At 70.7% G+C, this 230,686-nt stretch carries 199 protein-coding genes and 1 pseudogene (1 of these 200 cut by a window edge); 111 read left to right on the top strand and 89 right to left on the bottom strand.

Annotated elements, in window-relative coordinates; translation table 11 throughout:
- From ACIQAC_RS29815 to ACIQAC_RS29850, 8 genes are all read left to right on the top strand, one after another.
- Positions 1-6,615, top strand: a 6,615-nt coding sequence (locus ACIQAC_RS29815; protein ID WP_402196250.1) for a polymorphic toxin-type HINT domain-containing protein, incomplete at its 5' end; no start/stop codon positions are given.
- Entirely contained in the window at positions 6,615-7,196 is a 582-nt protein-coding gene (locus tag ACIQAC_RS29820; protein ID WP_402196251.1) for a hypothetical protein, read from the top strand. The genes ACIQAC_RS29815 and ACIQAC_RS29820, both read left to right, overlap by 1 nt.
- A gap of 199 nt (positions 7,197-7,395) precedes the next feature.
- Positions 7,396-8,409 (top strand): LacI family DNA-binding transcriptional regulator, encoded by a 1,014-nt coding sequence (locus ACIQAC_RS29825; protein ID WP_402196254.1) that lies wholly within the window; start codon positions 7,396-7,398, stop codon positions 8,407-8,409.
- Between the two features lie 147 nt (positions 8,410-8,556).
- The gene (locus ACIQAC_RS29830; RefSeq protein ID WP_402196256.1) at positions 8,557-9,801 is read left to right on the top strand and encodes an extracellular solute-binding protein; all 1,245 of its coding nucleotides are present in this window, start codon (positions 8,557-8,559) and stop codon (positions 9,799-9,801) included.
- 34 nt (positions 9,802-9,835) lie between these two features.
- Positions 9,836-10,807 carry a carbohydrate ABC transporter permease gene (locus tag ACIQAC_RS29835; protein ID WP_402196259.1) on the top strand — a complete coding sequence of 324 codons (972 nt, stop codon included), beginning with the start codon at positions 9,836-9,838 and terminating at the stop codon, positions 10,805-10,807.
- On the top strand, positions 10,797-11,654 hold the full coding sequence (locus ACIQAC_RS29840) for a carbohydrate ABC transporter permease (protein WP_402196260.1): 858 nt from the start codon (positions 10,797-10,799) through the stop codon (positions 11,652-11,654). The genes ACIQAC_RS29835 and ACIQAC_RS29840 overlap by 11 nt, the downstream gene beginning before the upstream one ends.
- A 139-nt stretch (positions 11,655-11,793) precedes the next feature.
- A complete protein-coding gene (locus tag ACIQAC_RS29845) occupies positions 11,794-13,782 on the top strand; it encodes a TIM-barrel domain-containing protein (protein WP_402196742.1) in 1,989 nt (662 codons plus the stop codon).
- Positions 13,783-13,861: 79 nt separating this feature from the next.
- Entirely contained in the window at positions 13,862-15,682 is a 1,821-nt protein-coding gene (locus ACIQAC_RS29850; RefSeq protein WP_402196262.1) for a beta-xylosidase, read from the top strand.
- A gap of 94 nt (positions 15,683-15,776) precedes the next feature.
- Here the strand turns inward: ACIQAC_RS29850 and ACIQAC_RS29855 are convergent, their stop codons facing one another.
- Together ACIQAC_RS29855 and ACIQAC_RS29860 are read right to left on the bottom strand one after the other, a co-directional pair.
- The gene (locus tag ACIQAC_RS29855; RefSeq protein WP_402196265.1) at positions 15,777-17,204 is read right to left on the bottom strand and encodes an ATP-binding protein; all 1,428 of its coding nucleotides are present in this window, start codon (positions 17,202-17,204) and stop codon (positions 15,777-15,779) included.
- On the bottom strand, positions 17,201-17,884 hold the full coding sequence (locus ACIQAC_RS29860; RefSeq protein WP_402196744.1) for a response regulator transcription factor: 684 nt from the start codon (positions 17,882-17,884) through the stop codon (positions 17,201-17,203). The genes ACIQAC_RS29855 and ACIQAC_RS29860 overlap by 4 nt, the downstream gene beginning before the upstream one ends.
- A gap of 348 nt (positions 17,885-18,232) precedes the next feature.
- Here ACIQAC_RS29860 and ACIQAC_RS29865 point away from each other — a divergent pair, with 348 nt between their 5' ends.
- From ACIQAC_RS29865 to ACIQAC_RS29875, 3 genes are all read left to right on the top strand, one after another.
- The gene (locus tag ACIQAC_RS29865) at positions 18,233-19,591 is read left to right on the top strand and encodes a ferric reductase-like transmembrane domain-containing protein (RefSeq protein WP_402196268.1); all 1,359 of its coding nucleotides are present in this window, start codon (positions 18,233-18,235) and stop codon (positions 19,589-19,591) included.
- A 76-nt stretch (positions 19,592-19,667) separates the two neighbouring features.
- Positions 19,668-19,898 carry a hypothetical protein gene (locus tag ACIQAC_RS29870; protein ID WP_402196270.1) on the top strand — a complete coding sequence of 77 codons (231 nt, stop codon included), beginning with the start codon at positions 19,668-19,670 and terminating at the stop codon, positions 19,896-19,898.
- Positions 19,899-20,444: 546 nt separating this feature from the next.
- Positions 20,445-22,298 (top strand): ABC transporter ATP-binding protein, encoded by a 1,854-nt coding sequence (locus ACIQAC_RS29875; RefSeq protein ID WP_402196747.1) that lies wholly within the window; start codon positions 20,445-20,447, stop codon positions 22,296-22,298.
- Positions 22,299-22,694: 396 nt separating this feature from the next.
- On the opposite strand, the gene ACIQAC_RS29880 is transcribed toward ACIQAC_RS29875, so the two are convergent.
- Entirely contained in the window at positions 22,695-23,090 is a 396-nt protein-coding gene (locus ACIQAC_RS29880; RefSeq protein WP_402196273.1) for a ribonuclease domain-containing protein, read from the bottom strand.
- A 128-nt stretch (positions 23,091-23,218) separates the two neighbouring features.
- Positions 23,219-24,193: a helix-turn-helix transcriptional regulator gene (locus ACIQAC_RS29885; RefSeq protein WP_402196276.1), complete on the bottom strand. Its 975-nt coding sequence runs from the start codon at positions 24,191-24,193 to the stop codon at positions 23,219-23,221.
- A gap of 155 nt (positions 24,194-24,348) precedes the next feature.
- Here ACIQAC_RS29885 and ACIQAC_RS29890 point away from each other — a divergent pair, with 155 nt between their 5' ends.
- On the top strand, positions 24,349-24,744 hold the full coding sequence (locus tag ACIQAC_RS29890) for a RidA family protein (protein ID WP_402196749.1): 396 nt from the start codon (positions 24,349-24,351) through the stop codon (positions 24,742-24,744).
- A 24-nt stretch (positions 24,745-24,768) separates the two neighbouring features.
- Here the strand turns inward: ACIQAC_RS29890 and ACIQAC_RS29895 are convergent, their stop codons facing one another.
- A complete protein-coding gene (locus ACIQAC_RS29895) occupies positions 24,769-26,115 on the bottom strand; it encodes a glycosyltransferase family 39 protein (protein ID WP_402196279.1) in 1,347 nt (448 codons plus the stop codon).
- 232 nt (positions 26,116-26,347) lie between these two features.
- On the opposite strand from ACIQAC_RS29895, the gene ACIQAC_RS29900 reads away from it, so the two are divergent.
- Positions 26,348-27,028 carry a response regulator transcription factor gene (locus ACIQAC_RS29900; protein WP_402196282.1) on the top strand — a complete coding sequence of 227 codons (681 nt, stop codon included), beginning with the start codon at positions 26,348-26,350 and terminating at the stop codon, positions 27,026-27,028.
- Positions 27,015-28,490, top strand: coding sequence for a sensor histidine kinase (locus ACIQAC_RS29905; RefSeq protein WP_402196285.1), 1,476 nt, complete (start codon positions 27,015-27,017; stop codon positions 28,488-28,490). Before ACIQAC_RS29900 ends, ACIQAC_RS29905 begins: the two co-directional genes overlap by 14 nt.
- Positions 28,491-28,538: 48 nt before the next feature.
- Here the strand turns inward: ACIQAC_RS29905 and ACIQAC_RS29910 are convergent, their stop codons facing one another.
- Together ACIQAC_RS29910 and ACIQAC_RS29915 are read right to left on the bottom strand one after the other, a co-directional pair.
- A complete protein-coding gene (locus ACIQAC_RS29910; RefSeq protein ID WP_402196288.1) occupies positions 28,539-29,123 on the bottom strand; it encodes a TetR/AcrR family transcriptional regulator in 585 nt (194 codons plus the stop codon).
- A gap of 91 nt (positions 29,124-29,214) precedes the next feature.
- Entirely contained in the window at positions 29,215-29,712 is a 498-nt protein-coding gene (locus tag ACIQAC_RS29915) for a pyridoxamine 5'-phosphate oxidase family protein (protein WP_402196290.1), read from the bottom strand.
- Between the two features lie 344 nt (positions 29,713-30,056).
- Between ACIQAC_RS29915 and ACIQAC_RS29920 the strand changes: the two genes are divergently transcribed.
- The 3 genes from ACIQAC_RS29920 (at position 30,057) to ACIQAC_RS29930 (ending at position 33,628) form a co-directional block, all read left to right on the top strand.
- Positions 30,057-31,397, top strand: coding sequence for a hypothetical protein (locus ACIQAC_RS29920; RefSeq protein WP_402196292.1), 1,341 nt, complete (start codon positions 30,057-30,059; stop codon positions 31,395-31,397).
- Between the two features lie 85 nt (positions 31,398-31,482).
- Complete coding sequence (locus ACIQAC_RS29925; protein ID WP_402196295.1) at positions 31,483-32,970, top strand: sensor histidine kinase; 1,488 nt, start codon at positions 31,483-31,485, stop codon at positions 32,968-32,970.
- A 4-nt stretch (positions 32,971-32,974) separates the two neighbouring features.
- On the top strand, positions 32,975-33,628 hold the full coding sequence (locus ACIQAC_RS29930) for a response regulator (protein WP_402196297.1): 654 nt from the start codon (positions 32,975-32,977) through the stop codon (positions 33,626-33,628).
- A gap of 49 nt (positions 33,629-33,677) precedes the next feature.
- Here ACIQAC_RS29930 and ACIQAC_RS29935 read toward each other — a convergent pair whose 3' ends face one another.
- Both ACIQAC_RS29935 and ACIQAC_RS29940 read right to left on the bottom strand, forming a co-directional pair.
- The gene (locus ACIQAC_RS29935; RefSeq protein ID WP_402196299.1) at positions 33,678-34,277 is read right to left on the bottom strand and encodes a dihydrofolate reductase family protein; all 600 of its coding nucleotides are present in this window, start codon (positions 34,275-34,277) and stop codon (positions 33,678-33,680) included.
- On the bottom strand, positions 34,274-35,137 hold the full coding sequence (locus ACIQAC_RS29940; RefSeq protein WP_402196301.1) for a metalloregulator ArsR/SmtB family transcription factor: 864 nt from the start codon (positions 35,135-35,137) through the stop codon (positions 34,274-34,276). The genes ACIQAC_RS29935 and ACIQAC_RS29940 overlap by 4 nt, the downstream gene beginning before the upstream one ends.
- A 139-nt stretch (positions 35,138-35,276) precedes the next feature.
- Between ACIQAC_RS29940 and ACIQAC_RS29945 the strand changes: the two genes are divergently transcribed.
- Positions 35,277-36,221, top strand: a complete 945-nt coding sequence (locus tag ACIQAC_RS29945) for a hypothetical protein (RefSeq protein WP_402196304.1) — start codon at positions 35,277-35,279, stop codon at positions 36,219-36,221.
- 43 nt (positions 36,222-36,264) lie between these two features.
- On the opposite strand, the gene ACIQAC_RS29950 is transcribed toward ACIQAC_RS29945, so the two are convergent.
- The gene (locus ACIQAC_RS29950) at positions 36,265-37,116 is read right to left on the bottom strand and encodes a class I SAM-dependent methyltransferase (protein ID WP_402196307.1); all 852 of its coding nucleotides are present in this window, start codon (positions 37,114-37,116) and stop codon (positions 36,265-36,267) included.
- A gap of 285 nt (positions 37,117-37,401) precedes the next feature.
- On the opposite strand from ACIQAC_RS29950, the gene ACIQAC_RS29955 reads away from it, so the two are divergent.
- Entirely contained in the window at positions 37,402-37,941 is a 540-nt protein-coding gene (locus ACIQAC_RS29955) for a hypothetical protein (RefSeq protein WP_402196310.1), read from the top strand.
- A gap of 327 nt (positions 37,942-38,268) precedes the next feature.
- Here ACIQAC_RS29955 and ACIQAC_RS29960 read toward each other — a convergent pair whose 3' ends face one another.
- Entirely contained in the window at positions 38,269-39,777 is a 1,509-nt protein-coding gene (locus ACIQAC_RS29960; RefSeq protein WP_402196312.1) for a DEAD/DEAH box helicase, read from the bottom strand.
- A 204-nt stretch (positions 39,778-39,981) separates the two neighbouring features.
- The gene (locus ACIQAC_RS29965; protein WP_402196314.1) at positions 39,982-41,064 is read right to left on the bottom strand and encodes an aldo/keto reductase; all 1,083 of its coding nucleotides are present in this window, start codon (positions 41,062-41,064) and stop codon (positions 39,982-39,984) included.
- 171 nt (positions 41,065-41,235) lie between these two features.
- On the opposite strand from ACIQAC_RS29965, the gene ACIQAC_RS29970 reads away from it, so the two are divergent.
- The 9 genes from ACIQAC_RS29970 to ACIQAC_RS30010 all read left to right on the top strand — a co-directional run bounded on the left by ACIQAC_RS29970 (position 41,236) and on the right by ACIQAC_RS30010 (position 56,757).
- Positions 41,236-42,129: an AraC family transcriptional regulator N-terminal domain-containing protein gene (locus ACIQAC_RS29970; protein ID WP_402196317.1), complete on the top strand. Its 894-nt coding sequence runs from the start codon at positions 41,236-41,238 to the stop codon at positions 42,127-42,129.
- Between the two features lie 260 nt (positions 42,130-42,389).
- Entirely contained in the window at positions 42,390-43,379 is a 990-nt protein-coding gene (locus ACIQAC_RS29975) for a hypothetical protein (protein WP_402196320.1), read from the top strand.
- Positions 43,380-43,424: 45 nt separating this feature from the next.
- Positions 43,425-45,302, top strand: coding sequence for an HSP90 family protein (locus ACIQAC_RS29980; protein ID WP_402196322.1), 1,878 nt, complete (start codon positions 43,425-43,427; stop codon positions 45,300-45,302).
- A gap of 2 nt (positions 45,303-45,304) precedes the next feature.
- Entirely contained in the window at positions 45,305-48,253 is a 2,949-nt protein-coding gene (locus ACIQAC_RS29985) for a hypothetical protein (RefSeq protein WP_402196325.1), read from the top strand.
- A 245-nt stretch (positions 48,254-48,498) separates the two neighbouring features.
- Entirely contained in the window at positions 48,499-48,777 is a 279-nt protein-coding gene (locus tag ACIQAC_RS29990; RefSeq protein WP_402196327.1) for a polyprenyl synthetase, read from the top strand.
- Positions 48,770-49,822, top strand: a complete 1,053-nt coding sequence (locus ACIQAC_RS29995; protein WP_402196330.1) for a polyprenyl synthetase family protein — start codon at positions 48,770-48,772, stop codon at positions 49,820-49,822. The genes ACIQAC_RS29990 and ACIQAC_RS29995 overlap by 8 nt, the downstream gene beginning before the upstream one ends.
- A gap of 126 nt (positions 49,823-49,948) precedes the next feature.
- On the top strand, positions 49,949-51,109 hold the full coding sequence (locus ACIQAC_RS30000; RefSeq protein ID WP_402196333.1) for an oxygenase MpaB family protein: 1,161 nt from the start codon (positions 49,949-49,951) through the stop codon (positions 51,107-51,109).
- Between the two features lie 148 nt (positions 51,110-51,257).
- Positions 51,258-54,086, top strand: coding sequence for a M4 family metallopeptidase (locus ACIQAC_RS30005; RefSeq protein WP_402196336.1), 2,829 nt, complete (start codon positions 51,258-51,260; stop codon positions 54,084-54,086).
- 157 nt (positions 54,087-54,243) lie between these two features.
- Positions 54,244-56,757 carry a SpoIIE family protein phosphatase gene (locus ACIQAC_RS30010; RefSeq protein WP_402196338.1) on the top strand — a complete coding sequence of 838 codons (2,514 nt, stop codon included), beginning with the start codon at positions 54,244-54,246 and terminating at the stop codon, positions 56,755-56,757.
- A 14-nt stretch (positions 56,758-56,771) separates the two neighbouring features.
- On the opposite strand, the gene ACIQAC_RS30015 is transcribed toward ACIQAC_RS30010, so the two are convergent.
- From ACIQAC_RS30015 to ACIQAC_RS30025, 3 genes are all read right to left on the bottom strand, one after another.
- Positions 56,772-57,428, bottom strand: a complete 657-nt coding sequence (locus ACIQAC_RS30015; RefSeq protein WP_402196341.1) for a response regulator — start codon at positions 57,426-57,428, stop codon at positions 56,772-56,774.
- A complete protein-coding gene (locus tag ACIQAC_RS30020; protein WP_402196343.1) occupies positions 57,425-58,735 on the bottom strand; it encodes a sensor histidine kinase in 1,311 nt (436 codons plus the stop codon). Before ACIQAC_RS30020 ends, ACIQAC_RS30015 begins: the two co-directional genes overlap by 4 nt.
- 133 nt (positions 58,736-58,868) lie before the next feature.
- Complete coding sequence (locus ACIQAC_RS30025; protein ID WP_402196346.1) at positions 58,869-61,085, bottom strand: MMPL family transporter; 2,217 nt, start codon at positions 61,083-61,085, stop codon at positions 58,869-58,871.
- Positions 61,086-61,522: 437 nt separating this feature from the next.
- On the opposite strand from ACIQAC_RS30025, the gene ACIQAC_RS30030 reads away from it, so the two are divergent.
- The 3 genes from ACIQAC_RS30030 to ACIQAC_RS30040 all read left to right on the top strand — a co-directional run bounded on the left by ACIQAC_RS30030 (position 61,523) and on the right by ACIQAC_RS30040 (position 64,489).
- Positions 61,523-61,972: a DoxX family protein gene (locus ACIQAC_RS30030; RefSeq protein ID WP_402196348.1), complete on the top strand. Its 450-nt coding sequence runs from the start codon at positions 61,523-61,525 to the stop codon at positions 61,970-61,972.
- A 141-nt stretch (positions 61,973-62,113) separates the two neighbouring features.
- The gene (locus ACIQAC_RS30035) at positions 62,114-64,045 is read left to right on the top strand and encodes a protein kinase (protein WP_402196351.1); all 1,932 of its coding nucleotides are present in this window, start codon (positions 62,114-62,116) and stop codon (positions 64,043-64,045) included.
- 66 nt (positions 64,046-64,111) lie between these two features.
- Positions 64,112-64,489: a nuclear transport factor 2 family protein gene (locus tag ACIQAC_RS30040; RefSeq protein ID WP_402196354.1), complete on the top strand. Its 378-nt coding sequence runs from the start codon at positions 64,112-64,114 to the stop codon at positions 64,487-64,489.
- Between the two features lie 19 nt (positions 64,490-64,508).
- On the opposite strand, the gene ACIQAC_RS30045 is transcribed toward ACIQAC_RS30040, so the two are convergent.
- On the bottom strand, positions 64,509-64,790 hold the full coding sequence (locus ACIQAC_RS30045) for a hypothetical protein (protein WP_402196356.1): 282 nt from the start codon (positions 64,788-64,790) through the stop codon (positions 64,509-64,511).
- 317 nt (positions 64,791-65,107) lie between these two features.
- Here ACIQAC_RS30045 and ACIQAC_RS30050 point away from each other — a divergent pair, with 317 nt between their 5' ends.
- Positions 65,108-65,578, top strand: coding sequence for a flavodoxin family protein (locus ACIQAC_RS30050; RefSeq protein ID WP_402196358.1), 471 nt, complete (start codon positions 65,108-65,110; stop codon positions 65,576-65,578).
- A 118-nt stretch (positions 65,579-65,696) separates the two neighbouring features.
- Here the strand turns inward: ACIQAC_RS30050 and ACIQAC_RS30055 are convergent, their stop codons facing one another.
- Entirely contained in the window at positions 65,697-65,987 is a 291-nt protein-coding gene (locus tag ACIQAC_RS30055; RefSeq protein WP_402196360.1) for a DUF6355 family natural product biosynthesis protein, read from the bottom strand.
- A 479-nt stretch (positions 65,988-66,466) separates the two neighbouring features.
- Here ACIQAC_RS30055 and ACIQAC_RS30060 point away from each other — a divergent pair, with 479 nt between their 5' ends.
- Positions 66,467-67,471: an Lrp/AsnC family transcriptional regulator gene (locus ACIQAC_RS30060; protein WP_402196361.1), complete on the top strand. Its 1,005-nt coding sequence runs from the start codon at positions 66,467-66,469 to the stop codon at positions 67,469-67,471.
- A 118-nt stretch (positions 67,472-67,589) separates the two neighbouring features.
- The gene (locus ACIQAC_RS30065) at positions 67,590-67,727 is read left to right on the top strand and encodes a hypothetical protein (RefSeq protein WP_402196363.1); all 138 of its coding nucleotides are present in this window, start codon (positions 67,590-67,592) and stop codon (positions 67,725-67,727) included.
- A gap of 30 nt (positions 67,728-67,757) precedes the next feature.
- On the opposite strand, the gene ACIQAC_RS30070 is transcribed toward ACIQAC_RS30065, so the two are convergent.
- The gene (locus ACIQAC_RS30070) at positions 67,758-68,324 is read right to left on the bottom strand and encodes a MarR family winged helix-turn-helix transcriptional regulator (protein ID WP_402196366.1); all 567 of its coding nucleotides are present in this window, start codon (positions 68,322-68,324) and stop codon (positions 67,758-67,760) included.
- A 164-nt stretch (positions 68,325-68,488) separates the two neighbouring features.
- Here ACIQAC_RS30070 and ACIQAC_RS30075 point away from each other — a divergent pair, with 164 nt between their 5' ends.
- Positions 68,489-69,004: a YceI family protein gene (locus ACIQAC_RS30075; RefSeq protein WP_402196368.1), complete on the top strand. Its 516-nt coding sequence runs from the start codon at positions 68,489-68,491 to the stop codon at positions 69,002-69,004.
- Positions 69,005-69,055: 51 nt separating this feature from the next.
- Here ACIQAC_RS30075 and ACIQAC_RS30080 read toward each other — a convergent pair whose 3' ends face one another.
- Positions 69,056-69,724, bottom strand: coding sequence for a GPP34 family phosphoprotein (locus ACIQAC_RS30080; RefSeq protein WP_402196370.1), 669 nt, complete (start codon positions 69,722-69,724; stop codon positions 69,056-69,058).
- A 300-nt stretch (positions 69,725-70,024) separates the two neighbouring features.
- On the opposite strand from ACIQAC_RS30080, the gene ACIQAC_RS30085 reads away from it, so the two are divergent.
- The 5 genes from ACIQAC_RS30085 (at position 70,025) to ACIQAC_RS30105 (ending at position 77,360) form a co-directional block, all read left to right on the top strand.
- A complete protein-coding gene (locus ACIQAC_RS30085; protein ID WP_402196372.1) occupies positions 70,025-70,669 on the top strand; it encodes a (2Fe-2S)-binding protein in 645 nt (214 codons plus the stop codon).
- A complete protein-coding gene (locus ACIQAC_RS30090; protein WP_402196375.1) occupies positions 70,669-71,640 on the top strand; it encodes an FAD binding domain-containing protein in 972 nt (323 codons plus the stop codon). The genes ACIQAC_RS30085 and ACIQAC_RS30090 overlap by 1 nt, the downstream gene beginning before the upstream one ends.
- Position 71,641: 1 nt before the next feature.
- Positions 71,642-73,858 carry a xanthine dehydrogenase family protein molybdopterin-binding subunit gene (locus tag ACIQAC_RS30095; protein WP_402196378.1) on the top strand — a complete coding sequence of 739 codons (2,217 nt, stop codon included), beginning with the start codon at positions 71,642-71,644 and terminating at the stop codon, positions 73,856-73,858.
- Positions 73,859-74,007: 149 nt separating this feature from the next.
- Positions 74,008-74,856: an ABC transporter ATP-binding protein gene (locus ACIQAC_RS30100; protein ID WP_402196380.1), complete on the top strand. Its 849-nt coding sequence runs from the start codon at positions 74,008-74,010 to the stop codon at positions 74,854-74,856.
- The gene (locus ACIQAC_RS30105) at positions 74,853-77,360 is read left to right on the top strand and encodes an ABC transporter permease (RefSeq protein WP_402196383.1); all 2,508 of its coding nucleotides are present in this window, start codon (positions 74,853-74,855) and stop codon (positions 77,358-77,360) included. The genes ACIQAC_RS30100 and ACIQAC_RS30105 overlap by 4 nt, the downstream gene beginning before the upstream one ends.
- A 16-nt stretch (positions 77,361-77,376) precedes the next feature.
- Here the strand turns inward: ACIQAC_RS30105 and ACIQAC_RS30110 are convergent, their stop codons facing one another.
- The 3 genes from ACIQAC_RS30110 to ACIQAC_RS30120 are packed head-to-tail and all read right to left on the bottom strand — an operon-like array spanning position 77,377 to position 80,458.
- Positions 77,377-78,765, bottom strand: a complete 1,389-nt coding sequence (locus ACIQAC_RS30110; RefSeq protein WP_402196385.1) for a helix-turn-helix domain-containing protein — start codon at positions 78,763-78,765, stop codon at positions 77,377-77,379.
- Positions 78,766-78,821: 56 nt separating this feature from the next.
- A complete protein-coding gene (locus tag ACIQAC_RS30115; RefSeq protein ID WP_402196387.1) occupies positions 78,822-79,619 on the bottom strand; it encodes an SAM-dependent methyltransferase in 798 nt (265 codons plus the stop codon).
- Positions 79,616-80,458, bottom strand: coding sequence for a DUF5753 domain-containing protein (locus ACIQAC_RS30120; RefSeq protein ID WP_402196389.1), 843 nt, complete (start codon positions 80,456-80,458; stop codon positions 79,616-79,618). The genes ACIQAC_RS30115 and ACIQAC_RS30120 overlap by 4 nt, the downstream gene beginning before the upstream one ends.
- Before the next feature lie 247 nt (positions 80,459-80,705).
- Here ACIQAC_RS30120 and ACIQAC_RS30125 point away from each other — a divergent pair, with 247 nt between their 5' ends.
- Together ACIQAC_RS30125 and ACIQAC_RS30130 are read left to right on the top strand one after the other, a co-directional pair.
- On the top strand, positions 80,706-81,098 hold the full coding sequence (locus tag ACIQAC_RS30125; RefSeq protein WP_402196392.1) for a hypothetical protein: 393 nt from the start codon (positions 80,706-80,708) through the stop codon (positions 81,096-81,098).
- Positions 81,095-81,550 carry a GNAT family N-acetyltransferase gene (locus tag ACIQAC_RS30130; protein WP_402196394.1) on the top strand — a complete coding sequence of 152 codons (456 nt, stop codon included), beginning with the start codon at positions 81,095-81,097 and terminating at the stop codon, positions 81,548-81,550. Before ACIQAC_RS30125 ends, ACIQAC_RS30130 begins: the two co-directional genes overlap by 4 nt.
- 71 nt (positions 81,551-81,621) lie before the next feature.
- Here the strand turns inward: ACIQAC_RS30130 and ACIQAC_RS30135 are convergent, their stop codons facing one another.
- Positions 81,622-82,164: a GNAT family N-acetyltransferase gene (locus ACIQAC_RS30135; protein WP_402196397.1), complete on the bottom strand. Its 543-nt coding sequence runs from the start codon at positions 82,162-82,164 to the stop codon at positions 81,622-81,624.
- Positions 82,165-82,247: 83 nt separating this feature from the next.
- Positions 82,248-84,572: an esterase-like activity of phytase family protein gene (locus ACIQAC_RS30140; protein WP_402196399.1), complete on the bottom strand. Its 2,325-nt coding sequence runs from the start codon at positions 84,570-84,572 to the stop codon at positions 82,248-82,250.
- A gap of 171 nt (positions 84,573-84,743) precedes the next feature.
- Between ACIQAC_RS30140 and ACIQAC_RS30145 the strand changes: the two genes are divergently transcribed.
- A complete protein-coding gene (locus tag ACIQAC_RS30145; protein ID WP_402196401.1) occupies positions 84,744-85,355 on the top strand; it encodes a TetR/AcrR family transcriptional regulator C-terminal domain-containing protein in 612 nt (203 codons plus the stop codon).
- An 81-nt stretch (positions 85,356-85,436) separates the two neighbouring features.
- Here ACIQAC_RS30145 and ACIQAC_RS30150 read toward each other — a convergent pair whose 3' ends face one another.
- Positions 85,437-86,075 (bottom strand): CatB-related O-acetyltransferase, encoded by a 639-nt coding sequence (locus ACIQAC_RS30150; RefSeq protein WP_402196403.1) that lies wholly within the window; start codon positions 86,073-86,075, stop codon positions 85,437-85,439.
- 300 nt (positions 86,076-86,375) lie between these two features.
- Here ACIQAC_RS30150 and ACIQAC_RS30155 point away from each other — a divergent pair, with 300 nt between their 5' ends.
- The 6 genes from ACIQAC_RS30155 (at position 86,376) to ACIQAC_RS30180 (ending at position 93,769) form a co-directional block, all read left to right on the top strand.
- Positions 86,376-87,497, top strand: a complete 1,122-nt coding sequence (locus ACIQAC_RS30155) for a substrate-binding domain-containing protein (RefSeq protein ID WP_402196405.1) — start codon at positions 86,376-86,378, stop codon at positions 87,495-87,497.
- A 154-nt stretch (positions 87,498-87,651) separates the two neighbouring features.
- Positions 87,652-88,995 (top strand): ABC transporter substrate-binding protein, encoded by a 1,344-nt coding sequence (locus ACIQAC_RS30160; protein WP_402196408.1) that lies wholly within the window; start codon positions 87,652-87,654, stop codon positions 88,993-88,995.
- A gap of 31 nt (positions 88,996-89,026) precedes the next feature.
- Positions 89,027-90,010 carry a carbohydrate ABC transporter permease gene (locus ACIQAC_RS30165; protein WP_402196410.1) on the top strand — a complete coding sequence of 328 codons (984 nt, stop codon included), beginning with the start codon at positions 89,027-89,029 and terminating at the stop codon, positions 90,008-90,010.
- Positions 90,007-90,870, top strand: a complete 864-nt coding sequence (locus tag ACIQAC_RS30170; protein WP_402196413.1) for a carbohydrate ABC transporter permease — start codon at positions 90,007-90,009, stop codon at positions 90,868-90,870. Before ACIQAC_RS30165 ends, ACIQAC_RS30170 begins: the two co-directional genes overlap by 4 nt.
- A gap of 23 nt (positions 90,871-90,893) precedes the next feature.
- The gene (locus tag ACIQAC_RS30175) at positions 90,894-91,874 is read left to right on the top strand and encodes a hydroxyacid dehydrogenase (RefSeq protein ID WP_402196752.1); all 981 of its coding nucleotides are present in this window, start codon (positions 90,894-90,896) and stop codon (positions 91,872-91,874) included.
- Positions 91,871-93,769, top strand: a complete 1,899-nt coding sequence (locus ACIQAC_RS30180; protein WP_402196415.1) for a DUF2264 domain-containing protein — start codon at positions 91,871-91,873, stop codon at positions 93,767-93,769. Before ACIQAC_RS30175 ends, ACIQAC_RS30180 begins: the two co-directional genes overlap by 4 nt.
- Positions 93,770-93,793: 24 nt before the next feature.
- On the opposite strand, the gene ACIQAC_RS30185 is transcribed toward ACIQAC_RS30180, so the two are convergent.
- The 5 genes from ACIQAC_RS30185 to ACIQAC_RS30205 form a co-directional block, all read right to left on the bottom strand.
- The gene (locus tag ACIQAC_RS30185) at positions 93,794-96,046 is read right to left on the bottom strand and encodes a tetratricopeptide repeat protein (protein WP_402196418.1); all 2,253 of its coding nucleotides are present in this window, start codon (positions 96,044-96,046) and stop codon (positions 93,794-93,796) included.
- 84 nt (positions 96,047-96,130) lie between these two features.
- Positions 96,131-97,786: a purine-cytosine permease family protein gene (locus tag ACIQAC_RS30190; RefSeq protein WP_402196421.1), complete on the bottom strand. Its 1,656-nt coding sequence runs from the start codon at positions 97,784-97,786 to the stop codon at positions 96,131-96,133.
- Between the two features lie 130 nt (positions 97,787-97,916).
- On the bottom strand, positions 97,917-98,669 hold the full coding sequence (locus tag ACIQAC_RS30195) for a GntR family transcriptional regulator (protein WP_402196423.1): 753 nt from the start codon (positions 98,667-98,669) through the stop codon (positions 97,917-97,919).
- Positions 98,670-98,709: 40 nt separating this feature from the next.
- On the bottom strand, positions 98,710-100,149 hold the full coding sequence (locus tag ACIQAC_RS30200; RefSeq protein ID WP_402196424.1) for a glycerophosphodiester phosphodiesterase family protein: 1,440 nt from the start codon (positions 100,147-100,149) through the stop codon (positions 98,710-98,712).
- A 109-nt stretch (positions 100,150-100,258) separates the two neighbouring features.
- Positions 100,259-100,858 (bottom strand): lytic transglycosylase domain-containing protein, encoded by a 600-nt coding sequence (locus ACIQAC_RS30205; protein ID WP_402196426.1) that lies wholly within the window; start codon positions 100,856-100,858, stop codon positions 100,259-100,261.
- Between the two features lie 231 nt (positions 100,859-101,089).
- Here ACIQAC_RS30205 and ACIQAC_RS30210 point away from each other — a divergent pair, with 231 nt between their 5' ends.
- A complete protein-coding gene (locus ACIQAC_RS30210) occupies positions 101,090-101,584 on the top strand; it encodes an NUDIX hydrolase (RefSeq protein ID WP_402196429.1) in 495 nt (164 codons plus the stop codon).
- Positions 101,585-101,635: 51 nt separating this feature from the next.
- Here the strand turns inward: ACIQAC_RS30210 and ACIQAC_RS30215 are convergent, their stop codons facing one another.
- The 3 genes from ACIQAC_RS30215 to ACIQAC_RS30225 form a co-directional block, all read right to left on the bottom strand.
- Positions 101,636-103,138, bottom strand: a complete 1,503-nt coding sequence (locus ACIQAC_RS30215; protein WP_402196432.1) for a CoA transferase — start codon at positions 103,136-103,138, stop codon at positions 101,636-101,638.
- 111 nt (positions 103,139-103,249) lie between these two features.
- Positions 103,250-104,239, bottom strand: a complete 990-nt coding sequence (locus tag ACIQAC_RS30220) for a 3-hydroxyacyl-CoA dehydrogenase family protein (protein ID WP_402196434.1) — start codon at positions 104,237-104,239, stop codon at positions 103,250-103,252.
- Positions 104,240-104,263: 24 nt separating this feature from the next.
- The gene (locus ACIQAC_RS30225) at positions 104,264-104,998 is read right to left on the bottom strand and encodes an acetoacetate decarboxylase (RefSeq protein WP_402196436.1); all 735 of its coding nucleotides are present in this window, start codon (positions 104,996-104,998) and stop codon (positions 104,264-104,266) included.
- A 261-nt stretch (positions 104,999-105,259) separates the two neighbouring features.
- On the opposite strand from ACIQAC_RS30225, the gene ACIQAC_RS30230 reads away from it, so the two are divergent.
- A complete protein-coding gene (locus tag ACIQAC_RS30230; protein ID WP_402196439.1) occupies positions 105,260-105,808 on the top strand; it encodes a pyridoxamine 5'-phosphate oxidase family protein in 549 nt (182 codons plus the stop codon).
- A 50-nt stretch (positions 105,809-105,858) separates the two neighbouring features.
- Positions 105,859-106,653: an inositol monophosphatase family protein gene (locus ACIQAC_RS30235; protein WP_402196440.1), complete on the top strand. Its 795-nt coding sequence runs from the start codon at positions 105,859-105,861 to the stop codon at positions 106,651-106,653.
- Positions 106,654-106,714: 61 nt separating this feature from the next.
- Here ACIQAC_RS30235 and ACIQAC_RS30240 read toward each other — a convergent pair whose 3' ends face one another.
- The gene (locus ACIQAC_RS30240; RefSeq protein WP_402196442.1) at positions 106,715-108,688 is read right to left on the bottom strand and encodes a heparinase II/III family protein; all 1,974 of its coding nucleotides are present in this window, start codon (positions 108,686-108,688) and stop codon (positions 106,715-106,717) included.
- Between the two features lie 151 nt (positions 108,689-108,839).
- Here ACIQAC_RS30240 and ACIQAC_RS30245 point away from each other — a divergent pair, with 151 nt between their 5' ends.
- Positions 108,840-109,586, top strand: coding sequence for a phosphotransferase family protein (locus ACIQAC_RS30245; protein ID WP_402196444.1), 747 nt, complete (start codon positions 108,840-108,842; stop codon positions 109,584-109,586).
- 28 nt (positions 109,587-109,614) lie between these two features.
- On the opposite strand, the gene ACIQAC_RS30250 is transcribed toward ACIQAC_RS30245, so the two are convergent.
- Positions 109,615-110,517: a bile acid:sodium symporter family protein gene (locus tag ACIQAC_RS30250; RefSeq protein ID WP_402196447.1), complete on the bottom strand. Its 903-nt coding sequence runs from the start codon at positions 110,515-110,517 to the stop codon at positions 109,615-109,617.
- Positions 110,518-110,648: 131 nt separating this feature from the next.
- Positions 110,649-111,503 carry an oxidoreductase gene (locus ACIQAC_RS30255; protein WP_402196450.1) on the bottom strand — a complete coding sequence of 285 codons (855 nt, stop codon included), beginning with the start codon at positions 111,501-111,503 and terminating at the stop codon, positions 110,649-110,651.
- 124 nt (positions 111,504-111,627) lie between these two features.
- On the opposite strand from ACIQAC_RS30255, the gene ACIQAC_RS30260 reads away from it, so the two are divergent.
- On the top strand, positions 111,628-112,458 hold the full coding sequence (locus ACIQAC_RS30260) for a helix-turn-helix domain-containing protein (protein WP_402196452.1): 831 nt from the start codon (positions 111,628-111,630) through the stop codon (positions 112,456-112,458).
- A gap of 68 nt (positions 112,459-112,526) precedes the next feature.
- Here ACIQAC_RS30260 and ACIQAC_RS30265 read toward each other — a convergent pair whose 3' ends face one another.
- Positions 112,527-113,261, bottom strand: coding sequence for a MerR family transcriptional regulator (locus tag ACIQAC_RS30265; protein WP_402196454.1), 735 nt, complete (start codon positions 113,259-113,261; stop codon positions 112,527-112,529).
- A gap of 54 nt (positions 113,262-113,315) precedes the next feature.
- Between ACIQAC_RS30265 and ACIQAC_RS30270 the strand changes: the two genes are divergently transcribed.
- Complete coding sequence (locus tag ACIQAC_RS30270) at positions 113,316-113,603, top strand: hypothetical protein (RefSeq protein WP_402196456.1); 288 nt, start codon at positions 113,316-113,318, stop codon at positions 113,601-113,603.
- A gap of 161 nt (positions 113,604-113,764) precedes the next feature.
- On the top strand, positions 113,765-114,235 hold the full coding sequence (locus ACIQAC_RS30275) for a potassium channel family protein (protein WP_402196458.1): 471 nt from the start codon (positions 113,765-113,767) through the stop codon (positions 114,233-114,235).
- 111 nt (positions 114,236-114,346) lie between these two features.
- Here ACIQAC_RS30275 and ACIQAC_RS30280 read toward each other — a convergent pair whose 3' ends face one another.
- Positions 114,347-114,502, bottom strand: a complete 156-nt coding sequence (locus ACIQAC_RS30280) for a hypothetical protein (protein ID WP_402196460.1) — start codon at positions 114,500-114,502, stop codon at positions 114,347-114,349.
- Positions 114,503-114,750: 248 nt separating this feature from the next.
- On the opposite strand from ACIQAC_RS30280, the gene ACIQAC_RS30285 reads away from it, so the two are divergent.
- The 9 genes from ACIQAC_RS30285 to ACIQAC_RS30325 all read left to right on the top strand — a co-directional run bounded on the left by ACIQAC_RS30285 (position 114,751) and on the right by ACIQAC_RS30325 (position 120,206).
- The gene (locus ACIQAC_RS30285) at positions 114,751-115,230 is read left to right on the top strand and encodes a MarR family winged helix-turn-helix transcriptional regulator (protein ID WP_402196462.1); all 480 of its coding nucleotides are present in this window, start codon (positions 114,751-114,753) and stop codon (positions 115,228-115,230) included.
- A gap of 149 nt (positions 115,231-115,379) precedes the next feature.
- Positions 115,380-115,700, top strand: a complete 321-nt coding sequence (locus ACIQAC_RS30290; protein WP_402196465.1) for a hypothetical protein — start codon at positions 115,380-115,382, stop codon at positions 115,698-115,700.
- Between the two features lie 115 nt (positions 115,701-115,815).
- The gene (locus ACIQAC_RS30295) at positions 115,816-116,028 is read left to right on the top strand and encodes an antitoxin (RefSeq protein ID WP_402196467.1); all 213 of its coding nucleotides are present in this window, start codon (positions 115,816-115,818) and stop codon (positions 116,026-116,028) included.
- 215 nt (positions 116,029-116,243) lie between these two features.
- The gene (locus ACIQAC_RS30300) at positions 116,244-116,822 is read left to right on the top strand and encodes a dihydrofolate reductase family protein (RefSeq protein ID WP_402196470.1); all 579 of its coding nucleotides are present in this window, start codon (positions 116,244-116,246) and stop codon (positions 116,820-116,822) included.
- A 186-nt stretch (positions 116,823-117,008) separates the two neighbouring features.
- Positions 117,009-117,779: an alpha/beta fold hydrolase gene (locus tag ACIQAC_RS30305; RefSeq protein ID WP_402196472.1), complete on the top strand. Its 771-nt coding sequence runs from the start codon at positions 117,009-117,011 to the stop codon at positions 117,777-117,779.
- A 6-nt stretch (positions 117,780-117,785) separates the two neighbouring features.
- Positions 117,786-118,601, top strand: coding sequence for a methyltransferase domain-containing protein (locus ACIQAC_RS30310; protein WP_402196475.1), 816 nt, complete (start codon positions 117,786-117,788; stop codon positions 118,599-118,601).
- A gap of 291 nt (positions 118,602-118,892) precedes the next feature.
- A complete protein-coding gene (locus ACIQAC_RS30315; RefSeq protein ID WP_402196477.1) occupies positions 118,893-119,429 on the top strand; it encodes an ester cyclase in 537 nt (178 codons plus the stop codon).
- 160 nt (positions 119,430-119,589) lie between these two features.
- On the top strand, positions 119,590-119,829 hold the full coding sequence (locus ACIQAC_RS30320) for a hypothetical protein (protein ID WP_402196478.1): 240 nt from the start codon (positions 119,590-119,592) through the stop codon (positions 119,827-119,829).
- Complete coding sequence (locus tag ACIQAC_RS30325) at positions 119,829-120,206, top strand: fic family toxin-antitoxin system, toxin component (protein WP_402196481.1); 378 nt, start codon at positions 119,829-119,831, stop codon at positions 120,204-120,206. Before ACIQAC_RS30320 ends, ACIQAC_RS30325 begins: the two co-directional genes overlap by 1 nt.
- 39 nt (positions 120,207-120,245) lie before the next feature.
- On the opposite strand, the gene ACIQAC_RS30330 is transcribed toward ACIQAC_RS30325, so the two are convergent.
- The 6 genes from ACIQAC_RS30330 to ACIQAC_RS30355 all read right to left on the bottom strand — a co-directional run bounded on the left by ACIQAC_RS30330 (position 120,246) and on the right by ACIQAC_RS30355 (position 125,350).
- Positions 120,246-120,827: a hypothetical protein gene (locus tag ACIQAC_RS30330; RefSeq protein WP_402196483.1), complete on the bottom strand. Its 582-nt coding sequence runs from the start codon at positions 120,825-120,827 to the stop codon at positions 120,246-120,248.
- Complete coding sequence (locus ACIQAC_RS30335) at positions 120,827-121,933, bottom strand: DUF6286 domain-containing protein (protein ID WP_402196486.1); 1,107 nt, start codon at positions 121,931-121,933, stop codon at positions 120,827-120,829. Before ACIQAC_RS30335 ends, ACIQAC_RS30330 begins: the two co-directional genes overlap by 1 nt.
- On the bottom strand, positions 121,930-122,121 hold the full coding sequence (locus ACIQAC_RS30340) for a hypothetical protein (RefSeq protein ID WP_402196764.1): 192 nt from the start codon (positions 122,119-122,121) through the stop codon (positions 121,930-121,932). Before ACIQAC_RS30340 ends, ACIQAC_RS30335 begins: the two co-directional genes overlap by 4 nt.
- A gap of 46 nt (positions 122,122-122,167) precedes the next feature.
- Positions 122,168-122,671 carry an Asp23/Gls24 family envelope stress response protein gene (locus ACIQAC_RS30345; protein ID WP_402196488.1) on the bottom strand — a complete coding sequence of 168 codons (504 nt, stop codon included), beginning with the start codon at positions 122,669-122,671 and terminating at the stop codon, positions 122,168-122,170.
- 201 nt (positions 122,672-122,872) lie between these two features.
- Positions 122,873-123,541, bottom strand: coding sequence for a fasciclin domain-containing protein (locus ACIQAC_RS30350; RefSeq protein ID WP_402196490.1), 669 nt, complete (start codon positions 123,539-123,541; stop codon positions 122,873-122,875).
- Between the two features lie 66 nt (positions 123,542-123,607).
- Entirely contained in the window at positions 123,608-125,350 is a 1,743-nt protein-coding gene (locus tag ACIQAC_RS30355) for a molybdopterin-dependent oxidoreductase (protein ID WP_402196493.1), read from the bottom strand.
- 245 nt (positions 125,351-125,595) lie between these two features.
- Here ACIQAC_RS30355 and ACIQAC_RS30360 point away from each other — a divergent pair, with 245 nt between their 5' ends.
- From ACIQAC_RS30360 to ACIQAC_RS30395, 8 genes are all read left to right on the top strand, one after another.
- On the top strand, positions 125,596-126,177 hold the full coding sequence (locus tag ACIQAC_RS30360) for an RNA polymerase sigma factor (RefSeq protein WP_402196495.1): 582 nt from the start codon (positions 125,596-125,598) through the stop codon (positions 126,175-126,177).
- The gene (locus tag ACIQAC_RS30365; protein ID WP_402196498.1) at positions 126,174-127,046 is read left to right on the top strand and encodes an Asp23/Gls24 family envelope stress response protein; all 873 of its coding nucleotides are present in this window, start codon (positions 126,174-126,176) and stop codon (positions 127,044-127,046) included. The genes ACIQAC_RS30360 and ACIQAC_RS30365 overlap by 4 nt, the downstream gene beginning before the upstream one ends.
- The gene (locus ACIQAC_RS30370) at positions 127,043-127,390 is read left to right on the top strand and encodes a hypothetical protein (RefSeq protein ID WP_402196500.1); all 348 of its coding nucleotides are present in this window, start codon (positions 127,043-127,045) and stop codon (positions 127,388-127,390) included. The genes ACIQAC_RS30365 and ACIQAC_RS30370 overlap by 4 nt, the downstream gene beginning before the upstream one ends.
- 98 nt (positions 127,391-127,488) lie before the next feature.
- Positions 127,489-128,811, top strand: coding sequence for an NAD(P)/FAD-dependent oxidoreductase (locus tag ACIQAC_RS30375; protein ID WP_402196502.1), 1,323 nt, complete (start codon positions 127,489-127,491; stop codon positions 128,809-128,811).
- The gene (locus ACIQAC_RS30380) at positions 128,805-129,539 is read left to right on the top strand and encodes a DUF1365 domain-containing protein (RefSeq protein WP_402196504.1); all 735 of its coding nucleotides are present in this window, start codon (positions 128,805-128,807) and stop codon (positions 129,537-129,539) included. The genes ACIQAC_RS30375 and ACIQAC_RS30380 overlap by 7 nt, the downstream gene beginning before the upstream one ends.
- Positions 129,536-130,852 (top strand): class I SAM-dependent methyltransferase, encoded by a 1,317-nt coding sequence (locus tag ACIQAC_RS30385; protein ID WP_402196505.1) that lies wholly within the window; start codon positions 129,536-129,538, stop codon positions 130,850-130,852. The genes ACIQAC_RS30380 and ACIQAC_RS30385 overlap by 4 nt, the downstream gene beginning before the upstream one ends.
- Positions 130,849-132,159, top strand: coding sequence for a class I SAM-dependent methyltransferase (locus tag ACIQAC_RS30390; protein WP_402196507.1), 1,311 nt, complete (start codon positions 130,849-130,851; stop codon positions 132,157-132,159). Before ACIQAC_RS30385 ends, ACIQAC_RS30390 begins: the two co-directional genes overlap by 4 nt.
- Positions 132,156-132,953 carry a DUF1295 domain-containing protein gene (locus tag ACIQAC_RS30395; protein ID WP_402196510.1) on the top strand — a complete coding sequence of 266 codons (798 nt, stop codon included), beginning with the start codon at positions 132,156-132,158 and terminating at the stop codon, positions 132,951-132,953. The genes ACIQAC_RS30390 and ACIQAC_RS30395 overlap by 4 nt, the downstream gene beginning before the upstream one ends.
- Before the next feature lie 117 nt (positions 132,954-133,070).
- Here the strand turns inward: ACIQAC_RS30395 and ACIQAC_RS30400 are convergent, their stop codons facing one another.
- The 3 genes from ACIQAC_RS30400 to ACIQAC_RS30410 all read right to left on the bottom strand — a co-directional run bounded on the left by ACIQAC_RS30400 (position 133,071) and on the right by ACIQAC_RS30410 (position 135,213).
- The gene (locus ACIQAC_RS30400; RefSeq protein ID WP_402196513.1) at positions 133,071-133,823 is read right to left on the bottom strand and encodes an anti-sigma factor domain-containing protein; all 753 of its coding nucleotides are present in this window, start codon (positions 133,821-133,823) and stop codon (positions 133,071-133,073) included.
- Positions 133,820-134,404, bottom strand: coding sequence for a sigma-70 family RNA polymerase sigma factor (locus ACIQAC_RS30405; protein WP_402196515.1), 585 nt, complete (start codon positions 134,402-134,404; stop codon positions 133,820-133,822). Before ACIQAC_RS30405 ends, ACIQAC_RS30400 begins: the two co-directional genes overlap by 4 nt.
- 320 nt (positions 134,405-134,724) lie before the next feature.
- Positions 134,725-135,213 (bottom strand): flavin reductase family protein, encoded by a 489-nt coding sequence (locus tag ACIQAC_RS30410; protein ID WP_402196518.1) that lies wholly within the window; start codon positions 135,211-135,213, stop codon positions 134,725-134,727.
- Between the two features lie 257 nt (positions 135,214-135,470).
- On the opposite strand from ACIQAC_RS30410, the gene ACIQAC_RS30415 reads away from it, so the two are divergent.
- From ACIQAC_RS30415 to ACIQAC_RS30430, 4 genes are all read left to right on the top strand, one after another.
- The gene (locus tag ACIQAC_RS30415) at positions 135,471-136,088 is read left to right on the top strand and encodes a HemK2/MTQ2 family protein methyltransferase (protein WP_402196520.1); all 618 of its coding nucleotides are present in this window, start codon (positions 135,471-135,473) and stop codon (positions 136,086-136,088) included.
- A 6-nt stretch (positions 136,089-136,094) separates the two neighbouring features.
- The gene (locus ACIQAC_RS30420) at positions 136,095-136,304 is read left to right on the top strand and encodes a CDGSH iron-sulfur domain-containing protein (protein WP_402196522.1); all 210 of its coding nucleotides are present in this window, start codon (positions 136,095-136,097) and stop codon (positions 136,302-136,304) included.
- On the top strand, positions 136,301-137,323 hold the full coding sequence (locus ACIQAC_RS30425; protein WP_402196524.1) for an iron-containing redox enzyme family protein: 1,023 nt from the start codon (positions 136,301-136,303) through the stop codon (positions 137,321-137,323). The genes ACIQAC_RS30420 and ACIQAC_RS30425 overlap by 4 nt, the downstream gene beginning before the upstream one ends.
- 234 nt (positions 137,324-137,557) lie before the next feature.
- Positions 137,558-138,082, top strand: a complete 525-nt coding sequence (locus ACIQAC_RS30430; RefSeq protein ID WP_402196526.1) for an adenylate kinase — start codon at positions 137,558-137,560, stop codon at positions 138,080-138,082.
- On the opposite strand, the gene ACIQAC_RS30435 is transcribed toward ACIQAC_RS30430, so the two are convergent.
- The 4 genes from ACIQAC_RS30435 to ACIQAC_RS30450 all read right to left on the bottom strand — a co-directional run bounded on the left by ACIQAC_RS30435 (position 138,074) and on the right by ACIQAC_RS30450 (position 142,563).
- Positions 138,074-140,221 carry a xanthine dehydrogenase family protein molybdopterin-binding subunit gene (locus ACIQAC_RS30435; RefSeq protein ID WP_402196529.1) on the bottom strand — a complete coding sequence of 716 codons (2,148 nt, stop codon included), beginning with the start codon at positions 140,219-140,221 and terminating at the stop codon, positions 138,074-138,076. The two genes, ACIQAC_RS30430 and ACIQAC_RS30435, sit on opposite strands and share 9 nt — an antisense overlap.
- Positions 140,221-141,195: an FAD binding domain-containing protein gene (locus ACIQAC_RS30440; protein ID WP_402196532.1), complete on the bottom strand. Its 975-nt coding sequence runs from the start codon at positions 141,193-141,195 to the stop codon at positions 140,221-140,223. Before ACIQAC_RS30440 ends, ACIQAC_RS30435 begins: the two co-directional genes overlap by 1 nt.
- Before the next feature lie 4 nt (positions 141,196-141,199).
- The gene (locus ACIQAC_RS30445; protein WP_402196535.1) at positions 141,200-141,793 is read right to left on the bottom strand and encodes a (2Fe-2S)-binding protein; all 594 of its coding nucleotides are present in this window, start codon (positions 141,791-141,793) and stop codon (positions 141,200-141,202) included.
- 194 nt (positions 141,794-141,987) lie between these two features.
- Positions 141,988-142,563, bottom strand: a complete 576-nt coding sequence (locus ACIQAC_RS30450; RefSeq protein ID WP_402196537.1) for a TetR family transcriptional regulator — start codon at positions 142,561-142,563, stop codon at positions 141,988-141,990.
- Positions 142,564-142,838: 275 nt separating this feature from the next.
- Between ACIQAC_RS30450 and ACIQAC_RS30455 the strand changes: the two genes are divergently transcribed.
- Positions 142,839-143,573 (top strand): dienelactone hydrolase family protein, encoded by a 735-nt coding sequence (locus ACIQAC_RS30455; protein ID WP_402196540.1) that lies wholly within the window; start codon positions 142,839-142,841, stop codon positions 143,571-143,573.
- A gap of 152 nt (positions 143,574-143,725) precedes the next feature.
- A complete protein-coding gene (locus tag ACIQAC_RS30460) occupies positions 143,726-144,703 on the top strand; it encodes a phosphotriesterase (RefSeq protein ID WP_402196543.1) in 978 nt (325 codons plus the stop codon).
- A 76-nt stretch (positions 144,704-144,779) separates the two neighbouring features.
- Here the strand turns inward: ACIQAC_RS30460 and ACIQAC_RS30465 are convergent, their stop codons facing one another.
- Positions 144,780-145,877 carry a methyltransferase domain-containing protein gene (locus tag ACIQAC_RS30465; protein WP_402196754.1) on the bottom strand — a complete coding sequence of 366 codons (1,098 nt, stop codon included), beginning with the start codon at positions 145,875-145,877 and terminating at the stop codon, positions 144,780-144,782.
- Positions 145,878-145,998: 121 nt separating this feature from the next.
- On the bottom strand, positions 145,999-147,147 hold the full coding sequence (locus ACIQAC_RS30470) for a methyltransferase (protein ID WP_402196545.1): 1,149 nt from the start codon (positions 147,145-147,147) through the stop codon (positions 145,999-146,001).
- Positions 147,148-147,729: 582 nt separating this feature from the next.
- On the opposite strand from ACIQAC_RS30470, the gene ACIQAC_RS30475 reads away from it, so the two are divergent.
- Complete coding sequence (locus ACIQAC_RS30475) at positions 147,730-149,376, top strand: FAD-dependent monooxygenase (RefSeq protein WP_402196547.1); 1,647 nt, start codon at positions 147,730-147,732, stop codon at positions 149,374-149,376.
- A gap of 129 nt (positions 149,377-149,505) precedes the next feature.
- Here the strand turns inward: ACIQAC_RS30475 and ACIQAC_RS30480 are convergent, their stop codons facing one another.
- The 5 genes from ACIQAC_RS30480 to ACIQAC_RS30500 form a co-directional block, all read right to left on the bottom strand.
- Entirely contained in the window at positions 149,506-150,213 is a 708-nt protein-coding gene (locus ACIQAC_RS30480) for a hypothetical protein (protein WP_402196549.1), read from the bottom strand.
- Positions 150,214-150,290: 77 nt separating this feature from the next.
- Entirely contained in the window at positions 150,291-150,515 is a 225-nt protein-coding gene (locus ACIQAC_RS30485; RefSeq protein WP_402196551.1) for a hypothetical protein, read from the bottom strand.
- 97 nt (positions 150,516-150,612) lie between these two features.
- The gene (locus ACIQAC_RS30490; protein WP_402196554.1) at positions 150,613-151,275 is read right to left on the bottom strand and encodes a ScbR family autoregulator-binding transcription factor; all 663 of its coding nucleotides are present in this window, start codon (positions 151,273-151,275) and stop codon (positions 150,613-150,615) included.
- Positions 151,276-151,608: 333 nt separating this feature from the next.
- Positions 151,609-152,070, bottom strand: coding sequence for a pyridoxamine 5'-phosphate oxidase family protein (locus ACIQAC_RS30495; RefSeq protein WP_402196556.1), 462 nt, complete (start codon positions 152,068-152,070; stop codon positions 151,609-151,611).
- Positions 152,071-152,216: 146 nt separating this feature from the next.
- Entirely contained in the window at positions 152,217-153,263 is a 1,047-nt protein-coding gene (locus tag ACIQAC_RS30500) for an LLM class flavin-dependent oxidoreductase (RefSeq protein WP_402196558.1), read from the bottom strand.
- Positions 153,264-153,584: 321 nt separating this feature from the next.
- Between ACIQAC_RS30500 and ACIQAC_RS30505 the strand changes: the two genes are divergently transcribed.
- A complete protein-coding gene (locus ACIQAC_RS30505) occupies positions 153,585-154,058 on the top strand; it encodes a hypothetical protein (protein ID WP_402196559.1) in 474 nt (157 codons plus the stop codon).
- Between the two features lie 98 nt (positions 154,059-154,156).
- Here ACIQAC_RS30505 and ACIQAC_RS30510 read toward each other — a convergent pair whose 3' ends face one another.
- Positions 154,157-155,050: an NADP-dependent oxidoreductase gene (locus ACIQAC_RS30510; protein WP_402196757.1), complete on the bottom strand. Its 894-nt coding sequence runs from the start codon at positions 155,048-155,050 to the stop codon at positions 154,157-154,159.
- Positions 155,051-155,261: 211 nt separating this feature from the next.
- Here ACIQAC_RS30510 and ACIQAC_RS30515 point away from each other — a divergent pair, with 211 nt between their 5' ends.
- Positions 155,262-155,675 carry a winged helix-turn-helix transcriptional regulator gene (locus ACIQAC_RS30515; protein WP_402196561.1) on the top strand — a complete coding sequence of 138 codons (414 nt, stop codon included), beginning with the start codon at positions 155,262-155,264 and terminating at the stop codon, positions 155,673-155,675.
- A gap of 144 nt (positions 155,676-155,819) precedes the next feature.
- Here ACIQAC_RS30515 and ACIQAC_RS30520 read toward each other — a convergent pair whose 3' ends face one another.
- The 6 genes from ACIQAC_RS30520 to ACIQAC_RS30545 form a co-directional block, all read right to left on the bottom strand.
- Positions 155,820-156,968, bottom strand: coding sequence for a hypothetical protein (locus ACIQAC_RS30520; RefSeq protein ID WP_402196562.1), 1,149 nt, complete (start codon positions 156,966-156,968; stop codon positions 155,820-155,822).
- A gap of 2 nt (positions 156,969-156,970) precedes the next feature.
- Entirely contained in the window at positions 156,971-158,041 is a 1,071-nt protein-coding gene (locus tag ACIQAC_RS30525) for a hypothetical protein (RefSeq protein ID WP_402196565.1), read from the bottom strand.
- A 198-nt stretch (positions 158,042-158,239) separates the two neighbouring features.
- A complete protein-coding gene (gene infA, locus ACIQAC_RS30530; RefSeq protein WP_402196567.1) occupies positions 158,240-158,464 on the bottom strand; it encodes a translation initiation factor IF-1 in 225 nt (74 codons plus the stop codon).
- Entirely contained in the window at positions 158,461-159,252 is a 792-nt protein-coding gene (locus ACIQAC_RS30535; protein WP_402196570.1) for a GNAT family N-acetyltransferase, read from the bottom strand. Before ACIQAC_RS30535 ends, infA begins: the two co-directional genes overlap by 4 nt.
- Before the next feature lie 242 nt (positions 159,253-159,494).
- The gene (locus tag ACIQAC_RS30540; RefSeq protein WP_402196573.1) at positions 159,495-159,755 is read right to left on the bottom strand and encodes a hypothetical protein; all 261 of its coding nucleotides are present in this window, start codon (positions 159,753-159,755) and stop codon (positions 159,495-159,497) included.
- Between the two features lie 5 nt (positions 159,756-159,760).
- Positions 159,761-160,759 (bottom strand): RNA polymerase subunit sigma-70, encoded by a 999-nt coding sequence (locus ACIQAC_RS30545; RefSeq protein ID WP_402196575.1) that lies wholly within the window; start codon positions 160,757-160,759, stop codon positions 159,761-159,763.
- 176 nt (positions 160,760-160,935) lie between these two features.
- Between ACIQAC_RS30545 and ACIQAC_RS30550 the strand changes: the two genes are divergently transcribed.
- The 7 genes and pseudogenes from ACIQAC_RS30550 to ACIQAC_RS30580 all read left to right on the top strand — a co-directional run bounded on the left by ACIQAC_RS30550 (position 160,936) and on the right by ACIQAC_RS30580 (position 168,883).
- A complete protein-coding gene (locus ACIQAC_RS30550; protein WP_402196577.1) occupies positions 160,936-161,457 on the top strand; it encodes a DinB family protein in 522 nt (173 codons plus the stop codon).
- 150 nt (positions 161,458-161,607) lie between these two features.
- Positions 161,608-163,275 (top strand): ribosomal protection-like ABC-F family protein, encoded by a 1,668-nt coding sequence (gene abc-f, locus ACIQAC_RS30555; RefSeq protein ID WP_402196580.1) that lies wholly within the window; start codon positions 161,608-161,610, stop codon positions 163,273-163,275.
- A gap of 121 nt (positions 163,276-163,396) precedes the next feature.
- A complete protein-coding gene (locus ACIQAC_RS30560; protein ID WP_402196582.1) occupies positions 163,397-164,353 on the top strand; it encodes an aminoglycoside phosphotransferase family protein in 957 nt (318 codons plus the stop codon).
- A 120-nt stretch (positions 164,354-164,473) separates the two neighbouring features.
- A pseudogene (locus tag ACIQAC_RS30565) lies at positions 164,474-165,961 on the top strand (glycoside hydrolase family 30 beta sandwich domain-containing protein); the annotation flags it as partial.
- Positions 165,962-166,179: 218 nt separating this feature from the next.
- Positions 166,180-167,115 carry a metal ABC transporter solute-binding protein, Zn/Mn family gene (locus tag ACIQAC_RS30570; RefSeq protein ID WP_402196585.1) on the top strand — a complete coding sequence of 312 codons (936 nt, stop codon included), beginning with the start codon at positions 166,180-166,182 and terminating at the stop codon, positions 167,113-167,115.
- Positions 167,116-167,126: 11 nt separating this feature from the next.
- Complete coding sequence (locus ACIQAC_RS30575) at positions 167,127-168,005, top strand: metal ABC transporter ATP-binding protein (RefSeq protein ID WP_402196588.1); 879 nt, start codon at positions 167,127-167,129, stop codon at positions 168,003-168,005.
- Positions 168,002-168,883, top strand: a complete 882-nt coding sequence (locus tag ACIQAC_RS30580; protein ID WP_402196590.1) for a metal ABC transporter permease — start codon at positions 168,002-168,004, stop codon at positions 168,881-168,883. The genes ACIQAC_RS30575 and ACIQAC_RS30580 overlap by 4 nt, the downstream gene beginning before the upstream one ends.
- Positions 168,884-168,885: 2 nt before the next feature.
- Here ACIQAC_RS30580 and ACIQAC_RS30585 read toward each other — a convergent pair whose 3' ends face one another.
- From ACIQAC_RS30585 to ACIQAC_RS30600, 4 genes are all read right to left on the bottom strand, one after another.
- A complete protein-coding gene (locus ACIQAC_RS30585; RefSeq protein WP_402196592.1) occupies positions 168,886-169,914 on the bottom strand; it encodes a Gfo/Idh/MocA family protein in 1,029 nt (342 codons plus the stop codon).
- Between the two features lie 92 nt (positions 169,915-170,006).
- Entirely contained in the window at positions 170,007-171,119 is a 1,113-nt protein-coding gene (locus ACIQAC_RS30590; RefSeq protein ID WP_402196595.1) for a HoxN/HupN/NixA family nickel/cobalt transporter, read from the bottom strand.
- A gap of 242 nt (positions 171,120-171,361) precedes the next feature.
- Positions 171,362-173,122, bottom strand: coding sequence for a discoidin domain-containing protein (locus ACIQAC_RS30595; RefSeq protein ID WP_402196597.1), 1,761 nt, complete (start codon positions 173,120-173,122; stop codon positions 171,362-171,364).
- A 101-nt stretch (positions 173,123-173,223) separates the two neighbouring features.
- Positions 173,224-176,688 carry a glycosyl hydrolase family 8 gene (locus tag ACIQAC_RS30600; protein ID WP_402196600.1) on the bottom strand — a complete coding sequence of 1,155 codons (3,465 nt, stop codon included), beginning with the start codon at positions 176,686-176,688 and terminating at the stop codon, positions 173,224-173,226.
- 217 nt (positions 176,689-176,905) lie between these two features.
- Between ACIQAC_RS30600 and ACIQAC_RS30605 the strand changes: the two genes are divergently transcribed.
- Positions 176,906-177,823 (top strand): HAD family hydrolase, encoded by a 918-nt coding sequence (locus ACIQAC_RS30605; RefSeq protein WP_402196603.1) that lies wholly within the window; start codon positions 176,906-176,908, stop codon positions 177,821-177,823.
- A gap of 9 nt (positions 177,824-177,832) precedes the next feature.
- Here the strand turns inward: ACIQAC_RS30605 and ACIQAC_RS30610 are convergent, their stop codons facing one another.
- Positions 177,833-178,342, bottom strand: a complete 510-nt coding sequence (locus ACIQAC_RS30610; protein WP_402196605.1) for an Lrp/AsnC family transcriptional regulator — start codon at positions 178,340-178,342, stop codon at positions 177,833-177,835.
- A 105-nt stretch (positions 178,343-178,447) separates the two neighbouring features.
- Between ACIQAC_RS30610 and ACIQAC_RS30615 the strand changes: the two genes are divergently transcribed.
- Positions 178,448-179,761: an APC family permease gene (locus tag ACIQAC_RS30615; protein WP_402196607.1), complete on the top strand. Its 1,314-nt coding sequence runs from the start codon at positions 178,448-178,450 to the stop codon at positions 179,759-179,761.
- 78 nt (positions 179,762-179,839) lie between these two features.
- On the opposite strand, the gene ACIQAC_RS30620 is transcribed toward ACIQAC_RS30615, so the two are convergent.
- On the bottom strand, positions 179,840-181,921 hold the full coding sequence (locus tag ACIQAC_RS30620) for an NPCBM/NEW2 domain-containing protein (RefSeq protein WP_402196610.1): 2,082 nt from the start codon (positions 181,919-181,921) through the stop codon (positions 179,840-179,842).
- 387 nt (positions 181,922-182,308) lie between these two features.
- On the opposite strand from ACIQAC_RS30620, the gene ACIQAC_RS30625 reads away from it, so the two are divergent.
- Positions 182,309-182,641, top strand: a complete 333-nt coding sequence (locus ACIQAC_RS30625; protein ID WP_402196613.1) for a hypothetical protein — start codon at positions 182,309-182,311, stop codon at positions 182,639-182,641.
- Between the two features lie 123 nt (positions 182,642-182,764).
- Positions 182,765-183,271 (top strand): SRPBCC family protein, encoded by a 507-nt coding sequence (locus tag ACIQAC_RS30630; protein WP_402196615.1) that lies wholly within the window; start codon positions 182,765-182,767, stop codon positions 183,269-183,271.
- 236 nt (positions 183,272-183,507) lie between these two features.
- Here the strand turns inward: ACIQAC_RS30630 and ACIQAC_RS30635 are convergent, their stop codons facing one another.
- Entirely contained in the window at positions 183,508-183,636 is a 129-nt protein-coding gene (locus ACIQAC_RS30635; RefSeq protein WP_402196617.1) for a hypothetical protein, read from the bottom strand.
- Between the two features lie 53 nt (positions 183,637-183,689).
- On the bottom strand, positions 183,690-184,910 hold the full coding sequence (locus ACIQAC_RS30640; RefSeq protein ID WP_402196619.1) for a metallophosphoesterase: 1,221 nt from the start codon (positions 184,908-184,910) through the stop codon (positions 183,690-183,692).
- A gap of 648 nt (positions 184,911-185,558) precedes the next feature.
- Between ACIQAC_RS30640 and ACIQAC_RS30645 the strand changes: the two genes are divergently transcribed.
- Genes ACIQAC_RS30645 through ACIQAC_RS30670 form a run of 6 tightly spaced genes read left to right on the top strand, consistent with a single transcriptional unit; the run spans position 185,559 to position 200,841 of the window.
- Entirely contained in the window at positions 185,559-192,764 is a 7,206-nt protein-coding gene (locus tag ACIQAC_RS30645) for an SDR family NAD(P)-dependent oxidoreductase (RefSeq protein ID WP_402196620.1), read from the top strand.
- A gap of 1 nt (position 192,765) precedes the next feature.
- Positions 192,766-197,457, top strand: coding sequence for a beta-ketoacyl synthase N-terminal-like domain-containing protein (locus tag ACIQAC_RS30650; protein ID WP_402196623.1), 4,692 nt, complete (start codon positions 192,766-192,768; stop codon positions 197,455-197,457).
- Complete coding sequence (locus tag ACIQAC_RS30655) at positions 197,454-197,762, top strand: acyl carrier protein (protein ID WP_402196626.1); 309 nt, start codon at positions 197,454-197,456, stop codon at positions 197,760-197,762. The genes ACIQAC_RS30650 and ACIQAC_RS30655 overlap by 4 nt, the downstream gene beginning before the upstream one ends.
- A 3-nt stretch (positions 197,763-197,765) precedes the next feature.
- On the top strand, positions 197,766-198,578 hold the full coding sequence (locus ACIQAC_RS30660) for an alpha/beta fold hydrolase (RefSeq protein WP_402196628.1): 813 nt from the start codon (positions 197,766-197,768) through the stop codon (positions 198,576-198,578).
- Positions 198,575-199,768, top strand: a complete 1,194-nt coding sequence (locus ACIQAC_RS30665) for a glycosyltransferase (RefSeq protein WP_402196631.1) — start codon at positions 198,575-198,577, stop codon at positions 199,766-199,768. The genes ACIQAC_RS30660 and ACIQAC_RS30665 overlap by 4 nt, the downstream gene beginning before the upstream one ends.
- Positions 199,765-200,841: a class I SAM-dependent methyltransferase gene (locus ACIQAC_RS30670; protein WP_402196633.1), complete on the top strand. Its 1,077-nt coding sequence runs from the start codon at positions 199,765-199,767 to the stop codon at positions 200,839-200,841. The genes ACIQAC_RS30665 and ACIQAC_RS30670 overlap by 4 nt, the downstream gene beginning before the upstream one ends.
- A 22-nt stretch (positions 200,842-200,863) precedes the next feature.
- Here ACIQAC_RS30670 and ACIQAC_RS30675 read toward each other — a convergent pair whose 3' ends face one another.
- Positions 200,864-201,250, bottom strand: a complete 387-nt coding sequence (locus ACIQAC_RS30675; protein WP_402196636.1) for a fic family toxin-antitoxin system, toxin component — start codon at positions 201,248-201,250, stop codon at positions 200,864-200,866.
- Complete coding sequence (locus ACIQAC_RS30680) at positions 201,247-201,537, bottom strand: hypothetical protein (protein WP_402196639.1); 291 nt, start codon at positions 201,535-201,537, stop codon at positions 201,247-201,249. The genes ACIQAC_RS30675 and ACIQAC_RS30680 overlap by 4 nt, the downstream gene beginning before the upstream one ends.
- A gap of 235 nt (positions 201,538-201,772) precedes the next feature.
- Here ACIQAC_RS30680 and ACIQAC_RS30685 point away from each other — a divergent pair, with 235 nt between their 5' ends.
- The gene (locus tag ACIQAC_RS30685) at positions 201,773-203,998 is read left to right on the top strand and encodes an MMPL family transporter (RefSeq protein ID WP_402196641.1); all 2,226 of its coding nucleotides are present in this window, start codon (positions 201,773-201,775) and stop codon (positions 203,996-203,998) included.
- A 19-nt stretch (positions 203,999-204,017) separates the two neighbouring features.
- Here the strand turns inward: ACIQAC_RS30685 and ACIQAC_RS30690 are convergent, their stop codons facing one another.
- The 6 genes from ACIQAC_RS30690 to ACIQAC_RS30715 all read right to left on the bottom strand — a co-directional run bounded on the left by ACIQAC_RS30690 (position 204,018) and on the right by ACIQAC_RS30715 (position 212,104).
- Positions 204,018-205,034: a hypothetical protein gene (locus ACIQAC_RS30690; protein ID WP_402196643.1), complete on the bottom strand. Its 1,017-nt coding sequence runs from the start codon at positions 205,032-205,034 to the stop codon at positions 204,018-204,020.
- Positions 205,035-205,067: 33 nt separating this feature from the next.
- Positions 205,068-206,348 (bottom strand): transporter, encoded by a 1,281-nt coding sequence (locus tag ACIQAC_RS30695; RefSeq protein WP_402196646.1) that lies wholly within the window; start codon positions 206,346-206,348, stop codon positions 205,068-205,070.
- A 3-nt stretch (positions 206,349-206,351) separates the two neighbouring features.
- Positions 206,352-206,972 carry a hypothetical protein gene (locus ACIQAC_RS30700; RefSeq protein WP_402196649.1) on the bottom strand — a complete coding sequence of 207 codons (621 nt, stop codon included), beginning with the start codon at positions 206,970-206,972 and terminating at the stop codon, positions 206,352-206,354.
- Complete coding sequence (locus ACIQAC_RS30705; protein ID WP_402196650.1) at positions 206,969-209,098, bottom strand: hydantoinase/oxoprolinase family protein; 2,130 nt, start codon at positions 209,096-209,098, stop codon at positions 206,969-206,971. Before ACIQAC_RS30705 ends, ACIQAC_RS30700 begins: the two co-directional genes overlap by 4 nt.
- A 99-nt stretch (positions 209,099-209,197) precedes the next feature.
- The gene (locus ACIQAC_RS30710; RefSeq protein ID WP_402196652.1) at positions 209,198-210,796 is read right to left on the bottom strand and encodes an FAD-dependent oxidoreductase; all 1,599 of its coding nucleotides are present in this window, start codon (positions 210,794-210,796) and stop codon (positions 209,198-209,200) included.
- 201 nt (positions 210,797-210,997) lie between these two features.
- On the bottom strand, positions 210,998-212,104 hold the full coding sequence (locus ACIQAC_RS30715) for a LacI family DNA-binding transcriptional regulator (RefSeq protein WP_402196654.1): 1,107 nt from the start codon (positions 212,102-212,104) through the stop codon (positions 210,998-211,000).
- Positions 212,105-212,276: 172 nt separating this feature from the next.
- Between ACIQAC_RS30715 and ACIQAC_RS30720 the strand changes: the two genes are divergently transcribed.
- Positions 212,277-213,173 carry a class I SAM-dependent methyltransferase gene (locus ACIQAC_RS30720; protein WP_402196656.1) on the top strand — a complete coding sequence of 299 codons (897 nt, stop codon included), beginning with the start codon at positions 212,277-212,279 and terminating at the stop codon, positions 213,171-213,173.
- A gap of 151 nt (positions 213,174-213,324) precedes the next feature.
- Here the strand turns inward: ACIQAC_RS30720 and ligA are convergent, their stop codons facing one another.
- On the bottom strand, positions 213,325-215,415 hold the full coding sequence (ligA, locus tag ACIQAC_RS30725) for an NAD-dependent DNA ligase LigA (protein ID WP_402196659.1): 2,091 nt from the start codon (positions 215,413-215,415) through the stop codon (positions 213,325-213,327).
- A gap of 268 nt (positions 215,416-215,683) precedes the next feature.
- Here ligA and ACIQAC_RS30730 point away from each other — a divergent pair, with 268 nt between their 5' ends.
- On the top strand, positions 215,684-216,586 hold the full coding sequence (locus ACIQAC_RS30730; RefSeq protein WP_402196662.1) for a hypothetical protein: 903 nt from the start codon (positions 215,684-215,686) through the stop codon (positions 216,584-216,586).
- A 110-nt stretch (positions 216,587-216,696) separates the two neighbouring features.
- Here the strand turns inward: ACIQAC_RS30730 and ACIQAC_RS30735 are convergent, their stop codons facing one another.
- From ACIQAC_RS30735 to ACIQAC_RS30760, 6 genes are all read right to left on the bottom strand, one after another.
- Complete coding sequence (locus ACIQAC_RS30735; RefSeq protein WP_402196664.1) at positions 216,697-217,422, bottom strand: chitinase; 726 nt, start codon at positions 217,420-217,422, stop codon at positions 216,697-216,699.
- Positions 217,423-217,565: 143 nt separating this feature from the next.
- Positions 217,566-218,078: a lytic polysaccharide monooxygenase auxiliary activity family 9 protein gene (locus ACIQAC_RS30740; protein ID WP_402196666.1), complete on the bottom strand. Its 513-nt coding sequence runs from the start codon at positions 218,076-218,078 to the stop codon at positions 217,566-217,568.
- A gap of 364 nt (positions 218,079-218,442) precedes the next feature.
- Positions 218,443-218,913 (bottom strand): hypothetical protein, encoded by a 471-nt coding sequence (locus tag ACIQAC_RS30745; RefSeq protein ID WP_402196669.1) that lies wholly within the window; start codon positions 218,911-218,913, stop codon positions 218,443-218,445.
- A 95-nt stretch (positions 218,914-219,008) separates the two neighbouring features.
- Positions 219,009-219,902, bottom strand: coding sequence for a hypothetical protein (locus tag ACIQAC_RS30750; RefSeq protein WP_402196671.1), 894 nt, complete (start codon positions 219,900-219,902; stop codon positions 219,009-219,011).
- A 167-nt stretch (positions 219,903-220,069) separates the two neighbouring features.
- Complete coding sequence (locus tag ACIQAC_RS30755; RefSeq protein WP_402196673.1) at positions 220,070-220,726, bottom strand: response regulator; 657 nt, start codon at positions 220,724-220,726, stop codon at positions 220,070-220,072.
- Positions 220,723-223,056, bottom strand: coding sequence for a sensor histidine kinase (locus ACIQAC_RS30760; protein WP_402196675.1), 2,334 nt, complete (start codon positions 223,054-223,056; stop codon positions 220,723-220,725). Before ACIQAC_RS30760 ends, ACIQAC_RS30755 begins: the two co-directional genes overlap by 4 nt.
- A 324-nt stretch (positions 223,057-223,380) precedes the next feature.
- Here ACIQAC_RS30760 and ACIQAC_RS30765 point away from each other — a divergent pair, with 324 nt between their 5' ends.
- The 7 genes from ACIQAC_RS30765 (at position 223,381) to ACIQAC_RS30795 (ending at position 227,786) form a co-directional block, all read left to right on the top strand.
- Positions 223,381-223,956, top strand: a complete 576-nt coding sequence (locus ACIQAC_RS30765; RefSeq protein ID WP_402196678.1) for a hypothetical protein — start codon at positions 223,381-223,383, stop codon at positions 223,954-223,956.
- A 44-nt stretch (positions 223,957-224,000) separates the two neighbouring features.
- Entirely contained in the window at positions 224,001-224,759 is a 759-nt protein-coding gene (locus ACIQAC_RS30770) for a hypothetical protein (RefSeq protein ID WP_402196679.1), read from the top strand.
- 97 nt (positions 224,760-224,856) lie between these two features.
- Positions 224,857-225,537: a hypothetical protein gene (locus ACIQAC_RS30775; RefSeq protein WP_402196680.1), complete on the top strand. Its 681-nt coding sequence runs from the start codon at positions 224,857-224,859 to the stop codon at positions 225,535-225,537.
- Between the two features lie 91 nt (positions 225,538-225,628).
- On the top strand, positions 225,629-226,162 hold the full coding sequence (locus ACIQAC_RS30780; protein WP_402196760.1) for an AAA family ATPase: 534 nt from the start codon (positions 225,629-225,631) through the stop codon (positions 226,160-226,162).
- Positions 226,163-226,218: 56 nt separating this feature from the next.
- Entirely contained in the window at positions 226,219-226,560 is a 342-nt protein-coding gene (locus ACIQAC_RS30785) for an ArsR/SmtB family transcription factor (protein WP_402196682.1), read from the top strand.
- A gap of 3 nt (positions 226,561-226,563) precedes the next feature.
- Positions 226,564-227,112 (top strand): SRPBCC family protein, encoded by a 549-nt coding sequence (locus ACIQAC_RS30790; RefSeq protein ID WP_402196685.1) that lies wholly within the window; start codon positions 226,564-226,566, stop codon positions 227,110-227,112.
- Positions 227,112-227,786, top strand: coding sequence for a dihydrofolate reductase family protein (locus ACIQAC_RS30795; protein ID WP_402196687.1), 675 nt, complete (start codon positions 227,112-227,114; stop codon positions 227,784-227,786). The genes ACIQAC_RS30790 and ACIQAC_RS30795 overlap by 1 nt, the downstream gene beginning before the upstream one ends.
- Before the next feature lie 51 nt (positions 227,787-227,837).
- On the opposite strand, the gene ACIQAC_RS30800 is transcribed toward ACIQAC_RS30795, so the two are convergent.
- Positions 227,838-228,806 carry a helix-turn-helix domain-containing protein gene (locus ACIQAC_RS30800; RefSeq protein WP_402196690.1) on the bottom strand — a complete coding sequence of 323 codons (969 nt, stop codon included), beginning with the start codon at positions 228,804-228,806 and terminating at the stop codon, positions 227,838-227,840.
- A 488-nt stretch (positions 228,807-229,294) separates the two neighbouring features.
- Here ACIQAC_RS30800 and ACIQAC_RS30805 point away from each other — a divergent pair, with 488 nt between their 5' ends.
- Positions 229,295-230,092 (top strand): GNAT family N-acetyltransferase, encoded by a 798-nt coding sequence (locus ACIQAC_RS30805; RefSeq protein WP_402196692.1) that lies wholly within the window; start codon positions 229,295-229,297, stop codon positions 230,090-230,092.
- 259 nt (positions 230,093-230,351) lie between these two features.
- Positions 230,352-230,686, top strand: partial view of an LLM class flavin-dependent oxidoreductase gene (locus ACIQAC_RS30810; RefSeq protein ID WP_402196695.1) — the beginning only. It continues 748 nt past the right edge of the window; only the first 335 of its 1,083 coding nucleotides appear in the window; its start codon is at positions 230,352-230,354; the stop codon falls past the right edge of the window.

The raw sequence follows: 230,686 nt of genomic DNA on the forward strand, positions 1-230,686 counted from the left end.
ATGGTGAAGGTTCGTCAGGCGACCACCGGCCCGACGGAGACCGGCCCGGCCACCACCGGCAAGGGTCTGCGTACCCGCGGTGTCGCCCCGAAGCGTGCCGCTGCCGATCCCGGTACCGCGGTTGAGGTCGAGGTCAAGAACCCGGCCGCCGCCCGTGAAGTCGGTGTGCAGGGTGTGCTGTTCACCGCGGCTGCGGCCGACGACAATCTGGCACCCGCTGCTTCGGGTTCGGTGGACCTGGAGCTGGACTACACGTCCATCAAGGACACCTACGGCGGCGACTGGGGTTCGCGGCTTCGTCTGTACCGCTTGCCGGCGTGTGCGCTGACCACGCCGGAGCTGGAGAAGTGTCGCACGCGCACTGCGTTGCCGGGTGCGAACGATCCGGCGGCGAAGAAGGTGACCGGCACGGCCGACCTGGCGGCGGCGCCTGCGGTGTTCGCGGCGGCGGCAGCGGCTTCCGGTCCCGGTGGCAGTCACGAGGCGACTTCGCTGTCGCCCACCGGTTCCTGGATGGCGGGTTCGTCTTCCGGCGGCTTCGCGTGGACGTATCCGGTCGAGGCGCCCGAGGTTCCCGGTGGCCCGCAGCCCGAGGTCGAACTCTCCTATTCCTCGCAGGCGGTGGACGGTCGTACGGCTTCGACGAACGCGCAGTCGTCGTGGATTGCCGAGGGCTGGGACTACGAGCCCGGCTTCATCGAGCGGCGTTACCGTTCGTGCTCGGACGACAAGGCGGTCATCAAGGACGACGACGGCACGGAGCTCAAGCCGAACAACACCGGTGACAGCGGTGACCTGTGCTGGGGCTCGGATCATGTCGTGATGTCGCTGGGCGGCAACACCACCGAACTCGTGAAGAAGGACGGCACCGAGGAGTGGCGTCCGGCGGATGACGACGGTTCGCGCCTTCAGCGCAAGTCCGGTGCGGCCAACGGTTCCAAGGACGGCGAGTACTGGGTCCTGACGACCACGGACGGCACTCAGTACCACTTCGGTCTGAACAAGCTGCCCGGCGCCCCGGAGGGCACGGTCACCAACTCGGCGCTCACCGTGCCGGTGTTCGGCAACCACCCGGGCGAGCCGTGCCACGCGACGGCGTTCATGGACTCGGACTGCAAGCAGGCCTACCGGTGGAACCTGGACTACGTCGTCGACCCGCTCGGTGACGCGATGACTCTGTGGTGGACGAAGTGGTCCAACTTCTACGGCCAGAACATGAAGGCCGACCAGCAGGCGTCCTACGACCGCAGCTCGCAGCTCTCGCGTATCGACTACGGTCTGCGCGCCGACAAGCTGTTCGGTGTCCAGCCGGCCGGCCGCGTCGCGTTCACCCTGGCCGAACGCTGCCTCGCCACAGCCTCGTTCGACTGCGCGGAGTCCAAGCGGACCGCGGCCAACGCCAAGAACTGGCCGGACACCCCGCTGGACCAGGAGTGCGCGTCCGGCGCCAAGTGCACCGACAAGTACTCCCCGACGTTCTGGTCCACGAAGCGCCTGACGAAGATCACCACCAGTGTGCTCTCCGGTACCGCGCTGAAGACGGTCGACTCGTGGGCGCTGGAGCAGACCTACCCGGCCACGGGTGACGGCACTTCGCCGGCGCTGTGGCTGGACTCCATCACCCGCACCGGCCACGGCGCGGGCGGCACCGCCGTCATGCCGAAGGTCTCCTTCGCGGGCATCCAGATGGACAACCGCGTCGACAAGGTGGAGGGCCTGCCGCCCTTCTCCCGCCTGCGTGTGCACGCCATCGACACGGAGACCGGCGGGCGTATCGGCGTCACCTATTCGCCGCGTGAGTGCCAGGCGCTGGCTCCGGTGCGGATGCCGTCCTCGCCCGAGTCGAACACCATGCGCTGCTTTCCGCAGTACTGGACGCCCAAGGGCGCGCTGAACCCGGTGAAGGACTGGTTCCACAAGTATCTCGCCACCGAGGTCCGCGAGGAGGACCTGGTCACGGACAGTCCCGCCAAGGTGACCTCGTACGAGTTCCTCGGCGGCGCCGGATGGGCGTACGACGACAGCGAGTTCACCGAGAACAAGCACCGCACGTGGTCGCAGTTCCGCGGATATGAGAAGGTCCGTACCCGTCTCGGCGGGGGCAACGATGTCAAGCAGCTCACCGAGCACCGCTACTTCCGCGGCCTGCACGGCGACAAGCTGCCCTCGGGTACTCGGACCTCCACCGTCACCACCAGTGACGGCACCGGCTACGACGACCTGGGGCATTACCAGGGCCAGTTGCTGGAACAGATCACCTACGCCTCCGACGGCGGGCCGGTCGATTCCGCGACGGTCACCACCCCCTGGGCGGTGAAGACGGCGACGCGTAAGCGGGCCGGGACCACGCCGCTGGAGGCGTGGATGACCCGTCCGGAGACCGTCCGCACCCGCGAACGTGTCAAGGGTGACACCTGGCGCACCTCCACCGAGACCACCACGTACGACAGTTACGGGCTGCCGACACAGGTCGAGGACAAGAGCCCCGGTGGCAAGGTCCGCTGCTCGACGGTCAGTTACGCCCGCAACACGTCGGCGTACCTGATCGAGTCGGAGTCCCGGGAGAAGACCGTCCTGGGCGCCTGCGGCACCACGGGCGGCGAGGTCGTCGAGGACACCCGCACGTTCTACGACAACCTGGCCTTCGGCGCGGCCCCCACCGAGGGACTGCCCACCGAGGTCCAGGAGCTGAACGGCAAGGGCGACGGCTACGTCACGATCGACAAGACGGAGTACGACGTCCACGGCCGCGAGGTCGCGACCTGGGACGCCGACAACCGCAAGACGTGGGTCGAGTACACGCCGAAGACCGTGGCCCGTCCGACCATGCAGGTCTCCACCGATCCGCTTCTCCACACGGAGAAGACGGTGTTCGACGACGTGCGCGGTCTGCCGCTGACCGAGGAGGACACCAACGGCAAAAAGGCCACGATGGAGTACGACCCGCTGGGCCGGCTCCTGAAGGTCTGGGAGATCGACCGCGATCCCGCGACCGAGACACCCACCGCCACCTACGACTACACCATCCGCCGCGACGGACCCACGATCGTCACCACGCGGACACTGAAGGACAACGGCCAGTACGCCACCTCGTACGAGATCCTCGACGGCCTGCTGCGCGAGCGACAGACCCAGGACAAGGCCGTCGGCGACGGCCGGATCATCAACGACACCTTCTACGACAGCGCCGGACGCGTCTCGAAGGTCAACGACGGCTACTACAACACCGCCGCACCCGAACCCAAGCTCCTCCAGGTCGGCGACAACGAAGTCCCCTCCCAGGACCGCACGACCTACGACGGCCTGGGCCAGCCCACCGCCGAGGTCACCTACTACCGCGGCACGGAGAAACTGCGCACCACCACCGAACGCGACGGGGACGTCTCCACGACGACCCCGCCCAAGGGCGACACGATCACGGCGACCTTCGAGGACGCCGAGGGCCGTGTGGAGCGGCTGCGCGAGTACACCGACGAGGCGCGCACCAAGTGGCGCGACACCGTCTACGAGTACGACGACCTCGACAACCTCCGCAAGGTCACCGCACCCGGCGGCGCCGCCACCACCTTCGAGTTCGACAAGCGCGGTCGTCAGACGGCCATCACGGACCCCGACGGCGGCCGCACCGAGCTGAAGTACGACAACGCGGACAACGTGGTCGAGACGATCGACCCGCTCAAGCGCTCCCTGTTCACCACCTACGACGACGGCGGACGTCCGACCACCCTGCGCGAGGGCAGCACCACCGGCCCCAAGCGCATGGAATGGACGTACGACAACCTCGTCAAGGGCCTGCCCACCGCGCAGATCCGCTACGAGAACGGACGCGAGTACCGCGAGGAGGTCACCGCATACGACGACGCCTACCGCGTCAAGAAGTCGCAGACGGTGATCCCCACCGAAGAGACCGGATTGGCCGGCACGTACGAGTACGAGTACTCCTACACGCCGACCGGCAACCTCGCCTGGATCTCGCTCCCGGGTCTCGGCGGACTGGTCACCGAGCGGATCGTCTTCCGTTACAACACGGATGACCTGCCGATCTTCATCGGCGGTGCGTCGACCTATCTCGCGAACGCCCAGTACTCGGCGTTCGGCGAGATCCTCCGCACGGACATGGGCCCGGCCGACAAGCAGGCGTACGGGTCGTACATCTACGACGAGTTCACCCGACGCCTCCAGACGGCCACCTTCGACCGCTCGATCAACCCGGGCCGCATCAGCGAGTCGCGGTACGGGTACGACGAGGCCGGCAACGTCACCAGGATCACCGACGCGCCCGGTGCGGCGGTGGAGGGCAGTGGCGAGACCGACACGCAGTGCTTCGTCTACGACAAGCTCAGGCAGATGACCTCCGCCTGGACGTCGAAGACGAAGGACGAGTGCGCGGCGGCGCCGTCGAAGGAGACGGTCGGGGGTCCGGAGGCGTACTGGCAGTCGTTCCAGTACGACGAGGCGGGCAACCGCAAGCAGCTCGTCGAGCACGACCCGACGGGCGACACCGCGAAGAACGTCACCCGTGACTACGTCTACGGGAAGGCGGGCGTAGGCGGCCCGAACGCACTCGCCGAGGTCAAGTCCACCGGCCCGCAGGGCCAGACGCTGGCCACCTTCGGCTACGACAAGGCCGGCAACACCACCGGACGCCAGCACGGCGGCAACAACCAGACCCTCGAGTACGACATCGAGGGCCAGCTGCGCAAGGTGACCCAGCCGGTGGAGGGCGGCGACACCAAAACCACGTCGTACCTCTACGGAGCGGACGGCGACCGTCTCATCCGTACCGGCGCGGACGGCAGCCGTACGCTCTACCTCGGCGAGGCGGAGCTGACCGTCAACGCGGCCAACACCAGCGCGAAGGCGGAACGCTTCTACCCGCTCCCGGACGGCTCCACGATGGTCCGGGCGACGGGCGGTGTCCGGCAGTTGATGCTGGCCGACCACCACGGCACCTCCCACACGGTGGTGGACATGGTGGATCCGGCGATGGGGGTCACCCGCCGCAAGGCGATGCCGTTCGGTGAGGCGCGTGGGCAGACGCCCACGTCCTGGCCGGGACAGCGTGGCTTCGTCGGTGGAGTCGTCGACGAGGACACGGGGCTGACCCGTCTCGGCGCGCGTGACTACGACCCGGCGACGGGCCGGTTCATCCAGGTCGACCCGATGGTCGACTACGGCCAGCCGGCCACGATGAACCCGTACGCGTACAGCAACAACGCGCCGGCCACGTTCTCGGACCCGTCCGGGGAGTTCTTCCCGATCCTGATCGGTATCGCGGCCCGCATCGCCATCCAGGCGGCGATCCGCGCGGCAGCCCGCCGCGCGGCGATCATCGCGGCCCGCAAGGCGGCCCAGGCGGCGGCCCGCCGCGCCGCGGCCCTCGCCCGCAAGCGTGCCATCGAGGCCGCCAAGCGTGCGGCGGCCAAGGCCCGCCGGGAAGCGGCCCGCAAGGCAGCCGCGGCCAAGCGCGCGGCGGCCAAGCGGGCAGCAGCCCGCGCGGCGGCCAAACGCGCGGCGGCCCGCAGGGCAGCAGCCCAGGCACGCGCCCGCGCGGCGCGTGCGGCGGCGAGGAAGGCGGCGGCCAGGCGGGCAGCGGCCCGCAAGGCGGCGGCACGTCCGAAGCCGCGGGCGAAGCCCCGCTCGCAGCCGAAGCCGCGTCCGAAGCCGCGCCAGGTACAGCGCGCGGTGAAGAAGGTGGCGAAGGAGGTCAGGAACGAGGTCAGGGACTCGGCGAAGGAGGAGGTGCAGAACGAGACCTGCGAGCAGCTCGGCGCCAACAGTTTCGTTCCCGGCACCCATGTCCTGATGGCCGACGGCACCACCAAGCCGATCGAGAAGGTCGAACCCGGCGACAAGGTGGTGGCCACCGACCCCGGGACGGGGAAGACCTCCGTCCAGAGGGCCACGGCGACGATCGTCGGCTCGGGCACCAAGCACCTCGTCCGCGTCACGCTGAAGGTCCACGACGGCTCGGGCACCCGGACGACGACCGTCACCGCCACGGCGGGCCACCCGTTCTGGGTGCCGTCGCTGGGGAGGTGGGTCGACGCAGGTGAGCTGAAGCCGGGCCACTGGGTCAGGTCGCCCGAGGGTGCCTGGATCCAGGTCAGCGCGGTCAAGGCGTGGACGGCGAGGAAGGCGACGGTCCACAACCTGACCGTCACCGACGCGCACACGTACTACGTGCTCGTCGGGTCGGCGCCGGTCCTCGTCCACAACTGCGGTCCGTCGAACCCGGCGTTCAACGACGACCCGTACAACAAGGACAAGGTCGACGCACGGATCATCCCGCAGGAGGTGCACGACACCGTGGACGCGATCGCCACCGGAAGCATCGGCCAGCGCACCACGGGCAGTGCCGCCAACCCCGAGTGGGACTCCTACCAGCGTCGTGGAGGCCGCAACGGCACACCCCGCAGGTACCTGCGCTGGGTGGGCTCGACCGTCTACACCGGCACGGGAGGACCGAACACGATGACCCGGGTTCTGGTCCGTCCCGACGGAGAGATCGGATACATCCTGGGGCACAATTACAACCAGGTCTTCAGCTATCCGTGGCGGAGCCTCCCGCAGGCCTTCACCGGGCGCTCGGGACCAGTGAGAGGTAACCCCTGATGAGCGGCCCGGCGACAGGAACAGACGCGTGGACGGCGGGGCTGGCCGAGGCCGGGCTCGTCGTCCGGGACGGCTGCGGTGACGCGAGCGGGTTCATCCCGCCCGTGGTGACCGGCCAGCTCATGAGTGTGTTGCCGTGGGACGGCCGGTGTGACGCCTGGCTGGAGCACGACGAGCCGGAGCTGCACCGGAAGGCGAACGCCGACTGGTTCCGGCTGGCGGTCGAGGAGGGGCTCTTCCGTACGGAGGATCCCCGGTTCTTCCTCGCCGGCGACACGTCATGGGTCTGCGTGGAGCTGCGGGACGAGTGGGACGTCATGGGGACCGGCGCCGCCGGGCCCCTCGGCAGTGCCCACTGCCGTCCCGAGTTCCGCATGCTCTCCCTCGACGGAAACGTCCTCCTGGGCGGGACCACGAGCCAGTCCGAGATCGGCACGGTCGTATTGAAGGAGCCACACCGAGCCCCGGTGCTGCGCAACTTCGCAGACTGGGTCGCAAGATCGGAGTCGGGCACGCACAACGCGCAGGTCCGGGCCGACGCGCGCCGCTGGCTGGACAGTCACCCCGTGTCGACGGGCTGACCCGAGCAGGCGATTGACGAAGCTCCCGGCCGACAGCCAGTCGGCCGGGAGCTTCGTCGTTGCCGGGCCCCCTCTTCCGAGGAATGCCGTGCACACCCCTTGACCCCGGGAGCCCAACGGCTCTGTAATCGCTGTCGAACCGGTTCGCGAACCGGTTCGACGATCTAGAGGCACGTACTGTCGAGCACCAGGGGTGGCCGTGAACATCGGTGAGATCGCACGACGAGCCGGCGTGTCCCGAAGCACCGTCTCCTACGTGCTCAGCGGCAAGCGTCCCGTCTCGGACGAGGTGCGGGCCCGCGTCGAGCGGGTCATCGAGGAGTCCGGGTACCGGCCAAGCGCCACGGCCCGGGCCCTCGCCCAGGGTTCCACCCGCACGATCGGGCTGGTGATACCCCCGATGGGGAGTCACCTCAGCATCGACCAGCTCCAGTTCGTCGGATCCGTCGCGGAGGCCGCCGCCGATCACGACCACGACGTCCTGCTCTCGCCCAGCGGCCGCGACGAGGTGTTCGACCGGATGCTCGGTGAGCGGCGCGTCGAGGGCGTCATCGTGATGGAGACGCTGCTGCACGACGCCCGCGTCTCACGCCTGCTGCAAGAACCGGTGCCCTTCGTGACCATAGGCCGCACCGGAAGCGAGACCGCGCACGCCTGGGTCGACCTCGACTACGCCGGACTCGTCACCACCGCCGTACGACGCCTCGCCGAACTGGGCCACCGGCGCATCGCCCTCGTCAACCGCCCCCAGGAACTCCTTGACCAGGAGTACGGCCCGGCGTTCCGGGCCCAGGACGCCTTCGACAAGACCGTCGCCGAACTCGGCCTGGGCGGACACCTGGTGTGCTGCGCCGACGACACCCGGGCGGGGGAGGAGTGCGTACGGCGGCTCCTGGCCGACACACCGGAACTGACCGCCCTCGTCTCCATCAACGAACGTTCCCTGTCCGGTGTCGTCCACGGGCTCAAAGCCACCGGACGCACCCTGCCCCGCGACTTCTCCGTCGTCGCCGTCACCTCACAGGCCAACGCCCAGGGCATCGCCCCTGCCGTGGCCGGCGCCGACGTACCCACCGCCGAGATGGGCCGCAGTGCGGTGGAGGCGCTGCTCGCGGCCATCGACGATCCGGCGAAGGCACCCGCGCAGGTGCTGTTGCGGCCGGAACTCATCGAGCGCGCCTCGCTCGGCGCGGCCCCGGTCAGTCGAGCCTGACACCTCCACCACGTCCAACGACCACCACCTCGCCCCGCGATCACGCACCCCGTGATCACGCACCCCGCGATTACGCACACCGCGCGACGGGCCGATCAGTCGTGCCCCACCGCACTCCCTCTCACTTCTCATGCTCTTGGAGCCGCCATGTCCGCATCCGCACGACACCGACGTCTGCGTTCGCTCACCGCGCTGAGCACCCTGATGGCCGTGAGCACCGCCGTCCTCGCGGGGTGTGGTGACAGCGGGTCCTCCTCCGGCGAGTCGGCGGACGGCACGATCACGCTCACGGAGATGGACTACTACAACACCGAGCCGCTGCTGAGCGCGCTGCCCAAGCAGCTCAAGGCGTGTGGTGACGCCGTGGGTGTCACCATCAAGCGCCAGGTCGTCCCGGACCTGAGGACCAAGCTGATGCAACTCGCCGGCAGCCGCGCCATCCCGGACCTCGTGCTCCTCGACAACCCCGACCTCCAGCAGCTCGCGGCGACCGGCGCGCTCGCCGACCTGGGTGCCGCAGGACTCACGACGGACGGGCTTCAGCCCAACATCGTCGAGGCGGGCAAGTATGAAGGAAAGCTGTACGGCGTCGCGCCCGGAGTCAATCAACTCGCGCTCTACTACAACACCGCCATGTTCGAGGAAGCCGGGCTCGAACCGCCCACCACCTGGGACGAACTCAAGGCGGCGGCAGAGGAGTTGACCCAGGGCGACGACGTGCACGGCATCGGCTTCGCCGTGCCCGCCACGGAGGAGGGCAGCTTCCAGTTCGAGTCGTTCTTCTTCAGCGCCGGCGCCTCACTCAAGAAACTCGACTCCCCGCAGAGCGTCTCCGCCCTTCAGCTCCTCGACGACCTCGTCACGGACGGCTCCGCACCCAAGGACGTCCTCAGCTGGACCCAGGCCAACGTGGAGGAGCAGTTCGCCGGCGGAACCCTCGCCATGATGGTCAACGGGCCATGGCAGCTACCGCAGTTGGCGAAGGCCGGTATGAAGGACTTCGGTGTCGTCCCCGTCCCGCCACCGGCCGGCGGGACCTCGTCCGGCGCGCTGGGCGGCGAGGTCTGGGCCGCCGGCAACAACGGGGAGAAGGCACGCAAGGCCGCCGACGTCATCAAGTGCATGGTCGCGAAGGACAAGAGCCTCGCCTGGTCGAAGCTGACCAACTACGTGCCCTCGGACACGGCGGCCGCAACCCAACTCGCCGACGACGTACCGGCGATGAAGACCTTCGTCGACACCATCGGCAACGCCAAGGGACGCACGGCGGAACTCGGCGCCGACTACCCCAAGTACTCACAGGCGCTCTGGACCGCCGTGCAGTCGGCGCTCTCCGGCGAACAGACCCCGGGCGAGGCGCTCGCGGACGCCCAGCGGCAGGCCACCCGATGAGCACCGCCGGGCCGGCCGGCGCCGGGGAGTCCCCGTGACCGCCACCCTCGTCAAGAAGAACCCGCCGACGGCGGACACCCGGACCACCGCCGTCCGAGGGCCACAGCCCAAGCGTGCCAACAGGTTCTCGGGCACCTGGTTCGTCCTCCCCGTAGTCCTCTTCGTCGCCGTCCTCTACCTCTATCCGCTCGTCCGCAACGTGATCCTGTCCTTCCAGGACTACGGCATCGCCTCCCTCTACACCGGCGACGCGAGCTTCAACGGACTCGCGAACTACCGCAGACTCCTCTCCGACCCGGTGTTCCACACCGCGGTCATGAACACCGTGGTGTTCACCCTGGGCTCCCTCTTCTTCCAGTTCACCATCGGCCTCGCCCTCGCCGAGTTCTTCCGCCGCTCGTTCCCCCTGAGCCGTGTACTGCGCTCACTGCTGCTCGTGCCCTGGCTCCTGCCCCTGGTCGTCTCCGGCACGGTCTTCCGCTGGATGCTCGACACCTCCAACGGCGTCGTCAACCAGCTCCTGACCTCCCTGCACCTCGTCCAGGACCCCGTTCCCTGGCTCAACGACCCGACCAACGCCATGATCTCCGTCCTGCTGTGCAACATCTGGATCGGCGTGCCCTTCAACATGGTCATCCTCTACGGCGGACTCCAGTCCGTGCCGGGGGAGTTGTACGAGGCCGCGGCCCTGGACGGCGCCGGGCGCACCCGCCAGTTCTGGCACATCACCCTGCCCCAGCTGCGCCCGGTCATCGCCATCGTGCTGACCCTCGGACTCATCTACACCCTCAAGGTGTTCGACGTCATCTGGGTCATGACCAAGGGCGGCCCCGCCAACGCCACGCACACCGTCACCACGTACGCCTACCAGCTGTCGTTCGGCGGACTGGGCGAGTTCGGCCTGGGAGCGGCCGGCGGGAACGTCCTGATCGTGATCGCCCTGCTGTGCTCACTGGTCTACCTCCGCTCCGCACGCGCCGAGACCGGAGGACACCATGGCCGCTGACCTCACCCACACGCGGCGCGGCACACGCCGCAGGTCCCCGGTGAAGTCGGCCGTGGCGATCGCACTCGTCGCCGTGATGCTCTTCCCGCTCTACTGGATGGTCAACGCCTCCTTCCAGACCAACCAGCAGCTCGCCCGGCGCAGCCCCCACTGGCTGCCCCTGGGCGGCACACTCGGCGGCTACCGCGACGCCTTCGCCCAGCAGGGCGGCCACCTGCTCGCCTCCGTCGTCATCGCGGCCGGCGCCACCGTACTCACCCTGCTGGTCGCCGCACCCGCCGCCTACGCCCTCGCCCTGCTCAGACCACCGGGCAAGGCCGGACTGCTGGGCGTTCTCCTGGTCGTGCAGCTGGTCCCCGGCATCGTCATGGCCAACGCACTGCACCAGATCTTCCAGTCACTCGGCATCCTCGACTCCGCCGCGGCACTCATCCTGGCCGACGCCACCCTCGCTGTGCCCTTCGCCGTCCTGGTCCTGAGGGCCTTTATGGTCTCCGTGCCCCGATCCGTACTCGAAGCCGCCGCGCTCGACGGCGCCGGACGGGTGCGCGCCTTCCTCCACATCGTGCTGCCGATGTCACGCAACTCCCTCATCACAGCAGGGCTGTTCGCGTTCCTCTTCGCCTGGGGCGACTTCCTCTTCGCCACCACGCTCAACCTGAACTCCGACACCTGGCGCCCCATCACCGTCGGCCTCTACGACTACATCGGCGCCGGCACCAACACCACAAGCTGGAACTCCGTGATGGCCACGGCCGTCCTGTCGTCCCTCCCGGCCGCCGTACTCCTCGTGATCGCCCAACGGCACATCGCCGCGGGGATCACGGGCGGCGCGGTCAAGGACTGAGACCAACCACCCCACCGAACCGCCGCCACCCCCCTCGAAAGGGACCCGTGTGACCCTGCCCGACACCACGCCGAGCCGCAACCACACCCCCCTCCACCCACCCGCCGACAACAGCGCGTACGCCTGGCCGACGGAAGTCCTGGAGTACGGGGACGCCGAGCACGTCCTGCGCGTGGAAGCGTGGGGACCCGACAGCGTACGGATCCGGGCGGCCCGGCATATGATCCGCGAGGATCTGCCCGGTGCCCTGAACACACCACCCCCGCCCGTGGCCGTCGAGGTCCACACGGCCGCGGACGGCACGTCGTCCCTCACCGTCGGCACGCTGCGTGTGGAGATGTCGGCGGCCGGCCGGCTCCGCTTCGTCCACAGCACCGACGGACACGAACTGCTGCGCGAGGCCGACGGACACTTCGCGTGGCCCGGCCCGAGGCAGTTCACACCGTCCGTCGGCGGCGGCCACCGCCTGGAACAGCGCTTCGCAGCCCACGACGACGAGCGCTTCTACGGCCTGGGCCAGCACTCCCACGGCCGCCTCGACCACCGCAACATGGTCCTCGACCTCGTCCAGCGCAACGGCGAGGTCACCATCCCCTTCGCTCTCTCCTCACGCGGATACGGCCTGCTCTGGAACCTGCCCGCCGTCGGCCGCGTGGAGTTCGCCGCCAACCAGACCCGCTGGGTCGCCGACTCCGCCGAACAGATCGACTACTGGGTCACCGCCGCCCCCGACCCCGCCGGCATCCTCGCCCACTACGCCGACGCGACCGGACACGCCCCCGTACTGCCCGAGTGGGCGCTCGGCCTGTGGCAGTCCCGCCTGCGCTACCGCGACCAGGCCGAACTCCTCGCCACCGCCCGCGAGTACGACCGAAGGAAGCTGCCCCTGTCCGTCATCGCCGTCGACTACTTCCACTGGCCCCACCTGGGCGACTGGCGTTTCGACCCGGCCGACTGGCCCGACCCCGCCGCCATGGTCGCCGAACTGGAGTCCATGGGCATGCGCCCCCTGCTCTCCGTCTGGCCGTCGGTCAGTGTGCTCAGCGAGAACTACACCACGATGCGAGACGAACGCCTCCTCGTCGGTACCGCGCAGGGGCAGCCGTTCCAGCACGTCTTCCCCGACGCCTCGCTCAACGGCGAACCCCTGCCCGTGGCGTTCTACGACCCGACCGACCCCCGCGCACGCGACTTCCTGTGGAGCCGACTCAAGCGCAACTACCACGACGCCGGATTCCGCGTCTGGTGGCTGGACGCCTGCGAACCAGAGATGTTCCCCGAGCAGTTCGCGCACCTGCGCTACGCCGCCGGGCCCGGACCGGCCGTCGCCAACCTCTACCCGCGCGAACACGTGCGGGGCGTCTACGAACACGCGCGCGCCGAGGGCGACGACGTCCCCGTCAGCCTGGTCCGCTCGGCATGGGCGGGCAGTCAGGCGTACGGCGCCGCCCTGTGGTCGGGGGACATCCCGGCCACGTTCGACGCGCTCGCCGCACAGATCCGCGCGGGCCTGAGCGCCGGACTCAGCGGCATCCCCTGGTGGACCACCGACATCGGCGGCTTCCACGGCGGCGACCCGGACGACCCCGACTACCGCGAACTCCTCGTCCGCTGGTTCCAGTTCGCCGTCTTCTGTCCCCTGCTGCGTATGCACGGCCACCGCGAACCCCGCGAGGGCTTCTCCGCCGGACACAGCGGCGGCCCCAACGAGCTCTGGTCGTACGGAAGTCAGGCCTACGACATTCTCGTCCGCCAGCTGCAACTGCGCGAGGACCTGCGCCCCTACCTGCACGGCCTCGCCGTCGACGCCGCGCACACGGGGACACCGATGATCCGCCCCCTCTTCCTCGGCCACCCGGACGACCCCAGGGCCTGGGAGGTCGAGGACCAACTCCTGTGCGGACCGGACGTGTTGGTCGCGCCCGTGACCCGGCTCGGCGACCGCAGCCGCACGGTCTACCTGCCCGCGGGAAGCGACTGGACCGACGTGGCTACCGGCACGACCCATGCCGGGGGAGTGACGGTCCTGGCCGAGGCCCCGCTCCACCGCATCCCCGTCTTCATCCGCCGGGGAGCCGACCTGGGAGCCGGTCCGGGAGCCGGCCCGGGTGTCGCCTTCCCCCACTGAACAGCGCCCCGGGCCGGACAGCAGTCCGGCCCGCACCGAGCCGCGCGGCCCCACAGCCGCGGTGCAGAAGGGACACGTCATGCACGGACAACGACCGACGAGAACCCACACCACTCCGCACACCAGAACCCGGCCGAGCCGCCGGAGCCGCCTGTTCGCCACCGCCCTCACCCTGGCCCTGGCCACGGGCGGCGGCCTCGCCGCGACCGAACCGGCCGCCGCGGCCGGCCAGAGCGTTGTGGTCGATCTGCGCAACACCCACGGCAGCGCCGCCGGAGTCGGCAGCGGATTCCTCTACGGCCTGAGCGAGAACGGCCAGAGCCCCGACGACAGCCTGCTCGCCCCACTGGCCCCCCGCTCGGCCCGTGGCGGCGGCGCACGCCTGGCCGGCGGCGGCTGGGTCGGCGACGGATACACACCGGGCACCGGCTACCAACGACGCCTCAACTCGGCGCTCGCACAGGCCAGAAGACTCGCCACACCCCCGTACAACGGCACATACGACCTCCTGGTCAGTGACATCTGGGGAGCCGACACCACCCAGCCCGCCTCCACCGTCTACCCCTGCACCGCCGGCAACTGCGACAACTGGCGCACCTTCCTGCGGCGCCTGACCGCCGACGTCAGAGCCTCGGGGATCAAGGTCCGCTACGACATCTGGAACGAACCCGCCGGTGCCTTCTTCCCTCCTGGCTTCAACTCGCCGCAGTACTACCAGATGTGGGACACGGCAGTACGGGAACTGCGCGCCGCCGACCCGTCGACCCCGGTCGTCGGACCCTCCCTCTGGGACTTCAGCCCCAACAACGTGTCCCCGTTCCTCGACCACACCAAGGCCGCGGGCACCGTGCCCGACATCGTCAACTGGCACTTCAGCGGCACCCCCGTGGAAGACGCGGCGACCATGCGGCAACTGCTCGCCTCCAAGGGCCTGACCGCCCGCGAACTCACCATGAACGAGTACCTCCACGCCGACGAGCAGAACGCGGGACACACCGCCTGGTACCTGACCCAGCTCGCCGAGTCCGGCATCCAGTCCGCCTCCCACGCCATCTGGTCCGACTGCTGCGCCTCGGACACCCTCGACGGCATCCTCGTACGCAGTGGCGGCCAACTGCGGCCCACTGGGCAGTGGTGGGTGTACAAGGCGTACGCCGACATGGCCGGCTCGCTGGCCCAGGTGGACACACAGGGTGACCTCGACGCGCTCGCCTCCGTCGACCCGACGGGCCGCCGGGCGACCGTGCTCATCGGGGGCCGCACCAACCAGACCCCGGCAGCCGATCTCGACCTGCGCGGCCTGACGACGGGTGCGCTGTCGGGCGGCTCCGGAGTGACCGTGACCGTCCAGCGCATTCCCGACCAGGGCCCGCTGGAGTCACCGACCCTGGTGAGCACACAGACGGTCCCGGCCGGGACGGACACCGTGCGACTGTCCCTGTCCCTGTCCGGGACCGCGGCCCACGACGCCTTCCTCGTGACCGCCGTCCCCGCACGCTCCGACACGGTCACCGTCGACGCGACCGTCGCCTCGGGCCCGGTCCGCGTGGCCTACGGCACGGGCTGGGGCCGCACCAACGGGGTCCCGGACATGCACGGGCAGACCGCCAACTGGAGCTTCACCCCGGGTTCCACGGCCGTCGTCGGCGCCACCGGCCGACGTATCGCGCTCAAGGCGGTACGGGACAGGGACCAGGGCCGGATGAGGGTCAGCATCGACGGCGGTGTACCCGTCACCGTGGACAACTACGCGGGCACCCGCACCGGCTCCGCCACGGTCTGGACCAGCCCTGCCCTCCCCAACGGCCCCCACACCGTGACCATCACCGTCGCCCCGGACAGAAACCCCGCCAGCACCGGCCACAACATCGCCCTGGACGCCGTCGAAGTACAGCGCTGACAGCGGCGGTTCGCCGGGCAGGTCAGGGGCCTGAACGCCCCTAGCCTGCCTGGCGAGTCCAGACGTAGACCTCGCGTTTTCCCCAAGGTCCGCCTCAGCCGGGCTCGTGGCCCGGTGTTCCCTCGTCCCGGTCCGTGCCGTCGGACACCTCCTGCACCTGGACGGACAGGGTCACCTGGAGGCCGCCGAGTGGGGCGTCGGAGAGGGTGACTCCGCCGCCGTGCAGTTCCGCCTGCTGCTGGACGAGCGCGAGGCCCAGGCCCGAACCCTGGCTCTGGGGTCTTGGGCCGCGGGTGAACCGGTGCATCGCGGCTTCACGCTGGTCGGGCGGGATGCCGGGGCCGTCGTCGGCGACGACGAGGTGCACCTGGGAGTCGTCCCAGGTGAGGGACACCTCGACGTGACCGTGGGGCCGGCGTCCGTGCAACGCCGCGTTGGTGAGGAGGTTGTCCAGCGCGAGCCGCAGCCCGGCGGGCCAGCCATGGACGTACGGGATACCGCCGGACGCTACGGCGAGTTCGTACGTCGTCATGGGGTGTCGGTGCCGGGCGGCCCGCACCGCCTCCGTGAGGAGCGCCGGCAGGTCCACGGTCGTCCGGGCGGGCAGGGCGCGTGAGTCACCGCGGGCGAGGATCTGAAGGCCCTCCAGGAGGGTGGTGATCCGATGGTGCTCGACCGCCATGGCGTCCAGGGCCTCCTGACGCTGGGCGGGAGGCAGGTCGGGGTAGCGGCGCAGGACCTCGAGGTTCATACCGATCGTCGTGAGGGGCGTCCGCAGCTCGTGCCCCGCGTCCGCCGTGAAGCGGCGCGTGGCGTGCATGCTGGTCTGGAGCTGACCGAGCATGCCGTTCAGGGAGGACGACAGATCCGCCACCTCCCGCGGCCGGGAGACGGTGGGCAGCTGCTGCTGCACGTCGCCGGGACGGATCCGCTGGGCGCCGCGACGCAGACGCTCCAGTGGCTGGAGGATGAACCGCGTCACGAGCCAGACACTGCCCCCGGCCACCACGGTGGCCAGGATCGCCACCACCGCCACGACGCCGGTGTTGTCCGTCAGCCGCTGCTCGATGGGGCTCAGGTCCTGCAACAGCTGAAGGCGTTCACCGTCGGCGTCGTCGACGGTCTCGACGGGCTCGACGAGTGAGCGCCAGGACTGTCCGTCCGCCTCGATGGTGCTGAAGCCGTCGGAGGTCGGGACGGGGATGTCGACGGTGGGCTGCTCACCGCGCTGGGCGATGACCTTGCCGTCGGCGACGAGCCGCACAAGCGACTGGCTGCCGGCGAGCAGGCCACCGTAGTCGTCGTTCCCGCGGGTGGCCGCCTGGTCGCCCGTGGAGATCAGTTTGTCGGCGTCCTCCCGGACCTTGTCGGCGCGCTCCACGAGCTGCCGGTCGACATCGGTACGGTCACGGTGGTCGATCCGCTCCACGACGATGAAACCGGCCATGCCGGTCACCACAACGACGAGCAGGGCCACACTCGCGGTGATCTGGGAGCGCAGACTGCGCGGCACGAACCTCATGGCCGCAGGGCGAATCCGACGCCACGGACCGTCTGGAGAATCCGCCTCTCGCCGCCCGCCTCCAGCTTCTTGCGGAGATAGCCGATGAACACGTCCACGACATTGGTGTCGGTCTCCCAGGTGTAGCCCCACACCTGTTCCAGCAGCTGCATACGGCTGAGTACCTGACCCGGACGCCGGGCCAGCGCCATCAACAGGTCGAACTCCCTTGTCGTCAGCCCGAGTTCACGACCTCCGCGCGTCGCCTCCCGACGGGCGGGCTCGATGACCAGACCGTCCAGGACGACCGGCCGCTGCGCACTGTGTTCGTGCAGCCGGACCAGCGCGTGCAGCCGCGCCGCCAGCTCGGTCACCGAGAAGGGTTTGACCACGTAGTCGTCCGCGCCCGCGGCGAGCCCGGCCACCCGGTCGTCGATCTCGTCCCGGGCGGAGAGCATGCACACGGGCAGCGTCCGCCCCTGCATACGCAGCCGCCGCACGGTCTCCACCCCGTTGATGCCCGGCATCACCACGTCGAGCAGCACCACCGACGGCAGCTGCGCCGCCACCGCTTCGAGCCCGGATTCACCGTCCACGGCCTCGCGCACGTCGAAACCCTCCACGGAGAGGCCGAGCCGCAGGGCCTGGCGGACACCCTGGTCGTCGTCCACCACGAGTACGAGTGGCTTTCGCCGGGCCATCTTGCTCACTTTCCGCACCTGGCCGTAGGCACCAGGGCCGGGCACCGTTGGTCGATCGGGTCGGTGAGCCGCACTCCTGCCGCACGGCTCCGCGGCCAGCTTGCCGCACCATTCACAAACTGGATTAAGAACAGCGCGGCGCGTCGCCCCTCGGCTGTCCTGTGCGCGCCCTGTGAGCGTCCTTAAACGGGTCTCAAAAAGCGCTGCCAGCCTTGTCTGCACGCGCCCCCAAGAGCCGTACGTGGAGAGGGCGTCAGAATCCAATTCCGCAGGAGAGAAACGCACATGACCACGACGCTCGAACCAGGCGCTTCGCGCAATGAACCGGTGAGAAGGCAGCATCGCAGAGTGGCACGTGCCGGGTCCCGTGGGTTCGGTCTCGCCGATCTGCTCGGTGCTCTCGGCATTCTCTCGGTCGTCGCGGTGGTCTGCCTGTGGACCATGTTGCAGGGGGTCGCGAGTCTCTGGTCCGGGAAGGGGGCCGGCTCGCTCGGACTGCTCACCGGACTGATATCCGCCGACCTGATGGTGTTGCAGGTGATCCTGCTTGCCCGGATTCCCTGGGTGGAGCAGGCGTGGGGACATGATCTGCTGACGCGACGCCACCGCTGGATCGGCTTCACGTCCTTCTGGTTCCTGATCGCACACATCGTGCTGTTCGTGTACGAGCGCGTGGGGCGCGACCCGGCCGCCGCATGGAGCGCGGTGTGGGAACTGTTCGTCCACGAGTCATGGATGCTTTTCGCCACTGTCGGAACGGTGATGCTGATCCTTGTGGTCGTGACGTCGATCCGCAGGGCACGCGCCCGGCTGCGTTACGAGTCCTGGCATCTGATGCATCTCTACTCGTACCTGGGAATGGTGTTCACCTTTCCGCACATGGTGGAGGGCGGCTCGGACTTCCATGAGACCTGGGCCAAGGCCTACTGGTGGTCCTGGTACGGACTGGCATTCGGGCTGACGCTGATCTATCGGGTCGCCCTGCCGATATGGCGGTCCGTGTACCACCGGCTGTACGTGGAATCGGTGCGGACGGAAACGCCGGGAGTCGCCAGCATCACCCTCGCCGGGCGCCGTCTCGACCGGCTCGGAACGCGGAGCGGGCAGTTCTTCGTGTGGCGGTTCCTCGACGGGCCGGGCTGGATGCGCGGAAATCCGTACACGATCTCGGCGGCCCCCACCGACAGCGGTCTGCGGATCACGATCAAGGTGGCGGGCGACGGGTCGGCCCGGCAACTCCGGCTCAGGCCCGGCACGCGGGCGCTGATCGAGGGGCCCTACGGCACCCTCACCGCACAGCGCCGCCGCCATCCGCACATGGTGATGATCGCCGCGGGAATCGGCATCACACCGATGCGCTCCATTCTTGAGGACGCCCCCTACGCGCCCGGCGAAGTGACGCTGATCTATCGCTACAGCACCCGCGAGCACGCCGTCTTCTCCGACGAACTGATCAGCCTGGCCAGATACCGGGGAATCACCCTGCATTTCCTGCCCGGAAGCCGGCGGGATTCCCATTCGTGGCTCTCGGGCGAGGCGCCACAACTGGGCGACGACGCGACGGCACTCAGGCAACTGTGCCCGCACATCGCGGAAAGCGACGTCTACGCATGCGGACCCCATCAATGGCTCCGCTCGCTCACCAAGGCATGCCGCGGTGCCGGAGTGCGGCGGGACGACCTGCACGTCGAGGAATTCGCCTGGTGACTGGCGTGCACGACCGTGCTGAGCCGCTGCCGGGCCAGTGCCGGGCAGCGCGAAACCAATCGAGAGGACGTATGACATGCGCAGGATCACGATGTGGCTGACCGCCACGGTCGCCGTCACCGCCCTGGTGTTCGCCTACCAGGCCAACGCGAGTGGTGAGGCGGGCAAGGGAGCGGAGACCCAGAACGGGTCGGGGCAGTCGGCCACCGAGCCGGCGCCGTCCGGATCCGCTTCGGCGTCGGCCGACGCAGAGGCCAGGCCGGACGACGGCAAGGGAGCCGAGAATCCGGGCCATCCGGCCAAGTAGTCCCGCCATTCGGCAATCGTGAGGCCCTTGTGCCAGGTCAATTCTTAAAGTGACCTCAAGATTCGCCCATAGTCTTTTTCTTGTCAGGGGCGAAAGGCTCCGGACAAGAAAAGGACAACGCGACGGATTCGCCGTCGCAGATGGAGGAAATCATGGGATTCACCAAGGTCGTTCCGGTCAAGCCCCCGAAGGCCGCCAAGCCCGCGAAGCCCGGCAGGCCGGCCAAGCCCGGGAAGCCGGCCAAGCCGGGCAAGAAGCGCCCCATCAAGTAACCGTCACGTCCTGACGGGACTCGTCCCCGAGGCATGACAATTCCCTGACTCGGACACCGGGGAAGCAGGCCTGCGACACAACCCGTCGCAGGCCTGCACTCAATTCGGAGGAGATTTCTCCTCGGCCGCCCTTTCTTGGCCGCCTTTTCTCGGCTGCCTTTTCTCGAGTACACGCCAGGGAGCGGAAGTGACCCCGTACGACGAGCACCGGACACTGCAACTGCGTCTGCCGCCCGCGCCGGAGGGCAGGGGCCGCCATCGGCGCAACGGGCTGATGCGCCCGCACGGGGGTACGCAGACTCTGCTGGGGCTCCAGGCACAGCCCGCGCCCGTGCTCACCATGCGGCAGGCCTTCCGCCGCTTCTGGCCGCTGACCCAGGGCGACCGCACCTGGCTGGCACTGATCTGCGTCGGCGTGATCGTCGCCGCGATGTGCGAGACCGCGGCGATCCTGCTCTTCGGTCAACTCACCGACGGAGCCCTTCAGAACGGCTCGCTCGCGGAGTTCTGGAAGCCCGCCGGCCTGTGGCTCGCGGTCGCCGTCCTCGGCGCCGCCGCCGGCTACGCGGGCAACTCCCTCGCCGTATGGACCGCCGAACGCTTCGTGATGCGGCTGCGCGCCCGCGTCTTCGCGCACGTGCAGGAGCTGCCGCCCGACTTCTTCGAGCGGCACCGGCAGGGCGACCTGGTGGAACGGCTCACCGGGGACGTCGAGTCGATCGAGGAGATGGTGGTGTCCGGCATCATCGCCGCGGTGTCGGCCGTCTTCAACGTGGTGCTGTTCTCGGTCGCGGCACTGTGGCTGCGCTGGGACCTGGCGCTCGCCACCTTCGCCCTCGCCCCTGTGCTGTGGCTGACGGCCCGCAGGTTCTCGGCCCCCATCAGGGCCGTAGCCCGCGAGGAACGCGTCGCCGACGGCGCCATCACATCGGTGGTCGAGGAGTCACTGGGCAACATCGTCCTCACCCAGGCGTACAACCGCGGGAACGCCGAGGAGAAGCGGCTGGGCCGCGAGGCCAGGGCGTGGATGCGTGCCTCCGTCTCGGGGGCGCGGATGAGCGAACTCTATGAGCAGGCGGTCGAGGTCATAGAGACGGTCTGTGTCCTCGGCGTGATCGGCCTGGGCGCCTGGGAGATCTCCCAGAACCGTATGACGATAGGCCAACTCCTGTCGTTCGCCGCCTTCTTGGGCTATCTGTATCCACCTCTGCGCAGTCTGGGCCAGCTCGGACTGACCGTCACCGCGGCCACCGCCGGGGCGGAACGCCTGCTGGACATCCTGGACACACACCCCGCCGTCACCGACCCACCGGCGGAACACGCCGTGCCGTCCTGGCGTGTCCGCGGAGCCCTCGAACTGGACCACGTGGGCTTCCGCTTCCCGGGCGGTCACGCCCCCGCCCTGAACGACCTGTCCCTCATGGTGCGCCCAGGCGAGTTCGTGGTCGTCACGGGCCCCAGCGGAGCCGGCAAGTCCACCCTCGCGAAACTTCTCCTACGGTTCTACGACCCCGCCACCGGCGACATCCGCCTCGACGGATTCCCCCTGCGCACCCTGCCCCTGGCCTTTCTGCGCGAGAACATCACCCTCCTGCCGCAGCGGACCCTCGTCCTCCACGACACCATCCGCGAGAACATCGCCTGCGGCCGGCCGGGCGCCCTCGACCACGAGATCCAGCAGGCGGCGCACGCGGCGGCGGCCCACGACTTCATCGCCGCCCTGCCCGACGGCTACGACACCCTCATCGACCCACACACCGCCCGGCTCTCCGGCGGCCAGCTCCAACGCATCGCCATCGCCCGCGCCATGCTGCGCGACGCTCCCGTCCTCGTCCTGGACGAGCCCACCACCGGACTGGACGCCCTCGCCGCACGCCGGGTCATCGGCCCCCTGCGCACGCTGATGGCCGGACGCACCACCCTCATGATCACGCACGATCTCCAACTGGTCCCGCGGGCCGACCGCATCGTCGTCCTCGTCGAAGGACAGATCGCGGAGTCCGGCACACACCACGACCTCCTCGCCCGCCAAGGCGTCTACGCCGAGCTGTACGGGACATCGCGGGGAGTCCGGCTCGCGAAGCGCGCCTGCGCCACGGATGGAACGCGGGTCGGTGACATCCCGTAGACCCGGCCCGCGACGAGGCCGCACCTTCCCGACGGGGACACCCCCAACCCCTCCACCAGCAACCGAAGGCAGTCACGTGACCACCGCACCATCCACGCCGCCCGCACCAGCCACGTCATCGATGTCACCCATGGCATACACGTCACCCACGGCATCCACATCGTCCGGGCTCGTGGAATCCCTGACATTCCTGTGGCAGTTCGTGCGGAGCGCGAAGCAGACGGGTGCGGTGGCGCCCAGCGGAGCACAGCGGAGTGAACCCGGCGCGGCGGCTGCGACGAGCTGACCCCGGCGACGGCATGGATGCCGGGGGCCGCCGTTCCGATACGAAGACACCTCGCCCCGCGGTCGATGGGGCGACCGCGGGGCGAGGTGGTTGCTCTGCGGAGAGCCGGTTCAGCAGTCGTAGTCGACCAGGTCGAACGACGCGTAGTGGTCGGCGGTGTAGTAGTCCTCTTCGTTGGCCTGGCCCGTGACGATGCGCTTCGCGCCGCGGGTGGAAGAGCCGGGGGTCTTCACCGTGTACTCGTGGTAGTAGCCGGTCGACCGGCTGGGGAGCAGACGCTCACGGTTCTGGAAGACGGTCCCGTCCTGCGGGAACGGGTACGGCCCGCCCCGTGCGATCAGGTTGAGCGTGTCATGTGCCTGCGACGGCAGGTCGCTGTAGCAAATGCTGCCGAACGCGGTGGGGGCGGCGGTCGCCGTGTTGGCGGAGACGGTGCCGCCCACGAGAAGCGCGGACAGAAGAGCGGCTGCGGCGCCGATTCGGGTGGCGCGTGGGGGGAATCTCATGGGTTCATGATGACGCGCGTAGACAGTGGCATGTCAATGACAACTCGACAGAATTTGCCATTGGCTCCCATGAGTTTTCGGGGAGTTAACGAAGTGAACCGGACTCGCGGGTCTCGAGTCCGGCGCCGTCAGGTCGTCGGTCCGTAGCGTGTGGCGATCGCGGTGGCGCGCTCGTGCAGCGACGTCCGCAACCACTGCGGTTCCAGGGCCTCCGCGTTGGTGGCGAGCTGCCACAGCGCCCACTCCGCGTGCCGGGGATCCTGGAAGGTCACCTCAAGCCGCAACCAGCCGTCGTCGTCGGCCTCCTCTGTGTGTACGGCGAGCGCGGTGCCCACCAGGTCCTCCCGGCGCGCGGGGTCCACCCGCACCTGCACGGTGACCTGTTCGCCGCCGGTCCGGAACCGCGTGCTGCGTTCCTGCCATGCGCGGTCGAGGTCGACCCGGTCCGGTCGCTGCGCGCGCTCGCTGAGTTCCTCGGCGGCCAGCACCCGCGACAGCCGGTAGGTGCGGTCCGCGCCGGACCTCGTGGCCAGCAGATAGCCCCGGTCCCGGACGGTGACCAGGCCGATCGGGTCCACCGTGCGCCACTCGGCCGACCGGCCCGAAGCCGCGTAGCGGATACGCAGTTTGTGCCCGGCGAGCACGGCGCTGCGGACCTGCGACACGATGGTGTCGGGCACCTCCTCGTCGGCCACGCGCCGGGAGAGAAGGTCCGTCTCCGGGTCCATGAGCAGTCGCTCGGCGACACCCGCCGCGGTGCCCCGATGGCTGTCGGGCAGCGCGTCGACCACCTTGAGCATGGCGGAGGCGAGTGCCGAGCCGAGGCCGAGCACTTGGGCGCCGCGTCGTGATCCGGCGACCAGGAGGGCGAGCGCCTCGTCGTGGTTCAGCCCGGTGAGCTCGGTCTGGAAACCGGGCAGCAACGCGAAGCCGCCGTTCCGGCCGCGTTCCGCGTAGACCGGGACGCCGGCTGCCGACAGGGCCTCGATGTCGCGCAGTACGGTCCGCGTGGACACCTCCAGCTCCTGTGCCAGGGCGGTCGCGGACAGCCGACCGCGCTGGCGGAGCAACAGCACCAGCGAGACCAACCGGTCGGCACGCATGCCAAAACCCTAACCGAATACATGACTGAAGGTGTCACGTATTGCTTGGGAGGCTCATGCCCAGTCACTCCACCAGTGACAACACCGCGGTGACAACACCGCGGTGACAGACCCGCAGTGACACCCGATGAAGCGATATGGAGCATGACGTGGCGATGGAGCGAACCGCGATCAACCCGGTGACATGGTCGGCAAAGCTTGGTTTCAACCAGGGTGAGGTCGTCTCCGGACACACACGCACCCTCTACGTCTCGGGGCAGACCGCGATGAGCCCCGACGGCAAACCCCAGCACGACGAGGACATGGCGGCACAACTGACGCTGAGCATCGACAACCTGGAGGCGGTACTCGCCGAGGCCGGCATGTCGCTGGCCAACCTCATCCGCCTCAACGTCTACACCACCGACGTCGATCTGCTCTTCCAGCACTACGGCGGCCTGGCGGCGCGGTTGGGCGCCGCCGGGGTGGCGCCGACCACCACCATGCTCGGCGTGACGCGACTGGCCGTCCCCGGCCAGCTGGTCGAACTGGAGGGGACCGCCGTCGCGTGAGGTACTTGAACGAACCGCCGACTCCTACGACGACGCGAGTTCAGTCGCGGCAGCCGTGGTGCGGGGTTTGTAGACAGTCACCTGTGCACCGTTGACGCGAATGGTGTGGGCCCTGGTGAAATAGTCCGCCAGGACCCGCTCCTTCATCAACTCCGTCTCGGTGATTTCTGCATAACGGCCTTTGGGGTACGTCACCACGAGGATGCGTGCCCTGCTCCGCATCCGTTCGCGAATCTGTGAGGACGGCCATTCCGTGCCGTACAGGCCGTGCGAGACAGCCGGAGTGAGCTTCTGGGTGACGTCGAACATGTCCCTGCTCACCGAAGGATAGGCCAGGGACCACGCACGCAACTTCACGGGCATGTAGAGAATTCCGTCGCCAGGCGCGTACTCCCTGGACAGGGTGACTGCCAGATCGGTGACGTTGTCCGATCGACCTTCCGGCGTCCGTAGCCTGAGTGACTCCGGTATGAGCAGTGCGACGGCCAACGCGACAGCGACCAGCGCCGCTACCCGCAAGCCGCGCCCCAGTTCGGGCACACGATCCAGGACTGTCCCCAGAAGGAGTGCCAGGCCGACGAGGCCGTAGAGCACATAGCGTTCCACGTAGAGAGGTTTGTAAAGGGACATCAGCAGGAGGAGTGCGGTGGGCATGATGAACAGAGGCAGGGCGATCGCCCGGAGACTGAAAGGCACTTCGCGCGAGACCTTGTCGGCGTTCCTTGGCGGAGCGAAGTAGGACAGCGCCATCGCAACGGAAGCCAGTATCGCGAAGCGCCGGTAGTCACCACCGGTCGCACCCTCGATCCATGCGACCTGCTGGGATTGCGCCATCCCCAGAGCAGCAAGGGGTGCGACTCCTGCCACGACCAGAGCCGCTGTGTACGCCCAAGGACGCCGCGCACAACCCGGCACAACGAGCCCGTGCACCACCAGGGCGAGGGCGGCGAACTGATGCAGAATGCACGCCGCCGAAATAAGAGCGCCGTACACGATCCACGGCGTAACCGGACGTCTACGCCCGGTGTTTACCGCACTCACAAGAAAATACGTGGCCCAGACCACCAGTGCGCACACCAGTGAGTACGACCGCCCCTCCTGAGAGTATTTCTGGATGTCCGGCAATACGGCGAAGGACAGACCCGCCAGTATTCCGGCCCGCGTCCCTGCCAAGCGGGCCCCGAGCGCGGTCACCCCTGCCGCAGCCAGCGCACCGGCGAGGGCAGAGGGAAGCCGCAGCACCAGGAGGTCGGTCCCGAAGAGACCGAACAGCACATGCATGAGGAGGTAATAAGCTCCGTGCACGGCGTCGATATTGCCGAGCGTCTCCCACAGGTCCGGCAGGCTCCGGGAAGCCAGGTCGAGCGTCACGGCCTCGTCGTGCCACAGCGTTCCGTCCCTCCGAATCCTCCACATACCGAGAAGGGCGGACAGTGCAACGGGCAGCAGCAAGGGCGCGAATCCCGTGCGTGAGAGCAGAGAGATCCTTTGGCGCAGTGGCGAATTCACCGCGCCAGCGTGCCGGGGTCCTGTTGACCGGACGCTGATCCAACCTGACCGGCCGATCAGGAACGCGGGCCGACGCTGTGCGAGGCTGCACCGCATGCGCATTCTGGTGGTCGAAGACGAGGTGGACCTTGCCCACACCCTGCACACCGGCCTCACCGCCGAGGGCTACAGCGTCGACCTCGCCCATGACGGCCGCCAGGGACTGTGGCTGGCCCGGACCGGCGAATACGCCCTCGTCGTGCTGGATTTGATGCTGCCGGGGCTCAACGGCTACAAGGTCTGCGCCCAGTTGCGCCGGGAGGGCAACGCGACCCCCATCCTGGTCCTCACGGCCAAGGACGGGGACTGGGACCAGACGGAGGCCCTGGACACGGGTGCCGACGACTACCTCGCCAAACCCTTCTCCTACATGGTGCTCGTCGCCCGGCTGCGGGCCCTGGTCAGAAGAGCCGCTGCGGTCGCCCCGCCCGTCCTCGCCGTGGGTGACCTCTCGTTGGACGTCGCCGGCCGGGTCTGCCGCCGGGCCGGCGCCCGAGTCGACCTCACCCCAAGGGAGTTCGCCGTGCTGGAGCTGCTGGCCCGCCGAGCGGGTCAGGCGGTCTCCAAGGCGGACCTGCTCTACCACGCGTGGCCCGACGAAGCCCTCGATCCCAACCTGGTGGAGGCGCGGGTCAGTGCCCTCCGCAAGAAGGTGGACACCGCGTTCGACCGGCAGTCCCTCCAGACCGTACGGGGCACCGGCTACCGACTGGTGGACGACCGTGAACGCGACTGACCGGCGCCGCCGTTGGTGGCCGCGCTCGGTGCGATCCCGCACGGCCCTGGCCGTCGCCGCGACCGCCGCCGTCATCCTGGTCGGCATCGGCTGGTGGGTACACCGCGACGTCTACCACCGGAGCACACAGGTCGCCGAAGAACAAGCCCGGACCCAACTCTCGGCTCTCTGCGAACAGCTGGAACAGGGCGTCGTCCCCAACTCCACAAGCACCGTCCCGTACGAGGTCGTCGCCACCGGCCGACGCACCGCTGTCGCGTCCGGCGGTGCACTGAGACTCGCCTATCCCGGCACCCGTCATGTGATGCCCACCCCGCCGACGACCGGCATGGCCGCGCTGACGCCGCTCACCACCGTCCGCCTGCCGGTGAACCGGAACTACAACCCCAGGGACAAGTTCGACATCGCCGGCGGCACCCAGCGGGTCATGACCTCCGACATCAGAACCGATGAACTCAGCAGCGCCGAAAGAACCGCTCTGGGCGTCGCCGCCGACGCGAAGCTGCGGGTCTATGTCGTGGTACTCCCGCACACGGCGGAGGAGATCACCGCCACCACCCACCGTGTGCTGCTCCGGGCGGGCCTGGTCGGCCTCGTACTGATCGCCGCTGCCGCCTACTTCGCCGTCCGCATCGCGCTGCGACCGGTCGAAGCCATCCGCGTCCTCACCGCCTCCGTCACGGCGAACGACCCCCGCGAACGCGTCACCGTCCCCGCCACGGGACACGAGATCACCGCCCTGGCCACCACCATCAACACCACCCTCGAACGCCTCGACAACGCGGCCGCCCAGCAACGCCGTTTCGTCGCGGACGCCGCCCACGAACTGCGCAGCCCCCTCACCACACTGCTCGCCAGCCTGGAAATCGCGCTCGCCTACCCGGAACGCACCGACTGGCCGGCCGCAGCCACCACCGCCGCACGCCAGACCCGCCGCCTTCAGGCTCTCGCCGAGGATCTGCTGCTTCTCGCCCGCCTCGACACCCGCGCTCCCGCAGCCGACCCCAAGACGGTCGATCTGGCGGCCCTCGCCACCCGGCTGACCGAGCAATACCCGCTCACCGAAGGGCCGTTGACCCTCACCTGCGACAACACCGCCGCCCTGTACGCGCGCGGAAACCCCGACGAGTACGAACGGCTGCTGCGCAACCTCGTCGACAACGCCACCCGGCATGCCACACACCGCATTCAGATCACCGTCCGGAACGAGGGCACCTGGGTCGTCCTCGCCGTGCACGACGACGGACCGGGGGTGCCCACCGAAGACGCCGAGCGTGTTTTCGAACGCTTCGTCCGGCTCGACGACGCTCGCGCCCGCGACCACGGCGGCACCGGCTTGGGCCTCGCCATCGCCCGCGACCTGGCCCACCGCCACGGGGGCACTCTCACCCTCGCGCCCCGGACCCTGGGGGCGTGCTTCCAGCTGCGTGTTCCCCGGGCCTCGGATCCGGTCGAGGAATGACGCATCGCGCTTGAGATGCGGTGCGGGTATGTATGCTGATCTATATATTCAGGCCTTGCGCAACCCGGCGGCATTGCCGATCAGCACGTCCCGCATCGCGTCGAAGGGGGCGGGGCTGTGCAGGGCGCGCGAAGTGACCATCGCGCCCTCGATGCCCGCCACAACCGCGTCGGCCAGCGCGCGTGAGGCGGGCCGTTCGACACCGAAAGCCACGAAGTGGAACGCCAGGCGGTCGATCATCTCCGAGAACGCGCGCCGGCCCGTCTCGCCGATCTCCTCCGAGTCGCGCCCCGCCCCCTCCGTCACCAGCGGCGCGATACCGCAGCCGCGCCCGTAGCCGCTGGCCACCATGCCGTCGCGTCCCATATTGAGGTAGATCTCGATCAGGGCCGTGGCGGAATCCGCCTCCTCGGCGGCGCGGTCGATGATCTCGACCTGCTCGTGCGCATGCGCTTCGGCCGCTTCCACAGCCAGTTGGGCCTTGCCGCCGGGAAAGTGGAAGTACACCGACCCGCGCGGCGCCTCGCTGCGCTTGAGTACGTCGGAGAAGGCGGTCGCGTGATAGCCGCGCTCCCGGATGAGCTCCTTGGCCGCCTGCACCATTTTCCGCCGGGCGTCCGATCGCTGAGCCACCTTGCGACTCCCTCGCAGTTAAGTATGATGACCCACATAGTACCGGACGTCAGTGGCTCAGCCAACAAATGACTCCAGTGGGCATCATCATTCAGGCCCGCTGGCGTTCGGCACGCTGCTGGACCAGCTCCTCCACCGCGCTGGGCAGGGTGGTCTCGAAGTCGATGAGCTTCGCCCAGGTCGGAGTGATGACGATCCGCACCATCCCGTCGTAGAGCGAGCGGACCTCCGCCTCCCACTCGACGCGCTGCTCGGGCGTCATCTCGTAGCTGCCGTTGATCTCGAGGTACTCCTTCGGGATGCCGTCGACGACGTCCAGCTGGGCGCGTCCGCGGATGAGCAGGATCTTCGGCGGATGGACCTCGGTGTCGATGGTCAGGGCGACCATCGGGTTCTCGCGCAGGGCGTGGAGTTTCGGGGCGTTCTTCGTGGTGCACAGGACGATCTCCCTGCCGTTCCAGGCGAACGCGATCGGGATGCTGCGCGGTGTGCCGTCCTTGGCCACGTAAGCCAGGCGGGTCAGGTCGCGGGCCAGCAGCTCCTGGCCGAGCGGGCGGTTCAGAACCTCGGTGATCTCGGTCTGGCGCATGGTGATCGCTCCTTCGTCCGTGTTGTCGAGGGCCGGGTTCCCGGCCGCTCGTAACCCTGGGACGGAGCCGGTTGTGCGTTTTCGACATCGGAACGCACGGAATCTCGAACTTTCTGCGGGATGTGGTGACCGGCAGTCCAGGAGGAGCTTGGCCGGTCTGACGGGGACGGGAACGGTGGCCGGTCGGACGGGAACGGTGGCCGGTCGGACGGGAACGGTGGCCGGTCGGACGGGAACGGTGGCCGGTCGGACCGGGAGGGTGGCCGGTCGGCCGACGCGAGGGCGGCGCGCGTCCTCCTAGCCTCGAATTCGACCGGATACCGGAACCGAAGAGGGGACCTTCGATGGAGCAGCGAGCCACGGGTGAAGCGCACGGACAGGCAGCGGCGGCCGGAGCAGTGGCCGGAGCGACGGTGGAGTTCGACACCGAGGTCGTGATGCTGTTGGTGGCGGCGCTGCGAGGCGCGGTCAAGTTCGAGTCCGCGGCGGTGGGGAGCGAGAACCTGCTGGTCGCGCTGGTGATGGGGGACAGCGACGCGGGTGCTGCGATCGCGCCGGGCATGCGGAAGGCCGGCGGCATCGGCGGGCTGGTCTCAGGACGGGGCGGGCGCGGTTGGGCGAGCGCGGACGAGGTGGACACGGCCGATGCCGACCGAGTGGACGCGGAGGGTGCCGGCCTCGGTGAGGACGCGGGGGAGTCGTACGAGATCACCGCGGCCTGGCGTGAGGCGCGCTGGCGGTTCGGGCTCGGCTCGCGCCGGTCGGCCGAGGTGAGCGGTCGAGAGCTGCCCGGCATGACGGGTGCACTGCGCAAGTGCCTCTTGCTCGCGCTGAAGGCGGCCCGTGCCGAAGGCAGCATCTCCGCGGGTTGCCGCCATGTGGCACGCGCTCTCCTGGAACTGCCGGACAGCCGCGCCCGCGAGGCGCTTGTGGTGGAGCGGCTCGATCTGAACGCCGCGGCCGGCGCCCTCGACACCCTGGACGCAAACGCCGCGGCCGAGGCGAAGGGTTCCGAGTCCTTCGGCGTCACGCTGCTGCGCCGGGCCGGCACGCTCGGCAAGAGCGGCAACCGCCTTACACGCGCACTGACTTGGTGGACTTCCGGATCCGGCGAGTACGGCTCCCCGGTGCTGTTCGCCGTGTCCGTGGAGGCGGGACGGCAGGCGGTACGGTGCGGGCGCGCCGTGGCGGAACCGGTCGACCTTGTGCTCGGAATCCTCGCCCTGGACCGTGCCCTCGCCATTGCCGGGCAGTCCCTGCCCGAGGAACTCGCAGACGTGAACACCGCCGCCGCCCTGCTCAGGAGGCACGGCGCGCGCCAGGACTCGATGGTCCGCTCCGCGAGCGCCACCACGGTGGCCGAGACCACGGATGCGGTACTCCTCTCCGAGTCCGCGGAACAGGCCAAGGCCGTCGCACTCCTCACCGCCGCCGAACAGGGATCGGCGACGGTCGGCACGGTCCATCTCCTCGCCGCACTCCTCGACCAGACCCAGACCCAGACCTCGACCCAGCCCCAGATCCCGACCCCGACCGAGCCCCGGACCCCGACTCCGACCCGGACCGAGACCGCGGCGGGTGCCAAGACGGCAGATCCGGCGGACACGGTCGTCGGTCTGCTGACGGCAGGAGACGTGGACATCGCCGCCCTCCGCGCCGATCTGCCACGACGGCCGGGCGCATGACGACGGGGCCCGCCCGGAGTCGGTATCCCGTCCCGGCGCTAACGTCCCTCCCGGCGAGTCCAAGGTGTCGGAGGCGGAAACGACCATGAGCGAAATACCCGAAGGCGCCGACCGAGGGCGCCTGCCCACCTGGCGCGGGCCGGGCCACGCTGTCCGGTGGACACGCGACGAGACCGTCGCGAGCTGGGCCGCCGTACGAGCCGCCGCGCGCGGCAGCGTCGCCGTTGATGTTGCACTCGGCCTCCTCACCCTGGCCTTTGGGCTGGTTCCGCTGCTCGTGGTGCATCCGCACCGCCCGGTCCTCGCGGTGGCCGAGGCCGTGTGGGCCGCGCTGCTCGTCGTAGGACGGCGGGGCCGCCCCCTCGCCGCGGTTGTCTGCACCGCCCCGCTGCTGGTGGGCGCCAACGTGTGGACGTTGGCCGCGATTCCGCTGATCGTGCTCTCCGCGACCCGCCGCATCGCACCGCCACGGCGTGCCTGGCGTGTGGTGGGCGTGGCAAGCGCGGTGGTCGGCGTGCTCACCGTCGCGCGCGGCGCCTTCAACTGGCAGTCCCTCCCCGGAGAACTGGCCGGCAACGCCGTCTCCATCGTGCTGCTGCTCGTCCTCCCGGCCCTGTCCGGGACGCTGCTGGGCAGACGGCGGCCTCTTGTCGACCTGCTCAGGGAACGCAACGCCTATCTCGAACAGACCCGCACACTGACCGCCACCGCCGCCCGGATGGAGGAGCGCACCCGGATCGCGGGGGAGATGCACGACCTCCTGGGCCACCGACTCAGTCTGATCTCGGTGCACGCCGGAGCGCTGGAACTCGCTGCGGGCCGACAGGCACCCGCCCTCACGGGACAGGCCGAGTTCCTGCGGACGACGGCCGGCACCGCGATGGAGGAGCTGCGCGAGATCCTCGGAGTGCTGCGGCACGCCGACCTCGCGGGCAAGGGCGACGGGGCGGGGGAGCGGGGGACGCACGACGACATCCGCGCGCTGGTCGAACAGTCCCGGCACACGGGCAGCGGGCCCGTCGAACTGGACTGGTCGCTGCCCGACACGGCCGAGGTCGGCGCCCGTACCCGACAGGCCGTCCACCGCGTGGTCCGCGAGGGCCTGACGAACGTACTGAAACACGCTTCCGGCGCGCCCACCCGCGTGGATGTACGGGTGGCGGGCTCGGGGCTGATGGTCAGCGTGGCGAACGGGGCTCCGCGCGAGGGTGCCCGCTCCCAGGGAGGTACCCACAGCGGACTGGCCGGGCTGCACGAGCGGGTCTCCATGCTGGGCGGCACCTTCGATGCGGGGCCCCTGCCCGACGGGGGATTCGTGGTCACGGCCTACCTGCCTTCCGGTGATGTCAACGGCACTTCACTCCCCACCAGCGCCGCCCCCGGGTCCGCGTTCGGGCCCCCGTCCCAGGGCTCCTCTGCCGTTGCTCAGGGCCAGAGAGGCGCCCATGCCCCGGTGCGGGGCGAGGTGTTGACCTGGCCGCGGGTGCTGGGGGCCGGCTGTGCGGCGGTTGCCGTGGTGCTGCCCACGGCGGGGTTCCTGGTCGCACTGCTGGTGGCGGCGGTTCTAAGATGACCGGGTGATCCGAGTTCTGGTGGCCGACGACGAGGCGCTGATGCGTACGGGCATCCGGCTGATCCTGGAGAACGCCGAGGACGTCGAGGTCGTCGCCGAAGCCGGGGACGGCCGGGAGGCAGCGGCGGCCTGCCGCTCCCACGAGGTCGATGTCGCCCTGCTCGACCTCCAGATGCCGGGCACCGACGGAATCGCGGCGGCGCAGGACATCACCCGTCTGTCACCCCGGACTTACGTGGTGATGCTGACCGCGTTCGGTGAGGAGGCGAGCGTCACGCGCGCCCTGCGGGCCGGGGCGAGCGGCTACCTCCTGAAGGACACCGGCCCCAACGACCTGATCCACGCCGTCCGGCAGGCCGCCAAGGGCGAACCGGTCCTGGCTCCCCGGATCACCCGCCAACTCCTCGAACGCCATGTCCGGTCCGGCCACGACACCGAGAACGCCCTGCGCAGGATCGAGGAACTCACCCCGGCCGAACACGATGTGCTGCGACTGCTCGGTACGGGAATGTCCAACGCCGAGATCGCGGACGAGCTGTATATCAGCGCCGGTACGGTCAAGGCGCACATCAGCCGCATCCTCACCCGCACGGGCTGCGCCAACCGGGTCCAGGCGGCCGTGCTGGCGCACGATGCCGGGTTGCTGGGGGAGCGCTGACCCGCCCCGCCGCCTTTCAACTCCCTGACGGACACGGGCTCTTGGCGGCTCAACCGACCCGGTCGTAGACCGCGGCGATCTCCCCGAGCTTGCCGGTCTCCTGGTGGGTGAGCTGCCACTGCGAGGAGGGCAGGCCGTCGTCGAAGAGCCGCGGTCCGCCCCCGGCTATCTCGGGGCAGATCAGCAGGTAGAGCCGGTCGATCCGGTCCGCGGCCAGCAGGGCCTTGATGACGGTGGCGCTGCTGTTGACGAGGATGTCTCCCTCACCGTTCGCCTTGAGTTCGGCGACGACATCGGCGGCGGGTGCGTTCACTATGCGAGTGCGGTCCCACGGTGCCTGGGTCAGGGTGGTCGAGAGGACGACCTTCTCCGTGGTGGTGAGCCACTTCGCGTAGCCGCGGTCGCGGGGGTCGGCGTTCTCGTCGTCGGCGACGGTGGGCCAGAAGCCCAGGAAACCCTCGGCGTTGCGCCGGCCGAGCAGGGCGGTTGTGGCGTCCTGCCAGATGCGGGTGAGGTGGTCCCGGGCGATGTCGGTGATCGCGTACCGGACGATGGAGTTCATGTCTCCCGGACCGCCAGGGCCGTGGTACCGCCCGTCGAGCGTGAGGGCGATGTTCGCGCAGACCTTTCGGCCGCTGGTGTTGGTCATGACTGAATGTCCTTTCCCTGAGCGGGAGTTGTCGTGCCGGTGGGTGGGGTGTTGGTGGCAGTGCTGGTGAGCTTGTCGAGGCTCTGCCCGAAGCCGATCTCGATGCCGGCGATGAAGTCCGCGGAATCGACCGTGCTGTGGGTGATCCGGTAGTCGACGTCGAGGTCGGTGCCGGTGTCGGCGGGACGCAGGTCGAACGTGACGTGGGTGGTGAAGGCGGGGCTGCCGTCCGGTAGCTGGGGCGAGAGGCGGTAGGTAAGACGCTCGCTGGGGAGGGCGTCGTCGACTGTGCCCTCCGCGTATCCGGCGGTCGGGCCGGACCCGTCCGTGTCCTCGCTGTCGCGGTACTCCAGGACGATCCGTCCGCCGGCGAGTGGCTCGAAGACGAGCTCACCGATACGGAGGTCGTCCGGCGTCCACCACTGGGCGAGCAGGTCGGGTTCGGTGAGAAGGCGCCAGACCTGCTCGGGACGTTCGCTCAGCGCGCGGTGGAAGTGGAACGAGCGGCCGTCGGCCCACCCGGCTTCCTGCGCGGCGAGCCGCTCGCCGGCGACGCTGTGCCCGTAACGGTCGTAGGTCTCATGGGACCCACCGACCCGGTCCACGGCATCGGCGAGCCGCCCCAGGACGGCCGCGAGGTCCCGCAGCGGCGTGGAGCGCAGCGCGTAGACCCGGCGCTGCCCGGTCCGCTGGGAGGTGACGACCCCGGCGCGTTCGAGCGTCTGAAGATGCTTCGTCGTCTGCGGCTGCCGCGCCTCCGCAAGCTGGGCGAGCACACCGACCGGCCGGGGCCGCTCGGCCAAGAGACCCACGAGCCGCCAGCGGGCCGGATCGGCCAGCGCGGTGAGAAGTTCGTCCATGACACAAGTATTCTCCACAAAGAATATTCGTGTCAAGGAATATCTTGAGCGGGTGCTGGCTTCGGCTTCTGGGAGGGCCGGCGAACGCGGAAGCCGATCGATGCCTGAAGCGGCGTATCGCCGGGCTAACCTCCAGGGCATGGCTCATCCCAGACGTACCCGCCGGATCATCACGCGGCTTGTTGAAGGACGCGTCTGCGCGTACGACCTGGCCACTGAGGAGTTGGGTGTGCTGTCGCCCGTAATGGTCTGGGGGCCGTCTCTCGGTGACGAAGTCGTCGATCACACCGTTGCCACACACCTTCAGCGCGCGTACTACACCACGCTCGACGCAGTCGTCTGCGTGGCGACGGACGGCGACGAAGTCTGGCGGTACGGCCTTGAGCCGCAGGCCGCGCACCGACGTGGGCACCGGCCCAGTTGTGTCATGTCGTCGGACGAAGGCGTGATCTGGGTCTACCGGCCGGACGCGATGGCGGGCCGTAACCGGCCCGACCAGTGGGTCGCCCTGGACGGCGGATCCGGAGCGGTCGTCGCACAGGTGGATCTGAAGACCGTAGGGCATGGGGGCACGCAATTGCTGCACCAGACAACCGGTCACGTCCTGCTGGACGTGGGAGAAGGACAGGACGGCTCGGTCGTGCACCGCGCGTCACTGACGGACTCCGGGCTGCACCTCTTCGCGTACCCCTGGGACGACCGCTGTCTGATCGACCTGTCGCCCGACGGAAGCCGGTTCATGACCGTGCACCACGGGCAGACCGATATGGCCATCCACGCCTACCCGCACGGCGAGGTGGTGCTCACCCTCGGGCTCGACGACTTCGGGCACGACCCGGATGAGGTCTTTGTGGAGTGGAGCGGCGGCTACTTGAGCCCGGACACCGTCATCGTCACGGTCGCCGGCGAAACCGAGGACGAGCGGGAGTGGTTCCGCCACTACCGTGTCGAAGTAAGCTCCGGCCGGCTCCTGGCGGAACTCGACACACACGCTGACAACCCCTACGACGTGCAGCCCCTCGGCGACAGATCCTGGCTCACCACGGATCCGTCCGGACATCCCATCCGCTGGTCCGATGGATGAGGTTTTCCGGCGCCCCTCTGTTGCGTTGAGCAGTGTCGTGTCCTCAGTCGTCTCGCTGTCCGGCATCCCCCGACTTCCGTCCCCATGCGGTGAGCATGCCGGCTGACAGGGCTGCGCAATCGTCGGAGTCCAGGTAGCGCAGGGCCGTGTCCAGCGTCGTGTTGTCGATCAGGCCGGTGGCCAGCATCGCCGTTCTGCTTCGTTTCCAGGTGTCGGCCCAGAAGCGGCTGATGGGGCTGCCCGGCAGCAAGGGCGGCACATGGACCTCGGCGGCGACGGACAAGAGCCCAGCTCCGCGGAGCAGTTGGGGGTACGACGGCACCCATGAGACGTCGGTGCCGATGGAGGCTTCCAGGCCTTTCCACATCGCACGCATCACCACGTTGTACGGGGTCTCCGGCGTCGCCGCTTGTGTCAGGTCGACTGCGTCGCTGAGTACCAACATGCCGCCCTCCGCTACCAGTTCGGCCAGGGTCGTGATGAGGCGGGTGCGTTCCGGCAGGTGCATCAGGACAAAGCGTGCATGAACGAGGTCGAACTGCCCGGGGGCAAAGCCCGGGGCGGTGATGTCGGCTTCCAGTACGTCGAGTCCCGGCACGGGCCGCTGCGCAAGGAAGCGCACGTCGCGGTCCACGGCGAGCACACTCGTCACCCCGGCCTCCTCCAGGAGCCGGCGCGCGACCGTGCCTGTACCTCCACCCACGTCGAGACAGCGCCATCCCGGACCCACTCCGAGCGCGCGGAAGCGGGCCATCGTGGTGTCGTCGTAGGCCAGGGCGCCGAAGTCGATACGTTCGCCCTCGCCCGCCTGCTCGGGACGGAAGACGGCGTCGCCGTAACGACCGCCCTCCGGGGCCTTTTCGTTCGGAGCGTCTCCGCTCGGAGCGGTACTCACGGTGCCTCCGTGACGACGACGCCGAGGACTTGGGTCCGTACGGGAAGCGGGAGCGGCGGGTTGTGGAGAAGCTGCACGGCCGGGGCCTCCTCATGTGCCGGGGCGGTGCCGGACGGCCCCAGTCGGCCGTGCGTACGGCCGCCGCCGCACTGATCCTGCACCGGCGGCAGCCCACTCGACCGAGGCACGCCGTGGCTGGGCCGATCGGCCCAAGAGTCGGTATTGAAAGCGGATCAGTAGGGTTGGGGTGTTACGGGTGCCGTGCCCGTACGGGGGGAGGATGTTGTGCTGTTCGGGTCGCGGGCCACCTTTGGTCTGGAGTTCCACCTTGAAGGCGACACCTCGCTCCTGCGCGTCGACATCTTCGTCGGCGGGGTCCATGTGAACAGGTGGGACAACGCGTTCTACACGCCGCTGCTGATCAGGTGCCTCGGCGACGAACTCAGGCGCTTTCGTACGCTGACCGTGCCGCCCGAGTGGTTCGGCTCGCCTGTCGAAGCCTTTCGGATGGCCGAGGGCTGGTGGATCGACGACACCTCCATCGGCGACGCACCCGTCCTCGAGGCGGAACTCACGCGCTGTGAGTTCCTTCAGTGGGGCGAATGCACCAACGAGGTAAGGGCGTTCGCCTTTCCCGACGGCGGCGAGATCCACCTCGGGTGCCGAATCCGGGAGGTCAGCAGTGACCCCTCGGACCCCAAAGTCTGGGACGAGCCGACCGTGGTGTCGGTGAACCGGAAGGCGATGATCGAGACGCTCGCACAGGGCCTCGCCGTCGCCGAACGCGAAGAGGCCGCCAAGCGCGCGGCATGGGAAGCCCAGTGAAACGCGCTTGAGCCCTGCCGCCGTGCTGCGGCAGATGCTCAAGCGGTGCCGAGTTCAGGCTGACCGCGATGGGTGAGTGGACGGCATCAGCAGGGGACGAGACTGCCGCGGCTTCCCCTCCGCAGTTGGACGGCAGGTCGGAGTCGAGCACCCAGCCCGCCGTGGCGGTATTGGCATCCACGAGATACGTCGACCTGCGACCGATCGCGTCGACGACATAGCAGTGGTAGTTCGACGGAGATCGTGACCCGCCTGCCCGCCTGCCCGCCTGCCCGCCCGTTCACCGCTCACCTTTCACCCCTCACCTGGCGCCGGTACTCGCCGTGCTCAGCCCCCGCGCCGCATCTGGGCCGCCTTGCGGGCCTCCGCCAACTTGCGGGCCTCCGTGGCCTTTCGGGACTTGTTCCCGGCACCCCGGGCGGTGTCCTTGCTCGTACCGAGGCCTCGGAAAGGGGCGTTGGTGTTCTTGGGGCGCGGAGTGGCGGGCCCGCGGTCCAGCGGTGTACCGGAGGGGGACTTGGCGCCCGTGATGCGGCTCAGCTCCGCCTCGCCCGAGCGCACCTTGGTGACCGTCGCCTCGATGCCGGCCTCGGCCATGACCCGGCTCATCTCGCGACGCTGGCCCGACAGCACCAGGGTGATGACGCTGCCGGACTCGCCGGCCCGGGCCGTACGGCCCGCGCGATGGACGTAGTCCTTGGGATCGGTCGGCGGGTCGACGTTGACCACGAGATCCAGGTCGTCGATGTGCAGGCCGCGGGCCGCGACGTTGGTCGCCACCAGGGTGGTGAGGTGGCCGTTCCTGAACTGTTCCAGCGTGCGGGTGCGCTGCGGCTGGGACTTGCCGCTGTGCAGCGCGCCGGCGTGCACGCCGTTGGACCGCAGATGGCGGGTCAGCAGGTCGACGGAGTGCTTGGTGTCCAGGAACAGCAGGACCCGGCCGTCGCGCGCGGCGATCTCGGTGGTGACGGCGTACCGGTCGGGGCCGTGGACGACGAGAACGTGGTGCTTCATCGTCGTGACCGCACCGGCCGAGGGGTCGACCGAGTGGACGGCCGGGTCGTGCAGGTAGGTGCTGACCAGGTGGTCGACGTCGCGGTCCAGCGTGGCCGAGAACAGCATCCGCTGACCGTCGGGATGCACCTGGTCGAGGACCTCGGTGACCTGCGGCAGGAAGCCCATGTCACACATTTGGTCGGCCTCGTCGAGGACCGTGATCCGCACCTGTCCCAGACGGCAGGCCTTGCGCTCGATCACGTCGTGAAGTCGGCCGGGCGTGGCGACGACGACCTCCGTGCCGTCGCGCAGCGCGGCGATCTGGCGGGAGATCGACACACCGCCGACGACGGTGGCCATCCGCAGCCGGAGTGCCTCCGCGTACGGGGCGAGCGCCTCGGTGACCTGCTGGGCCAGCTCCCGGGTGGGCACCAGGACCAGTGCGAGGGGTTGCTTCGGCTGTGCGCGTCGGCCGGCCAGGCGGGAGAGCAGGGGCAGCCCGAAGGCCAGCGTCTTGCCCGAACCGGTGCGTCCCCGCCCCAAGACGTCGCGGCCCGCGAGGGCGCTCGGCACCGTGGCCGCCTGGATCGGGAAGGGCTCGTGCACATCGAGCTCGGTGAGCTTGCGCAGCACCGCGGCCGGGAGCTCCAGCTCCGCGAAGGACGTGACCGGGGGTGCCGTAGGTGCCGGGGCTGCCGCGGGCGCCGGGCCCTCCGCGGGTGCCCGGCCGGACGGGGGTGCCTGGCCGGACGGGGGAGTGGCGGCCGCGGACGAGGGAGCGGCGGCCGCGGGCTGGGCAGGGTCGCCGTGCGCGGTGCGCGGGCGGTCGGGGCGGCTCATACAAGGCCTTCCGCATAGGGGACGTACCGAGGAAGGCCCGGCAGGAATCGGCGGTCGGCGAACAGCGAAACCAACGAGCGCAGTCGCCAACCGCCACGAACGCGTAAACACATGATGGTAACACAAAGTGACGGTTGGTGCGGCGGCGATGGGGAGATCGGCGCCGCACCGCGCCTCACCGGACAGCGGCTGCCGTGACGACCCTCAGTACCTGGTCCTACTGGCTCGCAGCGGTGGGAACACCGCCGACGGGGTTCCGTCCACGGTGGCTCCGGCGAACTGGAGCATGGGCGCCAGCGTCCGGTTGTTGACGGCCGGGAAGTTCAGTGCGGGCGCCGACACCTCGTCCAGCACCTTGAGGTGGGTGTCGGAGAGCTTCAGGTCCAGGGCGCGCAGATTGGCCTCGAACTGATCCATACGGCGCGCCCCGACCAGGGTCGACGTCACACCCGGGCGGCTCTGCACCCAGGCAAGGGCCACCGCCGCGGCGCTCGCGTCGGCCTCGCGCGCGACGGCGTTGAGGGCGTCGATCACCACGTAGTCGGCCTGGCTGGGGGCGCCGACCAGATGACCCCGGGTGGTGTCGACCGGGCCGGTCGTGGTGCTGGAGTACTTCCCGGACAGCAGCCCGCTCTTCAGCGGCCCCCAGGGCAGCACTCCCATTCCCATCGCCTGTGCCATCGGGATGAGCTCCCCCTCCGCGGTCCGTTCGAGCAGGGAGTACTCCAGCTGGAGCGCGATGATCGGAGCCCACCCGCGGATGCGGGCGATGGTCGCCGCCTCGGCCGTCGCCCACGCCGGTACGTCGGAGAACCCGACGTAGCGCACCTTGCCGGCGCTCACCAGGTCGTCCAGCGCGCGCAGGGTCTCCTCGGCCGGGGTGGCCGGGTCGAAGTTGTGCAGCCAGTAGATGTCGACGTAGTCGGTCTGAAGACGTCGTAGCGAGTTGTCCAGCTGTTGCACGATCGCCTTACGGCCGGGGCCACCGCCGTTTGGGTCGTTCTCGTGGAGGTTGGCGAAGAACTTGGTGCCGATCACGACCCTGTCGCGCACCGCGGACCGGCCGGCGAAGTAGTCTCCGACGATCTTCTCGGAGTGGCCGTTGGTGTAGATGTTGGCCGTGTCGATCGAGTTGCCGCCGCGGTCCAGGTACGCGGCGAGGATGTTCCTCGACTCCTCCGGGCTGCTGCCCCAGCCGTGGTCCTCGCCGAAGGTCATGGTCCCCAGCGTGAACGGGCTGATACGCAGCCCGGAGCGGCCGAGCGTGACGTAGGAAGTGAGAGGCATGGTGAAACCCTCGGTTCTCGGCTGTGCCGCGGGGGAGTTCCCGCCGCTCTCTCCAGTCAAGGTCGGCGAGCCGTGATCCCCTAGACCGATGCGTGCGAAGCGTTGCACGATCCGCTCAGATTCCGAGCAGCGAAGCCCGGCTCCCGCGCGCGTACGTGGTTCACTGGAGGTATGCAGCACTCGGACGAACTGCGCACCCGCATCGCGCGGCTCGCCGCCGGCAGCTCCCACCCCGTGCGGCTCGACGACGGCGTGCGCGTGGTCTCCACCCCGCATGTCACCGAACCGCTGGGCGCGTCCGCCGAACCCTCGTTCGCGCTGGTCGTCCAGGGAGCGAAGAGGTCGGCTCTCGGCGAGCACGTCTTCGACTACCACGCGGGGCAGTACCTGGTCGTGGCCGTCGAACTGCCCCTGACCTCGCAGGTCACCGAGGCCTCGTCCACCGAGCCGTTCCTCGCCCTCGGACTTCCGCTCCAGCCGGCGCTCATCGCACAGCTCCTCCTCGAAGGAGGCCCCGCCACGGTCCGCCCCTACGACGGACCGGCCGTCGCGACCAGCGACGCCGACGAGCGGCTGATCGACGCCGTGGTCCGGCTGCTGCGGCTCCTCGACGACCCGCGTGAACTCGCCGTGCTGGGACCGGGTGTACGGCGTGAGATCCACTGGCGTCTGCTGTGCGGCCCGCAGGGCGCCCTGGTCCGACAGATCGGCCTCTCGGAGAGCCGCCTGGCCCTTGTCGCCAAGGCCGTCGCCTGGATCAAGGCCCACTACGACCGAGTGATCCGCATCGAGGACCTTGCCGACGCGGTCGGGCTGAGCGTGTCGTCGCTCAACCGCCACTTCCGCGCGGTGACCGCCATGAGCCCACTCCAGTACCAGAAACAGCTCCGCCTTCAGGAGGCCCGAATCCAGCTCATGGCGGCACCCCGCGACGTGGCCACCGTCGGCCATGCCGTCGGCTACGACAGCCCGTCGCAGTTCAGCCGCGAGTACCGGCGGATGTTCGGGGCCCCGCCGGGACAGGACGCCGTACGCCTGCAATCGGCTACGACGGTCCGCGAATAGCCGCGTCGAAGCGGGAGCCCGGGAGCGGGCGGCGCCCCTCACCTCGCCTCACCTCGCCGGCCCACGTCTCCACAGTCGTCTCCGTCGGCTCGTGAAGATCGCTTCCGATGCTCCGCACAACAGGCCTACTCCACCAGCGGAAACGTCCTCTGCGGCAAGGCCGACGCCTGCGGAGAGACCGTGGAAATCCTGTGCGACCAGTGTCAGTGCTACCGCTTATGCTGCCTCGAACGATCAAGCAGGACCAGGGGAGGCGCGGCATGTTCGGGAAGGTGTTCGGCAGGGGTGCGGAGAGACCGGCGGCGGCGGATCCGCACGCTCTTCCCGTATCGCGGAGGAGAAAAGGGGGGATGTACGAACTGCGCGCGCTCGGGGACGTGCGGGTGCTCGCGCTGATCGAGGCGGCCGACGCCGAGGACTGGGAGGCCTTCAAGGAGGCCGCCGCGCCCTTCGAACTGGGCAGCGACCACCAAGTACTGAGCCAGTTGGTCGAGATGGACGGGATACAGGACTGGATCGGCGGCCCTGTCGAGGAGGACAAGCAGCACCGGGCACTGGCCCTGCTCATATCCGGGATGCGCCACATCAGCTGGGGCTGGGAAGCTCGCACCGCCTCCCGTGCCGTGGACGTCACTCGCGATCAGTGGCGCGTGTTCCACGAGCGCCTGCGCATCGCCGAGGAACAGCTCCTGGAGGTTGCCGAACTACAGCCACAGTGGGTCACGCCCTGGCGTGGCCTCCTCACCTCTGGACGCGGCATGTCGCTGGGCGCCGCGATCAACGAGACCCGGCTCGACGCCGCCCTGCGCCGCTCGCCCCTGGACTACGAGATCCACATGGGGTGGGTGTCGCAGCTACAGCCGCGGTGGGGCGGCGAGCCCGGTGAGGCGCTGGAGTTCGCTCGCGAGGCGCTCGCCCGCTCCCCGGAGGGGCACCGCCTCGGCTGTGTGATCGCCGTGGCCCACATCGAGGAGTGGATCGAGTCGGGCCGCGGCGACTGCCTGGACACCCCCGAGATCCAGGCCGAGTTGCGGGACGCGGCGCGGCACAGCATCCTCCACCCCGCCTACGAGCGGCGCCTCGGCTGGCAGTACGACTTCAACGTCTTCGCCATGGCCCTGTCCCTGGCATCCGAGAGTGTCGTGTGCCCGCGGGTCTTCCATGAACTGGACGGCGCCTACACCTCGTGGCCGTGGAGCTTTATGGGACAGCCGGAAAAGGCGTACGCCCGCTTCCGGCGCCACGCCTGAGCCCGGCCCTCCCCGTCGCCCCCTACACCCACCCCGGACTGCCCCATGACTCTGCCCGACACAGCGACGAACCCGGCCGGCGCCGACCGTACCTTCCAGGTCGATCTGCGTGGCCTCGTCGATCTCCTCTCCCATCACCTCTACTCCAGCCCCCGCGTCTACCTGCGTGAACTTCTACAGAACGCGGTAGACGCGCTGACCGCCCGACACCGCCTCGACCAGCCGGCCGGCGCCGCGGAGGCGTACGGCATCCGTCTGTACGCCGACGGTTCCGTCGTACGCGTCGACGACGACGGCGTTGGTCTCACCGAGGCCGACGTGCACACCTTCCTCGCCACGATCGGCCGCAGCAGCAAACGTGCCGACCGGATCGCCGAGCAACGCGCCGACTTCATCGGCCAGTTCGGCATCGGCCTGCTCTCCTGCTTCCTGGTCGCCGACGAGATCCACGTCCTGAGCCGTTCCGCCCGTACGCCCGACGCTCCCGCCGTGGAGTGGCGGGGCCGTGGCGACGGCAGCTACACCGTCCGCACCCTGCCCGCCTCCGCCCGCCCCCGGCCCGGCACCACCGTCACGCTCACCCCGCGCGCCGACGCCGGTGAATGGACCCGGCCGGCACAAGTGCACGCGCTCGCACGGCACTTCGGGTCCCTGCTGCGCCACCCGGTCACCTTCGACGACGGCACGGGCGGCACCGGCGGACCGGGCGGCACCGCCGGACCCGGCGCCCTGGTCAACCCCGAACCCGCACCCTGGGCACGCACCCACCCCACCCCCGGCGCCCGCTCCCGCGCGCTGGCCGCCTACGGCGAGGACGTCTTCGGGTTCACCCCCCTGGACACCATCGAACTCGACCTGCCGGCCGTGGGCCTGAAGGGCATCGCGTGTGTGCTGCCCGAGGCCGTGCCGGCCGGCCGTCGCCACGGACACCGCGTGCACGTCAAGGGCATGCTGCTGTCCGAGCAGGCGGAGGAGATCCTGCCCGAGTGGGCGTTCTTCGTCCGCTGTGTCGTCGACGCCGAGAGCCTGCGCCCGACGGCCTCCCGCGAGTCCCTTTACGAGGACGACACCCTCGCCGCCGTCCGCGAGGCCCTCGCCGAACGGCTGCGCGCGTGGATCGCCCGGGCCGCCGCCAGCGACCCCGACCTGCTCGGCCGGTTCCTCCAGGCGCACCACCTGGCCGTCAAGTCGCTCGCCGTGCACGACGACGAGATCCTGCGGATGCTGTTGCCCTGGCTGCCGTTCGAGACGACCGACGGCCACACCACCCTCGACGAGTTCGCCCGCACCCACCGCACCGTGCTGGTGACCTCCAGCGTGGAGGAGTTCCGCCAGGTCGCGGCGATCGCCTCGGCCGCCGGGCTCGGCGTCGTCAACGGCGGTTACACCTACGACCGTTCCCTGGTCCACCGGCTGCCCGAGATCCGGCCCGAGGTCACCGTCGCCGACCTCGACCCGGCCACCCTCACTGCCCATCTCGACCCCGTCGACCGGGACACCGAACTGGCCGCCGCGGCCTACCTCGCCCTGGCCCGTGACGCCCTCGCCCTCTTCGACTGCGACGTCGCCCTGCGCACCTTCCAGCCCGCCACCGCCCCCGCGCTCCTCCTCGACAACCGCGAGGCCCGCCACGAGCGCACCCGCTCCCAGCTCGCCCGCGAGCAGGAGGGCGGCCTGTGGGGCGACATCCTCGGCGCCCTGCGCCACGAGGCACCACGGGCCCAGCTGATCCTCAACCAGCTCAACCCGCTGGTCCGCGCCGCCGTCACCATCGACGAGCCCGAACTGGCCCGCACCAGCGCCGAAGCCCTCTACGGACAGGCCGCGATGCTGTCCCGGCGCCCGCTCAGGCCCTCCGAGTCGAGCCTCATCAACCGATCCTTCCTCGACCTTCTCGCCCACGCCCTGCGCAAGGACAGCTGACGATGCCGACCACACCCCTTCCCCAGAACACGGACGAGCTGTACCAGGCGCTCCACGAGAACGACCAGCGTCCCTATGGCCGGACCCGCACCGTCACCGCGGAGGAACTCGTCGACAGCGCCGAGCAGTTCGACGACCCGGTCGCCCTCGTCACCGCGCTCCTCGAACTACAGGAGGCGTACACCTACGGCTCCGAGCCCCGGAAGTCCCCCGTCGTCTTCGCCCGGCTGCTCAACCTCTTCGACGAGCAGCCCGACGTGTTCGACGAACGGCTGCGCAACCTGCTGTTCTGGCGCTTCAAGTGGGTCGCCCACGCCCTGCGCGCGCTGCCCGAGATACCACTCGCCAGCATGCGCCAGTGGCTCACCGAGATGCGCGACCGCTACGAGCGGGCCGGCCTCGGCCTCCAGCCCTGCTACGGACAGGCCTACCTGCTCGCCGCCCACGTCGGCGAGGACACCGCCCTCGCCTACGAGCTGTGGGCGAGCCGCGCCCGCACCCCGTTCAGCGACTGCGAGGCCTGCGAGATCTGCGAACGGGCCCTGTACCACCTCGCCGCCGGGGACGACGAGCGCGCACTGCGCACCTGGGAGCCCGTCCTCGCCGGCAAGGCCTCCTGCCAGGAGGAACCGGCCCGCTCCGTCTCGCACGCGCTGCTGCCCCTGCTGCGCACAGGGCGCACGGACCGGGCCCGCGAACTGCACCTGGCGGGCTACCGGGCGTGCCGCCGCAACGCCGCCATGGCCGGTGAGGTCGGCCGGCACCTGGAGTTCTGCGCGCTGACCGGCAACGAGGCCCGCGGCCTGGAACTGCTCGCCGAGAACCGCAACCTGTTCACCGAGGTCGACTCCCCGCTGGACCTGCTCGCCTTCCTCACCGGCGTGGAGGTGCTCCTCCAGCGTGTGGAACTCCTCGGCCACGGCGAACTGCCCGCCGCCGGACACCCGGGCCGCACCTGGACCGTGGCCGGCCTGCGCGCCGAAGTACGCGGGCAGGCCGACGACCTCGCGGCCCGCTTCGACGCCCGCAACGGCACCAAGGCCCACAGCGAGCGCCGTACGGCCCGACTCGACCAGATTCCGCTCCTGGACACGCTGGAACTGACCCTGCGACCCCGCAGCCTCGACGACGTGGCCCCCGCCACCACCGTCGCCGCGTCCTCCGCACCCGCATCCGCACCCGCCGGCACATCCGAGTCGCTGCCCGAACTCATCGTCCGGGCAAGGGCGTTGGACGAGCAGGGACACCCCGACGCGCCGGCCTGCTGGGCGCGGCTGCGCACCCTCGCCACCACCCGCGGCTACGTCCACCCCGGAGACGACCCGGCCGTCGGCACCCTCGTTCGGCTGCGGGCGGACCTGCTCGCCGACGAGGCGGGCCGAGCCGGCGAGCAGGACGACTTCACCGTCGCCGCCGACCTCTACGACGAGGCGGCGGCCCTGTACGACGCCGCCGACGAACCGGGCCACGCGGTACTCGCGCGCGCCGGCGTGCTGCTCGCCACCGCCCAGATCGCCCCGGAGGACCAGGACGGCACCGAGGCCAAGACCGCCGAACTGACCGCCGCCCACGCGGCCGTCGTCCAACTCCACCAGGCCGCCGTCGGCCTCCTCCCGTGGCAGGAGGCCCGTCTGCTGCGCATGCGCGCGAGCCTGCTGGGCGTACGGCTCCAGACGTCGAGGAACGACGAGCACGTCGCGCCGGTACTCGCCGAGGTGGACCTGCTGCACACGTTCGCCACCCGGCACGACCTCGCCGGACAGATCTCCGGCGCCCACCTGCTGCGCGCCAGCACCTTCGCCCTCGCCGGCGACCTGCCGGCCGCGGTCAGCGAGACCGACGCCCTGCTCGACCTGCTCAAGGCCCAGGGACCCGCCTGGCATCTGCCCCGCACGCTCGGACTGCGCGGCCGGCTCCAGCTCGGGCTCCACGACGCCCAGGCCGCGCACGCGAACCTGACCGAGGGCCTCCGGCTCGCCGCCGAATGGCCCGCCGACGTCGTCGACACCTCCCGCCTCCACGGCGATCTCGCCGAGACCTGCATGCACCTGGGCCGCCCCGACGAGGCCCTGCGGCACCTGACCCGCTCCGCGGAGCTGGACCTGCGCCACGGCAGCCGCACGGAGGCGTTCTGCACCTACAGCAATGCGGCCCAGCTCAGCCTCGACCTCGGAAACGTCGAGGACTGCATCGCCCTGCTCGACTCCCTGCTGACCGAACCCGACGTCGTCGCCGGAGAGGTCGACGACCGGCTCCTCGCCCAGCTGCGCCTCACCCGCGCCCGCGCACTGCATGCGGGGGACGACCTCAAGGCCGCCACGGCGGAGTTCGTCGCCCTCGCGGCCGAGTCGGCCGGCTGGGACGACGACCCCGGGAGCCACGCCATGATAGCCGCGGAGACCGCCGTACTCCTCGGTGAGGCGGGCGAGTTCGGGCCTGCCCGTGAGGCCGTGGACCAGGCGCTCGCCGCCCACGCCCGCGCCCCGCGCTTCGAGCAGGTCAGCAACTGCCTGCGCGAACTGGCCCGGCTCCAGGCCCAGCAGCAGGGCCCGGACGGCCTGGCCGGCGCACTCGCCTTCCTCGCCGACGCCGACCGGATCGCCGCCGAGGCCCGCGCCGCCGGGTACCAGCCCCAGGGGCGCTCCCTGGAGACCGCGCTGGCCTACGAACACGGCCGGGTCAACGCCTACGCCCGCCGGTTCGAGGACGCACTCGCCGCGCTGGACAGGGCGAGCGCCCTGCTCGGCGAACCCGGACCGCAGGACGAGCACGCCGGCGAATGGGCCGAGTGCGTTCGCCTCGCGGGCGTGGTCGAGGGCCTCTACATGGAACGCCCGGCCCCCGCGCTCGCCCGCCTCGACCCGGCGATCGCCCTCCTGAGCGCCCGTGGCCACACCGAGGAGAGCGAAGCGCTGAAGTCCCTGGCGGCCCAGCTGCGCGACGAGAAGTGACCCACCGGCGCCCTCCCGGTGGCCGTACGACCATCGGGAGGGCGCCTCGTTGTGCCGGGCCGTCCTGGACGGCGACCGCCCGTCCCGCGGATCCGCACGCCCGAGCGACCCGATCCCCCGATCGTGAGTTTCCCTCCGCACGCCCGTGATCTGCGGCGATCCTCGAAGCGCGACGCACGACCGGCGTCGCGCGGAGCAGCCGTGGGTGGAGGAGCTGTGGGTGGAGGAGCTGTGGGTGGGCGAGGATGACCGGGGAATCGGGACGGTCCGGGCGGCCGGACGAGCAGATGGTGCTGCTGGCGGCCGGGCTGGCCGATCTGGCGGTGAGCACACTGGACACGGCCCTGGGCACCGTACGGTCGCTGCTGCGCCGTTCGGACGTGGCGGAGCTGGTGGGACAGGCCGAGCACGACCTGCGGGCGCGCGGCCGGCTGGTCCTGGACCGCTACGCGTCCGCGCCACCCGCCCACCTGGAGATCCTCGCCCGGCAGGCGGCGGCCCGGCGCCCGGCCCACGATGACTGACCGGTGGGACCCGACGGCCTTCAAGCGCCGCGTCGACGAGGAACTGCACCACTTCGTCGCCGAGGAGGCCGACCAACTCGCCGCGATCGACCCGCTCCTGAGCCCCGTCGCCGAACAGCTCGAAGCCGCTGTGGCCTCCGGCAAACGGCTGCGGGCGGCGTTCTGCTACTGGGGCTGGCGCGCCGTCGGCCAGCCCGACAGCGACGCGCTGCTGCGGGCCGCCGCCTCCATGGAACTCGTCCACGCCGCCGCCGTTGTGCACGACGACCTGATCGACGACAGTCCGATCCGGCACGGCCGCCCCACACCGCATGTGGCGCTGCGCCGGGCCGTGCGCGGCCGACCGCGTGCCAACGCCGCCGCCCGCTCACTCGCGATGCTGGTGGGGGACCTGCTGATGTCCCTCGCGGGCCAGCTGTTCGCCACCAGCGGTCTGCCCGCCGCCTATCTCGCCCGCGCCCGGCCGCTGTGGTCGCTGATGGCCCGCGAACTGATCGCGGGGGAGTGCCTGGAGATCCTGCGCACCGGCGCCGGTCCCGACACCGGTGCCTCGCTCAAGGTGATCCGGTACAAGACGGCCAAGTACACCGTCGAGCAGCCCCTGTTGATCGGCGGCGCGCTGGCCGGCGCCGGCGAACGGCTGCGCGAGGGCTTCTCCGCGTACGGGCTCCCGCTGGGCGAGGCGTTTCAGCTCCGCGACGACCTGCTCGGCCTGTTCGGGGACCCGCGGCGCACGGGCAAGGCCAACGCCGACGACGTACGCGGCCACCGCCCGACCGCCCTGCTGGCCGAGACCTGGCGCCTCGCCGACGACCACGACCGCGCACGACTGCGCACCGCGCTCGGCCGGACCACGTCCGGCGAGGACACGCTGGACACCGTGCGCGAGGTGATGCGCCGGCTGAAGGCACCCGACCGTATCGAGGACATGATCGGCGTCCGTGTCGAGGAGGCCCTGGACGCCCTGCACCGGCTGGACGTACCGGCATCGGCGGCCGGCGCCCTGACCTCGCTGGCCCGGTCGGCGGCCGACCGCGCGTCCTGATCACCACGGCCGTCACCGCCACCACGGCCGTCACCACCACGGCCGTCACCACCACGGCCGTCCCGGACGGCCCGCGGCATCGCCCTGCCGGCGCCAACTCACCGTGCCGTTCCCCAAGGAGCCCCCATGACCCCCACCGACACCTCCATGGACGCCCTGCGGCAGTCCGGCGACGAACTCGCCGACGCGACCGTCGCCGCCCTCTTCGAGTCCGGCCAGGTCGGCACCTTCAACACCCTGATGCGGTACGTCTCCACGGCGGGCGCCCCCCTGCCCGACGGACTGCCGGACGTCGCCCGCGAGTACCTGGAGGCCACCCGGCTGCCGCCGTCCTGGGTGGACTGGGCGGAGATGGAGAAGGCCCGGCTGTTCTTCATCGACAACAACGTGCACATCTCCACGGCCCTGTCGTTCGCGTCGATGCCCGCCTGCTACGTCGTACCGAACGTGGCGCGACTGCTTTCCGCGACCCACGGACTCGACTACCCGTCCAAACGCATGGCGGAGACCGGCCAGTTCACCGTCTACCTCATGCAGCCCGACGCCTTCGAAGCCGGCAGCCGCTTCATCCCGGCCGCCCAGAAGGTCCGCCTCCTGCACGCCTCGATCCGCCATCACCTCAAGCGCGAGAACCGCTGGGACACCAGCACACTGGGCACGCCGATCTGCCAGGAGGACATGATCGGCGGCCAGATGTTCTTCTCGATGCTGGTGCTGGACAGCCTGCACCGGCTCGGCATCCACATGTCCCAGGAGGGCGCCGAGGCCTACTACTACGCCTGGCGGGTCGTCGGCGCCATGCTCGGAGTCGACCAGACGGCCGTACCCAAGACCCTCGACGAGGCCCGTGCCTTCCTCGACCGCTACATGATCCGGCACATGGGCCCCTCCGAGGAGGGCGTCCACCTCACCCGCCAACTCATCGATCTCTACGAGGAGGTGGTGCCCGGCACGTTCTTCGACCCGATCGTCTCCGCGCTGATCCGCCACCTCGTCGGCGACACCTGCGCCGACTGGCTCGACGTACCGCGCACCCCCTGGGACACCCTCGTCAAGGCCGTACCCCGTCTGCTCGGCGTCCTGGAGACCGTCGAGGACCGCTCACCGCTCGGCGCCTGGGCCCTGGACCGTCTCGGCCACCTCACCACCGTCCTGGAGCTGTCCTCCCTCACCCGGGGACGCGTGATGCACTACGCCATCCCCGAACAGCTCAAGAAGGACTACGGCGTCACCGGACCCGTGCCCCGCACGCACCGCTGGACCCCGCCGGCCCCCACCGTCGGCTGACCCCTCACACCCATGGCGTCCACACGGCCGGAAGTCGCCCGTGGCACCCCCTGTCCCATTGATGGCCGCTCACCCCGCCGGGTTACATGACCATGCCCAGCGGCGCTCCGCCGTCGGGCCGGCATCACTGGGGATGGGGGGTCCGGCCATGCGTCGGTCCAGAAACGGCTCGGCAAGACCAAGACGGTTACGGGGAACGGCACCAGGCGGCATATCCGGTGCGGCGGCGCTTCTCGGCGTCGCCGCACTTGTCGTCTCCCTGGCACCCGCCACCGCCACCGCGACCGCGGCGGAACCGGACCCGGGCGAGGTGATCCCGGGAGCACGGACCGACACACCCGCACTCGTGGACGGCATCCGCGAACAGGCCCCGGCGGCGGCGACCGCGGCCGGCGCGGCGCGCGCCCACCTCGCCGCCGAACGCGACCGCTACCGGATACCGGCCCCGGCCCGCGACCTGCGGCCCGCCGGCACGGAACGCGACGGGGACCGCGAGGTCGTCCGGCTGGACCAGACGTACCGCGGGATCCCGGTCCTGGGCGGCCAGTACGTCGTCCGTATGGAACACGGCGACGACGGAGAACGTGTCGTCACGGGCACCTCCGGCCGGTACTTCACCGAACTCAGCACCGGCACCACCGCCGAGATCGACGACACGCTCGCCGTCGAACGGGCCGTCGACGCCGTGCTCGACGAACTCCAGACGGCGAACTTCATGTCGGCCGAGGAGGACGAACCGGCGCTCACCGGCACCTCCCACGGGCTGGTCGTCCTGCCCACCGGCACGGGCGTGCTCGCCCGGCACATCACCGTGCGCGGCACGGATCCGGCGCACGGCGAACCGGTGCTGCGCGAGGTGTACATCGACGCGCGGGCCGGGTACCCGGTGCTCCAGTACAGCGGGATCCGGACGTTCGGAACCCCGGCGGGCGCGACGACCGGAAACGCCCGCGCCGACACCGACACCGAGATCGACGCCGAGACCGGCTCCGGCACCAACGCCGCCGCCGAGACCGGCTCCGGCACCAGGCTCGACGGCACCGCCGTCGACCTCCAGGTGACCTACAACCCGGTGCGCGAGGAGTACCTGTTGCGGGACACCACCCGCCTCCAGGACGGCCTGGCGCTGGCGGTCTGGGACGCGCGCGGCCGCTGGGCCAGTGACCTCGGCGGCATCTGGCCCGAGGACCTCCAGGAGTTCGGCTCGCCCACGGCCGCCTTCGACGCCGCGGCCACCGCGTCCGGAGCCGTCGACGCCCACTGGGCGTCCGCGCAGGTCCACGACTACTTCAAGGACCGGCACGGCCGGGACAGCCTCGACGGCCACGGCATGGCCGTCAACTCCCTGGTCGGCGCGACCGACTACGGGCAGCCCTACGTCAACGCCTTCTGGGACGGCCAGAAGATGGTGTACGGCACCGGCGACGCCGAGTACCGTCCGCTGTCCGCGGCCCTGGACGTCGTGGGCCACGAGATGACACACGGCGTGATCGAGCACTCGGCGAACCTGGTCTACGCGGGCCAGTCCGGCGCCATGAACGAGGCCATCGCCGACTACTTCGGCAACGCCATCGAGGCCGACGTGTACGGCACACCCGTCAGCGACCCCGACGCGCCGCTCCTCGGGGAGACGCTGTGCCGGACCCTGTCGCCGCGCGAGTGCGCGATCCGTGACATGGGCGACGGGCGGACGACCGCCAAGTCCTTCCTCGGTGTCGGGTTCGGCACCGACAACGGCGGAGTGCACCTCAACTCCACCATCTTCTCCGGTGCGTTGTGGGACACACGCGAGGAGCTGGGGGCCGAGCTCACGGACCGGATCGTGTACCGGGCGCTCACCCAGTACCTGACCCCGCTCGACGGGTTCACCCAGGGCCGCGACGCGGTGCTCGCCGCGGCCACGTCGCTGGGTGTGACCGGCCGCGACCTCAGGGCCGTGGAGCGGGCCTTCAACGCGCACGGCATCGTCGCCAACTGGGAACTCGCCCTCGGAGTCGACTCCGACCCGGTCCTCGAACGGGTCAACACCGCCGGCTCCCGGGTGGGCGCGGGCGGCGCATGGTGGACGGCGTCCTCGTCCAACGAGGCCGGCTCCGAGCCGTACTCGGTGTGGGCCGGGCGCCTCGACGGCACCGGACAGCTGAAGCTGATGAGCCCCAACGACGGCCGCTATCACGTCAATCCGGCGACCGACGGCAGAACGGTGGTGTGGCAGGCGCACGGCGCGACCGGCGTCGAGATCCTGTCGCGGCCACTCGCGGGCGGACCGGTGAAGAGCCTGTGGCAGGGGCGCAGCGTGGGCAGTGCTCTCGACGTCGACGGTGACGTCGTCGCCTTCGCCTACTCCACGTACGGCGGACGGCAGGCCGTGGGCTACCTCAGCCTGAAGGACCCCGCCGGCCGGGTCACCATCGGCGGCGGCACCTACCACCGCTCGACCTTCCCGTCGGTGAGCAACGGCAAGGTGGTCTACCAGGACCGTCAACGTGTGCGGGCGGGCTACGAGTTGACGACCCGGATCGTGGACGTGGCGACCGGCGAGGACAAGGCGGTCCAGCAGACGTCGACGGAGACCAGCCTGGGCCCGACGGCGGTGACCCGTGAGCATGTCTACTGGCTGCTCGACGAGATCGACCAGAACGGCACCACGGCCCTGCGCCGCACCGCCCTCGACGGCTCCGGCGCCACGGACCTCAGCCCCGAGACCGGTCCCGGCGCGATGAACGTCGCCGAGCTCACGGTCTCCGAGGAGGCCGTCACCGTGGGCGCCCGCACCCAGGTCCCCGAGCTGACCAACGAGTCGCTGGCCAAGCTCTGGCAGTTCGCTCCGGACGGCAGCCGCAGCCGGGTCTCCTGCAACCGCGGCGAACAGCTCTCCGCCGCCGCGGCACCCGGCACCCGGGTCCTGTGGATCGACGCGACGACCGGCATCAGTGACGTTGTGACCCGCTCCCGTCCGACCGGCACCTGCGCCTGACCCGTATCCGTCGCACCACGCCGGTGCCGAGGGGAGCCGTCCTCGGCACCGGCCAGGCGTTACCCAGGGCTGTCACTGCCGGTGACGACCAGCCGATCGGCTGTTGTCCGCCTAAACTGGGACCACCGCAAGCGGCGGTTCGTCGACAGGGCAGCCCATGGTCGCAGTCCGTTCCCGGCCGCGCGTCGCATGGCGTCTGACGCGCCTCACGGTGGTCGCGAGCAGTCTGCTCGCGATACTCATCGGCGTCGTCTTCGGCGTGCTGCTCTGGGCGATCGACGACCTCCAGGAGTCGACCGACGCGAGGAAACAGATCCGTACGGCTCTCGTCGAGGCCGCGGGCCTGGAGAAACTCGTCCTGGACGTCGAGACCGGACAGCGCGGCTTCGTCATCACCCACCAGGAGCGCTTCCTGGAGTCGTGGAACACCGCGAGGGCCGAGTACCCGGCCGCGGCCCGCCGGCTCGTACGCGCAACCGACCCCGCCGACCTGCGGACACTCGCGGACCGGATCGCCCGGGACGGACAGTCCTTCATCGACGACTACTCCGTCCCGCTCGTCGAGGCGGTACGCCGCGACGACCCCGCCACCCGAAGCATGGCGACCACGGAGGAGGGAAAAGAGCGGGTCGACGCGTTGCGGGAGCAGTTCAGCCGCTTCGAGAGCGGCGCCCGCGCCATCCTCGCGGCCCGGGAGGACACCGCCGAGGACAGGGTCCAGTGGGCCATCGCCGTCGGCACGGCCGGCCTCGTCGGCTCGATCCTCCTCGTGACCGCCTACGGGGCCTACCTGACCCGCGCGATCGTCCGGCCGGTCCGCACGGCGTCCGCCGCCGCGTGCCGGCTCGCCGACGGGGACTTCTCCGCCCGCCTGCCCGAAACCGGCGCGGGCGAGATGGGTGAGCTCCAGGTCGCCTTCAACACCATGGGCCACTCGCTGGCCGAGAGCCGGGAACTGACCGAGACGGCCCACGCCCGGCTCAAGCTGCTCTACGACGTCAGCGTGGCGCTCGGCACCACCCTCGACGTGGAGCGCACCGCCCAGGAGCTGGCCCAGCTGGTCGTCCCGCCCTTCGCGGACCTCGTCACCGTCGACCTGGCACTGGCCGTCCTGCGGGGCGAGGCACCCTCGTCCGCCGACCAGGTGCCCATGCGCCGGATCGCCGTCGGCGGCGTCGACGCGGACGCCCCGCTCCAGCCGGCGGGCGCCCTGATCAGCTGGGCGGCGCCCACCCCGCAGTCCCGCAGCTTCCGGGACGGGCTCACCGTCCTCGAACCCGATCTGCGGGACTCGGCCGCCCTGGAGGCCCAGGGCACGGAGGCGCACGGCAAGCTCCTGGACTTCGGCGTCCACTCGCTGATCACCGCTCCACTACAGGCCCGGGGCGTGCGGATGGGGGTGGTCACCTTCTGGCGCTCCGGCTCGTCCGGCCCGTTCGGCGCGCCCGAGGTGTCCTTCGCGAGGGAACTCGCCGCCAGGACCGCGGTCGCCATCGACAACGCCCGCCGGTACACCCACGAGCGCGACACCGCGCTCACCCTGCAACGCAGCCTGCTGCCCCGCCGGCTGCCCACCCGGTCCGCGGTGCGGACCGCGTCGCGATATCTGCCGGCCGGCTCACAGGCCGGGGTGGGCGGCGACTGGTTCGACGTGATCCCCCTGTCGGGCGCCCGGGTCGCCCTCGTCGTCGGGGACGTCGTCGGCCACGGCATCCACGCCTCGGCCGCCATGGGCAGGCTCCGTACGGCCGTCCGTACCCTGGCCGACGTCGATCTGCCGCCCGACGAGCTCCTCACCCACCTCGACGACCTGGTCATCCATGTCACCGGCGAGGAGGTGTCCGGCTCCGTCGACGGCGACGCGGCCGTCACGGGCGTTGTGGGCGCCACCTGCCTGTACGCCGTGTACGACCCCGTCTCCCGGATCTGCACCCTGGCCACCGCCGGACATCCGCTGCCCGTCCTGGTCCCGGCGGGCGGCGCTCCCGAGCACGTCACAGGGCCCGTCGGCCCCCCGCTGGGCATCGGTGGGCTGCCCTTCGAGACGACCGAGCTGTCCCTGCCCGCGGGCAGCGTCCTCGCCCTGTTCACCGACGGGCTGGTCGAGTCCCGCGACCGTGACGTCGACCAGGGCATCGCCGACCTGGGCCGGGCCCTCGCGGAGTCGGTGACGTCGCTGGAGGCAGCCTGCGACACCGTGCTCGACGCCCTGCTCGGCGACCGTACGACCGACGACGTCGCCCTCCTTCTCGCCCGCACCGGCGCCCTGGCCCCGGACCAGGTGGCCACCTGGGACATCCCCTCCGACCCGGCGCAGGTCGCGCACGCCCGGACCCTCGCCACCAGCAAGCTCGAGGACTGGGGCCTCGCCGAGCTGGGGTTCGTCACCGAACTGGTGGTGAGCGAACTGGTCACCAACGCCGTCCGCTACGGCGCCCCGCCGGTCACCCTGCGGCTCATCCGCGACCGCACCCTGATCTGCGAGGTCTCGGACGCCAGCAGCACCGCACCCCATCTGCGCCGGGCCCGGGTCTTCGACGAGGGCGGCCGTGGACTGCTGCTCGTCGCGCAGCTCACCAACGGCTGGGGCTCACGGCAGACCACCTCCGGCAAGACCATCTGGTGCGAACAGGCACTGCCCGACGGCCGTGGGGAGGGCGGCGACGGGTAGAGCGCGCTCCAGGGTCAGGTCGGTCGCACCAGGCCCGTGTCGTAAGCGAAGATCACCGCGTGCACCCGGTCCCGGGCGCCGATCTTCGCCAGGACCCGGCTCACATGCGACTTCACCGTCGACTCGGCGAGATGCAGCCGCTCGGCGATCTCCGCGTTGCTCCAGCCGGTCGCCATCGCGGTGAGCACCTCACGCTCGCGCTCGGTCAGCGCGGCCAGCCGGCGCTCCTGGTCGGGACTCTGGCTGCGCATCCGTTCCGTGAAGGCGTCGATGAGCTTGCGGGTCAGACCCGGCGCGATGACCGAGTCCCCGGACGCCACCGCCCGGACACCCGAGATCAGCTCGTCCGGCAGCGCGTCCTTCAGCAGGAAGCCGCTGGCACCGGCCCGCAGCGCCGCGTACGCGTACTCGTCCAGGTCGAACGTGGTGAGTACGAGGACCCGGGAGCGGCCTCCGGAATGGACGATGCGGCGGGTGGCCTCGATGCCGTCCATGCCGGGCATACGGACGTCCATCAGCACGACGTCGGGCCGGAGTTCGGCCGTCAGCCGGACCGCCTCGGCGCCGTGGGTGGCCTCGCCGACCACGGTCAGGTCGGCGTACTGCTCGAGGAGCATGCTGAAACCGAGTCTTTGCAGGGCCTGGTCGTCGACGATGAGAACGGTGGTCATACCGGACGATTCTCCGTGAGTGCCGAGGAGCTGGTGGTCAGAAAGCGGGCGTGGACCGTCCATCCGCCGTGGCCGTTCGGCCCGGCCGTGACCTGCCCGCCGTACAGCGCGGCCCGCTCCCGCATCCCGACCAGGCCGCGGCCGTCGGCGTTTCCGGGGCGGGCGAGGGAGGGGCCGGTGTCCTGGATGGTGAGGTCTACCGCGGTGTCGTCGCTGGTGAGCGTGATGTCGACGCTGGTGCGGGGCGCCGCGTGCTTGAGGGTGTTGGTGAGGGCTTCCTGGACGACCCGGTAGACGGTCAGCTGGAGGCTGGGCGGCAGGTCGGTGAGGTGGCCCTTGGTGTGCAGATCGACGGACGGTCCGGCGGCGCGGACGCGTTCGACGAGTGGCCGCAGGTCGTCGAAGCCGGGCTGCGGGGCGAGCGGGGTGTCCTCGGCGGTGGCCTTGTCGTCGTCGCCGATGACGGCGAGGAGCCGGCGCAGCTCGGCGAGGGCGCCGCGGCCGCTGTCGGCGATGATGCGCAGGGTCTGGGCGCCCCGTTCGGGTTTCGACGTGGTCAGTCCGGCGGCGCCGTTGGCGAGTCCGACGATCACGGCGAGGGTGTGGCCGAGGATGTCGTGCATCTCGCGCGCGACCCGGGAACGCTCCGCCGCGGCGGCCAGCCGGGCCCGCTGGTCACGCTCGATCTCCAGCCGGAGGGCTCGTTCCTGAAGGGCCCTGATGTACGCGTTCACCACCCGCATCACCACACCCGCCGCGGCGACCGCCACGATCAGCAGCGCCTGGATCACCGCCACCACCCACGTCTGAAGGCCGACCGTCTGGCCGTTGTCGTGGACGAGGGTGGCCACCGTCGTCTGCGTGACGCCCACCGCCAGACAGGCCGCCAGCTGGACGGGCCGCCCGGCACGGCCCACGTTGAGCAGCGCCGCCACACGCGCGGCCTCGGACCCCGTGGTGGTGTCCATGACCAGGGTCACCGCGGAGGCCACCGACGTCAGCGCGAAGACCAGGATGGGCCGCCTGTCCCGCCACAGCAGGGGCAGGCAGAACGCGACGGTCAGGGCCACCATCGCCGGCAGTCCCGGCCGCACGCCGTCCGCCGTGTCCGACAGGGCCGGGAAACCGAACAGCACGCAGATCAGGGGTACCGCCCAGCGGCGGATCCAGGGCAGGTTCAGGTCCGCCTGTCTGGCCCGCAGGAGCCAGCTCATCACCACGGCGTCGGAGCGCCGGTCCGCCTCGCCCAGCAGGGTCTCGGGCGTGACGGAGGACGTCGGTGGTTCGGTGGCGGTCGTTGCGGTCACGTCGTACACCTTCTCGATGCAGGGGCCGCCCGCCGGTCCCCGGGGGATCGGGACCGACGGGCGGAGCGTGTGGTCGAGGCCGGGGGCGCGGCCGTACGTCCTACGTCCTGCTTCGGATCGTACGGCCGACGTCTCAGCCCTTTGTGGTGGGCACGGTCGCGAGCTGCATCGTGTGCTCGGGGTTGTCGTCGAGGAGGTGGCGGAGCTTCTCGCCCTCCACGTCGACGTTGGGCAGCAGCCGGTCCAGCCGGCGGGGCAGCGTCCAGGCGCGGTGGCCGAGCAGGGCCATGACCGCGGGCACGATGGCCATCCGGACGACGAACGCGTCGAGGAGGACGGCGGCGGCGAGGCCCAGGCCCATCGACTTGATGATCGCGGAGTCGCTGCGGATGAACCCGGCGAACACGGCGATCATGATGACCGCGGCGGCGGTGACCACGCGGGCGCCGTGCCGGAAGCCCGCGATGACCGCCTCGTTCGGTTCGGCGCCGTGGACGTACTCCTCGCGCATGCGCGTGACCAGGAAGACCTCGTAGTCCATCGCGAGGCCGAACACCACGCCGATCATGAAGATCGGCAGGATGCTCACGATCGGCGCGGTCGAGTCGACACCGAAGACGTCGGCGAACCAGCCCTTCTGGAACACGGCGACGATGACACCCAGGGTCGCCAGGATGCTGAGCAGGAAACCTCCCGCGGCCTTGAGCGGCACCAGGATCGAGCGGAACACCAGCATCAGCAGCACCAGCGCCAGACCGACGACCACACACAGGTACGGGACCATCGCCGAGCTGAGCTTGTCGGAGAAGTCGATGTTGAGGGCGGTGGTGCCGGTCACCAGCAGGTCGGCGCCGGTGTCGTCGTGAAGTGCCCCGCTGCGGTCGCGGATGTCGGAGACCAGGTCGACGGTCTTCTCGCTGCTCGGCGAGGAGTCCGGGACCGCGCGGATCAGGGCCACGTCACCGGCCTCGTTGAACGTCGCCGGACCCACCGACGCGACGTCGGGCAGTCCTTCGAGCAGGGTGACCGCGTCGTTCGCGGCAGCCTTCGGGTCGTCGCTGCCGCGGGCGTCGACCACGACCGAGAGAGGGCCGTTGAAGCCGGCGCCGAAACCCTTGCTGACGGTGTCGTAGGCGATGCGCTGGGTGGAGCCCTGCGCGGCCGTGGAGTCGTCGGGCATCCCCAGCTGGAGGGACAGGGCCGGGGCGGCGAGCAGGAGCAGACCGGCCACCGCCGTGCCGAGCACCCGGACCGGGTTGCGCAGCACGAACCGCGCCCAGCGGACCCCCATCGGCTCGCGTTCGCCGCGCTCGACGGCCCGCATCCGACGGGTCCGGTACTTCCCGGCGGTGATCCGGGTTCCGGCGAAGCCGAGCATGGCCGGCAGCAGGGTCAGGGCGATGATCACGGCGACGACCACCGCGAACGCGGCACCGAGCCCGATGTCGGTGAGCATCTTGATGCCGATGACGCTGAGCCCGACCAGGGCGATGACCACGGTCATCCCGGCGAAGACCACCGCCGAACCGGCCGTGCCCAGCGCCCGGCCCGCGGCCTCCTCGGGTGTGTGGCCCTCCCGGAGTTCGCTGCGGTAGCGGGAGACGATGAACAGGGCGTAGTCGATGGCCACCGCCAGGCCCAGCATCAGGGCGAGGGTGCTGGTGCTGGAGCTGAGATCGACGACGGAACCGGCGATGGTGATGCCCATGATGGCGAGCCCGACGCCGAACAGCGCGGTCAGCAGCGGCAGTCCGGCCCCGACCAGGGAACCGAAGGTGATGACAAGCACAACGGCGGCGATCACCACACCGATCACCTCGGTGGCGCTCTGGTGGGTCTCCTCGGCGACGGCCGACCCGCGCAGATTCACGTCGAGTCCCGCGCGCTCGCCCTTCGCGGCGATGTCCTCCAGGGCCTCGCGGGCATGGTCGGTGACATCGGCCTGCGCGACCTTGTAGGTCACCTGGGCGTAGGCGACCGTGCCGTCCTTGCTGACGGCGCCACTCGTGTAGGGGTCGGCGACCGCGGCCACCTGGTCGGCCCTGCCGAGGTCGGCGACGAGGCTCTCGATCTCGCCCTTGTTGCTGCCGGACGTCAGTTTCTGCCCGTCGGGTGCCGCGAAGACGACCTGCGCGGAGGCGGCGTCGGCCGACGCCTGCGGGAACTCCTTCTTCAACAGGTCCGTCGCCTGCTGGGACTGGGTGCCGGGGATGCTGAAGTCGTCCGACGTGCTGCCCGACACGCTGGACGCGCCGATGCCGACGACGGCCAGCACCGCTATCCAGAGCATCAGGACGAGCCGTCGTCGCCGGAACGAGTACCGGCCCAGCCGGTAGAGGAACGTTGCCACGGAATACTCCCGGAGGGCAGTCAGCAAGCGGATACGGGCCGTGATCCGGCCCACGCATCACGCTACGAACGCCCAGGCGCCAAACCCTGGGTCCGCGGAAGTGAATGCGCTCCGGGCACTGGTACCGCGGTGCCGTCCGCGCCTCATCCGCTGGATGTACCTCCGGGACCCGCCGGGTGTACCCGTGCTCCCACAGTGCCGGTCGGTGTGGTGGCGCTCAGCGGGCCGCGATCGCCTCGATCTCGACGAGGACGCCGGGCTTGGCGAGGCGCTCGACGCCGATCGCGGCACTGCTGGGCTTGATGCCGTCTCTGTTCGCCACCACTCTCGATGAGCCAAACGGCCGCCGCGCACGTACGTACTTGATGAGGGGGGCCGATCCGGCCGGCCCTGCGTCTGTCGACGGCGCGTTTTCTGATCCGAGGGGGATCTCACCGATGGGCACCGAACCACTGAACGGCAGACTGGCCGGCTACCAGCCGTTCGTCCTCGGCGCGTTCCGTATCGTGCTGGGCCTGTTGTTCACCAGCGAAGGTGCCGCCACCGTTTTCGGAGTCCTGGACCGGAAGGCGAGCCCCGTGGGGGACTGGCCGTTCTGGTACGCCGGAGTGATCGAGCTGGTGTGCGGCGTTCTTGTTCTCCTCGGGGTGGCGGCGCGCAGCGCGGCGTTCCTCTGCTCGGGGATCATGGCTTTCGCCTACTTCACCGAACACCAGAAGGACGGACTCTTCCCGCTCCAGAACGGCGGACTGGCACCGGTGCTGTTCTGCTGGGGCTTCCTGATGGTGGTCGTCTTCGGGCCGGGTGCCCTGTCCCTCGGCGGACTCGCGCGCCGCAACCGGGCCACCGCGGACAACAACGTCGGGGTGCCCAACCCGGTGGTGTGAGACAGCGCCCGGCACCCGCGCTGTGGTGGTTCTGCGCGGGTCCGGGCGACTTCCTGTGAACCGGATCATCACCCCGTTCACGGTGAGTACACTCCGTGACGAGCAACAGGGACATGCGTTGATCGGGCGGGAGTTGAGGCGGTGCAGGCGACGCCGGAGGCCGGGGACAGAATCGCCGGCCGGTATCTCCTGCAAGAGCCCATCGGCAAGGGCGGCATGGGTGTCGTCTGGAAGGCCTGGGACGAGCGGCTACAGCGGCGGGTCGCCGTCAAGTGCGCCCGCCTTGACGACGACCGGGCCACCCGACGGCTGATGGTCGAGGCACGCAACGCCGGCCGGCTGCACCACCCCAACATCGTGGGCGTCTTCGACTTCGTCGACGAGGGCGCCACCTGCTGGATCATCATGGAGTACGTGCCGTCCCGCAGCCTCGCGCAGCTGATGGCGGAGCGCGGCCCGCTCTCGCCCGAGGAGGCGGGCTCCATCGGCTGTCAGATCGCGGACGCGCTGGCGAAGTCCCACGGCGAGGGCGTGGTGCACGGCGACGTCACGCCGGAGAACATCCTCGTCACCAACGAGAGCGTGGCCCGGCTCACCGACTTCGGCATCTCCAGGGCCCTGGAGAGCGACGCCTCGCACAGCACCACCTCAACCGTGCGGGGCAAGCCCCGCTACCTCGCCCCGGAGGTGGCGCAGGGGCAGTCCGCGGGTGAGAAGGCGGACGTCTTCTCGCTCGGCGCCTCCCTGTTCATGGCCGTGGAGGGGCGGTCGCCCTACGGCGAGGCCGAGCACCTCATGGCGTATCTGGCGCGGGCGGTCGAGGGGAACATCGAGACCGCCCGCCGGGCCGGCCGGCTGGCCGAACCCCTCACCGCACTGCTGGAGCCGGACCCGGGCAACCGCCCCGACGCCGCCCGCGCACGCAAGCTGCTGACGCGGGTCGCCCCACCGCCCGCGCACGTCCAGGAACAGCTGGACGACAGCGGGACCTTCACACTGCGGCTGTCCAAACGCGGTCGTCGTACGACGGACTTCACGCCGTTCATGCTCCAACTGCCGCGTCCGGTACGGCGTCGCCGCCGTGCGCTCGCTCTCGCGGCCCTGGCTGTCGTGCTCGCCGGCGCGACCACCGCGGGGCTGTTCCTCGCCGGGCCGTGGGCGTCCGACGGCGACGACGGCAAGGGCGACCCGGCGGCGGCGAAGCCCTCGGTCGCGGGCAGGCCCGGCACGGTCGGCGACGCCCGCACGGCCGACCCCTGCGCACTGCTGGACGCCGCCTCGCTGAGCCGCTTCGGCCAGACCGAACTCGACCCGGACTACGGTGAGTTCGACCGGTGTGACGTGGTCGTGGCGAACAGCAGCGGCGACGAGAACGCCGACCTGGAGGTCAACCTCGACAGTGACCGGGACGAGTTCGACGGCGACCTGACCACCCGGCTGGTCGGCGACCTCACCGTGGTGACGCTCAAGCGGGACGGGGAGTCCTGCACACGTGCCGTGCTGACCGCCGACGACCACCAGATCCGGGTCATCGGCAAGGACCTGGCCGCGGGTGCGCCCGACCCGTGTGCCATGGCCGACGCGGCCACCGACCACGTGGTGGGCGTACTGGCCGACGCCCCGGTACCCCGGCGGGCCGCGCCACCGGCCGCCGACTCGCTTGGCCGGCTCGACGCCTGCACCCTGCTAGACGACACCGCGCTCAAGCGCCTCCCGGGCGTGCGGGCGGGCAACCGCGACCCCGGGTTCGGCTCCTGGGACTGCGACTGGTCCAGCGACGACGGCGAACACGAGGTGGAGATCCAGTTCAGCCGGGACAACGCGCTCGACTCCGACGACGGTGACCCCGTGGACGTCGCCGGGATCCGCAGCTATGCCGTCGCCGACGAGGCCGACGACGACAGCTGCACCGTACGGACACCGCACCGGACGTACACGAACGCCGTCGGAGACCGCACGGTCGAACTGTTCCAGCTGACCGTGTACGCACCCCAACCCAGCGACCAACTCTGCGACGGGGCGAGGGCGTTCGCCGCCGACGTGGTGGCGAACATCGCGAAGCGGCTCCCGTAGCCGCCCTCGCCGGATGCCCCGCCTGTAGGGTCGTAAGACATGACAGCAGAGTCACCGGCAGAGACCGTGCAACGTTTGTTCCCGCTGCTCGCCGAAGGCAGGAGTGCGGAGGCGGCGGCACTGTTCGCCGACTCGGTGTCGTTCTCCGTCCCGCACGCGCCGGGCATTCCGTGGATCCCGCAGGTCGACTCGGCGGACGACATGCGGATCTTCTTCGATCTCCTGCGAACCCATGTGCAGGGCAAGAGGTTCGACGTCCGCCAGATCATCGCCGAGGGCGACGACGTGGTGCTCGTCGGGCGCCTGCTCTCCGAGGTCAGGAAGACCGGCCGGGAGATCGACACCCCGTTCGCCCTGCACACCACGGTCCAGGACGGGCTGATCACCCGCTACCACCTCTACGAGGACAGCTACGCCGTCGCCAAGGCCTACTTCGACGAGTGACGTCGGACGGGCCCGCGCCTCACCGGTACGGGGAGCCGGGCCGGGTCCGTCCTTCGGCGGCGCTTTCCGCCACACCGGCCTGCCGCAGGAGCAGATGCGCCAGCCCGCGCGCCTCGTCCGCGGTCAGCGCGGCCCACGCTCCTGGTTCGTCCCCCTGCCCGCGGCCCACGTCCAGCGTCACCCGACTGATGGGCCGGTCGGCAGGGGCCAGCCGCAGGCACCGTACGGCGATCCTGCGCCCGCACGTCGTCACGAGTGACGTGCTGCTCCCTCTGGGCCGTTCGTCTTCTGCCGTGGCCATCGTCCTCGCTCCTCCGCCGGATGGTCGCTGTCTGCCCGGCCGGTCTCGTCCGGGGCGAACGCCCGGCGGGGTACCAGAGCCAGCGCCGCGCGGGGCGGCATTGTTCCCCGCCCGACGGATGGTTTTACGGCCGTTTCGACGCGCCCCCACCGACTGCCCGTGGCACCGATTCACGCCGTACGGGCCCTGAACCGGGCGGTGTTGACGCTCTCGGCGTGGCCCGCGCGACAAGCACGGACGTGATGCGCTTCGAGCCGTGTCACATTCGGCGTCGCCGTGGTGTCTGCATGCCGAGAGCCGAAGAAGGGACCGTCAGGATGAAGGCCGTCATCGTGTGCGCCTCCGTGTCGCACGGCAACACGCGTCGAGTCGCCGACAGCATGGCTCGGGTACTGCGGGCCAAGGTCGTCCCACCCGAGGAGGCCGATCCGGCGGAGCTGGCCGGGGCCGACCTGGTGGGATTCGGTTCGGGAGTCTTCTACGGCAGACTGCACCCACGTCTGACGGACTGCGTCAAGGCGCTGCCCGCCGGACGGGCCCGGGTGTTCGTGTTCGCCACCAGTGGGCTCCCCGAACTGCCGCCGGCGCCCTTCACGCGCCCTGTGGCCCGGCTCCTGGAAGGGAAGGGCTTCGAGGTGGCGGGGACGTTCACGTGCCGGGCGTTCGACACCTGGGCGCCCTTCAAGCTCGTCGGCGGCATCAACAAGCATCGGCCGAACGACACCGACCTGGCCGCCGCGCGGGCGTTCGCCGAGCGGCTGGAGGGCGGGCGAGAGCGCCTGCCCTGACCAGGGCGCTGATGCGCGGGTCACCTTCTCGACCCGGCCCACATCGGCAGAGCCGTTCGGGGCCGCCCCCGTCGGACGGGAGGCGGCCCCGAACGGGACTGACAGGGGGTGCCGTGCGTCAGCAGGTGCGGCCCACGTAATAGGCACCGTCGATCTTGCTCGCGGAGCCCAGCCAGGACTTGCCCGGGGCCACACATCGCTCGTAGTCGCTCGCCCAGGCCACCTCGACCTTGATCACGACACGGGAGCCGTCGGAGGTGCAGTGGTTGTAGAAGGCGTCGGAGCCGGTCTTGAAGAAGCCGCACGGGTCGGCGGCCGCCGTGGGCGCGGTGGCGGTGGTGGTGCCCAGGAAGGCGAGCGTGAGGGCGAAGGCACCGAGGGAGCTGGTCAGCAGACGACGGGCACGCACAGAGAACTCCTAGAGGAGGCAGAGATGAGGGAAGGACGAACGCCGACGGCAGGGGTGGAGCCACTGCCGGGCGCGCGTCCATGATCCATCCCACCGATGCCCGATCCGGTGTCCGTACGCCGATGTCACCCGCGGAATCATTTCCTCGATACGCCATCCGGATCACCCGCCTGGACATGCTCCCGGGGCTCGGGTAGCGCGCGGGCCTGGAAGCGGCGTAGGTCCGACGAAACACGGACGGCCGCCCGGCGGGCGTGCTCGCGCCAACCGGTCAGAGGCGACCGCCCGGGTGTACACCGGTCTGCTTCGTCCTCGTCGGCGACGAGCGCGATGCCCCGGCGAAGACCGGTGGGCCGGCCGGACCGACGCGTTGGACCATGGCGCCACTGTCTCCCCGCCCCGGTCCATGCCTCCAGCCACTTCGCATATCCGCGGCTGAAGCTCCGTGATCACCGACCGTGTATACCTATAATTCCGTCATGGATCAGACGGACCGGCGGATCATTCAATGCCTGCTGCGCGACGGGCGGGCGTCCTTCCGGCGTATCGCCGAGGTGGCCGAGGTCTCCGAGCAGACCGTGGCCCGCCGTTACCGCGCACTGGTCGCCGACGGAGTGGTCCGGGTGCGTGCCCTGCCCCGCCACGCACGGCCCGGCGACCAGACCTGGTTCGTCCGGGTCCAGTGCCGCCCCGACGCCACCGACGCCCTGGCGGACGCTCTCGCCGGCCGCGAGGACACCGCGTACGTCAGCGTCACCTCCGGTGGCTCCGAGATCGTGTGCCAGGCCCACACCGGCCCACGCCACCAGGGCGGATCGGTCCTGCAACGCCTGCCGCGCACGGCCAGGGTCCTCGGCTTCAGCGCCTGTGCCGTCATGCACATGTACCTGGGCAGCGGCTCCAAGTGGCTCGCCTTCGACGACCCGCTCACCGACGAGCAGGCAGCCCTGCTGCACGCCTCCGACCGGCAGCAGCGCGCCACCGTCGGCGGAGTGGCCCCGGACGTCCGGGACGCGGGGGCTCCGCGCGAGCAGGACGACCCGCTGATGGCCGAACTCGCCCGCGACGGGCGCGCCGGAGTGGTCGAACTCGCCCGCGCCTGCGGCTGGTCGAAGTCCCGGGTCTCCGCGCGTCTGGACGAACTGCTCGCCGCCGGGACCCTGCGTATCGCCGTGGACCTGGCGTACCCGCGGTTCGGCTTCCACGCGCCCGCCTACCTCTGGCTCACCGTCGCCCCCGGCCGACTGGACGCCACCGGCGAGGTCCTCTCCGCCCATCCCGAGACCACGTTCGCCGCCGCCGTCACCGGATCCGCCAACCTCCTGGTCACGGTCACCTGCCGCACCATGGACGATCTGTACTCCTACGTCACCACCAAGGTCGGAGCCCTCGACGCCGTCCGCCAGGTCGAGGTGGTCCCGGTCCTGCACCGCCTGAAACAGGCGGGCACCCGGCTTCGCGACGGCCGCCTCACTCCGGTCTGACGGACCGGCACCACTGACCGACGGTGGCGCACCACTCCTGTCTGACCGAGACCTCCGACCGACGCTGGCACACCCCCCCGTGCGCCGAGCCGCCGGCTTGGACGATACGGCGGCCTGGTTGCTCCTGACCCCGGTACTGAGCCTGCGCAACGTCAACGGCGGCCGGATCGCCGATGATCCGAAGGACACCGCGGCCGTGGCGGACGCCCTCGCCGCCCTGCGCGCCAATGTCGCGGTCCCGTCGGCCTGCGCGTAGGGCCGAGCTGCCCGGCGAATGTGTGCCAGGTCAGGCGGTGGCCGGTTGCTCCGACGTCGCCCCCGGCGTCGGGGCCGCCGACGCGCCCTCGGTCCGCGACCGTTCGATGGCCGTGGCGAGCCCCGGCAGCAGACTCTCGACGGCGCTCTGCTGCTCCGGGCCGATGACGTGGCCGAGGCTCTGGGTGACCGTCGAGGCGAGGGCCTCCGACGACTCCTTCAGCTGCCGGCGGGCCTTGTCGGTGAGGGCGACCTCGATGCCCCGCTTGTCCCCGCACACCGACTCGCGCGTGACCAGACCGGCACGCTGAAGGCACGCGACCTGGTAGGTCAGACGCGTCTTCGGGCGGCCCAGCAGCTCCGCGATACGCGTCATCCGCAGCCGCTCCTCCGAGGTCTCCGCGAGCAGGCAGAGAATCAGGAACTCGTCGTGGGAGACGCCCAGCCGCTCCTTCACGATCACCCGCAGCTGCTGCTCCACGGCGCCCACCGCGGCGAGCATCAGCATCCATGCCCGCAGCTCCATCGGCAGCAGTCCGTCGGCACGCAGCGACGGACAGGCGGGCAGGCCAGCGCGGATCTCCTCGGCGTCGGTCATGAACCGAGTGTACCTGTTGTCCAAATTTGAACTCGATGGTTGTTCAGATTTGGATGACAGGCTAGCGTGGCTCTGTCATCCAGTTTTGGACTACCTGGATTCCGGGTGCTGTCCCGTGCACTGGCGCGCCCCGCGCATCGATGACCCTCGGACAGGAGTACGTCATGACCGTCGCCGTAGAGACCGGGCTCTGGCAGCTCGACGCGAGCGCTTCCACCGTCGCCCTGCGTCACAAGACGCTGTGGGGACTGGTTACCGTCAAGGGCGCCTTCACCGGCGTGGCCAGCAAGGGGGAGGTGCGGCCCGACGGGTCCGCCACCGGCACGCTCACCCTGGAGGTCGCCTCCCTCGACACGAAGAACCCCAAGCGCGACGCCCATCTGCGCTCGGCCGACCACTTCGACGCCGACAACTTTCCCGAGATCACGTTTGTCGCCCGCAATGTGGAGCTGGGCGACGACAATGCCGCCCACATCGTGGGGCAGTTGACCGTCCGGGGTGTCAGCCGGCCGCTCTCCTTCATCGCGCGCCTTGTCGACTCGAACGCCGAAGCACTCACGCTGGAGGGGGAGTTCACTGTCGACCGTCATCAGTTCGGCGTGAGCGGCAACCAGTTGGGCATGATCCGCGGGCTGACCACGGTCGAGACCACCCTGCGGTTCCGGCGGGCCACGAGCTGAGCCCCCTGGGTCCCCTCACGCGGGCGGGCCCGGATCCGGCCGGCGAGGGCGTCAGTTGGTGACGGCCGAGACGGTTCCCGCGGAGACCGCCGCCGTGGTCCGCATGACCGCGGCGTTCACGGCCTCGGCCACCCAGCTGCCCTGCTCCAGCTTCTTCGCGCGCTTGTACACCTCGCCCGACCACGGGACGGAGCGGTGCAGGCTCGGCAGGGTGCCGCTGGCGGAGAGCAGACCGATCAGTGCCGTAGTGCGGGTGTCAGGGTCCGCGCCGTCGACCAGGACGGCGCGGACCTGCTGCATGAGCGCTTCCTTGTGCCGGGTGTCCGCGGCCCGGGTGGCCGTGGAGCGGAACAGGCCGAACGTCTTCCTGCTCGCCCGGCGGAGCAGGCCCCGCTCCACGAGCCGGTCGAGCACGGGACCGCGTAGCCCGGAGCCGACCTCGATCAGAAGCGTCTGGACGCCGCGCGGTCGCTCCGAGGCCTTCTCGTGAGCCGCCCGGAGCATCGGGTCCGCCGGCGGGTTGTCCGCTACGGCGTGCACCTTCAGGCCGTTCAGGCCGCGGTCGCTCTCGTCGACCCTGATGTGCCCGCCGAGCCCCAGTTCCACGAGGACCGCACCGCCGAGGGTGTAGAAGAGCGTGCCGGCTCCCGCGATCGCCCCGGACTCGTCGTCCATCATCAGCAGCGTCAGATCTTCGACGATCAGCATCTCGCGCGGCATGGTCTCTCACCTCTGCGTGGGTCCTGGGAGGGCCCTTCGGTGCGTGGGCCCACACTTCACGCCTTGCCCGATACGGGCCGCGGACACGGGGTGATGTGTCACAGGAGCCGGTGACAGATGTCATGGCGCGTGCCTGACCAGCGACTTACCGCTCCGGGTGAACGTAATGGGGAAGTAAACGTCTGCCCAGGGTTGTGTAGCGGAGGGGCCTCCGACAACGTCGTTAACACCGGAGGGCTCTCCGGTACGCGCCGTCGCGTCTCCTCGTGACGATGCGCCGGCACGGATGGTGGAGGCAGCGTGGACGCCCCTGACCGAGACCCACTCACCGACCCCGGTACGGAAGCCGCCCCCGACCCGGGCCACGCCGCGACGGGCGTCGGACGGCGCGGATTCCTCGCCGGCGCCGCGGGCACGGCCGGCGCCCTCGCCGTCACCGGCACCGTCGACACCGGACGGGCTACGGCGGCCCCCGGCCCGCCCCCGCAGAACACCGGCACACGGTTCACCGTCAACGGACGGGACGTGGAACTGGACCTCGACGCACGCGTGACCCTGCTCGACGCCCTTCGCGAACGTCTCGCCCTCACCGGCACCAAAAAGGGCTGCGACCGTGGACAGTGCGGGGCGTGCACCGTCCACATCGACGGACGCCGGGTACTGGCGTGTCTCACCCTCGTCCGCTCGGTGCACGGCAAACAGGTCACGACCATCGAGGGACTCGCCGACGGCGAGCGGCTGCACCCCATGCAGCAGGCCTTCGTGGACTGCGACGGACTCCAGTGCGGGTTCTGCACCCCGGGCCAGGTCATGTCGGCCGTCGGGTTGGTCCAGGAAGGGCGGGCCGGCACCGACGAGGAGATCCGCGAACACATGTCCGGCAACATCTGCCGGTGCAGCGCCTACCCCAACATCGTCGACGCCGTACGGAAAGGGGCGCGCTGATGCGGCCCATCGACTTCGCGACCCCGACCAGCGTCGAGGACGCACTGCGCCGGTTCGACGCCGGCACGGCCTACCTGGCCGGCGGCACCACCCTGGTCGACCTGATGAAACTCGACGTGCTGACCCCGGACAAGGTCCTCGACATCGACCGGCTGCCCCTGCGCGGAGTCCACCCGCGCCGCGACGCGCTGCACATCGCGGCCCTGGAGCGGATGAGCGACGTCGCCGCCCACCGAACCGTCGTCCAGGACTACCCCGTACTGTCCCAGGCCCTGCTGCTCAGCGCGTCCGGGCAGTTGCGCAACATGGCCAGCATCGGCGGCAACCTGCTCCAGCGCACCCGCTGCTCCTACTTCCGCGACATCACCTCGGCCTGCAACAAACGCGAACCCGGCAGCGGCTGCCCGGCCCGCGAGGGCGTCAACCGCGGCCACGCGATCCTCGGCACGAGCGAGTCCTGTGTCGCCACCCACGCCAGCGACCTGGCGGTGGCCCTGGTCGCCCTGGACGCCTCCGTGGTCCTGACCGGCCGCGAGGGCTCACGCACCGTGCGGCTCGACGACTTCTACCGCGTCCCGGGCGACACCCCGCACGTCGAGAACCAGTTGCGGCCGGGCGAGATCCTCACGGAGGTGATCGTGCCGTCCCTGCACTGGGCCCGCCGCTCGACCTATCTCAAGGTCCGCGACCGGCAGTCGTACGAGTTCGCGCTCACCTCAGCCGCCGTCGCCGTCGACCTGCGGGGCCGCACCGTACGGGACGTCCGGATCGCGGTCGGCGGCGTGGCCACCAAACCCTGGCGCCTGCCCCACGTCGAACAGGCCCTGCTCGGACAGCCGTTGCGCGAGTCGGCCGTCGTCAGAGCGGTGGAGCACGCCGCCGACGGGGCGCTCCCGCTCCCGTACAACAAGTTCAAACCGGCTCTGCTGCGCAGGACGCTCGCACGGGCCCTGACGAGTCTGGCGAACTGACATGACACAGCGCCTCATCGGCACCCCCGTCAACCGGGTCGACGGCCGCGAGAAGGTCACCGGAGCCGCCAAGTACGCCGCGGACCACGTCCTGCCCCGGATGGTCTACGGCCATCTGGTGCTCAGCACCATCACCCGCGGCACCGTCCGTGCGATGAACGTCGGCCGGGCACTGGCCGCACCCGGCGTCGTCGCCGTGTACAGCCCCTTCGACCCGCTGCGGCTCCACCCCCAGTCGCCCGGCGGCGCCGCCGACGCCTTCGGCGAGATGCGGCCGCCGCTCCAGGACACCGAGGTGCGTTACCGCGGGCAGATCGTCGGCCTGGTGCTCGCGCGGAGCGTCGAGCAGGCCCGCGACGCCGCCGCGCTGATCACCGTCGACTACCGGGCGGAACCCGTCGACCTGTCCTTCGAGGAGAACCTCGACGACGCCGAGGAACTCACCTACCCACCCTCCGTGGTCGTACCCTCCGCCGAGGCCGTCGAGGAGGCGTGGGCCGCGAGCCCGGTCCGGCTGGAACAGACGTACCGTCAGCCCGCCGAGCACCACAACGCGATGGAGCCGCACGCCGCCGTCGCCCGCTGGGACGGCGACACCCTCACCATCCACACCGGCACCCAGGGCCCCGCCCTGCACGCCGTTGAGATCGCGACCGGCCTCGGAGTGGAACCGGACCGGGTGCATGTGGTCAGCCCACACGTCGGCGGCGGATTCGGTGGTAAGGCCACCACCTGGTCACCCACCCTGCTGGCCGCCGCCGCGGCCCGCGCGCTGAACCGCCCGGTCAAGGTCGTGGTCAGCCGGGAGCAGCTGTACACCGTGACCGGACACCGCGCCGCGTCGATCCAGACCGTTCGGCTCGGCTCGGACCGGGACGGACGGCTCCACGTCATCCGGCACGACGGCTACTGCCGCGGCTCGGTCGTCGGCAACGGCTTCGAGGCACCCGCCGCAGCGTCGCTGCGCACCTACCGCGTGCCGAACGTCGCCGCCCGCAACCACACCCTCAAGCTCAACATCCCACCGGTCACGATCATGCGGGCCCCGGCCGAACAGCCGGGCTCCTTCGGCCTGGAGTGCGCGATCGACGAACTCGCGGTGGAACTGGGCATCGACCCGCTGGAGATCCGCCGCCGCAACTTCGCCGACGTCCATCCCGGCGAGGGCCTGCCCTGGTCGAGCAACCACCTGGAGGAGTGCTACCGCATCGGCGCCGACCGTATCGGCTGGCACCGCCGTGCCGCCCCGCCCGGCACCACGGAGGACGGCGACTGGCTGGTGGGCCTGGGCATGGCCACCTCCGGCCTGGGCTCGGCACCGGCCCAGAGCGTGAGCGTGCGGGTCGTGTTCCACCGCGACGGCACGGCGTCCGTCGGCACCGCCAACGCCGACATCGGCACGGGTATGCGTACGGTCCTGGCGGTCATGGCGTCCGACACGCTCGGGCTGCCCCTGTCCCGGATCAGGACGGAGCTCGGCGACTCCACCCTGCCCACCACCGAGGCCTCCGCCGCCGGCGCGATCGGCTCCGAGGGGACCGCCGGCGTGGCCCCCGCCGTGGGCCCGGCGGCCCGGGCCGCCGTCGACGCCCTCGTCGAGCACGCCGTCACACAGCCGCGCTCGCCGTTCCACGGCATGCCCACCGGCGACATGCGCTACCGCGACGGCACCCTGTCCGGGAACGGCCGCTCGATGCGGTTCACCGAACTGCTCGCGCGGACGGCGACCTCGACCGTGGCGGCGGTGGCGACGACACCGGAGGCACCGGCCGAGAGCGACGTCTCCTTCCAGTCCTTCTCCGCGCACTTCTGCGAGGTCAGGGTCAACCGCTGGACACGCGAACCCCGGCTCGCCCGGTTCGTGAGCGTGGTCGACGCCGGCCGCATCATCAGCGAGAAGACCGCCCGCAGCCAGATCATCGGCGGAGTCGTCTGGGGGCTCGGCCAGGCGTTCCTGGAGGACGCCCACCTGGAGACCCACAGCGGCCGTATCGCCAACGCCAACCTCGCCGACTACATGGTGGCGGTCAACGCGGACGTCCCGCCGATCGACGTCCACTTCCTCGACCACCCCGACACCGACGTCAGCCCGGTCGGCGCCCGCGGGATCGGCGAACTGGGTGTGATCGGCGCGGCGGCGGCCATCGCCAACGCGGTGCACCACGCGACCGGAACACGCGTCCGCGACCTGCCGATCACCATGGAGAAGCTCCTCTGATCGCCGCGCTGCTGCCGGGCCCCGGTGCGTGGCCGCCGTCCGGCCTCGGGTTATCCCCACCCCGGATCCGCCAGCAGCCGCCATGGTCGGCGGCGACCCGTGATCCGTAACTTCGAGGTATCGGCTCGAAGGATCACGAGGGGACGGACATGAGGCTGCGCGGCGGTGGCGGCGGTAAGGGACAGCGGGCGGACGACCGGCCGGACATTAAGGACGCATCCGGTCCGGCTGTCGGCGGCGCATCCGGTCCGGCCGTCGAACTGCGTGGTGTCCGGCGGCAGTACGGCCGCGGCGCCGGCGCCGTACACGCCCTCGCCGGTATCGATCTGGCCCTGCCGCGCGGCTCGTTCACCGCGGTCATGGGCCCGTCCGGCTCCGGCAAGTCCACGTTCCTGCAATGCGCCGCCGGGCTCGACCGGCCGTCGTCCGGCTCCGTGCGCCTCGGAGGTACGGAGATCACCGGTCTGCGCGAGAACCGGCTCACCGAGTTGCGCCGCAGCCGCCTGGGCTTTGTCTTCCAGGCGTTCAACCTGCTGCCGTCCCTCACCGTGGAGCAGAACGTGCTGCTTCCGATGCGCCTCGCCGGGCAGCGCCAGGACCGCCGCCGGTCGGACACCGTGCTCGCGCAGGTCGGCCTCGCCGGCAAGGCGAAGCGCAGGCCGGGTGAACTCTCCGGCGGCCAGCAACAGCGCGTCGCCATCGCCCGGGCGCTGGTCACCAGCCCCGACGTCATCTTCGCCGACGAACCCACCGGCGCCCTCGACACCGGCACCGCCGCCGAGATCCTCGGCCTGCTCCGGCACGCCGTGGACACCCTCGGCGCCACCGTCGTCATGGTCACCCACGATCCCACGGCGGCCGCCTGGGCCGACCGTGTGCTCTTCCTCGCGGACGGCGTCTTCGCCGGCGGAGTCGACGGCGGTTCGGCGGACCGGATCGCCACGCACATGGCCGCCCTCACCGCCCGGCAGGGTGCGATGGCGGGGGCCGCGGCGTGAGGCGCCTCGCCCCCAACGGCCTTGCCCGCGCGGCCGTGCGCTTCAAGCCCGCCTCGTTCGCCGGCACCTTCGTCGCGCTGATGATGTCGGCGCTGATCGTCTCGGCCTGCGGCATCCTCCTGGAGACGGGCGCCCGCGCCTCGGTTCCGGCGCAGCGGTACGCGCAGGCACCGGTCGTCCTGGCGGCGGACCAGTACGCCCGCCTGGTGACGGGGAGTGGCGACAGCCGCTCCGAGACGGCGAACCTGCTGCCGGACACCGCGCGGGTCGACACCGCGCTCGTGGCCAAGGCGGTCCGTGTGCCCGGCGTGCGGGCGGCGGTGCCGGACCTCACGTTCCCGGTACGCCAGGACGCAGGCGGACCCGCGGACGCGCTGACGGGCCACGGCTGGGGGTCGCACACCTTCACCGGCGCCGCACTCACCTCCGGAACCGCGCCCGGACGCGGCGAGGTGGTGCTCGACGCCGCCGCCGCACGGGCCGCGCGGGCAGGTGTCGGCGACACCGTCGCGCTCGAAACCGCCCTGGGGCGCGCCGACTTCCGCGTGTCCGGGCTCGCGCGGGCCGGATCCGGTGACGTGACCGACGGTGCCACCGGCTGGTTCGCGGACGCCGAGTCACCCGCGCTCGCCGGGCACCCGGGCAAGGCCGACGCCATCGCCGTACTGGCGAAGGACGGAGTGGACACCGAATCCCTGGCCGCCGACGTCAAGAAGGCCCTCGCCGGCAGCGGCGCCGACGTGCACACCGGCGACGGGCGCGGTGCCGTCGAGGACCGCGGTCTCGGGTACGCCAAAGAGACACTGACCGGACTGGGCGGCTCCTTCGGCGGGATCGCCGCCGTGGTCGCCGTGTTCACCGCGTCCGGCACGATCGCCCTGTCCGTCGCCCAACGAGCCAGGGAGTTCGCCCTGTTGCGTGCGGTCGGCGCCACACCACGCCAGATCCGCCGGGCGGTCGCCACCGAGGCGCTGCTCGTCGCACCACTCGCCGGACTGGTCGGCTGCCTGCCCGGCACAGCCCTCGCGCACTGGTGGTTCGGGCAGTTGCAGGACCGCGGAGCCGTCCCGGAACCCGTGGAACTGCACGTCTCCTGGATCCCGCTCGTCGTCGCCGTCGGCGCCGGGCTGCTGACCGCGCTCGTCGCGGGCTGGGCGGCAGGACGCCGGCCCGCGAGGATCAAGCCGGGACAGGCGCTCGCCGAGGCGTCGGTGGAGCGGCTGCGGCCGGGAGTGATCCGGACGGTGCTGGGCCTGGCCGCCCTCGCCGGCGGCGGGTTCCTCAGCGTCGTCGCCGCACGTGCGGCCGGGGACGACGCGGCCAACGCCGCCCTCGGTGTCGTGATGCTGTTCATGCTCGCCGTCGCGCTGCTTGGTCCGCTGGTGGCACGGCTGTGTGCCGCGCTGTTCGGGCTGCCGCTGCGTGGCCGCGGCGCCGCCGCCGAGCTGGCCGCCGCCAACTCCCGTACGAACGCCCGCCGTCTGGCGTCCGCGATCACCCCGATCGTGCTGGCCATGGCCTTCGCCTCGACGCTGGCCTTTATGCACACGAGCGAAAGCCATGTCGCCGAGCGGCAGTTGCGCGCGGGTGTCATCGCCGACCACGTCGTCACCAACCCCGCCGGGCTCTTCACCGGGGCCGTCGACCGGGCGGCCCGCGCACCCGGCGTCGAGGCGGCCGTAGGGCTGCTCGACACACAGGTGCTCGTACCCGTCGGCTCGGGCGGCGACCGGTGGCTCCAGGGTTCATCCACCCAGGGCATCTCGGGCACCGGCGCGCAGCTCGCGGAGGTGCAGGATCTCGATGTGCGCAGCGGCAGCCTGGACCGGGTGGGCAGGGGCCGGGTCGCCATCGACCGGACGCTCGCCACGTCGGCGCACGTCGAGGTCGGCGACAGACTGCCCATGTACCTCCCGGACGGCACCAGGACCAGCCCGGAGATCGTCGCCGTGTACGGCCGCGGGCTCGGCCTCGCGGCGGTGACCATGGACCGCGCGTCCCTGGCCGGCCACGTCACGTCGCCCTTCGACACCACACTGCTGGTGCGCGGCGGAACCCGGCAGGCGCTCACCCCGCTCGGCCGGGTGACCGGCACGGACGGTTACGCCGTCGAACAGACCACCGACCGCGAACTCAACGCGTGGGCCAACTACACGATGGCCGCGGTCCTGGGCGGTTTCGCCGCCGTCGCCGCCGTCAACACGCTGGTGATGACGGTCCTCGACCGCCGCCGCGAACTCGGCATGCTCCGCCTCGTCGGCGCCACCCGGCGCCAGGTCATGGAGATGCTGCGCTGGGAGGGCCTGCTGGTGGCCGCGGCCGGCATTGTCCTGGGCACGGCCATCGCCGCGGCCACCCTGATCCCGATGGTGCGCGGCCTGACCGGCGAGGACCCGTACGTACCCCCACTCGTGTACGCGTCCTTCGCCGCCACCGCGGCCGGCCTGGCCCTTCTCGCAGTCACCCTGCCGGCACGCGCGGCCCTCCGGGAACGGCCGGCCTGACGCCCCACACCTGCCTTCAGGTCCGCCCGCCGCGATACGTCCTGCCCCCTCGCCGGGGCAGCAGCTCCGGGACGTCCTCGGGCGTCGCGACGGTCTCGGCCGCCAGATGGAGTTCCGCCCGTACGGTCGCGGAGGACAGGTCGAGGGAGAGTGTCCGCTCGCATCTGCCCAGCCAGTCGGTGAGGGTGCTGCGGCTCAGGTTCAGCTCGGCGGCGGCGGGGGCCGTACGGCCACGGTGCCGGAGCCAGCAGCGAAGGGCGATACGCAGCGGCTGGCCCAGGGGCTTGAGCAGCTCCGAGGCCCATCGATGCGCCTGCTCCGGCTGGAGCAGATCGGCCGGCAGCGGGGGGTGGGGGACAAGTCGCCTGGCCGGGGTGACGTCCCCGGTCGGGGTCGGGGCCCGTACCGCCAGCAGGAGCTGGGCCTGCACGGTGGGGTCGTCCAGGTCGGCGGCGAGCAGCGAGCCGATGCCGCGCAGCCGTGTGCGTACCGTGCCCTCCGACACGGTGAGGACCGAGGCCGCGGCGTGCGCGGAACCCGACCGCAGACAGGCCTCCAGCGTCCTGTGCTGCTCACGGTCCAGGGGGCCGAGGACCGCCGCCGACCATACCGCCAGCCGATGCGCGGGAACGGCACGCAGCAGCCCCCGCGATCCCAGCAGCGTCGCCGAGGTCAGACTGCCGACGGACGCACCGTGCCGCGCGTTGCCGGCCTCGGCCCACGCGGTGGCCGCCATGTCCAGCGGCAGCGGATCCGAGACCCCGCCCGCCAGTTGGTAGCGGTCGGCGATCCGCATGGCGAGCGTACGGGCCGGGTGACGGTCGTCGCCGATGCCGTGGAGCGCCACGATGACCAGCTCGTTGCCCTCCACACACACGAGCGCGCGGTGGTCACCGGGGAACGCGCTGGGCTGCGCCGCCCGCCAGTGCGCCTGGTACGCGTCGTGCGCCGACTGCCCGGCCAGCCGGAACACCGTGGCGTGCGTGATGGCGGCACCGCCCAGCACGTCCGTGGCCAGGTGCGGCCGGCCGCTGAGCAGGAGCTGCAACACGGCGGTGTGCAGCCGCTGTTCGGCGTGGTGCGTGTCCTCCGCCCGACGGACCCGGGCCCGCATGCGGAGCAGGTCGACGGTCGTGCGCGCGACCAGGTCGACGCGGGAGGAGGGGGTCGCCGTGCCGGGGCAGATGACGAGGACCGCTCCGGTCATCTTGCGGACCGTCAGGTGCGGGTGGGCCTGAGGGTGTGCGGCGGCCCGGACCCCCTCGGGCCCGGCCGTGTGAGGCGTGCCGCACAGGACGCCGCCCATGAGGTCCACCAGGACCGCCCAGCCCTCGGCGAGGGCCGCCGACTCGGCGATCAGCTGGGCGTCCGAGTGCGCCGCGGCGCGGGTGAGGCGTCGCACCATCTGATACCGGGTCACCTGAAGCGGAGAGGCGGACCCGGACACCCCACTGCCCGGCGTCATGATATGCGGGCCACTCCGCCCCAGCCCGCGCGGTCGGTGAGGCGGCCGGTGTTCGCGTCCGGGCGCCAGCGCGGCCAGCTGGTGAATCCGGGCTCGATGAGCTCGGTGCCCTCGAAGAGCTGGATGGCCACCGACGGTTCACGGAAGACGTAGGGAATCGCCCCGGAGTTGTTGTACTCGTCCTGCACCGCCTGGTGCTCCTCGTCCGCCGCGGTGGAGTGACTCAGCGACAGATAGCTGCCCGCGGGAAGCTGGTCGACGAGCCGGCGGACCAGACCGCGGGCCTCGTCCCAGTCCACGATGTGGCCCAGTACGTCACTGATGACCAGGGCGATCGGCCGGGTCATGTCCAGTGTCTCGGCCGCGCCCGCCAGGACGGCCTCGGTGTCCCGCATGTCGGCCTGGACGTAGGCGGTGGCGCCCTCGGGGGTGCTGGTGAGCAGGGCGTGGACGTGGAGCAGCACGATCGGGTCGTGGTCGAGGTAGACCACGCGGCAGTCGGGCGCTATCCGCTGGGCGACCTCATGGGTGTTGTTGCTGGTGGGCAGCCCGGCACCCAGGTCGATGAACTGGCGGATGCCGGCTTCCTTGGCCAGGTAGGTGGTGGTGCGGCGCAGGAAGTCCCGGGACTCTCCGGCGAACGGCACGATCCTCGGGTACTTGCTGCTGTAGGCGTCACCGGCTGCCTGGTCGGCGGGGTAGTGGTCCTTGCCGCCCAGCCAGTAGTTCCACACGCGCGCGCTGTGGGCGACGGTCGTGTCGATCTGGGGGGACGTGGGGGTCGGTTCGGTCATGCCAGTGCTTCCTTCGACTTGGCGGGGTGAGGTGCGGTGACGGAGACGTGGTCGAGCAGCATGCGGTACTTCGTCACCAGCTGAAGGGTGTTGGAGACTTCGGCGGTTCCGGGCAGTCCTCCTTCACGGACCACGTGGTCGGGGATCTCCGGCACGTCGACCCGGTAGAGGGTGACGGTCGGCATGCCGGTCATGGCGTGGAACCGTCCCGGCGGATGAACCTGAAGATTCACGTCCGTGCGCTCGACGGCGGCCCTCAGCGCCTGCCGCTGTTCGAGCATCACCGCCTCGCCGCCCACGGAGACACCGAGCGCCGCCGCCGACATGACGGCCCAGATACGGGTGTTGCGGTCCCGCAGGCGCTTCTGGCGCTCGATGAGCAGCTCGGCGCGCCGGTCCCGGTCGGCGGGGGAGAGGTCGGGCCTGCGGACGTCGTCGACGGCGCGGGCGTAGGACGGTGTGCGCAGCAGGGCGGGCACGAGGGCCGGTTCCCACACCCGGATGATGCGGGCCGCGGACTCCACACTCATCAGGTCGAGCTGCCACGCGTCCATGACGGATCGCCACGGATGCCACCACCCCGGGAGATTGGCCGTGGTGAGGTGCCCGAGGAACTCCTCGATCTCGGCGGTGCCCGCCCCGTAGGCCGTCAGCAGGGTGTGGATCTGACCCTCGTCCAGGGACGTCTCGGCCAGTTCGATACGGCGGACCGTCGCGGCGTGGGCCCCGAGGGCCTCGGCGGCCTCCCCGCGGGTCATTCCGGCGGACTCACGCAGGGTTTTGAGCCGGGTGGCGAGAACGAGGTGCGCGACGGTCCTGCCAGACCTCTCGCGAGCCACGGAATCCCCTTCCGGCACTTTCCTCAACCTGCGGACACTGCATACTTTGTACCTTGCAATCTTCGTACGCAACCCGTTGAGTATGTCTAACTCACCGCAGGCCACAGTGCAGTTGCGGGGTGCAGGGGATACGGCGGACCGCGCGGGCGGGCCACGGGGGTGCTCCGCGCGCGCGTGTCCACCGTCGCACTGGGCCTGCGGTGAGGCGGATGTGGTCCACGCGTACGGGCATGACGGGGGAGTACGGATGAGCAGACGCGATCCACGACGGCCGGACCGGGGACCACTGCGCCGCGATGTCGGCCTCGACCTCCTGAGGTGCAAGTGGCGCGCCGAGGAGGTCAGTCACGCCGTCCCGAACACCGCCGTGTCGGCCGGTGTCGTGGCGAAGGTGTTCGAGGAGAACGTCGAGGTGCTGCGGGCCATCATGGGCGAGCACGGATGGCCGGGTCACACACTCGTGGGCGAGGAGGCGGCTCAATTCGCCTGGCACATCGCCTACTACTGTCCGGACATCGACTTACAGACCGAGGCCCTGCGCCTGCTGGAGGGAGCCGTCCGCGCGGGAACGGCGGCCCCGGAACACCACACGCGCCTGGCCGAGCGGGTCGGCGACCTGAGCGGGAGGCGGAAGCCGTGAGTTCGACCCTGCGCCTGGCGGAGATCACACCGGAGAACGTCGACGCGGCGCGCCGCCTGCGTGTACGGCCCGATCAGGAACGGTTCGTCGACCCTGTCGTCATCTCACTCGCGGAGGCATACGCATATGGAGACGTCGCCTGGCCCCGGGTGGTCCTCGACGGCGACCAGCTGGTCGGATTCGTCATGGCCGGTTTCGACCCCGCACACGTCGTGGAGCCGTACCGCAACTATCTGTGGCGGCTGAACATCGCCGCGGACCGGCAGGGACAGGGCTACGGCAGCTTCGCCGTCGAGGCCGTGTGCGCCGAGGCCCGGCGCCGCGGCCAGGAGAAGCTGTGGGTGTCCTGGCAGCCGGGAGAGGGCGGACCGGAACCCTTCTACACACGGCTCGGCTTCCGGGTGACCGGCGAGGTGATCGACGGCGAGACCGTCGCGGAACGCCGGCTGTAGATCCGCGGCACATCCCGGGGCGCGGTCGGCGCACCAGGGTCAGGAAGATCGTGTCGACGATTGCCGCAGGGTCAGGCCTTCGGGTCGGACTTCCATTCCTCGACGAGGAGCCCGAGCAGTACCTCGTCGAGGAACTCGCCCATCACCCAGGCCGACGAGCGCAGCACACCCTCGCGGACGAAGCCGTTGCGCTCGGCCGCGCCCAGCATCGCGGCGTTGTCCGACAGCGTCTCGATCTGGAGCCGGTGCAGGCTGCGTACGACGAAGCCGTAGTGGCACATCACCGCGACGACGTCGGTGCCGTAGCCCTTGCCGCGGGCGGCGGGCAGCAGGCCCAGTCCGACATGTGCGGTCCGGTTGTGGGTGTCGATGCCCCACAGCGTCGCGGTGCCGATCAGCGTGCCGCCCGCCAACTCCACCACGGAGAAAGGGACATGGCCCTCCTCCTTGCGGTCCACCACGAGCGGCGAGTTCTTCAGGCCGGGGGTGGTGGGCCGCCACGGCCGGCTGTCCGCACGTGAGGAGTTGACCACGTCGTCGTAGAGCTCGGCTTGCAGGGTCGGGATGTCTTCCTCGTGCCGGGCCCTCAGCCCGACTTTCTTGCCGCTCAGCATGCTCGTTTCCTATCCGACCGGGCAGCCGGGCGGCAAACGAATTAGCGGGTGCCCCGGCGCGGCCGGGGCACCCGCGCGACACGTCAGCCGCGGCGGCCGAAGATCCTCCGGTCGGAGCCGAGGTCCAGGAAGACCGTCTCACCGGTGGCGTTGTCCAGGCCGTCGTTGTCGGTGACAGCGTACACCTCGCCGTCGCCCGCCACCGTCAGCCCCTCCAGCTTCTCCTGCGTCCAGCCGTTGGTCTCCCGCAGGTCGGGCAGGACGTCGTGGGCGAGCTTCTTGGGCAGCACGGGCAGGGTGCCCGGCTTGGCGGCCGACTTCGGCAGGTCGACCGTGTAGATCCGCTTGATCTTCGCGGCCGGGCCGTTGAGCTTGTCGCGTTCGATCACGGCGAGCTTCTCCCCGACGACGGTGATCTCGGAGAGACCGATCCAGTCACCCGGTGTGGTGGTGGAGTCGAGCCGGTAGCCGTAGAAGCTCCAGGTGCCCGCCCCGACGTCGTAGCGGCCGAGCCGGACGATTCCCGCCGGGTCGGTCCTGACCTCGCGCTGAAGCGCGACCCAGAGGATCTCGCGACCGTTCTTGTCGGTGGTGCCGGTGACCCCTTCGAAGCCCTGGCCGCCGAGGCCCGCGGCCACGTCGGTCGGCAGGGAGACGGTCTGCCGGGTCACCCCGTCGCGGTCGAGACGGACCAGCTGGTTGCCGGTGCCCGTCTTGCCCTCGACGGCGAGCCAGTAACCGCCCTGCGGCCGGGCGTAGATGCCCTCCGCGTCGTAGCCGACGGGCTGCCCCTGCGCGTCCTTGACGGTGAGCGCCCGGGTGATGAGCGCCGGCTGCCGTGCCGCGTCCACGGTCAGGATCCGGGTGGGCGTGTACGCGGCGTCGGTGACGCTGTACAGCTGGTGCGACCGGCCGGGTACGGCCGACAGTGCCCCGAGCGCACCCCAGCCGATCGGCGTGCCGGTGGAGTCGTCGGCGGAGACGATGCCCGGGAACCCGGGGGTGCCCCTGCCCACACGGAAGAGACTCACCGACGCCCGTACGCCGACCTCGGCGTCGTCCTCCTCGCTGGAGACCGCGAGCAGGCCCCGCGACGGGATCGGCAGCAGCCCCTCGGGGCCGTTGGTGGTGGGCAGGATCTGCCGGAAGACCGGGTGGGTCGGCCGGCTGATGTCGTAGACGGCGACGAAGTTGCTGCGCTCGGAGCCGACGAAGGCGTAGCGGACGCCGTTGTACTCGGCGATCGCGAGGCCCTCGGGCTCGGTGCCCTTGTTCTCGGAGCGGTCGTCGTTGAAGAGCCCGTACTTCACGGCGAGCCGCTCGAAGCTGTTGCCCGCGTCCCAGACCACCTTGCCGGTCCGGCTGTCGAAGACGGACCAGCCGCGGGTGCCGCCGTGCCAGTCGCCCTCGTTGGCGGTCGCGAGGTAACGGTCGTCGATCCAGCCGACCGCGTCCGGCTCGCGCGGCACGTCGGTGATCGAGCCGGTCAGGTCGATCGAGCCGTCCTCGACCGTGTCGATGCCGTCCACGGTCGCCGTACCCGCGCTGAAGGCCTTGGTGATCCGGCCGGTCGGCAGGTCGATCAGGAGGATGCCGTTGTTCTCCTGGAGTGTGACGACGAGCTGGTTGCGGCTGTTGACCGAGACGTACTCCGGTTCCGGATCGGTCGGCTCGGTGATGCCGGCGGCGGTCAGCGCGGGCAGCGCGCCACCGTCGTCCTTCGTCAGCGCGACCGGCCGCAGACGCCAACCCTTCGGGGACGAACCGCCCTTGAGGTCGATGATCTGCACAAAGCCGCCGGGCGCCTGCGGCAGGTCGCCCTCCTCCCCGCCGGGCGGGGTGGCCTCCTCGTCGCGCTCGTTCTCCATCGCGATGGCGGCGTACCGCTTGTCCTTGCTGATCGTGACGGAGTCGGGCTGGCCACCGAGGTCGAAGGTCGCCACCCGCTTGCGGTCCCGCAGCGAGATCACGTCGAGCCGGCCCGAGGGAGTGGTGTGGTCGGCGCTGGTGTTCACCACGACCAGGACGTACTGGCCGACCACGGACACGGAGGTCGGCTCGTCCTCGGTGTCACCGAGCTGGGCCAGCGACAGCGTTCCGAGCCCGCGCGGACGGTCGGGGTCGCCGATGTCCAGGAAGCCGATCCGCCGGGCCGCCGCGTCGGTGTAGACGAGGGTGCGGCCGTCCTCGCTGACCGCGGAGATCTCCGCCACGGTCTGCGTGGACGGGTCCTCGCCGGCCGGCCGGTTCTGGAACACCGGGTAGGTCGCGGTGCGCTGGAACGCGGTGCGCTTCGATCCGTGCTCCGCGCCCGCCCGTTGGTCGGCGCTCGCCACACCGCCGCCGGCCAGCGTCCCCGCTGCAAGGGACAGCACCGTGAGCGCGGCGTAGGTTCTCTTCTGGGACATCGTTCCCCTCCCATACGGTCATTACGGCGCCGGATCGTGCCACTTACGGACAAGTGCCGACGGAGTGGCCGGATGAACAACCGGCAAAGATCAGTAATGGCCACGTCGCGGTCGGCCTCGCACGCAACGACTTCCGCCTCGCACGACCTGGTCGTGCAGTAGCCTAGGTCGGTGACCAACAAGCAACCGGGCAACCGACTCGATCCGGCCACGGTGATCCGTACGGCGCTGGAACTTCTGGACGAAAAGGGCCTGGAAGTGCTGTCCACGCGGGCAGTCGCCGACCGCCTCGGAGTCCGGATCAACACCGTGCAGTGGCATGTGAAGACCAAGGCCCGGATGCTCGAACTCATGGCGGACGCCCTAGTCGGCGAGATCTCCCTGACCGGCCTGCCGGCCGGCCCCGGCGAACGCACCCGCGAACTGGTCCGCCGCTATCGCCACGCCCTGCTCGCGCACCGCGACGGCGCGGCGCTGGTCGTGGGCACCTTCGCCGCCGAGCCGCACACCCTGGCCTTCGCCGAGGCGCTCGTCGACGCGCTGCTGCGGTGCGGCATGGACGATCGGGAGGCCGCCTGGACCGCCTGGACGGTCATCTACTTCACGCTGGGCCTCACCCAGGAGGAACAGGCGGCCGACCAGCGTCCGCTCGGCGCGGTCCTGGCGAGTGCGGTCTCCACGCGGAGCCATCCCGCGCTGGTGCGGGTCGCCGGGCATCTCGCGCCGACGTCGTTCGACGAGCGGTTCGAGTTCGGGATGGCCAAGATCCTCGACGGGCGCTGACGAGTGCGGAGGTGCGCTGACGAGTACGGAGGGGCACTGGCGGGCGCTGTGACGGGCCGCGACGGCGCGCACCCGTCCTCGCTACACCGGCGCGGCCGCCTCAAGCTCGGCCACGCTCCCGGACATGATCGTGCGAACGTGCTCCGTGATGTGCTCCGCCGGCCAGTCCCACCAGGCCACCGCCAGCAACCGGGCGACGTCCTCCGCGTCGTAGCGTGTGCGGATGAGGCGGGCCGGATTGCCGCCCACGATGCCGTAGTCCGGCACGTCACCGGTGACCACCGACCCGGCGCCGATGATCGCGCCGTGACCGATCCGCACCCCCGGCATGACCGTGGTGCCGTGGCCGAACCAGACGTCGTTGCCCACGACGGTGTCCCCGCGGTTGGGCAGGCCGGTGAGCAGGTCGAAGTGGTCGGCCCACGAGCCGCCCATGGTGGGGAAGGGGAAGGTGGACGGGCCGTCCATACGGTGGTTGGCGCCGTTCATGATGAACCGCACGCCCGTCCCCAGGGCACAGAACCGGCCGATGACCAGCCTCTCCGGGCCGTAGTGGTAGAGGACGTTACGGGTCTCGAACGCCGTCGGGTCGTCCGGATCGTCGTAGTAGGAGTACTCCCCGACCTCGATCAGCGGCGACTTCACGAGCGGCTTGAGGAGCACGACCCGGGGCTGCTCGGGCATCGGATGCAGGACGGTCGGGTCGGCGGGCACCGGCATGGGGAAGGGCTCCTCTTGAGGGGTCGGCGGTCGTGAGGGTCACGACCGTCACTCGTCGGCCGCGACGCTCATTCACTCACGCCCGCCCGGCCTCCGCGCCCGGCGCCCCCCACCCCAAGACCGCGTCGCCCGCGCCACCTACGCGCGGCACGCTGCACCACCTTCGACCCGCCCCGGACCTCGATGACCGAAACCGGACCGGCCAAAGGCTGACTACGCCCGGCCGGGGCTCGTTATGCTGCCGCCGAAGCGTTCAGTAAAGCGCTCAAACGAACAGCGGGCTGTGAGGTGTCGTCAAGGATGCGCGAACCGGTCGATCTCAGACGGCAGCGGATACTCGCCGTGGTGCAGTCGCGCGGCACGATCCGGGTGACCGACCTGGCCGCGGAACTCGCGGTGTCGGTGGTGACGCTCCGCCGGGACGTCGAGGAACTCGCCCGCCAGGGCAGGCTCCGCCGCGGTCACGGAGTGGCGAGGCCGGTGGTGCCCGAGGCGGAGGACACCGTACCGGCGCCGCACTCCGCGGCCGGCGGCGGCCCCGTGGCGCTCGTCGTCCCCGAGCACCACGCCTACCTGTACGAGGCGCTGCACGGTGCCCGTTCGGTCTTCGACGAGGCCGGCGTGCAGGTCGCGCTTCAGATCGCACCACAGGCACCCGGCACCGAACAGCCCCTGGTGGAGCGGGCGCTGGCGGACGGCGCGCGCGGCCTGCTGATCGCGCCCCGGTGGCGCAGCCGCGTCACGGAGGAGGCCGACTACACCTGGCTGTCCCGGCTGGACGTGCCGGCGGTCGTCATGGAGCGCAGACCCCGCCGCGGCAGCGCCCTGCACGCCGTGGACACCGTGTGCACGGACCACTGGTACGGCGTCCATCTCGCCGTCGACTACCTCGCCGAACTGGGCCACCGGCGCATCGTGCTGGCCGCGCGCGACGACAGCCCCACGGCCCGCGCCGTCCGGGCCGCGTTCCGCGAGATCGCGGCGGACCACCCGGGTGTCGACAAGTGGACCGTGGCGCTCAGCTCGCCCACCGCGGTGCCCGACCCGTCGGACGAGCGCGCCGAGCAGGCGGTCCAGCTGCCCGCCCTGATCGCCGAGACCGGCGCCACCGCGGCCGTGCTGCACGGCGACGTGGACGCGCTGATGCTGGTCCAGTCGCTGCGCGACAGCGGCGTCCGCGTCCCGGAGGACTGCTCGGTGATCGCGTACGACGACGTGGTCGCGGCGCTCGGCAGTACCCCTCTGACGGCGGTGTCCCCGCCGAAGGCCGACGTCGGCCGGATGGCGGCGCGACTGCTGCTGCGCCGCCTGGACCCCCGTACACTCGACGACGCCTCCGGGCCCGTGCACCGGGTGGAGTTGCTGCCGACGCTGAAGGTCCGCGGCTCGACACAGGCACCCAACCCGCGGACGGTCGCCTGACCTGCCGTCCCGCGGCCATGTGGTCAACTCCCTTCACGGACGATCGTTTGACCGCTTTATTTTCTTCTGATCGATCCATTGACCAGGTCCGCTCAGCCGATCAGTATTCCCGTGACTCGCACACCCACAGCCGCAGAAGCCGCGGGAGGCGCACATGCCCGGTCGACAGAGCCGTCGGTCCGTGCTCGCCGCGATCACCGCGCTGCCGCTGACGGGCGCCCTCGGCGCTTGCAGCGGAACCAACAGCGCGTCGTCCGGGAGCAGCAGCAAGGCCGGTACCAAAGGCAAGACCACCATCACGTTCTGGTCCGCGCTGCGCGGCAGCCAGGAAGTGGTGGACGAGTTCAACAGGACCCACGACCACATCCGGGTCGACTTCGAGCAGATCCCCTCCGGCACGGGCGGCGGGTACCTGAAACTCAGCAACGCGGCGCGGGCGGGCAACGCCCCGGACGTCGCCACGATCGAGTACCCCCAGGTGCCCGGCTACGCCATCGACGGTGTGGCCCGCGACATGACGGACATGATCAGCGACGGGCTCCGGGCCAAACTGCTGCCGCAGGCCCTGCGCCTCACCACGTTCGAGAACCGCACCTACAGCGTGCCCCTCGACGTCGAACCGATGGTGCTGCACTACCGCAAGGACCTCTTCGACAAGTACGGCCTCGATCTCCCGACCACCTGGGACGAGTACACCGACCTGGCCCGTGCCGTCCGCCGCACGGGCGGCGACCGCAAGGTCACCATCTTCTCCACGGACATGGGCCAGTTCTCGGGCTGGGCCTGGGCGGCCGGCGCCCAGTGGTTCGACACGTCCGAGGGCGCGTGGAACGTCTCCCTGGCCGACGCCCCCACCCGCCGCGTGGCCAGGTACTGGCAGCGACTCATCGACGAGGACCTCGTCTACGTCAACTCGCCCACCAGCCGCGCCAACGACGCCCAGAACGCCAACGGCCTGATCCTCACCCGGCACAGCGGCGCCTGGGACGCGGGCGCGCAGATGAACGCCCACCCCGAGGGCAAGGGCAAGTGGCGCATCGCCCCGCAGCCCCAGTGGGACCCGGCGAATCCCGCACTCGGCACCAACGGCGGCTCGACGTTCACCGTCACCAAGGACAGCAGACACCCCGAGGCCGCCATGGAGTTCATCGAGTGGCAGGTCTCGCACCCCGACGCCCTCCGCGCCCGGCTCTCCAGCGGTGCGAGCAGCCAGTACCCGGCCGCGACCGGACTGATCGAGGTGGGCCGCGCCGCCTTCGACCGCACCTACTACGGCGGCCAGGACATCTACGCCCTGTTCGAGCAGGAGGCCCACAAGATCGGCGACAACTGGACGTGGGGACCCCGGATGACGGCGACCGCCCAGGTCATGCAGGACGCCTTCGCCCGGGCGGCCGTCGGCTCCGGCACCCTCGAGTCGTCGATGCGCGCCGCACAGGACGGCACCATGCCCGACCTCAGGGCCCTCGGCCTCACGACCACCCAGCACACCACGTGAACACCCGCACCCCGAACGGCAGGTGACCTCGATGACCGCGACCACCCATTCCCCCGCGGCGGCCTCCGTACCCCCTCGGGTGGCAGGCGTCTCCGGGCGCAAGGCGCAGAAGGCGGCCAGGCGCCGGCGCGGCGGCGCCGCGGGCGTCCTGATGGCCCCGTTCTTCGTCCTCCTCACCCTCGTGTTCCTGCTGCCGGTCGGCACGGCGGTGTGGCTCAGCTTCTTCAGCGACGACCAGCCCGGCCTCGGCTTCGGCGCGGAACGCACCGTCTTCGTCGGCCTGCGCTCGTACACCGCCGTACTGACCGACCCGTCGTTCCTGTCCGGACTCGGAACGGTGGCGCTGTACTGCCTGATCTACATCCCGCTGATGACGGTCGGCTCGCTGGCCCTCGCACTGCTCCTCGACTCCGGCGTCGTACGGCTGCGCTCCTGGGCCCAGTTGGGCCTCTTCCTGCCGCACGCGGTCCCCGGCATCATCGCCGCGCTGATCTGGCTGTACCTCTACACGCCCGGCCTCAGCCCGGTCATCGAAGTGCTCGGCAAGGCCGACATCACGGTCAACTTCCTCGGCCTGCACACCGCGGTCCCGTCGATCGTGAACATCGCCCTGTGGAGCAACCTCGGCTACAACATGGTCATCTTCTACGCCGCACTCCAGGCCGTCCCCCGCGAGGTGCTGGAGGCCGCGGTGGTCGACGGTGCCGGACCGGTGCGCACCGCACTGCGGGTCAAGACCCCGCTCGTACGGCCCTCCATCGTCATGGTCGCGATGTTCACCCTGATCTGGGCCCTGCAACTGTTCACCGAACCGATGCTGCTGCACCAGGGCTCGCAGATCATCGGCGCCCGGTTCTCACCGAGCATGTACATCTACGACGCGGCCTTCAGCCGGAACAACTACTCGCTGGCCGCCGCCGCCTCGGTGATCCTCCTCGTCATCACGATCGGCGTCTCCTACGCCGTCACCCGCTGGACCAACCGCGTCAACCCGGCCGAGGAGAACGCCCGATGAGCGCCACGGACTCCGCCCTGCTGCGCCCGCGCCTGCTGGGCCGCGCCACCGTCAACGCCGTCGTCACCCTCTCCGTGCTGTACACCCTGCTGCCCGTGCTGTGGCTGGTGCTCGCCGCGTCGAAGTCCCGCGACGCGCTGTTCAGCAGCAGCATCCTGTCGTTCAGCGACTTCTCGTTCGTGCAGAACGTCAGGGACCTGTTCGCCATGGACGGCGGCCTCTACAGCCGCTGGTACGGCAACAGCCTGCTGTACGCGGTCCTGGGCGCCGCCCTGGGCGCGCTGATCAGCGTCGCCTGCGGGTACGCCTTCGACAAGTACCACTTCCGGCACAAGGAGAAGCTGTTCGGCCTGGTCCTCGCGGCGGTCATGGTGCCGCAGACCGTGCTCGCGCTGCCCCTGTATCTGATCGCGAGCGAGACCGGCGTGGTGAACACCTTCTGGTCGGTGTTCATCCCGGTCCTGTTCAACCCGTTCGGCGTCTACCTGGGCCGCATCTTCGCCCAGGGTTATGTGCCCAACGAGATCCTGGAGGCGGCCCGTGTCGACGGCGCCGGCGAGCTGACGACGTACGTCCGCGTCTCCCTGCGGCTGCTCGGCCCTGGCCTGATCACCGTCTTCCTCTTCCAGCTGACCGCGATCTGGAACAACTTCTTCCTGCCCATGGTCATGCTCTCCGACCAGGACCTGTATCCCGTCAGCCTCGGCCTCTACCAGTGGAACAGCCAGGCGACCGTCTCGCCCGAGTACTACCCGGTGGTGATCATGGGCTCGCTCCTCGCGGTCCTTCCCCTCATCCTCGCCTTCGTCCTGCTCCAGCGGTTCTGGCGCTCCGGCCTCACGGCGGGGGCGGTCAAGTGACCAAACCCCGCGCGGCACTGGCCATGTCCCGCTCGGCGGCGGACGCCGTCTTCACCCCGCGGTCACTGTCCGAACTGGGCGACGTGTGCGACCTGGCGCCGCCGCCCGTCCTCGACGACCTGACGTCCGCGCACGCCCGGCACGTCCTCGCCGACGTCGAGGTCCTCGTCACCGGCTGGGGATGCCCACGCCTCGACGCGGACGTCCTCGCGGCCGCGCCCCGGCTCAAGGCCGTGGTCCACGCCGCCGGTTCGGTGCGCGGGCATGTCACCGACGCCTGCTGGGACCGCGGCGTCGAGGTCTCGTCCGCCGCCGCCGCCAACGCGCTGCCGGTCGCCGAGTACACCCTCGCCATGATCCTGCTCCACGGCAAACACGTCCTGGAGCGGGCCCGCGACTACCGGAGCACCCGCCGCCGCGACGACTGGCTGCACACCTCGCACCAGGTGGGCAACTACCGCCGTACGGTGGGCATCCTCTCCGCGTCCCTGATCGGCCGCCGCGTCATCGAACTGCTGCGCCCCTTCGACCACGAGGTACTGCTGCACGACCCCTACGTCACCGGAGCGGAAGCCGCCGAACTGGGCGTGGAATGGGTGGAGCTGCCCGAACTCTTCACCCGCAGCGACCTGTTGAGCGTCCACACCCCGCTGCTGCCCGCCACCCGCGGCCTGGTCAGCCGTGAACTCCTCACCGCCATGCGCCCGGGAGCCGCCCTGATCAACACCTCCCGCGGTGCCGTCGTCGACCAGGACGCCCTCACCGACGTGCTGCGCGCGGGCCGCATCCGCGCGGTCCTCGACGTGACCGACCCCGAGGTCCCGCCCCCCGACCATCCGTTGTGGGACCTCCAGAACGCACTGATCACACCCCACCTGGCCGGCTCCCAGGGCAGCGAGTGGGAACGCCTCGCCGACACCGCCGTCGGCGAGGTCGCCCGGTGGGCCGCGGGCGACGGATTCGCCCACCCCGTACGACGCGAAAGGCTGGCGTTCCTGGCATGAGCACCCCCGGCATCCCCTTTGCACTCCCCGCCGAGAACCGCGAACTGAGCCCGTACACCGGCTACACCCGCGCCCACTGGGAGGCCGCCGCCGACGGACTGCTGGAGGCCGCGTGGCGCTGGGCCACCCCGGGCGGCGCCCTGCTCGACCTGCCGGGCCGCCCCTCACGCTCGGGCGTCCGCTCGGACGGACTGGAGGGCTACGCCCGTACGTTCCTCGCGGCCGGCTTCCGGATCGCGGGCGCCGGCGGCAAGGACCCGCAAGGCCTGCTGGAGCGGTACGCGTCCGGCCTCACCGCCGGCACCCGCACACCCGGCAGGGACGACACCGAGTCATGGCCCCTCGTCCTGGACCACCAGATCCAGGGCCAGCCCATGGTCGAGTCGGCGTCCGTCGCACTCGGCCTGTCCCTGACCCGCCCGTGGCTGTGGGACCGGCTCGACGACAGCACACAGGACCGGGCCGAGCGGTGGCTGCGCGGCGCGCTCACCCACATCCCCGCGCCCAACAACTGGTACCTCTTCCCGTTCACCGTGGCCTCGTTCCTGGAGTCGGCGGGCCGCGGCGACGAGGTGACCGCACGCGCAATGGACCGGGCCCTCGAACTGATGGAGACCTGGTACCGGGGCGGCGGCTGGTACTCGGACGGCGACGGCCAGGCCTACGACCACTACAACGGCTGGGCCCTGCACCTGTATCCGGTACTGCACGCCCATCTGACGGGCGACACCGCACTGGCGGCCCGGTTCGGCCCGCGCCTGCGCGAACACCTGGAGGGATTCTCCCTGCTGTTCGGCGCCGACGGCGCACCCATCCACTTCGGCCGCTCACTGACCTACCGTTTCGCGGCCACCGCGGCGGTCGGCGCGGGCGCCGTCACCGGCAACACCCCGCTGTCCCCGGGCACTTCGCGCCGGCTGATCAGCGGCAGTCTGCGTTACTTCCTCGACCGGGGTGCCGTCACGGACCAGGGCCTGCTGAGCCTGGGCTGGCACGGCCCGCACCCCGCCACCCTCCAGACCTACTCCGGGCCCGCGTCCCCGTACTGGGCGTCCAAGGCCTTCGTGGCACTGCTCGCGCCGGACGACGCCCCGCTGTGGACGGCGACCGAGGAGCCGTCGCCGAGCGAGGGTCCCGACCGGGTGCTGGCCCTGCCCGCGCCGGGGCTGCTCGTCCAGTCGACCGCCGCGGACGGGATCGTACGACTGCACAACCACGGCAGCGACCACGTCCGCCCCCACGAAGGGGAGTCAGCCGCCGACAACGACCCGCTGTACGCCCGCCACGCCTACTCCACACACACCGGCCCGACGGCACCGGCCAACGTCGCCGACAACCACGTGGCGGTCGAGATCGGGGGAGTGGGCAGCGTGCGGCGCCGGATCCACCCGCTCGGCGCGGGACACGGCGACGGCTGGGGATGGGCCGCGTCCTGGCACCGCCCCGTGTTCCCCTCCGGTCCGCCGATGGTGCCGGGGCTGCGTGTGGAGAGCGTGACGGTGGCGCGGGGCCGGCACGAACTGCGTGTGCACCGGGTCGTCGGAGCCCCGCCCGGAGCCCGGCTCACCCTCACGGGCTGGGCCACGGACACCCTCCTTTCGGAACTGACGGGGCTGTACGGATGGTCCGAGGAGGACCGGGTGCGCGCACCCGAGGGCACCGCCTACGAGCCATGGGTGCGCGTTCCCCGTCTCTCGGCGGACGTGCGCGGAACGGCGGTGTTCGCGGCGCTGGCGTCACTCACCGCGACCGAGACGCCTCCGGCGAGTGCCGTGGCCGAAGTCGATGTATCGGAGGGGGAGTTGGAGGTGCGTTGGGTCGACGGCTGGGTGACCAGCGTGGCGTTCTCTCCGCTGAGCGTGCGGGGCGAGGAGCGGGGCAGGCCGGCGAAGTGAACGACGCGGCACGGCCCCGCAGGGCTACTCCTCGGGATCCTCGGTGGGCGGCACGATGTAGTCGCTCCAAGCGGGCGGAGCGATGGTGAAGGTGGCTCCGCAGGTGTACACCTCACGGAAGAACGCGGGGTCGGTCAGGGCGTCGTAGTGCCCCTCCTCCTCGAAGTGCCGCTCCGGCAGGATCCCCAGGGCCCGGCGGCCCACCCGGGAGGCCTCCTTGTCGCCCGGCGCGCCCAGCTCGCCCGAGAGCCGGAAGTCGAAGGGCCGCGAGACACCGTTGAGGCGCAGGAAGAGATCGAACTGGCAGTCTCCGTCCTCCTCCGTGTTGCGCATGAACGCGGTGAACCGCCAGCTGCCGTCCTGGCGGCAGATCAGCTGCGCCTCGGAACAGAAGAGAGGCAGCCGCATGCCCACTGTGCTGTAGACCCAGATCTCCTTCCCGAGGGTGAAGATCCGTTCGTCACCCGGCGGGATCTCCTCGTCCGGGACCGGTGTGGTGGCCGCGGGGAGCGGAAACCAGTCGTGCCAGTACCCGTTCACGTACCAGGCCGCGGTGCGCTTCCCCGACCCGTCGACGCCGAAGACCTCCATGTGGTGGTCGTCGCGGGTCAGGGTGGCCAGGTGGGCCGGCCCGGTGAAGGGCTGCTGGTCCCTGACCTTGAACCAGTCGTGCCAGTCCTCGGAGTCCCAGTAGTTGCCCCACGTCTGACCGGCGGCGTCGACGGCGAAGACCTCCATGTGGTCCTCGTGCCGGGACACCGTCGCCAGGGGTGTACCCGGCTCGAACTGCCGTGTGCCGAGGGGGAACCACTCGTGCCAGGTGTTGCCGTCCCACCAGTTGCCGCGCGGTTGGCGGTCCTTGTCGATGCCGAAGACCTCCAGGTGCTCCTCGTGCCGGGAGACGCCGGCGAGCGGGGATCCGGCCGGGAACTCGTACGTCCCGAGACGCTGCCAGGCGCTCCACCCGCCGCCCCAGGCCGAGGCGTGCAGCCGCTGAAGTCCGTCGACCGCGTACAGCTCCATGTGGTCGTCGTTGCGGGACAGCGAGACCAGGTGGGACGCGGCCGGGAAGGTGTGTCCCGTCACCGGGTACCAGCCCTGCCACTCCCCGTTCCACCAGTTGCCCCACACCTGGCCGTCGCGGTCGACGCCCCACACCTCCATGTGGTCCTCGTTGCGCGAGAGTGTGGTCAGCGGCGCACCCGGAGGGAAGGTGTGCCCGGGCAGCGGGAACCAGCCCCTCCACTCGCCGTGCCACCAGTTCCCCCACACCTGGCCGTCGGCGTCGACGGCGTAGATCTCCATGTGGTCGTCGTTGCGCGACACCGTGGCGACGTGCGCGCCCGGCGGGAACGCGTGTCCGGCGAGAAGGAAACTGCCCTCCCAGGCCCCGTGCCACCACCAGGACGTCCACATCCGCCCGTTGGTGTCGACGGTGAAGACCTCCATGTGACTGTCGTTGCGCCCCAGCGTCGACAGCGGGGCGCCCGGCGGGAACGACGCCTCGACGGTGAAGGGCGGCGGCACCGCGTACTCGAACGGCTGCCGGCCGGCCAGCACCACGGCGATCCGGTCGAGGTGCTGACGTGCCCAGGTGAAGCCCGACAGGTTGTTCAGCGCCTGGTACAGCGCCACCGACTCCCGCGCGGGCACAACCGCCTGCTCCGGCTCACCGGAACTCAGCAGGTTCGCACCCAGCGTCACCAGGGTCCGCGCGAGCGCGGGGCGGTCCTGCGCCGCGCGGTGGATGTCGCTCACCTCACGGTTGGCCTCGGCCGCCTCACGGTGCCGGCCCACCGCCGTGTAGCGCAGGGCGAGGTTCTCCAGCGCCCAGGCGACACCGCCGGGCCCGCCCAACTCGCGGTAGACGGCGGTTCCTTCGAGAGCGGCGGTCAGCGCCTCGGCGATCCGGCCCGCGGCCTGGAGGTTCGAGCCGAGGGTCACCAGAGCGTGTGCGAGCCCGGGCCGGTCCTGGGCGGCACGCTGGATGTCGACGCGCTCCTGGGTGGCCTCGGCCGCCTCCTGGTGCCGGCCCGCGGCGGTGCAGCGGCCGGCCACGTTCTCCAGCGCCCACACCAGGCCGCCCTGGTTGCCCAACTCGCGGTACAGGGCGGCTGCTTCACGCGCCGCGGCAATCCCCTCCTCGTGCCGGGCGACCTTCTGGAATTCGGCGGAGAGCAGGACGAGCGCGTGGGCGAGGCCGGGGCGGTCACCGTTCTCGCGACAGACACGGACACGTTCCTGGGCCTCTTGCAAGGCGTCACTGGTGGTAGCCACGAGACGTCCATTCCCCGCACACACCAGCTTTACCGCCTTCAACGCGGAATCACCGGTGGTGTGTGCGGGGTGTGGTGGCGGACGTCAGCCCGCCGGGGTCTGCGCCGGCAGCACGTGGTCACCCACCTTGTCCGTGCTCAGGCACAGCGAGCAGACGACCGCGTCGTGGACCAGGCACGCCGTCAGGTCGGGCCGCTCGAAGGACTGGTGGCAGACATGGCAGTCGAACGTCGTGGCGCTCGGGTTGCCCTCGGCGTCGAGCAGCGGCTCGCTGATGCCGTCGTCGGTGCGCCGCAGGTAGTACCTGCCCTTGGTGACGATCGCCATGAGGGGCGTGAGCACAAACGCGATGACGGCGGCCGCGACGGGGGAGTACGGCTGGAGCGTGTCGCCGAACAGGTGGAAGTACAGGGCGATGGAGAGCCCGGAAGCGGCCACGAACGCCACCACCCCGACCGGGTTGACCGCGTAGAGCATGCCGCGGCGGAACTCGGGGGCGCGCGGGGAGAGTTTCAGCACGTACTTGTTGATGCCGATGTCGGTGGCGACGGTGACCACCCAGGCGATGGCACAGTTCGAGTAGAAGCCCAGGATGTCGTTGAGGAAGCTGAACATGTCGGCCTCCATCAGCACCAGCGCCACGGCGAGGTTGAACAGGACGAAGACCATCCGGCCCGGATAGCGCTTGGTGACGCGGGTGAAGGAGTTTGTCCAGGCGAGCGATCCGGAGTACGCGTTCGTCACGTTGATCTTGATCTGGCTGATCACGACCAGGATCACCGCCAGCGGCACGACGAGCCAGGACGGCATCATCGCGTCGAACGCCCCCTTGAACTGCTGGATCGGCTCCGGCGCGGCGCCCGGACCGACCTCGGCCAGGATGTACACCGCGAGGAACACACCGATGGCCTGCTTGAGCGCGCCCAGCACCACCCAGCCCGGACCGGCCATCACCACGGCCGTCCACCAGGCCCGCTTGTTGGCCTCGGTCTTGGGCGGCATGAACCGCAGGTAGTCGATCTGCTCACCGATCTGCGCGATGAGCGACAGACACACACCCGCGCCCAGCAGCACCGCGGCGGTGTTCACACCGCCCTCGCCGTCGGTGCCCGCGTAGGCGAGGAACCGGTCGACGGTCCCCGGGTCGCTCGCGATCAGGTAGACCAGCGGGCCGACCATCAGGAGCAGCCAGATCGGGGTGGTCCACACCTGGAGTTTGCTGAGCGCCTTCATCCCGTAGATCACCAGCGGGATCACCATGAGCGTGGAGACCAGATAGCCCAGCCAGAGCGGGAGTCCGAGGCCTACCTCCAGGCCCTGGGCCATGATCGAGCCTTCGAGGGCGAAGAAGATGAAGGTGAAGCTCGCGAAGATGACACTGGTGATGACCGAACCGTAGTAGCCGAAGCCGGAGCCGCGGGTGACGAGGTCCAGGTCGATGTTGTAGCGGGCACCGTAGTAGGCGAGCGGGAAACCGGTGACGAAGATGACGACGGCGGCCACGGCGATCGCCACGAGCGCGTTGCCGGTGCCGTGGGCCAGTCCGATACCGGCGCCGATGGAGAAGTCGGCCATGTACGCGATGCCGCCGAGCGCGGTCGTCGACACGACCATCGGCGTCCAGCGGCGGTAACTGCGGGGCGCGAAGCGAAGGGTGTAGTCCTCCAGGGTCTCCTTGGTGGCCTGGCTGGTCGGGGAGGCCGGCGCTGCGGCTGTCTGGGGTGACTCCGTGGTGCTCATGGGCAGCCCTTCAGGAGTGAGCGGACGGGGCAGGGGTGTGGGACGGGATCGGCGGCACCGCAACTCGGGCGGCGGAGACGGGGAGGCGGCGCCGCCACCCGGGCGGCGGGGACGGGGAGGCCGCCCGTTCTCAGAGACGGTCGGCGTGCAGGGCCATCTGCGTCATGGCCCGCTGGGCGAGGGCCAGCACAACGGCCATCGAGTCGCCGACATGGGCGTGCAGGGCGCGTTGGCCCTCGTCGAGCCGTCCGGCACGCACGAGTTCCATGATCGTGATGTGTTCTGTGATCGTCGTCGCGACCCGGTCCTCGGTGAGGAAGTCGTACATCCGCACCCGGCGGATCCGCTCGCCGACCGCCACGAGTGCGTCGGTGAGAGCCGCGTTGCCGGAAGCGCGGGACAACTCCGCGTGGAAGCGCTCGTCCTGGACGACGAAGCGCGGGTCCGGTGCGGGCGGGTTCGCGCGCATCGCGTACCAGCGGTCCAACTCGGCCGAGAGCATGGCCGGATCGTGCCGCACGGACGGGTCCTCGACCGCACGGGCGATCCCGCGGAGCTCCAGCGTGATCCGCAGCTCGTAGAGGTCCTTGAGCTGGGCGAGATTGGGGATCGTGACGAAGAAGCCGCCGTGACCCCGCTCGATCAGCCCGTCGGACACCAGCCGCGTCAGCGCCTCCCGCACGGGGGTGCGGGAGACACCGAACCGTACGGCGAGCCGCATCTCGGTCAGCCGCTCGCGCGGGCCGAACTCACCGTCCAGCACGGCGGAACGCAGCCTGGCGTGGACCGTGTCGCGCAGCGAGCGCCCGGTGGTGTCCGTCGGCGGCGGCTCCTGAGGGGCCGGGGCCGCCGCCAACGGCGGTGTATACAGCTGCGAATCCATGAGCGGATACGCTAGAAACCTTGTGTTTCCCCGAAGTCCCTCACGTTGTGAACGGACCGTTTCCTGTGCCCGCCGAGGTCCCCTGGGCCCGGTCGAGCTGGAGGTAGTCGAGGTTGAAGTTCTGGTACGCGTCGGCGTCCATGCTGATGCGGACCTGGTGACGGCCGGCCTTGAGGTACTGCTTGACGCCGGAGGGCTGCACGAAGAACGCGCTGTGGCTCGTGGTGTTCCGCACCGCGATGCCGTCGCTCGGGCGACCGTCGTCGAAGGTCAGCCGGTAGGTGCCGGCCGGCTGGTACGGGGACGACACGCGCGCGGAAACCTCGTAGTACCCGGACTTACGGACGTCGAAGTCGTACGTGAGCCACTCTCCACCACGGATCCAGCACACGTCGACGGCGCCGTCCTGGTCGCAGACGTCGACGCCCTCCTTGAGCCGGGCGACGTTCCCGCCGCGGTTCTGCGCGTCCAGGTCGTGGTACGCGACGCCTTCTCCGCCCTGCCGGAAGTCCTCGCCCTGGACACGGACACTGTCCGCGGGCAGCCTCTCCGCACGGCCCGTCTTCAGCCAGGACTCCAGCGTCTCGACGTTGTCGGTCTGGAGCATGGAGGCGCCGAACGTGTTGATGAGGGCGCCCCAGCCCCGGGCGGGGTCGATAAGGGAGCGCTCGTCGGTGTAGTGGTCGGCCAGCCCGAACCACATCGAGTTGATCCATACCCGCCCGGTGGAGCGCATCCGGTCGAGGACGGGCTTACGGACGATCGCGTCCTCGTCGCTGTCGAAGATGACCTCGTAGGCGAGCGGCTGGTCGGCACCGAATGCGTCGATGGCGTCGATGTTGTCGTCCGACACGACGTGCATGTACAGGGCGTCCGGGTGCTGCTCGCGGAAGGCCTGCACCTCGGCGACCGGCGCGCTGCCCTTGAACAGTCCGTTGCGGACCGTGCCGGTCTCCGTCAGGACCCGGTACATCTCCTCGCGGATGTCCCAGCCCTTGTCCAGGTTGGCCAGACCGCGGTTCTTGATGAGCGGCATGGCCTCGGCCAGCGTGGGGACGCGTTCGTCGGTCAGCGCCGCCTGGGCGCCGCCCAGCCCCTGCTTCAGCCGCAGTTCCTTGATCTGCGCCAGGGTGAGGTCGGCGACCCTGCCGGTGCCGTTGGTGGTGCGGTCCACCGTGTCGTCGTGCATGAGGACGGGGTGGCCGTCCTTGGTCAGCCGGAGGTCGATCTCGACGATCTCGGCGCCGTGGTCGAAGGCGGCCGTGATGGCCGGGAGGCTGTTCTCGGGGGCCTCGCGCCACTGGGCGCGGTGCGCCACGGTCATGACCTTGGCGTCCCGGCCGTGGTCCATCAGGTCCCGGTAGGCCCGGTCGGCCGCGGAGGAGCGCGGCGTGGCCTGCGGCTGTACGGCGCCGACGCTGCCCGTGGTGAGGGTGAGCGCCAGGGCCGCGAGGACAGGGGTGAGGAGGAGCTTTTTCACGGACTGAACCGTGACGCCTCAGTATGAAAGATGTCTCCACGAAGTATGTATTGCGGCTGAACTGTGAGGCGGACGAGGCGCCCGCGTTCACAGGTTCGGCCGCCGCGCGTCAGTCGCCCCGCGCGTCGTGTGACTCGTCGTGTTTTGCGATGACTTGGGCGGCCCGGCCGCGGTAGGTACGGAAACGGCGCAGATACGACCGGGCCAGCGGGCCCGGCGGGACGCCCCGGGCGAAGGCCCGCATGTTGCGTTCCCCCGTGTTGTAGCCCAGGGCGAGGAGTTCGTCGCGCGTGTAGCGGCCCGCGTGCAGCTTGGGCAGCCTCTGGTCGAGGTCCTTGAGGTGCAGGGCGGCGGCGCGGATGGCGAAGTCGGGATCGTCGCGCAGGTCCTGCCAGCGTCCCTGGAGTCCGTGTGTCACGCGGACCCGTTCGAAGGCCGCCCGGTGCATGTTGGCCACACCGAAGGACGCGCCGGGCTTCCACCACTGCCACAGCCGTTCCAGCAGCGGATGGTGGGGCTTGTACGCCTCGTTGTGGAGCACGGTCATCACCAACACGGCCGGGACACCGGCCTCTTCGGCACTGCGTGCCACGGACTCCGCGTAGTCGCCGGGGTCGTAGGCGCCGGGCCGCAACGACGGCGTCGGTACGTCTCCCTCCGACCGGGACTGCGACGGTGACTGCGCTTCCGGCGTCGACGGCTCGGCCATCCCTGCCCACCTCGTTCCACTCGCCCGCGATCACGGGCCGCACGGCCTCCACCGGCTGGGATGCGCGTGCCCGCCCGGCCGCGATCTCAATCCCGCCCGACGACGATCTCCCTGCCGACCGAGGCGCCGCCGACCTCGCCGCACCGGCAGAACTGTTCGACCCGTCAAGGGAGTTGTCCGGTCGGAGCGGCGTTTGCTTGACTGATCTGCTCTGGATCAAGGGGGTCTGTGATGGAGTCGGCAGACGGCGGAACGAGCTTGCGGCTGGCGGCGTATGCCGTGTGCGTCGAGGACGACCGCGTGCTGCTCGCCCGCTACCTCGAGAAGTCGGGCGAGAGCAGCTGGACCCTCCCGGGCGGTCGCGTCGAGCACGCGGAGGACCCGTTCGACGCGGTGATTCGCGAGGTCGCCGAGGAGACCGGCTGCGACGCGGTGGTGGAGCGGCTCCTGGGTGTGGACTCCCGGGTGATCCCGGCCGCGGAGCGTGCCGTACCCGGCCTGCCCGACCACCAGAACGTCGGCATCTTCTACCGGGTCCGCATCACGGGCGGCCGGCTCAGGCCGGAACCGGACGGCGACATCGTCGAGTCCGTCTGGACCCCGGTCCCCGACGTCGCCGGCCTGCGCCGGTCCTCACTGGTCGACATCGGCCTCGCCCTGGAACAGACGCTCCCGCCGACCGGGCACGTCACGCCCGTGCCGGTCGGCGGCCTCCTCCAGCACTGACGTAGCTCGGCGTCCCGCTGGACAGCGCTCATGCCGAGTGGCTGTCGCCCTTCAGGCCTGCGGCAGCCACACGGGGGCGCCGCTGCCACGGGGCACCAGAACCGTACGGAAGCGGCCCGGCGTGGCCGACATGACGACCTGGTCCGTGACACCGGTGTAGAAGCCGCAGGGCGTCTGGGCGGAGAACTGGTCGGGGGCGAGATAGGCGTGCGGCGAGTCCGGCCCGCCCGTACCGGCGACTTCGTGGGCGTAGTCACGGTCGAACAGACCGAGGCTGAGAATCCAGGCGGACACCCGGCTCAGGCTGAGACTGACCTTGTAGCTTCCGCCCTCGGTGGCGCGCAGGATCAGCGCACGGATGATTCCCGTGGTGGCCAGCCAGGACAGTACGTAGTCGTTGACGACGTCAATGGGCGGCAGGGCGGGACGCCCATCGACTCCCTCCCGGAGCATGACTCCGCTGACACAGCCCGCGGTCTGGTCGAAGCCGACCCGGTCGGCCCACGGCCCGCTGTCACCGTGCAGGCTCACGGTGGCGTAGACGATGCCGGGACGGACCTCCGCGGCCTCCTCGGCGGACAGACCGATCTTCTCCAGGAAGCCGGGCCGCCGGTTGGCGTAGAAGACGTCCGCGTCACGCAGCAGCTCGCGGACGCGGCGCCGGCCCTCGGACGAGTACGGGTCGACGGTGGCAGACCGCACTCCGACGTTCGCGGAGTAGTAGGTGACGTCGTTCTCCCACTCGGTGGGACGCCACAGGTTCAACGCGTCCGCTCCGTGCTGGGCGAGGTCGCGTCCGATGCCCGCGCCCGCGATCACATGCCCCATCCCCAGGGCGCGCAGGCCCTCCAGCGGCTGGGACACCCCTGGCAGCAGGGGTTCGGGTTCGCTCTCACCGATCTTCTCGATCCTGATGAGCGGCTCGTGCGCGAGGTGGTCCCGGTACTGCGGTTCGGAGAGGAACTCCTCGGTCGTACGCAGCATCGGCATCACGACGCCCGCGTCCGCGCCGGCCTGCTCCAGCGGGGCCGCGTCCCAGGTGCGCACGGCTGCCGCGACGGAGGCCTCGTCGGGGGTGGTGCCCAGCAGTCGGAGCGTGGCGTCCTTGATCTTCGGATAGAGGTTGAGCGGCATGACCCACCGGCCGTCGCGGGTCTCGTAGAACTTGAGGCTGAAGGGGTTGCCGGGGTCGTGCGGCCGGGCCGGGCTGAAGCCGTTGAGCTTCTCCCACTTCTTGTCGTAGAAGGGGCACAGGCGGTGCGGGGCCTTCCGCAGGTCCATGGTGATGCTCTGGCCGGCGCCCCCGCGATGGCGCCACAGGGACGCGAGGGCCACGGACTTGGCGGTCATACCGAGTGCCGGCACGGCTCCGAGGCGGAGTGTGGAGGGGACGATCGGGTCGGCCCCCAGGAAGGTGACGGGGCCGCCGCTGTCGTCGGGCCGCATACCGATGCCGGCGAGGACGTCGTGCAGGGCGTGGTGGATGTCGAAGTCGTCGTCGCCCGTGAGCGGATGGGACACGGCCTGGGTGATCTTCTCAGTGAGCGAGTTCATGGTGGGGGCTTTCGGGGGTGGGGGTTGCCAGAGGTCGTGTCTTCGAAGGCAGGGGCTTTCGGCGAAGGCGGGTCTCCGTGGACGTGCTCGGCGGAGTGGGCCCCGGTGCCGTCACACCCCGTCCGTGTCGGGGGCCGGCGTCTCGGCGAGGGCCCGCATCAGAGCGACCTGCTTGCGGTCGCGCTCGGCGGCGAGCTGGTCGATGCCGGCGCCGAAATCCCGCGCCTGTTCGACCAGGGTCGCCACGGTGGCTTCGTCGAAGGCGACGTGCTCACGTGCCATCTGGTCCCAGCGTTCCTCCATGCCGGGCCCCAGGTGTGTGACGAAGTGCGGCAGACCTCCCTGGCCGCCGCCGAGATGGAACGTCTGGAACGGCCCCGCCACCGCCCACCGCAGCCCGATGGAGGACGTGACCACGGCGTCCAGCTCCTGCTCGGTGACGACTCCTTCGGCGACCAGGTGGACACACTCCCGGAAGAGCGCAGACTGAAGACGGTTGGCGACAAAACCGGGCACCTCCTTGCGCAGTACCTGCGGGTTCTTGCCGAGCGAGGTGTAGAAGGCGCGGGCGCGCTCGACGGTCTCCTCGCTCGTGTGCTCGCCGCGCACGATCTCCACGAGCGGCACCAGGTGCGGCGGGTTGAAGGGATGCCCCACCACGAGGCGTTCCGGCCGGCGCAGGGCGGTGGCGATGTCGGTCGCCGGGATCCCGGAGGTGGAGGTGGCGAACAGGGCCGTCGCCGGGGCGTTCTCCTCGATGGTCCGCCACATCTGCCGCTTGACGTCGAGTCGCTCGGGACCGTTCTCCTGGACGGCGTCCGCGGTACGCACGGAGGCGGCGAGGTCGGGTTCGAAGCCGAGGTGGCGCGTGAGGTCGGCCGTACGCAGGCCCAGTCCCCGGAGCACGGGCACGGTGCCGTCGATCAGTTCACGTACGTGGGTGTCGATGCCGGGCTGTGGGTCGGTGACGGTGACTTCGAGGCCGTGGGCGAGGAACAGCGCGGCCCAGGAGGCGCCGATCACGCCGCCGCCGACGACGGTGACACGACGGATGTCGGGGCTGTCGCCGAGGTCGCTCGTGGTGGTCGTGGGTTCAGCCATGGCGAGGTTCTCTCCAAGGGGTGTTCAGGCGAGGTAGTCGTGCACGAGTTCCGTACGGCCCAGGGTGAGGTCGGCCAGGATGTGGCTCGCGGAGACCACTTCGAGGACCGGCAGGTCGGCCAGCGGGGCCAGTGCGTGGGCGAACAGCTGTAGCCGGGCCGGCCCGGTCCAGGCGCCCTTGACGGTCACGTCCGAGATCTGTGCGCGGGCCAGTTCGCAGATGCGAGGCCTGCCGTCGTAACCCGGCAGCTTCTTGAGCATAAAAGTCGGCAGGGTGATCTCGGCGCGAGCGTCGGCGGGGTCCAGCGGGCGGTGCTTGTAGCCCATGGTGGCGGTGGCGACGCGCAGACTGCCGTAGTCGAGCGTGCCCACCAGAGTGTCGGAGTCGGTGTAGAGCCGCGGTGCGCCCAGCTTCTTGGGGAAGGCGCTGATCTCGCGGCCGCTCGCGATGGCGGGGTGGCTGTCGACGTACATCGCCAGGCTGTACTCGCCGCGCTCGCCCTCGTACTCGACGGCCACGACCTGGCCGGACTCTGTGTAGTCGCCGAGCCCGGTCACGTCGGGCATACGCATGACCTCGAAGCGGACCAGGGGCTCCGGAATCCGCAGCGGCTCGGGAACGACGGCGGCGAGCGCTTCCGAGTCGGTTCGATAGGTGATGTTGAGGTACTCGCGGTTGGTGAACCTGTACGGGCCCATCGGGTACGCGGGGGCGTTGAGGGGGGTGGTCAAGGACCGCACGACGTCGTCGACGCGCATGGGGATCGCCTTTCCTTCGCTTGCGACACCTCGATTATTGGCATATACAACTTGTTGCTGTCCGACGGTACGGCGCAGTGATGCATTCCCGCAAACGTGCGTTCCCGCAAACCCACCGGCCGCTCCGGACCCCGACGGGTGATCTTCGTGCGGCTCGGAACCGCGACCGGTCTCCGTGAACCCCGCAAGACAAGGTCGTTGATCGGCTACCGCCGGCGCAGCAGGATGGCTCCCACAGTGCGACGACACACGGGAGGACCGATGGCAGGGCTGGAATCCGACGGCGCCGAATCGAATCCGACGATGCGCGTGGACGATCAGCAGGCGTTGCGTGCGTCGATGTGGGCCATGGTGCCGCGCCTGCTCGGCCGGCACCGGTACGTCGTCCTGGGCACCGCCGACGACGAGGGCCGCCCGTGGGCCACTCCGGTGTTCTACGCGGCCGACGGTGTCCACCGCATCCTGTGGGTGTCCGCACCCGGCAGCCGGCATTCCCGGAACATCGCCGTCCGCCCCGAGGTGGCGCTCACCGTCTTCGACTCGCACGCGCCCATCGGCGGCGCGGAGGCGCTCTACCTGGAGGCGACCGCGGCGCCGGCCGCCTCCGACACTCGCGCCGCGGACCTCGCCGTACTCAACACCCGCGTGCCGGACGACAGGCAACTCGAAGAGGACGACTTCGAACCCGCCGGGCGGCTGCGCGTCTACCAGGCGGTGATCACCCGGCACTTCGTGCTCGTCCGTGGCGGCGATGGCCGGTTCGACAACGTCACCGACGCCCGGTTCCTGGTCACCCCGCCCGTACAGTGAAGTGCGCGGCGATCAACGCCGCGCAGACGCACGGAAAGAGCGGGCGAACCGTGAGTGATGAACTCGACCGGGAACTGAGGGTCGCGACCAGACTGGCCGAGTGGGCGTCCGAGGTCATCCGGCGTCCGCGCGGCGCGACTGCGGACCCCGTACGGGAGAAGGCGAGCCCCGCCGACATCGTCACGGACATGGACGAGGAGATCGAGACATACGTACGGTCGCTGCTGCGCGGCAAGTTCCCCGCGTACGGCATCGAAGGCGAGGAGTACGGCGTCCATCGGGGCGAGCCGGACGCGCCGCACTGGGTGATCGACCCCATCGACGGCACGACCAACTACGCGCACGGCATCGGCTGGTGCTCCTTCTCCCTGGGTCTGGCCGCACCCGACGGCACACCCCTCCTGGGCGTCGTCGCCGACCCCTGGCGGCACGAGGTCTACACCGCGGTCCGGGGCGGCGGCGCGTACCTCAACGGCACACCCACCCGCGCCGCCGACCACACCACCCTCACGGGACATGTGTTCCTCACCGAGTGGGCTGCCCACGCGCACTGGCCCGGCATGGACGCCCTCCTCGCCGAACTCTCCGCCCGCCACTGCACCGTCCGCGTGATGGGCTCGACGGCGCTGTCCCTCGCCCAGGTCGCCGCGGGCCGCGCGTCCGCCACGGCGATCGGCGAGTTCCATCCCGTCGACAGCCTCCCCGCCCTGCTCGTCGCGACGGAGGCGGGAGCGGTGGCGCTTCCCCAACGCCCGGTGTACGACGAGCCGTTGCTGATCGCGGCGCCCGGGGTCGCGGCAGAGGCAACGGAGTTGTGGCGGAGGTTGGTCCTCCGGGAGGGGTGAGACACCTGCGCCTGCGCGGAAGAGCTCGGCCACGCCCGGAGGGTGGCCGGCTTACGTGCCTCTACGCATCAGGAAGCACCCGTGCTGGGAGCACCCGTGCCGTGAGCACCCGTGCCGTGAGCGTGTGCCGGCCCTCCGCCGCGGGCCGGATAGCCGTCAGCACCAACCGGTGGATGCCGGCACCCCAGACCCTGGTGAACGCGGGATCGCTGAGCGGCATCGCCTCGGCGTGCGCGGTGAACGCCGAGGAATCCCAGTGCAGTTGCAGTCCACGTCCCGTCGCAGGGCGTATGTCGGCGCGGCCACCCGGCTCCACCACCAGGTCGCCGTGGACGAGCAGATGCAGAGCCAGGGACTTGGGCGCGGAACGGATCTCCCAGTGGTCGTCGATCTCCACTCGCTCGTCGTCGCCGCCTACAAGACGGACGGTACGCACCCAGCTCCGTAGACCGGCCTGTGGCGGGTAGGCGGCCGCGATGTCACAGCTGAACTCGTCCGTGTCCGGGCCGCGACGCGCGGCGACGGACGTGGCACGGAAGTCGGTTCCGGGCGACTGACCGACGCCGTCGACGACCGGCACGTTGTGGTACTCGCTGGTCATCGACCAGATTCCGTACCGGTCCGCGTTGAACGTCTCCCTGCGGTAGGTGCCCACCCCGGCGTCGATCACCAGCGGGTGGGCGTCCACGGCGATGATGAAGGTGCCCACGTCGTTGTGGTTGTGACTCTCGTTGTTGTGGCCGCCCTTGGCCGCCACCAACAGCCCTTGTGCGTCACCGGGACGGGCCCGGGCGACCAGCACCTCGACGTCGGGCAGCCAGGTGTGCTCGGGCAGCGGGAACACCTCGGCCGGGGCGGCCTGCCAGCCGGTGTCGAGGAGCGCGTCCGCGACGCGGCGCAGGTCGAACGGCGCATCGGGCCGCGGCAGAGCGGCGTCGGCGTCCCCCAGCAGGGCCCGGGCATGTGCGCTCACATCGGGTTGGCCGGTGCGGAGGCCGTACCGGTACAGCAGCGCGGGGGTCGTCTCGCGCGGACGGGCCGGACCGTCGGCGAAGTTGACGGCCCATCCGTCGCCGATCCAGGTGGACACCGGATAGCGGGCCATGGCCCGGATCAGCGGGTGGTCGAAGACGCCGGCGTCGGTGCCGAGCAGTGAGGTGAGGGTCTCCAGGCACTCGAAGAGGCTCGCACCCGCGCGCCACCAGTAGTGCGGGCCCTCGTCGCATCCGCCGTCCCGCGGGTGGGCGTGCAGATAGTTCTCCAGGCCCTCGATGATGCGGCGGACGAGGGCGGACCGGCGTTCGTCGGACTCCTCGGTGAGGGCTGTGGCGAGCAGCAACTCCGAGTGGATCCATGGGTTCCAGTTGTTGAGCTTGGCGGTCGACCCGTCGTACCAGCCCCACTCCTCTCGCTCCAGATACGGCTCCAGGACCCGGCCGGAGACCTCGCGGCGCAGACGGCGGCGGACCATCGGATCCCGGCGGTCCAGCTCGTCGCCCGCGACGGCGTCGGTGAGCGCGAGCAGCAGGGCCGTACCCGAGGCGCCGAGGTCCAGGGTGGGGCGATCGGGGTCGGGCAGCAGACCGTGTTCGGGGCCGAGGACCCGGAAGTCGTGCGCGGGCCAGGCCCAGGTCGTCTCCTCGCACAGGGCCCACACACCGTCCATGACCTCGTCGACGTACGTGCCCCTCTCGCTCGCCTCCTCCTCGGTGCACGCCACCGCCAGCACGGCCCACGCCAGCCGGTTCCGGCGCGCGAAACAGGCGTCCTGGTATGCGGAGCGGTCACCGTCCCGCGCGAACCGGGCGAACAGCGAGGCGGGCAGACCGGGCCACGGGAGACCGAGCGAGGCCGAGGCCTCTTCGAACACACGGCTCCGAGTGCACTCGCCGACGGCCCGCCAACGGGGGTCCGACAACGGTGGTACGGGACTCCAGTCACCGATCGCGGGCATCCGGGCGGCGACCAGGGACGGCGGGAACAGCCGTGTCAGCCGGGGATGACCGGAAGCGGTGCCGTCTTCGCCGTCTTCCACGGGCGGCGGGGTGTCGGGTGCGGCGGGTCGCGGACGTGGTGCCGACATCGTGGTGCCTTCTCCTCGCAACGGGGGCGGTGAGTGCCGAGGAAGGGAGCGGCCCTCCCTCATGCCGTTGGACGCAAACGTACTTGGGGGATACTGGGCGCCCATGGATGAGGTCGAAGTCGTCGTCGCCCATTCCGAGCGCACGACCCTGCGCGTCGGTGACATGTTCCTGAAGGTGGACGCCGATCAGGCGCGGATCGACGTCGAGGTCGAGGCGATGGCCCTCGCGCCGGTCCCGACCCCGGAGATCCTCTGGCACAAGCCGCACGTGCTTGCGATCGCCGCACTCCCGGGTGCGACGATCGGACGCCTCGGCGGCCCGTCGACCGGATCCCCGGCGGCGTGGGCCGCAGCCGGCGCCGCCATCCGGAAGCTCCACGAAGCGCCGCTGCCGGCCCGGACCGGTGGGGCCGGGCGGAGCATCGCCGCGCTGACGGCGGAACTCGACACCGAGTGCGAGGCGCTCGTGAAGAACGGCGTCCTGCCCGCCGACCTGGTCACCCGCAACCGCCAGGTCGCCGAGGCCGCGCTCCGGCCGTGGACTCCGGCGTTCACCCACGGCGACCTACAGATCGCGCACGTCTTCGTCGACGGCGACGAGGTCACCGGCATCATCGACTGGTCCGAGGCGGGCCGGGGAGACGCCCTGTACGACGTCGCCACCTTCACGCTCGGGCACGAGGAGCACCTCGGCGACCTCCTCGCCGGCTACGGCACCGACGTCGACCTCGACGTGATCCGCGCGTGGTGGTCGGTACGCAGCCTGCTGGTGGTCCGCTGGCTCAGCGAGCACGGCTTCGACCCGTTTGCGCCGGGCTGTGAGGTCGACGTACTGCGATCCCGGATGTGAGACGACACGGGCGCTGGTACGGGAATCGTCAGCCCGGGAGCGAAGAGGCGCCGAGGTCGGCGGACCGCGCGGGGGCGATCCGGCGCAGCAGGAACCCCGCCGCCATCGCCACGACCCACATCACCACCCCGTACACCGCCGAGGGGATGGCCATCTCGGTGCTGTCCAGCAGCGAGGGACTCAGGGCGATGGCCATGGCCAGCGTGGTGTTGTGCATGCCGATCTCGAAGCAGGCGGCGACCGACTGCCGGTGGTCCCCGCGGGCCAGTCGGGTGGCCCCGTATCCGGTGGTGAGGGAGATCGCGACGAAGAGAAGGACCACCATGCCCACGTCGGCGAGGTAGCCGGCGATGTTGTCCCGCTCGGCGACGACCGCGGCGACGATGATGCCGACGAGCGCGACCATCGCGGTCACCTTCACGGCCTGGGTGGAGCGTTCCGCGAGGTCCGGCCGGCGGTGGCGGGTCAGCATGCCGGCCGCGACCGGCACCAGGACGACGAGGAAGACCTGAAGCGTCTTGTCGAAGCGCAGACCCAGTCCGTCGTCCGTACCGGCCATGAAGTGGTCGAGGGAGAGATTCACGACCAGGGGGAGGGTCGCCACCGCGATCACCGAATTGACCGCCGTCAGCGTCACGTTGAGAGCGACGTCGCCGCCGAAGAGATGGCTGAAGATGTTCGCCATCGTTCCGCCCGGAGAGGCGGCCAGGAGCATCATGCCGACGGCGAGTTCCGGGCCCAGGTCGAAGGCGAGCACCAGACCCAGACAGGCCGCCGGCAACAGCACCAACTGGCAGACCAGGGCCACCGCCACGATCCGGGGGTAGGCCGCGACCCGGCGGAAGTCCGCCACGGTCAGACCAAGACCCAGACCAAACATGATCACGGCGAGGATGGCGGGCAGCAGATAGGTGACCAGCGGGGAGTCCACAGCGACTGCTCCTGGGGTCGAGACCGGGAATTCACGCGAACACGGTCATTCTGGTCTCGGCGCCGGTCCTCGACTACGGACGCGAATGACAACTCCGTAGCTCTCGAAGCCGAGTTCGGCGGGCTCCCGGCTCAACTCGACACGAAGTCGGCGCTCTTGGCGAGAGCCTGATGGGCGTCGATCTCGGCACGCAGGCGTTCCAGGCGCGCCCGCGCCCCGGCGAGGGCGTCGGAGCCGAGGAGCAGACGCAGGGGCGGCCTGTCGGCGTCCACCACCGCGGCGATGGCCGCGGCAGCGCGTCCTGGGTCTCCCGGCTGGTGCCCGGACACCGCGAGCGTGGACGCGCGGCGCCTGCCGGCGCTCTCCTCGTAGTCCGCGAGCCTGAGGGGCGACTGCCGCATGGACGCCCCGGCCCACTGGGTCCGCAGCCCGCCCGGCTCGACGATCGTCACGGCGACCCCCAGGGGTGCGAGCTCGGCGGCCAGCGACTCCGAGAGACCTTCCAGGGCGAACTTGGTGGCGTGGTAGTAACCGGTCGCGGCGAACGCGGCCAGCCCGCCGAAGGAGGAGACATTGACGACGTGCCCCGACCGGCGGGCACGCATGCCGGGCAGCACGGCCTTCAGCATGGTCACAACACCGTGCACATTGGTGTCGTACAGCGCGCGTACGGCGTCGTCCTCACCTTCCTCGACGGCGGCCAGATAGCCGTAACCGGCGTTGTTCACCAGGACGTCGATACGTCCGAACCAGTCCTCGCAGGCCTTGACGGCGGCGGTGACCGAGTCCGGGTCGGTGACGTCCAGCTCCAGAGCCAGTGCCTGGTCGCCGTACTTGTCGGCGAGATCGGTGACCGCCGCGCGGTCGCGGGCGGTGACGGCGACACGGTCACCGCGCCGCAGGGCGTGCTCGGCGAGCGCGCGGCCCAGGCCGCTGGAGCATCCGGTGATCAGCCAGACGGGGGTTTCAGGGGTTTCTTTGAACATGCGTCCATGGCACCAGGACGCCTCGTCCTGTGCCACGCCCTCTCAAGGGTGGCTCTCGCAGGGTCAGCCTTGGCGTACCGGTGGAGCGTCCGGAACCTCACCCCGCCCCGGTAAAATGACCGTGATGACACATGACGACAACCAGCTCGGCTCCTTCCTGCGCACCCGCAGGGAGAGGCTCGACGCGGCCGCCACCGGCGTCGTCAGTCACACCCGGCGCCGCGTCAAGGGACTGCGCCGTGAGGAACTCGCCCTTCTGGCAGGCGTCAGCCCCTCCTACTACACACGGCTGGAGCAGGGACGCGACCGCAATCCGTCCCGCGAGATCCTCGAAGCGCTGGCCCGCGTCCTGGACCTGGACGACACCGAACGCGCCTATCTCTGGTCCCTGGCCACACCGTCCCTGACCTCCGCCGGCCGGGGCACGGCGGACATCGGCGAGACCGTACGGCCGGGAGCGCGGTACCTCTTGCGGCGCTGGCTTGACCTGCCCGCCTTCGTCGTCGGCCCCCGCCGTGACGTGCTGGCCGCCACGGACTTGGCCGCCCGGATCAATCCGGCCTGGAGCGCCGGCCACAACCTGATCGAGTTCACCTTTCTCGACCCGCGTGCCCGGCAGGTGTACCCCGACTGGGAGGACATCGGACTACAGGCCGTGGCCGGTCTACGGTCCACCGCGGCGGTACGGCGCCCTGAACTGGACGCCTTCGTCGCCGACATGCGCGCCCGCAGTGAGGTGTTCCGCGCGCTGTGGGACGCACACGACGTGCGCGACCGGGTCGCGGGGCACAAGCGCATCGAGGTCGCCGGGGCCGGCGTACTCCAACTCGACTTCGAGACAATGGCGTTGGCGGGGCCGGAGGGGCATGTTGTGTACGTGTACTTCGGCGCGCCGGGAAGCTCTGCCGAGCGGAAACTGGGTCGGCTCGCCGAAGAGGTCGCTTCCGGGGACTAGTGGCCGGGGTCGGGCGCCGCTCGCGTTGGGGTGTGAGGTGTGCGTCCGGGTGTGAGGCATGCCCCGGCTCACATGCCCAGTTGGGCCCGAATGAGCGTGTCGAGTCGCTGCCAGGCCGGGGACGAGGCGTTGACGCTGCCCTGGATGAGGGCGGGGATCTCGGAGGCGGTCTGAAGCTCACGCAGTTCCTCCGGCCCGTAGCGTGCGCGGGTCGCCGCGACGATTCGACGGGCCAGCTCCTCGACGCTCGGGTCACCGGCGTCGAGGTCGTACGCGTGGTCGTAGGCGAGGAAGAGCTGCCGTAGCGCCGGGTCGGCGAGGATCTCGGCCTGGTCGTCGAACAGGGCGGTCGCGCGGTCCGGGTGGGTGACGAACACGAGGAGCCACAGGTCGCGTTGCAGGTCCACCCACCGAGGTGTGAATCCCCAGCGGGCGAGACGCTCCAGATGGTCGCCGACCCCTGCGGGCAGCGGTGCCGCCGGCTCCCCGGCGGCGAGCCGGCGCAGACGTCCCTGGGTCGCCCGCAGGGCACGGATACGGGTGGTGAGCTCGTCGTCGATCTCGCCGAGCGCCTGCCGGAACTCCTCGGCGGTCGCCGACCTCAGATCCCGGATCCGGGCCAGGGGGACGCCGGCTTCGGCGAGCGTCCGGATCCGGATCAGCTCGACGGCGTCGTTCGCGCCGTAGCGCCGGTAGCCGGAGGCGTCGCGAGGGGGCTCGGGGAGCAGTCCCTTGCTGTGGTAGACGCGGATGGTCTTGATCGACACCCCGACGTACCCGGCCAGCTGCCCGATGGTGATCATCTGCCCATCGTGCCACTTGACCCTGCCCCAAGGGCAGGGTTGCAGCATGGTGGCATGACGAACACGGGCATCGATCGGGAGACCCTGCGCGAGCTGGCCGACGAGGGCAACGAGACCGCCCTGGACCGGCTGGCGGACCTCGCCGACGCGGCCGGCGACCTCGGCGAACTGAGCGAGCTGCTGGACGAGGGATCCCTGCACGCCGGCCTTCTGCTCACCCGACGCGCGGTGGCCGCCAGCGACCTGCGTGAGCTCCAGCGCATCTCCGACGCCGGGTACGACGAGGCCGGGAACGAACTGAACCGCCTGCTGAAGCCACCGGCCGACGACCATCGGAACTGAGACCCGACCGACGCCGCCGCCCCTCCTTCACTCCGCGTTCTTCTCGTGCGCGAGGGTACCGGCGACCGCACCCGAGGTCCCGAACCGCCATTCGGGTTCGGTTGACGGTGACGGGGCGCGTTGACGTGTCGGTCGCTGGGGCGGGACGCATGATGCGGGGCATGTTGCCCGGAATCGTGAGCCGGGTGGTCGAGCTGCTGCTGGGCCGCCGAGAGGGCTCGCTGCACAGGAAGGTGGCGGGGGCCGCGACGGCAGTCCTGCTGGCGGTGATGCTGGTGGGCTCGTACGCGGTCGTCGAGGCCGAGCGCGGAGCGCCACGGGCGCAGCTGACGACGTACCCGAGAGCGCTGTGGTGGGCCGTGGAGACTGCCACGACGGTCGGCTACGGCGACTTCTACCCCGTGACGTTGTGGGGGCGGGTGATCGCGGTGGTGGTGATGATCGTGGGGATCACCGCGTACGGCATGGTCACGGCGGCACTCGCCACCTGGTTCGTGGGACGCGACCAGGAACGCCGGCACCGTCGTGTGCTGCGTGCCGAGCAGACCGTGGAAGAGGCGGCCCGCGCGCTGCACGAACGGTTCGACCGGTTGGAGCGGATGCTCGAAGGCGGCGGCGGGCCAAAACGGTGAACGCGCACCGGCCGAACGTGAGTTGACACGGTAGGCCGTCGGCGCATTCACGGATCCGACGCGCCGGGACAGCCGGTTTGTACGGAGGGGGCGCGTGATTCGCCGCGGACCTCAGGACTGGCAGGCGGCGGCCATCTGCCCGACCAGGACGGCGAACGGTATGTCGAGGGCGGCGTAGACAGCTCCCGCCTCGGGGGCGGCGTTGTCCGCCAGGGCCTCGACCATCAGCGTCGAGTAGTCACTGACGATCACACCGGCCTGCTGCATCCGGAGCAGCCCCGCATCGCGCTTGGCCTGGCTGAAGGTGCCGGAGGCGTCCAGCGCGGCTCCTCGGCAGGATCGATTTGGTCACTAATCTTGATAGTTAGAATCGGTGACTATCTGGAACGTAGGCGACCATCGCGCATATTGCGAGCGGGAGTTGGGGCGGGCCGGTGTCGCCCGACGCGGTCCGGCGTGCGGCTAAAATCGCCGGTCAGGCCGCCAAGTGGGGGGCGGACGGAAGGGGCGAGCACATGACCGCCGACCGCCGGACGCAAGAGGTACCGGAACCGGAACCGGATCTCGGGGTGCTCGCCGCCCGGGTCCTGCTCTCCGTCCAGCGCGAGCTGTTCGGCGCGCTCGCCGAGCAGGGCTTCGACGACATCCAGCCGCGCGCGGGGGCCGTCCTCGCCCATCTGCGTCCCGAGGGCATCCGCGCCAGCGCACTGGCCCGCCTGTCGGGCCAGCACAAGCAGGTCATCGGCTCCCTCGTCGACGACCTGGAACGCCTCGGCTACGTCGAACGCGGACCCGACCCGGCCGACTGCCGCGCCAAACTCGTCCGCCCCACCGAACGCGGCCTGCTCCAGATGGAGACCGCCACCGCCATCATGCGCGCGATCGAGGACCGGCACGCGAAGTCACTGGGCGACCAGCCGTACGCCACCTTCAAGAAGGCGCTGAGGCAGGTGGCGCAGGCCCAGGGCGGCGAGACCGACGGGCCGCCGGGCTGAGCGGGGACGTGCACCGACCCCGAGGGACACTCTCGTGGGCAACGACGTCTGGTTCGCCCGCGGCACGACGAAACTGCAACCCGCCGCTCCGATTCGGCGTCAGACTTCATGGCAGGCGAGATACGGAAGTCGATCAACCGGAGTGGTACGTGGCGAAGAAGGTCCAGAGCGCGCAGGCGGTCGAGGAGAAGGACCGGGAGAAGTGGATGGCACGCTTCCAGGTGCGGTTGGCCATGCAGCCGGGTGTGGACCGCGCGATCGTGCTCAAGGCGGTCAAGGACGTGACGACACATTGCGCGGAGACCGGGGAACACCCGCGCGCCGCTTTCGGTGACCCGGACGCCTGTGCCGTGGAGACCGCCGCGCGGCTGGTACCGGCCGATCAGGCCGAGCGCGCGCGGCGGCGCAACGTCGTGACGAACGCGATCGACTCCGTGTCCAAGAGGGCCGGAGACATCGCCGGCCTGTGACCGCAGCGGTCCAGTGGTGTCCTGTCCGGCCCGGAATTTCGCGGGTGCGGATGCGGACTGCCGTGTGTCGTGTTCATCCTGGAACTGGCGCGTTCCCCTACGAAGGAGGACGAACATGTCCGTGATGGACAAGCTCAAGCAGATGCTGAAGGGCCACGAGGACCAGGCAGGCCAGGGCATCGACAAGGCCGGCGACTTCGTCGACGAGAAGACCCAGAACAAATACAGCTCCCAGGTCGACACCGCCCAGGACAGGCTCAAGCAGCAACTCGACGCCGACGGGGGCCAGACCCCGAACCCGAACCGGGACAACCCTCCCCAGTCCTGATCGGCGTCGCCGGCGCGATATGTCGTTGCCGCTCGCGGGAGGTGGCGAGCGGCAGCGCCGGTGCGTGGGCTGCAAGCGGCGTGCAGGCGGGGGACCGTAGCGAGGGCCTCGTATCCCGGATCCGTCCCGGGCGGTCCCGTCGCGAGCGATGAGTTCCGCCCCGGTCGTCGGTCTGCACTTCCGACACGCGACCAGCGCACTCCGGGAGTGACACCATGACCGCCACCTACACGTTCGACGTCTTCTCCAGCCTCGACGGCTTCGGTGCCGCCAGTGGTGACTGGACCGGCTACTGGGGCAAGCAGGGCCCCGAGCTTCTCGACCACCGCCTCGCCCAGTACGGCGAGGAGCAGCGGATGGTGTTCGGGGCCAACACCTTCCGCGCGTTTGTGGGGATGTTGGCCGAGAGCACCGAGGAGTCCGAGGTGCGTGACCCATGGGTCACCCGCATGACGAGCCTGCCGGCCACCGTGGTGTCGACCACGCTGGAAGGCCCGCTCGACTGGGCGGACGCGGAGGTCGCGAGCGGTGATGCGGTCGACGTCGTGGCCCGGCTCAAGAAGGAGTCCCCGGTACCGCTGCGCTCACACGGCAGCCTGGCGATGAACCGGGCCCTGATGGCCGCCGGGCTCGTCGACCGCGTACAGGTGACGGTCTTCCCCGTGATCACCGGCCGGACAGGACTCGCGCCGATCTTCCGGGGCGCGGCCGACTTCGACCTCGAACTGATCGAGCACCACACACTGGACGGCGACATCCAGGAACTCGTGTACCGGCCCACCCTGCACCCCTGACCCACGTCGTCAGGCCTCATCCCAGGCGGAGACGGGCGCGGCGGGCTGTCGCGCCAGTAGGTCGAGATGCCGGCCGAGGAACTGACCGGCATCAGGTGCCTCTCTGCACCCCCCGACGTTCTGATACGGGCTTCCCGCAGAAAAACAGGGCCACCTGTGGCCCGTGCCGCCGATAGCATGCGTGCTATGCGCAAGTTCTTCACGGTGGATCAGCGGCGGCTGTCGTATCTGGACTCCGGTGGCCCGGGTCTCCCGATCCTCGCGCTTCACGGGCACTACAACGAGGCGTCGACGTTCGCCGCGCTGACCGAGGCACTCGCGCCGCAGTGGCGGGTGATCGCTCTGGACCAGCGTGGGCATGGCGAGTCCGACCGGGCCGACAGCTATCAACGGGCCGACTACGTCGCTGACATGGCCGCCTTCCACCGCCACCTGGAACTGGGACCCGTGCCGGTTCTCGGTCACTCCATGGGCGGTGTGAACGCCTACCAGTACACCGCCCGGCACGCGGACCAGGTCACGGCACTGATCGTCGAGGACGTCGGTGCCGTGGTGAACGCCGATTGGTCGATGGCCACCCGGCTGCCCGTCGACGTGCCGTCCCGCGGGGAACTGGTCGAGGGTCTCGGTCCGACCGCGCCCTATCTGGAGTGCTCCTTCCGCCAGTTGGAGGGCGGCTGGGGATACTCGTTCGACATCGACGACACCGTGCTGTCCCACAAGGCGCTCACCGGCGACCACTGGAGCGACTGGGAGTCGGTGACCTGCCCGACCCTGTTGATCAGAGGAGCGGACAGCGTGGTGCTGACGCACGACCATGCCCGCGAGATGATCGCCCGCCGGAAGAGCCACGCGGAGCTGGCCGAACTGCCTGCCGGGCACGTCGTGCACTACGACGTCCCGGACCACTACTCCGACACCGTGCGCACGTTCCTGTCCCAACTCCCCCCGGCCTGAAGGACCATGGAGACTCCGTCGCGTCGACACGACCTCGGCCGGGTATTCAACGAAGTACCCGAGCTCTACGACCGGGTCCGGCCCGGATACCCCGACGAACTGTTCGCCGACCTCGGCGCCCTCACCGGCATCGACGAACGGTCGGCGGTACTGGAGGTGGGCTGCGGCACCGGTCAGGCGACACGCTCGCTGGCCGCGCTCGGGTACGCGGTGACCGCCGTCGAGCCCGGCGCGGACATGGCCGCACTCGCCCGCCGGAAGCTCGCCGCCTTCCCCAACGTCGAGGTCGAGACATCGACGTTCGAGGAGTGGAACGACCACGGCCGGCGCTTCGACGTGCTCGTGGCCGCGTCGTCGTGGCACTGGGTCGACCCGTCGATCGGCCGGCAACGAGCGCACGACCTGCTCCGTCCCGGGGGCTGGATGGCCCTGCTCGGCAACGTTGTTGTCCGCCGACGGGGGGAGTTGGAGGCGTACGCCGAGACCGCCGACCTCCACGAGCGGTTCTGTCCTGGCAACCCCGCCTGGGGGCACCCTCCCCTGGAGGACGACGTACGCGACACCGACGAGGGCTGGGGCCAAGTCGGCGACCCCGGAGGGTTGTTCGGACCAGCGGTCGTGCGCCGTTATTCCACCGTTCAGTGGTTCACCGGGGACGGCTTCGCCGATCACCTGCGCTCGTTGTCGCTGTACCGGGCCCTCGACGTCGATGTCCGCGAGCGCCTGCTCGGCGCCGTCGCCGAGCGCATTCGCACACACATGGGCGACCGGGTGGCACGCCGCTACCTGAGCGTCCTTCGCGTCGGACAGCGCGTGCACTGAGGACGGATACCGTCCTCCTCGTTGCCGAGCCGGCCGTCCACGATCCGCAGGATGGCACCGACCACGGTCATCGCCACGATCCTCGCCTCGCGCGGATCGACGGGACCGACGGGATCGGCGGGATCAATGGGTTCAGCGGGATCAATGGGTTCAGCGGGATCGATGGGTTCGGCGGGATCGGCAGATTCGGCGTCCGGGCGGCGTCGCGCGATGACCCGCCCACTGCACGCCCACCGCCCGCCCACGGCCCGCCCTCCGCCCTGCCGGCACCCGCCCCTCCGCAGGTTGACCTTGACGCGACGTCAACGCTTCTACTGGGCCATGCAGACCGGAACGGTCGCCGCCCCCTCCGGGGTGATCCCGATACCAGAGGAGTACACCGACATGGACACCACCGCCACCACCACGGCGAAGAACCTGAAGCTGATGAACACGGCCTACGACCTGCTCATGCGAGCCGAACTGGACGCGTGCGTCGGCCTGTTGACGGACAACTTCATTGCCAACGTCCCCGGCGCCCCCGACCCGCTGCACGGAACCGAGATCTGGCGGGCGGGCGCCCAGGCCATGTGGGAGGGCTTCCCGGACCTGGAGATCAACGTCGAGGACATGTTCGCCGCCGATGACAAGGTGGCCGTACGCGTCCGCTTCCGTGGCACGCACCGGGGCGACTTCCAGGGTATCCCGGCGACGAACCGGCAGGTCGACTTCCGGAGCATCGAGCTGTACCGCTTCGAGGGCGACAGGATCGCCGAGGAGTGGGTCGCGCCGGACATCATGAGCCTCATGCAGCAGATCACGGCGGAGCCGGGAGGGGTGCAGCCGTGAACGCCGGGCTGCTGAGCCTGTTCAGGCCGGCACTGCGAGGGCACTGGCCGCTGCATCCCTTACTGGCCGAATGCCGGCCGGCGGCCGGTCCCGCGGGAGTGACCGGGCGGGATCGGATCGCGGCCCCCGGAGAGGTGGTACCGGCTGGTACCATCGAGAGATGGCGAAGACACAGACGGGCTGGCGAGTCGACGACGAAATCGCGGAACTGGCACGAGCCAGGGCCAAGGACCGCGGCATGAGCGTCGGCGACTACATCGCCGCTCTCGTGCGGGAGGACGTCGACGGGATGCGGCAGCGCGGCCTGGACGCGGCCAGGCGCTTCCTCGACGAGCACCAGTCGGTCTTCGACGAGGTCGAGGACGCCGACCGCCGCTCCCCGGGAGCGCACGCCGCCTGATGGATCTGTACATCGACGTTCCATGGATCCTTCAGGTCGCGGAGATCGCCGGAGCGGCGGATCCCGCCCCCGACGACTACGGAGTGCCGGTCGCCGCCGTGGCCTGCCACCGCGCCGAGCTGCTGGACACACCTGTCTACGACGGCCCGTACGCCCGCGCCGCCGCTCTCGTGCATGTCCTCGGCCGCTGCCGCTGGCTGGAGCGCTCCAACATGGCCGTGGCCGCGGCCACGGGCGTGATGTACCTGGAGGCCTCGGGGATCCCGGTCAAGCCCACACGGGAAGACGCGATCGCCCTCCGTGACCTGCTCCGTGACCCGTCCTGCTCGGCCGCCGGGATCGCCACGCTGCTGCGTGCCTGGCCACAGGCGACCTGAGCGCGTTCGGGCCGAGTGTCGCGGGTGCGCGGCCTTGGTTCAGCGGAGCTGCGGCCTGCGATGCGCGCGGGTGCTGAAGCGTACGTGCGTATGGACGCGGTAGGGGGTCAGGGCCGTCTGCGTGTGCGCGGCGAGAGTGGTGAGCGCCGGCAGGACTTCGGCCGGAGTGACGTCGGGCTGGAGCCACACATGCAGGCGGACGTGCAGCCGCCGTGAGCGGGTCAGTACGCGGGTCCGGCAGCGGGCCACGCCGCCGAGCGCGACGAGCTGTTCGGTCATCGCGTCCTCCAGGGCCCTCGTACGCAGGCTGCTGTCCGGGGCGGGCAGAGCAGTGCGCGAGTGGAATCCACTGGGCAACTGGTGGAGGCACCAGAGGGCCGGCAGGACGGTCAGGGTGATCGTGCCCGCCATGGCCGTGGGCGTCCACCACCCCTCCGAGCGGACCTCTGCGAGTCGCCCCGCGTCGACGATCGTGGAGTGGGTGCCGGGAGTCGGCCACCAGGTCGGCAGCTGCGGAGCCCACGAGGCGTGTGTCACCGCCAGCCAGCAGCCGCCGACGAGAAACACCAGACCGACGACGGCCAGAGAGGTGCGGTTGAGGGGCATGCGGGGTTGCGGCATCAGCGATTCGCTCCTTCCAGAGCCGTGCCGGACGTGCCGGACGTGCCGGACGGTTCGGCCGTGTCGGCCCCGTCGCTGGTATCGGCGTTGGTATCGGCGCCGGCCGAGCCGGGTTGGCCCGCCGGGCCGCCGCTCGCCGCTGTCCCGGGGTCCCAGGCGGTCGTAGCCCGTACGCGGACACGCAACCGCGGCGGGCGACGGAGCCCGCACGCCTCCAGCGTCCGACGGGCCGCGCTCTGCGCCTGCTCCAGCGCCACCGTCCTGTCACCGAAGGCCAGTTGAGCCCGGACCAGGACGCGACGGCGTCCGGCCCGCACCCTGACCTGAGCGACGCCCTGTGTGTCACTCACCGAATCCCGGATCAGGACCGCGACCGCCGTACGGTCCATGGCCACGCGCAGGTCCGGCGCCGGCGAGGTGAGTGTCAGGAGCTGCCGGCGTCCGGGGGTGAGTGCCAGCACGATCAGCACCACACCGAGGGCGGCGACCACCGAGGCACCGACCACCACGGCCGGGTCGCCCGGGCCGTGTTGCGACAGCCAGCGCACGGTCTCCGCTCGCCAGTGCGCCGCCGGGCGGTGTGCGACGTGCACCAGGATCAGGTCGACCGCCAGAGCGCCGGAGGCGAGCGCGGCCGCCAGCGTGAGCAGCGCCATCGGCAGCCGCCGTTGCGACCACCACCGCAGCGGAGAGCGGGACTTGACGTCCGGCTCCGTGCCCGCCGTGTCCTTCGACAAGTCCGGCGGCACGGGCTCGACCGCAGCCGCCGCCGTCTGCGCCGGGAACAACCCGGTCACGGTGACGCGTGCCGCCGGAACGTCGAGCCCGGTCAACTGGCGCGTACGGTCCAGGACATGCTGCCGTACGCCACCGACCGCCTCGGGCAGGGGCGTCGGGTACGGCAGGGCCACCGCGACCGCGACATCGGCCCGGCGGCCGTGCACGGTGGCGGAGCCCTTCGCCGACCATGCACGCCGATCCGATCGTGCACCCCGATCCGATCGTGCACCCTGATCCGCCACGGCCTCGGTGGCCGCCTGCTCGGCGATCCTGCGTACGGCCTTGTCGGAGACGGTTGTTGTGCCCCGTTGCGCGGCGGTGGTCATCGACGGCTCCGCTCGTACGCGTCGCGCACGTCGTGGAGGCGGCCGCCGCCGTCGAACCAGTTGCCCACCGCCCACCCGAGGGCGCCCAGCGCGGCCACGAGCAGAAACGCCCCGAAGCCCCCGAAGTATCCGGCGAAGGCCAGCGCCATGCCGGCGATCATTCCGGCGAACGCCCTGCTGCCTGCCATTTCCCGTTCCCTTCCCTGGCGGTCGAACGTGCGGGTACGGGGTGTGTCACTCCACGCGGGTGTTCGGGCCGGTGGTGTCGTTGTCGTCCTCGGGCAGGTGTACGTCGTTGATCGTGACGTTCACCTCGACCACGTCGAGGCCGGTGATCCGCTCCACCGCGGAGATCACGTTCTCCCGCACGTCGCGTGCCACGTCCGTGATGGGGACGCCGTACTCCACCACCAGGTCGAGGTCGATGGCCGTCTGACGCTCGCCCACCTCGACCTTGACACCACGGCCGACGTTCGGCCGACCGCCCGGGACCCGGTCGCGCACGGCGCCGATGGTCCGCGACAGGCCGCCACCCATGTCGTACACACCCGGGATCTCACGGGCGGCGATCCCCGCCACCTTCACCACGACGACGTCGGCGATCGACGTCCTTCCGCGGTCCGCGGCCGGCTGTCCGGCGCCGGTGGCGCCGCCCGACACATCGGTCGTCGTCTGCGTCGACCTGCCGCCCTGCGAGGTGATTACGTCCTTGGTGGTCGGTGCGGTCTGCGTGGTCATGGTGAGTCCTTCTTCCGGTAGGCCGTTCAGTTGCTCTCACTCAGTCAGACCCGCTCCGGCGACGTCTGTGACGCCGATACGCCGAGAAATCTCGTCCGTGGCAGACGTGGCAAACGTGGCAGACGTGGCGGATCATCCGGGGCCTGAACGGCGGCGGCCGGGCGCCGATGTGACGGCGCCCGGCGAATGAATGCTGTGCCGTCAGCTGCTCGGCATCAGGACGGTGTCGATGATGTACACGTTGGCGTTGGCGGTCTTGACGTCGCCGCACACCACCTTGGCGGAGTCGTTGACGTCGTAGGACTCACCGGAGCCCGCGGTCTTCAGCTTCGACGTCTCCAGGGTGTCGAAGGTGCCGTTCTCCAGGTCCGTGGGGGCCAGCTTCTGGCCGACGACGTGGTAGGTGAGGATCTTCGTGAGCATGGCCTTGTCGTTGAGGACCTTGTCGAGGTCGGCCTTCGGGATCTTCGCGAAGGCGTCGTTGGTGGGCGCGAACACGGTGATGTTCTGGGCGTTGTTGAGGGTGTCGACGAGACCGGCCTTCTTCACCGCGGTCACCAGGGTGGACAGCGCGGGGTTGTTGGACGCGGCGGTGGCCACCGGGTCCTGGGCCATGCCGTCGAACGAACCGGCGCCGTCCTTCGGCACCGTGGCACAGCCCGGCCCGAACGGCCCGTCCGTGCTGGACCCGGCGGCGGGGCTGTCCATGCCCTCGTCGGCCGGCGACGCCGGAGCGGACTCCTTGGTGGAGCTGTCGGACGACGCCGAGTCGCTGCTGTCGTCGGAGGAGCAGGCACTCAGGGACAGCGGCAGAACGGCGGCCACGGCGACGGCGACGGCGATACGACGGGTACGGGTACGGGTGTTCATGGTTACTCCTGTGAGATCGACGCGGCGGTGCCGCGTTCGTCGGGGGGTTGGAAGGGTGGCTCGGGGTCAGCCGACGGTGACCACGACCGAGTGCCGGCCGCTCGCTCCGTCGGGGATGGTGCGGGCGCGCTTCTCGGTCTGCACCCGGCCGGTGCGGTCCGTGGCGCGCACGGTGAGGGTGTGGCTGCCCTTGGCGGCCTTCCAGGCGAAGGACCACTGTCGCCAGGTGTCCCGGGAGTCCTCGGCAGCGAGCCGGGCCTCCTGCCAGGGGCCGTCGTCGACGCGGAGTTCGACCTTGTCAATGCCACGGTGTTGCGCCCAGGCGACTCCGGCGACCATGACGGTGCCGGCCTCGGGACGGGCGAACGGCTTGGGGGTGTCGATACGGGACTGGGTCTTGATCGGCGCCTTGCGGGCCCACTTCCGCTTCACCCAGTAGGTGTCGTAGGAGTCGAACGTGGTCAGCTCGATGTCCGTGATCCACTTGCAGGCCGATACGTAGCCGTAGAGACCGGGGACCACCATGCGGACCGGGAAGCCGTGCTCGAAGGGCAGCGGCTGTCCGTTCATCCCGAGGGCGAGCAGGGCGTCCCGCCCGTCCATCACGTCCTCGACGGGGCTGCCGATCGTCATCCCGTCCACCGAGCGCGCCACCAGCTGGTCGGCGGGACCGCCCCGGGAGGGCGGCTTCACCCCGCACTCGGTCAGCAGATCGGCGAGGCGTACGCCGATCCAGCGGGCGTTGCCCACGTACGGGCCGCCGACCTCGTTGGAGACACAGGTGAGCGTGATGTTCCGCTCGATCAGCCTCCGGCGCAGCAGGTCGTCGAAGGACAGGGTGACCGGCCTGCCGACTCCCTTGCCGTGGATGCGCAGGCGCCAGCTGGTGGCGTCCACCTTGGGGACCACCAGTGCGGTGTCCACGCGGTAGAAGTCGCCGTTCGACGTCATGTACGAGCTGACTCCCGGGAGCCTCAGCTGTGTGCCCCTGGGGACCGCGGGGGCGGCGGAGGCGGGGGCCGGGAGCACGATCTCCTTCCGTGAGGCGATGGCCTCCTGCCCCCGGGAACCGCTCAGGACCCGGCCCAGCGCTCCGGCACCCGCCGATGCCACGGCTGCGGCGCTCGCCGCGATGACGAATCCGCGGCGGTCCCAGCCGGACGCGCCGGCCGACCCGTTTGTCGTCTCGGCGACCGGGCCCGCCGTAGTGCCGGAGGCCGTGCGACGGTCTGAGGCTGCGGGCCGGTCAGAGGCTGCGGGCCGGTCTGAGGCCGTGGGCCGGTCTGAGGCCGTGGGACGGCCGGAGAGCGGGGGACTGTCGGGGACTGCGGGACGGCCCTGGAGTGTGAGACGGCCGATGAGGACGTAGAGCACAACGGCTCCGACCACCGCACCCACCACCGAGGGCAGCGCGTCGGCCAGACCGGTCGAGTCGGGCCGGCTGGTCGCCGCCGCCGCTCCGACAATCCCGAACACCAGAACTCCGGCGGCACCGACGCGCCGAAATCGCAGCGCGAAAGATCCCAGCACCAGCGCGAAAACCGTAAGAATGGCGAGGATTCCGAGCTGGAGAATCAATTTGTCGTTGGTGCCGAAATTCCGGATCGCCCAGTCCTTCACACCGGCCGGTGTGCGGTCGATCGCCGCACCACCGACCGCGATGACAGGCCCTGCCTGCGGGCGCACCCAGGCCGACACGAGCTCGGCGACGGCGAGAGCCGAAAAGCCCGCAAGAGCGCCGCTCAGAGCGCCCAGTACCAGCCGTGGCCAGTTACGGGTATTTCGCTGGTTCTTCTCGTCTTCCGTCACGTGGGGAATCCGGCCCCGGGGGAGGGGCGGATTGGTCGGGAACCCGATCGAAGGATCTTTTTTTCCGGACCAATCCGCGCCCGCACCGGCAACGGATGAAAAAGAAGAGGGGCCTCAATTTCCCTTTTTCCGTCCCTCCGTGTTCACGGCGCGCCCGGAGGGGGAACTCGTCTCCGGCTTGCCGCGTCACAGGAGGCCGCCAGGTGTGTCCAACCACCAGAACGGACGAGAGGAGCCGCCCAGTGATGGGGGCTTGTGGACAGACCGCAGAACCGGACACGCAAGGAGAGGCGGAGGACGCCCTGCTGGCGGTACGGGCGGCGGAGGGGGACGAGGACGCCTTCGGGGTTCTCGTGCAGCATCACGGTCCGGCCCTCCTCCGGCTGGCCACCCGCCTGCTCGGCACCCGCGCGGAGGCGGAGGACGCCGTGCAGGACGCGTTCCTCAGCGCCTGGCGGCGGCTGCCGGAGTTCCAGGGCAGATCGTCCTTCGCCACCTGGATGTACCGGATCGTCACCAACCGCTGCCTGAACGTGCTGCGCTCCCGCCGACCGGTGGCGCAACTGGAGGACGCCGCGGACGTGGCCGCTCCGGAGTACACGGTCTCACCGGCCCGCATCAGCGAGGGCCGCGACGGAGTCCGTGAACTGCGGGCGGCCCTGGACGAGTTGTCGGCCGAACAGCGCGCCTGTTGGGTCCTGCGGGAGGTGGACGGCCGGTCCTACGAGTTCATCGCGGACGCGGTCGGTATCAGCCAGGAGGCTGTCCGCGCCCGTGTCTTCCGTGCACGACGCTGCCTGACACAAGCACTGGGGGCCTGGCGATGACCGCTCACCTTCCGCCCGACCACATCTACCCGCACGACGACGGCGACGACGAGCGGCTGGCCTGCGGGCGGCTGCTGTCCCAGGTCTGGGACGAGTGGGAACGGCAGGTGCGCGATCCGCACCTGCGGGAGTGCCCGTACTGCCGGGAAGCCGTCCGCGGGCTCGACGAGCTGGGTACGGCCGTAGGAGATCTGCGCGACGAGACCAGCACGGACGGCCTCGACGCGTCGGCGCTGACCCGCCGGGTCATGGACGTCGTACGCCTCGAACTGCGTCCCGGTCGCCCGTTGCCACTGGGCGAGCCGGCCGAGGACCTGTGGATCATGGAGGCGGTCGCCGCACGCACCCTGCGTGCCGCGGCGGAGACGGTACCCGGAGTGCGGGCCGGCTCCTGCCGCCTGCTCCCAGTACCCGTCACCGGAGCCGCTCCGAGCGTCGGCACGGGCCCGAACACCGACGGCGATCCGATCGGCGGCACTGGTCCGGTCGGTGGCACCGGTCCGGTCGGTGGCGCGGGTCCGGTCGGCAGCGCCGGCCCCACCGCCAGTGCCGGCCCGATCGCCGGTGCAGGCCCCGTCGGCAGCCCCGATCCCACTGGCAGCCCCGATCCCACAGGCGCCCCCGGTTCCACAGGCGCCCCCGGTTCCACCGGTACCCCCGGTCCCATCGGCAGCCCCGGCCCCGTCGAGGTCAGGCTAGAGATCCACGCCCCGGTCAACGCCTCCCTCCCCGACCTCGCCGACGAAGTCCGGCGGCGTGTGCGGGAGGCGGCCGACAGGCAGCTGGGCATAGTCACGGCCGCCGTGGACATCCGCATCACCGACCTCGTCGACACTCCGCCCCAAGGCCAGGAAGGATCCGCCCCGTGATCGAGCACACCGCGCACGGCACGCTCACCGAGGAGATCGCCAGGGCCGTCAGGGACGTGCCAGGCGTCGCCTTCCTGCGGCCGGGTCTGGCCGGACGGCTGCGCTCGGCCCTGGCCGGCCCCGATCCGGACGGGACGGCGGGGGCGTCGGCCGCGGTACGGCTGATCCGGCCGGCCGATGCCGGGCCCTGGCTCGTCGAGATTCACCTCGTGGCGCTCAGGCGCGCCCGCACGGTGGATGTGGCCCGCGCCGCCCGCCGTACCGTCGAGGACTGCCTGGCCGCGACGGGTCCGGCGGAGGCAGGGCAGGCGCAGGTCACCGTCACGGTGACCGGCCTGGTCTGACCTCCTGCCGGGACAGGTCAGACCGAGGCAATCCGCATCCCTCGCAGCTCCGGATTACGGGCGAGATCCAAGTCCGGGTCCAGTCGGGAGGAACAGCGATGTCACGCGCGCCACACGGAGCGTCACACGACCGGGGCCGATCCGGGGCGGACGGCCCCGACGGGCGGCGGCGCACCGCGGTGATCGGCAGCGGAGTGGCGGGGCTGACGGCGGCGTACGTACTCGGCCGTTCACACCGTGTCACCCTCCACGAGGCCGACGACCGCCTCGGCGGACACGCCCACACCCACGAGCTGACCGCGACCGACGGGAGGACACACCGAGTCGATTCCGGGTTCATCGTGCACAACCGGCGCACCTACCCGAACCTGCTGCGTCTGTTCGACGAACTCGGCGTCGCCACACAGGCGTCGGAGATGAGCATGTCGGTGCGGTGCGAGGGCTGCGGACTCGAGTACGCAGGCGCACGCGGCCCCACGGGGCTGTTCGCCCAGCCCCGCAACGCCCTGCGCGGGTCCTATCTGCGGATGCTCGCGGAGGTGCCCGCCTTCCACCGGGCCGCACGCCGACTCCTCGCCGAGGGCGCCGAACACACGCTCACCCTCGGGGAGTTCCTCGACCGGCAGGGCTGCTCCGCATACTTCCGCACCCACTTCATGACCCCCGTCGTGTCGGCGGTCTGGTCCTGCGACGCCACCACCGCCCAGCGCTACCCGGCCGCCTATCTGTTCCGCTTCCTGGAGCACCACGGACTGCTCTCGGTGGGCGGCTCGCCGACCTGGCGCACCGTGACGGGCGGCTCACGCTCCTACGTCGACCGGATCGCCGCACGCCTGGACGAGGTGCGTACGGCCGCCCCGGTCCGGTCGCTACGACGGCACCCCGACGGCGTCACCCTCACCACGGACGACGGCACCACCGAGGACTACGACTCCGTGGTCGTCGCCACCCACCCCGACCAGGTGCTGGAGCTGCTGGCCGACGCCACCCCGCAGGAGAAGCAGGTGCTCGGCGCCTTCCACTACTCCCGCAACTCCACCCTCCTGCACACCGACACCACCCTGCTGCCGCGCGCCCGCGGAGCCCGCGCCTCCTGGAACTACCTGATGCCCTCCTGCGACGCGGGCGCCGACCGGGTCAGGGTCAGCTACGACATGAACCGGCTCCAGCGACTGGACGCCGCCGAGACGTTCGTGGTCACCCTCGGCAGCGAGGACCGGGTCGACCCCGCCCGGATCCGCGCCCGTATGACCTACGAACACCCCGTCTACACCCCGGAGTCAGTCGCCGCCCAGGAACAACTGCCCGGCCTGAACACGTCCGTGACCGCGTTCGCGGGCGCCTACCACGGCTGGGGATTCCACGAGGACGGCTGCCGCTCCGGCGTCGCGGCCGCCGCCGCACTGGGGGTGGCATGGTGACGTCCACACCCGCCCTGTACCACTGCGACATCCGCCATGTGCGCACCGCTCCGCTCCGCCACGCCCTGCGCCACCGCACCTACATGTGGCTCGTCGACCCCGACCGCCCTCCCGAACTCCCGCCCCTCCTGCGGCCGTTGGCGCGCTTCGACCCACGCGACCACTTCACCGGCACCCATCCGTCCATCCGCGCCGGACTGGACGCCTTCCTGGCCGACCACGGGGTGCACCTGGAGGGCGGACCGGTCGTCATGCTCACCCACGCCCGCGTCTTCGGATACGTCTTCAACCCCCTCACCGTCTACTGGTGCCACGGACCCGACGGCACCGAGCGCTGTGTCGTCGCCGAGGTCCACAACACCTACGGCGAACGGCACTGCTACCTGCTGCGCCCGGACGCCTCGGGCACCGCCGAGGTCGGCAAGGAGTTCTACGTCTCGCCGTTCTTCCCCGTCGACGGCCGCTACCGCATGCGCCTGCCCGCCCCCGGCGACCGGCTCGACCTCACCGTGCACCTCGAACGGGAAGGCGGCAGGCCCTTCACGGCGACCGTACGGGGCACGAGACACCCCGTCCGCACCTCGACCCTGCTGCGGCTCGCCCTCCGTAGGCCGTTGTCCACCCTCGCCGTGTCCGCGGCCATCCGCGTGCACGGCATCCGCCTCTATCTGCGCGGGCTGCCGGTACAGCCCCGTCCCGACCGTCGCACCCCGGAGAACGCTTCATGAAGACAGCCGAGCACCGCCCCGGAGCCGACCACTGCCCCGGAGCCGAGCACCGCCCCGGAGCCGCGCCCCGGACCGGGTCCCCCGAGCCGGTGGACCCGGCACGCTGGCCCGACGTCGCCGCACCACCGGCCGCCTCCCGCGCGCGCACCGCCGTCACCGCGGCCGTCGTACGCCGCGCCCTGGAGCGCCTGCCGCTGCATGTGCGGTTCGCCGACGGAACCGTGCTCGGCAAGGGAGGCCCGATACTCGACGTCCACGATCCGCGGGCCTTCCACGGCCGGATCGGCAGCCAGGGACTGGTCGGCTTCGGCGAGGCGTACATGGCCGGCGAGTGGGACGCCCCCGACCTGGTCGCCGCCCTCACCGTGCTCGCCGCGAACATGGCCGAGCTGATTCCACGACCGCTCCAGCGGCTGCGCCGGTTGTGGGCGCTGCGTCAGCCGCACGCCCAGCGCAACACCCCCGACGGCTCCCGCACCAACATCAGCCACCACTACGACCTGTCCAACGACCTGTTCGCCCTCTTCCTCGACGACACCCTCAGCTACTCCTCGGCCCTCTTCCGCGGCTTTCCCGCCGACGGGGACCTCCTCGCCGCCGCCCAGCACCGCAAGATCGACCGGCTCCTCGACCTCGCGGACGTACGGGAGGGCACCCGCGTGCTGGAAATCGGCACCGGATGGGGCGAGTTGGCGATCCGCGCCGCCGCGCGCGGCGCCCACGTCACCTCCCTCACCCTCTCCACGGAACAGCGCGACCTCGCCCGCGAACGCATCGCCGCCGCCGGTCTGAGCGACCGTGTCTCCGTCGAACTGTGCGACTACCGCGAGGCCCGCGGCACATACGACGCCGTGGTGAGCGTCGAGATGATCGAGGCCGTCGGCGCCGAGTTCTGGCCCGTGTACTTCCGTACCCTCGACGCACGGCTGGCACCCGGCGGCCGCTGCGCCCTCCAGGCCATCACCATGCCCCACGAACGGATGCTGGCCACGCGCGGCTCGTTCACCTGGATCCACAAGTACGTCTTCCCCGGCGGCCTGGTGCCCTCCGTGGAAGCCGTCGCCGAGACGGTCCGCGACCACACCGGGCTGAGCGTCGAACGCCGGGACGCCTACGGAGCCCACTACGCCGAGACCCTGCGCCTGTGGCGCGAACGCTTCACACAACGCGCCCACGACGTCGCCGCACTCGGCTTCGACGAGACGTTCCGGCGCATGTGGACGTTCTACCTCGCCTACTCCGAGGCCGGCTTCCGCTCCGGATACCTCGACGTCCAGCAGTACCTGCTCACCAAGGAAGGCCCCGCCCGATGACCACCACCCGCCCGGCCGCAGCCGGCGCCGCCCACCGGCTCGCCGCCCTCGCCGAGACCGCGCTCGGCGGCCCCGTACCCGTGCGTCTGCGCACCTGGGACGGCAGCGAGGCCGGCCCGTCCGACGCCCCGGTCGTTGTCGTACGGTCCCGGCGCGCCCTGCGCCGCCTGCTGTGGGAACCCGGCGAACTCGGCCTCGCCCAGGCGTACGTCACCGGTGAACTCGACATCGAGGGCGACCTCGGCAAGGGGCTGCGCACCGTGTGGGCGGCGGCCCGCGAGCGTCGACCGGGCGCTCGCGGCCTCTCCCTCACCGACCGCGCCCAGGCCGTCGCGGCCGCGGTGCGACTCGGCGCCGCCGGACCACGCCCCGCCCCGCCGGACTCTCAGGCACGGCTGCGCGGCGGCCTGCACAGCAAGGCACGCGACCGGGCCGCCGTCAGCCATCACTACGACCTGTCCAACGCCTTCTACGGGCTGCTCCTCGACGAGACGATGGCCTACTCGTGCGGCTACTGGGCCAGTGACGCCGCCGACTTCACGTCGGCCGACGCCCAGCGCGCGAAACTGGAGCTGATCTGCCGCAAGCTCGGCCTGTCACCCGGCGCCCGGCTGCTCGACGTCGGCTGCGGCTGGGGATCCCTCACCCTGTACGCCGCGGAGCGCCACGGCGTCCGGGTCACCGCGGTCACCCTGGCCGGCGAACAGGCGACATACGTCCGCGAACAGGTGCGCGAGCGGGGCCTGGAGGACCTGGTGGAGGTGGTGTGCCAGGACTACCGGGACATCACCGGCGACGGCTACGACGCCGTGGCGAGCGTCGAGATGGGCGAACACGTCGGCGACGCGGAGTACCCGGCGTTCGCCGCCGCGCTGCACCGAAGGGTCCGGCCGACGGGCCGGGTACTGGTCCAGCAGATGTCTCGCGGACGGACGGCACCCGGCGGCGGGGCCTTCATCGAGGCGTACATCGCACCCGACATGCACATGCGCCCGGTGGGCGAGACGGTCGGACTCCTGGAAGCGGCCGGTCTGGAGGTGCGGTCCGTGGAATCGCTGCGCGAACACTACGTCCGTACGGTCGCCGACTGGCACCGGACCCTGGAGGAGCGCTGGGACGACGTCGTGGCACTCGTCGGTGAGGAGACCGCCCGCGTGTGGCGGCTCTACCTGGTCGGCGGTGCCCTGGCCTTCGAGGAGCGGCGGATGGGCGTGGACCAGATCCTGAGCGTACGACCCACGGCCGCGGGACGTGCCGACGTGCCCGCGACACCGGGGGACTGGTACGCGGGGCTGGACCGACTGTGAGCGGCTACGCCTGGGCCGACCTCGCGGCCAATCTGGCGTGGGCGGCGGTGGCCGCCCTCGGCGTCATGCTGATCACCTTCGCGGTCGCCGTGCGGAAGGGCTTGCACCGGATCGTCGACATCGCCTGGGGGCTCGGATTCGCCGCGGTCGCGGCGGTCACCTGCCTCGCGTCGGCGGGCACCGGCGATCCGGGCCGACGTCTGCTGGTGACCGTACTGACGGTGGTGTGGGGTGTACGGCTGGCCGCGCACATCGCCCGGCGCGGACGCGGACACGGCGAGGATCCACGCTACGAGGCGATGCTGTCGAAGGCGTCCGGCAACCAGAACCTGTACGCGCTGCGGGTCGTGTACCTGCTCCAGGGCGCTCTGGTCTGGCTGGTGTCGCTGCCGGTGCAGAGCGCGCAGTACATCTCCGGGCCCATGTCGGGCGTGGCGGTGGCCGGCGGCTGTCTGTGGGCGGTCGGGATGTTCTTCGAGACGGTCGGGGACGCCCAGCTGGCCCGCTTCAAGGCGGATCCGGCGAACAAGGGCCAGATCATGGACGTCGGACTGTGGCGCTACACCCGACACCCGAACTACTTCGGCGACTTCTGCGTCTGGTGGGGACTGTTCCTGATCACCTGTGACTCGCTCGCCGCCGCCGCGGCCAGTCTCGTGTCGCCGGTCGTGATGAGCCTGCTGCTGACCAGGGGGAGCGGGCAGCGGCTGCTGGAACGGCACATGGCCGACCGTCCCGGCTACGCCGCGTACGCGGAGCGCACGAGCGGCTTCTTCCCGCTGCCGCCCAGCTGACGGAGGCGAGCCCGGCAAGGATGGGGGGACCCCGGCAAGGATGGGGGACCCTGCCAGGAAGGGGGAACCCTGCCAGGAAGGGGAGCCCCACCCCCCTCCGGGCGGGGCTCCCCCGACTCACGCGGGCAGACTCATCAGGGCGAGCGGCGAGGAGGTGGGCTGCTCCGACCCGCCCGCCGGCTCCACGGTGATGCCCATCCCCGACGCCCCGTCCACCGGGCCCTGCATCAGGACGGTCTGGTCACTGCGCCCGGCGTCCAGCAGCCCGGCGGACCGCATGGCGCCGTCGTCGTCGAACCACAGCTGGTAGACCTTGCCGCTCGGCGGACTGGCGATCCCCGAGACGACGAACACGGCCCTGTCCTGGCTGTCGGAGACGACCACGGTCCCGGTCGCCCCGCCGGACAGCTTCGCCGCACTGGTCCGGGCGTCCGGCGCGGCGAGCACGGCGGCGATGCGGTCGGACCCCTGCTCGGCCTGCCGGGCCTGCTCCAGGGCGTCCTCGGCCCGCTGGTGCTGCCACACCGCGGTACCGCCCAGCGCGGTGGCCGCCGCGAGACAGGCCGCCAGGGCCCACCGTGACAGCGGGCGCCCGCGCAGGAACGCACGGCCCGAGCGGGTCGGCCCGGGATCCCCGGGCGCGTCCTGGCGCACGGTGGTGATCCGGTGCAGGACCTGCTCCCGCAGCGCCGGACGCGGTGTCACGGAGACGGCGAGACCCAGCCGCGCCGCGGTGGCGCTCAGCTCCGCGGTCTCCTGGGTGCACGGCTCGCATGCGGCGAGGTGGCGCCGGAACGCCTCCCGCTCCTCGTCGGAGAGCGCGTGCAGGGCGTAGGCACCCGTCAGGGTGTGCAGCTCGGCGGTGGTCACGCGGTCACCCCCAGGCAGTCGCGCAGCCGGATGAGACCGTCGCGCAGGCGGGTCTTGACGGTGCCCAGTGGCAGCGTCAGGGCTTCCGCGACCTGCCGGTAGGTCAGTCCGCGGTAGTAGGCGAGGGTGACGGCCTGGCGCTGGATCTCCGTGAGGGTGCGCAGACAGCGCCGCACCTGCTCGCGTTCCAGCCGCGCCTCCACCTGCTCGGTCACCTCGTCGTACTCGGGTGTGTGATCCAGCAGGGCGGCCTTGTGGTCGCGGGCCGCGGCGGCCTCCACCGAGCGCACCCGGTCGATCGCCCGGCGGTGCGCCAGGGTGAGGATCCAGTTGATCGCCGTGCCGCGGTCCGAGCGGTAGCGGGGCGAGGTGCGCCACACCTCCACCAGGACCTCCTGCGTCACTTCCTCGGACTGCGCCTGGTCGCGCAGGACGGCGCGCACGACACCGAGGACCGGGCCGGCGACCATGTCGTACACCGAGGCGAACGCGTCCTCGCTGCCCAGGGCGACCCGGCCCACCAGCTCCTGAAGGTCTGGCCCCGCGGATGGGTTTCTGCCGATGTGTACGGCTTCCTTCACTGCGCCCTCCGTGGTGTGGACATCTCCGGACGTAATCCGATCCCCGAACGGCCACGGATTGGTCTTGTGTCCACACCTGCCCGGATCGGTGCGGGAGACACTCCGGCCCCGCGGACACCCGACGAGGTGCCACGGCTGATCCCGATGGGTTGTACGGAGATAGGCCGCGGATATGTGGGCACTCGGCCGGCAGCCGTCGCTGTATCCCCCGGGGGAGTGTGATGGTCAGGCTCTTCCGGTTCGGACCATGTGCCGGAAGAGGCCGCACCCTACGGTCGCGGCGCCGGACCGACGACGCCGCGCCGCCAGAGGCGCATGCCTCAGCCCGCCGGGTGGCCCGGCGTGATCCCGCGAGTGCCGGTCAACGTCAGCAACGTGGCGCGCTCGCCCGCCGAGCTGCCCGTCGCCTCCGGAGCGAGCAGGAAACCGACGTGGTCGCCGCCGTCGACCCGGTCCTCCACACGCCCGACGAACCAGGCCGGAGCCTCGTCGAGGATCAGCGACCCGCCCGGCCCCGGGTGCCAGAGGACCTCGGTGAACTTATCGACACGGTCGCCGGTCTCGCCGCCGAAGAGCCTGGCCAACCCGTCCTGGTCGCGGCGGAGCACATGGACCGCGAGCCGCTCGGCGCGCTCGGCCACCCGGTAGGTCCGGTTGGCCTTGGACAGCCAGACCATGAACCGGACGGGCTCGATCGAGCACTGCGAGGCGAACCCGACCAGACAGCCGGCCCTGTCATCGCCGACGCTCGCGGTCACCACGTACAACGGATAGTCGAGCAGGTCGGTGAAGGGATCGAGATGGGTCACGGCACGTTGCTCCCGCCTCAAGGTGGTCGACTCGGCGCTGGCACGGCGCGCGCCCCGAGGATGTGGGGCGACGGCGTCTGGATGATCGTAGAAGGTTCCGTTGTGCCGTGTGAGGTCCGTTTTGCCGGGCACTCGGGGCAGTGACGCATTGGTCGGGTGTGGCCCACGAGGCTCGCCCGTGCAGCGCCCCTCGCACGGAGCCACCCGACGGATGCGTTCGGTGAACCGCTCGGGGCGCGGACCGTGGAGGTGTACGTGTGCTCGACCTGACGACGCGGAACGAAGAGGCGCGGAGCCCGGTGCTCCCCCCGTGGCGGGTCTACGCACCCTGGCGGGTGTACGCGCCCCAGCACGACACCGAGTTGCTGGCCCGGGCCCTGTACCGGGAACACATGCCCGAGGGAGCCACCGTCCTGGACGTGGGCACGGGCACCGGCGCTCTCGCGCTGGCCGCGGCCCGCCGCGGCGCGCAAGCCACCGCCGTCGACAGGACCTACCGGGCCGTCCTCACCGCACGGCTCAACGCCCGGCGCGCCCGCCTGCCGGTCGAGGTCCTGCACGGCGACCTGTTCGGCCCGGTCACGGGCCGCCGCTTCGACGTTGTCGTGAGCAATCCGCCCTACGTCCCTGCACCCGGGGCGCACCCCCACCGCCGGCAGGCCGCGACGGCGTGGGACGCGGGAGCCGACGGACGCCTCCTCCTGGACCGGATCTGCCGCCGCGCCCACACCTCGCTGCGCCCCGGCGGTGTACTGCTGCTGGTGCACTCCACCCTGTGCGGTATCCCGCCGACCCTGGCCGGCCTGGAGAGGTCGGGGCTCGAAGCCCGGGTGACCGACCGGCGTCTCGTGCCGTTCGGTCCGAAGAGCTGGTGATCATCCGTGCCGAACGGACCCGCTGAACAACCACGCGTCACGCCGACGAGCGACGGGCCGATCCTGATCGAAGGGCCGGTCGAGGTCGTACTCGACGACGGAACCACCGTGCGCTCGGACCGTTTCACCGTCGCGCTCTGCGTCTGCCGGCGCAGCCGGACCTACCCCTGGTGCGACACCAGCCACCGTGCCCGGGAGAAGAGGCGGACCGCATGACGGCCACCCCCGTGACCGCCCGCGACCGGGCCCACACCACCGGCCCCGCGCTCCCACGCAGCAGGGGCGAGCTCTCCCGCACGGTCCGCCAGGCCCTGACCCGGCCCGCCGGCACACCCCTCGCACGACGGGTGACCGCCGAGCAGGCCGACCCGTACGGCGACGATCTGCAACTGGCGCTCTACCTCTGCTACGAACTCCACTACCGCGGCTTCGCCGGCGTCGACGCCGGATGGGAGTGGGATCCCGGACTGCTGCGGCTGCGCGCGGAGATGGAACGCCGCTTCCTGTCCGCGCTCAGGACCGAGAGCGGCCCGCCGCGCAGCGCCGAGGACGCCCTCGCCGACCTCCTGGTGGAACCCGTCGTCGCCGAGGGAGCGTCCCAGTTCCTCAAGGAACAGGGGGAGTTGTGGCAGTTCCAGGAGTACGCGGCCCAGCGCTCCCTATATCACCTCAAGGAGGCCGATCCCCATGTCTGGGTCATCCCGAGGCTGACGGGCCGCGCCAAGGCCGCGATGGTCGCCGTCGAGTACGACGAGTTCGGCGCCGGACGGCCCGAGCGCATCCACGCCCGGCTCTTCGCCGACCTGATGACGGACCTCGGCCTGGACCCGGCGTACGGACGCTATGTCGACTTCGCCGGCGCCGAGCTGCTGACGAGTGTGAACCTCATGTCCCTGTTCGGACTCCACCGTGCGCTGCGCGGGGCACTGGTGGGCCACTTCGCGGCCGTGGAGACCACGTCGTCCCCCGGTTCGCGACGCCTCGCGCAGGGTCTTCGGCGGGTCGGCGCGGGCCCGGCGGCCGTGCACTTCTACGAGGAGCACGTGGAGGCCGACGCTGTCCACGAACAGGTCGTCCGCCGGGACGTCGTCGCCGGGCTCCTGGAGACCGAGCCCTTCCTCGACGAGGACATCGCCTTCGGCGTCGCCGCCACCGAATGGACCGAGAACCGGCTCGGCACCCACCTCCTCACGGCCTGGGGAGAGGGCCGCACCTCACTGCGTATGCCGCTGTGACGGCGGCGCGCTACCGGCCCCTTAGCCGGGTCAGGTCGCCGGGCCACTTCCGGTCCCATGGAGGCGTGTACGCCACGGATGCCCGTGTCGCGCAGGGCGTCGATCGCGGCGGCGCTGCTGGTGTCGTTGACGTTCACAAGAGGACCTGGTTCTCCACCGCGAGGCCGACGGGCCCACCCGCAGCCACTGGGCACCCGGGAACGCGGTTCCAGGGCGCTGGGATAGCGTGCACCTGTGAAACGGATCTTGGTGGTGGGTGTCACGGGTGCGGGCAAGTCGACACTTGCCCGCACTTTGAGCACCCACCTGAGCCTGCCGTACCACGAGATGGACGCCCTGTACTTCAGCGGCCCCGACTGGGCTGTCAACGAGGAGCTGACAGCCGAGGTGGCACGGCTGACCGCCGGGCCCCGCTGGATCGTTGACTCCATCGGCTCGCCGGAAGTCCGTGACCTGCTGTGGGACCGGGTCGACACCGTGATCTGGCTGGACTACCCGCGGCGCGTCATCATGCCCCGCGTACTGCGCAGGTCCTTCCGGCGCTCGGCCAGACGCGAGCTGCTCTTCGGCGGCAACAGGGAGACCTGGACCGGCTGGCTCAGCCGCGAACACCCGGCGTGGTGGGCCTGGTCGCAGTACGGCACTCGTCGCGACGAGATCGAGCGCCGTACCCGCGATGCCCGCTTCGCTCCTCTGGACACCCTCCGGTTCCGGCACCCGAACGAGACGGCGGCCTGGCTGGCGGCTCTGTCAGAGTAGGGCCTCGGGCCGCATCGGCAGGTCCGTCAGGCGTTTGCCCGTAGCGTTGAACACCGCGTTGCCGATGGCGGGCGCCACCCCGACGATGGTGATCTCACCGAGCCCCTTCACACCGATCGGATCGGCCTGCGGGTCCTCGGTGTTGATGAAGGTGGCGTCGAGGTCGGGGACGTCCGCGTTCACCGGTACCAGATAGTCGGAGAGGCTCGCGTTGACGATACGGCCGTCGCGGTGGTCGGTCACGGTGCCTTCGAGGAGGGCCATGCCGATGCCGCCGACCATGCCGCCGACGGCCTGGCTGTGGGCGAGTTTGGGGCTGATGACCCGGCCCACGTCGTAGGCCGCGAAGATCCGCCGCACCCGGACGAGGCCCAGCAGGGGGTCGACGGAGACCTCGGCGAAGACGGCTCCGTACCCGTACGTGGAGATCCTGGTGTCGGCGTCGCCCGGACCCCAGCTGCCGGTGGTTTCCAGGCTGGGCAGACCGGCCCGGCGCAGGATGTCCCGGTAGCTGTCCCGGGCCCCTCCGTCGGTGGCGGACAGATAGCCGTCGCGGGCCTGTACGTTCGCCGGATTCGCGCCGTGGAGCGGCGAGTCGGGGTCCGCCACCGCCCTTCGGACGAACTCCGCCTTCAGCGCGTTGCAGGTGGTGTGCGCGGCCGAGCCCACGCTCGCCATCGTGCATGCCGCAGCGTGCAGCGGCGCGGTGGGATAGCTGGAGTCGCCCAGCCGGAAGGTGACAGCCGAGGCGGGCAGTCCCAGGGCGTCCGCGGCGACCTGCATGACCGAGGTGGTGGTGCCGGGTCCCATGTCCGCGGTGGCCGCCAGGACCTCGGCGGTGCCGTCGGCGTGGATCCGGGCCCGTGCACTGGAGTCACGCCGGTTGTTGTGATAGCCGGCGGTGGCCATCCCCATACCGATCAGCAGATCGCCGTCCGTGTGCGATCCCGGCTTGGCCTGGCGGCGGGACCAGCCGAAGCGGCGCGCGCCCGTCTCGTAGCATTCGCGCAGCTTGCGGGTGGAGAAGGGCAGTCGCGAGACCTCGTCCCGGGTCGGCTCGTTGCGCAGCCGCAACTCGACCGGGTCCACGGCCAGTTCGTGGGCGAGCTGGTCCATCGCGGTTTCCAGGGCGTAGTTGCCGAGCACCACACCGGGTCCGCGCATGGAGCACGGTGAGTGGACGTCGACGGGTGTGACCCGGTAGGAGGTACGGGTGTTGGGGACGCCGTAGAGGAACTGCGGCAGGTCGGTCAGGCCGTCCGTGTAGGACTGGTAGCGCGCGTTCTCGATCCGGACCTCGTAGACGAGGGCGCTGACGCGTCCCGCCGCGTTGCTCCCGAGGGCCATCCGGTGCCGGCCGGCGGGCCGGAACCCGGTGCCGTAGTAGAACTGACGCCTGGTCAGCACCAGCTTGACCGGCTTGCCGACCTCGCGCGCGGCGAACGCGGCCAGGATGACATGGTCGTAGGTCTGGATTCCGCTGCCGAACCCGCCGCCCAGGAACTCGTTGTGCACGCGGACGTCGCCGATGGGGATGCCGAGCGCGCCGGCCACGTTGCGGGCGGCGCCCTGTGCCCACTGGGACTTGTCCCAGAGAGTCAGCCGTCCGTCCTGCCACCGGGCGATGGTGGAGGGCAGTTCGATGGGGTTGTGGTTCTCGCGGGCGGAGGTGAGTTCCAGGTCCACCTTCACCTGTGCCGAGGCCAGCGCGCCCGCCGGGTCGCCGCGGCTGTAGTCCGGCTCGTCGGCGGGTGTCTGCGACGGGATGTCGGGGGTGTCGAAGTCGGTTACCGCGTCCTGCTGTTGGTACGTCGCCTCGACCAGCGAGGCGCCATGGGTCGCCGCCTCCAGGGTCTCCGCGAGGACGACCGCGATGGGCTGGCCATAGAAGGCGATGCGGTCGACGGGGTGGGCCAGCCGCAGAGCGCTGAAGTCGGTCAGGACGCGCAGCACACCCGGGTGGCCGAGGGCCGCGTCCACCGAGATCCGGCTCACCGTGCCACGGGCCACCGTGCCGTTCACGATCACGCCGTACAGCAGGCCCTCGATACGGTGCTCGGCCGAGTAGGTGGCCGTCCCCGTCACCTTGCGGCGGGCGTCCACGCGGGAGAGCGGCTGCCCGACAACGGTCGTCGCCATCACTGTCCTCCGATGGTCATGAGCTGGCGGCGTACGGTCCGTTCGACCAGCCGCACCTTGAAGGCGTTCTCCGACAGGGGTACGGCACCCTCGGCCGCCAGGGCCGCCGCGTCCGTCCACGTCCGGCGCCCCGGCCGCTTGCCGACGAGCGCCTCCTCCACCTTGGGGAGCCGCCACGGCACGGTCGCCACACCGCCGACGGCCACCCTGGCGGCCCGCACCACGCCGGCCCTGATGTCCAGCGCCACCGCCGCGGACGCGAGGGCGAACTCGTACGACTGCCGGTCGCGGACCTTCAGGTAACCCGAGCGTCGTGTGTGCGCGCCCGCGGGGACGGTCAGCGAGGTGATGAGTTCCCCCGGCCGGAGCGCCTGCTCCTTCTGGGGTGTGTCCCCGGGGCGGAGGAAGAAGTCCTGGACGGGGATCGAGCGGGTTCCGTCGAGCCCCCGCACCTGGATCACGGCGTCCAGCGCCACCAGGGCAACCGCCAGGTCGGAAGGGTGAGTTGCCACGCACTGGCTGCTCGTCCCGAGGATCGCCTGCATCCGGTTGTCGCCGTGCAGGGCGTCGCAGCCCGAGCCCGGGTCACGCCGGTTGCACGCGGAGTGGACGTCCCGGAAGTACGGACAGCGGGGCCGCTGCATGATGTTGCCGCCGATGGAGGCCATGTTGCGCAGCTGGGCCGAGGCGCCCAGTTCGAGGGCCTGCGACAGCAGGGGGTAGGTGGCACGCACCTCCGGATGCGCGGCGAGATCGCTCATCCGGACCAGGGAACCGGCCCGCACCCCTTGCCGGGTGACGGTGATGTCCCTGTACGGCAGCCCGTTGATGTCGACCACGTGCGCGGGACGCTCGACGGTCTCCCGCATGAGGTCGACCAGTGTGGTCCCGCCGGCGATGTAACGGCCCTCGCGGGCACCGGCGTTGAGCGCCGCGGTGACGGAGGAGGCTCGGCTGAAGGTGAAGGGATACACGCGGTCATCCCTCCTTGGCCGTCTGCTCGATCGCGGAGACGATGTTCGTGTACGCCCCGCACCGGCACAGGTTGCCGCTCATCCACTCCCGGATCTCCTCCCGGGAGCGGGTGTGGCCCTCGGCGATACAGGCGACACCCGACATGAGCTGCCCCGGCGTGCAGTAGCCGCACTGGAGGCCGTCGTGGTCGATGAACGCCTGTTGCAGCGGGTGCAGTTGCTCGCCCTCGGCGAGGCCCTCGACCGTGGTGACGTGTGCGCCCTGGTGCATCACGGCGAGGGTGAGGCAGGCGTTCACCCTCCGGTCGTCCACAAGGACCGTGCAGGCTCCGCAGGCGCCCTGGTCGCAGCCCTTCTTGGTGCCGGGCAGGTCCAGGTGCTCGCGCAGGAGGTCGAGGAGCGAGGTGCGGTTGTCGACCTCGGCGGTGTGCTGCTCGCCGTTGACCGTCAGACGGACGGTGGAGACCCGCTCGGCCGACGCTCGTCTGGACGTGGGCAGGCGGTCCGAGGTCAGGAGGGGTAGACCGGCCGCCGCTGTCGACGCCGCGACGAAGGTTCGTCGTTTGAGCGTGGTGGCCTCGTCGAACGTTTCCGACATGCGCGATGCACCTCTCGGTTGAGCAGTGGCATGTGATGACACCCGGTGTCATCGTAACAGTGATGACACCAGGTGTCATGAGAAACCTGATGGCAGGGAGGGGTGTGTCTGTACGTGGGCAGGGTCGCACCCCCGGTCAAGGGGAGGGCGGGGTCGTGTCCCTGATCAAGGGGTGGGCGGGGTTGTCCCCCTGGTCAAGGGGTGGGCAGGGCCGCGACCTCGGCCTTGAGGTCCGCCACGCATTCACGCAGCAGGGCGTGCAGGTCCTGGCTCTCCGCGCCGTCGACCCAGCACTCGCGGGCGGCCCGCCACGCGGCGGCACCCGCCGCGGCGGTCAGGAAGGCGGTCCGCGGCGCGACACCGCGCTCACACAGCGCCTCGGCCACCACGGCACTGGTCGCGGCGAACTTGGTGAGCTGTCGTTCCTGGAGTTCCGGGTTGGCCACGATGACGGCTCGGCGGCGCCGGGCCTGCGCATGTCCCTTGTTCACCATGTCCACCGCGGCGTCGTACCCCTCCATGACGACGGCGAGCGGCGGGAGGTCGGCCGGCGCGGCGGCGATGGCGTCGACGATCGCCTGGTGAATCCGGGCCGAGAGCGGGAACAGCACCTCGCGCTTGTCGGGGAAGTGACGGAAGAACGTCCGCTTGGTCAGCCCGGCCCGCTCGGCGATCTCGGCGACCGTGGTGTCCTCGAAGCCGCGCTCCTCGTACAGCTCCAGCGCGGCCCGCGACAGTCGGCCCGCTGCGTCCGGCATCCATCGACCCATGTCACTCATCCTAGTGATGCCACTCAATGTCATCGAATATAGGGCGATGGTGCCCGGGCCTGCTGGTACGTGCCCGGCCCGGTGGGCTAGGTTATGCGGTCATGACTACCGGGACGGCATCACGCCACTCACGGATCGGTGACCCGGTGCTCTCCTGAGCGCCGTACAGGCGGGTGTCGGCCCGCTGTTGGACCGAGGACCAGGGGCCCGTGCGCGGGCTCCACCTGTCGTTGTGTTGACCACGGCTCGACACGTCAACCACGACAGGAGACCTCATGCTCACCAAAACGCTGCACATCCCCACGGCAGACGGCCGGGCCGACGCGTTCGCCGCCTTCCCGGACGACGGCGAACGGCACCCAGGGGTGCTGATGTACCCGGACGGCTTCGGTATCCGGCCCGTGCTCCGGGAGATGGCCCGCGAGCTGGCCGGCCACGGCTACTACGTGCTCGTCCCCAACTTCCTCTACCGCCACGGCCCGGCACCGGTGATCGAGCTTCCCGAGTACATCGGAGAGGACGCCAGAGCCGCGGTCTTCGCCCGGCTGATGCCCATGATCAAGGCGCACACCGTCGAACGGGCCCTGAGCGACGCCGACGCCTGCCTTCGCTTCCTCTCCGCCCAGCCCGAGGTCGCCGCCGGTCCGGTCGCGGTCACCGGTTACTGCATCGGCGGCCTGCTGGCCACACGCACCGCGGCGGCCCACCCCGACCAGGTGGCCGCTGTCGCCGCCTTCCACGCCCCCGTGGCGGCGGACGGACCCGACGCCCTCGCCAGGATCACCGCGCAGGCCCACTTCGGCCACGCGGCGAGCGACCTGACACCTGAGCGGCTGGGCGAGCTCAACCAGGTCCTGGACGCCGCGGGTGTCCGCCACACGTCCGAGATCTACCCCGGCACCGTCCACGGCTTCACCATGTCCGACACCAACGCCTTCGACCCGGACGGACTCAAGCACCACTGGGACCGTCTCCTCGCCCTCCTCGACAGCACGCTGGGAAACAACTGAGGCTCCGGCGTGGACGCCGGGATGTCATGGGGGTCCCGGGCAGTGCGCCCACGCGAAAGGACCGCGCGCCTACGCGAAAGACAGCGTCACCGTGGCGTTGAAGGATGTGCGCAGTCAGTTCTTTCCGCCCTGCACTGCGACAAAGGATCACCATGACGTCGACCCCTCAAGTACAGACCGTCCGCGGCCCCGTGGCGGTCGACGACCTCGGCTCGGTGCTGATGCACGAGCACGTGTTCGTCCTCAACGAGGAGATCCGGCAGAGCCTCCCGGAGACCTGGGACGAACAGGAGCGCATCAGTGACGCCGTGAGCCGGCTCAAGGCCCTTGCCGCGACCGGCATCACCACGATCGTCGACTGCACGGTCATCGGGCTCGGGCGCAACATCGCGCGCGTCGCCCGGGTGAACGACCAGGTGGACCTCAACATCGTTGCGGCCACCGGGATTTACACCGTGAGTGACATCCCCGACTTCTACCGCTATCACGGACCGGGCACCCTGCTCGGCGGCGCCGAGAGCATGACCGACCTGTTCGCCCGGGAACTGACGCAGGGCATCGCGGACACCGGCGTCAGAGCCGCGTTCCTGAAGTGCGCCATTGAGGAGGAACTCACCCCCGGGGTCGAACGGGTGATGAGAGCGGTCGCCCAGGCCCATCTGCGCACCGGCGCCCCGATCACGGTCCACACCAGCGCACGGGCCGGCACGGGACTCGTCGCACAGGACGTCCTGCGCAGCGAGGGTGTGGACCTCGGGGCCGTGGTCATCGGGCACAGCGGCGACACCGCCGACCTGGACTATCTGCACCGGCTCGTCGACAACGGTTCGTACGTCGGAATGGACCGCTTCGGCCTGGACGTACTGCTCCCCGGCGACGAGCGCGTGGCGACCGTTGCGGCATTGGCGCGCGAGGGCCTAGCCGAACGTATGGTCCTGTCGCACGACGCGTCGTGCCACCTCGACTGGTTCCCACCCGGCGTACGGGAGCAGATCGCGCCGAACTGGCACTACACCCATCTCCACGACGAGGTGATCCCGGCGCTGCGCGAGGCCGGCGTGACCGAGGCGCAGCTCACCACCATGCTGGTCGATAATCCACGCCGCTATTTCACTCCCGCCAAGGGCTAGCGTCCCGTGCTCACCCACGCCGAGCGGCGCCGGACCTGAGGGGCTCGCCGGGGCCGTCCCGTTGGGGCGTCGGGGGCTACGTCGTGAGGAGGCGCAGGCCCAGGTCTGCCGCGTCGAGGTCGGTGAGGTCGCCGTTGCGCTCGGTCCACTCGCCGGTGTCGAGGTCGTCGCCGAGACGTCGTACCGCCTGCCGCTCCGCTTCCGGGCCGACCCGCGTCCACACCGACATCGCTCGGCGGACATGGTCCTCCAAGTAGGCCTCCGGGCGGCGCCAGTACGCCTCGAACAGGCCGTCGGCGCAGTCCCAGGGGACGGGCACCGGCTCGGCGCGGGCGCCGATCGCGTCGGCCATCGTGGCGAGTGACGGGAAGTCCTTGAGGATGTGGGCGAACTCGGGCAGGTAGTCGCGAGTGAGCCAGAAGCGGCTCGGCCAGTGGGGCTCGTCGGTGTCGAAGGTGAGGACCACCACGCGGCGGGCCACGCGCCGCATCTCGCGCAACCCCGCCGCCGGGTCCGCCCAGTGATGCAGGGTCGAGACGGCCATCGCGGCGTCGAAGGACCTGTCCCGGAACGGCAGGTTCTCCGCGGTGGCGGCCACACAGGGCGCCGCGTCCGCCGGCCGCTGTGCGCGCATCACCGCCGACGGCTCCACCGCGGTCACCTCGCGGTCGGCGGGCTCGTAGGAGCCGGTGCCGGCACCGACGTTGAGTACCGTCCGGGCGTCGCCGAGCGCGTCCCAGATCTGCGCGGCGATGCGCGGATCGGTACGCCGGGTCGCGGGGTAGGCGGTGCCGATCGTGTCGTACAGCCGTGCACCGAGCATGTCCGTCCGCTCCTCCGCTGTCACCTTCAAGCCCCGCTCCCGCGCGTCGAGTTCCCTTTCGATGGCCGCCAGCATGGCGTCGGCGCGATCACGCCGCTCCAGCAACAGGCACCGCTGCCGGCGCAGGAGCGCCAGCGAGTCGGCCGACGGATCACCGACCAGTTCCGCGATCTCCGGCAGTCCGAACCCCAACTGCCGGTAGGCCAGCGCCTCCCGCAGCCGCTCGATGTCCTCCCCCGAATAGGCCCGGTACCCGGTCGGGGTCCGCGCCGACGGGCGTACGAGTCCCACCGCGTCGTAGTGATGCAGCGTGCGGACGCTCACGCCGGCCAACTCGGCCACGCGGCCCACTGTCCAGTACTCCTCCACGCCACCGACTATGCGGCCTGACGTCACGTGAGGGTCAAGAGGGCAACGGCCTCACGTGACGTCAGCGGGAGCCGAACGTGGAGCGACGCTCCCGCGCGCACGGTCAGGTGGTCGGCAGCGGACGTCCGTCGTCGATCGCGGCCAGCCGCCAGAGCGACGTGATCTCCGCGGCGCGGGCGGCGTGGAGGGGATCGGTGGTGTCCCGGCTCCGTGGATGCCGCGGCCTGGTGTCGGTCCTGTCCACGACATGCAGGCCCGCTGCTTCGATGCCGGTCAGCAGCTCGCCGCGCGATCTGAGGCCGAGGCGCTCGGCCAGGTCCGACAGCACGAGCCATCCTTCGCCGCCCGGTTCGAGATGGGCGGTGAGGCCATTCAGGAAGGCGTGGAGCATGCTGCTGTCCGGGTCGTAGACGCCCTGCTCCACGGCGGACGTGGGACGGGCCGGAATCCAGGGCGGGTTGCAGACGACGAGATCCGCACGCCCACCGGGAAAGAGGCCGGGGCCCACGACGTCGATGCGCTCGGTGAGGTGCAGCCGGTGGACGTTTTCGCGCGCGCAGGCCAGGGCGCGCGGACTGATGTCGGTGGCCACGACGTGGTCGACGCCCCGACGGGCCAGCACGGCCGCGAGTACGCCCGTCCCCGTCCCGAGATCGAACGCGGTGCGGCGGCCCGTCCACGCGGGGAGCCGCGCATCGGCGACGAGGTCGACGTATTCGCCCCTGACCGGGGAGAAGACGCCGTAGTGCGGATGAACACGAGCGTCGAGGGCCGGTACCTCCACGCCCTTGGTGCGCCACTGATGAGCCCCGGTCACTCCGAGCAGCTCGGTGAGCGAGACGGCGATCGGCTCGGACTGCGGACCGTACGCGTCGGCGCAGGCCTGGCGTACATCGGGCGCTCTGCGCAGGTTCAGGCTGTAGCCGTCCTCCAGGAGAACGATGAGCCTGCCCAGTACGCGGGCCCGGTGGCTACGGGCCCGGCGATGGAGGTGGAAGGTCTCCGCGGGGCTGTCGCCCGGGCGGACCGGTTTCCGGGCGATGCGGCGGCTCATCGCCTGCAACAGCTGCCGGGCGTTGTGGAAGTCGCCGTTCCACAGCAACGCGGTGCCTTCACAGGCCAGTCGGTACGCGGTATCAGCCTTCATACGGTCGTCGGCACCGACGACACGGACGGGAGCCGGGGTCGCGCTCTCGGAATGCCAGCGTGCGGAACCGGGGGTGTTGGTCTCGGTCCAGTGGATGCTGTGCACCAGGTACTCCTCGTGTTCGAACGTGCGGGGGCACGAAGAGCACTTCGACGAGGAGCAGGGCAGCACGGCCTGTCCGGTCCGCTCGAAGCCAAGCGGATGCGCCGGGGCCGCTTCAGGGCAGGTAGGACTACCGCTCCCGCGTCGAAGCGCGCGAGGAGGAGTCGAAGACAACCATGCCAACCGTCATGACCAGCCCTTTCAGACAGACGACGCCATGAGGATCGCACAGCCGCGGCACCGCCGACAAACCGGATCGGGGGCCGTCCGCCCAGGTGACCAGGGGTCCGCTGCGTCTTCGGGTGTGGCGGCGGCCTCGGTGGCGGTGCGCAAGGCGTGGACCAGCGCCGACGTGTTGGGCAAGTCGAGGTGTTGTGATGGCCTTGAAAAGAACCGCGCATCCGGTATATTTCGTGGCGGGATTTGGGGTGCGGATGGCTTGTTCATAGGCCACGGATCGATGAATGTACGGCATGGGCAGCGGGTTGTGACCGACTGGTTGTGGGGTGTGTCGTGGGGCTTACGGGGGTTGGCGTGGCGATTCGTGGATGTAGTCGTGCGGGTGCGGGTGCGGGTGCGGGTGCGGTGGATGTGGACGTGGTCGTGGTGGGGGGTGGCCCGGTCGGGTTGCTGGTCGCCGCGGAGTTGGGCGTGCTGGGGGTCTCGGTGGTCGTGGTGGACGCCGAGTTGGGGGTGTCGGAGTGGCCCCGGGCGCGGGTGGTGCATGCGCGGGCCTTGCAGGGTCTGGTGAGGCGGGGCTATCTGGGGGAGTTGGTACCGGGGCTGGATGGCGTCGGGTCCGCCGCAGTTCTGGACGGTGTGGGAGCCGGGACCGTTGGGGCTGGTGTGGGAGCGGCGGTCGGTTTTCGGTTCGGCGGGGTGGGTGGCTTGTCCCTGAGGGTGCCGGCGGGGGAACCCGGGCCGCTGTTGGTGCGCCCGCAGGGGGAGTTGGAGCGACTGTTCGAGGCGCGGGCACGAGGGTGTGGGGTGCGGGTGCTGCGCGGCTTCCGGGTGGTGGAGCTCGCGGACGACGGGCGCGGGGTCTCCGTGGCGGCGGAGGGGAGGACGGGGGAGCGGGTGGAGTTCCGGGGGCTCTTCGCGGTGGGGGCCGACGGAGGCCGTGGCGTGGTGCGGGAGTTGGGCGGTTTTGTGGCGCGGCAGTGGGGGGCGACGGTGTCGGGGCTGGCGGGCGTGGTGCGCTGGGAGGGCGCGGAGGCGCTTGCTGCGGGGTGGCATCGGACGGAGCGCGGGTGGGTGGTGGTGCATGAACTCGCGGGCGTGGGGGCTCATGTGAAGACGCTGGACTGTTCGGGGCCGCATCCCAGGCGTCGAGTCGCCCCGTCGGCGGGGGAGTTGGCGGGGGAGATGTCGCGGATCGTGGGACGGTCCGTGGGGGTGCGGGATGTGCGGTGGCTGAGTCGGTTCAGTGATTTCGCGCGGGTGGCGGCAGGCTTTCGGCGGGGCCGGGTGTTCCTGGCGGGGGACGCCGCGCACACGCACTTTCCGGTGGGGGCGCAGGGCCTCAGCCTCGGTGTGCAGGACGCGCTGAACCTGGCGTGGAAGCTCGCGCTGGCGGTACGGGGGCGAGCGGGTGACGAACTGCTCGACAGCTACGACGAGGAGCGGCGGCCGCAGGCGTTGCGGGTGGTGGAGAGTGTGCGCGGCCAGCTTGCGTTGATGCGTCCGGGGCGTGAGGGGGACGCGTTGCGGCTGATGTTCGCGCGGCGGATGGCGGCCGGCCGGGACGAGGGGGCGCTGGGGGAGATGGTCAGCGGCCAGGACACGGTCCTTCCGGGGTGCGGTGGAGCTGAATCGGGCTCGGCAGGAAGGTTTCTGCCGAACATGCGCGTGCGGGTCGGCGGGCACGGCACGGATGTGATCGGGCTGCTCCGGGCGGGGAGGCCGCTGCTGGTGACGTTCGGCGCGCAGGCCGCCCGGTATGCGGAGCAGGTGCGGCCGTGGGGGCCGGTGGTGCGGGTGGTGCGTGCCGAGCGCACGGCCGATGCGCCGTGTGAGGCGCTGCTGGTGCGGCCGGACGGCTATGTGGCGTGGGCCTCGGACGACGCCGGGGGCGTTCTGGACGAGGTCCTTGCCCGGTACTTCGGTCGTCCGGCCCGACCCGCGGACTTTCCCGTCGGCCGTCCCCGGCCGGCAGCCGCGGGTGCGCGGACAGGAGCTGCGGGTGCGCGGACAGGAGCTGCGGCCGAGGCGGCTGTACCGGTGTTCAGCTGAGTACGCGCCGTGGTGTTGCCGCCCCCTGTCGCCGGGTGGCGGTGATGCGGCTCGCCGCGTCACTCTCGTAGAACCGCTCCTGAAGCCGACCGGTGTCAGTGCCGGAGCCGGTGCCCGAGCTGGTGCAGGTCAGTGCTCGCGATCGCCGCAGTCGGCCGAGAACAGCACGGCGCCCGGGGGCAGTTCGCCGGGGCGCCGGGCGGCCACCCGCAGACACGCTTCGCAAGACCCGTCAGCGGGTGGGTATTCGAGGGTGACCTCGCTCAACAGGGTGATGGCGTCCGCGAGATGCATCTCCGCCGTGTGTGCGCCGTGGGGAAGACTGCCGGCCAGGCTGCCGAAGGCCGCCGTATCGCTCCCGTCGGCGACGCACTCGCGGACCTCGAAGCGCCAGTGCGCGGCCGCCTCGGCCAGCAATGACCTGCCTCGCTTGCCGTGCCGGACAAGGAGAGCGCTACGAGCCCGCAGATGGTCGGCGATGGCACAGCAGAGGGGAACCGCGGTGCCGTCCGGCGCGGGCACCCGTGTGTACCCGGCATGCGGGTAGCAGGAGAGGGCCTCGTCGAGCAGCCCCAACGCGACCTCCTGTGCCGCCGGGTGACTCTGTTCGACGATGTCCAGGAGGAGCGGTGCCGCCACCGCCGCCGCCGGGGGGACCGCGCCACTGTGGTCATGAACGATTCCGCCGCCGCCGAGCAGCGAGCCGGCCTCCGCCGCCTGCACCAGGTTCGCCGAACCGGACAGCGCACGCAGACCACGGATGGCGCGCTCCGGTTCGTACCACTCCGGCGGGCCCGGCACGCGGAACCAGTCCACCGTGTTGATCTCGTCCAGCACAGCGGCATCCTCGCACGCGGCCAGGACTTGTCGGGCCGGGAAGAAGATGTCATCCGGCTCCGCGCGTGAAGGCCGGATCAGTCCTCATCCTCAGGCAGGTGGAAGTAGACGGTCCCCGACCGCCAGGGGCCGTGCTCGGTCATCTCCGACTCGATCACCACGTCCTGGATCTCGGCGGGGCCCAACGCCTCGATGGCATCCGCCAGCCGCCGCAAGAGGGCCGGAACGCTGTCGCAGCCGGGGCCGGCGGGGTTCGCCTGCGAGAAATGGCGCACGGTCCGATGCGTCGGAGTATCGATCATGGACCGATCGTACGACCTGCCATCGCTGGTCAGCACGCGATGGCAGGGGCAGGCGACTCAGCCGGGACGGACGACGCGGTGATCGACCGGACAAGCCCTAGTTGGCAGCGGCGGCGGCCTGGAGCTTTGTGAGGATCTCGCTGTGGACGCTTTCGCCGCGGGCCTGGGTGATGTCGAGGGAGGCGAGGACGGAGGGTACGGCGATGCTGGGGAAGAGGTGGCGCAGGAGGTCGGAGGCGCGGGTGCGCAGGTCCTGGTAGTCGCTGACGGCCTGGGACATGGACTGGATGCCGGCGAAGGTGCCGACGAGGACGTCGGCGGTGACGGTGGGGTTCACGTGGGGGAGGAGTTCGCCTTGCGCCTGGGCCTTCTCCAGGCGCTCGCGGCAGACCTCGCTCCAGCGCAGGAACGGGCCGCTGCGGTCGAGGCCTTCCGCGTGCTGGTCCATGGTGAGGCGGACCCCGGCGCGGACCATCGGGTCGGTCTGGAGGCGGTAGGCGTGCAGCAGGACCTCGTCGGCCAGCTCCTGGAGTTTGCAGACGCGGTCGGGGATGGTGAACTGCTGGTCCTGCCCCTCAAGGACGCCGAGCGCGAGTTGTTCCTTCGAGGCGAAGTGGAAGTACAGCGCTCCCTTGGTGACACCGGCTGCGGTGAGGATCTCGGAGATGGTGGCGGCCTGGTAGCCGCGTTCCTCGAAGATCTTCGCGGCTGCCTGAAGGATGTTGTTGCGGGTGCGGATGGCACGGTCCTGTTTCACCACGTGGCCGCCCTCCCTTCCTTGAGATCGATTCGACGGGCTGCTGTCTCCTGGGGGTGTCCCGGAGGCATCTCCGGAGAGTGCCCCGGATGACGACAAACAAACCGCCCAGTTCGTATCTTACAGGTGTGGGGGCTTTGCGCAGCCTTTGATGTTGGGGAAATTGCGGGGAAGCGGCCGTGCCTTGTGGGGAGTTACGGGGCCTGCCGCGCTTTCCCCGCCGCCGGCCAGGGACTTCCGCTGCGGACGTCCACCCGCGTCCGCGCTGGACCCGGCTCGGACACCGGATGCGATGCGCGGAGGGACTTCCTGAAGTCCGACTGCGCGGGGCGGCCGCTACGCCACCCAGTTCCCGTCGCGCATGACGACCCGCCCGCGTAGTTCCGGCTCGCCACGCCAGGCGCGTACTGTCTTCGGGACTACGCGTACATACACAAACGCACTCTCCTCCGCGCGTGGATCCCAGCCGAACTTCTCGGCGAAGGCCTCCGCCGCCTCGTCCGGCACCTCCTGGTCCGGGAAGCACTCCGCCTCACCCTGGAGGAGCACCACGTCGAAGGTGTCCGGCAGCGACAGACGTACGCGCGGTTCCTTGTGGACGTTTCGCGCCGTCACGGACGTGGCACCGGTGCACATCCACACGGCTCGCCCGTCCCACAGGAACCAGAGTGGCACCTGGTGCGGCCCGTGATCGGGGTGTGCCGTCGACACCCATACGTCCCGCTCGTGGACGAGCCGGTGCAGTGTGTCGCGTATCCGCTCCGCCGTCTGACGCTGGGCCGTGCCTGTGCTCTCCATGGGGGCAGACCCTAGTCAGGCACACGCGACGCGCGCCTGGGGCGCAGGACCTACTCCCAGCGACCGAGGAGCTCCTCGGCATCCGGCGCGGAGCACCTTGCGGCGCGGCCCGCACGGACGATCCGATGGCCGGCCCGCGCCGCGTGTCAGGCCAGCAGCCGTGCGAGGTCGGCCATCTCCGTCTCCGGGTCCACCACGGGCTGGATCACCAGCTCGTCGACGCCCGACTTCTCCAGCACGTTGATCCGCCCGGTGAGCTCGTCCCTGGTGCCGACCAGGCCGAACGTGTCCACCAGGGACGGCACGATGAGCTCGCGGTCCTCGGGGGAGAGCCGACCCAGGTAGTTGCGGTAGAGCGACTGGTGACGCTTGGGGTCGGTGGGGGTGGTGCCGCGCAGTTGGAGCAACCGGTCGACCGCAGCGGCCTCTGCCGGGGGCAGCGACGCGCGGATGGCGGGGTTCTCCGCGCCGAGGATCAGTGCGCTGAGCGCGATGTGCCCGATCGAGTCCTTGACCGGATCGCCGTAGCGGTCCTCGCCGTCGGCGAGGACATGCAGGGAGGTCATGAGATACGAACGCGTCCTCTCGGCGTTCCCCGTGTCCCGCGCCGCCGTCCGCCGGGCCTCGCCGAGGGCCGACCAGGCGGCGGGGTCGTGCAGTCCGAAGGAGATCAGTCCCGCGCCGAGCCGGCCGGCGACCCCGGCGGCCTTCAGCCCGAACGCGGCCACGACGAACTCCACGGGAGCCTCGGTGTTGACGTACGGCCCGGCGTGCAGGAACCGCACGCTGCTGGACCGGGACCCCTCGTGGTAGTCGCACTCGCGGCCCGCGGTGAGGTCTTGCAGGGCGGCCGTGAACGACTCAAGCTCAGCCGGCTTCGTGGGCCGCATGCCGAGCGTCCGGCGCGCCGTGTTGCCGGTGCCGACCCCGATGACGATGCGGCCGGGAGCGAGGGCGTTGAGGCTGCCGACGGCCGCAGCCGCGGCGGGTGCGGAACGCAGACCCGGCGACGTGACCCCGATGCCGAGTCTGATCCGGCGGGTCGCCCTGGCGCAGAGCGCGAGGCTCACGAACGGATCGCCGTGGACCATCGGGGTGTCGTACACCCAGAAGCTGTCGAAGCCGAGTTCCTCCGCGCGGGCGGCCAGGTCATCCACACCGGGCCCTGCTGTGGTGACGATGCCGGTCCGCATGGCGACTCTCCTCGCCGTCGAGTGTGCGGGTGGCGCCACAACTGGACGCCGGTGAGCAGGTGTTGAGTCGCCCGGTCGTTACTGGTGAGACGGTCGACAGAGTGCCGACCGAGTCGTGGGCCGGACGACGAACGTGGCCTTCCCGTCCCGGCCCGCTTCCACACATCGATTGCCCGGGGGGACCGGCCTGCGAGACCGTCGGCGAGCGGCGCACCCCGGCGGAGATTTCGTGAAAAGCCGGTGCCGGCCCCGCGGGAGGTGGAGTATTCCGACCACTGACTGTCATGTCCCGGATAAGCGACATCTCACGCGGGAGTACGGATGAAGCGTTTGCGCAGAACACAGCTGCTGGGCCTCGGCGTCATGGCCCTGATGCTGGGCCTGGTGGCCGCCCCCACCGCACAGGCGGCACCGGCGGGGGCGACCGCCGCTCCCGCAGCCGCCGAGTGCACCGGCAGCTGGGACGGCAAGACGTACTGGGCCAAGAGCCCGTCGGGAACCAGCGGCGGCGGCTACGCGCGGACCTACTGGAACTCCTCGACCAAACGCAACTGCGCGAAGTTCTGGTCCAGCCCCTACGACGGTCTGGCCTCGAACATCAAGCTCTACCTCCACGACGAGAGCGGCGACTACATCGCCGACCCGCCCCCCGAGCACCCGGTCAACTACCACTACTACGCCGGCCCGCTCTACACCTGGTTCGACGCCACCAACGAGTGCATCCACCTGAGCGGTTCACTGACCCGGGGCGGGGTCAAATACACCCTGAGCACGCCAGACATCCGCTGCGACTGATGCGGGGTCTGTGACCTCGGAGTACGCCGGGTGTGTGCCCTGGTGCCGTGGCGTCCACGTGTGCTCGGCACCAGGGCCCGGCTGCGCGGGTCCCGGCCTCAGGGGACGAGCACGATCCGTCCGGGCAGCGCTCCGCCTGCCAGCCGTTCATGGGCCTCGGCCGCGGAGTCGAGCGGAAAGGTGTGCGCGACACGGGTCCGCAGCACACCCTGGTCCGCGAGCGCGGACAACTCGGCGAGCAGGGTGCCGTCCGCCTGCACGCTCAGCGCGCCGACGCGGATCCCGCGCTCGACCCCCGGTTCCCGGCCGGGCCAGAGACCGGCGTAGACGCCACCGTCGCGGACGGCGGCGAGCGCGTCGGACCCCAGTCCCGCCGCGTCGAGCACGCCGTCGAAGCAGCCCGCCGCCGGTGCCTGCCCCCGGGGCAGGAAGTGGTCCGCACCCCGGGAGACCAGATACTCCTCGAAGACGGCTGAGTCGGTCCCGGTGACCTTCAGCCCCCGCCGATGGGCGAGTTCCACGGTGTGGGCGCCGACGCCGCCCGCCGCTCCGGTCACCAGCAGGCTCTGCCCGGGGGACAGGGAGAGAAGCCGCAGCGCCTGGGCGGCCGTGGTCGTGTTCAGCGGGAGCGTCGCCGCGTGGACGTCGTCCAGTGTCGTGGGAGCGGGCGCGAGGATGCCGCCGTCCAGCAGGACGTAGTCGGCGTGCGTGCCGAGCGGCTTGTGGTGGCCCGTCGCCAGGGCGATGACCCGGTCACCGGCCGACCAGGAGACGCCCGCCCCGACGGCGTCGACACTGCCGGCCACGTCGAAACCGAGGCCAATGCGCTCCGTACCGCCGAAAACACCGGAGCGCATGGCGGCGTCCACGGGGTTCAGCGCGGCCGCCGTCACCTTCACCCGCACCTGCCCCGGACCCGGCGCGGGTATCGGATGTTCGGTGATCTCCACGGCAGCGGGCCCGCCGAAACGGGAGACGGTGGCGGCACGCATCAGCATGATCTTCTCCTGGACAAAGGAAAGGGAAAGGGAGAGGGCGGCGGGCGGAACCCCACCGGACCTTGGAACTCGGGCAGGTCTCACCCGGCGCACCGCGAAGCCTGTGACCTGGCTTCATACAATTGGTGCGTAGCCCCATGATGAGTCAGCATGGAACGGCTTACAAAAGGCACATTCATGTGCGCGACCAGAAGGCAGGCGGCTTGTGCACCACAACACGACACAGGAACGGGCCGCCCTCCCGGCGGGACCCTGCGGCCGCTGGCCCCTCGAAAAGGGCGAAGGCATCCGCCACATCCTGGACCGGGCCGGCGACAAATGGACCGTGCTGGTGATCGGCACACTCGAGCACGGCCCGGTCCGCTACACGGATCTACAGCGCTCCGTCACGGGCATCTCCCAGCGCATGCTCACCCACACCCTGCGCCAGCTCCAGCGCGACGGCCTCGTCACCCGCAACGCCTATCCCGAAGTGCCCCCGCGGGTCGAGTACGCGCTGACAGAACTGGGCGCCACCCTGCTCGACGCCGTCACCGTCCTGATCGACTGGGCGGGCACTCACCACGACGAGATCTGCGCGAACCGGTCCAGCTTCGACGAGACGACCCCCGCGTCGTGACACAGCCCGCGTCCGTGACACACCCCGCCTCCCGACACCCTCCGTGGCCGCGGGAGGCTGCCTCCGCCGCCCGAGCAAGCGCGCCTGCCTCCGCCGACGAACCCGCCGCAGCTCACACCGAATGCCACCGGCAGCCGAGACGGCTCAGCCGAACCGCAGAATGCGCGGAGCGAAGGTGACCTCGGGACCGTCAGCACGCCCGACCGACCACACCGTCGCCGTGCCCGGCACGGGAGCCATCCGCAGCGTTCTGGAATCGCCCTCACCGGCCACGCCCGGCTCGCTGTACTCGGTGAACGACTGCCCGTTCCAGGCAAGGAAGTCCGGCCCGGGGACAAGCGGCGGATTGCTGCCCGGCGGCCCCCACTTCTGTGAGCGGCCCACCGAGACCCAGGCCAGCGCGCCGGACGAGGCCGGTGCCAGCGAGTCGACCGAACCGAAGTCCGCGCCCACACTCACCCTGCTCCACGACTGCCCGTCGAACCGGACGAGGAGCGGCGGAATCGGCCGCCCCGGCGGACCGCCGACGAACCCGGCCGTGCCACCCGCCCACACCTCCGTCGGCGACACCACGAGCACACTGCTCAGAGCGGAGCGCGGGAACCTGTCCACGACCGTCTGCTGCCACTCCTGTCCGTTCCAGTGCGAGACGGTCGCACCCGAGCCGGTGGCGCCCGCGGCCCAGACGTCGTCGGCCGCCAGGATGTGCAGGCCGTACACGGATCCCGGTGGCGGCGGAACGTCCTGCCAGCCGCGTCCGTCCCGGCGCAGCAGAATCTGCGTGCCCGCACGCGAACCGATCAGCCACACCTCACCGGCGCCGGCGACGACCTTGGTCAGCGCAACACCGTCCGGTGGCCGGTTCTCGCGCCAGGTCGTGCCGTCGAAGTGCAGCAGACGGGCGCCGCCCGCCGCGTCGCGGCCCACCGCCCAGAGCGCGCTCGGAGAGGTTCCGGCGACGGAGAGCAGCTCGCCCTGCCAGCCGACTCCCGCCGGCGCCTGGCGCCGCCAGGCCGTGCCGTCCCAGCGCAGCATCAGCGGGAAGCCCGGGGCCTCGCGGCCGACGGCGTCGGCACCCACCGCCCATGCCAGGTCCGGCCCGAACGCCACGGCCTCGTTGAGCCCGGCCTGCGGGCGTACCTGCGCCGGCACCGGAACGTGCTGCCAGGACAGGGTGTTCGCCGTGGCCGACGTCACGAGGGTCAGCAGCGCCACGGCGGCAGCGAGCGCGGTGCCGAGAAGCCGACGTGGACGCAGTGGCCGACGTGGACGCAGTCGACGTGGACGTGCCATGGTCAGCCTCCCAGCCGCTCGCTCATGAGATTCGCCTTCGAGCCGTAGATCTCCACCGTCCCGAAGGACATCAGCGACCGCCCCGCCCGTGCCAGCGCACGGGGTTTGACGTCGATCGCGTTGGTGCGCTCCGGGCCGTACGAGAAGGTCGTGCGTGGGCCGGCGATGCGTGCGTACTTCGACTGGAACGCGCGGTCGCTGCGCACCGGCAGCCACAACGCTCCGTCCGGTCCGCGCACCATGCCCTCCGTGTACGTGTCGCCCGGCACGTCGGGGTAAGTCGTCTGCCAGGTACGTCCGTTGAAGGTGATCACGTAGGTGCGGGCCACGCCGTCGGTGTACTGGCTGCCACCGGCAGTGACCCGGCCGGACGGGTTCACGAGGATGGTGTGCACGTTGCTGTTGGGCGGCAGCGGGGCGTCGGCGTTCCGCCATGCCGTGCCGTCCCAGTGGAGGACGGCGTTTCCGGTGCTGGTGAGCGCCGAGGCCCAGGCGTCGGTGGCGGTGCGGGCCGTGATGCCGTCGACGAACAACACGCCGTCCGGGGCCGGCTGTTCGGACCAGCCGGAGCCGTCGTAGTGCAGCAGCTTCAGTCCGGTGTCGTCCTCACCCACCACCCACGCGGCACCCGGTACGGCGGCGAAGTCCTGGTAGACCCACAGGTCTTGGGGGAGAGGGAGGGCGGTCCAGCCCTGTGCCGACCGGCGGAGGATCTCGCCCGATCCCCCTCGGTTGTGGAAGATCCACACCTCGTCGCCCACGAACTGCACCTTGCCGAGCCGGCCCGGTTCGTCGGCGCCGGGGAAGGTGGTGTCCCGGCTCCACGCCGTGCCGTCCCACCGGTACAGCATCGGCCGCATGCCGTCGGTGGTCTGCTCGTTCCCCGTCGCCCACGCCTCGCGCGACCCACGGGCGGCCAGATCGGACACCGCCATCGGTGGAGTCGCCGGTGGCACGGCCAGGGCCGACCAGCCCGGCCTCACGGCCGCGGCCGGCTGGGCGGCCGTAACGGGTGACACCACAGCGGCACACACCACCAACAGACAGACGACGACCGCCCGCAGTCCGTTCACGAGACCCCCCAACGCGCCGGGCGCACAACGTAGTTGCTGCGGGCGCCCCGCGAACAGCCGCCAACCGGCCAACACGCGTGTGCCGTCAGTGCCGTTCGTCGCACCACGCAGGGAAGGCGCCCCCCGACCTTGCCAGGCAGAACCACCGAGTTCGTGGTCGGTCCGACTCAGAAGGCGCCTTCACGCGATCGCCCGGCGTCAGTTGCGGTACCGGAACACGATCCGGCCGCGCGTCAGGTCATACGGCGGGAGCTCCACCAGCACCCGGTCCTCCAGCATGATCTTGATGTAGTTCTTGCGGATCTTCCCGCTGATGTGCGCGAGCACCTGGTGCCCGTTCTCCAGCTCCACGGTGAACATGGCACTGCGCAGGCACTCGACGACCCTGCCCTCGACCTCGATGACGTTCCTGTTCGCCGTCATCGCACCAGCTCCAGGTTGCTGCCCGTCGTCCGGGCGCCGACGCCCTCGAACAGCGCCGAGGCCGCGTGGTTGGTCCCGTGGACCTCCGTCCAGGCCGCGGTGGAACCGGCGTGGTGCAGCGTCCCCAGTGCGTGGGCCAGCAGGGCCCGCGCGATGCCGCGGCGCTGCTCGCCGGCCAGGACCGCGAGCAGCCCGATGCGCGGCCGTTTCACCCGCACCACCCGGATCAGACCCAGGTAGCGATCCGGCGCCGCGGCCACCGCGTACGCCGACGGGTCGACGATGGTGTCGCCCTCGGGGCGGGGAACGACCTCGGCGGGCATCGAGTCCCACCCGACGGTGGCCTCGACCTCGGCACGGATCGCACGGTCCACCGCCCGCAACAGCCTCTCGTCCGCCTGACCGGCGGGCACGATGGTCACGCCTGACGGCGGCAGCACCGCGTCGAGCCCGGTGACCTGGGGGTCGGTCGGTACGACGTACTCCCACTCGCGGCGCCGCACCGTGAAACCGGCGCGCTGCCAACCGGCCGTCAGCTCTGCGTCGGCTTCGTCGACCACTGTGTACAGGGGCGCCGGCAGCTCGGCCACCATCACCTCGGCGAGCTTGTCGAAAGCGGCGCCCTGCCAGGCGTCGACGCTGACGAACAGGCGTCCGTCGGGCCGGTGCAACGCATGCGCGCGGCCGACCACCAGGTCGTCGTCCAGTGCGTGCCACTGCCAGTCCGCGACGCGCGTGATCTGCACCGCGTTCTCGCTCAGGCCGGATGTGAAGGGTGTTGTGTTCATCGGAATGTCCTTCCAGAAGTGCCTCGACCTCAGGCGCTCCTGGCGACACCGAACGTCAGCCGCCGGACCGTGACGGGTTGAGGGAGCACCCACGGATCACTGTGTTCACGGGGGCTCACCTCCATACGACGATTTCACGGTCCGGCGAGAACGTAGCAACAAGCCACCACCTCCCTCAAACCCTTTTCGCGAGGGTGCGGAGGCGTTGAGTCAAGGGGGGGGGATCATTGCCGCTGCCGGGATCAAGGTGCCGACGCGCTGGTGACGGTCCCGGCCCTCGGGGTCGCGATGTGCACCGTCGCCGTGTGACCGTCCGGGTTTCGCAGGGCGCGGACGCCGGTGCCGCGGAGCCAGAACCCGGCGCCGGGTCCGAGGACCGGCCCGGGTTCTCCGTCGCGCAGCTCCAACTGGACCCGCCCGACGGTGACAACGCCGAACGCGTCATTCCACTCCGCCGCGAGCACGGTGATCCGTGCGCCACCGGGCAGCGTGAGCGCCCGCACCGGGGCTACTCCGTGCCGTCGGCCGGCAGGCGCTCCGGCAGGCCGAGCCGCGGGAACCGGTCGTCGTGGAACGTGATGATCTCGGTGATCACCCCGTTGGTGACCCGCAGGACGTCGATCGTCAGCGGCAGGTACGCACCCTCCGCCTTCTGCCAGAGGTAGAAGGCGATGGCGGGCTGCCGGTTCACGGAGGTGGGCACGGAACGCAGGCCCTTCATGTTCTCGAAGCCGCTCTGGACCCAGTCGTTCATGACCGCGTCGCGCCCGATGTACAGGCCCGGCGTGGGCGGCATCGAGCAGCGGACGTCGTCCCGCAGCAGGGTGGCGAGGCCGGAGATGTCCGTGGCCACGCTGGCGTCGGTGTAGCGGCGCACCACCTCACGCGTCCCGGCGTCCTGTTCGCCGCCTGTCCAGTCCTGCCGCTCGGCGGGCAGCCGTTCCCGCATACCTGCGCGGGCCCGCTGAAGTGCGCTGTTCACGGAGTTGACGGAGTCCCCGAGGAGCTCCGCGACCTCCTTGGCGGGCCAGCCGAGCACGTCCCGCAGGATCAGTACGGCCCGCGGGCGCGGCGCGAGATGCTGGACCGCGACCAGATACGCCAGCTCGATCGTCTCCCGCGCCACGGCGAGGGTCTCCGGCTCGTCCGCGGGGCCCGCGGGCAGCTCGTCGAGCAGCCGGTCCGGGTAGGGCTGCAACCACAGCACCTCGCCGCCCGTCGCCGGCTCCGGGCGGGACCTGGCGAGCAGGTCCAGACAGGCGTTGGTGGCGATCCGGTACAGCCAGGCCCGGAACGTCGACCGCCCCTCGAAGGTCTCCCGCTTCCGCCAGGCACGCAGGAAGGTCTCCTGCACGGTGTCCTCGGCGTCCTCGAACGACCCGAGCATCCTGTAGCAGTGCACGTGCAGCTCTCGCCGGTGCCGCTCCGCCAGCGCCGAGAACGTCGGCTCGTCGACCTCCTTCAGCCCGCTCACGCCCAGCTCCTCCGGCCGTGTGTCCGCGTTCATCACGTCGTCCTCTCGCCTTGTTGTGTCCCGTCGTACGTGTGACGGGTGCGGTCGCGAAAACTCATCACGGAGGGAAGCACGGGTATCGACGGAGGAAGCACGGGCATCGACGGAAGGAAGCACGGGTATCGGCGACCATCCCGTACGACGCCACGACGTGGGGAATCCTGGGTGCCGTGACAGAGAACTCGATCGAAACAGCTCCGGGCAGCGAGGTCAGTGCGCTTCTCCGGGTCCTGGCCGGGCAGCGCCGCCATGTCCTCGGCACCCTCGACGGGCTTGACGCGGAGGCTCTGCGACGGCCCGTGCTGCCGTCCGGATGGCACTGCCTGGGTCTCGTCCAGCACCTCGCGCTGGACGTTGAGCGCTTCTGGTTCCGTGCGGTCGTCGCCGGGGACGCGGAGGTCATCGGCGGGCTGACAAGCGGCGCCGAGGCGTGGAAGGTGGCCCCGGACGTGCCGGCCGCCGCCGTGCTCGACGCGTACCGGCGGGAGACGGAGCTCGCCGACGGCGTGATCACAGCAACCGCTGCTGACGCCGGCCTGGCCTGGTGGCCCCACGACCTCTTCGGTGAACCGCACCTGCACACCCTGCGTGACGTCCTGCTGCACGTCATCACCGAGACGGCATGCCACGCCGGTCATCTCGACGCGGCACGAGAACTGATCGACGGCCGACGGTGGTTGGTACTGACCTAGCGCGGATGGTCGAACACCGCGGGAGTTGAACGAGACGGTTCGTCTTGTTATAGTGAGCGCATGGCTTTCCTTTTCTTCGTCTGAGTCCGGGCACGGCACCTGCCGCCGTCTCTGCTGCCCGTAGACCCTTCGTATGCCCAGGGAAGCCCTATGCGCGACCGCGCTCATACCGTCCTGCCCGCCGCCACCCTCACCACCACCGTCTCCGCCGTGGCCCAGCTGTCCGTCAAGGCCGTCACCAAGTCGTACGGCACCCGGACCGTCCTCGACCAGGTCTCCTTCACCGTCCGGCCGGGCGAGAAGGCCGCCGTCATCGGCGAGAACGGCTCCGGCAAGTCCACCCTGCTGCGGCTGCTCGCCGGTGTCGAAGCGCCGGATGCCGGGGACGTCACCGTCCGTTTCCCCGGCGGCACCGGCCACCTCGCCCAGACCCTCGACCTCGACGCGGACCGCACCGTGCAGGACGCCGTCGACCTCGCCCTGACGGACCTGCGTGACATGGAGCGAAGGCTCCGTACCGCGGAGGAGTCCCTCGCCAACGCGTCGGACGACGAACTCGCCGCTTACGGCGACCTGTTGACCGCCTACGAGGAGCGCGGCGGATACGAGGCCGACGCCCGCGTGGACGCCGCCATGCACGGGCTCGGGCTGGCCCGGATCACCCGCGAGCGCCTCCTCGGCTCACTGTCCGGCGGCGAACAGTCGCGCCTCGCGCTCGCCTGCGTCCTGGCCGCCGCCCCCGAGCTGCTGCTCCTGGACGAACCGACCAACCATCTCGACGCGGCGGCCGTGCGCTGGCTGGAGGACCACCTCCGCGCCCACCGCGGCACCGTCGTCGCGGTCACCCACGACCGCGGCTTCCTGGAACGCATCGCCACCACGATTCTCGAAGTCGACCGGGACGAGTGCACCGTGCACCGGTACGGCGACGGCTGGGCCGGCTACCGCGCCGCGAAGGCCGCCGCCCGGCGCGGCGCCGAGCAGCGGTACGCGGACTGGGTCGAGGAGGTGGCCCGCGCGGAGGAACTGCTGGAGGCCGCCGGCAGGAGGCTGGCCACCACCGGCCGCGACCCGAAGCAGGGCTTCGGCAAACACCGCCGCTCCAGCGAGGCCAAGCTCGGCGGACAGGTGCGCTCGGTGCGGGAGCGCCTGGAACGGCTGCGGCGCGATCCGGTGGGGGAGCCGCCGGTACCGCTCAGGTTCACCACGGCGCTGCCGTCCGCGGCCGGCGGACCCGTCCAGGGCCCACTCGCCGAACTCGACAACGTACGGGTCGGGGAACGGCTGCGTCTGGACGGGCTCCTGGCGATCGCCCCCGGCGGGCGCCTCCTCGTCACGGGCGAGAACGGCGCGGGCAAGACCACCCTGCTCCGTGTCCTGGCGGGCGATCTGCAACCGGACACGGGCACGGCGCACCGACCCGCCCGGATCGGCTATCTCGCTCAGGAACTGCCCGCGCACGCCACGCGCCGGACCCTGCTCGCCGCGTTCGCCGCCGGGCGGGGCGGACCGCCGGACGAGTACGTCGAACTGCTCCTGTCCCTGGGCCTGTTCCGCGAACAGGACGTGCACGTCCCGGTCGCCGCCCTGTCCGTGGGGCAGCGGCGACGGCTACAGATCGCGACCCTGGTGACCCGGCCCGCCGACCTCCTCGTCCTCGACGAGCCGACCAACCACATCGCCCTCGACCTGGTCGAGGACATTCAGGCGGCGCTCGCCGCGTACCCGGGAGCGGTGGTCGCCGTCTCGCACGACCGTGACTTCCGCGCACGCTTCGAAGCCGAGCAGCTGGAACTGCACGCCGGCCGCAGACGCTGACCGGGCCCGCGTACCCGCCCGTTCGCCCCGTCACCAACCGCCCGCTCTCCCCGTCCCCAACCGCCCGCTCTCCCCGTCCCCAACCACCCACCATCCGTCGGTTCACCGAAACAAGGGATCCATGACCACCTTCCTGACCCCACAACAGCTAGCCGCCCGCACCTCCGCCGCCGTCGGGGCGGCCGTCGCGGCCGGACGAGCGCTCGGTCTGACCGTCACCGAGCCCAAGGTGCTCCACGACGTCTTCTCGGTCGTCGTCCACCTGGCCCCCTCGCCGGTCGTGGCCCGGATTCCCACTGTCCTGCCCCGCCCGGACGACCTGGCCTCCCTCGCGCGCCGCCAGCAGGACGAACTGGACGTCACCCAGTGGCTGGCCGACCAGAAGATCCCGGTGATCGCGCCCAGCCCGCTCGTGCCGCGCGAACCCGTCCAGCGCGACGGGTTCTCGATGACGTTCTGGCCCTTCGTCGAGGAGGCCCGGGACAGGGAACCCGACTACGTCGCGAACGCCGAGTGCGTCGCCGACCTGCACACGGCACTGCGCGCCTACCCGGGCCGGCTGGAGTTCCTGTCCGCGGCCGACCCGCGGTTCATCGCGGACAGCCTCGCCCTGCTCGACGGGCATCCCGACCTGATCGGAGCGGCCGAACTCGACCGGGCCCGCCGCGAATGGCGGATCCTCGAACCCCTCGTACGCTCACGCGACGCCTTCGAGGCCCGGTTCCCCGGCGTTGGCCTCCAGCCCGTCCACGGCGACTCCCCGCCCGCCAACATCTTCCACGCCGTGGACGGCGACCTCTACGCCGACTTCGAACTGATCACCCTGGGACCCGTCGAGTGGGACCTGGCCGCACTCGGCCCCGACCACGAAGCCGCCTACGACCGCGGTGCGCGACGCAACGGCACAAGGCCGCTCGACAAGGACGTCCTCGCCTTCGTCAACGCTCTGGGCATGGTGCGGATCATCGCCACCCTCACCCTGGTTCCGCAGCTCCCCGACCTCATGGAGTACCTCGAGCCCGCGATCGACCACTGGCGGACGACGCCGTTCGCGGACGGGGCAAGCGCCTTCATGTGAGTGCGCTGTGGGCCTTGACGCACTTGGTCCATACCTTTAATTTCGACGTGAAATAGGTCGCACAGGGCCTTCTGGTCACGCCTGCCTTGCACTGCCCCCACCATTGCGAAGGACGACCGTATGAGATCCAGTCCCTGGTTCCGCCTGTCCCGCCTGTCCCGGTCAACCCGCTTCCTGCTCGCCGGTGTTGTCGCGGCGGCGACACTCGCGGCGAGTGGCGGCACCGCCCAGGCGGCGAACGAGCCGGTCAACGTCTGGCTGACGACGACGTCCGACTCCGCCGGCCGCAACGTGACGCGTGGCCTGGCGCAGCAGACGGCCCTGCGCTTCGGCCCCGCGGGCGGCACCGCCCAGCACACGATCACCGTCAACGAGGGCACGACGTACCAGCAGTTCGAAGGCGGTGGCGCCTCCATCACGGACACCACCGCCTATCTGCTGCGCGGCGGTCCGGTCACCGCCGCCACCCGCGACGCCGTGATGCGCAGGCTGTTCTCGCCGACCGACGGCATCGGACTGTCCTTCGTCCGCAACCCCATCGGGGCCTCCGACCTGTCCCGGCCGGGCCATGTCTCGCTCGACGACACCTGCTGCAACCTCAACGACTTCGGCGCCAACGGATACGACACCAACGTCCGTCTCCTGACCGGGCAGGCCAGGCAGCTCAACCCGGCACTCCGGGTCAAGGGCGTGCCGTGGAGCTCCCCGGGGTGGATGAAGGACAACGGGCGGATGGACCAGATGGGCTGGCTGAAGTGGGAGTACTACCCCATGTACGCCCAGTACCTGGTCAGGTACATCCAGAGCTACCAGGCCGCCGGCATCCCGGTGAACTACATCTCCGTGCAGAACGAGCCCAACTGCTGCCAGGCGGGCAACCCGACGGCGATGAACTACCCGGGCATGAACTGGAACGCGTCGGGACTCATCGAGTTCACCAAGAACCACGTCTATCCGGCGTTCCGCGCCGCCGGTATCACCACCAAGGTCATGGTGCACGACTGGAACTACGGCGACTACGCGCAGATCGGCTCCGCCATCCTCGCCGACCCCGCCGTCCGCAACGACCCGCTGTTCGGCGGCATCGCCTGGCACGGCTACTTCGGTGACCCGGCGGTCGGCACCCAGGTCCACAACCAGTACCCGGCCGTCAAGCAGTTCAGCACCGAGCACTCGGGCGGCACCTGGATCGGCAACCAGCACAACGAGGACCTCGCCGACATCGTCAACTACACCCGCAACTGGAGCGGCAGCCTGGTCAAGTGGAGCCTGGCGCTGAACCAGAGCATGGGCCCGCACAACGGCGGCTGCGGCACCTGCACCGGCCTGATCACCGTGCAGGAAGGCGGGCCGCGGGCCGGACAGGTCGACTACACCATCGAGTACTACACCACCGGTCACCTCACGAAGTTCGTGAAGCCGGGTGCGTACCGCATCGCCTCCACCGCCAACGGCACGGTCCAGAACGTCGCCTGGCGCAACCCCGACGGCTCCAAGGCGCTGATCGCCCACAACGGCGGCACCAGCAGCCAGTCCGTGCGGGTGAACTGGGGCAGCCAGTCCTTCGTCTACACCCTGCCCGCACGCACCACCGCGACCTTCACCTGGTGACGGCGAGCTGATCGCTGGGGAGCGAGTCCTGCTGGGCAGGGCTCGCTCCCCACTCGCGTTCCAGAACAAATCATGCAGGCCAGGACGGGGTCAAAGCTTGGCAACGATTGTCATATCTATCAAGGTGAACGATAGGTCTGACATTCATTTCCATCTAGCGTGGCGGCTGACCGGCTGGGACCGGTCCACCCAACCGACTCCGTCGTGGAGGACCCATGTTCTCGTCCCCGTCCCGCCGACTGGCGCTGGTCACCGGCGCCTCCCTGGCCCTGCTGGCAGGCTGCGGCAGCTCCGCGGACTCCGGAAGCGACGGGAGCGGCGCGTCGGACTCCGCCTCGTCGGGCAAGGTCGCCGTCGTCGCCTCGACCAACGTCTACGGCGACATCGTCGAGCAGATAGGCGGCGACGGCGTCGACGTCACCTCGATCATCAGCGACCCCGACCAGGACCCGCACTCCTACGAGGCCAACACCCAGAACCAGCTCACCCTGTCCAAGGCGAAGGTCGTCGTCGAGAACGGCGGGGGCTACGACGACTTCGTGGACCGGATGCTGAAAAGCAGCGGCTCCTCCGCCGAGGTCGTCAACGCGGTCAAGGTCTCCGGCAAGACGGCCCCCGCGGGCGGCGAGCTCAACGAGCATGTCTGGTACGACTTCCCCTCGGTGGCCCGCATCGCCGACAGCATCGCCGCAGCCCTCGGCAAGGCGGACCCGGAACGGGCCGCCACCTTCACGAAGAACGCCGAGGCCTTCAAGTCGAAACTCACTCCGCTGGAGTCGGAGGAGGCGCAGATCAAGAAGGAACACGGCGGCGAGGGCATCGGCATCACCGAGCCCGTGCCGCTCTACATGACCGAGGCGAGCGGACTGATCGACAAGACGCCCGCGGAGTTCAGCGAGGCCGTCGAGGAGGGCGACGACGTCTCCCCGAAGATCCTCCAGGAGACCCTGGCCCTCTACAGCGACAAGCAGGTCGCGGCGCTCGTCTACAACGCGCAGACCTCCGGCCCGCAGACGGAGAAGGCCGAGAGCGCGGCCAAGGCGGCCGGCATTCCCGTCGTACCCGTCACCGAGACCCTGCCGCAGGGCAAGGACTATCTCGGCTGGATGACGTCGAACGTCGACGCGCTCGCGAGCGCGCTGGCCAAGTGAGGTCGGCGGCGATGGCCTCCGCGCCCCGGTCCCGGCACGGCGACAGCGACGACCGCGGCGACGCAGCCCCGGTGATCTCCCTGCGCGGTGCCGCCGTGTCCTACGGCGAGCGTGTGGTGTGGCGGGGCCTCGAACTCGACGTACACCCCGGGGAGTTCCTCGCCGTGCTCGGGCCGAACGGGTCGGGCAAGACCAGCCTCGTCCGTGCGCTGCTGGGCCGGCAGCCACTGTCCGCGGGCACGCTGACGGTCCTCGGCCGGCCCGCGCACAAGGGCGGCAGGCACATCGGATACGTCCCCCAGCAGGCCGTACTGTCCGCACAGGCACCGGTACGCGCCCGCGAGCTCGTACGCTTCGGGATCGACGGGCACCGCTTCTGGCCCAGGCCGCGCACGGGCGCCGTCCGCCGCCGGGTGGACGAGATCCTGGAGGCCGTCGGAGCCTCGGAGTACGCCGATGTCCCGGTCGGCCTGCTGTCCGGAGGCGAACGCCAGCGCGTACGGGTGGGTCAGGCCCTGGCGACCGATCCGCGGATCCTGCTGTGCGACGAACCGCTGCTCTCCCTCGACCTGCACCACCAGCGGGCGGTCACCGAACTGGTCGACGCCCGGCGTCGGTCGCACGGCACGGCGGTCGTCTTCGTGACCCACGAGATCAACCCGATCCTCGGCCTCGCGGACCGTGTGCTGTACCTGGCGCGGGGCGGCCACCGGATCGGCACACCCGAGGAGGTCCTCACCTCCGCATCACTGTCACGGCTCTACGGCACCCACGTCGACGTCGTCCGTGTCCACGGCCGGGTGCTGGTCGTCGGGGCACCGGACGAGACCGCCGCGCCACCGCACCACGCCTCCCCCGGGACCCACGAATGGGACGGAGTCCGGTCATGACCCTCGCCGACTCCGTCTGGCACCAGATCTTCGCCTTCGACAACTACGGCGAACTGCTCACGCTGGTCCGCAACTCCCTCGTCGTCGGCGCCGCGCTCGGCCTGGTCGGCGGCCTGGCCGGGGTCTTCGTCATCATGCGCGACCTGCCCTTCGCGGTGCACGGCATCAGCGAACTGTCCTTCGCCGGCGCGTCCGCGGCGCTGCTGGCGGGGGTCAACATCGTCGGAGGGTCCATCGCCGGATCGCTCGTCGCGGCCGGCGCGATCGGTGTGCTGGGTGCGCGCGCCCGGGACCGCAACTCGGTGATCGGCATCCTGATGCCGTTCGGCCTGGGGCTCGGCGTCCTGTTCCTCGCCCTCTACAAGGGCCGCGCCGCCAACAAGTTCGGCCTGCTCACCGGTCAGATCGTCGCCGTCGACACACCGCAGACGGCCTGGCTGCTCGGCACCTCCGCGCTGGTCCTTGTGGTCCTGGTGGTCATCTGGCGTCCGCTGACCTTCGCCAGTGCCGACCCGGAGGTCGCCGAGGCCCGCGGGGTGCCGGTGCGCTCGTTGTCCTTCGTGTTCATGCTGGCGCTCGGGCTCACGGTCGCCCTGTCGGTGCAGGTGGTCGGGGCGCTGCTGGTCCTCACCCTGGTCGTGACACCGGCCGCCGCCGCGGCCCGCGTCACGGCCTCGCCGGTTCTCCTCCCCCTGCTGAGCGTGGTCTTCGCCGTGGTGTCCATCGAGGGCGGCATCCTGCTCGCCCTGGGCGGCAGCATCCCCATCAGCCCTTACGTGACCACGATCTCGTTCGCCCTGTACGTCGCGTGCCGGCTGGTCGGCGGACGCCGGACCCGGCGCCGGGGAGCCCGGCGCACGGTCCCGCGGCTCGCCTGAACTCAGGTGGCGGTGAGTCCCCGCAGGGGCAGGCCGCTCTTGAGGTACATGTCGTCGAGGATCCCCATCGTCTGTACGGCGTCGCGGGCCGAGGTCAGCACCGGGCCGCCGTCCAGGACCGCCTCCGTGAAGGCGGACAGCTGACGGACGTAGGTGGAAGGCTGCCGCGGCACGCGTTCCCTGCGGGCGCTGCGGCTGCCGTCCGCCTCCACCTTCCGTACCGTCAGGCGGTGGTAGAGGTGCGGGGACACGAAGTTGACGACGTTCAGCTCACCGGCCGTGCCCACCGCGCGGGCCCGGATCGACAGCACACGCCGTGACCACAGGGAGGCATGGACCCGCCCCGTGGCTCCCTGCGGGAACGCCAGCTCGGCGGAGATCGCGCGGTCGACGCGCGGGTCCTTGCCGAGCGGCAGTGCGGTGGCCGCCGTCACCGTGGGGGTCGCGCCGCCCAGGAGGCGGGCGACGTGGACCGCGTAGCAGCCCGCGTCCATGGTGGCGCCGCCCGCGAGATCGTAGTCGTAGCGGATGTCGCCGAACCGGGGGAGAGGGAAGCAGACTTCGGCCTCGACATGACGGAGTTCGCCGAGTTCTCCGCTGTCCACGATGCTCCGCATGCGCTCGGCGAGGGCGTGGTGCCGGTAGTGGAAGGCCTCCATCACCACCAGGCCGCTGCGGGCGTGGGACGCCTCGGCGGCGTCGGCGACCTGCTCCGCCTCGGCGCGGTTGGAGGTGAACGGCTTCTCGCACAGGACGTGCTTGCCCGCCTCCAGGGCCTTGAGCGTCCACTCGGCGTGCAGTCCGTTGGGCAGGGGGATGTAGACGGCGTCGACCCGCGGATCCGCGAGCAGGGCGTCGTAACCGTCGTGGACCACGGGGACGCCGTGTCTGCGGGCGAACTTCTCCGCGCGCGAGCGGTCGCGCGCCGCTACGGCGGTCACCGTCACCCGGGGTGTCTGCCGGGCGGGCTTGATCAAGGCACTGGGGGCGATGGCTGCTGCCCCGAGCAGCCCTATGCGTAGTGCGGACATCGCGGGCGGTGTACCTGTGCCTTTCCGGCGAAACGAACGGACGTCACCTCGGCCGGGCCCACGGCCCGGATGAAGTGCTCATGGCAATAAGTCTAGACAAGGCTCTTCTCCTCGACGGGCGCCGCCGACCACTTCTCCTCGATCCGGCCGACCTTCCACACCACGAGGGCCAGCGCCCAGGTGACGAAGAACAGCGCGACGACCACGTATCCGATGGTGTTGAGGTCGAGCCCGGACACCCAGTCCCAGAAGGCGCCGTGCAGGTCCGCCTTCTCGGCGACCAGGCCGAGCAGTTCGACGGTGCCGATGATGAGGGCGACGGCGACCGACAGCCCGGTGATGGTCAGGTTGTAGAACACCTTGCGGACGGGCTTGGAGAAGGCCCATCCGTAGGCGAAGTTCATAAACGAGCCGTCGATGGTGTCGAGCAGTGACATACCGGCCGCGAACAGGACCGGCAGACACAGGATCGCGTACCAGGGCAGCCCGGACGCGGCCCCCGAACCGGCGAGCACCAGCAACGCCACCTCGGTCGCGGTGTCGAAGCCGAGGCCGAAGAGCAGCCCCAGCGGATACATCCGCCACGGCTTGGTGATCGACTTCATCAGCCGGCCCAGGATCCGGTTCATGAACCCGCGCTTGTCCAGCTGCTCCTCCAGGGCGGCCTCGTCGAACGCCCCGGAACGCATCTGCCGGAACACCTTCCAGATCCCGCTCATGATCACGAGATTGATGAAGGCGATGACATAGAGGAACGTCCCGGAGACGGTCGTACCGATCCATCCCGTCACCCCGTGCAGCGCCGACCCGTCGTCCTGCACCGGCCCGGCCAGCGCCCGGACGCCGAGAGAGAGCAGAAAGGCCAGCCCGAACACGATGCTGGAGTGCCCGAGCGAGAACCAGAACCCCACCGACAGCGGCCGTCGCCCGTCGTTCATGAGCTTGCGGGTGGTGTTGTCGATGGCGGCGATGTGGTCGGCGTCGAAGGCGTGCCGCATCCCGAGTGTGTAGGCGGTGACCCCGATGCCCACCCCGAAGGTCTTGGTCCCCAGGCTGTAGTGCTCGGGCGCCACGATCACCACGAGGGTGAACCACCCGATGACGTGCAGGGCCAGGATGAAGGCGGTCATCCCGCCCACACTCATCCACTCCTGGCGGTTCATCGACGTGCGGATACGGCGCCAGGATGCGCGGACGCTGGTCATGGAGGTGCGGACCCAACTGCTCGACTACGGCTGTGCTCAGCCACACCCCGCAGACTTCTGCATGCTATGTGCAACTACCATCCTGCGGCGGTAAAGGCCGGGACCGGGTTTGACCAAGAGGGGGAACAAGCACGCCGGGGACCGTCCCCGCCGAAGTCGACGCGGTGGGGGACGGTCCCCGGCGCTGTGTCCGCCCGGGTTCGTGGGCGTCCCGGGCGAACACATCCCGGTCACCCCATGGATCAGGGAGTGACCGGGACGTTCGTCAGTCCGGACGTGGCATTGCTGACCGTGTTGCTCGCGTACACGACGTTCGGATTGGCGGAGCACTTGGACACGGAGGTGATGCGGATCGCGTAGGCGCCCACCCCGCCCAGGTCGGAGCGGTTGTTCCGCCAGGTGTTGCCGCAGCCGTTCTGGAACGACGGTGTGGTGGACGGGTTGTGCGTCTCGTAGCCGTTGGCGAACGTGCCCGGCGAGGCGAAGGTGCCGGTGTTGTTCTCGATCAGGTAGCCGACACCCTTGACGTCGACCCAGGAGTCCGCCGAGTTCTGGCCGCTGATGCCCCGGCCGTCGAAGGTGTTGCCGCGGATGACCCCGCCCGTGGTGCCCTCCTTCACGTCGATGGGCTCGGCCGCGATGTTCGGCCCGATCCGGTTGTCGAGCACCTGGACACGGTCACTGCGGTCGACCCCGCCGGTGTTGCCGTGGCAGGCCCAGTTGGAGCCGGCGGACCCCAGGTACACACCTTCGCCGTAGCCCTGCTGCACAAGGCCCGTGTCGGTGATCCGGGAGTTGCGGATCACACCGTCGGACGAGGAACGCCGGAAGTGCACGGCCTCCTCGTCGACATGGTGGACGTACACCCCGTCGACGGTCACATGGTGGCTGTTGTCGAGGACGATGCCCTTCTTGGAGTCCTTGACGGTGAATCCGTTCAGCCTCCAGTAGGGGGCGCCGTAGAGCCACAGGCCGTATCCGGAGTCCCAGCCGGCGGTGGGTGCCGGGCAGGACGGAGCGGTTCCGGAGGGGCCGTCGTTGACCAGGACGGCGGTTGTCGGCCCGGTCAGGGTGATCGGCGCGGAGGCCGTGCCGGCGCGCTGTGTGGCGAAGGCGCCCCGGTACTCGCCGGCCGCGAGCCGGATCGTCTGTCCTGGCTGGGCCGCGGCCAGCGCGGCCGTCAGCTGGGCCGACGTCGACACGTCGACCGTCGTACCGCCGCCCGGGCCCTGCTGGGTGGTGGCGGTGACCGCGGCGCTCGCGGCCGAGGTGTTGCCCGCCGCGTCGACCGCGCGGACGGTGTAGGCGTAGGCGGTTCCCGCTGCCAGCCCGGTGTCCGTGTGGCTCGTGCCCGTGGGGGAGGCCACGAGCTGGTCGCCGCGGTAGACCCGGTAGCCGGTGACGCCGACGTCGTCGGTGGCGGCGTTCCACGACAGGGACACACTGTTCGTGGTCGTGCCCGTGGAGCGCAGGCCGCCCGGGACGGTCGGGGCGGTGGTGTCGCCTCCGCCGGCGCCCGCGCCGTAGACCTCGAACTCCCAGAGGGAGTAGCCGTATTCGGTGCCCCTCGCCGTGCCGTTCACGCGAACGTAGCGGCCCGTGCCGCTGACCGTCAGGTCGTCGGTGGCACCGTCACCGGTCGTCGTGGCGTACACGTCCGTCCAGTCGGTGCCGTTGGGGGAGGTCTGGATCCGGTACGACTGCGCGTACGCAGCCTCCCAGTTGAGCCTCACACGCGAGACACGGTGTGCCGTCCCGAGGTCCACACTGATCCATTGCGGATCGGTGCCCTCCTCGCTCGCCCATCGCGTGGACGCACTGCCGTCCACGGCACGGGCCGCCTCGAATCCGCTGCCCTCGACCGACGAGGCTGTCGCGGGCCGGCCCTGCGAGACGAGCGCGTCCGCGGCCGGGGCGGCCTGCGCCGAGACGGTGATGCCGGCGCCTGCCAGCAGGGACAGCAGCGCGCCTGTCGCCACTAGGGCGGTCACTCTGCCTTTCACGTACCCAACTCCTTCTTCGGTGGCCTCTTGGCCGTACGTGAGTGGGGGAGGGGGTGGCCCCGGCCGGCGGAGGTCAACCCGCCGGCCGGGGCCACCGGGGGTCACGGCACCCAGTGGTTGCCCGATACCGTGATCATGGTCTGGAGCTGGATGCTCGACGAGTAGTAGCTGCTGGTGTCGATCGGAGTCGCCAGCATCTTGTTCCACAGCGCGTCCAGCCAGGCCTGACTGCCGGAGTCCGTGGTCGCGGCGACCGCGAACGGGGCGAAGAAGGCCGCCTCGCTGCCACTGTCGATCTGTGTGCCGTTGAGCTTGTAGCCGATGGCGATCTTGGACGGGTCACCGCCCGTCTTGCCCTTGATCCACGTGTTGAGCTTCCTGGCCGCGGTGAGGGACTTGCTGTCGCCGCTGGTCACCGCGTCGTTGGCGATCCGCCACGGGGTGCGGCAGGCGTTCCACCAGTAGGCGCCGTCGTTCGCGTCCTCCAGGACCTGGCCGGGGGCCGGGCGGGGAGTGGTGTGGGTGTCCACCACGAAGTCCGGCAGCAGGCCGGTGGACGACGCGTACTTGGCCTGGAGCGAGGTGATCTGGTTCTGGTGCGCGGTGCGGATCGTGTCCCAGGCGCCGTCGCCGGTCGCCTTCCGGAAGGCCCGGAAGTGGTCGACCATCCAGTCCGACGTACGGGAGATGTTGTAGTACTGGTCGCCCGGATCGGTCCAGTCGCCCAGCTTCAGCAGGTTGGTGGTCGAGTTGATCTCGCTCTGCTTGATGGCGTTGATGTGCTTGATCGCGAGCTGCTTGTAGTTGTAGGTGCCCGAGCTGCCCCACTGGCGGTCCGCCAGCAGCAGGCCGTAGGCGACGTCCATGTCACCGTCGGTGGCACCGTCACCGCCGTTCACACTGCGGCAGTTGGTGTCCTGCTCGGCCGCGAGAAGGTCGGGGTTGATCGACGAGGGGTGGTCGATCACCCACTTGGTCAGCCCGTCGAAGATCTTCTTCGCGTCGGGGTCCGCTCCCGCCATGGTGGCGCTGATGACCATGCCGTACCCCTGCGCCTCCGCCACGTAGGGATGGTCGGCGTCCGGGGAGATGACCTGGTACCAGCCGTTGCCGCAGTTCTGCCGGACGAAGTTGGACTTCCAGTTGCGGTAGTAGTCGACGACCTTCTGGTCGACGCTCGCGGTCGAGCCGGACGGCTTCAGGATGCCGTCCACGTACGGGATGGTGTGCCCGCCGAAGGGCACCGCCGGACCGCCCCCGCTTCCACCGGACTCGGTGGTGGCGCTGGCGGTGTTGCTCACCGCGGAGGTGTTGCCCGCCGCGTCACGCGCCCGGACGGTGTAGCCGTACGAGGTCGACGCAGCCAGACCCGTGTCCGTGTACGTCGTCCCCGTGGCCGTTCCGACCACCTGGCCGTTGCGCAGCACGTCGTACCCGGTGACGCCCACGTTGTCGCTGGACGCGGTCCAGGACAGCGACACACTCGACGACGTGGTGCCCGTGCTCGCCAGGCCGGCGGGCCTCGACGGCGCGACCGTGTCGGCCTCGCCGCCGCCGGTGCTCTTCAGGAAGAGCGAGCCCGACGAGTCGGTCCTGGTCGCGTTGACACCGGCGTTGGGGGAGGTGGAGTAGTCGACGTTCTCCCTGCTCGCCCAGTCCGGGATCGTCGCCCCGTTCACCGCCAGGTGCTGGAAGTTCCGCGGGTCGGAGGCCGCGCTGCCGAACTGGTACAGGCGCTGCCGGTCGGCGTAGTACGGCGTGTACGCGCCGCCCTGTGTCCGCTGCTTGGTCAGGTCGTTGTTGTAGAAGACGTTCTGCGGACCGCTGGAGCCGGACCACTTGAGGGCCTTGGGGCCGGCGGCCCACCAGATGGGATACCAGTTGGAGTCGTCGGGAGCGTCCCCGCCCTCCTCGCCGCAGTTGGAACGGCAGTTCTTCGAGGCGTGCTCGAACGGCACGGCCGCCTTGTTGTTCTCGAACAGGTTCCGGCGCTCCCAGCCGCCGTGCAGGTTGAGGTCGGAGTCGAAGTCGTTGCCGATCACCACGTTGTTCGACGCGGACCACTGGAACGTGAAGTGCCGCAGGTTGCGCGAGGTGTTGTAGGCGTACAGGGAGTCCCAGACCCGCGAGCCTCGGAAGTAGCCGTTTCCGCCCTTGCCCTTGTTCCACGAGCCGTCCAGCGTCGACTCCTGGACCTGGATGTTCTTCGCGCTCTCGGTGACGATCGGGTGGGAGCCGGTCATGTGGGTGCCGACCCGGCGGATCCACACGTTGGCGGCCCACTTGAGGACGATGCCGTGCTGGGCGTACTCCGGCGCCATGTTGCCGTAGTTGTTCTTCGCGTCGGCCTCGGTGAGGTTGTAGGTGCCGCCGCCGAGCTTGGGCATGCCCGCCATGTCCTGGGTGAGGCTCAGGTCCTCGATGCCCACGCCCTGGACGACCTTCAGCGGGGTGACCCGGCTCGGGTAGACCGTGCCGTCGATCGCCGTGGAGCCGTCCGAGGTCGAGTTGAGCGGGAGGTCGTACTCCAGCGGCTTGTCGATGGTGAGGTTCTTGCCCGCGGTGTCCACCGACGCGATCTGGAATATCTGTTGACGCATGTGCAGGTTCAGGTACTTCGTCGTGTCGGTGGCCGTCTGCTGCTGGTAGAACTTCCGCGAGTTGGCGGCGCCGACCCACAGATACCCGCCGGCCTTGAAGCGGTTCATGTCGGCGTTGGAGGCCAGCTGGATCCGGTTGCTGCCGCTCGCGGACGCGGCGCGCAGCGGAACGCCGCTCGCCCAGTGCTGGTTGATGCTGCCCTCGAAGATGTCCTTGCGGTTGGCCGGCGCGGAGTTGTAGTCGCTCGTGTACTTCGGTGAGACCTCACGCGTCTGCACGCGCAGCAGGCCGCGGCCCGGCCAGGTCCAGCCGCCCTTGCCCGCTCCGTGGACCGCCCCGTCCTCGTCCCAGTCGCTGCCGTCCTCGGTGAGGGTGTCGTAGCGGGTGTTGGCGTCCGGGCGGAAGCGGAGGGTCGTCTGGTCCTTGCCGGCGCCGCGCAGCACCAGGTAGTCGGCGTCCAGGCCGAGTTGCCGGGTGACGGTGATCGTGCCGGCGGGCAGGGTGATCGTGGAGAGCTTGGTGTAGCTCGCGCTCGGTGTGCAGTTCTTGCGGATGTCGTCGATGGCCCGCTGGAGGCCGCTCGTCGCGTCGCTGCCGTCGGCCCGGACGCTGTACTGACTCGCCAGCTCCTGCGCGGTGATCGAACAGGCGGGGTCGGGGTTGGTCTCCGAGGCGCCGGGGAGGGCGGCGCCTCCGCGGTAGCCGGCCTTGCTCCAGTCGGGGAGTCCGGAGACGGGTGCCCGGCGGTTCGCGCTGGTGAGGTCGGGGACGGCGGCCGTCGTCCGGGCGGGGGAGGGGGCGGGGTCGGCCGGGGTGGGCACGGCGCCGGCGGCGTCGAGCGCGGTCATCCCGGTCAGCCCGATGAACGCGGCGGTGAGCAGTGCGGTGACCCGCCGGGGGGTACGGAGGGGCCTGCGTGGTGGAGGGTCGATGGAGGGCGGTGCGGAGTGGTGCAGGCGTGACATGGTCGTCCTTCCAGGCGGGACTGAAACGGGGAGTTGACGGAGCCATGGGGCGGACTGCAAGCAGTTGACGGAGCCAGTGCGATGACTGTAAGGAAGACTTCCTAACAATTAAATCGGGACGTTAGAGACGCAGCCGTGGGACCGCAAGGGGCGTGACGCAGATTCATAAATATGAACACTGTTCACATGTTCAACCAGAGCAAGGAGTTGGCCGCTCATGACCACCCCCAAGAGCACGACCGAGATGACGACCGAGACCACGCTCAAGACCACGCCCGAGACCACGAAGACGACCACCTCGGAGGTCCTCCCGAAGATGATCCTCACCACGGCCGAATCCCGGCCTCGGCTGATCGCCACCGACCTGGACGGCACCGTCGTCCGCAGCGACGGAAGCGTCTCCGCGCGCACCGCCGCCGCCTTCGCGCGTGTCCAGGAGGCGGGCGCCGACTTCGTGTTCGTCACCGGCCGCCCGCCGCGCCTGATGGACGCGATCGTGGAGATGTTCGGCCCGCGCGGGACGGCGATCTGCTCCAACGGGGCGTTGATCTACGACATGCGCACCCGCGCCGTCGTCGCCGAGTACTCCATCGACACCGTCACCCTCGCGGAAGCCGCCCGCCGCCTGCGTACGGCCGTACCGGGCATCGGCCTGGCGGTCGAGCACGCCGACGAACTCCACGCCGACGAGCAGTACGAAGCCGGCGACTGGGACTCCGACATCACCGTCCAGCGCCCCGGCGAGGACAAGCTCTGGAGCCGCCCCGCCCCCAAACTCGTCGGACGCCACCCGTCCCTCTCCGCCGACGACCTCCTCGCCCTCGCCGCACCCGCGATCGGCGACCTGGTCACGGTCTACCACTCCAACGGCGAGCGCCTCGTCGAGGCGATCGGCTCCGGCGTCAGCAAGGCCCAGGGGCTGGCCCGCTTCGCCGCCGGCCTCGGGATCACCCCGGCCGAGGTCGCGGCCTTCGGCGACATGCCCAACGACCTGCCCATGCTCGCGTGGGCCGGCAGCTCCTACGCCGTGGCCAATGCCCATCCCAGTGTCCTGGGCGCGGTCGATCACGTCATCGGCTCCCACGACGAGGACGGTGTCGCCGAGGTCGTCGAGCGGATGTTCCCCCTCGGCTGACGCCCCGGGTCAGCCGCTCGTCCGTGGCGATCTGCGCCGGTTCGGCCAGTCGTCCAGGGGCATCGGCCCCCGGGTCAGCACCGTCCGGATCGCGAACGTGGTCCGGGCGTCGATGACCCGGGGAATGGCGAGGATGTGGTCCAGCAGCACCTCTTCGTAGGCACTCAGGTCAGGGAGGACCGCCTCCAGGAAGAAGTCCGCTTCGCCCGACACGACATGGCAGGCGACCACTGCGGGGATCGCCTTCAGCGCGTCCTCCACGGACTGTGATGTCTCGCGCGAGTGGCGCTCCACCTTGAGGGCGACGAACACCGTCAGTCCCAGGCCGAGGCTCCGCTGGTCGAGCTCCGCCCGGTATCCGGCGATGAGTCCCGCTTCCTCCAGCGCCTTCGTGCGCCGTAGACAGGCGGAGGGTGACAGGCCCACGGCGTCGGCCAGTTCGTTGTTCGGGGTGCGGCCGAAGCGCTGGAGATGCTCCAGAATCAGGCGGTCCACCCGGTCGTACTGCGGTGATGGCATAAAATGCAGCATAGATCGTGCATCGCGGCACCGGGTTGTGTGCGAGAAGGGTTTGGTGCGCAACAGAGCAAGCGCATGCGCCGTCATATGCATCATTCTGCGGTCATGCACGTCACCAGGCCTTCCGTGCCGTCCCCGCTCACCCACCACTCGCCGGAGCCCCCGCAGTCGGCGCCGCTGACCGCTCCGCGGGCCACCGCCCTGTACGTGGGCGCGCTGCTCGGTCCCAGTCTGCTGCTGCTTCCCGGGCTGGCCGCCCAGAAGGCGGGAGCCGCAGCGCTGCTCGCGTGGGCCACGCTGCTGGTGCTGTCCGCGCTGCTCGCGTTCGTCTTCAGCCGGCTGGGCACCTCCGTCGGATCGCGGGCGGGCGTGGCCGGTTATGCCGCCGCCGGACTCGGCCCCGTCCTGGGGAGGGCTACCGGCTGGGCCTTCCTGCTCGGTGTGATCACGGGAGTCCCCGTCGTCTGCCTGATCGGTGGCCAGTACGTGGCAGCCGTCGTCGCCGAGCCCGCGTACGGGCCCGCGTTCGCCGGCGCGCTGCTCGTGGTTGTGCTGTTCCTTCGCCTGTTCGGCGCGAACAGCGGCGCCCGGCTTCAACTCCTTTTGATGGGGCTCCTGTTGGCCTTTCTGGTTGTCGCCATCTGCGCTAGTGCGGGCTCCGCGCGCGCCGACAACTGGCGTCCCTTCCTCAGTCACGGGTGGTCCGGAGTGGTGGGTGCGGCCGGGCATCTGATGATGGCCTTCGTGGGCTGGGAGGCGGCGGCGCCCCTGACCGCGCGCCTGAGCAACGCACGGCGGCAACTGCCGCGGGTCATCCTCGCCGCCTTCGGCATCACGTCCGTCGTCTACCTCGCCCTCGCCGCCGTCCTCCAGGCGGTGCTGGGAGCGGGGGCGGCGACCGTCACACCCCTGGCGGCCCTGCTGGAGGTCGCGGTGGGCCCGGCGGGGCCCTGGCTGGCGGCGGTCATCGCGCTGTTGCTGACCCTGGGGGTCACCAACGCCTATCTGGCCAGTGCGGCCGCCACCGCGCAGCACCTGATGCAGGGTGGCCGGCAGACGCGGCAGACGCGGCAGTCCGGTATGTCGCGCGTCCTGCTCACCGTGAGTGTGGCCGCCTTCGGTGCCCTGCTGCTGGGGCTGTCCGCGGTGGGCATCGTGGATCTCTCGCTGCTGGTCGCGCTGCCGACGGCGTTCTTCCTGCTGGTCTATCTCGTGTGCTGTGCCGCGGCGGGGCGCCTTCTCGCTCGCGGTGCGCGTATGGCGGCGATCGTGGCGACGGTGACGACGGGTGGGTTGCTGGTGGCGGCCGGAACGGTCTCGCTCCTGGCCTTGGTCGCGGTCGCGGTGGTGACCGTGGTGCCGGGGCCGAGGGCTGGTTCGAGGGCGAGTTCGAGGTCGAGGGCGAAGCGCCGGGCTTGAGCGGGCCATGAACGCCCGCCCCATCGGCCACGACCGGCCGCACCCGGGTGAGGTAGTGCCCGGGTGCGGCCGGATCGTTCAGCAGGTGGCGTTCAGACCGGCCCAGTTGGCGCGGTCGTTGTAGCCGCCGTCGCCGCCGTCGCCGACCACCAGGTCGAGGACCCGGACGCCGGTCACGTCGACGTCGGCCTGGCGGGCGTCGTCGCGGCCGAGCACACCGCTGTCGAACAGCACCTTGCCGTCACCGACGATCTGGAAGGTGGATGTGCCGCCCTCCGGGCCGACATCACGCACGGCGTCGTCGATGCCGACGGTGGTGGCGAGCCGGGTGCAGCGGTCGCCGAGGTAGTAGCGGATCGCGGAGGGCGAGGCGACGCCGACACCGGTCGGGTGCACCTGCCCGAGCATGCTGATCGGCGTCCAGCCGCCGACACTCCGGTCCACCGTCGGACTCATCCACCCGCTGGTGGCGCTGATCCAGTCGTGGTGCGACAGGACGACGTCGCCGTCCGGCGGCGCCGGTGCCACCACGAGCGCCGTGGCCGTCTCCTGGCTCAACCGTCCCTTTCCGGGCACCTCGTACGAGGTGGTGGCGGTCAGTGTGCCGTTGCCGGGCGCGGCCGTGGCCGGCAGGGTCACGGTGAAGGCCAGGGTGACGGAGCTCCTGGGCTTCAGCACCTTCGGCGCCTTGCCGAGCGGACGGGCCGTCCAGCCCGAGGGCGCCGCCAGTGCGACCCGCGGTGCGAGGACCGGGCGCGCACTGTCGTTGCGGACGGAGACCTCGACCCGGGCCTGGTCGCCGCCGGCGACGACCGGGGCGACCCCGGTCTGCACGGCGTCGCCACCGACCTTGGTCACCTGCGGCAGACCGGCGACCACGTGCGGAACGCCCGGCTTGCCCGTCGCACGGGAGACCCGGAACAGGGCCGTGCCGTGGGCCGGGACGGCGGCGCTGATGGTGCCGGCGCTCTCGGTGACCCGGTCGGTCCAGGCGTTCTTCAGGGTGAACCGGTCCCCGGACAGCCCGACCGAACGGGCCGTGGTGGTCAGCGTCGCCGGGGTGTCGCCCCGGTTCAGCAGCACAACGGCCCGGTCGCCGTTGGCCAGCCGCTTGACCCAGGTCTCGGTGGTGCCGGCGGGGCCGACACGGACTGCCTGGACGCCGGCACGGTCCTGGTTGATCGCGAGGACGTCGCGGTCCTGGAGGATGTCGAGCGAGGTCCGGCTGAGCTTACGGACGTCGCTGCCGATCACCAGCGGCGCCGCCGCCACGGACCAGAGCGTCATCTGCGTACGGAACTCCTCGTCGGACATGCCCAGTTCGGGTCCGAGGTAGTCGGGGTCGTTGAAGTGACCCGGTCCGGCGACCTCGGGGTGCCGCGCGTTGGCGTCGTAGTTGCGCAGCACGTCCTTGTACTTGATCTCGCCGATGAAGCCGACGTCCGTGTACGTCCGCCACGACTGCGCGATGCCGGGCGCGTACGACCAGGAGTGCGTCGACTGCTGCTCCTCCGGGTAGTTGCCCCAGTCCGGAGACGTCACCGGGTTGCACAGGTTGAAGATCATGGGGCGCTTGCTCGCGTTGTTCCGCAGCGCCTTCGCGAACTCGGTGTAGACGGTCTTCGGGTCGAGGTCCGCGGCGATCCCGCAGAGGTAGTCCACCTTGACCGCGTCGAACTTCCAGGCGGCGAACTGGTCCGCGTCCCGCTGGTAGTAACCATGGCTGCCGAGGCCGCACTTGCCCGGAATGTACGGACCGGCGTCGGTGTAGATGCCGGCCTTGAGCCCCTTGGAATGGATGTAGTCGACCAGCGGCTTCAGCCCGTTCGGGAACTGCGCGGGGTTGGGCGTCAGGTCGCCCGCCTCGCTGCGCGGGGTCGGCGCGGCCCAGTTGCCGTCGATCCAGACGTACTCGTAACCGGACTTGTGCAGACCGCTGCTGACCAGGAAGTCGGCCGTCGACCTGATCTCCGCATCGGTCGGATCGCCGCCCAGCGCGTAGTAGGTGTTCCAGCCCATGTACGGCGTCGGGCTCAGCACCTGCTGGGGTGCCGACGGCGCGCCGGCGGTTCTCTCGGGCGGGGAGACGGCCTGAGCGGGCGCCTGTGTGGCCAGCAGGCCGGCCACAAGCGCCAGGAGGACGGTGAGATGTCGTTTCACATCGGATCCTTCGTTGTCCGATCAGGCGTGCCGAACCGCCCGGTCGTGCGTCCGAGGCAACACCGCCCAGCGGAAGATGCGGCAGTCGTCCCCAGGACCAGTCAGCGCCCGCTCGCCTACGGGTTGGTTGCCAGGATCTTGCAGCCGCCATCGGCGCGCGTCAACAATAATTACTAAATTAAGAGTTAGGGCAGGGTGGGCGGGTGGTGAGGGACAGGTCTTCTTGACGCCCGCTGTGGCCGCCAGGTCCGCGAGATCGGGTCACGGGATGGCCAATCCGGTGGGCTCGCAGGTTCGGATTCCTCATGTGACCGGTTCTTCGAGTGACCGGTTGCCCCACGTGTGCGTGTGCGTGTCCGTGTTCGCGGGCGAGGAGAGGAGGAGCACATGTCGGCGCTCTTCCGTGTGCGGATCCTCGCCGTTTCGGGCACTCAGGTGTGGTGCGCGGCGGAGGGCCGGCTCACCGCGATCACGAGTGGTGTGTTGCGGGCGGAGCTTACGGCGCGGTGCGGTGCGGCGACGGTCGTGGTGCTCGACCTGCGGCAACTGCGCCTGGCCGTGGACGACTATCTGCCACGCCCCCCATGGCCGGACGGCCCGCACACGATCCATCTGCTCGCCCCGGGCCGGCTTCGCTCGCACACCCCCGACGACCGGCGTCTTCGCTGGCACACCGACGTCGACGCCGCCTGGCGGGCCTGGTCGGTGCCGTCCCCCTGAACCCTTCTTCGTCGGTCCTGCTCTTCGGCCGCACCTGGCCGCATGCCATGATTCCTACTCGGCAGTAATATTCGGTCGGTAATGTTCGGCAGCGATGTGATGTTCCCGGCAGGAGGCGGCGTAATGACCCGAGTGTTCACGGTGAGCGACAGCATTGTCATCGGCCTCTCGCCCGACACCGTGTACCGGGCCCTGAGCCGCCCCGGGGACATGGGCCGGTGGAGCCCGGAGAACCTGGGTACGGCGGAGGGCCCGGACGGGGACGCCACGCTGGGTACCACCTTCATCGGCCGGAACCGGCGGGGAAGGGCCCGCTGGGTCACCCGCTGCACGGTCACGGCCGCCGACCCGGGTCGCCGTTTCGCCTTCCGCGTCCACGCCATCGGGCGCAACCGCCCGCGTCTGCGCTGCCCGATCGCCACCTGGGAGTACCGCTTCGAGCCGGTCGGCGACGGCACCCGGGTCACCGAGAGCTGGACCGACGACCGACGCGCCTGGCCCACATTCGTGGCCGACACCTTCGACCGGCTCGTCACCCCGGGCCGGACCTTCGCCGACTTCCAGGTCCGCAACATCGCCAAGACCCTGCGCAACCTCAAGCGAGAGCTGGAACAGGACCACGCCAAGTGAGCGCCCTCCGGGTGCCGTGAAGAGGGAAGCGGCCCTACTGTCCCCGGCACGCCGACACCTTGCCGAGCCCCGTCACGACCGCCCGGATCGTGGGTGTGCGGTACAGCTCGCGCAGGCGGAGGGTGGGCAGGCCGGCGGCTTGCATGGCCGTGCCCGATCCTGCTGGCGTCTAGGGCGCCTCGTCGTCACCAAGCCGCGGCGCGGCCCGCCCGCAGCGAGCGGACCGCGCCGGACTGCTACTTGTAGGCGCCGGCCACGATGGCCACCGTCACGGTGTCACCGTCGCCGGCGACCGCCGTCCCGGCGCCCACGAACGCGATGGCGACACCGGCCGCGATGGCGGCGAAACGCACGAGTCTGGTCATGACTGCCTCCCCTTGGTTGGAACCCGTAACGCTACCCTCCGTGCCGCTCTGTGCTACTTCGAGGCGGGCTGCTCCGCGGAGCGCAGCACCAGCAGGGTGATCTCGCTGGGGGCGAAGACGCGGAACGGCGGGCCCCAGAAGCCGGTGCCCCGGCTGGTGTAGAGACGGGTGCGGGTCCCGTGGTGGGTCAGGCCGGCGACCGTCGGCTGGTCGATGCGGACCAGATAGTGGAAGGGCCAGATCTGGCCGCCGTGGGTGTGGCCCGAGAGTTGGAGGTCGATGCCGGCGGCCGCCGCCCGGTCGACGAACTTGGGCTGGTGTGCCAGGAGCAGTACGGGCAGGTCGGGGTCGGCGCCGTTCAGCGCTCCGGCGAGGTGGGCGCGGTGACCGGCCAGGCCGGAGGACTCGGCGGTGACGTCGTCCACACCGGCGACCACCAGTGTGTCGCCGCCCCGCTCCACCAGCACATGGCGGTTGCGCAGCGGCTCCCAGCCCAGCTCGTCCATCAGGTCGACCCAGCCCTGGGCCTCGCTGTAGTACTCGTGGTTCCCCGTGACGTACACACGGGCCCGAGTCGCTCGGACGCTGCCGAGCGGGGTGGCCTGGGCCCGTCGGCGAGCGGCCGTGCCGTCCGCGATGTCACCGGTGTGGCAGACCACGTCGGCCTCAAGGGTGTTCACCGTCTCGCACACCCGTGCCGACCAGCGGGCGCGGTCGAGGGGGCCGTAGTGGGTGTCGGTGATGAGCACAACGCGCAGGCCGTCCAGCCCGGCTCCCAGGCGCGGAAGTTGGACGTCGAGGCTGCGCACACGGGGCACACGCCGGGCTTCTGCGTACCCCCAGGCGAGCAGTGCGGCGGACACGCCGAGCACGGCCCACGTGACGATGCGCGCCCGGTCCTCACCCTCGCCGACGCCGGCCACGGTGAGGGCGAGACGCAGGAGGACGCCGAGCAGCACGGACCACGTGAACAACACCCAGCTGATCCCCAGCAGGCTGTCCCCGAGGACCGCCGCCCGGTCCTGCTGGCGCCGACCGTGACCGCGCGCCATCGCGAGCGGCATCACCACAAGGCCGACGACGAACAGAGCCGTGCCGACGACGGTGACGAGCGCCGGCCAGTCCTGGCCGCCGTACAGAAGCACCCAGCACGGCACGGCCCACAGCAGGACCGGCGCGATCATGGGGAGGTAGCGCATCAGGCGATGCAGCAGACTGCGCCGCGGCGCTTTCGCCTCGCTGTCGGCAGGGCGCGTGCTACTGGTGTCGGTCATGCTCCCCCTCCTTGACCAGGGTGCTTTCTCGCGCACTGTATCCGGTCGCCCCCGGCCGCCGGACGTCACGCTCAGGGGCCGGGCTTTGGGCCGTGTCCGCGAAACGGTCGTCTGCCCCAAGAGTAATTCGGGACTTTGCGGACATGGCCGGGCCCTCGGGGCACTCCGGGCGGTGTCGACGCACCCCGACGCGAATGGGCGTCCAGTTGAATTGGAAGTACCTGTGCAGCACCGGTGGCGCGAATTTGCAAGACTGAATTCGGTAACCCGCCACGTGTCCGTCCCGACACGCAGAATTAACACGGACCTGGCCTCCGACCGGGGTGTTTCAAGGGCATGAGGCGAGGGTGAATAGACATACCCCAGGCGGGAAATTGACCTGATTTCCGCCGTTTGGGATGCCGGCCTCCACTGACTCGATCTATGCGATGCCCAGCTCAGGTGCGACGCCGATGTTGACCCGCCGGTAACCGTCCTATAGCTTCGACCCTGTTTTCCGGGCGAATAAAGGCATGTCCCCGCGCCTATTCGTCGCTCTTCAGACGGTACCCCCACCGCTCAGTTTCACCGTTTATTCGGAGAATCATGACGTCTGTCGCCTGCCCTGAAGAACTTGTCATCGGAATCACCCCCTTCCATGAACCCGACGTGCGACTCGCCGCGGCCGTCACCCGGGCCGGCGGGCTGGGGACACTCGACCTCGGAACGGGCGACCGGCGGGCCCGGGAGGCCCTGGCCCGGCTGTGCCGCTGGGTCGGCGGACCGGTCGGGGTGCGGATCGGGGCGGACTGCCGGATCACCCCCGGTGACCTGCCGACCGACCGCCCCCTCACCGTCGTACTGGCCTCCGACTCCCCGTGGCGGATCGCCGACGTTCCCGGTGAACACCGGGTTCTCGCCGAGGTCACCAGCCTGGACCAGGCCTTGGAGGCGACCCGTGGGGGAGCCCACGGTCTGATCGCCCGCGGCAACGAGAGCGGTGGCCGGGTCGGTGAACTGAGCACCTTCGTCCTGCTCCAGCATCTGCTGGCCGACCCCACCGTGGACCTGCCGGTCTGGGCGTGCGGCGGTATCGGGCCGCACACCGCGGCGGCCGCCGTCGCGGGCGGCGCGGTGGGGGTGGTGCTGGACAGTCAGCTCGCGCTGCTGGCGGAGTCGTCCGTGCCGGAGGCGGTCGCGGTGTCGCTCCGCTCCATGGACGGCTCGGAGACCATCGTGCGGTCGGGCCACCGCTTCCTCAAGCCTCCGAAGGGGCGTGGGGAGGAGCCCGCGCGGGGGCGGGAGGAACCCCGTGTCCGGTCCCGGACAGTGGGCCGTGAGCCCCTCGCCGTCGGCCAGGACGGTTTTCTGGCCGCCCGGTTCGCGGACCGCCGGCACGACGTGGCGGGTGTGATCCGGGCGGTGACCAACGCCGTGCGCGAGGCCCTGGGCACGGCCGCGCCGGGTGACCGACTGGGCGGCCCGCGGAGCACTACCACTCGCGGCGCCGCGGCGGGCAGCGCCACTTCCGGCGCCGCGCCGGGCACGACCATTTCCGGCGCCGCGCCGGGCGGCACCACTTCCGGTGCTGCGCCGGACAAGACCACTTCCGGCGCCGCGCCGGGCGGCACCACTTCCGGTGCTGCGCCGGACAAGACCACTTCCGGCGCTGCGCCGGACACTGCCACTTCGGGCGACGTGCCGAGCACTGCCACCCCTAAGGCGACCACTTCCGGCGCCGCGCCCCGCACCCCCGCTCCAGGCGATTCCCTCCGCCCCGGTTCCCCCATGAGCCGTGCGCTCGGAACCCGACTCCCCATCGCCCAGGGCCCGATGACCCGCGTCAGCGACCAGGCCCGGTTCGCGGCGGCGGTCGCCGACGACGGCGCCCTCCCCTTCGTCGCCCTGGCGCTGGCGAACGCCGAGCAGACCCGCGCCCTGCTCACGGAGACCCGCACCGCCCTCGCCGACCGCCCCTGGGGCGTCGGGGTCCTCGGATTCGCACCCGAGGAAACCAGGACCGCCCAGCTGGAAGCCGTCCACGCGTTACGCCCGACCCACGTGATCATCGCCGGGGGCCGTCCCTCGCAGGCCAGGGCGCTGGAGGCGGCCGGCATCCGCACCTTCCTCCATGTGCCCTCGCCGGGCCTGCTGCGGCAGTTCCTGGACGCGGGAGTGCGCCGCTTCGTCTTCGAGGGCTCGGAGTGCGGTGGCCATGTGGGACCCCGCAACAGCTTCCCGCTCTGGGAGGCGCAGCTCGCGGTGCTGGAGGACTTCCCGGACATCGAGGGCCTGGAGGTGTTCTTCGCGGGCGGTGTGCACGACGAGCGGTCGGCCGCGATGGTCGCCGCGCTCACCGCCCCGCTCACCGCGCGCGGCGCGGCCGTTGGTGTCCTGATGGGCACGGCCTACCTGTTCACCGCGGAGGCGGTGGAGTGCGGGGCGATCCAGCCGCTCTTCCAGGACCAGGTCGTACGGGCGACCAGGACCACGCTGCTGGAGACCGCGCCGGGCCACGCCACCCGTTGTGTGCCGAGCCCCTTCAGTGACGGCTTCCGGGACTTCGAGGCGGATCTGCGGCAGCGTGGTGTGCCCGAGCGGCAGATCTGGGAGGAGCTGGAGCGGCTCAACGTGGGCCGACTGCGCGTGGCCAGCAAGGGCGTCGAGCGGGACACGGCCGGAGCGCGGGTCGCCGTGAGCGAGCAACGCCAGCTCGCCGAGGGGATGTTCATGGCCGGGCAGGTGGCCGTGCTGCGCTCGGAGACCACCACCGTGGCCGAGCTGCACCGCTCGGTGACGGACGGCGCCGCCGAGTTCCTCGCCGACCGCGTCACGCAACTCGCCTCCCCCGAAACCGACATGACCCAGGACACCGCGCCCGCACCACTCGACATCGCTGTCATCGGCATGGCGTGTATGTTCCCGCACGCCCCCGACCTCGCCTCGTTCTGGGCGAACGTCCTCGGCGGTCACGACGCGGTCGGCGAGGTCCCGGCCGACCGCTGGGACCCGGCCGTGCACTGGTCCGAGAACGGCGACGGGGCCACCACCTCGAAGTGGGGCGGCTTCCTCCCGCGCATCCCCTTCGACCCACTGTCCTACGGCATCCCGCCGGCCTCCCTCGGCAGCATCGAGCCGGTGCAGCTGCTGGCCCTCGAAGCCGCCCGGCGCGCTCTCGGCGACGCCGGATACGGCGAGCGGGGAAGGGAGTTCGACCGCGCCCGCACCTCCGTCGTCTTCGGCGCGGAGGCCGGCAGCGACCTGTCCAACGCCACCACCCTGCGTGCCGTACTCCCGTCGTACTACGGCACGGTCCCCGACGGTCTCGCGGACCAGCTCCCCGACCTCACCGAGGACTCCTTCCCGGGCATGCTCGCCAACGTCATCTCCGGCCGGATCGCCAACCGGCTCGACCTCGGCGGCGCCAACTACACGGTCGACGCGGCCTGCGCGTCCTCGCTGGCCGCGCTCGACGTCGCCTGCAAGGAACTCGTCGGCGGCACCAGCGACACCGTCCTGTGCGGGGGAGCCGACCTGCACAACGGCATCAACGACTACGTCCTCTTCTCCTCCGTGCACGCCCTCTCCCCGACCGGCCGCTCCCGCGCCTTCGACAACTCGGCCGACGGCATCGCGCTCGGCGAGGGAGTCGCCTGTGTCGTCCTGAAGCGCCTCGCGGACGCCGAACGCGACGGCGACCGGATCTACGGCGTCATCAAGGGAGTCGGCAGCTCCAGCGACGGACGCTCACTGGGCCTGACGGCACCCCGGCCGGAAGGCCAGCGGACCGCACTGGAGCGGGCGTACCGCAACGCCGGCGTCTCACCGGCCGAGGTGGGCCTCGTCGAGGCGCACGGCACCGGCACGGTCGTGGGCGACCGTACCGAACTCTCCATCCTGAGTGCCGTGTTCACCGAAGCCGGTGCCGACGTCGGCAGCTGCGCCCTCGGCTCGGTCAAATCGCAGATCGGGCACACCAAGTGCGCCGCGGGCCTCGCGGGCCTGATCAAGACCGTGCTGTCCCTGCACACCGGCGTCAAGCCACCCACCCTGCACATGCGGCAGCCGAACGCGGCCTGGAAGGAGGACACCAGCCCCTTCGTCTTCCACTCCCAGGCCCGCCCCTGGGCGGCCCCGGCAGCGGAACGCGTCGCGGGCCTCAGCGCGTTCGGCTTCGGCGGCACCAACTTCCACGCCGTGGTCAGCGCCTACGGCGAATCCGTGCCGCCCGCGCAGACGCTGGACGCCTGGCCGGCCGAACTCCTCACCTTCCGGGGCGCGGACCTCACCGGTGCCCGACGGGGCATCGAGGCCGTACTGAAGGCGGCCGAGTCCTCCGGCACGGACGGCCATCTGCCCTGGCGCCTGCGCGACCTCGCACTCGCCGCGTCACGGCGCTCGGACGCCCGGCACGAACCGGTCCAGGTGGCCGTCGTGGCCACAAGCGCGGACGGCCTCGCCGGACAACTGCGCCGGGCGCTGGCGGGCGAACACGATCCGGCGGCCGGAATCCACCTGGCGCAGGGCACGGAGGAAGGCAAGGTCGCCTTCCTCTTCCCCGGTCAGGGCAGCCAGCGGCCCGGCATGTTCGCCGACGTCTTCGTCGCGTTCCCCGAGCTTCAGCACTATCTGCACCTCGGCCGCGAACACACCACCACGCTCTACCCGCCGGCCGCCTTCGACGACGCCGCGCGCGGCCGTCACCGGGCCGCCCTCACCGACACCCGGGCCGCCCAGCCGGCCCTCGGCATCACCTCCCTCGCCGCCCACACCCTGCTCACCACGGCGGGCGTACGGCCGGACATGGCGGCCGGGCACAGCTACGGCGAGCTGGCGGCCCTGTGCGCGGCCGGTGCCATCGAACCGGAGACGCTGCTGGAGCTGAGTACCGAGCGGGCCGCCGCGATCCTGGCGGCGACCGGCGGCGGCGACCCGGGAAGCATGGCCGCGGTGTCGGCCGGAGCCGCCGACGTGGCCCGCGCCCTGCGCGAGGGCGGCGCCCCCGAATCGGTGGTCCTGGCCAACCACAACTCGCCCGCGCAGACGGTGATCTCCGGCCCCACGGAGGACATCTCCACCGCCGTCCGACTCCTGCGCGAGGCCGGTCTCGGCGCCAAACGCATCAACGTGGCCTGCGCCTTCCACAGCCCGCTTGTCGCGAGCGCCGGCGACCGGTTCGCGCAGGTCCTCACGGAACACCGTGTCCACGGACCCGAGTTCCCGGTGTGGTCCAACCGCACAGCCGCCCCGTACGGCGAGGACGCCGACGCGGTGCGCACGGAACTCGCCGCCCAGATCGGCGCACCGGTCCGCTTCACCGCCCAGATCGAGGCCATGTACGAGGCGGGCGCGAGGACCTTCGTCGAAGCCGGCCCCGGAACCGTGCTGACCCGGCTGGTCGCCGAGATCCTCGGCGACCGCCCGCACCGCACCGTGGCCTGCGAGCCGCGCCCGGACAGCGGCCTGCGCGGCTGGCTCGACGCCCTGGCCCGGCTGGCCGTCTCGGGGCTGCCGGTGCGTACCGGATGGATGTTCCACGGGCGTGACGCCGTCGACGCGGCCGGCACACCCGCGCCCCGGCGCCCTGGCTGGACGGTCGACGGACACCTGGTCCGCACCGCCGCCGGAGACCTCCTTCCCGGTGCCCTCGCACCGGCCCGACGCGTTGTGGAGACAACTGTGGCGACGAACCAGCAGGGCGGCGCCCCGGTCAACCGGGACGAACTCATCGCGGAATTCCTGCGCACCAGCCGGGAGATGGTCTCGGCACAGCGTGATGTGCTGCTGGCGTACCTGGGCGGCCCTGCGGCCGGACAGTGGGTCCCGGTCCAGGCGCCGGTTCCCGCCGATATCGAGTCACCGGCGGCCCTTCCCGCCGCCGATCCACGGCCGTCGACCGTGCCTGCCTCTCAAACGCCGTTGCCCCAGCGGGAGTTGGTGCCCGCTCCCGAACCGGTCGCGGAGACCGACGTACTCGGTGTCGTCCTGCAAATCATCAGCGAACGCACCGGCTATCCCGTCGACATGATCGAACCCGACCTCGACCTGGAGGCCGACCTCAGCATCGACTCCATCAAGAGAGCCGAGATCGCCGGCGAACTGGCCAAGCGGCTGGGCATCGGAGCCGGCGCCGAGCTCACCGCGATGGACGACGCGGAGCTGGAGGAGCTGGCGAAGGCCCGCACGGCGGCCTCGGTCACCGGCTGGCTCACGGCGAGACTGAGCGGGCCACCGGCCGATGCGGTGCCGCCGGAGCCCGCGAACACCGTGGCGGAGGCCGCTGCGACGGCGACGGCTGCGACGGCGACCGTCATGGCGGCGAACGGCAAGGCGGCGAACGGCAAGGCACCGAACGGCTTCCGGCCGGAACCCGTACCCGTGGCGGACGCGACCGGCGTGGCACCCAAACGCTTCCGGCTCGAACCCGTGCTCCTGGCGCCACAGGACCCGGCCGACCCGGCCGCCGCCCTCACCGGCCGACGTTTTGTGCTGCTCGGCGACGACGACTCCGGTACGGCGGCGCGCGAGGTCGCGGCCCGCCTCACCGCGCACGGTGCCGAGACGGTGACCGTCTCCGCCGACCACCTCCTCACCGAGGCGGACGGCCGGGTCGACGGGGTGCTGTTCCTCGACCCCCTCGCGACCACCCGCCCGCCGGTCCTGCCGGACGCGTTCCCCGTGCTGAAGGCAGCCCTGGCCCGCGCCCCGCACCGCCTGCTCGCCGTCCGGCCGGCCGACGGGGACACCCCGAACCTGCGCTCGGCCGGACTGCACGGCCTGTTCCGTACGGTCGCGCGCGAGTACCCGGAGACGGCCGCGCGGATCGTCGACATCACCACCACCACACCCACCGCGGTCGCCGACGCGCTGCTCGCCGAACTGGCCTCGGCCGACACGGCCCCCGTCGTCCTGCACACCGGGACCGGCCGGCACAGCCCGGAGCTGACCGAGAGACCGCTCGGCGCACTCGCCACAGCGGGCGCCGGACCGGCCGGTGACGGCGCCGCCGAGGCCGCCGCACTCGGCCTGGACCGCGACTCGGTGGTCCTGCTGGTCGGCGGCGCCCGCGGAATCACCGCGAAGTTCGCGCTCGCCCTGGCGTCGGCAGCCCGCTGCCGAATCGAACTGCTCGGCCGCACACCCGCCCCCGACGGCCCCGAGGACCCGGCGACGGCCGCCGCGCGCACCCCCGCCGAACTCCGCGCGGCACTCGCCGCACAAGGTGGCCGCACCCCCGCCGACATCAACCGCGCCGCCGAACTCCTCCTGGCCCAGCGGGAGATCACCGCCACCCTGACGGAACTCGAAGCACTCGGCAGCCGGGCCCGCTACCAGTCGGTCGACTTCCGCGAGCCGGAATCCGCACTACAGGTCGTCAAGGAGATACACGCCGAGCACGGCAGGCTCGACGGCGTCGTCTACGCGGCCGGCGTGATCGAGGACCGGCTCATCGCCGAGAAGTCCACCGAGTCCTTCCAGCGGGTCTACGAGACGAAGACGACCGGTGCCGGGACCCTGCTCGCGGCACTGGAGGAACTACCTGCCGCACCCTCCTTCGCCGTCCTGTTCGGCAGTGTCTCCGCCGTCCTCGGCAACCGCGGTCAGGTCGACTACGCCGCCGCCAACGACGCCCTGGAGAGCCTCGGCGCCGCATGGAGCGCCCGCACCGGCCGGCGCGCGCTGACCGTGCACTGGGGACCGTGGGCACCCACCGGCGCCCACCACGGCATGGTCACCCCGGAGCTGGGTCGCGAGTACGCCCGCCGGGGGATAGGACTGATCGACCCGGAGGAGGGCACCGCGGCGCTGCTGCGCGAGCTCGCCTGGGGCGACGACTCGGACGGATCCGTCGTCTACACCGCGTCGGGCTGGTGACATGACGACTCCCGCACAGCCCACGGCGATCGTCGGGATGGCGGTGCTGCTGCCGGGCGCCGCCGGCCTCGACGCCTACTGGCGCAACCTGACGGACGGCACGGACGCCATCACGGAGGTACCGCAAGGGCGTTGGGACACCGACGCCTACTACCGTGAGGGGGCCGCCGGCGGGCGGGCCGTCGCCGACGAGGTGTACTGCCGTCGCGGCGGGTTCGTGGACGGCCTCGCCGACGTCGACGTCACCCGGTTCGGGATCATGCCCACCTCGGTCGCCGGGACGGAGCCCGACCAGCTCATCGCCCTCCAGGTCGCCGCACAGGCGATCGCCGACGCGGGCGGCGCGGACCGGCTGCCCGACCGGCGGCGGATCGGCGTGGTGCTGGGCCGCGGCGGCTACCTCACCCCCGGCCTGGTCCGGCTCGACCAGCGGGTGCGCACGGCCGGCCAACTCGTCCGCACCCTCGGCGAGTTACTGCCCGACCTGGCACCGGAGCAACTCCGGCGGGTACGGGACGCGTTCGTCGAACGGCTCGGTCCCGACAGCCCCGAGAACGCCATCGGCCTGGTGCCCAACCTCGCGGCCTCCCGGGTCGCCAACCGACTCGACCTGCGCGGCCCCGCGTACACCGTCGACGCCGCCTGCGCCTCCTCCCTGGTCGCCGTGGACCAGGCGGTGGCCGAACTGGCCTCCGGCCGCTGCGACATGATGCTCGCCGGAGGAGTGCACCACTGCCACGACATCACCCTCTGGAGTGTCTTCTCCCAGCTGCGCGCGCTCTCCCCGAGCCAGCGCATCCGCCCCTTCCACCGTGGCGCCGACGGCATCCTCATCGGCGAGGGCACCGGCGTGGTCGCCCTCAAGCGGCTGGCGGACGCGGAACGCGACGATGACCGGATCTACGCCGTGATCCGGGGCACCGGAGTGGCGAGCGACGGCCGGGTCGCGAGCCTCGTCAACCCGGACCCGTCCGGCCAGACCCGTGCGGTACGCCAGGCCTGGCAGGCTGCCGGACTGGACCCCGCGGCGCCCGGTTCGCTCGGCCTCCTGGAGGCGCACGGCACCGGGACGCCCGCCGGCGACGGGGCCGAACTGGCCACCCTGGCCGACGTGTTCGGCACCCTAGGGCCCACGTCCGTGATCGGTTCCGTGAAGTCGATGATCGGTCACACCATGCCCGCCGCCGGAGTGGCGAGCCTGGTCAAGGCCGCCCTCGCCCTCCACCACCGCACACTGCTCCCGACCCTGCACTGCGACGACCCGCACCCCGCCCTCACGGCCACCCGGTTCCGCCCCCTGGAAAAGGCGGCACCCTGGGAGAGCACGGGCGTCCGACGGGCTGCGGTGAACGCCTTCGGGTTCGGCGGAATCAACGCGCATGTTGTCCTGGAGGAGGCACCGGGCGCCCGGGTCCCCGTCGACACACCCGGCGCCCGGATCCCCGCAGAGGCACCGCGTACCCATGTTCCGCAACCGGCCGCGCGCACCCGAGCCACCCCACCCTCCGCGCCGCCGGTCCTGGTGACCGAACCCGAACGGGTCCTCGCCCTCGCCGCCGACACCCCCGACCGCCTGGCCGCACTGCTGGACGCGGACGACTCGGCCGTACTGGCCGCGGGCCTGGACCCCACCCACACGCACCCGTCGGCGGGCCGCTCCCGGCTGGGCATCGTCGACCCCACCCCCAAACGGCTGGCCCTCGCCCGCCGTGCGATCGCCAAGGGCCGCGCCTGGCAGGGCCGCAACGACGTGTGGTTCACCCCGAGCACCCTGCTCGGCCCGGACACCGGAAAGCTGGTCTTCGTCTTCCCCGGCCTGGAAGGCGACTTCACCTCCCACGCCGACGACGTCGCCGCCCACTTCGGCCTCCCCCCGCTGCGGACCGAAGACGCCACCGGCTCCGTCGGTGACGTCGGACGGCACGGGGTCGCCGTCGTCGCCCTGGGCCGCCTCCTGGACGCCGCGCTGCGCCGCATGGGTGTGGTGCCGGACGCGGTCGCCGGGCACAGCGTCGGCGAGTGGACGGCGATGACGGCGGCCGGCATCTACGCAGGAGACGAGGTCAGCGCGTTCATGGCGCGGTTCGACCCCGACACGGTGACCGTCCCCGGCCTGGCCTTCGCCGCACTCGGCGCACCGGCGCGGCAGGTCCTGGACGCGCTCGACCGGGACTGGGCCGACGCCGGGATCGTGCTCTCCCACGACAACGCCCCGAATCAGTCCATGGTGTGCGGCCCGGACGCGGCCGTCGAGGAGTTCGTACGGTCCTTCCGCGCCCGGGGTGTGCTCAGTCAGGTGCTGCCGTTCCGGTCCGGCTTCCACACCCCGATGCTCAAGCCCTACCTGGGCCCCATCGAGAAGGCCTCGAACCTCTTCCGGCTCCACCCGCCGACGGTACCGATGTGGTCCGGAACCACCGCGTCGCCGTACCCGCGCGACGAGAGCGCGGTCCGCGAGCTGTTCGTCCGGCACCTGCTGGAGCCGGTCCGCTTCAGACAACTGGTCGACGCCCTGTACGAGGCCGGCCACCGCGTCTTCGTCCAGACCGGCACCGGGCATCTCGGTTCACTCGTCGACGACACGCTCGGCGACCGCGCGCATCTGACCGTCGCCGCCCACTCTCCCCACCGGACGGGCCTCGCTCAACTCCGGCGTGTGGCAACGGCCTTGTGGACGGCGGGCGCCGCTCTCGCCCCCGATCTGCCGCAGCGCCAGTCCACAGCGGATCGCGCACAGGGGAGGCGAGCACCGGTCCGTCTCGACCTGAGCGGGTCACTGGTGTCGCTGGACGAGCACACGCTCGCGGAACTCCGTACGGAACTGCACATCAACCGGGCTCCCACCGCCCACCGACTTGCGGGCTCCCTGGACCCCTTGGTCGCCCACTCGCCCGTCGCCGCCGAACTCTCCGCCCTCCTGCGCGAGACCGCGGACACCGCCGCAGCCCTCATCTCCGCGAACGGCCATGGGACAGGTCCCGGCCCCACCCACACAGCGATTGCGACCCGCCACCCTGCCGTGCCCGGGCAGCCACTCCCCGCCGTCCCCGCGCAGCCCCGGGCCAGTACGCCCACGTACCCCGACGCCACCCCACCCGCGCAGCCAGACCCCGCCGCGCCGCCCACGCCTCCCGCACCCGACCACCGCACAACCGTCCACGTCTCCACCGACTCCATGCCCTACCTCCTGGACCACTGCTTTTTCCCGCAGCGCCCCGGCTGGCCCAGTGTGGCGGACCGTTGGCCGGTCGTGCCGGCGACGACGATCGTGCAGCACATGATGGACGCGGCCGAGCAGGCGTCCGAGGGCCTGCGGGCGGTGGCCGTGCACCACGCGCGGTTCGACCAGTGGCTTACGGCCACACCACCCACCGACATACCAGTGACCGTCTCCCCGTCCGGCCCGGACCGCAGCGCGGTCACCTTCGGACCGGGCGCCCGCGGCACGGTCGAGCTCGCCCCCGGCTATCCCGCCGCACCCCCGTACCGCCCCCACTCGGCCCCGGAGCGCACCCCGGACCACACGGCCGAGCAGATCTACTGCGAACGCTGGATGTTCCACGGCCCCGCGTTCCAGGGCGTCACCGAACTCACCGGGATCGGCGAGCGCCATGTGCGCGGCACCATCACCACACCTCCCGCCCCCGGTGCTCTCCTCGACAACGTCGGCCAGCTCCTCGGTTACTGGATCATGGCAACCCGTACCGAGCGGACCGTGGTCTTCCCCGTGCAGATGCGCGAGATGCGCTTCTACGGGCCCCACCCAAGCCCCGGCACGAAGGTGCGGACCCTCGTGCGGATCACGTCGCTGACGGACACCGTCCTCGAAGCCGACGTACAGCTGACTGTCGGCGACCGGGTGTGGGCGGAGCTGACCGGCTGGCAGGACCGCCGCTTCGACAACGACCCCACCACCCGTCCCGTGGAGCGTTTCCCCGACCGCAACACACTCTCCGCGCCCCGCCCCGGCGGCTGGTCCCTGCTCCACGAGCGGTGGCCCGACCTCGCCTCGCGCGAGCTGATCATGCGCAACTCGCTGAGTGACGTGGAGCGTTCGCAGTACGCGCGGCTCGCTCCCCGTGGCCGGCGTCAGTGGCTGCTGGGTCGTATCGCCGCCAAGGACGCGGTACGGCAGTGGCTCTGGGACCACGGCGAGGGGCCGGTCTTCCCGGCCGAGATCCGGGTGCACAACGACGAGTCGGGCCTGCCGTACGTCACCGGCCTGTACGGCCGAGTCCTGCCGTCGCTGGACGTCTCGCTCGCGCATCGGGCCGAGTCCGCGGTCGCGATCGTACGGCCGCACACGCCGGGCCCCGGCCCCGGTATCGACATCGAGGAGGTCGTCGAGCGCGATCCGTCGACCCTCGTCACCGCCCTCGGCCCGGACGAACTCCGGCTCATGCGCGACCTGTCGGCCACGACCGGCGAATCCGGGGCGCTCTGGTTCACCCGTTTCTGGGCCGCCAAGGAGGCGGTCGCCAAGGCGGAGGGCACCGGATTCGGCGGACGTCCGCGCGACTTCCCGGTGCTCGAAGTGACCGGCGCCGGGCGGCTGTTGGTCGCCGGGCGCCTGGAACGCGCGTACACCGTGCACCACGCACCCGCCGCCAACCCGGCCTCCCTGCCGGAACGGACCTATGTCGTGGCCTGGACGACCGGCCCGACGCACGGAGAGGAGACCCACGACCGATGACTCCCAGCCCCCACAACGAGGAAGCGGTCCTCGCCGAGATCGCCGGACTGCTCCACCGGCTCCTCGAGGACGAGCACGGCGTCGACGACATCGAGATCGGCATGACGACCACCTTCAACCGCGACCTCGAACTGGAGAGCATCGACCTGGTCGCCCTCGCGGGCCTGCTCCAGGAGCGCTACGGCGAGCGGGTCAACTTCGCCGAGTTCCTGGCCGACATGGAGTTCGACGAGATCATCGAACTCACCGTGGGCCGGCTCGTCGAGTACGTCGTGCAGAGCCTGAAGGCGGCGGAGGCGGGCTGAGCCATGGCGATCGTCGACATCGGCCCCCTTCCCCTGCACGTCCAGCGCATCGGCCCCCGGGACGGCCGTCCGCCCACCGCCACGGCGGTGCTGGTGCACGGCCTGCTCACCGACAGCCTGGCCAGCTACTACTTCACGCTGGCACCGCGGTTCGCGGCGGCCGGTCTCGACGTCGTCATGTACGACCTGCGCGGCCACGGCCGCAGTGGCCGTCCGGAGAGCGGCTACACCCTCGACGACAACCTCGACGACCTCGAAGCCCTCCTCGGCCGGCTGGAGTTGACCGCCCCGGTCCACCTGGTCGGCAACTCCTTCGGCGGCACAGTGGCCTTCGGGTACGCGGAACGCCGCCCCGAACACGTGGCGAGTCTCTCCGTGATCGAGTCCATGCCCGCGACCGCCGCATGGGCGGCCACCATGGACGGGGTCCTGCGGCAGGTGGAGACAGAGCTGGCGAGCAACGAGGCCGCCGCACTGGACTGGATCACCACGAACCGCGGCTTCAACACCGCACGTCTCGCCAAGGGCGCGGCCCTCCTGGTGCGGGCCAGCACGATAGTCCGCGACATCCCGGCCGGGCGGATCCTGGGGGAGGACCGCATACGGTCCGTACGCTGCCCCACGCTCTTCCTCTACGGCGGCGACTCGGCGCTCGTCGAGCAGGCGCCCTGGCTGGAGTCCCTGCTGCCGGACTGCCGGACCGTGGTGGTGCCGGGCCATGAGCACTCCGTACTGGTCGAGGCGCCGGGACCGGTCGGCGACCACATCCTGGGCCTGATCCGGGACGTGAGCGGGGCGGAGGCGGCAGTGCGGTGAGGTTTCTCTTTGTGGTCCCGCCGCTGGTCGGGCACATCAACCCGACGGTCGGCGTGGCAGCCGCGCTGACCGCACGAGGGCACCACGTGGCCTGGGCCAGCGCCTATCCGGAACTCGCCCAGCGGCTCGCGGGCGAGCACGCCACCTTGTACCCGTGCGCCGGGCCCGACCTCACCGCGGGAATGCGGCCTCCGGAGCTCAGAGGGCCGCAGGCACTGAAGTTCCTGTGGGAGGAGTTCCTGGCGCCGCTCGCCGTGGCCATGGCCCCCGGAGTCCGCGCCGCCGTACGGGACTTCGGCCCCGATGTGGTCGTCGCCGACCAGCAGGCCGTCGCGGGCGGGCTGGTCGCCGGGCAACTGGGCCTGCCGTGGGCCACATCGGCGACCACCACGGCCGAGTTCACCTTCGCCGACGCCATGGCGGACATGCCGAAGATCGCGGCCTGGCTCGACGGACTGCTCACCCGGCTGCGGCACGACGTCGGGGACCCCTCGGGCACCGCCGATCCACGGTTCTCCCCACATCTGGCCCTCGTCTTCAGCACCCCGGAACTCGTCGGACCCGACGCCCGCACGGACGGGTCGATCCACTACGTGGGCCCCTCGGTCGTCGACCGCCCCGCCCCGCCCGGCTTCCCCTGGGAGTGGCTCGACCCCGGCCGCGCCACCGTCCTCGTCACGCTCGGCACCGCCAACTCCGACGTCGGCGCCCGCTTCCTCGGCGAGTGCCTGACCGCGCTGCGGGCCCGCGCCGACCGGGTCCAGGCGGTGATCGCGGACCCTGGCGGCATCCTCACGGCGGACAGCGACGACAAGGACGTACTGATCGTCCCCTCGGTCCCCCAACTCCCGCTCCTGGAACGGGTCGACGCGGTCGTCTGCCACGCCGGGCACAACACGGTCTGCGAGGCCCTGTGGCACGGTGTGCCCCTCGTCGTCGCACCGATCCGGGACGACCAGCCGGTCGTGGCCGGACAGGTGACCGGGGCCGGAGCGGGCGTCCGCGTCAGGTTCGGCCGGGTCACCGCCCCCAAGCTGGGCGCGGCGATCGACGCCGTACTCCACGAACCCGGCCACCGCGCCGCCGCCGCCCGCATCCGTACGGCCTTCCGCGCGGCCGGCGGCGCCGAGGCGGCGGCAACCCATCTGGAACGACTGGCCACCGGCGCCTTCTCGAAGGAGACCCCGTGAGTAACGACCCAGAACCCTCGCCGCCCACCCGCGCCGAGCAGGTGGCCGCCCTCCGCCCGGTCTACCAGGCCGATCTGGCCGACGGCGTGGACCGCTTCTTCGAAGCCCGGCGCACAACCTGCCCCTGGTGCGGTTCCGGGGATCCGAAGACCCGCCTGCGCACCACGGACCTGCTCCAGCACAAGCCCGGCCGCTTCGTCCTGGACCGCTGCCAGGAGTGCCGGCACACCTTCCAGAACCCCCGGCTGAGCGAGGCGGGCCTGGAGTTCTACTACCGCGACTTCTACGACGGCCTGGGCGAGAAGCATCTGAGCGCCACCTTCGCGGGCCGCACCAAAATGTACGTACGGCGCGCGGAATCCCTGCTTTCGTATGACCCGGCTCCGAAGAACTGGCTCGACGTCGGCACCGGGCACGGCCACTTCTGCGAGGCGGCCCGCGCGGTCCTGCCCGACACCGCCTTCGACGGCCTCGACTTCACCGACGGCGCCGAACTCGCCGAGCGCGCGGGGCGCGTCGAGCGCGGCTACCGCGGCAGCTTCCTCGACGTGGCCCAGGACCTCGCCGGTCACTACGACGTGGTCAGCATGTTCCACTACCTGGAGCACAGCACCCAGCCGGACCTCGAACTCCGGGCCGCGCACCGGGCCATCCGTCCCGGCGGCCACCTCCTCATCGAGGTCCCCAACCCCGACAGCCGCTACGCCCGAATCCTGGGCCGCTGGTGGATCCCGTGGCTCCAGCCCCAGCACCTGCATCTCATCCCGGTGGACAACCTCCGCCGCCGGCTGGCGGACCTCGGCTTCACGGTCGTCGCGGAACAGCACACGGAACCGCACGACCCCTTCGACCTCCTGGCCGCCGTCTGGCTGGCCCTGAACGCGGCCGTGCCCGAGGACGTCCCCTGGCACCCGCGCCCGCCGACGGCCCTACGCCGAATCCTGCGTGCCGCCCTGCTGATCGCCGGCATCCCGGCGTTCCTTCTCGCCACCGCCATGGACCGCCTCATCAGGCCGGTCTCCCATCGACTGGGACTGTCGAACGCCTACCGCCTCGTGGCGCGACGGGACTAGGGCCTGTCCGGCAGCGCGTTGGTCAGGTGACGGTCCAGTCGCGCAGTTGGCGGGCGATGCGGGCCACGCCGAGGGCACCGGAGGCGGCGTCGCGCACGAGCGCGACGGCGGCCTTCGGCGGGTACTCGAGCCTGTGCGCGTTCAGGGTCAGATAGGCCTCCGCCGCGTGCCAGGCGAAGGCCTCGCCCGAGTGCTCCAGACACGGGAGCTTCGCCAGGGTGTGCAGCAGAGCAGCCGCTTTGAGGTGTACGGACCCGTAGATGTCGTGCTCCATGGCGCGGGCGTTGACCCGCGCGACAGCCGCGTACAGCGGACCGAAGTCGTCGACCTGCGGATCACCGTCGAGCAGCTCGGCGGCGTGCAGCAGGAACGTGACGTCGAGCGGATGGACCGGCTCAGGCTCGGTCACGCCGCGTGCCCCTGCCGGCCGAGTTCGCGCTGCGCCTCACGCTCGGCAGCCCGCTGCTCGGGGGTGGGGTCCACGCTGCTGGGCTCGGCCGCGAAAGCCGCGCCGCTGTGCGCCACGGACGCCCTGAACCCTTCGAGGAACCGCCGCTCCACGGCGGTCGCGCGGTCGTAGGCGGCCGAGAGGATGTACTCCTGCATACTGACCCCCGCCTCCTTGGCGGCAGCCGCGATGGCCGCCCGCTGCGCGGGATCGGGGAAGCGGAGATTCATCGCTTTGGGATCCGACATGGCACCCACGGTACCAGCGGTACCACCCCTCGGGTCGCGGGGACGAAGGTTCCGCCCCGGGCCCCGGTCAGCCGTCCGCCGAGGTGGGATCGGCCGTCTGCCGCAGCTGCCCCGCGTCCCCCGATCAGCCCCCTTGCCTCGCCACTGGTCCGGTGGCACGGCGAGAGTGGTCGGACAGATCACGTTCCGTGCTGGTCGCCCGGCCAAGGCCGACCACCTCAGTTCGGGGGCACCCGTGTCCGTCTACCTGTTCCGCCTCGCCCGCTGGGCATTCCGGCGGCGACGCCTCGTCCTCGTCGTGTGGATCCTCGCCGCCGCCGCGGCGATCACCCTCGCCACCGTCGGCGGGGGCAAGACGGACAACACCTTCACCGTCCCGGGCACCGAGTCCCAGCGGGCCACCAACCTGCTGAAGAGCAAACTGCCGGCCCTGAGCGGCGGACAGACCCAGATCGTGTTCGCCACCCGCGGCACCACCAAGGTCACCGACCCGACGTACAAGGCCGGCATCGAGGCCTCCGTCGCGCGGCTCAAGAAGGTGCCGCAGGTCGGCCTGGTCTCCGACCCGTTCGTCTCGAAGGCCATCTCCAAGAGCGGCAAAGTCGCCCTCGGCTCCGTGCAGTTCACCGCCCAGCCGGCGGACGTCAGGACCTCGACCCTGGACGCGGTCGAGGCCGCCGTCGCACCCGCCACGGACGCCGGCGTGCAGGTCGAGTACTCCGGAAGCGTCTACCCGGGCTGGCAGCTGGAGATCTCCAAGGTGCCCGAGATGGTCGGCATCCTGATCGCCTTCATCATCCTGACCATCACGTTCGGCGCCTTCGTCGCCGCGGGACTGCCCATCCTGACCGCGGTCATCGGCATCGTCGTCACCCTGATGAGCGTCAGCGCCCTCGCGGCTGTCATGGACATCGCCTCGACGTCGACCACCGTGGCGTCCATGCTCGGCCTGTCCTGCGGTATCGACTACGGACTGTTCATCCTCGCCCGGCACCGCAACAACCTGCTCGTGGGCATGAGCATCGAGGACTCGGTCGCCCTCGCCGTGGGCACCGCGGGCAGCTCCGTCGTCTTCGCCGGCCTGACCGTCATCATCGCCCTGTGCGGACTGTCCGTCGTCGGCATCCCGTTCCTCACCGTCATGGGCCTCGCCGCCGCCGGAGCCGTCCTGGTCGCCCTGCTCGTGGCACTCACCCTGCTGCCCGCCATGCTGGGCTTCGCAGGCAACAAGGTGGCGCGCTTCATCAGCACTCCGCTGCGCCCGGGCCACCCCGAGGACGTCGCGCGGACCGCGGCCAACGAGCCGGAGCGCACCTTCGGGGCGGCCTGGGGACGGTTCGTCGTCCGTTTCAGGGTGGCGCTCCTGATCTGCGGGATCGCGTTCCTGCTGGTGGTGGCGGTACCCGCCACCAAGATGGAGCTGGGGCTGCCCACCGGCGCCTCCCAGCCGAAGGACAACACCGCGCGCAAGGCCTACGACCTGACCACGGACAACTTCGGGCCGGGCTTCAACGGCGCCCTCCTGGTGGTCGCCGACGGTGTACCCGACGCCGCCGCGACGGCGCCGATCGTCGCCGAGCTGCGCAAGGTCCCCGGCGTGGTGTCTGCGGAGCCGCTGGCCGCCGCCAACGACGTCGCCGTCGTCCGGGTCGTCCCCAGCACCGGCCCCAACGACAGTGAAACCACCGACCTGGTGAACCGGATCCGGGACAACAGGGCGACGATCGCGGGCGGTTCGGGTGCCGCGATCACGGTCGGCGGCACCACCGCGTCCAACATCGACGTGTCGAGCAAACTCTCCTCGGCGCTGCCGGTGTTCCTGGTCGTCGTGGTCGGCCTGGCGCTCATCCTGCTGACGATCGCGTTCCGGACCATCCTGATCCCGATCAAGTCCATCATCGGGTTCCTGCTGTCGGTGGCCGCCGCGTTCGGCGCCCAGGTCGCCGTGTTCCAGTGGGGCTGGGGCGAGGACCTGTTCGGGATCCCGCCGACCGCGACCATCAGCTTCCTGCCCATCATCATGCTCGCCATCATCTTCGGGCTGTCGAGCGACTACGAGGTGTTCGTCGTCTCCCGCATCAAGGAGGAGTTCACCAAGAGCGGCGAGGCGGTCCACGCGGTGGAACACGGGACCGGCCTCGCGGCCCGTGTGGTGACAGCGGCCGCGCTCATCATGTTCAGCATCTTCGTGGCCTTTATGTTCACCGACGATCCCACCGTCAAGGCGATCGGCTTCAGCTTCGCCGTCGGTGTCATCCTGGACGCCTTCGTCGTCCGGCTCACCCTCGTGCCCGCCTTCATGGCGATCATCCGGGCGAAGATCTGGTACCACCCGAAGTGGTTCGGCAAGTACGTCCCCGACCTCGACATCGAAGGCCACCGCCTCCAGGGCGAGTTCGGCCCCAAGATGTCCACCGCGGCTCCGAAACCCGCGGGCGAGGCCACACCCGGCAACGTCTGACCCCGCGGCGGCCCGTTCCTCAGCCGCGTGCCACCGCGATCACCCCGGACAGGCGCTCACCCGCCTCGTAGATCATGTACGGCACACCGCCGTCGGTGCCGAAGGAGGGTGCGGCGGCCCGGCCCGTCTCCGGCGCGGCACTGCGCGAGTTGTAGAACACCCCGAGGTGGTTGCGCAGGGAGAAGTCGTTGCCCACCTCGGTGATCATGATGTCGCCGCCGCTCTCCTTGTCCTTGTTGTAGACGACGTACGTGCTGTTGTTGCGGTGGAGCAGGTGCGGTCCGCCCACGTTGACCGCGCCGACGTCGGTGTGCCGGACCAGCGGCTGCTGACTGAACGTCCAGGTGCGGCCGTCGGCGGACCAGCCCCAGCCGATGTCACGGTGGTTGGTGGTGTTGTTCATCATGAACACCATGACGTAGCGGGCACCGCGCGAGGGCAGGTCGTGCCGGAAGACGCGGGCGTAGGACGCCTCCGTGGTGCCGGCCGGCAGCATCGCCGTGGTGAGTACCGTCCGGTCGTACGTGAAGTGGATGCCGTCGGCAGACCGGGCCAGCCGCGTGGTGATGTTCTCGCCGTGGAAGTACAGCCACAGCTCCCGTACGTCGGCGTTCCACAGGACGTGCGGCGAGGCGACGTGACTCACCGAGTAGTGCGGCGACCAGGTGCGGGAGACGATCGGGTTGGCCGCGTACTCGGTGAACGGGCCCTCCAGGGAGTCGCCGTAGGCCAGGCAGATCCCGCCGGGCGCGTCGTGCGGACCGTAGTAGAGGTAGTAACGGCCCAGCGGCGAACTCAGCTTGTCGTACACCCCGCGGATCGTCGGGAAGATGATCTCACCCGTGGGGTTGTAGGCGAGCCGGGACGGCGTCAACAGGGTGCGGACATAGGCGTAGTTGGGGAAGCCGCCGGGTGCGGTGGCCGCGGCGACGGCGGGGGACGTGCCGATGGTGGGGGACGTGCCGAGGGCGAGGGCGGCGCCGGTGGCGGCGGTGCCCCTCAGGAAGAGACGGCGGTCGAGACGCTTTCCGGGCATGGTCGACTCCTGTCAGGTGGTGGTGGGGCGGTGTCAGAGGTAGAGGGCCGCGGTGACACTCAGGCCGCCGCACGCGACGATCCACACGTACGGCAGGGTGCGCAGCATGACCTGCTGCGGACTGACCCCCGCGTACTGCGCGGCCCACACGGTCTGCGTGCTGGTCGGGTCGGCGACACCGAAGACCTGGTTGTACGAGGTCGCCATACCGAGGACGGCGGCGGCCGGGTAGACACCGGCGGCGATCAGGACACCCGCGATGCCCGCGCCGAGCCCGAACACGTTGAGCGGGCCCCGGTACAGGCACAGCGGGACGAGCAGCGTGAACACCAGCACGAACAGCACCGGGTGGTGCGGGCTGACGGCCTCGACCAGCGGCTCGAGCGCCTCCACGGCACCGGGCAGCCTGACGGCGGCCAGCAGGACGCCGATCGCGACGAACAGGACGAGCGGCGGGGCGGCCACCTCGAACCCGCCGTACAGCGTGCGCAGGAGACGCTTGTTCATGGCGCCCGGCCGGGTGGTGGTGACCAGCGCGTACAGCACACCGGCCAGCAGGGACGGGATGATCGCGACCTCGAACCCGAGAGCCAGCACCAGGGGCACCACGGGAGCCAGGAGGGCGTACCAGGGCGCGTCACCCAGCCGCTCCCGGCGCGAAGTCGGCCTGCTGGCCACGGACTTGAGGGACCAGGCGTGCTCGGTGCCACGCCGCCGGTTCTCGATCACCACATAGGCCACGGCGGCGACCAGCGCGAACGGGAACAGCTTGACCATAAAGGCGCGGACCGTCGAGACGGGCAGGTCCAGCGCGGTGGAGAAGAACTGCCAGACGGGCAGCTCGAAGGGGACACCCACGGCGATTCCCATGAGGACGGTCCCCGCGGCGGTCACCTTCGGCACACCGACGGCGACCATCGCCGGGATGCCGACGATGCCGGCCAGCATCGCCGCGGGCGCCGAACCCGTCACCGTACCGACGAGCGCGGAGACGGCCAGCACACCGAGCGCGACGACGGTGGGGCGGTCCCCGCCGAACTCCACGATCTTCCGGACCAGGGTGCCCGCGATACCGGTCTCGTCGAGCAGCCTGCCGAGCCACGAACCGAGGATGATGGCGACCATGGTGGCGGCGAGCGCCGGCGCGCCCTCCTGCACCACCGTGTCCAGGACACTGTCCTTGCCGGTCAGCGGGGCACCCGCCAGGAAGGCGATGGCCACGGCCAGCAGCACGAGAGCGAACGCGGTGGGAAGCCTGCGGGTCAGCATCGCGGCGACGCCGGCCGCCATGACGACGAGGATGACAACACCCATGAGTCAGTCACCTCTTCTCGTGTCGACAGCACGGGGTGGGACGCCACCGGACCGGGCCTCGGCCTCGGCGGCCAGCGCGGCGGTCAGCAGCAGGGGGCTGCGGCCCAGTCCGCAGACGGTGCGGGCGTACGCGTGGGCGGCCACCTCGTGCGCGCCGGCCACATGGCCGGTCACCCGCAGCCGGCCGACGCGCAGCGCCGTGTGGCCGAGCGCCCGGCGCAGGGCGGCCCGCGCCGGGCCGTGGTGGAGGTGGGCGTGCACCGCCTCGTGCGCCAGGGCGGCGGCCCGCAGCGAACCCGGCGGGTACCAGGCGTGCCAGCCGTGGGCCGCGACGACCTCCTCGGCGAGCGCGAGCGTGTCGGTGTACAGCTCGACGGTGGGCGGCCGGGAGGTGTAGCGGGCCAGCAGCCCGAACTCCAGCCCGTCGGCGCGTTCCACGACCCGCGCCGAGTGCGTCACCGGCGGCAGACGGGAGCCGAACTCGTCCGCCGTGCGCGCCCATTGGCGCAGCAGCTCCGGGTCGCGGCCCTCATGGGTGGGCGTGGCGGCCAGCAGGCGTACGGCCCATTCGATGTCGTCGGTCGCGGCCAGTGCGGCGGCGACCGGTGCGGTGCGGACGGTCATGTCCGTACCTCCAGGATGGCGACGACCGGCTCGTCGGCGGCCCGGGAGCGCAGTTCACCACGCGCGAGCGCGAGCAGTGGCTCCGGATCGAGGATTCCGGACAGGTCGGCGATCCGGGAGCTGAGCAGCAGCCGTACGGCCGGGGCGCGGACACCTCCGTCGCCGTAGGAGGTGTTCTCGGCGACCAGCCGGGCCAGCACCTCGGGAGCGCCGCCCACGGTGGTCGCCTCGACGTGGGCGTCGGGGGAGTGGTGGCGTACGACGCCGTCGGCGTCCACGACCCGCACCGGGTGGCGGGCCGGGCGGAACCGGCGCCGGGTGCTGGTGCCGTAGACCGTGTGCGCGGGTGTGCCCGCGAGGACGCGGACCTCGGACGGGGCGGTCCGGAGACTGGCCGCCGCGAGCCGCAGGCGTTCACCGTCGTCGGCCCGGTGGGCCCGGTCCTGGGTGCGCAGTTCCGTGGCGCCGGTGGCGACCGCGCGGACGGTGTGCGTCTGCGGGTCGACCGTGACCTCGACCTCGACGCCGTCCGCAGCCGCGCCCTGCGCGACGACGGCACGTTCGGCCTCGGCGCGCACGGCGAGGATCTGCTCCTGAGTGGCACCCGGCACGATCCGCTCCACCTGCTCCCGTACGAGGGCCAGGGCGACGCCGATCGGGCTGATGACCTCGCTGTTGCGGGCGATACGTCCGCTGATGCCGGTACGGGCGGCGAGGTGCGGCGTGACGGCGGCCGCACCGCCCCCGCCGCCGACGAGGACGGCGGAGTCGGTGTCGAGGCGGTACTCGCGGACCAGGGTGTCCACCACCGACCTGACCTGGTTCACGCCGGCGTCCAGCAGCCGGACGGCGGCGGTCGGCACGTCGGTACCCAGGACGGCCGCGAGCGGCGCGAGTGCGGCACGGGCGGTGTCCGGGTCGGCGTGGGCGAAGTCGCCTTCGGGGACCCGGCCCAGCGCGTTGGCGGCGCAGGTCATCGTGAGCGCGAACCGGCCCCCGGCGGCGTCCAGGACGACGTAGTCCGCCGGGTCGCCCGGCAATGGGCTGACCGTCGTCAGCCGGGCATCGCGCAGGTCGTCCGGGTCCGCGTAACAGGCGTACGGCACACCCGCGATGTGGGCACTGCGCGGGCCCACGGCGGTGACCCGGCGGCCCGTGACGCGCACCATGGAGCCACCACCGACGCCGACCGTGCGCACGTCGAGGGCGTTGAGGTACGACGACTTGCCGAGGATGGTGGCGTGCCGCACGGCGACCTTGCCGCGCCTGACGACGCTGATGTCGGTCGAGGTGCCGCCGGTCTCCAGGAACACCCCCTCGCTGACCCGCTCCTGCATCAGCGCGCCCGCGACACCGGCGGCCGGACCGGACAGCACCGTCAGCAGCGGCCTGCGGCGCATCTCGTCCAGCGACATCACGCCTCCGTCGCACCGCATCACCATCAGGGGCGCGGTGACACCGGCCTTGGTGATGGACGAGTCGACGAGATCGGCCGTGGCCAGCATGCGCGGCAGGATCGCCGCGTTGACGACCGCGGTGCGGGTGCGCTTGCGCAGTCCGTAGAGCGAGGTGATCTCGTGCGCGGCGGTGACCGGCAGACCGGTGGCGCGCGCCGCCTCGGCCACCGCGCGCTCGCCCTCCGGCCGGTCGACACTGAACGGCTCACTGGCCACGAGCGCCTGGGCACCGGCCGCCTTCAGCTCCGCGACGGCGGCTGCCACGGCGGCGGGGTCCTGCGGGTCGGGGATGTGCGCGTAGTGCAGCGGCAGCCCTTTGCCGGGGGTGAGTTCGAGCCCCGCGAGGGAGGCGAGACGGCGGGTGAGCACCGCTCCCGGGCCGGCGCCGATGCCGAGCAGGCCCACGGTGGCCACGTCACCCTCCAGCAGGGCGTTGGTCGCCTGGGTCGTGCCGTGTGCGAGGAACGTGACGTCGTCGGGCGCGTGTCCGGTCTGTTCCAGCAGCCGGCCGAGCGCCTCCACGATGCCGTGCGCGACACCGTCCTCGTGGTGGTGGCTGGTGGGCACCTTCACCTGGCCGACGAGGCGCAGCGTCGTGGCGTCGACGGCCACGGCGTCGGTGAAGGTCCCGCCCACGTCGATGCCGACGCGGATGCGGTGGGTGGTCATGTCCGAGCACCTCCTTGTGCTGGATCGGTCCGCGCACGGCGGGCATCGGGCGCGGCGGTTGCCCTCCCTCGCCCGAACTGCCGCCTCCGGCACGGTCGTTCAGTAGCCCCGGATGTCGGGCCAGTGGCGCTGTACGCCGGCGCGGTCGAGGACCGCGGCGAACTCCTCGAACCGCTTGTCCTCGGCCTGCACCTCGTGCGGCCCGACGTCCTCGGCGAGACAGTGGGCGGCCAGGGCGCCGGCGACCTCGCCGACGTTCCACTCCACCGGGTGCAGGCGGTAGCAGCCGTTGGTGATGTGTGTGGTGCCGATGTTCTTGCCGGCGGGCAGCAGGTTCCGCACCCGGCGAGGCACCAGCGCCCCGAGCGGGATCTCGAACGGGACTGAACCGATGTCGATGTACGTGTCGCCCCCCGTGGAGGGGTGCAGGTCGATCCGGTAGCCACCGACGCCGACCGAGTCGCGATACCGGGTGCCGCCGCGGGGCCCGACGAGATCGATCGCGACATCGTGCTCGGTGACGGTGGTGACCGCCTTGATACGGCGGGACTCCCGGACGTACGCCGCCTTGGCGAGTCCGTCCGTGGTTCCGGTGACGTCGGGGCGCAGCCGCAGGCCGGGGAAGCCGGTGCCACCGTCGGTGCGGGGCGCCTCCGTCTGCAACCAATGGAGCAGCGACAGCGACAACTGCCGTGCCTCGCGCAGGGCCTCGGCCTCCTGCCCGATGTAGGGCTTGAGCCAGTAGTCGTTCAGCGGCCAGTTGACGAGCGTGATGTCGGAGTCGAAGGCCCCTTCGGTGTGCAGCCCGCGGGCGAGGATACGGCGGAAGCCCCACAGCTCCTTGTCCCCGGCGTCCGCGCTCTGGTCGGCGCGCACGGCGAGAGGGTCGATGTCGGGGTTGGGTTCGAGGGTGCGGGGGACGGGTTCGAGGGTGCGTGGGTCGGGAGCCTCGAAGCCAAGGAGGGGTCCGGGCCAGAAGTCGGGCCGGTAGGAGCGCCAGAACTCGTAGTCGGCGGGCCGGTCGATCGTGTGGTCCTGGCCGGCGTGGTGGGACAGCGCGAAGGTGACGGTGATGCCCTGCTGGTTGTCCGGCTGGGCACGGTCGGGGGCGTGGGGTTCGTCGAACTCGGCGCGGGACTCGGCGCCGGTGACGTACTCGACTCCCGCCAGATGCAGCAGCTCGCCGGTCTCGGTGCCGTCCAGGACGTAGCGGGCGGTCAGCGTGCGATGGGTGCCCTCGCGCAGGTCCTCGACGGTGACGGCACGGACGACATCGTTATCGATCTCGGCCGCGACAGGCCGGTGTTCGGTGAGGACCGTGAGCAGTCCGGCCGCCCGGTGCGGGGCGAGCATGCCCTCCAGGACGGCGAGGGCGACACGCGGCTCGTGACACAGCTTGCTCACACGGCCGGCCCCCGGGTTGAGGTGCGGCAGCGCTCGCGCCTCGGCCCGCAGGGGGTACCACCGACGGTAGTAGCCGCGGATGTGCTCGCGCAGCTGCCGGTAGGAGGCGCTGGTGCCGAACTGCTCGACCCACGGATGCTCGTCGGGCGGTACGGCCTGGCTGGTGAGCTGGCCGCCGATCCAGTCCGTCTCCTCGGTCAGGACAACACTGCGGCCGGCCCGGCAGGCGGCGAGCGCGGCGGCCACCCCGCCGAGGCCACCGCCGACGACGAGGATGTCGGCTTCCGGTATCACTCTGCTCCTCAGGTGGTTCGGTTGCGTCCAGGGATTGGAGTCCAGGGCTTGCGGTCCTACGGTTGCTTCCTGGGATTGCGGTCCTGCGGTTGCTTCCAGGACTCGCGGTCCTATGGTTGCTTCCTGGGATTGCGGTCCTGCGGTCGATGGAGTGACGGGGCGGACTACGGTGCTCGGGCCGACGGGGTCGTACGGCCTGTGTCAGGTCGCGGGTGGCGGTCCCGCGGTCGCGCCCGCCCGGAACGTGCATCCGACGAGGGTGGCCTGCGCGGACTCACCCGCGATGAGAGCGGAGAGCAGCCGTACGGCTTCGGCGCCCAGCGTGGGTCGTGGGATGTCGAAGCCGAGGGGCGCCGGTTCGTCCGCCAGGTCGGCCGGGGGGCTGCCGAGCAGGGCCAGCGACACCTGGTCCGGACAGCTCAGCCCGGCCTTGTCGACGGCCGCGCGCAGTGCCCGCCAGGCGGCGCCGGTGTCGGTCTCCTCGGCGACGAACGCGGTCACCCCGTCGGCGAGCCACGCGCCGATCCGCTCGGCGGTGACGTTGTGCTCCGGGTCGGCCGACCGGCACACGGCATCGGCTCCGCCGGGCAGTCCGGCCGCCCGCAGCCCCTCCAGGAAGCCGCGTTCGCGGTCCGTGGACGCGGGTGCGTCGTCGTCCTCGCGCACCAGCATGATCCGCCGGTGGCCCATGCCGGCCAGCGCGGCGACGACGTCCCGGCCGGCGCTGACGTAGTCGGCACCCACCCAGACGAGGCCGTCCGGATCCTCGCGCCGGCCGAGATGGACGACCGGGAATCCGTCCGTCACCAGTCGGCGCAGCTCGTCCGCCGGGGCATGGCGACCCAGGAACAGGCAGCCGTCCGCGAGCCGGACGCGGTTCAGCGCGCCCGCCTCCGCCGCGCCCGCGCCGCCGCTGCTGGAGCCGGTGAACAGCACCAGGTCGTAGCCCTGCCGGGCGGCTTCCTGCTCGACGCCGACGAGGAACGGATAGTACGAGTGCCGGACGTCCGTCGGGAACGTCGAGGTGAAGCTGAAGACGCCGAGCAGCTTGTTGGACGCGGCGGCCAGCCGGCGGGCGGCGGGATCGGGGACGTAGCCGAGGCTCCGGGACGCGTCCAGGACCTTGCGGCGGGTCTCCTCCGAGATCGGCCTCCCGGTCGCCGTGTCCCTTCCCGACAGCACCAGGGACACCGTCGCCTGGGAGACGCCCGCGAGTTGGGCCACCTCCGCCTGCCTCGGCCGTGACCGGCGGCCGGCCGGCGCGGGTGCCCGCCCCGGCTTGGCCCGCCCAACGGCTTCGTCGCCCACGTGCGCTCCTCCCGAGCCTGTTAATGCGTATTAGGTAATGCGCATTAACGAGCAATCTGAGGGATGGGCCGCGTGAGGTCAAGACCTCGGACAGAACCGATGTGGCCGCGCGCCGCTGGACGTACGGTGGCTCCAGCATCGCTGTGATCCAGCCGCCGCAGGAGGCGAGGACGTGACCGAGGACCACCCCACCGCACCCCCGGCCGAACCCGGACAGCACCGGCCGGCCGCCGCCTCCGACGAGCAGACCCACAACTGGAACGGCGACGACGGCCGGCGCTGGGTACGGCACCGTGAGCGCTACGAGCGCATGCAGCGGCACTTCACCCCGCATCTGCTGCGAGCGGCCGCGGTCGGCGAGGCCGATCGTGTACTGGACATCGGCTGCGGCGCGGGCGCCGTCTCCCGGACCGTGGCCCGCAACGCCTCCCGAGGGCATGTCCTCGGGGTCGACGTGTCGGAGCCCCTCCTCGCCGAAGCGCGGCGGCTGGCGCGCGAAGAAGCCGTGGAGAACGTGGCGTTCGAGGAGGGGGACGCGCAGACGTACCCTTTTCCCGACGGCGCCTTCGACCTGGTGATCAGCCGCAACGGGGTGATGTTCTTCTCGGACCCGTCGACCGCCTTCGCGAACATCGCCGGTGCGGTGCGACCGGGTGGCCGACTGGTGTTCACGTGCTGGCAGCAGGCGGCGGCCAACGAGTGGCTTGTCACCCTGCGGACGGCCGTCGCTCCCTATGTCCGACTGCCGGACATGGACGCGCCGGGGAAGCCGGGGGCGTACTCGCTCGCCGACCCCGAGCGGGTACGGAAGCTGCTGACCGGCGCGGGCTTCACCGACATCGCTCTCGAACCGGTGACCGAGCCGATGCCGCTGGGCGACGACCCCGATGATGCCGTCGCCTTCATGGGTGGCCTGGGCATGCTCCGCGACCACTTCGAACGGACGACGGAGGAGAGCGCCCGACAGGCTCTGGCCGCGCTGCGCACCGCGTACACCCGCCACCAGGGCGCGGACGGCGTCGCCCTGGGCGCATCGGCCTGGGTGGTCACTGCCCGTGCCCCGGGATGAGTCGTCCCGGAAGCCGGGGGTGAGCCCGGCGGAGGAACTGTGCCCTCCGGGCAGAGACGGTGCCCCGGACAGGAATGGGGCCCCTGGACAGGGACGGGCTCCCGGGCAGGGACGGGTCTCCGCAGATGGACGGGCCCCGGACAGGGGAGGCTCAGGCGACGAAGTCGGCGACCAGGGCGGCGAATTCGTCGGGTGTCGCCAGCCGAACGCCCAGCGATTCGGCCTTGGTGCGCTTGGACCCGGCGCCGTCCCCGGCGACGACCAGGGTGGTCTTCTTGGAGACGCTGGAGGAGGAGCGGCCACCGGCCCGTTCGATGAGCTCGTTCATCTGGTTGCGGCTCAGTGTCTCCAGCGGACCGGTCATGGCACCGGTCACGACGACCGTCATCCCGGCCAGCGGCAGGTCTTCTGCACCCTCGGCATCCGCGTTGCCGTCTTCGGCGGCCTCGTCGTCCGGGCTGGGCGGGGTGGCTCCGGGCTCGGTCATGTTCACCCCGGCCGCGGCGAGTCTGTCGATGAGCGGGGCGAGTTCGGCGAGCTCGGCGACGATGGACGGCGCCTTCTCCGAGCCGATGCCCTCGACCCGCTGCATCGCCTCGACGTCCGCCGCCCGAATGAGGTCCATGGTGGCGAAGTACCGCGCGATACGACGGGACATGGAGCGGCCGGTGCCCCGGATCCCGAGCGCGCACAGCACCCGCGACAACGGCTGCCCCTTCGCCGCGCCGAGCGCGGTGAGCAGGTTGTCGGTACTGGTCTCACCCATCCGCTCCAGGCTCAGCAACTGGTCGCGGGTGAGCAGGAACAGGTCGGCCATGTCGGCGACCAGACCGGCCTCCACGAGCTGGACGACGCGGGTGTGGCCGAGGCCCTCGATGTCGAGCTGGTCCCGGCCCGCGGCATAGGAGAGGGCGGCCACCAGGTGGCAGTTGCGGCCGTTCTCACAGCGCCAGCGCTGCTCGCTCGTGTCGATGCCGGCACCGCAGCGCGGGCACACCTCGGGGAAGACGATCGGCCGCTCCTCGCCGGTGCGCAGGTGGGCGACGGGTCCCTGGATGCGGGGGATGACGTCACCGGCGCGATGGACCATGACCTGGTCGCCGAGGCGCAGGTCGCGGCGGGTGATGTCGGCCGGGTTGTGCAGGGTGGCGTAGGTGATGGTGGCCCCGTCGATCTCGACCGGCTCCAGCACACCACGAGGGGCGATGATGCCGGTGCGCCCGACGTTCCACTCCACCTCCAGCAGCCGGGTGATCTTCTCGACGGCCGGCAGCTTGTAGGCGATGGCCCAGCGTGGGGCACGGGTCCCCGCTCCGGCGGCCCGCTGGTCGGCGGCGAGGTCGGCCTTGATGACGATCCCGTCGATGCCGTACGGCAACTCGCCCCGCAGCGCGGAGATCTCCTGCACCCGGGCCAGCACCCGCTCGGCCGTCTCGGCGGTGATGGTGGGCACCGGCGTCGCGGCGGTGGTGTGCACGCCGTACGCGGCGACCTGGGCCATGAGGTCGCTGTGCGGCAGTTCGCGCAGGCGCTCGGCCAGCTCGGTCCCGGTGTCCGTGAGCGGCAGCATGCCGTACCCGAAGAACGTCATGGGCACGGTGTACGCGCGGTCCCTGGCCCGGAGACTGCCCGCCGCGGCGCTGCGCGGATTGGAGAACGGCTGTCCGCCGTGCGCGGTACGCACCTCGTTGGCGTGCTCGAACTGGGCAGTGGTCATGAGGACTTCGCCGCGGACCTCCACCGTGACCGGCTCCGCCAGCTCCAGAGGCAGGCCCTCGACCGTGCCGATGGCGTGCGAGACGTCCTCGCCGGCCGTCCCGTCGCCCCGTGTGATCAGCTGTCTCAGTCGGCCCCGGGTGTACCGGGCGGCCACCGCGAGACCGTCCAGCTTCGGCTCGACACTGAACCGCTGCGCCTCATGGCCGATCCGCCGGGCGAGCGAGGCCGTCCATGCCGTGAACTCCTCCGGCGAGAACACGTTGTCCAGGCTCAGCATGGGGATCGTGTGCGGGACGTCGCCCTCCACGGCACCGCCGGCCACCTTCCCGGTCGGCGAGTCCGGCAGCACCTCGTCGGGGTGCTCGGCCTCCCATGCCGCGATGCCGCGCACCAGCCGGTCGTAGGAATCGTCGTCGAGCGCGGACGTGCCGCCGTCGTAGTAGGCGCCCGCGGCCTTCAGGGCTTCCTCGACCGCCTGTGCGTAGGCGGCGCTGTCCGTGATCTGTGCAGCTGGTGTCGTCATAAGAGACATCCTGCCTGCCACCACTGACAATGCCCTGGCTGCTGCCGTCAGGGGCCGGCGTGGGCACGGGAGTGAGGCCGACGCGCCGCCTTCGACGACGGCCGGGGCGTCTATACGCTGTTCGGGCAGCGACCCACATGATGGGGGACAACTGGTTGTGGGTATCGGTGTGACGGTGACCGGCCACCGTCCCGTTACGTATCCAGTGTGGTGCCCGCGGCGATCCCGCGGGCCCGCGATCGTCGACAGACAGGAATGGATCTACTCGATGATGAGATCTAGGACCGCGACGCGACTCCCGCTCGACCGTCCGGCCCGCTCGCTCTCCAGACGCGGGCGCACGCTGGGTGTGGCGCTGGCCCTCGGTGCGTTACTCGCGTCGAGCGGGGCAATAGCCCTCGCCACGCCGGCAGTTGCCGCGGTGGGCACCGTCAAGTGCCCGTCCACGGACTGCGTACGGATCGCTCCCGCGGCCGGCTCGCCGGTCGCCATCGCCCCCGACAACGCCGGTGCCGTGTACCTGGCGTACTCGGGCGGCGATCTGCTCAAGCTTGACCTGGCCACCGGGGCGCTCGACCCGGTCACCACCGGTCTGGGCAACCTCCGCGGAGCGGTCGTCGCCGACGACAGCGCGTACATCACCAGCTTCGACGGCACACTCCAGCAGGTCACCCTCGCCACGGGTGCCCGCCGTACCCTGGCCGCCGGACTGCCCGCGCTCTTCGGTGTGGCCCGCTTCGGCAACACCACCTATGCCACCAGCATCGACCGGCAGATCATCGCCGTCCCGGACGGCGGGACCGCACGTGTGGTGGCCACCGGTACCGGCTTCTCCCAGGGCATCGCGTTCGACAAGGCGGGACTCGCCTACACCGCCGACATGATGACCGGCCGCATTCTCCAGACGAACCTCGCCACCGGCACCACACGCGTGCTGGCCAGTCAGACCTACGAGCCCACGTCGATCTCGGTGGGCGGCGACGGCCTGGTCTACTTCCAGGTCGGCGACGAGGTGAAGCGGGTGAACGCCACCACTGGAGTGCAGTCCCATGTGACCAACATCGTCGGGATCAACTCCTTCGGCTTCACACTGACGGCGTCCGGGGACGCGTACACCACCGGCAGCGGCAGCGACGGCCTGTGGCGGATCAACGGCCTGACGTCGCGATGAGGTGACTCGCCGGGCGACCACGTGACCGCCCCATGCCCAGTACTTCGTCGCGGGCATGGGGCGGTCGGTCCGACGGACACCGTGTCTCCGTCAGGCTGGTCTGCGCGGGGTCAGCAGCTCAGGTTGGCGCCCGGGTCCACACCCAGGATCCCGGTGAACTGCCGGTACTTGTCTATGCGGCTCTGCACCTGCGCCGGATTGCCGCCGTTGCACTCGATGCTTCCGTTGATGCTCCGGATGGTCTCGCCGAACCCGGCGCCGTTGACCATGGCGTTGTGCGGGGTCATGCTGCCCGGTCCGCTCTGCGTGTTCCAGTACCAGAGCCCGGTCTTCCAGGCCACCGCCGCGTCGTTCTGCACCAGGTCGGGGTTGTTGAGCAGGTTGATGCCCAGGGCGTCGCCCGCCGCCTTGTAGTTGAAGTTCCAGCTCAGCTGGATCGGGCCACGGCCGTAGTACTTGTCGTTGCCCGCGGGGCAGCCGTACGGCTGGGTGGTGTCGCAGTAGTGGGGGTAGTTGGCGGTGTTCTGCTCCACGACGTGGACGAGGCCGCCGGTCTCGTGGCTCACGTTCGCGAGGAACGCCGCGGCCTCCTGCTTCTGGACCGTCTCGCTGCCGGTGGTGGTGAAGCCCGGGTAGGCGCTCAGCGCGGCGGTCAGACCGCTGTACGTGTAGAACGAGTTCCGGCTCGGGAACATCTGGTTGAACTGGCTCTCACTGACGCGGAAATCGGCCGCGGCGGTCGTTGGTTCGGCCTGCGCCGGAACGGCGAGGGTGGCGAAGGAGAGCAGGGCCGCTGAACCGGTCGCGGTCAGCAGTCCGAGCGTACGTCGACGCATTGGGGGTCACTCCATGGATCGGGCGCGAAAGAGCGCGTGCTTCCCCTCGAAGGGGAGTGGGGGGATCGCCTTTTGTCGGCGCGGCCATGCGGGTAGGGGCGCCAGTGGGGGGCGTCCCTACCCGGAGGCAGTGAACTGCTGTGTCAGCCGCCGACGTTGACGTCGATGCAGGCGTAGAAGGCGTTCGCGGTGTTGGCGACGTTCCACACGGCGAGCACCTTCTGCTGGCCCCTGAGGCCGCCGAAGTTCACCTGGTGGGTGACGGTCGAGCCGGGCTGGGCGCCGTTGTCGTTGAACTCGGCGATCCGCTGCCCGCCCACGAAGTACTGCCAGGTGCTGGTGGCGTGACTGGCCGTCAGCGTCCACTGGAACTGGGTGCTGCTGCTCACCGGAGTGACCCGCCAGCCCTTGCCGTCGTCGTCCAGCTCGGCGAAGCGGGAGTTGCCGCCGCTGCAACTCGTCAGCCCCTTCGGGCCTTCGACGCTCTGCGGCTCGTACCTGATGTCGCCACAGCTGACCGTCCCGGCAGCGCACTGAGCCTGCCTGCTGGGCGGGTTGGAGATGTAGCCGTGTGCGCTCGCGGACGCCGCGGGCAGGCTCACGGCGAGCACCGGAGCGATGGCGGCGCCGACGAGTACGGCTGTCTTCTTCCTCATGGATTGTCTCTCCTTCACTGCATGTCTTCCCGCGGATGTACCGGGTTGTGGGGAACCCGGTACGCGGGTCGGCTTCTCGTGGGTGGGGCCAGGAGTGCGAAGGTCGGCAGCATGAGCCCGCTGTGCAGACGCAACGATGTGCGCCTGCCCAGACGGGCTTTGCTACTTGGACTAGACCATACCCACGAGGGTGGTCGCGTCAAGGGTGTGACGCGATGTGGCAGTTGGGAGAGCGGCTCGTCCCCGACGGGTGACGAGCCGTCACGGAACGTACGCAGTGGTGAACCCTGCGGGTCGAGATGGCGATCGTGAAGTCGCTGCTCGGAGCTGAATTCGCTGCTTGGAGCGACGGGTCGGGGAACCGTCAGGTGGCGAGGGCGCTGCACGCGGTCCGGTCGACCCAGATGTGGGCGCTGATGCTGTTGTTGGCGCTGCCGTAGACCGAGTCCTTCATGAAGTAGTCGTCGCTCAGGTTCGAGGCGAAGCCCTCGGCACGGGTCAGGCAGATGTGGGGGTTGAAGGTGGAGCCGGTGTTCGGGCTCGCGAAGAACTTCACCTCCTGGTGGTTTCCCTTGTTGAGCACCGAGGAGGCCTTGTTGGTGTCGGACCCCTGGAAGCTGCTCGCGGAGTCGCTCCAGTCCTGGTCGTTGCCGAACGCGCGGCCGAGTTGTCCCACACAGTTGGCGCCGTCGTAGGCGTACATGTAGCCGGCGACGGCGCTCTCGAAGTTGTCCGCACACGTGGCGGCCGCGGCGGCGGAGGCGCTGGGGACGGGACCGGCGAGACCGGCGCCGATGAACACGGCTCCGACAGCCAGGGCGGACAGTTTGCGCATGGTGAACTCCTTGGTGGATGTGATTGCGGTGATCGGCGGAAAGCGGAATGCATGCGGATCCGCCGTGAGTGAAGTACGTGGGGCTCGTCGAGGCGTCAGGAAAGGACGTCTCCGGCCTGGTCCAGGGCGTGCAGGCGCATCCTGCGGTACTCGGCCCTCTCCTTCTCGTACCGTTTCAGTACCTTCTCCCGGTACTCGGTCTCGAGGGTGCGCATGATGCTGGCCGCGGAGGTTTTCCTGGCGCAGGTCGCGTCGAGGACCGCCAGTTTCCTGTCGAACTCGTGGGCCTCGGCGGAAGGCATTCCCTCCGTGACCTTCGCGCGGTGCCGGCGGAGTTGCTCAGGGTTGTCGAAAGCGCGACCGGCTTCTTCCATGCACTGCGCCCACTTCGCGAGGGGCTTGGTGAGGCGGACGTCCTCCATGAGGTCCCGGCCGTACAGCGGCAGGGCGCCCTCGACGGTCTTGCGGACGACGAACCAGGCCTCGGAGTCCCCGTAGAGCCGTGCACGTGCCTCGTTGGCACAACCCCCGCGCGGGGCGTCGACCGTGCCCGTTCCGCCGGGCAGTTCGGTGCTCATCCGGTCCCGGTAGTCGCCGTCCAGGGCCCTGCTGTAGTCGGCGCGCTCTTCCGGAGAAAGCCTGTTCTGGTAGACGGTGGTCGGGTCGGTTCTACGGATCTCCTCGCCCCGCTCGGCGAATACACGGCCGTAGCCGTACTTCTCCGCCCATTCCACGTTGTCGGTGATGTAGCGGCCGGCCTTGCGTTCGTCTATGCCGGAGATCGGCGACTCCCAGTAGGGATGGCCCTTTTCCTCCATGCATTCCTTGACGAGCCGCTCCTCGGCGCGCTCTGTTTCGATCTCCTCCTGGACGGTGAGATCCCGGACCTGAGCGTCCGAAACCGTCCGCTGTTCCGCCTCGGCACCGCAACCGGTCACACCACACACCACCGCGGCCATGGCAGCGGCGAAGAGGGTCTTCTTCCTCACGAACGTGTCACCTTCCCGGAGATCGCCTGAAGACCGTAGGCCGGGCGTGGTGACGGATCTTTGTCAGCCGTGCAAGGAGCTTTGTCAGCCGTGCGCAGTGATCGGTGGGACCGTTCCACGGCGGTGGAAGTGACGTGTACGGTCGGCCGAGGGACGGCGTGAGCCCCTCAGAGGTCGTCCACGTCCACGAGCCCGTCCTGGATGGCGCGGGCGACCAGGCTTGCCTTGGTCCGCGCGGGTCGGCCGACGTTCGCGTACTTGATGCGCACCCGGTCCAGATACGAGTTGACCGTGCGTACGGAGATCCCCAGCCGCTGCGCGACCAGCTCCTTCGACTCCGACTGGAACCACTCGATGAGTACGTTCTCCTCGCCGGCGGAGAGCCGGGGACGGTCGGCGCGGACGTTCGTACCCAGCGCGCCGGCCAGCGCGGGCGGCATGTACGGCCGCTCGTCCGCCGCCGCCAGTGTCGCCGCGACCAGGTGGTCCTGGCCCTCGCTCTTGGTCAGAAAGGTCGCGGCTCCCAGGTCCAGGCAGGTGAGCGCGGTCTTCTCGTCGTCCCGCATCGAGTACACGACCACCTGCCGCCCGGCATCGACAAGTCTTCGCAGACTGCTGAACGCGGGCCCGCCCTCGCCCAGTTGCAGATCGAGAAGGACCACATCGGCCGTACTGCCCGGCGGAGTCCAGGCCTCCCGCACCGAGCTGCCGGACGCGACCACGGTGATGGGCCGCGGGGACGCGGCGTACCACATCTGCACCCCCGCGAGAATGGCGGGGTGATCGTCGACGACGGCCACGCTGACCGGTGCGCTGCTACTCATGCCCGGTCAACTTCCGAGACCGCCGAATCGCTCCAACTGGCCTCCACCCACACACTTCCGCCGCGCGCGGTTCTCACCACGGACACCTTCGCGTCAGCGTCACGGTGCTGAGACGGGGCAGTCTCTCCCGTTTCGCGGCCATCCGCACGGTCCTCGCCGACCACGCTCACACGGACCGTGCGGGGCGTCCACACGACGGTCACCCGCGCGCTGGAGCGGGTACGGCCCAGAACCACCGCCACCGGGTCGATCAGCTGCCTGCGTATCTCCAGCGGCACATCACCCGGCTGACCTCTGACGGCCAGGCCCACCGTCACCCCCTGGTGCTCGGCCACCTCGACGCACGCGCGCAACTCGTTCAGCAGCGGGTCGGAGACGGCGTCGCTCTCCGCGAACAGGCGCCGCATACGGGCGGCTTCCACACCGCACCGCAGCCTGACCTCCTCGTCGTCGGGGCTCAGCGCACCGTGGCCGAGACCCGCCAGAAGCGGCACGGTCGTCGCCGTCAGAGCGCGGTAGCGATCCTTGTGATCACGCTGCATGTCCTCGTGGATACGTTCCCGGGTCCGCAGCTCCTCCTCCCTCGCGGCCGCGGTCCCCGCCGCCGGCGCCGTGCCGTGCAGCAGCCGTGTCAGCAGGACGCCGGCGGAGAGCTGGAAGCCGCAGATGGAGACCGCGGAGATGCCCATCGTGGCCGACTCCACGGCGGTCGGCGCACCCGACAGCAGCACAGCAGTCGAGTTGAACCCGAGATGTGCTCCGAGGAACGCCGCGTACGCCCTGATCCGCAGGTCCGCCAGCAGGAACAGAGCGTGCCAGCCGACCAGTCCGAACACCCAGTCCTCCGCCCCCGTCAACAGCTCCGGCGGGAGCGTGAACGCACCTGTCGCCGAGACGGCCAGCACCGCGCCCAGGCTCCACCCGCGCACCTGCGACGGGATCTGTCTGCCGCGCAGCAGATGGGCGGCGCTGACCGCCGCGACGACGGCGAGACAGACGAAGGCCGCCGTCTGTGCCCACGCGGGGCGATACACGTCCTGGTAGCCCGTGAGGGGGTGCAGCGAGAGGGTGAACTGCGACAGCAGACTGATCAGCAGCACCGTCAGCTGGGCCCCGTACAGGAGTTGCCTGCGGATGAGACGGACCACGGCCGCATGCGCCTGCGTACGGCGCGGGCCCGGTCCGTCCGTCGTCTGCGCTCCGTCCGCCGCCGGTGACGTCGTGGCCCGGTCGTGCCAGCGCCACCGCACACGGGTCCCGGTACCCGGATGCGAGTCGACCGTGGCGGTGCCTCCGACGGCGTGCATCCTGCCGACGATGGAGCCCTCGATGCCCCGCCGGCGGGCGGGCACGGACGTCGGGTCGAACCCCCGTCCCGCGTCGGACAGTTCGACGACCGCGCCGCCCCGCTCCGTCCACGCCCTGAGCTCCGCCTCCCGCACCCCGGCATGGCGTGCCACATTGGTGACGGCCTCCCGGACCCCGTTGAAAATCGCGAGCCCCGCGCCGGACGGAATCGCGAGCGGACCGTCGATATGTGTCGTGAGCCGCACCCTCGCCCGTCCCGCACCCTCGGGCACACAGCCGAGAAGCGCCGCGAGGTCAACGCTCCCCGTCTCGAATCCGGGTACGGCGGACAGTGCCTCCAGATCCTGTCTGGCCCGCGGAGGCAGCCACGACCAGTCCCGGCCGTCGCCCTGGGAGACCATCAGCAGCGTCGCGCTCGCCGTGTCGTGCAGGGTCGCCAGGTACTCGCGCTCGGCCGCCCTCCGCGCGGCGGCGACCTCGGCCTCCCGGCGCGATTCCGCCCGTACCGCGGCCGACCGGTCCGCCGCCCCGGCCCGCGCCCGGACGATGAGGAAAGCGGCCCTCGACAGGCCGGCCAGGAAGAGCAGGCGCACCAGAGGGATCAGCTCCGGACCGTGTCCGGGAGAGGAGAGAACATCGCCGAGCGCGTAGGCGACCACCCCCAGCACGGCCAGGGCGGCCCCGGGCAGAGGGCGAGTCGCCCACTCGTGCTGGAAGGTGATGACGCTGATGCTGACGATCGCCTCCACCATCACATCCGCGGCCTCGCCGCCGATCACCGGCTGGGACAGCCCCGTCAACACCACCACACCCGCGTCCAACGTCCACAGCACGGCGAGTGGGAACAGGCGCGGGCGGCGCAGGGCGTAGAGGCGCACACCACAGGCGAGGAGCGCGGGCACCAGCAGAGCCAGTGCCAGGGGGATGTCCGCCGTGTCCGCCGCGACGATGCCCAGCGCGCCGCACAGGCAGAGCACGGTGGTCCGGAGCCACACCCCGTACCGCTCAAGGGTCAGGATCACCAGGCGCTCACTGGACCCGGGGCCGTCCACCGGCCGAGCGGCATGGTTCCCGATCCGCTCGTGTCCCCCGTGCCGCATGGAAGTCAAGGGTAATTGACCCAAGAACCGGATTGGGCACGTCTTCGCGCCGTTCCTCGTGTCCTTGTGGGGCGAACGACCGGCACACTCGGCGGCCGGGCCGGGCTACTGTCCCCCTCGTACGGGGCTGACACCGGCCGCCTCTCCGACGGGGGCGCGAGGAACACGCGAGAGGCGGCCGGGGTCAAGCAGTGCGGCCGTGGACTTACAGGTCAGGGACAACGAACCGGGGGAAAGACTACTTCCGTGCACGACTACGACAACCCCGCCTGGGGGCCACTACCGGTCCGCCCGGCCGCACTGCGCTGGCTGCTCCTTCTCCCGCTCACGCTGGTGTTCCTGCCGCTGTGGTGGGTGATATGGCTCCTGCTCGCCGCCTTCTTCTACTTCGTGGCGACGGTGACCCAGCTGATCATCTACGTGCTGCCCCGCGCGGAGGGCGGAGCGGTACGGATGCTGGACGCCACACTGGGCCAGGTACCGTTCCTCCCGCTCTGGTGCATGACCCCGGTGGCTCTCGTGCGTGAGGGCGACACGGCCTACTACCGGGCGCGCGTGGACCGGCGCGTCGAGAAGCAGACCCGGCGAGTGGAGACCTCTCGCTACGATCGCGAATACCAGCGCGACCTGGACCTCGGGGCCCACTACTTCCGGGGGTGGGCGCCGGTCACGTCCTGCGCGTCGCCTCTGAGCTGGGCTGGAACCTGCATCCGGTGCTGCGCTCGCACCCCCGGCGTCGGCTCCGGCTGCGCCACAACGGTCGGCCACGGCAGAGCTGACAGGTCCCGGCGCGCGCATCCGCTTTCAAGGAGACGACACTGAGAAGAAGCGCCCCGCGGTGGCCGGTACTGATCATCGCGTTCGTAATGAGCCTGCCGACCTTGAGCGGCTGCGCCATCGACAAGGGCACGGCACTCGCGGCGGGTTTCGAGGAGGACTGGGCCGGTACGCCGGACGTGACCCAAGTCGACACCACCAAGAACAACACCCTGCCCTTCGCGGGCACGTCGACCGGCACGCTGACCCTCAAGGACGGTACTCCGGCCAACCGTGTGACCGAACTGGTCGGCGAGATGCGGGAGTACGTCACCCGCCACGACAAGATCACCGGTCGGATCACGGCGGACGGCGTCACCTTCACCGTTGTCGCGGACAAGGCGCGTACCGGGGAGGTCCTCACGCTGTGGCGGTCACTGACGGCCGACGACCGGGTGGTGGCCGCCGACATCAACGACGCACGTTCGAAAAAGGCAACAGACCGCTGGCGTATCGACGTCACCGCGGTCGATGCCACCGGCGCGCTGGCGGTGTTCAAGGACATGTACGCCGAGGGCGACCGGCACCGGCCACTCTCGGGCGTGATGGTCCTGCGGGTCACAGGGGGGCTCTTCGTGGAGACCGACTTCAACGACGCCTTCCCCACCGAGGCGATCGCCGCGTACGAGGCGGTGCTGGCCCAGTACCCGGTCGCCCGCGCCTCACTGCGACGCGATGCCCTCCACGGGTCGGCGGTGGACATCGTCGTGGCGGAGGGCGCGGATCAGAACCACGCCGGCGAACTCGCCAGAAGCGCGGCACCGAACCTCGGTACCGCCGTCAAGGTCACCAGCGCCGGCACCGACTGAACACCGTCGGGCGGTCTCAACCGGCGCGGAAGATATGACAGTTGTGGGGCAGGTGTCACTGGCGTCGTGCCTGCCCGAGTACGAAGGAGTATGCCGGGTGAGCAATGTACTGACCATGAAGGTCTCCCGGGCGAGAGTCCATGGCGGTGCGAAGGAGCCGGTCAAGGACTGGGTCGCCTTCTCCGAAGGATCAGGACCGGTCCGGGCGGTCGCGTACGTCGAGCGGGAGCTGCCTCCGGGCGGCATTCCCGCGTACCTCGCGGCGCGCGGCAGTGGCGCCCGTTCCTTCGTCCTGTGGGCCGACGACAACCGCCGGGAGCGGGTGGCCACCCTGGTGACCCTGTCGGCCGCCGGCGGTGTCGCGACGTTTCAGGTACTCGGCGCGCACGGCGAGCCCATCGGCACGCTCGTACGGGAGAAGGCGCTCCGTGGCAGGGGGCTGCGTACCCGCTGGACCGTGACGCAGCCCGGCGGCCTCGATGCCGTGGGCTTCAAGGGCCGGATCGTCTGGTGGTGCCTGTGGTGGCTGTCGTTGCCCTTGCAGGTGCTGATCCTCGTCTTCACCGTTCTTGACAGTTCCCCCGGAAACGAGGGCGGTGTCGCGCGAGGCCCCCGGCGCATCAGGTGGCGCGCGGGTGGCGAGGTCCCGATGGAGTTCAGATCCCGCGGCAGCAAGCTGCATGTGCACGCGCCGGGCCTGGACTGGCGACTCGCGGCAGCCCTGGTCGTACTGCTACGCACGTTCGCCGCCGGGCCGTGGGACGCCAGGAAACAGTGACCGATCACCCGGTCCACTTGGATCCGCGTCTCGCCGGGGGCTGAGGACACCCGCCACGGCTGCGCCCGCCGTCGGTAGCGTACGGCTCGTGATGGTGGGCAACAGGGAAACCCGGCTGGTCGTCCTACGCGGCAACAGCGCCTCCGGCAAGTCCTCGGTAGCGGCCGGGCTCCGCGAGGAGTTCGGCCGTGGTCTCGCCCTGGTCGGACAGGACAACCTCCGCCGTACCGTGCTCCGCGAGCGGGACCGGCCGGGAGCGGCGAACATCGGCCTGGTCGATCTGACAGCCCGCTACGCACTCGACGCCGGCTACCACGTCGTGATCGAAGGCATCCTCTACGCCGACCACTACGGCGCGGTGCTCACGCGGCTGCGCGCCGACCACCGTGGTCCGACACACGGCTACTACCTGGACGTGCCGTTCGAGGAAACCCTCCTCCGGCACGCCACCAAGCCGATCGCCGAGGACGTCGACGAGACCCGACTGCGCGAGTGGTACCGGCCGCGCGACCTCCTGCCCGACGGCAGCGAGACCGTCATCGACGCCGGCAGCGCCCTGCACGAGACGGTCGACCGCATCATGTGCGACACGGGCCTGGCCCACGTGCCCGCGCAGGACCGTTGAGACGGCGGATCCTCACGCTCCTTGACGCATGCCTATATGGGAATATGATGGCCGGCATGGCACGAGCAGCGACGACCTCGGACGCGTTCAACGCGATCGCCGAGCCACAGCGCCGGGACATCCTGGCGCTGCTGCGGGCGGGTGAGCGGCCGGTGACCGACCTGGCCCAGGAGCTGGGGATGAGCCAGCCGCAGGCGTCCAAGCATCTGCGGGTGCTCCGGGAAGTGGGTCTGGTGCAGGTCCGCGAGGCGGGCAAACAGCGCCTCTACGGCCTGGACGCGCGCGGGCTGCGGCCGATCCATGAGTGGGTCGGCGGATTCGAGCGGTTCTGGAACGAGAGCTTCGACCGGCTGGACACCTACGTGCAGGACCTCAAGCAGACACAGCAGGAGGAATGAGCGATGACAGGCGCAAGGTGGGAACCGCGGGTGGAGCCGGAGCTGGAGCCGGAGCCGCTGACGGACACGGACACGGACGCAGACACGGCCGACCGGGAGATCGTGATCTCGCGACGCATCGACGCCCCGCGGGAGCTGGTGTTCGAGGCGTTCACCGAGGTCCGGCATCTGTCGCGATGGTGGGGTCCGGAGGGGTTCAGCACCACTACGCGGTCCTTCGAGTTCCGCGAGGGCGGGGAGTGGGACTTCGTACTGCACGGCCCGGACGGGACCGACTACTCCGAGTGGATCCGCTGGGTGCGGATCGCCCCGCCGGAGCTGATCACGCTGCTGCACGGTGAGTCCCGCGACGACCCGAACGCCTTCGAGTCGGTCCTGACCTTCGAGCCGGACGGCGCGGCGACCCGGATCGTGATGCGCACGGTGTTCCCCACCAGGGAACTGCGCGACCAGGCGGTCGAGAAGTACCACGCCATCGAGGGCGGCAGGCAGACACTGAGCAACCTGGCGGCCTACGTCACCGGCCTCGCGCGCGAGGAGGCGCAGGACTGATGGCCGGGAAGGTGTTCTTCAGCGTGACGATGTCGCTGGACGGCTTCATCGCACCCGAACCCGTCCCCGTCGAGGACGGACTCCTCACCCCCGCCAGACAGGACGATCCGGACGTCCGGCGCTGGACGGCGCAGTGGGCGGCGCTACAGCAGTGGCAGTTCCCGCTGCGGTTCACCCGGGAGAACCTGAAGCTGGGTGAGGGCGGCGAGGAGGGTCGGGACGACGACATCGCGCGGGAGACGTTCGAGCGCACCGGCGCGAGCGTCATGGGCAAACGTATGTTTGACCTCGGCGAGCAGGCATGGCCGCAGGAGGCGCCCTTCCACACTCCGGTCTTCGTCGTGACGCACACCAAGCGCGACCCGTGGGAGCGGCCCGGCGGCACCACGTTCCACTTCGTCAACGACGGCATCGAGCACGCCCTCGACCTGGCCCGCGATGCCGCCGCCGGCCGAGACGTCCGCATCGCGGGCGGCGGTACGACGATCCTGGAGCACCTGAACGCCGGCCTGGTCGACGAGTTCTCGATCACGCTGGCCCCGGTGCTTCTCGGCGCGGGCACCCGCCTGTTCGCCGGCGTGGACGCGTCCAGGATCACGCTGGAGCCGATCCGCTCGGAGCCGTCGTCACGGGTGACACACCTGACCTTCGCGGTGCGCCTCACCGGGGCATGAGCCGCCCAGGCTCGCGGGCCTTCTCACGCGGGCCCGGCCGCCCGGCGGGCATTACGCGGAGGTGCGGGGCCGGTTCTGGTCGCGCCAGGCCCTGGGGGAGATTCCGTAGGCCTGTTTGAACACCTTGCTGAAGTGGGTCGCGTCGACGAAGCCCCAACTGCGGCCTATCGCCGCGACGGTCCGCAGCCGGCCTCTCGGGCCGGCCAGCTCTCGTCTGCATTCGGCCAGGCGGCGGGTGCGGATCCAGTCTCCGAGGCTGATGCCCGACCGGGACAGCACGGTGTAGAGATGGCGTACGGAGATGTCGTGCGCGGCGGCTATCCGTGCCGCGGACAGATCGTGATCAGCCAGATGCTCACGTATGTACTGAGTGATCCGCAGGCTGAGTGTGGCTTCCAGCGGGGCTTTGGCCAGGCGGGAGTTGCCGTGCTGGGTCGTCAGGACGGCCCGCAGGAGTTCGACGCTTGGTGCCACCACGGCGTCCGCGTGCACACCCTCGTGCAACTCGTCGCTGACGGCGAGTTGGGAGAAGTAGGTGAAGGCGAGGCGCGCGACGGGGTTGTCGGCTCCCATGGCGACCGCGGTGGTGTCCCGCAGGAGCTGGTCGGGGAGCGCGAGTGCGGCGCGGGGGAAACGGATGAAGCGGTAGTCGACTCCCTCGTCGTAGAGAAGCGTGTAGGGAGCGATCGATTCGTGGACGGCCAAGTCACCCGGCCCCAGCAGGCATTCGCGACCGTTCTGCACCACCACACTGCTGCCCGTCATCTGCACACCGAGGGTGACGGCCGGCTCTTCGTCCTCCCGGGCCAGCCGCTCCGTGCGACGTAGCGTGACCGCGGTCGCCTGCGCCGAACAGATCCTGATGGGCCCCACCGAGCCGAGCCCTATACGAACGGAGATGTCCTCCGCCGCGGGGCGGTGGTCGATGTCGACGGCCACCATGGACTGCCACACCGCGTTCCGGATCACTTCCTCCCGGTCCCGCGGCCGTATGTACGTGGTATCCAGGACCGGGCTCATCACGCGGACCTTCGTCCACGCCGGTCACAGAGCCGGCCCCGCAGTACCGCGACCCGTTCCCCCACAAGATCCCCCTCGGACGGTTCCCGACAGCATGGACGGTAGCCCGGCCCGGCCGCCGAGTGTGCCGGTCGTTCGCCCCACAAGGAACGCCGGCCACACGGTCGAGGCCCGCTCGCCCGACGCGGCGGCGCCGAGCCGAAGCCGGACGCGACCGACACAGTTCCCTGCACGGACGACAAAGTCCGACGCCCGCAGTACTCCTACGGTGAAGGCGCCGGAGTGAGGCCGGAGACGGAGAGTCACACGCGTGCCGTTCACACACAGGCCGCAGGTCCTGCCCGGACCTCTCGTGTCCCGGCCTCACCCCGCGCCGGCCGTCACGGCGGACGGGATTTCATGCATCTGCAATGATTAATCGCTCAACTGCCTGCTAGACATGGTGGGGTGAACCCTCAGCACCGCCTGTTCAGTGAAGGCGTTCTGTGATGCCGAACGTCGCTCCCATGCCGTCCTCGTTCGTCTCGGACTGTGCCTCCCCGGTCCGTCCGACCGGTGTCGCGTGTGGCGAAACCCCGCCCGACCCGAGTACGCACCTGCTGGACAACGCGGTCTGGGCCGCGCTGGCCGGACCGCACGCTCACATCGCGGAACGGGTGGGTCTGGCCGCCCGCTATCCGGCCGACGTCTATGCGTTCGCCGCCCTCGCCGACCCGGCGGATCCCGCCGCGTGGACCGACCTGCGCACGCTGGTTGAGTCCGGAAGTACCGTGAAGCTCAAGGGTGTTGAACGCGTCCCCGCCGGCTGGGAGGTCGTCGGCGGCGGCGAGGGTGTCCAACTGGTCGACACCGGGGTGCGGGCCGAGCATGCTCCGGAGGCGGTGCCGCTCGGGCCCGACGACGTGCCGGAGATTCTGGACCTCGTCGCCCGCACCAGACCGGGACCCTTCCTCAGGCGGACCGTCGAACTCGGCACATATCTCGGCATCCGTGACGAGGGCCGGCTCATCGCCATGGCCGGTGAGCGGCTGAGACTGCCCGGCTGGACGGAGATCAGCGCCGTCTGCACCGACCCGGCACACCGCGGCCGCGGACTGGCCGGCCGACTGGTACGCGCCGTCGCCGCGGGCATCCGCGAACGCGGGGACACCCCACTCCTGCACGCCTCCGCAACCAACACACAGGCGATCCGGCTGTACGAGTCGATCGGCTTCACCTTGCGACGCCGGACGAGGATCCTCCAGGTGCGCGCGCCAGGAGCGGACCACGGAGCAGCGGCGCTGTGAGGCGCGACCGGATGCGCACCATGGCGCGAGGGGCGGCGGCGCGGCACATCGGACACCTCCCTGAGCGCGGGCCGGCGATCTCATACAGTCGAACAGGAAGGCACCCCGTCGTGGCCTCAGTACCTCCTGCCTGGTCCGCTTCACCGCAGCCGCAGCCGCAGCCGCAGCCGCAGCCGCAGCCGCAGCCGCAGCCGCAGCCCCAGCGGCCCTCGCAACTCGCCGAGGCGCCTGCCGACGCGCGGGGTGAGCGGGTGGCCTCGTGAAGTTCCTCGCCATCACCCTGATCGTGCACCGCCCGGACCCGATCACGGGTGTGCAGAAGTCAACCCATGCCCGCTTCCGCGAGGTCCTCGAAAACGCCCTGCTCGCTGAGGAGCTGGGCTTCGACGGCTTCGGTGTGGGGGAGCGGCACGAGCGCCCGTTCATCTCCTCCGCGCCGACCGTCGTCCTCAGTCATGTCGCGGCACTGACCCGACGCATCCGGCTCTTCACGGCCGTGACCACCCTCAGCCTTCTGGACCCGGTGCGTGCCTACGAGGACTACGCGACCCTCGACCATCTCTCGGGCGGACGCCTGGACCTGATCATCGGCAA

It is taken from the genome of Streptomyces sp. NPDC088387, from assembly GCF_044753385.1.
GTDB lineage: Bacteria > Actinomycetota > Actinomycetes > Streptomycetales > Streptomycetaceae > Streptomyces.

Bases quoted from the DNA above. Each gene is read 5' to 3' on its own strand.
- ACIQAC_RS29820 (WP_402196251.1), top strand. From the start codon at position 6,615: ATGAGCGGCCCGGCGACAGGAACAGACGCGTGGACGGCGGGGCTGGCC.
- ACIQAC_RS29830 (WP_402196256.1), top strand. From the start codon at position 8,557: ATGTCCGCATCCGCACGACACCGACGTCTGCGTTCGCTCACCGCGCTG.
- ACIQAC_RS29840 (WP_402196260.1), top strand. From the start codon at position 10,797: ATGGCCGCTGACCTCACCCACACGCGGCGCGGCACACGCCGCAGGTCC.
- ACIQAC_RS29850 (WP_402196262.1), top strand. From the start codon at position 13,862: ATGCACGGACAACGACCGACGAGAACCCACACCACTCCGCACACCAGA.
- ACIQAC_RS29855 (WP_402196265.1), bottom strand. From the start codon at position 17,204: ATGAGGTTCGTGCCGCGCAGTCTGCGCTCCCAGATCACCGCGAGTGTG.
- ACIQAC_RS29860 (WP_402196744.1), bottom strand. From the start codon at position 17,884: ATGGCCCGGCGAAAGCCACTCGTACTCGTGGTGGACGACGACCAGGGT.
- ACIQAC_RS29870 (WP_402196270.1), top strand. From the start codon at position 19,668: ATGCGCAGGATCACGATGTGGCTGACCGCCACGGTCGCCGTCACCGCC.
- ACIQAC_RS29875 (WP_402196747.1), top strand. From the start codon at position 20,445: ATGCGCCCGCACGGGGGTACGCAGACTCTGCTGGGGCTCCAGGCACAG.
- ACIQAC_RS29880 (WP_402196273.1), bottom strand. From the start codon at position 23,090: ATGAGATTCCCCCCACGCGCCACCCGAATCGGCGCCGCAGCCGCTCTT.
- ACIQAC_RS29885 (WP_402196276.1), bottom strand. From the start codon at position 24,193: ATGCGTGCCGACCGGTTGGTCTCGCTGGTGCTGTTGCTCCGCCAGCGC.
- ACIQAC_RS29890 (WP_402196749.1), top strand. From the start codon at position 24,349: ATGGAGCGAACCGCGATCAACCCGGTGACATGGTCGGCAAAGCTTGGT.
- ACIQAC_RS29900 (WP_402196282.1), top strand. From the start codon at position 26,348: ATGCGCATTCTGGTGGTCGAAGACGAGGTGGACCTTGCCCACACCCTG.
- ACIQAC_RS29915 (WP_402196290.1), bottom strand. From the start codon at position 29,712: ATGCGCCAGACCGAGATCACCGAGGTTCTGAACCGCCCGCTCGGCCAG.
- ACIQAC_RS29920 (WP_402196292.1), top strand. From the start codon at position 30,057: ATGGAGCAGCGAGCCACGGGTGAAGCGCACGGACAGGCAGCGGCGGCC.
- ACIQAC_RS29925 (WP_402196295.1), top strand. From the start codon at position 31,483: ATGAGCGAAATACCCGAAGGCGCCGACCGAGGGCGCCTGCCCACCTGG.
- ACIQAC_RS29935 (WP_402196299.1), bottom strand. From the start codon at position 34,277: ATGACCAACACCAGCGGCCGAAAGGTCTGCGCGAACATCGCCCTCACG.
- ACIQAC_RS29940 (WP_402196301.1), bottom strand. From the start codon at position 35,137: ATGGACGAACTTCTCACCGCGCTGGCCGATCCGGCCCGCTGGCGGCTC.
- ACIQAC_RS29945 (WP_402196304.1), top strand. From the start codon at position 35,277: ATGGCTCATCCCAGACGTACCCGCCGGATCATCACGCGGCTTGTTGAA.
- ACIQAC_RS29960 (WP_402196312.1), bottom strand. From the start codon at position 39,777: ATGAGCCGCCCCGACCGCCCGCGCACCGCGCACGGCGACCCTGCCCAG.
- ACIQAC_RS29965 (WP_402196314.1), bottom strand. From the start codon at position 41,064: ATGCCTCTCACTTCCTACGTCACGCTCGGCCGCTCCGGGCTGCGTATC.
- ACIQAC_RS29970 (WP_402196317.1), top strand. From the start codon at position 41,236: ATGCAGCACTCGGACGAACTGCGCACCCGCATCGCGCGGCTCGCCGCC.
- ACIQAC_RS29975 (WP_402196320.1), top strand. From the start codon at position 42,390: ATGTTCGGGAAGGTGTTCGGCAGGGGTGCGGAGAGACCGGCGGCGGCG.
- ACIQAC_RS29980 (WP_402196322.1), top strand. From the start codon at position 43,425: ATGACTCTGCCCGACACAGCGACGAACCCGGCCGGCGCCGACCGTACC.
- ACIQAC_RS29985 (WP_402196325.1), top strand. From the start codon at position 45,305: ATGCCGACCACACCCCTTCCCCAGAACACGGACGAGCTGTACCAGGCG.
- ACIQAC_RS29990 (WP_402196327.1), top strand. From the start codon at position 48,499: ATGACCGGGGAATCGGGACGGTCCGGGCGGCCGGACGAGCAGATGGTG.
- ACIQAC_RS29995 (WP_402196330.1), top strand. From the start codon at position 48,770: ATGACTGACCGGTGGGACCCGACGGCCTTCAAGCGCCGCGTCGACGAG.
- ACIQAC_RS30000 (WP_402196333.1), top strand. From the start codon at position 49,949: ATGACCCCCACCGACACCTCCATGGACGCCCTGCGGCAGTCCGGCGAC.
- ACIQAC_RS30005 (WP_402196336.1), top strand. From the start codon at position 51,258: ATGCGTCGGTCCAGAAACGGCTCGGCAAGACCAAGACGGTTACGGGGA.
- ACIQAC_RS30010 (WP_402196338.1), top strand. From the start codon at position 54,244: ATGGTCGCAGTCCGTTCCCGGCCGCGCGTCGCATGGCGTCTGACGCGC.
- ACIQAC_RS30015 (WP_402196341.1), bottom strand. From the start codon at position 57,428: ATGACCACCGTTCTCATCGTCGACGACCAGGCCCTGCAAAGACTCGGT.
- ACIQAC_RS30030 (WP_402196348.1), top strand. From the start codon at position 61,523: ATGGGCACCGAACCACTGAACGGCAGACTGGCCGGCTACCAGCCGTTC.
- ACIQAC_RS30045 (WP_402196356.1), bottom strand. From the start codon at position 64,790: ATGGCCACGGCAGAAGACGAACGGCCCAGAGGGAGCAGCACGTCACTC.
- ACIQAC_RS30050 (WP_402196358.1), top strand. From the start codon at position 65,108: ATGAAGGCCGTCATCGTGTGCGCCTCCGTGTCGCACGGCAACACGCGT.
- ACIQAC_RS30060 (WP_402196361.1), top strand. From the start codon at position 66,467: ATGGATCAGACGGACCGGCGGATCATTCAATGCCTGCTGCGCGACGGG.
- ACIQAC_RS30070 (WP_402196366.1), bottom strand. From the start codon at position 68,324: ATGACCGACGCCGAGGAGATCCGCGCTGGCCTGCCCGCCTGTCCGTCG.
- ACIQAC_RS30075 (WP_402196368.1), top strand. From the start codon at position 68,489: ATGACCGTCGCCGTAGAGACCGGGCTCTGGCAGCTCGACGCGAGCGCT.
- ACIQAC_RS30080 (WP_402196370.1), bottom strand. From the start codon at position 69,724: ATGCCGCGCGAGATGCTGATCGTCGAAGATCTGACGCTGCTGATGATG.
- ACIQAC_RS30090 (WP_402196375.1), top strand. From the start codon at position 70,669: ATGCGGCCCATCGACTTCGCGACCCCGACCAGCGTCGAGGACGCACTG.
- ACIQAC_RS30095 (WP_402196378.1), top strand. From the start codon at position 71,642: ATGACACAGCGCCTCATCGGCACCCCCGTCAACCGGGTCGACGGCCGC.
- ACIQAC_RS30100 (WP_402196380.1), top strand. From the start codon at position 74,008: ATGAGGCTGCGCGGCGGTGGCGGCGGTAAGGGACAGCGGGCGGACGAC.
- ACIQAC_RS30110 (WP_402196385.1), bottom strand. From the start codon at position 78,765: ATGGTGCGACGCCTCACCCGCGCCGCGGCGCACTCGGACGCCCAGCTG.
- ACIQAC_RS30115 (WP_402196387.1), bottom strand. From the start codon at position 79,619: ATGACCGAACCGACCCCCACGTCCCCCCAGATCGACACGACCGTCGCC.
- ACIQAC_RS30125 (WP_402196392.1), top strand. From the start codon at position 80,706: ATGAGCAGACGCGATCCACGACGGCCGGACCGGGGACCACTGCGCCGC.
- ACIQAC_RS30135 (WP_402196397.1), bottom strand. From the start codon at position 82,164: ATGCTGAGCGGCAAGAAAGTCGGGCTGAGGGCCCGGCACGAGGAAGAC.
- ACIQAC_RS30140 (WP_402196399.1), bottom strand. From the start codon at position 84,572: ATGTCCCAGAAGAGAACCTACGCCGCGCTCACGGTGCTGTCCCTTGCA.
- ACIQAC_RS30150 (WP_402196403.1), bottom strand. From the start codon at position 86,075: ATGCCGGTGCCCGCCGACCCGACCGTCCTGCATCCGATGCCCGAGCAG.
- ACIQAC_RS30155 (WP_402196405.1), top strand. From the start codon at position 86,376: ATGCGCGAACCGGTCGATCTCAGACGGCAGCGGATACTCGCCGTGGTG.
- ACIQAC_RS30160 (WP_402196408.1), top strand. From the start codon at position 87,652: ATGCCCGGTCGACAGAGCCGTCGGTCCGTGCTCGCCGCGATCACCGCG.
- ACIQAC_RS30165 (WP_402196410.1), top strand. From the start codon at position 89,027: ATGACCGCGACCACCCATTCCCCCGCGGCGGCCTCCGTACCCCCTCGG.
- ACIQAC_RS30170 (WP_402196413.1), top strand. From the start codon at position 90,007: ATGAGCGCCACGGACTCCGCCCTGCTGCGCCCGCGCCTGCTGGGCCGC.
- ACIQAC_RS30175 (WP_402196752.1), top strand. From the start codon at position 90,894: ATGTCCCGCTCGGCGGCGGACGCCGTCTTCACCCCGCGGTCACTGTCC.
- ACIQAC_RS30180 (WP_402196415.1), top strand. From the start codon at position 91,871: ATGAGCACCCCCGGCATCCCCTTTGCACTCCCCGCCGAGAACCGCGAA.
- ACIQAC_RS30190 (WP_402196421.1), bottom strand. From the start codon at position 97,786: ATGAGCACCACGGAGTCACCCCAGACAGCCGCAGCGCCGGCCTCCCCG.
- ACIQAC_RS30195 (WP_402196423.1), bottom strand. From the start codon at position 98,669: ATGGATTCGCAGCTGTATACACCGCCGTTGGCGGCGGCCCCGGCCCCT.
- ACIQAC_RS30205 (WP_402196426.1), bottom strand. From the start codon at position 100,858: ATGGCCGAGCCGTCGACGCCGGAAGCGCAGTCACCGTCGCAGTCCCGG.
- ACIQAC_RS30210 (WP_402196429.1), top strand. From the start codon at position 101,090: ATGGAGTCGGCAGACGGCGGAACGAGCTTGCGGCTGGCGGCGTATGCC.
- ACIQAC_RS30215 (WP_402196432.1), bottom strand. From the start codon at position 103,138: ATGAACTCGCTCACTGAGAAGATCACCCAGGCCGTGTCCCATCCGCTC.
- ACIQAC_RS30220 (WP_402196434.1), bottom strand. From the start codon at position 104,239: ATGGCTGAACCCACGACCACCACGAGCGACCTCGGCGACAGCCCCGAC.
- ACIQAC_RS30225 (WP_402196436.1), bottom strand. From the start codon at position 104,998: ATGCGCGTCGACGACGTCGTGCGGTCCTTGACCACCCCCCTCAACGCC.
- ACIQAC_RS30230 (WP_402196439.1), top strand. From the start codon at position 105,260: ATGGCAGGGCTGGAATCCGACGGCGCCGAATCGAATCCGACGATGCGC.
- ACIQAC_RS30245 (WP_402196444.1), top strand. From the start codon at position 108,840: ATGGATGAGGTCGAAGTCGTCGTCGCCCATTCCGAGCGCACGACCCTG.
- ACIQAC_RS30255 (WP_402196450.1), bottom strand. From the start codon at position 111,503: ATGTTCAAAGAAACCCCTGAAACCCCCGTCTGGCTGATCACCGGATGC.
- ACIQAC_RS30260 (WP_402196452.1), top strand. From the start codon at position 111,628: ATGACACATGACGACAACCAGCTCGGCTCCTTCCTGCGCACCCGCAGG.
- ACIQAC_RS30265 (WP_402196454.1), bottom strand. From the start codon at position 113,261: ATGATCACCATCGGGCAGCTGGCCGGGTACGTCGGGGTGTCGATCAAG.
- ACIQAC_RS30270 (WP_402196456.1), top strand. From the start codon at position 113,316: ATGACGAACACGGGCATCGATCGGGAGACCCTGCGCGAGCTGGCCGAC.
- ACIQAC_RS30275 (WP_402196458.1), top strand. From the start codon at position 113,765: ATGTTGCCCGGAATCGTGAGCCGGGTGGTCGAGCTGCTGCTGGGCCGC.
- ACIQAC_RS30280 (WP_402196460.1), bottom strand. From the start codon at position 114,502: ATGCAGCAGGCCGGTGTGATCGTCAGTGACTACTCGACGCTGATGGTC.
- ACIQAC_RS30285 (WP_402196462.1), top strand. From the start codon at position 114,751: ATGACCGCCGACCGCCGGACGCAAGAGGTACCGGAACCGGAACCGGAT.
- ACIQAC_RS30295 (WP_402196467.1), top strand. From the start codon at position 115,816: ATGTCCGTGATGGACAAGCTCAAGCAGATGCTGAAGGGCCACGAGGAC.
- ACIQAC_RS30300 (WP_402196470.1), top strand. From the start codon at position 116,244: ATGACCGCCACCTACACGTTCGACGTCTTCTCCAGCCTCGACGGCTTC.
- ACIQAC_RS30305 (WP_402196472.1), top strand. From the start codon at position 117,009: ATGCGCAAGTTCTTCACGGTGGATCAGCGGCGGCTGTCGTATCTGGAC.
- ACIQAC_RS30310 (WP_402196475.1), top strand. From the start codon at position 117,786: ATGGAGACTCCGTCGCGTCGACACGACCTCGGCCGGGTATTCAACGAA.
- ACIQAC_RS30320 (WP_402196478.1), top strand. From the start codon at position 119,590: ATGGCGAAGACACAGACGGGCTGGCGAGTCGACGACGAAATCGCGGAA.
- ACIQAC_RS30325 (WP_402196481.1), top strand. From the start codon at position 119,829: ATGGATCTGTACATCGACGTTCCATGGATCCTTCAGGTCGCGGAGATC.
- ACIQAC_RS30330 (WP_402196483.1), bottom strand. From the start codon at position 120,827: ATGCCGCAACCCCGCATGCCCCTCAACCGCACCTCTCTGGCCGTCGTC.
- ACIQAC_RS30335 (WP_402196486.1), bottom strand. From the start codon at position 121,933: ATGACCACCGCCGCGCAACGGGGCACAACAACCGTCTCCGACAAGGCC.
- ACIQAC_RS30340 (WP_402196764.1), bottom strand. From the start codon at position 122,121: ATGGCAGGCAGCAGGGCGTTCGCCGGAATGATCGCCGGCATGGCGCTG.
- ACIQAC_RS30345 (WP_402196488.1), bottom strand. From the start codon at position 122,671: ATGACCACGCAGACCGCACCGACCACCAAGGACGTAATCACCTCGCAG.
- ACIQAC_RS30350 (WP_402196490.1), bottom strand. From the start codon at position 123,541: ATGAACACCCGTACCCGTACCCGTCGTATCGCCGTCGCCGTCGCCGTG.
- ACIQAC_RS30360 (WP_402196495.1), top strand. From the start codon at position 125,596: ATGGGGGCTTGTGGACAGACCGCAGAACCGGACACGCAAGGAGAGGCG.
- ACIQAC_RS30365 (WP_402196498.1), top strand. From the start codon at position 126,174: ATGACCGCTCACCTTCCGCCCGACCACATCTACCCGCACGACGACGGC.
- ACIQAC_RS30375 (WP_402196502.1), top strand. From the start codon at position 127,489: ATGTCACGCGCGCCACACGGAGCGTCACACGACCGGGGCCGATCCGGG.
- ACIQAC_RS30380 (WP_402196504.1), top strand. From the start codon at position 128,805: ATGGTGACGTCCACACCCGCCCTGTACCACTGCGACATCCGCCATGTG.
- ACIQAC_RS30385 (WP_402196505.1), top strand. From the start codon at position 129,536: ATGAAGACAGCCGAGCACCGCCCCGGAGCCGACCACTGCCCCGGAGCC.
- ACIQAC_RS30390 (WP_402196507.1), top strand. From the start codon at position 130,849: ATGACCACCACCCGCCCGGCCGCAGCCGGCGCCGCCCACCGGCTCGCC.
- ACIQAC_RS30425 (WP_402196524.1), top strand. From the start codon at position 136,301: ATGACGGCCACCCCCGTGACCGCCCGCGACCGGGCCCACACCACCGGC.
- ACIQAC_RS30435 (WP_402196529.1), bottom strand. From the start codon at position 140,221: ATGGCGACGACCGTTGTCGGGCAGCCGCTCTCCCGCGTGGACGCCCGC.
- ACIQAC_RS30445 (WP_402196535.1), bottom strand. From the start codon at position 141,793: ATGTCGGAAACGTTCGACGAGGCCACCACGCTCAAACGACGAACCTTC.
- ACIQAC_RS30450 (WP_402196537.1), bottom strand. From the start codon at position 142,563: ATGGGTCGATGGATGCCGGACGCAGCGGGCCGACTGTCGCGGGCCGCG.
- ACIQAC_RS30455 (WP_402196540.1), top strand. From the start codon at position 142,839: ATGCTCACCAAAACGCTGCACATCCCCACGGCAGACGGCCGGGCCGAC.
- ACIQAC_RS30460 (WP_402196543.1), top strand. From the start codon at position 143,726: ATGACGTCGACCCCTCAAGTACAGACCGTCCGCGGCCCCGTGGCGGTC.
- ACIQAC_RS30485 (WP_402196551.1), bottom strand. From the start codon at position 150,515: ATGATCGATACTCCGACGCATCGGACCGTGCGCCATTTCTCGCAGGCG.
- ACIQAC_RS30495 (WP_402196556.1), bottom strand. From the start codon at position 152,070: ATGGAGAGCACAGGCACGGCCCAGCGTCAGACGGCGGAGCGGATACGC.
- ACIQAC_RS30500 (WP_402196558.1), bottom strand. From the start codon at position 153,263: ATGCGGACCGGCATCGTCACCACAGCAGGGCCCGGTGTGGATGACCTG.
- ACIQAC_RS30505 (WP_402196559.1), top strand. From the start codon at position 153,585: ATGAAGCGTTTGCGCAGAACACAGCTGCTGGGCCTCGGCGTCATGGCC.
- ACIQAC_RS30510 (WP_402196757.1), bottom strand. From the start codon at position 155,050: ATGCGTGCCGCCACCGTCTCCCGTTTCGGCGGGCCCGCTGCCGTGGAG.
- ACIQAC_RS30520 (WP_402196562.1), bottom strand. From the start codon at position 156,968: ATGGCACGTCCACGTCGACTGCGTCCACGTCGGCCACTGCGTCCACGT.
- infA (WP_402196567.1), bottom strand. From the start codon at position 158,464: ATGACGGCGAACAGGAACGTCATCGAGGTCGAGGGCAGGGTCGTCGAG.
- ACIQAC_RS30535 (WP_402196570.1), bottom strand. From the start codon at position 159,252: ATGAACACAACACCCTTCACATCCGGCCTGAGCGAGAACGCGGTGCAG.
- ACIQAC_RS30545 (WP_402196575.1), bottom strand. From the start codon at position 160,759: ATGAACGCGGACACACGGCCGGAGGAGCTGGGCGTGAGCGGGCTGAAG.
- abc-f (WP_402196580.1), top strand. From the start codon at position 161,608: ATGCGCGACCGCGCTCATACCGTCCTGCCCGCCGCCACCCTCACCACC.
- ACIQAC_RS30560 (WP_402196582.1), top strand. From the start codon at position 163,397: ATGACCACCTTCCTGACCCCACAACAGCTAGCCGCCCGCACCTCCGCC.
- ACIQAC_RS30570 (WP_402196585.1), top strand. From the start codon at position 166,180: ATGTTCTCGTCCCCGTCCCGCCGACTGGCGCTGGTCACCGGCGCCTCC.
- ACIQAC_RS30575 (WP_402196588.1), top strand. From the start codon at position 167,127: ATGGCCTCCGCGCCCCGGTCCCGGCACGGCGACAGCGACGACCGCGGC.
- ACIQAC_RS30580 (WP_402196590.1), top strand. From the start codon at position 168,002: ATGACCCTCGCCGACTCCGTCTGGCACCAGATCTTCGCCTTCGACAAC.
- ACIQAC_RS30585 (WP_402196592.1), bottom strand. From the start codon at position 169,914: ATGTCCGCACTACGCATAGGGCTGCTCGGGGCAGCAGCCATCGCCCCC.
- ACIQAC_RS30590 (WP_402196595.1), bottom strand. From the start codon at position 171,119: ATGACCAGCGTCCGCGCATCCTGGCGCCGTATCCGCACGTCGATGAAC.
- ACIQAC_RS30600 (WP_402196600.1), bottom strand. From the start codon at position 176,688: ATGTCACGCCTGCACCACTCCGCACCGCCCTCCATCGACCCTCCACCA.
- ACIQAC_RS30605 (WP_402196603.1), top strand. From the start codon at position 176,906: ATGACCACCCCCAAGAGCACGACCGAGATGACGACCGAGACCACGCTC.
- ACIQAC_RS30610 (WP_402196605.1), bottom strand. From the start codon at position 178,342: ATGCCATCACCGCAGTACGACCGGGTGGACCGCCTGATTCTGGAGCAT.
- ACIQAC_RS30615 (WP_402196607.1), top strand. From the start codon at position 178,448: ATGCACGTCACCAGGCCTTCCGTGCCGTCCCCGCTCACCCACCACTCG.
- ACIQAC_RS30625 (WP_402196613.1), top strand. From the start codon at position 182,309: ATGTCGGCGCTCTTCCGTGTGCGGATCCTCGCCGTTTCGGGCACTCAG.
- ACIQAC_RS30630 (WP_402196615.1), top strand. From the start codon at position 182,765: ATGACCCGAGTGTTCACGGTGAGCGACAGCATTGTCATCGGCCTCTCG.
- ACIQAC_RS30635 (WP_402196617.1), bottom strand. From the start codon at position 183,636: ATGACCAGACTCGTGCGTTTCGCCGCCATCGCGGCCGGTGTCGCCATC.
- ACIQAC_RS30640 (WP_402196619.1), bottom strand. From the start codon at position 184,910: ATGACCGACACCAGTAGCACGCGCCCTGCCGACAGCGAGGCGAAAGCG.
- ACIQAC_RS30650 (WP_402196623.1), top strand. From the start codon at position 192,766: ATGACGACTCCCGCACAGCCCACGGCGATCGTCGGGATGGCGGTGCTG.
- ACIQAC_RS30655 (WP_402196626.1), top strand. From the start codon at position 197,454: ATGACTCCCAGCCCCCACAACGAGGAAGCGGTCCTCGCCGAGATCGCC.
- ACIQAC_RS30660 (WP_402196628.1), top strand. From the start codon at position 197,766: ATGGCGATCGTCGACATCGGCCCCCTTCCCCTGCACGTCCAGCGCATC.
- ACIQAC_RS30680 (WP_402196639.1), bottom strand. From the start codon at position 201,537: ATGTCGGATCCCAAAGCGATGAATCTCCGCTTCCCCGATCCCGCGCAG.
- ACIQAC_RS30690 (WP_402196643.1), bottom strand. From the start codon at position 205,034: ATGCCCGGAAAGCGTCTCGACCGCCGTCTCTTCCTGAGGGGCACCGCC.
- ACIQAC_RS30695 (WP_402196646.1), bottom strand. From the start codon at position 206,348: ATGGGTGTTGTCATCCTCGTCGTCATGGCGGCCGGCGTCGCCGCGATG.
- ACIQAC_RS30700 (WP_402196649.1), bottom strand. From the start codon at position 206,972: ATGACCGTCCGCACCGCACCGGTCGCCGCCGCACTGGCCGCGACCGAC.
- ACIQAC_RS30705 (WP_402196650.1), bottom strand. From the start codon at position 209,098: ATGACCACCCACCGCATCCGCGTCGGCATCGACGTGGGCGGGACCTTC.
- ligA (WP_402196659.1), bottom strand. From the start codon at position 215,415: ATGACGACACCAGCTGCACAGATCACGGACAGCGCCGCCTACGCACAG.
- ACIQAC_RS30730 (WP_402196662.1), top strand. From the start codon at position 215,684: ATGATGAGATCTAGGACCGCGACGCGACTCCCGCTCGACCGTCCGGCC.
- ACIQAC_RS30735 (WP_402196664.1), bottom strand. From the start codon at position 217,422: ATGCGTCGACGTACGCTCGGACTGCTGACCGCGACCGGTTCAGCGGCC.
- ACIQAC_RS30740 (WP_402196666.1), bottom strand. From the start codon at position 218,078: ATGAGGAAGAAGACAGCCGTACTCGTCGGCGCCGCCATCGCTCCGGTG.
- ACIQAC_RS30745 (WP_402196669.1), bottom strand. From the start codon at position 218,913: ATGCGCAAACTGTCCGCCCTGGCTGTCGGAGCCGTGTTCATCGGCGCC.
- ACIQAC_RS30755 (WP_402196673.1), bottom strand. From the start codon at position 220,726: ATGAGTAGCAGCGCACCGGTCAGCGTGGCCGTCGTCGACGATCACCCC.
- ACIQAC_RS30770 (WP_402196679.1), top strand. From the start codon at position 224,001: ATGAGCCTGCCGACCTTGAGCGGCTGCGCCATCGACAAGGGCACGGCA.
- ACIQAC_RS30780 (WP_402196760.1), top strand. From the start codon at position 225,629: ATGGTGGGCAACAGGGAAACCCGGCTGGTCGTCCTACGCGGCAACAGC.
- ACIQAC_RS30785 (WP_402196682.1), top strand. From the start codon at position 226,219: ATGGCACGAGCAGCGACGACCTCGGACGCGTTCAACGCGATCGCCGAG.
- ACIQAC_RS30790 (WP_402196685.1), top strand. From the start codon at position 226,564: ATGACAGGCGCAAGGTGGGAACCGCGGGTGGAGCCGGAGCTGGAGCCG.
- ACIQAC_RS30795 (WP_402196687.1), top strand. From the start codon at position 227,112: ATGGCCGGGAAGGTGTTCTTCAGCGTGACGATGTCGCTGGACGGCTTC.
- ACIQAC_RS30800 (WP_402196690.1), bottom strand. From the start codon at position 228,806: ATGAGCCCGGTCCTGGATACCACGTACATACGGCCGCGGGACCGGGAG.
- ACIQAC_RS30805 (WP_402196692.1), top strand. From the start codon at position 229,295: ATGCCGAACGTCGCTCCCATGCCGTCCTCGTTCGTCTCGGACTGTGCC.